Origin of the sequence: Kitasatospora sp. NPDC088548 (genome assembly GCF_044753005.1) — a bacterium.
GTDB lineage: Bacteria > Actinomycetota > Actinomycetes > Streptomycetales > Streptomycetaceae > Kitasatospora.
In genome coordinates this window covers 170784-336605 of sequence record NZ_JBIVMI010000004.1, presented here as the reverse complement: position 1 = coordinate 336605, position 165822 = coordinate 170784, and the positions used below count along the sequence as shown (strand labels likewise).

Genomic DNA, 165822 nt, shown 5'->3' with positions numbered 1-165822 from the left:
GGTGCGGTGCCAAGTCGCATGCCCGGTTCGGGAAGCGGCTCCGGGGAAACGGGCCGGTCGAAAGACCGGAACCGCGCCCCGGGCCGACTTCACCACCGCCTACCAGCGGTTCGAGCGCGGCCGTCCGGGGTCGATGATCTCGTCATCCTCGTCCGGCAGTCGTACGTGCCCCGGAACGGCTGATCAGCGGCCGTTGTCCGGGTGGTAGACGCTGAGGTTGCCGTAGGCCGGCAGAACGCCCGCCAGGTCGCCGGGTTTGTCCTGCAGAACGGCGTCCAGGAAGGCGAGGGTGGCTGCGGCGACGACGCGCGGGCTCTCGGTGCGGCCCAGGGAGCCGACTATCGAGGGCACGGGCGGCAGATACAGGGGGCCGTCCATGAAGGTGAGATGTGCGGCGCCGGGGATGGTGAGCCGGTAGCTCGTCGCGGTGCTGGACTTGAGCACCTCGGTGAGGCGGGGTACGTAGCGCGGGTCGGTTCCCGGGGTGACGGCCTGGGTGAGCGCGAGCGTCGGCCGGTCGAGGGAGGGCGAGGTGGGGCCGTGGGGGTAGCCGTCCAGATCGATGACGGCGTCGAACCGGCGATCCTGCCGGGCCGCCTGCAGGGCGGCAGCACCCCCCATGGAGTGGCCGGTCACCGCGACCCGGCTGGTGTCCAGGCGTCCGCTCAGCGGGCCGGCGATCTCGCCTCGGTCCAGACTGTCCAGCTGGGTGAGGACGAAGCTGAGGTCGGCGGCTCGGACCGCTGTCCAGTCGGCCGCCAGCTTGTCGTCCTCGTCCGGGTCGCCGCTGGAGGCGGTCTCGGTGGTGATCGTCCGGCCGTCGGCGAGGACGACGGCGGCGGAGTCGTACGGGTGGTCGAGGGCGGCGACCACATAGCCGTGGCTGGCCAGTTCCTCCGCCCAGGCGGTGTTCTGGGTGCGCACTCCGCCCGACCCGGGAGAGAACAGCACGACCGGGAACCGTTCGCCCCCACCGGCCACCGGGGCGTTGAAGACCGAATGGGTGCGGGCACGCGGAACACCGTCGACCAGGAAGCCCGGCAGGCCGACTCCGCGGGCGAGGGCGTCGGAGACGGTGCGCGCCTCGGCCTCCGTGCGTCCGAGGTACTGGGCCCGCTGCGCGCCTGCGGGGCTCTTCTGCGCGGGGTACCAGAGCTGGACCACGACGGTGCGCCGGTCGTCCGGATCGGCGGTGAAGGTCTCGGGGCGGCCCGGGTCGGTCCACTGCACCACGCGGGTGCCGACCGCGAAGTCGCCCGACGGCTCGGGGAACACGGGTACGGGAAAGGCCCAGGCGGCCACCGGGCCCGTGGCGACCAGGCCGACGCAGGCCACCGATCCCGGCAACGCCAGCCACCAGCGGGCCCGCCACGCCGGCCGGCCGGTACGGCGTCGCAGCAGGGGAGAGAAGGCGAACGGCAACGCGAAGGCAGCGCCTGCCAGTACCGGCAGCATCTGCCAGCGGATCCCCGCCGCACTGAGCAGGACCGCGGACAGCACGAGAACCGCCCCCGCCACGATCGTGACGCGTGGGCGGGCGGCGGGGGGAAGCCAGCGCGCCACCACCAGTGCGACGGCGCCCAGCAAGGCAAGGATTTCCAGGGGGGACATGTACAGTCCCGCGATGATCTCGGTCACCCGGCCATACTCGGCGCCGGGTATGCGCTGCCACATCGGTCCCGGGTCGCCATCGTGTGCGACCGGGGTCGCAATCCGTGGCGGGTCCCCGTGCAACCGGAGCAGCAATCGAGCACGCCGGATCAGCGGCCGCCCTGCGACCACGGGAGGTGGCGGGACTCCTCCTGCGGTCGTATCCCGGCACGGTGCCATCAGACGGTGGGCTCATGTGCTTCGCGGGGCCCGCGGCCTACCGTGACAGGGCTGCGGTACGTGCCGGGCAGCGCGAGGCGTACGTTCCCCGTACTCGGCCCGGATCCGGCTGTACGCGGTGGCAGCCCTGGCCGGGGCCACCATGATGCCGAATCGACAGGGACGTGTGATGACCGAGGCGGCCGCGGAACCCGGCCATACCCACCGGGTACGCCACCGGGACCGGGTGCGGTGGGCGAGGACAGCCTTACGGCTGACCGGGTACGCCGACCTGGCCTCCGCACGAGCGGCGCGACTGATGACAGCCGCCGGGCGCTGGGGCTCCCGGCTGCCGCCCGTGGTGTGGGACTCGCTGCTGCCGACGCTTCTCCTCTTCAACGTCGTGACCACACGCGCGCCGCAGGAGCTGCCGGTGGCCGTGGCCCTCACCGCCGCCCTTGCGCTGCCCCTGGTGTGGCGGCGCCGGGCCCCGCTCACGGTGTTCGGCGCCGTAGCGGCCGCGGCCTTCGTCCAGTGGCTGATGGACGTCCAGCTGCCGGCGGACATCGCCTTGCTGGTGGCTCTCTACACGGCGGCCGCGAACTCGGGCCGGCGCGGCACGCTTGTCGCCGGTGCCATCGTGGAGGCCGGGGTCCTTCTGGCCTGCCTGCGCTGGGCGGCGGAAGGCGCATTCCTGACCCCCTTCGTCGCGGTCACCGCGATGGCCGTCGCCGCCGCCGTCCTCGGTGTGAATGTGCGGACCACGCGCGCCTACCTCGCGGCCCTGGAGGAACGGGCCGCACGCCTGGAGCAGGAACAGGAACAGCAGGCGCGACTGGCCGTCGCCGAGGAAAGGACACGCATCACCCGGGAGATGCACGACATCGTCACCCACAACCTGTCCGTCATGGTCGCGCTCACCGACGCCGCCGTCTACGCGCAGCACCGGTCGCCCGACCGGACCACCACCGCGATGCTCCAGGTCTCCGAGACAGGCCGACAGGCCCTGACCGACATGCGGCGCTCGTTGGGCATCCTGCGGACCGACGAACCGGACGCGGAGCGCCACCCGTTGCCCGGCATCGCACAACTGGAGACCCTCGCCGACCAGATGTGCGCTGCCGGGCTGCCGACCCGCCTCGAGGTCCACGGCGGCCACACCCACATACCCGCCACCGCACAACTCACCGTCTACCGCCTGGTACAGGAAGCCTTGACCAACTCCCTCAAGCACACACCCACCGGCACACACGCGAAGGTCCGGATACGGTGCTCAACCGAGACCGTCACCGTGGACGTCACCGACAGCGGCCCCTGCCCGCCACTTCCCGCCGCCACACCATCCGGCCACGGCATCCCCGGCATGCGCGAGCGCTCGGCCGCCTACGGGGGGAAGTTGCGGGCCGGACCGCTTCCGGGCGGCGGCTGGGGAGTCCATACCCTCCTCTTCCTCGGCAGCAGCGGAGCGGCGTCCGCATGACGATCCGCATCCTGATCGCCGACGACGAAGCGCTGCTCCGGATGGCCTTCAGCACGGTCCTGGAGGCCCAGCCCGACATGGCACCGGTCGGCGAAGCCGCGGACGGCGCCCAGGCCATCCGCCTCGCCCGGGAGCTGCGCCCCGATGTCGTCCTCATGGACGTCCGGATGCCCGGGACCGACGGGATCGAGGCGACCCGACAGGTCATCAGGATCTCCCCGCAGAGCAGAGTGCTGATCCTCACCACCTTCGACCTGGATGAATACGCCTTCGCCGGACTCAACGCCGGAGCCTCGGGCTTCCTGCTGAAAAACACCAGGCCCGAGGAATTTCTCACCGCGATACGCAGCGTCGCCGCGGGCGACGCGGTGGTCTCCCCGCGGATCACCCGACGCCTGCTGGAGAACCTCCGCCCGCACATCCCCGACGGCAGCAGCGCCGACCGCGACGAACGGCTGAGCCGGCTCAGCGCCCGTGAACGCGAGGTGCTCGTCCAGGTGGGCCGCGGCCTGTCCAACACCGAGATCGCGGCCACCCTGTACCTCGCGGAGGCGACCGTGAAGTCCCATCTGGGGCGAATCCTGCACAAGCTCGAACTCCGCGACCGGATACAGGCCGTGGTCTTCGCCTACGAAAGCCGCCTCATCCACCCGGCCTGACGCCGCCGGAGCCAACGGCGATGTCCTCGGCCCCGGGCGTCACCAGCGCTGCACGGGCGGGTACCGGGAGTGTCACGGGGGTGCCGGCAGGGCCGGCGGCAGGGCTGGTGGTGCCGGTCTCGCCCGTGTCGGGGCCGGTCATGCTGGCAGCCGGACCGCCAGCCGCCAGTGCCGCGGCCCGTCCGGGCCGGCCTCGGTCTCGCCGTGCAGCAGCCGCACCCGCGCCAGGTCGCCCGACAGCTCCGGCTCCACCACCGCACCCGCGCACCGCAACCGGTCCAGCAACTCGGGCAGATCCTCCAGAGTCCGCGCCGGCGCCGTCCCCGGCTCCTCCTCACGCAACACACCCAGCACATAGTCCAGGTCCTCCAACGCGGCCCGGGCCGACTCCTCGATACCACGCAGAGCCGCCCGCGCCGCCACCGGATCGACGCAAAACACAGGTACGGGCCAGCCCGACCACGACGATCAGCGCCGCCCGGACCAACAGGGTCAGCACGAACTGAACCCCGTAGGGAGCGGACCGCCACGCCAGCGCCGGCAGCATGGCGAAAGGCAGCAACGGCAGACTCGCCAGCGCCCCGCAGCCGGCGAACAACGCACCCGCATACGTGGAGCCGCGCAGCAACGGCCGGATTCCCCTGATCATGATCGTCAGTATGGCCGGGCAGCCCACCGGCGATCTCCCCCGATCGAGGGAGCGTTTTCTCCCGCCTTCCCGCGATGCGCACCCGAGGCCCCGGAAACCAGGATCGTGTCCTGACCAGCAACCCCTCCCTGGCAAGGACGAGCATGATCGTGCGAAACAGACGAACAGCATCTCTTCTGGCTGTCGGCGCCGTGGCAACTCTCGTTTCGGCGCTTACTCCCGCAACAGCCTCCTCCGCGTCCGAGGCCTCCGCGGCCAAGGACCCGCTGTGGCAGTACACGCAGCAGAAGCCGCGGTGGCAGCGCTGCGACGCGGGGAGCCCCGCCACCTATCGGTGCGCGACTCTCAAGGTGCCGCTGGACTACAGCGATCCCGGTGGCAAGAAGATCGACATCGCGATATCCCGGCTGACGGCCGGCAGTGCGGAGGAACGTCGCGGCGTTCTGCTGCTCAACCCCGGCGGCCCCGGCGGGCCGGGCCTGAATCTGCCTGTCGACCCGGAATTGAACCTCCCCGAGGAAGTCAGGAAACGGTACGACCTCATCGGATTCGACCCGAGGGGCGTCGGACAGAGCTCTCCCGTCAGCTGCGGTCTGACCGACGACGAACAGAACTTTGAACGCCCCTACAGGGCCGGGACATTCGCGGCGGATGTGGAGTGGGCGCGCACGGTGGCCGACAAGTGCCGGGCCAAGGGGGGTGACACACTGCGGCACCTCACCACCCGCAACACCGCTCGCGACATGGACGTCATCCGTGCCGTGCTGGGCGAGAAGAAGATCTCCTACCTGGGGTTCTCCTACGGCACCTACCTCGGCGCCGTCTACACGCAGATGTTCCCCCGGCGGACCGACCGGTTCGTGCTGGACAGCGCGACCGACCCCGCACGGATCTGGCGGGGCATGTTCCAGGAGATGGCGGAGGGGACCGAGGCCGCCTTCACGCGATGGAGCGAATGGACTGCCGAGCGGCACACGACGTACAACCTGGGTGATTCCCCGGCCGAGGTCCGCAAGACCTTCTGGGACCTGGTCGCCCAGGCCGACCGCAAGCCCATCGACGCCGACGGGAAGCCCCTCACCGGTGACGGCATCCGCGCCGAGCACGCCACGTTCTTCCACGTTCAGGCCGCCGCCGAATGGGTCGCCCGGCTGAAGAAGGCGGCCGAGGGCAAGAAGCCGGCCCCGTCCGGCACCCCCGAGCGGACCCCGGGCCCCGTCCCGCCGGCCTTCGCCCGTGACGTTCCCCCGGACAACGAGGCCGCGAGTGCCTGGGCTGTCCTGTGCGCCGACACCCGTACGTGGCCGCGCGACCCCGAGCAGTACCGCCGCGACGCGATCCGCGACAAGGCCCGGTATCCGCTGTACGGCGATTTCGCGTCCAACATCAAGCCGTGTGCCTTCTGGAAGGAGGGCAACGAGCCCGGGACAACGGTGAACAACAAGGTCGGTGCACTGATCCTGCAGAACGAGTGGGACCCCGGAACGCCCCTGGCCGGCGGCCAGGGGATGCACCGGGCCCTGCGCGGCTCCCGGATGGTCACCGTCGCCGGAGGCGAGGGGCACATCGTCCACGGCTCCAACTCCTGTGCGGACAAGAGCCTCACGGCCTATCTGACCACGGGCAGGCTCCCGGCCGAGGACCTGACCTGCCGAGCGCCGCAAGCCTCCTGGGCCGACGCCCCGGGAACGCCGCCCCGTCACGACCGCCCTCTCGGAAGAGGCCTCGGACCCCGGCTGGACCGACCGGGTGGTGTCGACTCTCCCTGAACGTCACATCCGCCGGGACCGCCCCCGCCCGGGCCGAGCCGCTACGGTGGCGGGCATGGCCGGTGAAAGAGATCTTGCGACGTTGCTGCGCGGGATGCACCCGCAGCTCAACCCGGGGCGGTACGTGTACTGCACGCTGCCCGCGAAGGTGCCCGCCGGGATGCGGCCGGTGGTCACCGTCGCCGAACCGGAGGGGGTGACGGTGGTGGTGGCGCAGGAGGAGGCGGACGCGCTCGGACTGCGCTACGAGTACGTGGCGGCCTGGATCACGCTGCGGATCCACTCGGCGCTGGAGGCCGTCGGCCTGACCGCCGCCGTGGCCGGCCGGCTCGCCGAGGAGGGGATCAGCTGCAACGTGGTGGCCGGGTTCCATCACGACCACCTGTTCGTCGCCGCCGACGCCGCCGAGCCGGCCGTCCGGGCGCTGGAGGAGCTGGCCGCCCGGTCGGCCTGACCGCGGGCCCTCGCCCGCCCGTCCGCCTGATCGCCCGCGCCGGGTGGCCGCTCCCGGGGGCGGCTCCGACACTGGGAGGGACCGAGCGGCCCACCCGGCCGCCCGGCCCCGACAGCAAGCCCCGTACCAGGAAAGGGAGACGGCCCCATGGCGGTCTGCGACGTCTGTTCCAACGACTACTGGCTGGCCTTCGAGATCAAGACGATCACCGGCGACGTGTACACCTTCGACAGCTTCGAGTGCGCGATGGAGAAGCTCGCGCCGCGCTGCGAACACTGCCAGGTCCGGATCGTCGGCCACGGCGTCGAGGTGTCCGGCCGGTTCTTCTGCTGCGCCAACTGCGCCCGCGTCAACGGCGGCCTGGGCGACCGGATCCGCGACGCGGTCGGCGCCCACCCGGGCTGACCGGGCCAGGGGGGAAGAGGGGGCGGACGAGGCGGCCTGCCGCCGATCGAACCGGTTGTCGATCGCCCACTGCGGACTCGAATCCGGCAGCATCTTTGGCCACCCGTTCGAGCGAATGTGACGCAGGTCTCACCCTTGGGTGGCGCTCCGGCTGCGCGTTCGGCTCGCCCACGCCTATATTTGAGGCATTCCTCCCCGCCGTCCGGGCATAGCCCGCACTGGCGGGGATTATTTCGTTCCTGGGGGCCTGGAGCGCCCCGTGGGGAGGGGCGCGTGCCGGACCGGGTCATCGTCTTCCTGGACTACCAGAACGTCTACGGAGGCGCGCGTCGCCGATTCCACAGCCACTGGGAACCCTCAGCCTGCGGTCATGTCAACCCAGTGGCGCTGGCCCAGCACATCACCCGGGACAGCCCTTATGACAGGCAGCTGACCCAGGTCCGGATCTACCGTGGACAGCCGGACGCGACGAAACAGCCCGGTTCATACGGCGCGTCCCGTCGCCAGCACGCCATGTGGCAACGCGACCCCTTGGTACACCTGGTGACCCGGCCGTTGCGATACCCGCAGGGGTGGCCGGCGGACCCCGCTCAGGAGAAGGGCATCGATGTCCAGCTGGCCGTCGACTTCGTCGCCCTGGCCTCCCAGGACGCATACGACATCGGCATCATGATGTCGGCCGATACCGATCTCAAGCCCGCGCTGGAGTTCGTCGCCGCCCTCAACAACAACCGGAAGCCGCGGGCCGAGGTCGCGGCCTGGTCCTCGGCGGGGCAGCACTCCCCCCGACTTTCGATTCCAGGAACGTCGCTGTACTGCCACTGGGTCGGTGATGCCGTGTACCGGCAGGTGAAGGATACGACTGACTACGCCAAGGCCCCGTGAGCGAGAGCACCGGCTGCCATCATCGGCGCATGCGTGCCACGCCGCGAAGGACAAATGACCCCTGATCTGCGAAAGCGCAGGTCAGGGGCATTGCCTCAAGTCAAGGGGCGGACGAGGCGGCCTTATACGCCGGGTTCTGTCTCCCGGGTTGCTTGCGCGGCCCGGGGAGGCGGCCATCCATCTAGGGCTGCCGTTGCCGACAGCCTCGTGCGGTCTACCCGCGGACTCGGGCGAGCAGCCCTCGGACATCCGCGCACGGCGCCCGAGGGCACCGATCTTGACCTTGCTCCAGGTGGGGTTTACCTAGCCGGCCGAGTCACCTCGGTCGCTGGTGGTCTCTTACACCACCGTTTCACCCTTACCCGCCGCCGAGGCGGTGGGCGGTCTGTTTTCTGTGGCACTGTCCCGCGGGTCACCCCGGGTGGGCGTTACCCACCACCCTGCTCTGTGGAGCCCGGACGTTCCTCGGCGAGCCCCTGAGGACCCGTCGCGACCGCCCGGCCGGCTCGTCCGCCGTAGTGGTCATGGTAGCCGCTCGGACGAGGCTTCCCGTACCCCGGGGCCGGGCGCGGGCGGTTCGGCGCCGAAGCAGGCGGCCACCCGGGCGGCGGTGCCGGTGGCCCAGGCGGTGGTGGTGACCAGGCCCAGGACGAGGATCGCGACGCCCAGCGCCGCCACGATCCACCAGCCGGCGTGGCTGGCCGGGGCGAAGCCGGTGGCGAACGGGCCGACCACGGCCGAGGTGACCACGGTGCCGATCACCGCGACGCCCAGCGACTGGCCGACCTGCCGGCTGGTGGAGGCGACCGCCGCGGCCACGCCCGCCTGGGCGCGCGGCATGCCGGAGACGGCGGCGTTGGTGATCGGCGCGTTGACCATGCCGAAGCCGAAGCCGAACAGCGCGTACGCGACCAGCAGCAGGGCCGGCGGGGAGTCGGCGGCGAGCCGGGTGAGCAGGATGCCGCTGGCGGTGAGCCCGAGGCCGGCCGCGACCAGCGGGCCGCGCGGGCCCCGGCCCCCGACGATCCGGCCCGACAGCGGCGCGCAGACCAGCATCATCCCGGCCATCGGCAGCGTCCAGAGCCCGGCCTCGACCGGGCTGTAGTGGCGGACGTCCTGCAGGTAGAGGGTGTTGAGGAAGAGGAAGCCGCCGAGCGCGGAGAAGGCGCAGACGGCCGTCACGGTGGCACCGGTGAACGGCGCGCTGCGGAAGAACCTCGGGTCCACCAGCGGTTCGGCGACCCGCCGTTCCCAGAGCGGGAAGGCGATCAGCGCCGCGACGGCGGCGGCGGTGAGTCCGAGGATCAGCGGGGACGTCCAGCCGTGCCCGGGGCCCTCGATGATCGCGGCGGTGCCGCAGCCGAGCAGCACCACCATCAGCAGCTGCCCGCCCGGGTCCAGCCGCCGGGGCCTGGGGGCGCGCGACTCGGGGACGTAGCGGGCAGTCAGCAGACAGGCGGCCAGACCGATCGGGATGTTGATCAGGAAGATCGACGGCCAGCCCGCGCCGTCCACCAGGAAGCCGCCGAGCAGCGGGCCGAGCGCCATGGAGATGCCGACCACGCCGCCCCAGACGCCGATCGCCCGGGCCCGTTCGGCCGGCTCGGTGAAGGTGTTGGTGATGATCGACATCGCCACCGGGTTGAGCATCGAGCCGCCGACCGCCTGCACCGCGCGGAACACCACCAGCCACTCCAGGCTGGGCGCCAGGCTGCAGAGCAGCGAGCCGAGCACGAAGAGCAGCAACCCGGTCTGGAACACCCGGCGGCGGCCGAACCGGTCGGCGACCGAGCCGAACAGCATCAGCAGCGAGGCCAGCACCAGGGTGTAGGCGTCGATGATCCACTGCAGGCCGGAGGCCGGGGCGTCCAGGTCCTTCTGGATCGCCGGGAGCGCGATGTTCACCACCGTGTTGTCGAGCCCGACGATGAACAGGCTCAGACAGCAGATCGCGAGGATCAGCAGCCTGCGGCGCCGACCGAGCGCGGTGGACTCCGTGCCCGAAGGGGTCGGCGTACGGGAGGGGATCGGATGGGCCACGGGTCGATCCTCCCACCCGGACGGGTCAGACGGCGGCGAAGCGGACCGTCCGGGTGGCGGGATCGGCCACCGTGAGCCGGACCCGGATCAGGCCGCCGAGCGGCAGACCGGCCCGGCCGGGACCGCCGTCGCGGCCGTCCCCGTCACCGTCCCCAGCGCCGTCCCCAGCAGCGTCGCAGCGGGCCCGGACGGCGGGCTCGCGCAGCTGGACGGTGCCGTACCCGGGCCGTTCCCCGTCCACGTCGACGACCACGGCGGTGAAGTCCTCGCCCTCCCGCCCGGCCAGCAGTTCCGCCTCCACCAGGTCCACGCAGGCCCGCTCGACCTCGGCGGAGCGGCGGTCCCCGCCGGCCATCAGCGCGGGGACGGCGGGCAGCGCCTCGCGGGCCCAGCCGGGGACTTCGTCGCCGGCGGCGACGGCCGCGCAGACCTCCTGGGCGAAGCGGTCGCCGAGGCGGCGCAGCGGCGCGGTGCAGTGCGCGTACGGGGCGGCGAGCGCGGCATGGGCCGGGTCGGCGGGGGCGGGCAGGCCCCGGGCCTCGTCGAAGGCGCGGTAGCCGGCGCCGCGCAGCAGTCCGGTGCACTCGTTGAGGAAGGCGGCGTGCAGCGGGAGGTCCGGATCGAGGGAGCGGATCAGGTCGGGGTACGGGAGGGTGTCCGGCCAGTCGATGTCGAGCGCGCGGGCGACCAGGCGCAGCCGCTGGTACGCGGTGGCGGGGGCGGCGGGCAGGGTACGCAGCAGGCCGACGCCGGCGTCCAGCATGAGGTCGGCCGCGGCCAGGCCGGTGAGCAGGGAGATCTGGGCGTTCCAGCCCTCGGCGGGGGTGGGCGCGCGGTAGCCGAGGAGGTAGCCGCGCGGGGTCTCCTCGATCTCCTGTTCGGGGACGGGCAGGCTGATCCCGCCGCGGGCGCGTTCCCGCTCCTCGCGCAGTCGGCCGACGGTGGCGAGCAGCGCGAGCTGTTCGTCGGCGCCGCCGGCGTCCAGGGCGCGCTGGACGCCGGCGTAGTCGAGCCGGCGGCGGGAGCGGACCAGGGCGCGGCGCAGGTCGGCGAGGACGAGGGCGCCGTCGGCGTCCAGGTCGAGCTGCCAGAGCAGGGCCGGGCGGGTCTCCCCCGGCAGCAGGCTGGCGGCGTCCTCGGAGAGCCGGGCGGGGTGCAGCGGGACGGGGTGGTCGGGGAAGTAGAGGGTCTGGACGCGGCGGCGCGCCTCGGTGTCGATCGCCCCGCCGGGGCGGACGAAGGCGGCGACGTCGGCGATCGCGTAGTGCACCCGGTAGCCGCCGCCGGGCCGGTGGGCGAGGTGCATCGCCTGGTCGAGGTCGCGGGAGCCGGGCGGGTCGACGGTGAACAGCGGGAGTTCGGTGGCGTCGTCCTCGGGCCGCCGCGGTGCGTCGGCCGCCTCCTCCGCCTCGGCCAGTACCGCTTCGGGCCACTCGGTGTGGATCTCCAGGCGGGCGCGCAGCTCGGCCAGTTCGGCGTTGATCCGGGCGGAGTCGGCGGCCTTGACGCGCAGTTTTCGGCGTGGCATGCAGGCAGCGTAGGGCGAATCGGGTGATTCCCGGCGGAACCGGACGCGGGGCGCGCCGGTCCCGCCGGGGTGCCCGGCCGGCCGGCCCCCGGTCAGCGGCCGAGCAGCGCGCGGAGGTCCTTGGCGGCGAGGGCCACGGCGTCGTCGTAGCCCCCGGTGGCCAGGCGCAGCATGAAGGCGACGGCGGCGTCGGGGTGCGGGTCGGTGTAGGGCTCGGCGTTGTAGTCGAGGAAGAGCAGCATGGCCTCGAAGGCGGTGCGCTTGTTCCGGTCGATCAGCGGGTGGTTGCGGGCGAGGCTCTGACCGAGGGCGGCGGCCTTGGTCCAGAGGTCGGGGTAGGCGTCGCCCCCGAAGAGGCTCGCCTGCGGGCGGCCGAGGGCCGCGAGCAGGGCGCCGAGGTCGCGGATGTTCCGCGGGCCGCCGGCGAGGTAGCTGACGTCCTCCAGGTCGAGGTACTCGACCCGGCGCGTCCCGTCCTGGGCGGTCACAGGTCCGCGAGCCTCTCCAGTGTCTCGGCGTTGGCCTCGCGGATGCGGTTCACCAGGGCGGCCCGGCGCTCCTCCCGGCCGGGCCGGGCCGGCTCGGTGAGGGACGGCTCGGTGAGGGACGGCGGCACCTCCGACTGGCGGACCTCGAGGACCAGCTCGGCGCGGTCCGCCCCCGGCGCCTCGGTGACCCTGATCCGCCCGGCCATCACGGCCTGCGCCGCCGCGCGCAGCGCGAACTCCAGGGCCTGCCGGGTCTGCGGTGGCAGGTCGGCGGGCAGGCGGACGGCCAGGGACTCCTCCACCGCGTCGTCGTCGCCGGGGACCAGGTCCAGGGGGTGCAGGGTCATCTCGTCACGCTCCTTCTCCGCCCCACGGTAGAGGGGTGACAGCCGTGCGGCCCAGTGAATCAGCCGGCGAAGGGCTTCGGGGAGGAGGGCGTAAGTGCTCGTAGGGTGGCCGGAGGAACAATGATCACAGGGGGTTCGGCCGATGGACGCGGTTCGGGTGACGGGTACGGCGGTGGCCGGGGCGCTGGCGGCGACGGGGGCGCTGCACGCGCTGTGGGCGGTGACGCCGTGGCCGCTGCGGACGCCGGAGGAGTTCGCGGAGACGATGGTCGGGGCGGGCGAGGGGGCGCCGTCGGCGGCGGCCTGCCTCGCGGTGGCCGGCGCGCTCGGAACGGCCGCCTGCCTGGTGGGCGCGGAGGCCGGGGTGCTGCCGGCCGCGGGGCCGCGGTGGGTGCGCCGGGCGGGCGTCCGGGCGGTGGCCGGGGTGCTGCTGGCGCGCGGCGCGGCCGGGCCGCTGGTGTTCGGCGGGCTGACCGAGCGCACCGAGCGGTTCAGGCGGCTGAACGTCCGCTACTACTCGCCGCTCTGCCTGGCACTCGGGGCCGGGGCGGCCGTGGTCGCGGCGGCGAGCCGGGGGCCGGGCCCCAGGTGAGGTGCCGTGCCGGGCCGGCTTTTGCGTAGGGTGGCGGGGTTGTCCACCGCAAACCGTTGATCCAGCGCGAGCCGTTGATCCACCGCAAACCGTTGAGGAGTCCGCTGTGCTGGTGCTGTTGCCGCCCTCGGAGGGCAAGGCCGCGTCCGGGGGCGGGGTGCCGGTGGCGCTCGACCGGCTCTCGCTGCCCGGGCTGACGGCGGCGCGCGCGCAGGTGCTGGACGCCCTGGTCTGGCTCTGCCGGGGCGACCAGGACACCGCCGCCGAGGTGCTCGGGCTGAGCCCGGGCCTGCGCGGCGAGCTCGCGCGCAACGCGGGCCTGCCGACGGCGGGCGCGCTGCCGGCCGGCGAGGTGTACACCGGGGTGCTCTTCGACAACCTCGGCCTGGCCACGCTGGACGAGGCCGCGTACGACCGGGCCGAACGTTCGCTGCTGGTGTTCTCCGGCCTCTGGGGAGCGGTGCGGATCGGCGACCGGATCCCGCCCTACCGCTGCTCGATGGGTGTGAAACTCCCCGGACCGGGGGCGCTCGGGGCGTACTGGCGGAGCGCGATGGCGTCCGTGCTGCCGGAGGTGACGGACGGGCTGGTCCTGGATCTGCGCAGTTCCGCGTACGCGGCGGCGTGGAAGCCGGCCGGCGAGGTGGCCTCCCGGACGGCGACCGTGCGGGTGCTGCACGAGCGCGAGGTCGCGGGGGTGCTGAAGCGCTCGGTGGTGAGCCACTTCAACAAGGCCACCAAGGGCCGGCTGGTGCGCGACCTGCTGGTCGCGGGCGCCGAGCCGAAGACGCCCGGCGAGCTGGTGGACGCGCTGGCGGAGCTGGGCCACCGGGTGGAGGTCGCGGCCGAGGGCACCGCCCGCAAGCCGTGGCAGCTGGACGTGGTGGTCACCGAGGTGCACTGAGGCGCCGGGGAGGCGGGGCGGGCGCCCCGCCTCCCCGGGCGGTCAGCGCAGGTGGCCGGTGTCGTTGAGCAGCCGCACCGAGGCGTTGCCGTCCGCGTAGTACTGGACGGCGCAGAGCGAGGCGGCCGACAGCTCCATCCGGTAGAGCGAGTCCGGCGGGGCGCCGAGCGCCAGCCGGACCAGCGTCTTGATCGGGCTGACGTGCGAGACCACCAGCACCGTCTTGCCGGGGTGGCGGGCGAGGATCTTGTCGCGGGCGACCCCGGCCCGGTGGGTGAGGGTGGTGAAGCTCTCGGCGCTGCCGGTCGGCTTGGCCTTGGTGGAGCGCAGCCAGGCGTTGAGGTCGTCCGGGTAGCGCTGCTGCACCTCGGCGAAGGTCAGGCCCTCCCAGTCGCCGAAGTCGACCTCGCGCAGCCCTTCCTCGTACCGGACCTCCAGGCCCAGCCGGGCCGCGACGGTCTCGGCGGTCTCCCGGGTGCGGCGCATCGGGGAGCTGACCACGGCCTGGACGCTGCCGCGCGCGGCCAGCGCCTCGGCGGCCCGCTCGGCCTGCCAGCGGCCCTTCTCGGAGAGCTCCGGGTCGCTGCCGCCGCTGCCGGAGAACCGCTTCTCCGGGGTGAGGGCCGTCTCGCCGTGGCGGAGCAGGACGAAGGTGGTCGGGGTGCCGAGGTCGGCGGAGGCCGCCCAGCCCACCTTGGGCGCGGCGGTCTCCAGCGACGGCTCCTCGGCGACGGCGACGGCGGTGGTGGCACCCGCGGCAACGGCCCCGGCCGCCTTCGGCTCCCACTGCCGGCCGGCCCGGCCCGCGTCCATCGCCTCGTTGGCCAGCCGGTCGGCGTCCTTGTTCCGCTCGCGCGGGATCCAGGTGTACTTGACCTGGCCGCGCGGCAGGACGGTGCGCGCCTCGGCGGCGAGCGGCTGCATGTCGGGGTGCTTGATCTTCCAGCGGCCGGACATCTGCTCGACGACCAGCTTGGAGTCCATCCGGACGTCCACCGAGGCGTCCGGGTCGAGCTCCCTGGCCGCCCTGAGACCGGCGATCAGGCCCTTGTACTCGGCGACGTTGTTGGTGGCGTGGCCGATGAACTCGGCGGCCTCGGCGATGATCTGGCCGGTGTCACCGTCCCGGACCACCGCGCCGTAGCCGGCCGGCCCCGGGTTGCCCCGGGAACCGCCGTCCGCCTCGACGATGAACCTGCGCCCCGCCACCGGATCAGATGCCCGAGTCGGGGGTGCGCACCAGGATGCGGCCGCAGTTGTCGCAGCGGACCACCGCGTCCTTGGGCTCGGCCTTGATGGCGTTCAGGTCGGAGACGGCGAACTCGACCCGGCAGCCCTCGCAGCGGCGCTGGTAGAGGCGGGCCGCCCCGACGCCGCCCTGCTGCTCGCGCAGGCGGGTGTAGAGCTTGAGCAGGTCGGCCGGGACGACGGCGGCGACGGCCTCGCGGTCGCGCCTGACCTTCTCCGCCTCGGCGTCGATCTCGGCGAACGCGGCGTCGCGGCGGCCCTCGGCCTCGGTGAGGACGATGGTCGAGTGCTCCAGCCGCGCGCCCAGCTCGGTCACCCGGGTCTGCGCGGACTCCAGGCGCTCCATGATCTCCAGGACGACCTCTTCCAGGTCGCCCTGGCGCTTGGCGAGCGAGCCGATCTCGTGCTGGAGGTTCTCCAGGTCCTTCGGCGAGGTGATCGCGCCGGAGTCCAGCCGCTGCTGGTTGCGGGCGGACCGGGCGCGGACCTGCTCGACGTCCTGCTCGGCCTTGGTCAGCTCACGGGCGGTGTCGCCCTGCTGGGCCTGGGCGGCGACCACCAGGTCCTTGAGCGCGGTGTGGTCGGCGGTGGCCTTCTCGATCTCGGCGTGCTCGGGCAGGCTGCGACGCCGGTGGGCCAGCTGGTCGAGCTTCGAGTCGATGGCCTGGAGGTCGAGCAGGCGGATCTGGTCGGCGGGCGCGGCGTTCAAGCGGAGAGCTCCTGTGAATCGGGTCAGGCGGTGAAGGACATGGGGGCGTGCGCGGTCCACGGGTCGGTGACCCGGTGGGAGACCTTGGTCTCCACGGCCCAGCCGGACGCGTCGGCGGCCCGGTGCAGAGCCCGCTCGGCCAGGGTGAGCCAGGGCCACTCGGTGGCCCAGTGCGCGGCGTCGACCAGCGCGACCGGCGACGCCTCGGCGGCCTCGGAGGCCGGGTGGTGGCGCAGGTCGGCGGTGAGGTAGGCGTCCACGCCGGCCGCCCGCACCTCGGCGAAGAAGCTGTCGCCCGAGCCGCCGCACACCGCGACCCGGCCGACCAGCCGGTCCGGGTCGCCGGAGATCCGGACGCCGGCGGCGGTGGCCGGCAGGCCGGCGGCGACCTGCGCGGCGAAGGCGGAGAGGGTGAGCGGGGGCTCCAGCAGGCCGATCCGCCCGGTACCGCGACGGCCCAGCGGGTCGGTCGGGTCCGGGATCAGCGGGCCGGTGACCCGCACTCCGACGGCCTCGGCGAGCGCGTCCGAGACGCCCGGGTCGGCGTGGTCGGCGTTGGTGTGCGCGACGTGCAGGGCGATCCCGTGCCGGATCAGGGTGTGCACGACCCGGCCCTTGAAGGTGGTGGCGGCGACGCTCGTGGTGCCGCGCAGATAGAGGGGGTGGTGGGTGACCACCAGGTCGGCACCCCACTCGACGGCCTCGTCGACGACCGTCTGCACGGGGTCGACGGCGAACAGCACGCGACGGACCTCGGCCTGGGGGTCTCCGCAGACCAGGCCGACGGCGTCCCAGGACTCCGCCCACTGCGGCGGGTAGACCTCTTCGAGCGCGGTGATGACGTCGGACAGTTTCGGCACCTGTCGAGACTACCGTGCGCGCGGGGGCGGTCGGGCCGCCGGCCGGGCCGCGGCCCGCTGTGCGGCGGGGGCGCGGCGGACGCCCGGGTGCGCGTCAACCTGCGGTTCGAGGTGTTCGGACCGCGCCCCGGGGGCGCCGCGCGCCGGGGCGCCGGGCGGGCGCTGCTCACACCGGCCCGTTCGCACATATTCGAAACCCGTTCCAGATCACCCTTACGAGTGAAGTGACCGCCTTCGCGTTGAGCCTCCCCCGTCTCGAAAGTAACTTCAGTTCTGCGAACGGGAGTTGCCCCGACCGGGGGGTCGGGACGGCGCTCCGCCGAAGAGCGGGTCCAGGTGTGACCGGGCCCGGGGCGGACGCGGCCGGGGCGGCGCTCCCGTACTTCCGAGAAACCGATCAGGCCGTGGCCGTGCGCCCGGGTGCCGGAGCAGTGGGCACCGGCGGGCGGCGGCCGAGACGAAGGGGTGTGAATGCGGATGGGGGCGGGCACATCGCTGCGTACGGCCGGGGGCAGGGGATCGGCGGGCCACGGGCCGGATGCGGCCGGCCCGTGGCCGGAGGTCGCGCGGACGGCGCTGGCCGGCGCCGGGGGCCGGGGAGGCGGCGACTGGGACGTCACCGTCGAGGGCTTCTGGTGCACGGCCAGGCCGACCGCGGGAGGCGTCCCGGAAGAGCCCGCAGGACAGGGCTGGAAGCTGCACGTCAGCGCGGCGTCCGAGGTCGGCGGCGCGGTGCTGGCGGCCGTCGCCGGAGTGCTGGCCGGCGACCCGTGCACCTTCAAGTTCGCCGCCGGTCCGGAGCGGCTGCACGAGCTCAACTCCCGTAACAGCGACCGGGGATCTGCGGGCAAGTTCATCACCGTCTACCCCCGGGACGACGAGCAGTTCCGGCGGCTCGCCGCCGCGCTGCACCGGGCGACGGCCGGCCGGCCCGGCCCGGTGGTGCTCTCCGACCGGCCGTACCGGCCCGGCAGCCGGGTCCACTACCGGTACGGCGCCTTCGCGGCCCGCGCCGAGCTGGGCAACGACGGCGCTTACCGGTCGATCCTGCACGGACCCGCCGGGGAGCGGGTCGAGGACGTGCGCGGCGCCTCGTACCGCTGCCCGCCGTGGGCGCGCGACCCGCTGGCGGGCGGCCCTCCGGACGGCGGCGGCGAGCGCGGGCCGGCCACCGGTACGCCGAAGCCGGCCGCCGCGAAGCGGGCCGGCGGGGTGCTGCTCGCCGGGCGGTACGCGCTCACCGCCGCCGTCCGGCACGGCGCCAAGGGCGGCGTCTTCCTCGGACGGGACGCGGGCGGCGGCGCGGAGGTCGTGGTCAAGCAGGCCCGCGCGCACATCGAGGTCGACCGCTCCGGCACCGACGCCAGGACGGCACTGCGCCACGAGGCCGCGATGCTGGCCCGGCTGGACGGACAGGGGCTGGCGCCGCGCCCGGTCGAACTGATCGAGCAGGACGACTCGCTGTTCCTGGTGCAGGAACGAATCGCCGGGCAGCCGCTGGGCGCCTGGGTCGCCGCACGGCTGCGGCGCGACGGCAGCCCGGACGTGGACTGGGCCGAGGCCGGACCGCTCGCCCACGCCCTGCTCGACCTGGTCGAGCGGGTGCACGCCCAGGGGCTGGTGCTGCGCGACCTCTCCCCCGGCAACGTGCTGGTCCGGCCCGACGGCTCGCTGCGGCTGGTGGACCTGGAGCTGGCCGCCGAGGCCGGCACCCGGGCCGGTTCGGCCGGCACCCCCGGCTACCGCGCACCCGAACAGGGGCCTGGGCGGCTCGCCCTGGTGACCGACGGCAGCCGCAGGGCCGAGCCGGCCGCCGATCTGTACGCGCTCGGCGGGCTGTTCTTCCTGCTCGCCACCGGTCACGATCCACTGCTCCCCGAGGACCTGCCGCACGCCCGCCCGGTCGCCGACCGCCTGGGCCGCTGGCTCGCCCTCGCCGCCCGGGCCGGCGGCACCGCCCGGCGGCTCGCCCCGGTCGTCCTCGGGCTCCGGGCGCGGGAGCCGGAGCGGCGCTGGAGCCTCGACGAGGCACGGGCGGCGCTCGCGGCCGGGCCCGAGCCCACCAGCGGACCCACGGACGGACCCGCGCGGACCGAGACGACCGCCCGGGAGCGCGACGCGGCCGTCGTCGACCGGGTGCTGCACGACGGGCTGCGGCATCTCGCCGTGAGCGCCACACCCGAGCGGCCGGACCGGCTCTGGCCCGTCGTGCCGGCCGGGCAGCGGTCGGACCCGTGCAATGTGCAGCACGGCGCCGCCGGGGTGCTCGCCCTGCTCGCCCGGGCGGCGCTCGCCGACGGGCTGCCGGACGGGATACGCGCGGAGGCCCGGCGGACGGCGCGGACCGCCGCCGAGTGGATCGAGCGCCGGTGCGCCGCCGAGCCGGTCGTCCTGCCCGGGCTGCACTTCGGCCGCTCCGGCGTCGCCTGGGCACTGCTCGACGCCGCCGGGGCCCTGGCCGACCGCCCGCTCGCCGAGCGCGCCACCGCCCTGGCCCGCCGGATCCCGGTGACCTGGCCCAACCCGGACGTCTGCCACGGCGCGGCCGGCTCCGGCCTCCTCCAGCTCCGCCTCTCCGCGGCACCCTTGCCCGAGGGCGCCGACGGGAACGACGACGCCGGTGCGAACGACGACGGCCGGGAGTTCCTGGACCGGGCCGCCCGCTGCGGGCACGCGCTGCTCGCCGCCGCCCGGCGCGAGCCGTACGGCACGGTCTGGCCGGTGCCGCGCGACTTCGACTCGGCGCTGGCCGGGATCACCCACCTCGGATTCGCCCACGGGGTCGCCGGGATCGGCGCCTTCCTGCTCGCCGCCGCCGAGGCCACCGGCGACGCGGCGCTGCTCGCCGGCGCCGCCGAGGCCGGGCGCACCCTCGCGGCCACCGCCCGCCGGGGCGACGGCGACAACGGCGACGGCGCACCGTGGACCGCCTGGTGGCCGCAGAGCGCGGGCGACCCGGAGCACGTCCGGCTGGCGCACTGGTGCAGCGGTTCCTCCGGCGCCGGCAGCTTCCTGATCCGGCTCTGGCAGGCCACCGGCGACGCCACCGCGTACGAACTCGCCCTCGCCGCCGGGCGGGCGGTGCTGGCCGGGCGCTGGCACAGCGGTGTCAGCGCCTGCCACGGGCTGGCCGGCGGCGGCGAGTACCTGCTGGACCTGGCCGAGGCCACCGGTGAGGCGGAATTCCGCTCCGGGGCCGAGGAGTTGGCGCAGCTGATCGCCGCCAGGTCGGCCCTGCGGGACGGACTGCTGGTGCTGCCGGACGAGACCGGTACCGGCTGCGCCACCGCGTACGGCACGGGCACGGCGGGCGCGCTCGCCTTCCTGCTGCGGCTGCGGCACGGCGGCCCCCGGCTCTGGGTGGACCCGGTGCCGCCCGCCGCGGCCCGCCACCCCCGGACGACCGGCCGCACCCGGCCGGGCCCGAACGAGACGAGTGCGGCATGAACGTGGCCACCCGTTCCGCGACGCAGGCCCTGCGTCGCCTCAGCTTCACCTTCGCGGCCGGCGGCAGCCACACGGCCTGTCTGGCCTCCGCCGCCGATGGCGGCTGGTACGCGGAGAGCTGGCACCTGCCGCCGGTCGGGCCCGCCCTGCCGACCCCGCTGCCGCTGCCCGGGAACCGGTCCGAGAGCCTGCGCTCGCAGCTGATCGCGCTGTCGGACGGCTCGGTGCTGGTCTGCCGGCACGACGGCGAACGGCACGACCTGGTGCAGCTCCGGGCCTCCGTGGACGGCCGTGAACCAGCCACCATGGAAAGGCAGTTGGCCTCCATCCGGATGCCCGGACTGCGGCTGCTGCCGATCCCGGCGGCCCCGGGCGACCCCCGTCCGCCGAACGCCGCCCGCGCGCCGGTCGCGCTCGTCCTGGGCACCGACACCCGGCCTGCCACCACCGTGTGGCTGGTGCGCGCCGACGGCAGCGAGCCCCAACAGCTCGCCGAGATCCCCGGGTTGCACGGCGGCGGCGTCTGGCTCGACCACACCGGGGCCCTGCTGGCGCTCGACCGGGTCAGCGCCGGAACCGTCCGCACCGTGGTACTGGATCTGCGCAACGGCACGGTCAGTCCGCTGCTGGAGATCGGCGAGCGCAGCAACGACCGGCTGGTGCTGTTCGACCCGGACAGCCGCTTCGCGATGGTGCGCAGCGACGCGCCCGGCACCGACCGGCTCGGCTGGGGCGTGCTGGGCGGGGACGCACCGCTGCGGTTCCCGGACCGGCTGCACATGGCGGGCATGTTCCTGCGGCCGGTCGCCCTGCGGCCCGCGCCGGACGGGGCCCGGGTGGCCGTCCAGATCGACCACGGCGCCGGCTCGGCGCTCGCCCTGTGGCAGCCCGCCGCCGGGAGGCTGGACCCGCTGCCGGTGCCGCCCGGCCGGCTCGGCGCGGTCGGGCACTGGTCGGCGGCGGGACTGCGGCTGCCGTACTCGTCGCCCGACCACCCGGCCGCGCTGGCCACCCTGGACGTGGACGCGCTGCTGCGGCACGGCCCGCCCACCGCCGTGTCCGGACCGGTGCCGCTGCCCCTGCAACTGGCGCCGCTCGGCTCGGGGCTGCCCGGTCCGTGGCGGGACACCATCCTGCCCTGGCAGCCCGGCGCACCGCGCGTCTCCCGGACGCCGCTGCCCGGCTGGCGGCTGGACGGCAGCACCCCGCCGTGCGACGGCGGCCGCTGGCAGCCCGCGCAGAGCCTCGAACTCGCTGGACCGGCCGGGCCGATGGAGGCCGTGGTGTACGGCGGCGACGGCTGGCTGAGCAGCCCGCACCTGGTGCTCGCACTGCACGGCGGCCCGGCGGACGCCTGGCGGCTGGAGTTCGATCCGGCACTGCAGCGGATGGCGGCCGAGGGCCTGGCCGTGGTGGCGCCCAACCAGCGCGGCTCCACCGGTTACGGGGTGGCGCACGCGATGGCCATCCGGGGCGCCTGGGGCGGTCCCGACCTCGACGACATCCTGTACCTGCTGGAGGGCATCGCCGGTCAGCGCGCCGCGCTGGGCCTGGAACCGCCGGCCCTGTTCGGCGTCAGCTACGGCGCGTTCCTGGCCCTGCTGGCGGCCGCGCACGCGCCCGCCGATCAGGTCGCGCGCTGCGCGGTGGTCGCACCGTTCCTGTCCGGCGGCCGGCTGCTGGCCGAAGCGGCGCCCCCCGTCAGGGCGTTGACGACCCGGCTGGGCGGCGGCGAGCCGATCGAGGACGCCCGCGGACCACGGGACGTGCTCCAGCTCGCGCACCGGCTGAGCGCACCGCTGCTGGTGGTGCACGGGGACCGGGACGAGGTCGTCCCGGTGAGCCAGTCCCGTTCGCTGCGGCACGAGCTGCTGCGGATCGGACGCACCGAGGGCGCCGACTTCCGGTACGTGGAGGCGGCCGGCGCCGGGCACGAGGTGCTGGCCGAGGAGGGCGCGGCCGTGCTCCACGAACTGCTGGCCGCCTTCCTGCGGACCGGCCGGCCGGGGTAACCACCCGGCCCCACAGACTCCCGGGCCTTGCGGCCCGGGGACGGACCCCGGCGCGGCGGACCGAGCCGCCCGGGGAGCAACACCCAACGCCCGCAGAGCAGATCGCGGCGGGCGGAAGTACCAGGGGAGGAACCCGATCATGGAGAACATGGTGGACTTCGAGACCGACCTCGCGGCGCTCCAGGAGCTGCCGGAGACCGAGTCCGTCGAGCTGACCGGCCACGGCGGCGGCTGCCAGTACACCTGTCTCATCCTGACCTGCCTGATCTTCACGATCAGCTAGTCACGCGGCACCCGCGGGCGCCGTTCCCGCCTGTCCGGACAGGCGGGGACGGCGCCGTCCTGCTTCCCGGCGACCCGTTCGCCCTCCTCCTCGTTCTTCTTCGCCCTCTCTCCTTCGACCACTCACCCGACGGGAGCCCTTCATGCCCCGCCGCCCCACCACCGGCTGGACCCTCGCGCTGGCGGTCGCCCTGCCCGTCGAGGCCGCCACCACACTGGCCCTGCCCGCCACCCTCGCCGGGGCCGTCGACGCCGCGCTCGACCGTGAACCCGGGCCCGGCGCCCTCGTTCTGCTCGTCCTCGTCCTGGGGACGGCCGCCGCCGCCAACGCGGTCGCCGCCGCGGCCGGTCCGGCCTGCGCGGCCGAGGCCACCGCCGCCCTGCGGGCACGGCTGGTCCGCCGGCTGCTCGCCCTCGGCCCCGGCGGCCGGCTGCTCAGCGGCGGGCCGCCCCCCGGCGACCTGGCCGCGCGCCTGGTGGGCTCCGCCGCCGACGCGGGCGGCCGGCTGCCCGCCGCCCTCGGCGCCGCCACCGCGCTGTTCACCTCGGCCGGCGCGATCGTCGGGCTCGGGGTGCTGTCGCCCTGGCTGGCACTGGCTTTCTTCGCCGGGGTGGTGCCCGGAGTGGTGCTGATCAGGCTGTTCCTGCGGGAGGCCGGGCAGGTGTTCGTCCGTTACCAGGAGGTCCAGGCGGACCTCGCCGCCCGGCTCACCGGTGCGCTGACCGGGCTGCGCAGCATCCACGCGGCCGGCGCCGAGCGGCGCGAGGCGGTCCGTGTCCTGGCGCCGCTGCCCGCGCTCTCGGCGGCCGGGCACGCGCTCTGGTCCGCCCAGCGCCGGACGGCGTGGCAGGCGACGCTGCTGATCGCCGTGGTCGAGGTCGCGGTGCTGGCCACCGCCGGCGCGCAGGTGGCGGCGGGCACGCTGGCGCCCGGGTCGCTGGCCGCGGCGGCGGGCTGGGCGGCGCTCGGGGCCGGACTGTTCGAGCAGATCGAGGCACTCGTCGGGGTGGCCCACGCGCGGGCCGGGCAGGCCCGGGTCGACGAACTGTTCGCCCTCGCCCCGGCGGCCACCGGGGTGCGCGCCCTGCCGGACGGCGGCACCGGCGAGCTCGTCTTCCGGGGCGTGGTGGTGCGCGAGGGCGGCCGGGTCCTGCTCGGACCGGTCGATCTCACCGTGCCGGGCGGCCGCACGGTCGCCCTGGTCGGCAGCTCCGGCAGCGGCAAGTCGCTGCTGGCGGCCCTGCCCGGCAGGCTGCGCGACCCGGACGAGGGCCGGGTGCTGATCGACGGCGTCCCGGTGGACGAACTGGCCGCGTCCGAGCTGCGCCGCGCCGTCGGCCACGCCTTCGAACGGCCCGTACTGGTCGGCCGGACGGTGCGCGAGGCGCTGGACGGCGCCGGCCCCGAACAGGCCGCGGCGGCCCGCGCGGACGGCTTCCTGCGGCGGCTGCCCAAGGGCTGGGACACCCCGCTGAACGAACTGCGAATATCCGGCGGAGAGCTTCAACGCCTCGGACTGACAAGGCTGTTGGCGCACCCCACCCGGGTGGTGGTGCTGGACGACGCCACCTCGGGGCTCGACCTCGCCACCGAGTACCAGGTGACCGAGGCCCTCGACCGCGCCACCCATGGACGCACCCGACTGGCGGTCGCCCACCGCGGCACGGTGGCCGCCCGCGCCGACCTGGTCGCCTGGCTCGACGGCGGCCGGCTGCGCGCCCTCGCCCCGCACTCCGAACTGCTGGCCGACCCCGACTACCGCGCCGTCCTCTCCGGCGCGGCCCTCTCCGGCGCCGCCCTCGACGCGGCCACCGCCTGATGGGCCGCCACAGCTCCCCGCGCGCCGGGGCCCGCCGGTTCCTCGTCGCCCGCTCCCCCGGGTGGGCCCTGCTGGCCCACCGGCTCGCCACCACCCGGGGGCCGCTGCTCCGGCTGCTGGCCTGGTCCGGAGCGGAGGCGGTGCCGCCGCTGCTGTCCGGGCTGATGGTGTCGGCCGCCGTGGACCAGGGCTTCCTCGCCGGGCGGCCTGGTGTCGGAGTGGCCTGGCTGGCCGGTTTCGGGGCGGCGACCGCCGTCCGCGCCTATGCGGCGCGGGCCGGGTTCCCGCATCTGGCGGCCGTGGTCGAGCCGCTGCGGGACGCCCTGGTCGAGCGGGTGGTCCGGGGTGCGCTCGCCCGCTCGCACGCCGACCCGGCCGAGGTCGCCCGGCTCACCGAACAGGTCGAATCCGCCCGCCAGTTGACCGCCACCCTGCTGCGCACCCTGCGCGGCGTCGGGGTCACCCTGGTGGCCGCCCTGGCCGGTCTGGCGCTGCTTGCGCCGGCCGTGCTGCCGCTGGTCCTGCTGCCGCTGCTCGCCTCGGGCGCGCTCTTCGCCCGCCTGCTGCGCCCGCTCGTGGCCCGCCGCCGGGCCGTGGTGCTCGCCGAGGAACGCCTGGCCGCCGATGCCGCGCCCGCCCTGCACGGGCTGCGCGACATCCAGGCGACGGGCGCGGACCGGCGGGTCGCCGAGGCGCTGACGGCGACCGCCGAGGCGAGCGCGGCCGCCTCCCGCGCACTCGGCCGGGCCGCCGCGCTCCGCTCCCTGGTGGTCGCGCTCGGCGGGCGGCTGCCCGTTCTCGCGGTGGTCGCGGCCGCGCCCTGGCTGCTCGACGAGGGCGGGCTGACGGCCGGTGAGCTGCTCGGCGTCACCACCTATCTGCTGCAACAACTCGACCCGGCGGTGCGGACGCTGGCCGGTACGGTCGGCGGCTGGCTGCTGGGCCTCGCGGTCGTACTGGACCGCCTGGCCGCCACCTCCCCCGACCCGGCCGAACACGAACCGGCCGAACACGAACCGGCCGGGCCCGACGCGCCCCGGCCCGGCCCGGCCGAGCCGCCCTGCGCACCTGCGGCGGCGGCCACCGCCACCGTCCGGCTCACCTCCCTGTGCTACGCCCACGGCCCGGGCGCCGAGCCGGTGTTCGCGAACCTCGACGTGACGACGGCCCCAGGCGAGCACCTGGCCGTGGTCGGCCCGAGCGGAACGGGAAAGTCCACCCTCGCCGCGCTGCTGGCCGGCCTGCTCGCACCGCTCGGCGGCGGGCTGACCGTGGCCGGCGTCCGCCCGCACACCCTCCCCGGCCCCGAACGCGCCCGCCTGGTGGCGCTCCTGCCGCAGGAGGCGTACATCTTCCCGGGCCCGGTCCGCGCCAACCTGGCCTGGCTCGCCGCCCCCACCGAGGCCCGGCTCACCCACGCGGTCGAGCTGCTGGGCGCCGGAGCCCTCGTCGCCCGGCTGGGCGGCCTGGACGCCGTGATCGCCGACCCCGCCGCGCTCTCCGCCGGGGAGCGCCAACTGCTGGCACTGGTACGGACCTATCTCTCCCCCGCGCCCGTCGTGGTTCTCGACGAGGCCACCTGCCATCTGGACGCCGCCGCCGAGGACCGGGTCGAACGGGCCTTCGCCGCCCGGCCGGGAACACTCGTCGTGGTGGCGCACCGGCTCGGTTCGGCCCTGCGCGCGGACCGCGTCCTGCTGCTGGACGGCGGGCGCGGCGTCCTCGCGCGCCACGGCGACCTCCAGGTGCTGTCCCCGCTCTACCGCGAACTGGTCGGCCACTGGTGGGGGTCGGCAGGCCCGCGCGGGGCCGCGCCGGTCACCGGGCACCCGTCATGATCTCGATAGGATCTCGCCCGTTCCGGCCGTTATGGTGGCCGGGACGCGGGCCGCGATCACCGGCTGTGGCGCGCTTCCGGCGCCCGACCAGGCGCCCGATCGCGCCCGCGGCGCCGGCCAGGCGCCGAAGCACCTGCACCCTCGCACGGAAAAGACGATTCTGATGTCCGACACCCTCACCGACACCACCGGACCCACGACCCTCGGGACCGACGCCGACGAGACCACGGCCGAGGACAGCGCGTCGCACGGTCGTCACCGCGGCCGTTCCGCCGCCGACGACCGTCCCGAGGCCGACCCGCACGGCCGCCACCGGCTCGGCGCCGGTACCGACCGGGGCTGACCGAAGCCGCACGCGGCGCACACCGAACGGGACAGGGCCCGCCGACCACGGCGGGCCCTGTCCCGTTCGGTGTGCACAGCCGCCGTCAGTCGAACGTCACCACCGTCCGCAGCGCCTCGCCGCTCCGCATCTGCGCGACGGCCTCGTTGACGTCCGCCAGCCCGACCCGGTGGGTGACCATCCCGGCCAGGTCGATCCGCCCGGCCCGCCACAGCCCGGTCACCAGTGCGATGGTGCTCGGCACGGACGCGCCGCCGTACAGCGAGGGCAGCAGCCGCTTCTCGTTGAAGAACAGCTCGCCCATGCCGAACTGCGCCAGGTCGTCCTGCGCCCCGGCGCCGATCACCACCACCGCGCCGCCGCGCCGGGCCGCCTCGTACCCGGCCCGGACGGTGGCCGCGCGGCCGACCGCCTCGAAGACGTAGTCGTACCCGCCGCCCGGCAGGGCCTTGGCGGCGGCCTTCAGCTCCTCGGGGGCGAGGGCGTCGGTGGCGCCGAAGGCGAGCGCCCGCTCCCGCCGCGAGACGACCGGGTCGACGACGGTGATCCGGCCCGCGCCGCAGACCCGGGCGCCCTGCACGGCCGCGACGCCCACCCCGCCCGCGCCGAGCACCGCGACCGAGGCACCCGGCTCGACCCGGGCGGTGTTGACCGCCGCGCCGACGCCCGTGGTCACCCCGCAGCCGATCAGGGCGGCCGACTCGTACGGCAGGTCGGCCGGCACCACGATGACCGCGTCCTGGTCGACCACCACCTCCTCGGCGAACGCGCCGGTGCCGTAGAAGCCCGAGGCCTCCACCGGGCCGTCCGGGCCGCCGTCACCGAAGCGGAAGGCGGGCGCGCCGAGCCGCCGCAGGCTGGCCACGCACAGGTGGCCGCGCCCGCGCCCGCAGTGGGCGCAGCGGCCGCAGGGCGCCATCCAGCAGAGCACCACCCGGTCCCCGACGGCGACGCCGCTCACGCCCTCGCCGACCTCCAGCACGTCCCCGGCGCCCTCGTGGCCGGGGACGAACGGCGCGGGCTGCGGCAGCACGCCGCTCATCGCCGAGAGGTCGGAGTGGCAGAGGCCGGCCGCCCGCAGGCGGACCCGTACCTTGCCGGGGCCGAAGCCGACCGCCAGCACGTCGTCGCGGACGTCGAGCGTGTCCTGGCCGGTCTTGTGCAGGATGGCTGCGCGCATGGAGCTGCTCCCGAGGTCCCCGCGGATCGGTGGTCGGGCCGATTCTGGCACGCCTCGCCCGTCCGGACTGGAACGCGTTCCACCCACCCGGCGGAACCCGGGTGCGTGGTGCCGGCCCCCACTGGCATGATCATCCGCCGTGTCCACACCTGTCACGACCACCGCCGACTCCGTCCGGACCTGCCCGCGCTGCGCCGCGCGGCTGGACGCCGACCCGCGCTTCACCGTCTGGTGCCCCCGGTGCGAGTGGAACCTCGCACCTGAGCCCGAGGCCGAGCCCACGGAGAAGAGCGGGGCCGCACGCACCCGGGCCGTCCGGCGCGAACAGGCCGCCGCCGACCGGGCCGAGCAGCTCTACCGGGAGCTCGCCGCCGGGCGCGGCACCGCCACCGGCCGGCGCGACTGGCTCGCCGCGGCCGCCGTCGCCGCCGTCGTCCACCTGGCCACCGCCGCCCTGTTCGGCTGGGCGCTCTGGCTGCTCGTCACCGGGAACACCCCGCTCAGGTGCCTGGGCGCGGCCGCCCTCGCGGTCGTCGTCCTGCTGCGCCCGAGGCTCGGCCGGGTGCCGCGCGACGAGCATCTGCTGGACCGCCGCCGGGCGCCCGCCCTGTACGGCCTGGCGGACCGGATCGCCGCGCAGCTCGGGACGGGGCCGGTCGGCGTGATCCGGATCGACGGGTCGTTCAACGCGAGCATCGGGGTGGTGGGGCTGCGCCGGCGGACCGTTCTCACCCTCGGTCTGCCGCTCTGGGAGGCGCTCGACGAGCAGCAGCGGATCGCCCTGCTCGGCCACGAGTTCGCCCACCGGGTCAACGCCGACCACCGGCGCGGCCTCTGGCTCTCCTCCGCGATCGGCGCACTGGCGCACTGGCACGACCTCGCCCGGCCGCGCGAGCACCCCGGGCAGCCGGGCGGCCTGCGGCTGCTGTTCCAGTTCGCCGAGCTGATCAGCGGCGCGGTGCTGCACGGCCTCGCCTGGCTGTTCTGGCGGGCCCTGCTGCTGCTCGACCGGCTCACCGCCCGGGCCGGGCAGCAGGCCGAGTACCACGCGGACACCCTCGCCGCGCGGACCGCGTCCACCGAGGCGGCCCGCGGGATGCTGGAGACCCTGCTGCTCGGCGGGGCCGTCGGCACCCTGGTCACCCGGCTGCGGGCCGACCACCAGAACCGCCCCCGGGCGGGCCGCCGCGGCATGGCCGCCCGCGCCGGGGCCGCCCGGGCCGGGGCAGCGCACGCCGAGGCAACGCGCGACCTGGCCCCGGCCTCCGACGCGCTCTGGGAGCGGCTGCGCGACCACCTCGCCGCCGTCCCCCCGCTGGAGCGCGAGCGGCTGCGGCGCCGCTCCGCCCTGGACCGGTGCGCCGTGGACGCCACCCACCCGCCGACCCATCTCCGGCTGGCGCTGCTCGAACGGTCCACGCCGGTACCGGCTGCCATCACCACGACCCCCGCCGAGTTCACCGCCATCACCGCCGAGCTGGCCCCCCACCGCGAACGCGTCGCCCGCGTCCTGCTGGCGGGCTGACGGCGGACGGACCGGCCACGGGCGGGACACCCCGGTGTACCGTCCAGTAGGGTCCGACGGCGGGCGGTACCGCCCACCGACCCCCGGCAAGGAGCGCACCATGTCCGACGTCCTGGAGAGCACCCGCCCGACGCCCGAGGTGCTGTCGGCGTTCGAGGCGGCGACCGGGTTCATGCCGGTGGACGAGGGCCTGGCGCTGTACGCGGCGGCGGTGACGGCGGCCCGCCGGACCGGTCTGCCGGTGCTGGAGATCGGCACGTACTGCGGCCGCTCGGCGATCCTGCTGGCCGCCGCCGCCCGGGAGACCGGCACGGTGGCGCTGACCGTCGACCACCACCGCGGCTCCGAGGAGCAGCAGCCCGGCTGGGAGTACCACGACCCGACGCTGGTGGACCGGGAGGTGGGCCGGATGGACACGCTCCCCCGGTTCCGCCGCACCCTGCACGCGGCCGGGCTGGAGGAGCACGTGGTCGCCCTGGTCGGCCGCTCCCCGCAGATCGCGGCGCTCTGGGGCGGCCGGCTCGGCCTGGTCTTCATCGACGGCGGCCACACCGACGAGCACGCCACCGGCGACTACGAGGGCTGGGCGCCGCACCTGGCGCCCGGGGGCCTGCTGGTGGTGCACGACGTCTTCCCCGACCCGGCGGACGGCGGCCAGGCGCCGTACCGGGTGTATCTGCGGGCGCTCGCCGAGGGGTTCGAGGAGGTCTCGGTGACGGGCTCGCTGCGGGTGCTGCGGCGCGCCGCGGGCTGAGGCCGCGGGCATCCGCCGGGGTCCCAGGATCGACGGACCGTCCCACGGGCGGCGGCGGATGCTCTAACGTCGTGCCGGGGCTGTCGGGCGGGGGCTCGAACGGTACGGTGTCCGCGCGGCGTACGGGGCGCCCGCGGCAGCGGCAGCGGCACCAGACAGAGCATCGGGCAGACGGTGGGGGCTAGCGCAATGACGGATCGGCACAACACCGCGCCGGCGGTCTGGGATCCCACCGCGCGCGGCGGCGCCGGCGGCTGGGTGCGCGGCCCGCAGCAGCAGCCCGCACCCCCGGCAGCCACACCCCCGCCCGCCGCGCCGCCCGCCGCACCGCCACAGCCGGCCGGCCCGTACCCGGGCCCGGGCCCGGTGGACGGCGGCTACGACGCCCCGACCGCCCCCCTCCACCTCGGGGCCACCCCGCCCGCCACGGGCTTCCCCGGCCACGCGGCCCCCCAGGCCTCCGGGGGCTACGGCTACCCGCAGCCCCCGGCCCCGCCCGCCGGCCCGCCGCAGCCCCCGTACGGCTACGGCCCGTACCCCGGGCAGCCGCAGCCGGACTACCCGGCCGGCTACGAGGACCTCGACGACGAGGACAGCGGCCGCAACAAGCGGGCGCCGCTGCTGATCGGCTTCGCGCTGCTGGTCGTCCTGGCACTCGGCGGCGGCCTCTTCTGGGCGGTGCGGGACGACGGCTCCACGAAGGACCAGGCCGCCCCCGCCCCGCCCGCCGCCACCGACACCACGCCCGCCGGGAACCCGCCGGCGCCCGCACCGGGCGGGGCGGCCACCACGCCGCCGGGCCCCACCGACTCCGCCTCGGCGAGCCCGGGCGCGAGCCCCACCGCCGGTGCGGCCGGCCCCGGCGCGCAGGCCCAGGCCAAGGCGCTGGACGACCTGCTGGCCCAGGGCGAGAGCGCGAAGGCGCCGATCGGCAGCGCGGTCGCCAAGGTGAGCAGCTGCCCGTCCAAGGCCGACATCGAGAGCGCGGCGCAGGTCTTCGACACCGGCGCCAAGCAGCGCGACGAACTGCTCCGCAAGCTCGGCGCCCTGACCGTCACCGACCTGCCCGGCGGCGCGGACGCGACGCAGTCGCTGAAGTCCGCCTGGCAGCTCTCCGCCGACATCGACCGGGCGTACGCGAGCTGGGCGCGCACGGTCGCGGCCCAGGGCTGTTCCGGAACGGCCCCGGCCACCGCCGACAAGAAGCACGCCGACGAGCTCAACCCGCAGGCCACCCAGGCGAAGAAGGACTTCGTGACGAAGTGGAAGGCGATCGCCGACACCTTCGGTCTGACCCCGCGGACCCAGGACAGGATCTGACCCGCCAGTGACCCGCACCACCCGCACCACCCCCGATCGCACCGGCCCGAACGGGGAGCCGTCCCGCCGCTCCGCCCTGCTGCGCGCCACCACCGTGGCCGGGGCGGTGGTGCCGCTCTGCCTGGCCGGCTGGCTGGGCTGGCGGGCCGTCCACCACGACACCCCGGCGGGCGCCGCCGCACCGGCGGTCACCTCTCCGGAGGCCGCACCGCCGGACCCGTCCGCCACCGAGGCGACCCCGGTCCCCTCGGACACCCCGGCCCCGTCCGGCCCCCCGAGCCCCTCGGACACCCCGGCCGCCGCCGAGACCCCGGCGGCACCAACGGCACCGACGACACAGGCAGCGTCAACGGCCCCCACCTCGCTGACCGGCCGCACCGTCCTGCTCGACCCGGGCCACAACCCCGGCAACTTCACCCATCCCACCGAGATCAACCGCCAGGTCGACGTCGGCAACGCCCGCAAGGAGTGCGACACCACCGGCACCTCCACCGACGCCGGCTACACCGAGGCCGAGTACACCCTGGACGTGACCCGCCGGGCCCGCGCGATCCTGACCGCCCGGGGCGCCACCGTGGTCCTGGCCCACGAGGGCGACCGCCCGTGGGGGCCGTGCGTCGACGAGCGCGCCCGGGCCGGCGCCCAGGCGCACGCCGACGTGGCGGTCTCCGTGCACGGGGACGGCGGCCCGGCCGGCGGCAGCGGCTTCCACGTGATCATGCCCGCCCGGGTGGTCGCCGGTAAGGCGGACAACTCCGCGATCGTCGCCCCCTCGCACCGGCTCGGCCTGCTGCTGCGCGACTCCTTCCGCACGGCGACCGGTGAGCCGTACGCCGACTACATCGCGAGCGAGGGCCTGGACACCCGCTCCGACCTCGGCGGACTGAACCTCTCGGCCGTGCCGAAGGTGTTCATCGAGTGCGGTAACATGCGCAACCCGACGGACGCCGAACGGATGACGGACCCTCAGTGGCGCCAGCAGGCCGCCCAGGGCATCGCGGACGCGCTGACCACGTTTCTGACCGCGCGTTAGCAGGCCCGCGCGCCGGTCCGGACCGCGTGGTTTGCAACGACTTCGCCCCATTCCCGAGCCCGCTGTGCGCCCGCGGGGCGGTTGGCCCTAGGCTCTTGGTCCGTTCGGCAGTTTTCCGGCCGGTCGGACGGCCGCCCAACCGGGCCGTCCACGACAACACCACGAGGGGAACGTTAGTGAATCTGCGCGCTCTCAGCAGGGGAGACGCCGCCGTCGCAGGTGCGGCCGTCCTGCTCGCCATCTCATCCTTCCTGCCGTACTGGACCGTGGACTGCAAGGGTCGGTACTGCGGGGACACGTCCAAGAACGCGTGGGACACCATCCTGTTCCCCGTCCTGCCCTCCGTCTTCCTGCTCGGCATCCTCGCCGCGGTGCTGATCCTGGTGCAGCGTTTCCAGGGTGCCGCCGCGACCAGCCGCCAGGTGCTCGGCCTGCGGCTGGACCAGTGGGGCATCGCCTTCGCCGTCTCCGCGCTCTGGGCCGGAATCTGGGGCCTGGGCGGTGGCCCGGACGGCGTGAACCACGGCATCGGCGCCTGGCTCGCCGTCATCTCGCTGGTGGTCCTCGCCGGCGCCTCCGCGGCCGGTCCGCTGGTGCCCGCGCTGAAGGTCCCGCTGGTCACCGACCGCCCGGCCCCGGTGCAGGGCTACCCGGGCGGCTACCCGGCCCCGCAGGCCGGCCAGCCCGGCCAGCCCGGCCAGTACGGCTACCCCGCGCCCGGCCAGGACGCGCACCAGGCGCCGGCCCCGGCGTTCGGCGGCCAGCCCGCCGGCTACGGCTACCCGCAGGACGCCGCCGCGCAGCAGGCGGCCCAGCAGGCTCCGGCGCCCGCCCAGACCGCCCAGGCCCAGGCCGCCCCGGTGCCGGCCCCGGCCCCGGCGTCCGACTTCGCGCCGTTCTGGTTCGCCGTCCCGGCGCCGCGTCCGCTGGCCCCGAAGGACAACCCGGTCGGCGCCCCGGTCGGCGAGCTGGTTCCCGGCACCTGGTACCTGGCGGTCGAGCAGCGCGGCGCCGCGCTGGTCGCGCAGCTCCAGGACGGCGCCCAGGGTGTGCTGGCCGACACCTCGGGCATCCAGCGCGGCTGACCCCGCCGTACCCGCACGACGCCGAAGGGGCGGGACCGGATTACTCCGGTCCCGCCCCTTCGGCGTGTGCGCGCGGGCTCAGCAGCAGTCCTGGACCACCAGCCCGGCGGGGAGCTGCTCGCCGCCGAAGACCGCCACCGTCGCCGGGTCGCCGCCGAGCGCGGCGACCGCCAGCAGCAGCGCCCCGGCGGTCCAGGTGGTGCGCTCCTCGGGCCAGACGGCGTCGTCCTCGAAGACGTAGCCGGTCCAGTAGGAGCCGTCGCTGTGCCGCAGCCGCTGGATCCAGCGCAGGATGTCCACCGCCCGGTCGGACTCGCCGACCGCCCAGAGCGCCATGGCCAGCTCGGCGCTCTCGCCGCCGGTCACCCACGGCCGGTCGCTGACGCAGCGCACCCCGAGGCCGGGGACGACGAAGCGGTCCCAGTCCCGTTCGATCCGCGCCACTGCGGCCGGGCCGCGCAGCGCGGTGCCGAGCACCGGGTAGTACCAGTCCATCGAGTAGCGGTCCTTGTCCAGGAACCGCTCGGGGTGGTGGGCGACGGCGTGCCGCAGCCGCCCGGCCGCGAGCTCCCAGTCGGGCTGCGGCTCCTCCAGGTAGTCGGCGAGGGCGAGGCCGCAGCGGAGCGCGTGCAGGATGCTGGACGAGCCGGTGAGCAGCGCCTCGTCGGTCGCCGCGCCGTGCTCGTCGAGCCGCCAGGGGATCGGGCCGCCGGGCAGCCGCAGCGAGACGATGAAGTCCAGGGCGCGTCTGACGACCGGCCAGATCCACTCCAGGAAGGTGTCGTCGCCGGTGCTGAGGTGGTGGTGCCAGACGCCGACGGCGATGTAGGCGCAGAAGTTGGTCTCCTTGGACGGGTTGGAGACCAGCCCGTCGGTGCCGCCGGGGCCGTAGCCGTACGCGGCGTACCAGGAGCCGTCGGGGTTCTGGTTGGCGGCCAGCCAGCGGTAGGCGGCCTCGGCGGCGGCGTGCTCGCCGGCCGTGTCCAGGGCCATCGCGGCCTCGGTGTGGTCCCACGGGTCGAGGTGGTGACCGGTGAACCACGGTATGGCGCCGTCGGGGCGCTGCTCGGCGAGGATGGAGCGGACGGTCCCGGCGGCCTGCTCGGCGTCGAGCACCCCGTCGAGCAGCAGCACCTCGGGGACGGCCGCGGTCACGCGTCGGCCCGGTTCGGCTCGGCGTGATTCGGCTCGGCCCGGTTCGGCTTGGCCGCGTAGGCGACGAAGCTCTTGCCGATGACGGGGTTGAGGGCCTTCTCGGCCGCCTTGGTGAGGGCGCTGATCACCGGGGTGCCGACGATGTCCCAGACCAGCAGCTGGTGGTAGGCCTTGACCGGCAGCGCCTTGTCGTTGTCCACGCCGACGGCGCACTTGATCCACCAGTACGGCGAGTGCAGCGCGTGCGCGTGGTGGGTGCCGTACGGCTCCAGGCCGGCGTCCTTCAGCCGGTCGAGCAGTTCGCCGCCCCGGTAGATCCGGATGTGGCCGCCCTCGACCTCGTGGTACTCGTCGGAGAGCGCCCAGCAGATCTTCTCGGGCAGCCAGCGCGGCACGGTGACGGCGAGCAGGCCACCGGGCTTGAGGACCCGGAACATCTCGTTGAGCACGCCCTTGTCGTCGGGGATGTGCTCCATCACCTCGGAGATGATGATCTTGTCGAAGTACTCGTCCTCGAACGGCAGGGCCAGCGCGTTGCCCTCGACGGCGACCGCCGACGCGCCCTCGGGCGCCTCACCGGCCTGCTCCATGGCGGCGAACCACTTCCTGACCTCGGCGATCTCCTCGGCGTTCTGGTCGAGGGCGGTCACCCGGGCGCCGCGCCGGTAGCACTCGAACGCGTGCCGGCCCCCGCCGCAGCCCAGGTCGAGCACCCGGTCGCCGGGGGCGAGCGGGAAGCGCGAGAAATCGACGGTCAGCACTGCGGGCTCCCATTCCTTTGGTACCACACGTTCTTGACGCTTCGTCAGGTGAATCCGACGGGCCGCCGGCGGTGCGGCGCGGGCCGCCCGGCGGGCCGCTCAGGGGACGTACCGCCAGCCCGGTCCCGACCGGGCGCGCCGCCCGGCTCCGGTGGCGATCGCCGCCCGGTAGCCCTCGGCGGTCAGTTCGGCGGCCCGCTCCCAGGTGAACCGGGCGAGCACCCGCTCGCGTCCGGCCGCACCGAGCGCCGAGCGCAGGCCCGGGTCGTCCAGCAGCCGCCCCAGCGCCGCCGCCAGCGCGTACGCGTCGCCCGGCGGCACCGCGAGGCAGGTCTCGCCGTCCGGCCCGGCCACCTCGGGGATCGCCCCGCCGGTGGTGGCGACCAGCGGGGTGCCGGTGGCCATCGCCTCGGCGGCGGGCAGCGAGAAGCCCTCGTACAGCGACGGCACACAGGCCACCTCGGCCGAGCGGTAGAGGTCGACCAGCTCCTGGTCGGTCAGGCCGCTGCGGAACTCGATGTGCCCCTCCAGGCCGAACCGGCGCACCGTCTCGGCGACCGGCCCGTCCTCCTTCTGCGGCTTGCCGACCACCACCAGGTGCGCGTCCCGCTCGGTGCGGACCTTGGCCAGCGCCTCGACCAGGTGGACCAGGCCCTTGAGCGGGACGTCCGCACTGGAGGTGGTGACGATCCGGCCGGGCACCCGGGCGACCCGCTCGGACGGGGACCAGAGCCGGGTGTCGGCGCCGATCGGCACCACCGAGATCGCGCCCGGCGCGGCGCCGAGGTGCTCGGCGATCTCGCGCCCGGAGGTCTCGGAGACGGTGATGATGTGGTCCAGCCGGGCGGCGACCCGGCGCTGCATCCGGGTGAAGGCGTACCAGCGGCGCAGCGAGAGCCGCTTGAGCCGGTCGGGGGCCGCGTCCAGCTCCAGCCGCCGGTCCACGGTGATCGGGTGATGGACCGTGGTGACCAGCGGGAAGCCGTGCCGGGCCAGGCCCAGCAGGCCGTAGCCGAGGGTCTGGTTGTCGTGCACCACGTCGTAGCGACCCTTGTGCAGGGCGAGGTACCGGCGGGCGCGCAGCGAGAAGGTCAGCGGCTCGGGGAAGCCGCCGGTGCGCATGGTGGCGAACTCCAGCACGTCCACCGGCCCGCGGTACTCGGCGAGCGCCGGGGTGCGGAAGGGGTCGTCGGCGCGGTACAGGTCCAGGCTGGGCAGCTCGACCAGCCGGACCGAGCCCGGCCCCTCGACCTCGTCCAGCACGGGGTACGGCTGGGCCCCGATCACGTCCACGTGGTGGCCGAGTCTGGCCAGCTCCCGGGAGAGGTGCCGTACGTACACGCCCTGACCGCCGCAGAACGGGTCGCCGCGGTAGGACAGCAGGGCAATCCGCAGCGGCTGCGCGGTCATCCTCGGCCCCCATATCTCTGCTGCTGTCTGTGCTGCCGGTCGCTAAAGTAGATCAGGTTTCAGTGTGGCGCGGAGCCTGCCGTCGACCATATGAACAATGAGAGACCTCGAAGATACCGGCCCGTAGCTTCCCGTCAGAAGCCAGGGCCGGTGATTCACGCCACGCCGGAACCCCGGCCGACGAACGGCGCCGGGACCCGCCCGGAACCCGTCGGACCGGCTGAACCCGTTCACCCCCGCTGGACCCGTTGGACCTGCTGGATCCGTTGGAGCAGACCGCCACTACCGCGCCCCGGGAGCACCCCTTGCCCTCGCCCGTGACCCCCGCGACACCCGCGGCCGCCACCCCGTCCGCCGACCCCCCGCTGACCGCCCGCCAGACCGAACGCCGACGGCGGATCCTGCGGGCCGCGACCGCGCTGGCCGCCCGGGGCGGGTACGAGGCGGTGCAGATGCGGGAGGTGGCGGAGGGCGCCCAGGTGGCGCTCGGCACCCTGTACCGGTACTTCCCGTCCAAGGTGCACCTGCTGGTCGCGGTCATGCTGGAGCAGTTGCAGGGCCTCCAGGAGCAGGTCAGGCGGCATCCGCCGAGCGAGCGGGAGCCCGCGCCGCGGGTCGCCGAGACGCTGACCCGGGCGTTCCACGCGCTCCAGCGCGAGCCGCTGCTGGCCGAGGCGATGGTGCGGGCGCTGTCCTTCGCCGACCGGTCGGTGAGCACCGAGGTGGACCGGGTGAGCATGGCCACCGGCCAGCTGATCCTGGACGCGATCGGCCAGTCCGGGCCGCCCACCGAGAGCCAGCGCGCCGCCGTCCGGGTGATCGAGCACACCTGGCACTCGGCCCTGGTCTCCTGGCTCTCCGGCCGCTCCTCGATCGCCGAGGTCCGCGCCGATCTGCACACCGCGGCCCGGCTGCTCTCCCTGCCCTGACTGGAACGTGTTCCAGCCGCCGGCTTTCCGGCCGCCCCGGCCCGGCGGCTACAGTCGTCGGGAAGCACAACTCCATCCGCCTCTCCTCCGGGGAAAGCCGGTGCGACTCCGGCACTGACCCCGCAGCCGTGAGCCCGCGCAGGACGGCCGGGCGAGTCGGAGCGCCCGGGGAGAGGCGAGCGGCCGACCCGGGCACACCACCGCCCGGCACCGTCGAGGACTACGGAACGGCCCACCCGGGCCACCACACCGCTCACCGAAAGGCGCTCCCCCCACCATGCTCACCGCCGCCCGCCTGGGCGCCGCCGCCCTGTCCGCCGCGCTGCTGACCGGCGCCGCCGCCGCGCCGGCCCTCGCCGACAGTCCCTCGCCGAGCCCCGTCGCGGCCCCCGACGGCCTGTACGGCAAGGGCGACCCGACGTACGACGGGGTGTGGCGGCAGTCGCTGGCCCTGACCGCGCTGGCGGGCGCCAGGGTGACCCCGGCCGACTCCGCCGTCTCCTGGCTGACCGGCCAGCAGTGCGCGGACGGGGGCTGGCCGTCGTTCCGCGCGGACACCGCCGCCGCCTGCGACGCCAGGACCGAGGACAGCAACGCGACCGCCGTCGCGATCCAGGCGCTGGTCGCCCTCGGCGGCCACCAGGACGCCGTCGACAAGGGCGTCCAGTGGCTCAAGGCCACCCAGAACACGGACGGCAGCTGGGCGTACAACCCCGGCAGCCCCGGTGACGCCAACTCCACCGGCCTGGCCGTGAACGCGCTGTTCGCCGCCAAGGCGGACCCGGCGCAGGTCGCCAAGGACGGCCGGAGCGCCTTCGACGGGCTGGCCCTGTTCCAGCTCGGCTGCGCCGCGCCCGCCGACCAGCGCGGCGCCTTCGCCTACCAGCCCGACCCGGCCGGCGCGCTCGCCCCGAACACCCTGGCCACCGCCCAGACCGCGCCGGCGGCGGCGGGCGGGCGGCTGCCGGTCGCCAACACCAACCGGACGGATGCCGCGCCCAAGGCCCTGACCTGCGCCGACGGCTCCACCGAGAAGACCGTGCCGCGCGCCGACTCCGCCGAGGCGGCCGGCGCCTACCTCACCGCGCAGCTCATGGCGGGCGGCGGGCACCTGGCCCTGACCACCCCCGGTGCCGCCCCCACCCCCGACTACACCGCCACCGCCTGGGCCGCGCTCGGCCTGATCCAGGGCGGCCACCCGCAGCAGGCCGCCGGCGCGGTGGACTGGCTGGCCAAGGAGGGCGGCACCTGGTCCAAGGGCGGCACCGACGCCTCCGCCACCGCCACCCTGCTGCTGGTCGCCCAGGCCGCCCAGCGCGACCCGGCCGCCTTCGGCGCCGACCTGGTCGCGCAGCTGACCGCCCTCGGCCCGGCGCCCAAGGCCGCCACCGCCGCGCCCTCGGCGTCCGCCTCGGCCGCGAAGAAGGACGGGAAGAAGGACGGCGGCATGGGCCAGTACTGGCTGATCGGCGTCGGCCTGCTGATCGGCGTCGGCGGCGGTCTGATCCTCAGCCTCCAGCGCAAGCGCGGCCTGAAGCCGTGACCACCCGGCCGGACCACCCGCCCGTCATCACCACTACCGGCACCACTAACGGCACCACTAACGGCACCGGCACCACCCGGCGGCCGGCCGCCCTGGTGGCCCTGGTCGCCGCGCTCACCGCCGGGCTGCTGCTCACGCTCGGCGCCGCGCCCGCCCAGGCCGCGGGGTACCGGTACTGGTCGTTCTGGAAGTGGTCCGGCACCGGCTGGGCGTACCAGCAGCAGGGCCCCGCCGTGTACGTCCCGCCGGACGGGAGCGTGGACGGCTGGCGGTTCGCCGTCAGCCCCGACGGCGGACAGGACGCCGCCCGGCCCGGCACCCCCGGGGACTTCGCCACCGCCTGCGCCGGGACACCCGAGCAGGCGGGGCGCAAGCGGGTCGCCGTGGTGCTGGACTTCGGCACCGCCGCCGACGCCGCCTCCGGCGAGACCCCGCCGGAGCCCCGCACCGCCTGCGCCGCCGTCCCGACGAGCGCGAGCTCGGCCGAGGTGCTGGCCGCCGTCGTGCCACCGCTGCGCTACGACACCAACGGCATGCTCTGCGCCATCGCCGGCTACCCGAAGGCCGGCTGCGGCGAGCAGCTCGGCGCGGCGCACCAGCCGTCCGGGGGCGGCGGCTCCGGGGGCGGCTCCGGAGGCGGCGGCACCGGCGGCAGCGGCCCCGAGCTCGGCCTGATCGCGGGCGGCGCGCTCGTCGCCGCACTGGCCGCCGGCGCCGTCCGGCAGGCGCGCCGGCGCCGCTGAACCGCCCGAGCCCACACGGCGCCCCTCCGCAGCCCCCTCCGCACCGCCGCCTCCCCCTGGACCTCCCGTGACCACAGCCCGCGCCACCCGACCGCCCACCGGCCCCCGCCAACTGCACCCCGGGGCCTGGTGGTTGTGGGCGCTCGGGCTGGGCGCGGCGGCCACCCGCACCACCAACCCGGTACTGCTGCTCCTGCTCGCCGCCGTCGCCGGCTACGTGGTGGCCGCCCGGCGCGGTGACGCGCCCTGGTCCCGCTCCTACGGCGCCTTCCTGCGGCTCGGGTTGATCGTGCTCGGCATCCGCCTGGTCTTCGCCGTGCTGCTCGGCTCACCCGTCCCCGGGACGCACGTCCTGTTCACCCTCCCCGAAGTCCCGCTGCCCGCCTGGGCCCAGGGCGTGCGGATCGGCGGCCGGGTCACCGTCGAGGGGCTGCTCGCCGCGGTCTACGACGGCCTGCGGCTGGCCACCCTGCTGGTCTGCGTCGGCGCCGCCAACGCCCTGGCCAGCCCGGCCCGTCTGCTGCGCGCCCTGCCCGGCGCGCTCTACGAGGCGGGCGTGGCGGTCGTGGTGGCGATGACCTTCGCGCCCAACCTGGTCGCCGACGTCCAGCGGCTGCGCGCCGCCCGCCGGCTGCGCGGGCGCACCGACCGGGGCATCGCCGCCGTGCTGAGCGTCGGACTGCCCGTCCTGGAGGGCGCGCTGGAGCGCTCGGTGGCGCTGGCCGCCGCGATGGACACCCGGGGCTTCGGCCGCAGCGCCGACGTCCCGCCGCGCCTCGCCCGGGCCACCGCCGCCCTCACCCTGGCCGGACTGCTCGGCATCTGCCTCGCCGCGTACGGGCTGCTGACCGCCGACGGCACCGGCTGGGCGCTGCCCGTCCTGCTGCTGGGCCTGGCCGCCGCCTTCGCCGGACTGCTGCTCGGCAGCCGACGCTCCGTCAGGACCCGCTACCGGCCTGACCCGTGGTCACTGCCCGAGTGGCTGACGGCCGGCTCGGGAGCCGCCGTGGCCGGCTCGCTGATCTGGCTGTCCACCCGCGACCCGGCCGCGTTCGCCCCCACCGTCGTCCCGCCGACCGCCCCCGCGCTGCCGCTGGCCGCCGTGCTCGCCGTCCTCGTCGGCCTGATACCGGCGTTCGCCACCCCGACCCCGCCCCGGAGGGCCTCGTGATCACCTTCGAGCAGGTCTCCGTCCAGTACGCCGACACCGCCGCCCCCGCGCTCGACGGCGTCGACCTGACCGTCCCCGAGGGCGAACTCTGCCTGCTGGTGGGCCCGTCCGGCTCCGGCAAGTCCACCCTGCTGGGCACCGTCAGCGGGCTGGTGCCGCACTTCACCGGCGGCGTGCTGCACGGCCGGGTCACCGTCGGCGGGCGCGACACCCGCACCCACCGCCCGCGCGAACTCGCCGACCTGGTCGGCACGGTGGGCCAGGACCCGCAGGCGCACTTCGTCACCGACACGGTCGAGGACGAACTCGCCTACGGCATGGAGTCCCTGGGCCTGCCGACGGACGTGATGCGGCGCCGCGTCGAGGAGACCCTCGACCTGCTCGGCCTGGCCGAACTCCGCGACCGGGCGCTCACCTCGCTCTCCGGCGGCCAGCAGCAGCGTGTCGCCATCGGCTCGGTGCTCACCGTCCACCCGCGCGTACTCGTCCTGGACGAACCCACCTCCGCCCTCGACCCCGGCGCCGCCGAGGAGGTGCTGGCCGTCCTGCAGCGGCTCGTCCACGACCTCGGCACCACCGTGCTGATGGCCGAGCACCGGCTGGAGCGGGTGGTCCAGTACGCCGACCAGGTGCTGCTGCTCACCCCCGGCTCGGCGCCCGTCCTGGGCGAGCCGGCCGAGGTGATGGCGCACTCGCCCGTCCACCCGCCGGTCGTCGGCCTCGGCCGGCTGGCGGGCTGGCACCCGCTGCCGCTCTCCGTCCGCGACGCCCGCCGCAGGGCCGCTCCGCTGCGCACCCGGCTGGACGGCCGGCGGCCCGCCGCCGCGCCCTCCCCCGCCGGGCCCCCCGCCGCCGTGGCCGAGCGCCTCGCGGTGAAGCGCGGGCCCGTCCCGGCCCTGCGCGGGGTCGACCTCGCCCTGCACCCCGGCGAGATCACGGCGCTGATGGGCCGCAACGGCGCCGGCAAGTCCACCCTGCTCGGCACCCTGGTCGGCCTGCACCCACCCGCCTCCGGCACCGTCCGGGTCGGCGGCCGCACCCCTCACCGCACCCGGCCCGCCGAGCTGATCCGGCAGGTCGGCCTCGTCCCGCAGGACCCGCGCGACCTGCTGTACGGGGAGAGCGTCGCCGCCGAGTGCGCCGCCGCCGACACCGACGCGGGCGCCGACCCCGGCACCTGCCGGGCGCTGGTCGAACGGCTGCTGCCCGGGATCGCCGACACCGCCCACCCGCGCGACCTCTCCGAGGGCCAGCGGCTCACCCTCGCCCTCGCCGTCGTCCTCACCGCGCGGCCCCCGCTGCTGCTGCTCGACGAGCCGACCCGCGGCCTGGACTACGCCGCCAAGGCCCGTCTGGTGGAGATCCTGCGCGCCCTCGCCGCCGAGGGGCACGCCGTCCTGCTGGCCACCCACGACGTCGAGCTGGCCGCCGAACTCGCCCACCGCACGGCCGTCCTGGCCGACGGCGAGATCGTCGCGGACGGCCCGACGCCCGATGTGGTGGTCTCCTCCCCCGCCTTCGCCCCGCAGGTCGCCAAGATCCTCGCGCCCTCCCCCTGGCTCACCGTCCACCAGGTCGAACGGGCCCTCGCCGGGGGCGTACCGGCATGAACCGCCCCGTCCCGCTCGGCCGCCGCTCCGTCGCCGTCCTGCTGCTCACCTCCGCCGTCGGCGTGGTCGCCTTCGGCTGGCCGCTGCTCGCCTCGGCCCGGTCCGCCCTGGTCGGCCACGCCACCGACGCCCCCTGGCTGTTCGCCCTGCTCCTCCCGCTGCTGCTCGCCGTGGTGATCGCCCAGATCTCCGAGGGCCGTACGGCGGGCGGCGGCGCACCCGGCCTGGACGCCAAGTCCGTCGCCCTGCTCGGTGTGCTCGCCGCGGCCGGCGCGGCGCTGCGGCCGCTCGGCGCGGGCACCGCCGGGCTGGAGCCGATGTTCTTCCTGATGGTCCTCTCCGGACGGGTACTCGGCCCGGGCTTCGGCTTCGTCCTCGGCTCCCTGTCGATGTTCGCCTCGGCGCTGCTGACCGGCGGGGTCGGCCCCTGGCTGCCGTTCCAGATGCTCGCCATGGGCTGGGTCTGCCTCGGCGCGGGCCTGCTGCCCGGCGCGGCCACCCTGCGCGGCCGCCGCGAACTCGCCCTGCTCGCCGGCTACGGGGCGGTCGCCTCCCTGCTCTACGGCACGGTCATGAACCTCCAGGGCTGGCCCTACATCGCCGGCCTCTCCGGCTCCATCTCCTTCGTCCCCGGCGACCCGCTCTCCGCCAACCTGGTCCGCTTCGCCGCCTACTGCCTCACCACCTCGCTCGGCTGGGACCTCCCCCGCGCCGCCCTCACCGTCGTCCTCTGCCTCTCCCTGGGCACCCCCCTGCTGCGCGCCCTCCGCCGGGCCACCCGCCGCGCCGCCTTCGCCGCCCCGGCGGCCTTCCGCCCGCCGGAGGAGCCGACGGACCGGGTTCCGCCGCCGTCCGGGAGCGGCGGACCGGCCTGAACCCGGCGCCACCGGCCGGGCGGGGCCGGTGGGCCGGTGGCGCCGGATCGGTGTCAGGGCCGGGACTGGCGTCGGAGTCGGGGCCGGGGCGTGGGCCGGGGCGGGGCTGGTGTCAGGGCCGCTGGAAGACGACCTCCGGGTACGCCGCCGAGGGGCCGTCGAGCAGGCGCTGCGGAATGCCCTTCAGCTGAAGGTCGAAGAAGGCGGCGACAAGGTCACGGGTGACCTTCTCGGCCCGCAGCGGGGCGATCGTCGTCCCTTCGGGGTCGGGAAAGCCCGCCCGCGCCGCGATGACGGGCGAGTCGGTGAAGCTGCTGTGGTCGGAACCGGTGACGGTCAGCCAGCGCTTCCAGCCGTCCAGGCGCGTCCAGGCCTCGGGCCAGCTGGTGTCCCAGCCCGTCGTGCTGTGGACGGCCTGGGTGCCGAGCATCAGGAAGGGGCGGCCACCGAGCCCGGCCGACGGCACCGGGTCGAAGAACTTGCCGTCCATGTTCACGCCCGCGCGGATCCGGCGGTCGGCGGTCATCGCGGAGGCGGCGGCGTTGCCGCCGATGGAGTGCCCGGCCATACCGATCCGGTCCCGGTCGATCATGCGGGCGTACGGCCAGGCCGGCCGGCGGCCGGTGAGCTGGTCGAGCACGAAGGAGACGTCCTTGGCCCGGCTCGGGGGCACCAGCGCGGTCCGGTCCGTCTCCGGGTAGTCGCAGATGGCGCAGGCGAGGGTCCGGCCGTCGGGGAACGTCGTCCCGGAGGTCTCGTAGGTGTGGTCGACCGCGGCGACGACGTACCCGCGGCTGGCCAGGTCCTCGGCGAGGCCGGTGAGCGTGGCGCGCGGCAGCGTGAATCCGGGCGAGAGGACCACCAGCGGGAACCTGCCCGACGCCGGACGCGCGTCCGTGCGCGCCCACGGGTGCAGGCCGGTGACCACCTCGGGCGGAATGCCCTCGCCCGGCACCTGGTCGCCGAGCAGCAGCCGGGCCTCCTCCTCGGTCAGGTAGGGCGTGGCGGGCCCACCCGTCCCCGGCCTGGCCGGGTAGTACATCGACACCATCAGCTGCCGCGGGCCCGCGGACGGCACCCACGGGTCCTGGCGGTTCCGGTCGACGAGGTGCAGCGTGCTGCGGCCGACCGCGTGCCGGCCGGTCGGGCGGGGCAGATCGAGCCGCCCGGCGGACGGGCCCGCGGCAGCGGTGTCGGCAACGGGCGCGGCGGACGCGGGCGCGGGCGCGGCGAAGGCCGAACCCGCCCCGGCGATCGGCAACGGCAGAGCGAGCGCGAGCAGGACGGCAACGGCGGTACGTCGGAGTCTGGTCATGCCGAGCACGGTAGATCCGTGGGAGCACGTCTGACGTCGCCTCAGAGTGTGAACTTGTGTCGTCCCCCCGCCGTATCCGGGCCTCCCACCCGAGGAGGAGGGAGAAGCGCGCGCGTACTGCGGCCGGCCGAGGCCGGGGCCGGCCCGCCATCGCGCGATGAGGGCCGACACCCCTGCCAGTAGTGTCAGTTGTCGTTGTTGACGTTGGTGAGGGCCGCGCTGTAACCGTTCGGACAGTAGAGCTTGTCGCTCCCGTCCCCGGTGTGCCAGAGGCCCGTGACCGTCTGCCGGATCCCCTTGACGGTGTTGCTCTCGCAGACCAGCACCAGCTGCCAGTGGTTCTTCGGGGCCGTGGTCTGGCAGCTCACCGAGCCCCAGTTGGTGCCCTGGTCCGTGAAGCAGTACGAGGTCGCCGACGCCTGCGGCGCCGCCACCACTCCCGCCGCCACGAGCAGCGCCGCTCCGGTGCCCAGGGCTGCTATTCGACGCATGACCTTCTCCTTGTCCCAGTACCGACAACTTGTGCGGACAGCATGCCGCAGCCGGGGACGAATGCATCCGCGCGTGACACAACTGGCCGAAACCGATCCTTCCGCTTCCGGTTCCCGGCCGCCCGAACGCCACCGAGGGCCACCCGCGTTCGGCATGCACGACGGCGCCGAAGGGGACCAGAGGACGGAACCGGCGGCAGCCTGTCGCTTCGGCGCCTCGCTCTCGGTGGCTCTCTCCGGATCGCTCATCAGCCGGACTGCTCCGTCACCACGAACTGGCACCGTTGATGGTCCGGCCGTCCTCCGTGGGGTTACGGACGGCCGGACCGGCCCAGGGGTTGGCGGCAGTTCGGGGCCGCCGTTCTCACGCCCCGCTCATCGCCGGGGCGTAGCGTTCCAGCCAGGTGGTGGGGTTGGTGATCTCGCCGAGGGTGGGCAGGAGGTCTTCGTTCCTGAGCAGGCGTTCGATCAGGGGGTGTCCGCCGGTGTCGTGGAGGGCGCTGATGAAGGCGTCGCCCTGGTCGTAGATGCTGATCAGGGGTGATTGCGTTTTGAGGCGGCGGAATCGTTTGGTGGGTTTCGGTTCGCCGTCCAGCCGGAGCTGTGCGGTGGCCACGCCGCACAGTTCCTGGACCGTTTGGCGCTGGACCCATTGGGCGTGGCCTTCGATGACGTGGTGGGTGGTGCGGCGCTGCTCGGGTGGGAGGCCGTCGGCGTCGGCTTGGAGGGCGATTCGTATGTGGGCGTAGGGCATGGCGGGCCAGACCTTGTTCTGGGCGAGGTGGGTCCACTCGTGTGCGAACGCGCCGGTGAGGTAGCGGTCTGTGGCGCGGCTTTCGGCGTGCCCTTCGGGCATGGTGATCATTTCCGGGTCTCCGGCGGTGGACCGGCAGACAACGGCGGCCGTGACCATCGGCCAGCTCTGGGCGGCCGCCCGCTCGAAGCCGTCCCGGCACGCCTGGACCTCGGCGAGCGCCCGGTCACGCGATCCGGAGCCGGCGGGGAACGCGTCGGCGGCCTGTCGCATGGTGTACTCACCGTGGTCGGCCGTCAAGGAGACGAACTGCTCCGTGGAGACGATGCGGACGCTCGCCCGGTCGGGCAGGCTCAGCCGGGAGTGCCGCTCGGCCAGCGGCGCGGCCCTGGCCAGGAGTCGGCTGATGCGGTCGTAGGTGCCGCTGTCGACCCCGGCGTCGTTGTGGAGCGTGAAGGCGGTCATGAACTCTGTTCTCTTGTAGGTACGTCAGGTGGTCAGGGGGCTGTGCGCGGCATAAGCAGCACTGCGATGAACGCGGCGATGCCGGCCACCGACACCGCGTAGGCGGCGGTGAGCCGGCGGGGGTCACGCAGTCCCCGCCGGGCCTGTTCCGCGGCGGAGCGGTAGTCCTCCAGGCCGTCGTCCGTCACCGGTGTGTTTCGTCTCGGTGACGGCGCATCCGTACCCGGGCGTCGGTGCCCGCGGAGTAGTCGTATACGTCGCTGGCGTCCCGCTCCTGTTGTGCGAGACGTGCGCACTCGGCGCACCCGGCGCCCGCGTTCGACACGCGTTTGGCGACGGCCTTGTTCGCAGTACTCATCAGCTGGGTTCCTCCGCCGGCACCATCAACCACGGTGTCACGGCCACGTGTTCGTAGCTCCGGTGATCCTGGTGAACCTTGAGGTGCCGGTACGCCCAGCGCTGCGCTTCCGCGAAGTCGTCGCAGACCGGTCCCTCCTCCTCGCACGGCTGACCGTCCTCGTACTCCCCCGCGCACCGGAACCGGTGGCGGACAGGAGGCCGGTCCGGCGCGACGTCGGCCTGAAGCGTCCACTCCAGGAACCGCCACGGCCCGCGCCCCCGGCGCTCGGCGGGCGGAACCGGCAGGAAGGCACTCACGCCGACCTTCCCACAGTGCAGTTGACGCACTCGCAGTGCGCGAGGACAGCAGCCTTGCTCAGCTCCTCGGCAGTGCTGTCGAAGGCGCTGGGACGCCGGGCGTTCAGGTAGTCGTCCAACGGCACCCAGGACTTCGGCGCTATACCGCTCTGCCGCTTGGGAATTGGCCTGACCGGGTTGCCGCGCCGCCGCGTCTCCGATGCCATCAGTACTCCCTCATGCCAAGAGCCCGTAACGTCAGTCGACGCTACGGGCTCTTCCGGGGGAGGCGAGGCAGAGTTTCTACCCCCTGTTTTCAGGCAGCGACTCCGATGGCGTCGGCCAGGCGTCGACCGGCTGCCTGCGCCTGGCCGACTGGTGGGCCGTTGACGAGCCCGCGCACCATGGAACGGGCCTCTTCATTCCACCGGGCCGTCTCAGGTGCCACCTCGACGGCACTCGTCAACAGGGTCACTACCTGATCCGCATCCCCGCGAAGTGCGTGTGCCCGCGCTACCTCAATCAAATGCCGTCCCCGCCGGGGGACTGCCTTGATCTCTTCATCAGGCAGCTGACGCGCCCAGCGCAGTGCTGTGCCGGCCTGGCGCAGCTCCACTGCGACCGTGACCGAGTGGAACGCAACAGCCTGAACAGAGCATGACGTCGGAGCGCTCCAGAAGTCGGCCGGGAGTCTCTGCGCCACGGCGGACGCCCTGTCGATCCACCCCCACGCTTCGCCGCCCTCTCCCGCGACGGCGTGGGTGATGGCGGCGTGGAAGGCCATGTCAGCCCAAGCTGCCGCCAGGTGTGGGGATTCGGCTCGTACCGGGTCCAGCAGACGGAGGGCATCCTCCGTCATCGCCTGCGCGCTGTCCCACTGCCCCGACTTCCGGAACGCCTCCACCAGGAACCAGCAGGCCTGGCCGATGGCGCCCGGGTCGCCCGACGCCCGCGCTGTGGCGAGCGCAGTGGACGCCACTCTCCAGACGAGGTTGCCGTCCCCCTGGAACGCGGCGTACATCTGCGTCAGATTAAGCGCACTGGCATACATCACCTCAGCGCGCCGACGGTCAGAACACCCCGGGTGTGACGCCGCGATCGATGCTGCCGAGACGAGCGGCGGAAGCAGCGCGGCCAGCGCGGAACGGTGATCCCCCCGCGTCATCCTCGTCCGCCACGCGGCAGACAGTTGCGCGGCAATGTGATCCAGGTTCGGCGCAGGCCCGCTGGCCAGACCGAGCGGTGCACCATCGACAGCCCGACGAACGGAGGCCAATGCCTCGTGCTCTATGCCGGAGTAAAGCGTACGAGGCATCGACACGTCGCCGGTCAGATCCGACAGATCGGTGATCCCCAGGTGCTGGGCGACCTTCATCAGCATCGGAAGACGCGGCGGCAGTAAGACTCCGGTCTCAATCTGCTTCAGCCATGCCGGTGATCGCCCCAGCAGGGCAGCCAACACAGGGCGCGACTTCCCCGCCCGCTCACGGTAGTACTGAATGCGCCGTCCCACCGGGAGCGCAGGGTCAAGTGCCATGCTGCCAGCCTAGAGTGGAAAACACTCTTCAGTCTCGGCACGCCGAGCACAACTTCCCGACCGCCGAGACGTATCGACCGCACATTCCGTCCCGACCGGCGCACTCCGGCTTCGATGGGCGAGGCACCGGAGCGGGGGCAGTTACTTCGTCCGACCGGTGGGCGGGCGGGAACGGGGGCACCTTCGTCAGCCGGGCTGCCAGGACGGCGCCGACACTTCGGGTGATCTTCTCCGGGAGCGGGGCGGACAGGATGCCCGTCAGCGCGTCCCGGCTCCAGCCGCCCGCGAGCAGCCCCTCCACCCGGGCGGCCTGATCCGTCAGGGGCTTGCCCGCGAGCGCCATGCGCGGTTCACAGCGGCCCAGTTCGAGCAGCGGCTCCATGCCCTCCGTCGGACGCGACAGAATCGGCACCCGCGGGCTCCCGACGGACAGCTCCGCGTCCGGGCCGACCGGCCGGGACGGAAGGACGGAAGGACGGAAGGGAATTCAACTTCCCTCCGAACCAAAGTCCTTACCCTCAGGGGTTGGCGGAAGCTCGGGGCCGCCGTTCTCACACCCCGTTCATCGCCGGGGCGTAGCGCTTCAGCCAGGAGGTGGGGTTGGTGATCTCACTGAGGGTGGGCAGGAGGTCTTCGTTCTTGAGCAGGCGTTCGATCAAGGGGTGTCCGCCGGTTTCCAGGAGGGTGCTGATGAAGGTGTCGCCCTGGCTGTAGGTGTTGAGCCGGGCCTGTTCCGCGGCGGAGCGGTAGTCCTCCAGGCCGTCGTCCGTCACCGGTGTGTTTCGTCTCGGTGACGGCGCATCCGTACCCGGGCGTCGGTGCCCGCGGAGTAGTCGTATACGTCGCTGGCGTCCCGCTCCTGTTGTGCGAGACGTGCGCACTCGGCGCATCCGGAATCCGGCCTCGGCAGGCGGCCGGCTCCGGCCTTCTTCGGAATGCTCACGGGCTGGGTTCCTCCGCCGGCACCATCAACCACGGTGTCACGGCCACGTGTTCGTAGCTCCGGTGGTCCTGGTGAACCTTGAGGTGCCGGTACGCCCAGCGCTGCGCTTCCGCGAAGTCGTCGCAGACCGGTCCCTCCTCCTCGCACGGCTGACCGTCCTCGTACTCCCCCGCGCACCGGAACCGGTGGCGGACAGGAGGCCGGTCCGGCGCGACATCGGCCTGAAGCGTCCACTCCAGGAACCGCCACAGCCTGCGGCCCCCGCGACGCTCGGCGGGCGGAACCGGCAGGAAGGCACTCACGCCGACCTCCCCACAGTGCAGTTGACACACTCGCAGTGCGCGAGGACAGCAGCCTTGCTCAGCGCCTCGGCAGTGCTGTCGAAGGCGCTGGGACGCCGGGCGTTCAGGTAGTCGTCCAACGGGCTGCCCTGAGGGGTCCGCGCGTGTCTCGTCGAGTACGTGACCTGCACCGCCTGCACGGTGCGCCGTGTATTTGCACGGTTGGACGGCATGAAACGATCCCCTCACTCTCAGTCAGTGAAGGGATCGTTCCACGTAGGTTCGCGGCGCTCCGCACAAACTGTCCGGAGTAAATTCCTCCGGAGCTATTGACAGACCGTTACACGCCTGCCCACTTTGCGAAGGCGGTGATCTCGTCAGTGGCGTGCCGGTCCACCCGAACCAACGTCGCGGCTGTTGCGCGGACGGAGGGGTGGAAGCGTGTGTGGTTCGGCGCCGCCCGGCGGGCGCTCTTCAACGACGCGAACGCCCTAACACGGTCGCCTTCAGCCAGCCGCGCAGAGGCCACATCGATGTGATGGTGCGACACCCGTTCGGCGGCCAGCCCTGTCGGCAATGCCCACTCCTCCTTGCCCTGCGGATCACCCCATTCCCGAAGGCGCGCTAGAGCCTGCTCGGTATCCCCCGTGTCAATGAGTGCTGCAACCTCGTGGATCCCGACGTTGCTCGGACCGAACGAGAGTTCCATGACGTCGGTGTCCCCGCCAACCCAGCGTGCAAGCACCCGGGCCTCTGCAAGGTAGTGAGCTGAACGGTCCGGCTGCCTGTCACGGGCCTCCAGGACGGCGAGCTTCAGGTACAGCGCACCAGTGACGGCGTTGTGTGCCGTGGTCGGGCACTGTTCCGGGGCCAGCCGTTCGACCTCGTCCACCAACGCGGTGAGGATCCGACGGGCGGACGAGAACGAACCCGTGCGAAGCATGGCGCCGGCCCTCAGGTACGCCGCCGTCACCTGGAGCAGAGACTCCCCAGACCGGTCAGCCGCCCAGTGCACACGGTCGATCGCCGTCAGCGACAGGTCGTGGTAGCCGAGCTTGTGCGACAAGGAGTTCGCCGCCCGGTACCCGCGTGCGAGCCAGCCGAACGCCTCCGCCTGGTCACGGCCCGACGTGGAGAGGGCTACGTGGGTCAGCTCCGACAGCAACGAGGGCAGCAACGGCGCCATGGGAACGTATGCCCCGTCCTGCCGCATCTGGGCAACCTGCCTCGTCTCCGCAGCTAGCACCGGGAGGGGCCGCGGTGCTGCGTCCAGGTCGTCAGGGCTGTTGTAAGTCAGCATGATTCGCCGGAGTTCAGGGATAATGGCCTGCACCTGCTCGTCGGACTCCGCCCCGTTGACAAAGGGCTGGCCAGTCAACCGCTCCGGTCCGACGGCCAATGCCTTTGCGAGTCGCACGAGCAGCCCAGAGGACGGGTTTCGGCTGCCAGCCTCGTACTTCTCCAGCGTTGACGGCGAGATGTTGACCTTCCCGGCCAGCTCTCGGACGGTCATGTGTCGGATCTTGCGGTGCTCGCGGATGCGGTCGCCAATAGCGCTCATGATGCCCCCAGCAGTGGGTTTCCTAGACGCAGGGTAGGCCTTCGTGGCAGGGCGTGACATGCCTGCCATGTGAATTGCCGGTCTCACATTGGTCAGCTCCGACACGCCGAGCACAACTTCCCGACCGCCGAGACGTATCGACCGCACATTCCGTCCCGACCAGCGCACTCCGGCTTCGATGGGCGAGGCACCGGAGCGGGGGCAGTTGCTTCGGCCGGCCGGTGGGCGGATGGGAACGGGGGCACCTTCAACAGCCGTGCCGCCAGGACGGCGCCGACACTTCGGGTGATCTTCTCCGGGAGCGGGGCGGACAGGATGCCCGTCAGCGCGTCCCGGGTCCAGCCGCCCGCGAGCAGCCCCTCCACCCGGGCGGCCTGATCCGCCAGCGGCTTGCCCGCGAGCGCCATGCGCGGTTCACAGCGGCCCAGTTCGAGCAGCAGCTCCATGCCCTCCGTCGGACGCGACAGGCTCGGCGCGTTCAGACTTCCCGGGCTCCCGACGGACAGCTCCGCGTCCGGGCCGACCGGCCGGGACGGAAGGACGGAAGGTCCTTCAACTTCCTTCCGAATCAGATTCCTTACCCTCCCGGAGGGGTTTCCCGTCTTCCCGGCCACCGCTGTTCCGGCTCCGGGGAGACCGGCGGCCGGAGACACGGGAAGCGGCGGCACCGTGTGCACCGCCTTGCCCGTGACCGGGACCTCGTGGACGGACACCGTGGTCCGCACCTGTCCCGTCAGCGGGTCCCGCTCGGTCCGCCGGATGTAGTGGCCGGCCTGCTCAAGCTCACGGAGCGCACGGCTTACGGTCGTTCGGCCCTCGACACTCTTCGCCGCCAGGGTCCGCACGTCCTCCCGGGCCCCGTCGGGAAGGCTGAGAAGGTAACTCAGCAGCCCACGGGCCGCCCAGCTGAGCGAGTGCTTCCGGACGACGTGGCCGTTGTCGAGGATCGTGTACCCGGGCGCATGCTTCGGGATACGATGGATCTGCATAGGGAGCTCTCATCTCCTGGTGCCGAGCCCCGGGGTGTTTGCCCACCGCCGGGGACCATCTTTTGGCACGGATCATCAGATTAATTGCGCCAACAGGTCGGCGTGACACCACCGTTGGCCGCAAGGATCACCGTAGACGCGGCAGACGAACACCAGCGCCGGAACCAGATAATCCCCTCTCCGGATCACCCGAACAGACGGCGCGCGAACAACCCCCCTGGCGCAACACAAAACAGCGCGCCGTCACAGACACCGCAACCGGTCAAACCTTCAGACCGGCCAACTGCACCACCCCGAAGGGCCACAGAGCGGAGCCGCTGCCAGCTGGCCGGTTGCGGGTTCGACTGCTCGAACACCGGCCCCAACTAGCGATCGATACCTGAAGGTTGTGCTCAGCTGGCATGCTGGCGGCCATGGACGAGACGACCATCCCGCCGGATGCTCCCCAGTGGCTGCTCCAGCACATCGACGCCGAACGCGCCGTGGCAGCCGGTTGGGCCCATCCCTCCGAGTTGATCTCCGTGTTCCCTGCGGAGGGCAAGCAGTACAACCACGTGGTGGGCGCGTCACCCACGGACTGGGTGCACTGGGTACGTCTCCCTCGGCAGGGACCGGTACCGAAGAAGCGGCACAACCGGGCATCAACACCCGGGGACGGCGAGACACTCGACACGGTCGAGTACATGAGCCCCCAGCAGCGGAAGCGCCCGCAGGCGGCCTGATACCCGATCCGGGTGAGCAGCCAACGGCCTGGGGTGCCTCGCGGACCGACAAACATCCTGGCGCAACACAAAACAGCGCCGCTACGACGCCGTCCCGAACGCGATCGTCGAGGAGCTGAGCAGCGCGCTGATCATCTTCTGCCCTGCCACCACACTCGCCTGATCACACCCCCAGGTCCGGCAGAAGAGCCCGCATTACCTTGCCAGGTGGTCGAACTCGCCCGCCTTGACGCCGAGTACGAAGGCGCGGAGGTTGTCAGGGGTGGTGGTGATGACGGTGTCGGGGTCGTCGCTCTCGCGGAGCTTGATGGTGCCGTCGGGGGTCGCTGCAACGTAGATACAGTTCGCGGCATCGGCACTGTAGCTGGATTTCTGCCAGTCGTGAACGGCCATGGGTGTTCCTGTCTCAGATGCTCTGGGCGATACGGCGGATGAGGTCGCGGGAGGCGTCCGGCTTGAGCGTAGTCATCTCCATCCGATCCATCACAGCCCGATACTTGATCAGCTGTGGCTCGGTGTCGATGAACTCCGATCTGTCCGTATCGAGCTGAACGGTGTCCAGCCGTGGGATCGCGGCGCTGAAGTACACAATGCCGGCGCCGGAGCCCGGATAGCTGCCGGTGCCGAACGGCATCACCCGCAGGTCGATGTGAGGATTCTCGCTCATGGTCAGGAGGTGTTCCAGCTGACCACGGGCGACCTCTGGACCGCCGAATTCCATTCGCAAGGCGGCCTCGTGGACGATGGCCGATAGCTGAACGGGCCGGTCACCGTAGAGCACCGCCTGTCGCTTGATGCGATGGGAGACGAGATGCTCCACCTCGGGTGGTGAAAGGGGTGGAACCCCGTCCCGGAAGAGCGCGCGAGCGTGTTCCGGGGTCTGGAGGAGTCCAGGGATGTGAATCGCGGAGGCGATCCTCAGCGATTGTGCATGGTGTTCGAGTTCGGCCAGGTCAAGTGCTCCGGACGGGAGAATCTCGCGGTACTCCTCCCACCAGCCCCGGGTGCGGCCGCCGGTCATGTGGGTCAGCGCATCGATCAGGGCATCGTCCGAGCAGCCGTAGAGGCGTGACAGGGCCCGCACCCGGTCCGCGCTCACCGGGTATCCCCCTGACTCGATGTTGCTGATCCGGGACTGCGTGGCGCCGTGCAACTCCCCGGCGCGCGTGACCGACAGGCCTGCCCGCTCGCGCAGCCGGCGCAACTCCGCGCCGAGTCGCCGCTGCCGGATACTCGGCGGAACCTTGCTGGGCGGCATCCGCTGTTTCCTTCCCTCGCTCGCCATGGCCGGCGCCGTTCACCCTTTGGAGTGGTGGTGCTATGAATTCCCCAAGGAAGGTGGACTGCATGCTACCTACTGGCTACTTTGATCCTGCGTCAGGGCCGGTCGCTGCCCGCAGTAGCGGCGGCGCGGCGCCCAACTCCCTTTCACGTAGGAGACTTCCATGACCGCCGCGCCCTCGCAAAACCCCCGCCCGGCCACCCGCCTGTGGGCGACGCCTGTGCCCTTCGACCAGGAGCTGTGCGGGCTCGTGCTCGACACCGCGCCCCAACTGTTCGCCGTCGTCCAGGTGTACGGCGACAGCCGCGAGGGCACCGACGGATGGGTCGTGGCCTGGGGGCTCGCCAACGGTGACGGGCCGACGTACGTGGTCGGCGTCGACGGGCGAACGCGGTTGACCCTCGCGTCGCCCGAACGTGCCGTGCACCTGTTCACCGGGCAGCCGGGCATCACCGCGAGACTGGTGTGGCTCGCGCAACCGGGCTCTGCCACCCTGGACCGGACCCAAGCCGCTTGACCCCTCGCCCTGCTGGCGTACCTGTCGATGCCGGGCCCCGAGGTATCGGCGCACCGCCGAGGACCATCTTTTGGCGCCGCTCATCAGATTGATTGCGCCAACAGGTCAGCGTGACACCACCATTGGCCGCAAGAATCACCGTAGACGCGGCGGACGAACACCAGCGCCGGAACCAGATAATCCCCTCTCCGGATCACCCGAACAGACGGCGCGCGAACAACTCCCTGGCGCAAACCAAAACAGTGCGCCCCCGAACGAATCCAGGGCCGCGCCACGGTAGGTGGGCTACTGCTGCGGTGGTCCGGCAAGTGTCTCGATGCGCAGCGGCGAGCACACGTCAGGGGTGCGAGTGAGGTCCATCAGTTCCTCCGGAGGGTCTCCTCCATCGAGCATCACCATGCCGTACTCCTTTGCCTCCGACAGTCCAAGGGCCGGGGCGTGCTTACGCAGGTGGCGCATTGCGGTCACGGTTCCGTCAGCCTGCAGAAGTGCCCGGACGGTGGCCATCAAAGGGTCTGGTGGCCTGACGCCCTTGACCTGCCAGAGGTAGAGCTCCTCCCAGTCCTCGACCACGAACGTGACGACGGGGATGTGGTGGATGCTCCCGTCCTGCCGGTCCACCAGGTAGGGGCCATTCCCTATCAGCATGTTCAATGGGTCGCGGCTACGGATGTACTCCACCGACTGCCAGCCGACCAGCCATCCCAGGGCGTGTTCCTCCACGCTGAGGACGACAACTTCCGGCGACTTCCCGTACTTGGCCAGCGCCTCCTGGCGCTTTTCGACAGCAGGGCCTCAACCAGCTTGACGGCACGTTCCTCGGTGACCATGCCACTCATCATTCACCCGGACGCAATTGGGTTTCGGCAATCAGACTGCGGCCCGCCGCAAGACACAACAGGCTGTCGGACTTGCCCGCGCCGCCCAACGGTCACCCAGCGCTACCCCGCCTATCCGGGCCCTGGCCGCCGGGCCAAGTTCGACGAGGCCCACGAGTTTGCCACAACACCGGACGACGAACACGGCGATGACGCGCTCGGCATGGCCTACTGCACCCCGACCTACATCGAGATGCAGCGCGCGAACTGCCTGGCTGAGAACGGCCGCTCCGGAAACACTTCGGGCCCTACCCCGCCAGATGCACCGCGACCTGCGGCGGAAGGCCGCATGCGGGCTGGTTTTGCCTCAGGCCGTGACTGCCTCGACGACGTCGGCGTAGACGTCGAACAGGCGCGGTGCGCCCGGCCGGCGGTCGGCCAGCAGCAGCGCCCAGCAGCGGGCGACGAGGGCACGGGCCGCAGTGCCCGGCCAGGGCTGCGGCAGGAGTTCGGGGGGCAGGAGCGGGTCCGGTTCCAGGGCCTCGGTGAACGCGGCGGCGAGTTCGATGGCGATGGTGAGCTGCTCGGTGTCGGACGGGTGGGCGGCCAGCCTGGCGAGCCGGTCGGCGGCCAGGGCGCCGAGCCGCTCGTGCCCCTCGGCGAGTTCCGCCAGCGGCCACCACCGCCGGGCGAGCGCGCGCGGGTCGTCGGCGTCACCGGTGTGCAGGTCCCGGCTGGTGAGGAGGGTGAGATTGCCGAGGACGCCAAGGGCGGCGGCCTCGGCCCTGAGCGGCTCCTCCCAGGCGTGCGGCGACACGTACAGCCCGTTCTGGACCGGGGCGCCGCCCAGCCCGGTGATCGCCTCGCGCAGTGCGTCCCGGGCGGGGCGGGCGTGTTCGGGGACGGCGAAGCCGGCCAGGTGCCAGATCCCGTCCCAGGGGGCCTCGCCGCGGTCCTGCGCGTACATCAGCGCGATGTATCCGGCGGTCGGCTCGATCGTGCGCCGGGTTTCGGCCGTGGCCCGCAGGACGGCCCGCCGCCCGCGCCCCTCCTGGACGAACCGTCCGTCGGCGGCGAGCCGCTTGATCGTCAGGCGGACCTGCTGATCGGTCATGCCGAGCAGGCCCGCGACGGCGTACAGCTCACCGCAGTCCACGGTCCCGTCCGCGCGGACCATCGCCTCCACCAGCACCCGGGTCGGAATCTCCAGCATGGTCATCATCATAGTACGATCGAATCAAATACGGTCGTTCAGAGATTGATAGATTGGTGGCCGGCAGGATGCGCAGACGCTGGTGGCTCTGGGGTTCGCTGCTGACCGTGGTGGTCCTGCTGCTCGGCGCGGGCGGCTGGGTCGTGTACCAGAACGAGTACGACCTGAAGGAGGAGCGGGTGACGATCACCGGCGGCAGGCAGCCACTGAACGGCGTCCTCGCCCGCCCGACCGGCGGCCACGGCCCGGTCGGCCTGGTCGTCTTCGTGCACGGCGACGGTGCGCAGAACGCCACCCACGACACCTTCTACCGACCGATGTGGGAGGCGATGGCCAAGGCCGGCTACGCCTCGCTGTCCTGGGACAAGCCCGGCGTCAACGGCGCCCCCGGCAACTGGCTGGACCAGAGCATGCAGGACCGGGCCGACGAGACCGTCGCGGCCATCGGCTGGGCCAAGACCCAGCCCGGCATCGACCCCACCAGGATCGGCCTCTGGGGCGCCAGCCAGGCCGGCTGGGTGATGCCCAAGGCCGCGCGGCAGTCCGCCGACGTCAAGTTCGTCATCGCCGTCGCACCCGCCGTCAACTGGCTTCAGCAAGGCCGCTACAACCTGCTCGCCGAGCTCAAGAAGCGACACGCCACCCCGGCCGAGACCGAGGCGGCGATCGCCAGGAGCGACCGGACCCTCGACGCGCTGCGAACCGGCCGGACCTTCGAGCAGTACCAGGCCGCCGGCGGCGACGTCACCGGCCTCACCCCCGACCGGTGGGAGTTCAACCGCCGCAACCACACCTCGGACGTCACCGAGGACCTCTCCGCGGTCCGGGTACCGGTCCTCCTGATCCTCGGCGGGCGCGACGTCAACGTCGACAGCGACGACACCGAGGCCCACTACCGCCGGATCCTCACCACCCCCGGCCAGCTCCAGGTCAAGCGCCACCCCGACGCGACCCACAACATCGTCCCCGAGGCGATCGAGGACTCGGAGCTCAGAAGCACCTTCCTCGCGATCGCCGCACCGCGCTCGCTCTTCAGCCCGGGCTACCTCGACGAACAGCGGCACTTCGTGGCCGCGATCGGCCGGTGAAAGGACAGCCGGAGGTGAAGGGCGGCGGACCGGACACGATGGGCCGGGTCGCCGCCCTCAACCCGCGAACGCCGATCGATCCCGAACTCACCCGCACCAGCGACGCCCGGCACCTCACCCCGGCCACCGCACAGCCGAAGGGGCCGCCCGGCCTACCGCCGGACAGCCCCTCGACAAGATCTTCATGAGCCGGCTAGGCGCTCTTGGGCCCAGCCTGCTGGACGACATCGAAGGACCAGACGGTAGAGCCGGAGGCTGCGGGCTTGGGCCGCTCGCCCCCCTCCCCGGTGCCCTGGTGCGCCGCCTTCATGGGGCCCTCCATCCAGGCCTGGAACGACTCCTCGTCGCGCCACCGCGTGTAGACGAGGTAGTTGTCAGTGCCTTCAACCGGGCGGAGGAGCTCGAACCACTCGAAGCCGTCGGAGCTCTCCACCGCACCGGCCCGCGAGGCGAACCGCTTCTCCAGCACCTCGCGCTGCTCGGCGGGGACGGCCAGTACATTGATCTTGACTACGCTCATGGCCCTATCCTGCCTCAAAGGTCAACGCCAGGTGCGGACCCGGCGGTCCCGACACCTCAGAGGTGCATCAACGAATCTGTCGCGGACGCAGCAGCTCGAACCACTCGAAACCATCGCCCGCGGTGCTCCCGGCGTCGCCTCCGCAACGAGGACGGCCCGCCGGTGGTGACCGTCGACCTGTGAGCTCCCCGGTTGTGGCGCCCTCTGCCCCGTCTGGCCCTTCACCGGGCCGGGCGGGGACTTTCGGTTGTGCCGGGAGAATATGCGGGACGCTACCCGGCACTTCGCCACTCCGCACCGCGAGTTCGGCGCTGAGGTACCGTCCGGCATGTGAGCACCGACTTCCAGCAAGCCAGAATCGCCCTCGGTCTGCGGCTCCGCGAGCTGCGTGCCGAGGGCGATCTCACAGGCCGGCAACTGGCCGAGCGTCTGGACTGGACGCAGTCCAAGGTCAGCAAGCTGGAGACCGGTCGGCAGACGGCCACCCACGACGACCTCAAGGCCTGGGCCGAGGGCGTCGGACAACCCCACGTGGCAGCCGAGTTGGCTGCCAGGCTGCGAGCCTTCGAGTCAGGGTCCCGCTCCTGGCGGCGGCAGTTGGCCGCCGGGCACAAGCCGGTGCAGGACACGCTGACCGCCGAGAACGACCGTTCGGCTGTCCTGCGCGCGTGGCAAAGTTCCATGATCGTCGGCATGCTCCAGACACCCGACTACGCCCGGCACATCTTCAGCGCGTACGTCGACCTCCACCAGTCGCCGCGCGATGTCGAGGACGCCGTACGGGCCCGGGTCCGACGGCAGGAGAGCTTGTACCAGCCGGGCAAGCAGTACCGCATCATCATGTGGGAGTCCGCGCTGCGCGCTCTGGTCTGCCCACCGGCCGTGATGGTCGCGCAACTTGACCGGCTCAGCGGCGTGATCGGGCTGGACACCGTCTCCCTGGGCATTGTGCCGTTCGAAGCTTCGCTCAAGTTGCCTCCTGCCAACGGATTTTGGATTCATGACGAACGGCTCGTCATTGTCGAGGACTGGCACGCAGAGCTGTGGTTGGACCAACAGGACAACGTGGCGCTGCACCTGCGCGTGTGGGAGACGTTGGCCGGCGCAGCCGTCTACGGCGCGGATGCCCACAAGGTCATTACCCGGTGCCGTAGGGCACTCGGAGCCTGCTGAGAATCCTCACGCGCCTCGACCGTGAGCACTGGAATATTCGAGAATCACGCGCCCCGTCAGCAATTCTCGTGCGCTTAACGTGCTGACCGATGACGTCGATCGGCGCGGGAGTTGAGCCATGACCACCAATTCACAGCAGTGGGCGGCTGGTCCGTACCCCGGAAGGGTCAGCACTGCCGACCGGAAGCAGAGCCGGAAGGCGGTCGGTCATGTCGCTTCGTGAGATCGGGCTGAGGCAGCCCGCCCCGGACGCCGACGTGTGCCCAACCTGCCTGCGGCTGGACGACATGGCACAGGAAGCCCTTCAGGACCCGGAAGGGTGCAATCACTCGGCGCTGACGGACGTACGGGTACTGCGCCGACGCCATGCCGAGTCGGGGAAGTGCCTGAACCCGGACGGTGCCGAATGAGTGACATTCGGGACCGCCCACAGGTTCCCGCCTGCGGCGAACCGCCCCGACGGGCGAGCCGGCCGCATGAGTCGGGTTGTGAAAACCCCACCCGCACAAGCGGGTTGGTCCAGAACCAGAGCTAGGAGAGTCCGCGTGACTTCGATCAGCACGGAACGGATCACCGGTCGGTCCCTGGTGGACCCGGCGTTGTTCGGGCGCCTGGTCGCCCGGATCGTCGAAGACGAGGAGATGGACCAGGCGCTCGCCGAGCGCGTCATGGAGCAGGCCCTGGCCTTTCTCGGGGCCTGCGCGGCCAACCCGGACGCCGGGCTGTCCCCCTCGGGCCTGGTGGACATCGGATGGCACACGTTCATCCTCCACACCCTCGACTACACCGAGTTCTGCCGGTCGGTGGCCGGGCGGTTCCTCCACCACGCGCCGACCGACGGCCCCGACGACTCGGCCAAGGGCATGGGCATCGCTGCCACCGCAGCCATCATCGAGGCCAGCGGGTACGCCGTGGATACCGAGCTGTGGACCATGCCCGCCGACTGCTCCGAGGGCAGCGGCGGCGACGGCAGCGACACCAGCGGGAGCGGCAACTGCTCGCAGTGTCACCGCGGTTGCCACAGCAGCTAGGAACTGATCACCTGGCCCGCCCCGCTCCGGCCCGGAGCGGGGCGGGCCCGACCCCGAAGGACCCGACGATGGGTTACACCTGGAACGACCTGCCGGACGAGTTGCGCGCGAGCATCGAAGGGCAGACCGGCACGGTGACTTGCGCCGTACCGCCAACAGCCGGAACCGTGTCCGACTTCGCCGCCACACTGGAGACGACCGGCGGGCAGGTGTTCTGCAAGGCCGTCCGGGACGACAACCCCCTGGCATGGATGCACCGGCGTGAGTCGGTCGTGAACACCGCCCTCCCCCCGGGCATCGCCCCCCGCATGCTGTGGAAGGTCGAGGCCGGCGGATGGCTGGCCCTCGGATTCGAGTGCGTTCCCGGCAGGCACGCAGACCTCTCACCGGGGTCGGCCGACCTGCCGATGGTCGCCCGGACGCTGGAAACGCTCGCCGAGACGCTGACCCCGGCCCCTCCCCTGCGGACGTTCAGCCTGGCCAAGAGGTGGTCCGATCAGGACTTCTGGCACAAGCTCGGCGGCCGGCACCGCGACCGGCTCGACCCGTGGACCATGGAACGGCTGGAGAGGCTGATCCTGGCCGAACGGGAAGCACCCGGTCTGGTCGACGGCAAGACCCTGGTGCACACCGACCTGACCGGCCCCAACCTCCTGGTGGACGGCGACTCCGTACACGTCGTCGACTGGGCGTTCCCCGCCCCCGGCGCCGCCTGGGTCGACACGGCGTACATGGTCATCCGGCTGATCGAGGCCGGACACACGCCCGAGGAAGCCGAGCAATGGGCCGACGGCGTGCCCATGTGGCATGAGGCCTCCCCCTGGGCCGTGACCGCCTTCGGCACGATCCTCACCGGAATGCGGACCCTGCGCGCCGTCGAGGCCCCCGGCCGGCAGTGGGACGCGCTGAGCGACCACGGGCTTGCCTGGCTGCGCCACCGGTTCAGGTAGCCACCCCGGACCGGCCCCGAGGTCTTCCGGCAAGCAGTCTGCTACTGCGCCCCGGCGGCCCGTCAGGCGCGGCTCGGCGCCGGCGCCGGCTCCGGCTCGGAGAGATCCGCTGCCGCGCGGCGAGGAAGCAGCAGCGGAGTCGCCAGCAGGAGCACGCCGGCCAGGCCGATGGCCGTACGAAGGCCGAGCAGGGCGCCCAGCACGCCCCAGAGGACCGTCAGGAGCGCGGTCGAGGCCTTGGCCGTCACCGCCCAGGCGGACAGCGTGCGGGCGACCCGGTCGGTCGCGGTGCGCTGGAGACGGTAGGTGGCGTGGACGGGGTTGAAGACCCCGCAGCAGAAGATGAGCCCGAGCTCGACGCCCATCACCAGCAGCAGCCCTCCGGTGCCCGGCCCGATGAAGGCCAGGCCGACGGGCCAGATCGCGCGCAGCGTCCCGACCACGACCAGGACCTGGTGCTGCCCGAACCGGGTGACGAGCGGCCGGGCCAGCCGTGAGCCGAGCAGCCCGCCGATCGAGGGCGCGGCGAAGGCCAGGCCGTACTGCCACGGTGCGAAGTCGAGTCGGTCGAGCATCAGGACGGCCAGCAGCGGCTGGGTGGCCATCACCAGGCCGTTGAACAGGGCGGTGTTGAAGAACAGCGGGCGCAGCGTCGCGTCGGCGAGGATGTACCGCCAGCCGTCGAGCAGGTCCCCGGCCCGCATGCGCGCGGCCTCCCGGCGCTCGGGCCGGGGCTCGTGCCCGCCCATCGCGCGGATGCCCAGGGCCGAGAGCAGGTAGCTGGCCGCGTCGGCCACCACCGTCGCCACCGGACCGAGGAGCCCGATCGCGGCGCCGCCCAGTGGTGGTCCGATGATCGTGGTCGTCCAGGCCGTGGACTCGAATCGGGCGTTGGCGACGAGCAGGTCCTCGGCCGGCAGCAGCGTCTTCAGGTAAGCGCCGGAGGCGGCGCGGAAGGCGATGTCGGCCGCCGCGACGACGACCGAGACCAGCAGGAGCTGAAGGAAGGTGAGCGCGCCGAGCGCGAACGCGGCGGGGATCGTCAGCAGCGCCGCGAACCGCACCAGGTCCATCGCGATCAGCACCGGCCGTTTGCGGCGGAACTCCACCCACGGGCCGAGCGGCACCGCCACGGCCGCGCCCGCCGCGGCCCCCACGGAGGAGAGCGCGGCGACCTCGGCCGGTCCGGCGTGCAGCACCTGGATGGCGATCAGCGGGAACGCGCCGAAGGCGAGCCACGTGCCGAGCGCGCTGGTCCCGTACGCTCCCCAGAGCCACCCGAACCGCCGCCCCAGCCGGTGTCCGAGCAGATGTCCCCACAGATGTCCCAACCGGTGCCCGCTCCTCATGCCTGCCGCCCTCTCGCCACTCACCCGCACAACCGATCCGCGATCGGAAGCATCAAAGCGAGCACCACACCCGGGGATCAAACAACCACAGGACCGCCTGGCCACAACCAGCGGTTGTACCCATAGGGTGTCAGCATGGACCTCGACACCGTCCGGACCTTCGTCGCCGCCGCCGACGCGGGGCAGTTCCAGGAGGCCGCCGCCGAGCTGGCGGTCACCCAGCAGGCCGTCTCCAAGCGCATCGCCGCGCTGGAGCGCAACCTCGGCGTTCGGCTGTTCACCCGCACCGCGCGCGGCGCCGAACTCACCATCGACGGGCAGGCGTTCCTGCCCCACGCGCGCGAGCTGCTACGCGTCGCCGAGCGCGCGGCCACGTCCGTACGCACCGGCCACCGTCCACTGCGCGTCGACGTGATCGCCTCGCGCAGCGCGCAGTCGGGCCTGATGCGCGGCTTCCACCGCGCGCACCCCGACATCGAGCTCGACGTGGTGATGCTGTTCGACATCGAGACGGCCGTCGCCGCCATCCGGTCCGGTGCGATCGACGCGTCCTTCCGCGCCGTCGCCGCACCCGGCCGGCCCCTTCCCCCGGACATCGAGTCCGTCCGGGTCCTCGACGAACCGCTCCAGCTCCTCACCGGCCCCGCCCACGCGCTGGCGGGCGCCCGGTCGGTGCCCCTCGCCCAGCTCGCCGGGCACCGGATCTGGATGCCCGGCATCGTCCCCGGTACCGAGTGGACCGCCTACTACGACGACCTCGTCGCCGAGTTCGGCCTCACCATCGAGGCGACCGGCCCCAACTTCGGCTCCGACGCACTCCTGGACACCATCGCCGACACCCCGGCCCTGGCCACGTTCATGGGCGAGCACACCCGCCTCATCTGGCCCGCCGACCACGGCCTGCGCCGCATCCCGGTGACCGACCCGACGCCCGTCTACCCCCACTCGCTCCTCTGGCACCGCGACAACCCCCACCCGGCGCTGGCCACCCTCCGCGCCCACCTCGCCGCCGCAGCGGCCGGCCACGACGCCGCCGGGACCTGGACACCGGGCTGGGTGATTCCACGCTGAACGCCGCCGCACCTTCGAGCATCGCGGCCGGCACGACGGTCATCGACACCGGCGGCCGACCAGCGATCTGAACCGCCGCCCGGACCGTCGCGACCGGCTGGGCGAACCGCCCGTCCGGCCACGACGGTTCAGGCCATCCACGGCGGAACGATCCGCTCGGCGGCCTTCGGCGCCAGCTCGCAGGCGTGCTCCGGGGTCACCCGGTCCGGGTTGTAGACGCGGCACGGCGCCGGGGCGACCGCGACGGCGGTGAAGCCGGTGTCGGTGGCCACCCGGCGGGCCAGACCGGCGGGCAGGACGAGGGTGTCGCCGGGACCGACGGTGAGCACGTCACCGGCGAGGTCGACGGTGGCGCCGCCGGTCAGGAAGGTCCAGATCTGCTCGGCGTCGGCGGCGTGCGGCGGGCCCTGGCGGCCCGGGGCCATCTCGACGTGCCACATCGACAGGCCGGTGCCGCCCTGGGTGGGCGAGGCGAAGGTGGTCATCACCCCGTTGGGGGTCTCGGTGCGGCGGGTTTCGGTGCGGCGGACGACAGACATGCGGGTGCCCCCTAAGATGGACAATCGAGTTGTCTATATGGTCAATGAGGTTGTCTATCAATGTCAAGCGAACCCGCTCCCCCGGGCTTCGAGCTGCCACTGCGCCTGCTGCTCGCGTTCCGGATGATCATCGATGAGCTGCACGAGCGGATCGCCCGCGAGGGCCACCCCGACCTGCGGCCGATGCACGGCTTCGTCTTCCAGGCGATCGGCCCGGACGGCACCACCGCCGTCGAACTCGGCCGCCGGCTCGGCGTCTCCAAGCAGGCCGCCGGAAAGACCGTCGAACAGCTCGAACAGCTCGGCTACGTCGAGCGCGGCTCCGACCCCGGCGACGCCCGGCGCAAGGTGGTCCGGCTGACCGCGCGCGGCGTCGACTGCCTGGTCCGTTCGGCGCGGATCTTCGACGAACTGCGCGCCGAGTGGGCCGACATGCTCGGCGAGGAGCAACTGCGCGCCCTGGAGTCCGGTCTGCGCACGCTCGCCCCCGGCAACCCGTTCCGGCTCGACACCCCGCGCTGGTTCGGCGGCCCTTGAGGAAAGACCGGAGTTCACCCGCAAAGGGAAGAACATGAGAGAAAGCGGCTGTAACACCGGAACGGACCCGGGACGCATGCGAGCAGAGCGCGGTAAGGCGTCGACGTAGACTGTGGAGGTGGATCACATAAACCCATCGCTACCGATCCCGGAGCTTCCGCTACGGGAACTTGAGTGCTTTTCCGTCCTGGTCCACCATCTTCATTTCGGCCGCACCGCCGAAACGCTCGGCATTTCCCAGGGGCGGGTCTCCCAGCTGATAAAGCGCCTGGAAAGCCGGGTGGGCGCCCCGCTGTTCGAACGCACCAGCCGTCGCGTCGAGCCGACCACCCTGGGGCGGGAATTGGCGGATCAGGTCGTCCCGGCCTTCGACCGGCTTCGCGAGGGTTTCGACGCCGCCCGCGCCAGCGCCGTCGCGGCGGACCGCCCCATCCGGGTGGGTTTCCAGTGCGCGGTGTACGAGCCGGTCGCCAAGGTGATCGCGAACCTCCCCGAGGGCGCCGCGCAACTCGTCGAGCTCGCCTGGGGAGACCCGTTCACACACCTGCTCCGGGGAGAGATCGATGTGGCCATCGTTCTTTCACCCTGCCGCGAGAAAGGCCTCCGCAGCATGCTGGAGTTCTCGCGGCAGCCGATGTACGTCGCCCTCTCCAGCACACACCGGCTGGCTCGCGGGTCACAGGTCTCCGCCCACGAGCTGTCCGAGCTGGGCCTGATCGAGCCGCTCGGCCCCGCGCCCGACTACTGGCGCCAGGTGAACGCGCCGAGGAAGACGCGAAGCGGGCATGAGCTGACCTACCCGGCGACCGCGGGGACGATCCAGGAGGGGCTCTCGACCGTGGCCAGCACACGTCTCGGTCTTCTGCTGTGCGAAGCGAGCACGAGGTACGTCCCGCGGCCGGACATCCGCTACCTGCCGGCTCCCGACCTGGAGCCGACGACGCTGCTCGTGCTGCGAAACGAACGGAAGCAGCACGGCCTGGCCGACAGGTTCGCGGAGCTTCTGGGAAAGAGCGTGGGCTGAGAAAGGCGGTGGAGCCTCCGGGTTGCGGCTCGCCCGCACCCGGAGGGCATCGCGGGCTCAGCCCGCGCAGTCGGCGGCAGCCGGCCTCTCCCTCCGGGAGCGCGAAGGGCACGGCACCGTCGGTCGCGGCCGTGACGCGACCGCGACGATCAGCCCGACCAGCGTGATCGACCCCGCCGAGAACATGACGGCCCGGTCTCCCGCATTGTCGATGACGAGCCCGCCCGCGAACGCGCCAAGAGCGATGCTCGCGTTGAACACCCCGGCCCACAGCGCGGCCGACGCCTCGATGCGCGCCGGGTCGGCCGTGCGGACCCAGGTCTGCGTCGACACCGAGACCCCACCGTACGAAACGCCCCAGACGACCAGCACCAACAGCACCGTGACGGCGCCCGCGACCGCGAACGGCAGCAGCAGCGCGGCCGTCACCACGCCGGCCAGCGCGCTCGCCACGGCCCCCTTCGGGTACCGGCCCGCCAAGGGGCCGAGAGTGAAGTTGCCGACGACGCCGGCCAGGCCGTAGACCAGCAGGCAGACCGCGATCAGGCCGGCGCTCAGGCCCGCGTCCGTCTCGAGAACCGGGCGGACGTACGTGTAGCCGGTGAAGTGGCCGAACACCACCAGTGCCGTGATCGCGAGCCCCGCGGCGACACCGCGGTTCCTCAGCGCGTCGACGATTCCGTCGAGCCTGCTCCGCTCGTGAACCGGAAGCGCCGGAAGCGTACGGACGAGGACGGCGACGACGACCATGCCGAGGAGCGCGAGTGCCCAGAACGCGGCACGCCAGCCCAGGAACGCCGCGATGTACGTCCCCAGGGGAACGCCGAGAACCGAGGCGATCGAGACGCCCGAGAAAATGATCGTGGTGGCCGGCGCCGTTCGGGGCCCGTCGGCAAGTCTCGGGCCCAGCCCCGCGGCAAGCCCCCAGACCACCCCCATCGAAATGCCGAGGACCGTCCGGGCGAAAGCCAGCACCGGGAAACCGGGCGCGACCGCGGTCAGCGCGTTCGCCAGGGACAGCAGAGTCATGAAGGCCACGAGCACCCTCTTGCGGTCACGGCGTCCGATGAGCGCCGGCACGAAGGGAGACACGGCCGCGGCGATGAGCCCGGTGATCGTGAGGGAAAGGCCGGTAACACCGTCGGACACGGAAAGCGTGTCCGAGATGGGGGTCAGCAGGCCTACCGGCATCATTTCGGAAGACACCACCGTGAATGTGCTCAGCGCCACGGCGATGACCGGCGACCAATGGTAATCGACGCCGTCCGCCGTCCCGGATGCCGGAGTTTTCGCATTTCTCATAAAGCCAGCTCACCACCCCTTTCGGGGCGGAACAAGATCGATCTCCTCAACAGGCGATTAGCCCCGCTAATCAATGACGGCAAGCCCTAGAACGACCGCCCCTCCCCGTGGTACGGGTGCTCCGGGCCGCTGCGGTCGGGCCGGTCCCGTTGGTCGGCGCAGAGCGCGGAGCTGAGCCGGGTGAGCAGGTCGGCGAGGTCGGCGTGCTGCTTGTCGTCCCAGTCGCCGAGGAGTTCGCAGAGCTGGGTCCGGCGGGCCGCGACCAGCCGGAGCGCCGTCTCCTCGCCCGGTTCGGTCAGCCGCAGCGGCAGACCGCCGGTGCGGGCCGCCAGGCCCCGGCTCTCCACCTCCCGCACGGCCTCCTCGATCACCGAGATCGGGACGATCCGGCGCTCGGCGAGTTCGGCGGGCTCGACCGAACCCTGGTGGTGCATCTGCAGCAGCAGCCAGCTGGAGGCCGGTCCGAGGTCGAGCCCGGCGGTCGCGGTGATCCGCCGGAACAGGTCGCGCCGGGCCTCCCGGGTGTTCAGCACCGAGAGCGCGCGGGCGATCTCGTCCAGCGAGGACCGCTCCACCGGGTTGACGCCGATCGACTCGCCGAGGTCGGGCGCGGTGACGGTGGAGCGCAGCTTCTGTTCGCGCAGGAAGAGCGAGAGCACGAAGGCGACCAGCGCGACCGGCACCGCGTAGAGGAAGACCCGGGTGATCGACTCGGCGTACGCGTGGTGGACCGCGGCCTGCACGGCCGGCGGCAGGGTACCGACCACGCGGGGATCGGCGGTGACGACAGCGGGGTTGAAGCCGGGCGGCAGCGCCACCCCCGCCAGGGCGTCGGCCAGCCGGCTGCCCAGCCCGCTGGCGAAGATCGTGCCGAAGACGGAGACGCCGAACGACGCCCCGATGGAGCGGAAGAAGGTGGCCCCGGCGGTGGCCACCCCGAGGTCCTGGTAGCCGACGGAGTTCTGCACGATCAGCACCAGGACCTGCATCACCAGGCCCAGCCCGAGGCCGAAGACCAGGAAGTAGAAGCTCATCTCGGTGGTGCTGCTGTGCTCGTCCATCCGGGACAGCAGCAGCAGGCCGACGGTGGTGACGGCCGTCCCGGCGATCGGGAAGACCCGGTAGCGGCCGGTGCGGGCGACGATCTGGCCGGCGCCGATCGAGGTGACCAGCATGCCGAGCACCATCGGCAGCATGTGGATGCCGGAGAAGGTCGGCGAGACCTGCATGACCACCTGGAGGAAGGTCGGCAGATAGGTGAGCGCGCCGAACATCGCGAAGCCGACCACGAAGGAGATGACGGCGACCAGGCTGAACGTCCGCGAGCGGAACAGCCGTAGCGGCAGCACCGGCTCGGCGGCCGCCCGCTCGACCGCGACGAAGGCGACCAGCAGGACCACGCCGAGCACGCCCAGCCCGATGATCTGCCAGGAGCGCCAGGGCCAGGTGGTGCCGCCGAGTGAGGTCATCAGGACCAGGCAGGTGGCCACCGAGGCGATCAGCACGGTCCCCAGGTAGTCGATCCGGTGCTTCCGCTTCACCTCCCGCCCGTGCAGCACCGAGGCGATCACCACCAGGGCGACCGCCCCGACCGGCAGGTTGATGTAGAAGACCCAGCGCCAGCTGAGGTTGTCCACGAAGACGCCGCCGAGCAGCGGCCCGAGCACGCTGGTGACGCCGAAGACGGCCCCGAAGAGGCCCTGGTACTTGCCGCGGTCCCGGGGTGAGACCAGGTCGCCGACGATGGCCTGGGAGAGCACCATCAGCCCACCGCCACCGAGGCCCTGGAGGGCGCGGAAGGCGATCAGCTCGCCCATGCTCTGGGCGATGCCGCAGAGCACCGAGCCCAGCAGGAAGATCACGATCGAGGCCTGGAAGAAGCGCTTCCGGCCGTACATGTCGCCGAGCTTGCCCCAGAGCGGGGTGGCCGCCGTCGAGGCCAGCAGATAGGCGGTGACGACCCAGGAGAGGTGTTCCAGACCTCCGAGGTCGCTGACGATGGTCGGCAGCGCCGTGGAGACGATGGTCTGGTCGAGCGCCGCGAGCAGCATCGCCAGCAGCAGGGCCCCGATCGGGACCCAGAGGTTGGGGGCGGTGACCTCCGGCGGCCCCGGCTGGTGCGCCGGGCCGCGGTCGGACGCCGTGGTCGGATCCGTCATGGCGTCTCCGTAGGGGTCGCGGCCCCCGGCCGGGCCGGGGGCCGTGCGAATGATCACTCCCGGCTCACCATGCTGTCAGAAATGCCCGGATATGCGGCATTCGATTGAGCCGAACGCAAGAACGACGGCCGGTCGCGGGCCCGGCCCCGAGCCCCGTCCCGTTCACCGGCTCCCCAACCGCCACCAACCGGCACAACACCCCCACGGCGGGCCGGACGCCCCTGTCCCCCCTTGGGGACGGTCCTGCATAATCAGGCGCGTACGGGAGTGCCCGGGCACGTTCGCCAACCCGAGAAACATCCGAGTACCGAGCGAGAACCGAGGAGGGCCGGTCGATGCCGGACCAGCACTGCCCGACGTGCGGCACCGCGCGCTCCGCCGGGTGCAGGTGCCTCCCGGATCTCCCGGATCCGAGCCTCGCCGAGACCGCCGTCCTGCCGCATCTGGAGGGCCCGCCGCTGGTGCGCCCGTACGTGCCGCAGGCGGTCGGCCAGATCGTGGACGGCCCGTCGGCGGGCGCGCCCGCCGATCCGTTCGCCACCACCGTGCTCCCCCCGGTGGCCCCGCCGCCCGGGCCCGACGCGGACGCCTACGCGACGACCGTGCTGCCGCCGGTGATGTCGGTACCCCCGCCGGCCCCGCCCCGGCACCCCCAGCACCCCCAGCACCCGCAGCACTCCCAGCACCCGCAGGAGCAGCCGGAGCCGGCCGACGACGAGATCGGCTTCTTCCCGTTCGCCCACTCGGCACCCGGCGCACCCGAGCCGGCCGGTGGTGGCCGGGCCGCCCGCCGGGCCGCGGAACAGGCCGAACAGGGCCCGCTCGCCCGCCGCAAGGGACTGCTGGTGGCGGCCGGCGCCGGGCTGCTGGCGGTCACCATCGGTCTGGCGTACGCGGTGACGCCCTCCAAGGAGCCGGACCACCAGGCGCGGCCCGCCCCCTCCACCACCCTGGCGCCCGCACCGGTGGACCCGACCACCCCGGCGGACCCGAGCCCGAGCGCTCCGCCGTCCACCACGGAGGCGGAGGCCCCGAGCCCGTCCCCCAGCCGGACGACGGCCAAGGCGAGCCCCACCAAGGCGGCCACCCCGCCCCCGATGGCCCCCACTCCGCCCCCGGCCGCTCCCCCGGCCCCGGCCGACCCGCCCCCCGCCCCGCCGAGCCCGACGACCACCCCGACGCCGACACCGACGACGAGCGCGAGCCCGACGACCACCCCGCAGACCCTCACGTTCGGTATGACGGGCGCGAGTGTGAAGGACATGCAACTGCGGCTGGTGGCCGCCTCCTGCGGCACCGTCGACAAGTCGCTGGCCACCGGCTTCTTCGACTGGTGGACCCGCAATACGGTGCTGAACTTCCAGCAGGCGAACAAGATCAAGGGCGAGAACGGGGAGTACGGCCCCAAGACCCGCGCGGCCTTGGAGCAGAGCCCCCCGAGCTGCTGACCCCGGCGTCAGCCGGTGATCGCCTGGAAGATGCTGAACCCGGCCATCAGCACCATCACACCGGCCGCCACCCGGACGATCATCTTCATCGGCACGTGCTTCAGCAGCTTCTGCCCGCCCACGATCGCGATCCCCGCGACGGCGCAGAGCGCCAGCCAGGCGCCCAGGCCCACGGCCAGCGGATCGGCGTACTTGGCGGCCAGGTTGGCGGTCATGATCTGGGTCAGGTCGCCGAACTCGGCGATCGCGACGACCACGAAGCTGGCCCCGGCGACCTTCCAGAAGCTGTTCGCGGACGGTTCCTTGGCGGCGTGGCCGTCCTCGTCGTCACCGCCGTGGAAGAGCAGCATCGCGGCCCCGGCCAGGAAGAGCGCGCCGGTGACGCCCTCCACCCAGCGGTGCGGCAGCAGGGAGAGCAGGTGCCCGGCGAGCAGGGCGATACCGACCTGGAGGGCGAAGGCGGCGGCGATGCCGGCGAAGACGTAACTCGCGCGGTAGCGGGCGCCGAGCATCAGGCTTGCCAGGGCGGTCTTGTCCGGCAGTTCGGCCAGGAAGACGATGCCGAAGGTGATTGCGGCTACGGTCAGGCTCATCGGGGGTCTGGATTCCCTCGGTCGGGCTGCCCGGCCTCGGCGGCTCCGTCGGGGGAGGCTTCGGCCCGACAGCGCTGGTCATGGTTCACAGCACTGCGGCCGAAGGTCTCGCCGGCACCGGAACGGATCGCGGTGCCCCGGGCGCCGGGCCCCTGGGGGCCAGTATGTCGACGGTCCGGTGGAGGGCTACTCCCCTTCAACGCGCCCAAGCCTACCCGATGACGCGGGGCTCCCCCGGGCCCACCAGCCCGCGGGCGACGAGCTCCAGCACCACCACGATCGCCACCGTCTCCACCGCCAGCAGGCCGACCAGGACGAACAGCTGCACCGCGCCCGCCTGGACCGGCGACGCCCCGCCGAGCAGCATGCCGACGAACGCGCCGGGCAGCGTCACCAGGCCGACCGTCCGGGTCTGGTCGAGGGCGGGGACGAGCGAGGTGGCGGCCGCGGTGCGGCAGATCTCCAGCCGGGCGTCGCGCTCCTCGAAGCCCAGGGCGAGCGCCGCCTCCACCTCCCCGTGCCGCTGCCGCAGCTCGTCCAGGGCCCGCCGGCCGGCCAGCGAGGTCGCGCTGAGCCCGCCGCCGATCAGGATGCCGGCCACCGGGATGACGGACAGGCCCTTCGGCGGCAGCAGCCCGACGGCCAACAGCAGCCCGAGGACGGGCAGCACCCCGGCGCCGATCGGGGCGGCCGCCCAGACCCAGTCCGGGCCCGGGGTCATCCGCCGTCCCGCGGTGCGGACGGCGACCGCGAACATCAGCAGGACGAACAGCGCCGACCACCAGAGCGAGGAGACCACCCAGGTGATCACCAGCGCGACGACGGCCAGCTGCACCACCGCGCGCAGTCCGGCCCGCAGCACCGCGTGCCCGTGCCCGAGCAGGCCCCACCCGGCCACCGCCACGGCGGCGGCCAGCAGCACCGCGGTGACCACCCCGAGCACGGGGGTGACGGGGAGCAGCTGGGACTGCCCGGCCGCCAGAACCGTCATCCGTCAGATCCAGCTGGTGAACCACATCCGGTCCTGCCAGGACGTCATCGGGATCACCTCCGCCGTGTAGAGCGGGTAGAAGAAGGCGAAGCAGGCCACGATGGCCAGCACGATCAGCCCGGCCCCGGCCGCGCCGATCCGGCGCCGCTCGGGCGAGCAGCCCGCCGGACCGACCATGGCTCCGAGCATCTGGGCGACGGCCAGGCAGAGGAACGGCACCAGCACGACCATGTAGAAGGAGAAGACCGTCCGCTCCTGGTACTGGAACCACGGCAGGTAGACGCCGGCGACGCCGCAGAGCACCGCGCCCGAGCGCCAGTCCCGGCGGAAGAACCAGCGCCACAGCAGGTAGACCAGGGCGGCGCAGGCCGTCCACCAGAGCAGCGGGGTGCCGAGGCCGAGGATCTGCGCGGCGCAGCCGCCGGAGGCCGTGCAGCCCTGCTGCCCGTTGGGCACCTGCTCCCAGTACATGGAGACCGGGCGGCCCTGGACCAGCCAGCTGAACGGGTTGGACTGGTAGGTGTGCGGGGTGCTCAGCCCGGTATTGAAGTCGTACATCTGCGAGTGGTAGTGCCAGAGGCTGCGCAGCGGCGCGGGCACCCAGCTCATCGAGACCTGCGGCAGGCCGATGCCGAGGAGGCTGTCCGGGGAGAGCCCGGCCCGGCCGTCCGCCCAGTGCCGGTCGTACCCGCCGCCGGTGGCGAGCCAGCCGCCCCAGGCACCGACGTACACCACCAGGGCGGAGCCGACGGTGGCGAGGAAGGCGGGCAGCGCGTCCCGGCGCAGCATCGAGCGCCAGGGGCGGCGGGCACCGGCCCAGCGGCGGCCGGACTGGTCCCAGAGCACGGTGAGCAGGCCGAAGGCGGCGAGCACCATGATGCCGTTCCACTTGACCGCGCAGGCGGCGCCGAGGGCCACGCCGGCGGCGATCCGCCAGGGGCGCGGGCCGAGGCGGACCAGGTCGCCGTCGGGGTAGGCGGCGGCGAGTCGGGCGCGGGTGCGGTCGCGGTCGATCAGCAGGCTGCCGAAGGCGGCGAGGACGAAGAACATCTGGACGCCGTCCAGCAGGCCGACCCGGCTCATCACCAGCTGGAGGCCGTCCACGGACATCAGCAGGGCGGCGGTGCAGCCGATCAGGGTCGAGCCGAAGAGCCGGCGGCCGATCCGGGCCAGCATCAGCACAGTGACGGTGCCGAGCAGGGCCGTCATGAAGCGCCAGCCGAAGGGGTGAAGCCCGAAGGCGTACTCGCCGATCGCGATCACCCACTTGCCGAGCGGCGGGTGGGCGATGAACTCGGGCGCGGAGGTCAGCGGGACGTGCTGCGGGACGGCCAGGATGTCGGCGTTGGCGCTCTCCGGCCAGGTGCCCTCGTAGCCCTGCTGGAGCAGCGACCAGGCGTCCTTGGGGTAGTACGTCTCGTCGAAGACGAAGGAGTCGGGATAGCCGAGGTTCCAGAACCGGAGCAGGCCGGCGAAGACCGCCACACCGATCGGCCCGAGCCAGCCGGCCCGGTCGGCCGCCCAGCGCAGCGGCCCCCGCGGAGCCGGTGCGGGGGCTGCGGGGGCCGGGGGTGCTGCCGGTGGGTGCGTGAGCGCCGCTTGCGTCATAGCCTCGCCGATTTCGCCTGTCTCGCCTGTGCCGGGCCTGGGCCGGGCGTTCAACAGCCACTGACACTATGTGCCGGTGGTCGTGAATCCAAGCGCGACGGGCGCCGACCAGGTGACCCTGGCGGCGCCCGTCGGGCGGTGTCGTCAGGCGGCGGTCTGCAGTTCCCGGACGGGGACGGGGGTGCGGACCACGACCGGGGCGGCGTTGTCCTGGGCCGCGGTGAGGTGCGGGCGCAGCCGGATCGACATGACGACGATCAGCAGGGTGGAGCCGGCCATCGCCGCGAGGTAGAGCGGCCAGGTGCCGGAGCCGACCAGCAGCACGCCGACGGCCGGGCCGACCGCGATCGCGATCTGCTTCACCAGGGCGTACCCGGCGTTGTAGGTGCCGAGCAGCCGGGCCGGGGCGAGCTCGGCGACCATCGGGCCCATGGTGGGGGCGAGCAGCGACTCGCCGACACCGAACAGGGCGTAGATCGAGACGATCGCGACCGTGGCGGCCATGGTCTCGGTCCGGATCAGGCCGGCGACCAGGGCCATCGCCCAGGCGCCGAGCCAGACCACACCGGCCGCGGCCATCGCGGTGGTGCGGCGGCGGCGGGCGGTGATCCGCACCACGAACATCTGCAGCACCACGATGGTGACGGCGTTGGCGCCGATCGCCAGGCCCAGGGTGGAGGGCGCGGTGCCGACGGTGTCGGTGGCGAAGGCCGCGACGCCGGACTCGAACTGGCCGTAGCAGGCGAAGAAGATCAGCCCGGCGAGCACGCAGAGCCGCAGCATCGCCTTGTCGGTGACCAGGGCGCGCAGGCCCTGGGGGCCGTCCGTCCGTTCCTGGACCGACACCGGGGCCGGCGCCGGGATCCGGGCGGAGCCGGTGACCAGGGCCAGGCCGAGGAAGGTCACGGCCTCGATGGTGAACAGCCGGGTCAGGCTGGCCGGGTCGGCGACGTCGACGATCTGGCCGCCGACCAGCGCGCCGATGCCCATGCCCAGGTTGATCAGGGTGAACTGCAGCGCGAACGCGTGCGACCTGGTCGCGGTGGTCGAGCAGCGGACGATCATCGTGGCGAGCGCCGGCTGGCAGGTGGTGACACCCGCGCCGAACAGGAAGGACGAGACCAGCAGGGCCGGGGTGCCGGTGGCGTGACCGAAGGCGAACGCGCCGGTGGCGGCGAGCGTCGCGCCGGCCAGCAGCACCGGGCGCGGGCCGTACCTGTCGATGCCGCGGCCGGTGAACGGGAGCACGGCCAGCGCGGCCAGCGCGAAGACGGTGAACACCATCCCGGCGGCCAGCGAGCCCAGGCCCCGCACCTGGTCCACGTACACGAACATGTACGGCATCGTGAATCCGCTGCCGAACGCGCTGAGCGCGTTGCCGATCTGGACGCGGCGCAGCGGGCCGCCCGCCCCATGACGCCGCTGCCTCTGCTGCTTCACCGTGCCGGTCACCGTGCACACCCCTTCACTAGTTTCGCTGGATACTCTTAAGCCCAGAAGATTTCAGAGCTAAAGTCTTAGCATTCGGAAGAGTGTGGAGTCAAAGGCTTAAGGAGTGCACCGCTTCATGCGACACTGGTCCGCATGACTGCAGAGAAGCCCGCCCCGGCCACCGCCAACGAGCTGGGAGTCGCCGAGCAGGTGGCCGTCTACCAGCGGGAATTCCCCACCGTGGACCCACAGGTGGAGACCATCGTGCAGACCCTCTCGCGGGTCGCCCGGCGGATGGGCGTGGCGTACGGCCGGCAGCTGAATGTGCTCGGGATCACCTCCGCCGAGTGGGAGGTGCTCAAGGCCCTGGTGGTCGCGGGCAGCCCGTACCGGCTCGGCCCGGGCGAGCTGGCCAAGCGGCTCGGACTCACCCCGGCCGCGATGACCCACCGGATCGACCGGATGGTCGCCGAGGACCTGGTCACCCGGGAACGGGACGAGGCCAACCGGGTCCGGGTGATCATCGAGCTGACCGAGAACGGCCGCGACAAGTGGCTGGAGTCGATGCGGATGGCCGCCGGCTTCGAGGAGGAGCTGCTCCAGGACCTCGCCGGGGAGGAGCGCACCGAGCTGTCCGCGCTGCTGGCCCGGATGCTGCGGCGGATCGAGGAGACCCAGCCCGACGCGCTGGGGCGCACCGACGACCTGGCCTGACCCGGCCCGCACACCTGCCCGCACACGCGGAAGTCCGGCCCGCCGGGGGAGCTCCCCCGGCGGGCCGGACTCGTGGTGCGAGGGTCCGTCAGGCCCTCAGATGTACGGGCGGGTCAGCCGCCCGGTGGTACCGGCCTCAGCAGGGGCCGTTGTCGGTCCAGACGCCCCACGCACCGCTGGCGGCCGGGTCGTCGCCCTTGGTCCACCACTTGTTGGTGTAGAAGTGGCCCTTCCAGGACACCTTGGTCGAGGTGGCGTAGGTGGCGGCCGCGTCCCAGCTCGGGGCGCCCGAGCAGCCGGCCGGGGTGGTCGGCGGCGTGGTGGGCGGCGTGGTCGGCGGGGTCGTGGGCGGAGTGGTGGGCGGCGTGGTCGGCGGGGTGGTCGGCGGCGTCGTGGTCGGCGGGGCCGGGCAGGACGCGGACGAGCCGTTGGTGGCCTGGACCATCTTGTCGAACAGCGCGGTCTTGGTGCCCAGGTCGTACAGCGAGAAGGCGAAGGAGCCGCCGAGGCCGTTGCAGTGGGCGTAGTCCACCTTGGCCTGGATCGACTTGGCGTCCTCGCCGGACCAGAAGGTGTTGCCGTCGTAGAAGTACGTGGCCTTCGCCGTGTCGTCCCAGAAGGTCTTGGACGGGTTGTCGACGAAGCCCGTGAGCTCCTTGTACATCTGGATGCCGGGCATGTTGCCGGACATCGCGGCGCCGGTGGCGGGCGCGGCGGCGGGCTGGAACAGGCCGTTCTGGCCGTTGTTCGCGACGCCGGTCCAGCCGCGGTAGTAGAACGGCACACCCATGTTGATCTTGTTGGCGGGGAAGCCGCCGGGGATGCCGTACTCCTTGTCACCGACCGTGTACGCCTTGATGGCGCTGTCGATCGAGTACTTGCCGCTGCCCGGCTTGACGGGGGTGCTCGGGTCGTTCGGACCGGAGTACAGCGGGGCCTGGTGGTTGGTCGGGCCCTTGGCGTCCCAGCCACCGTGCATGTCGTAGGTCATGACATCGAGGAAGGTGAGGTACGGAGCGATCTTGTCCGTCTCGATGTTCATGATCTTGTCCTGGCCGGCGCCGACCGCCGCCGCCGTGGCGTAGGTCCTGCCGTCGGCCTTGCCCTGCGCGTCGAGCTGCGTGCGCAGCTCCTTCAGCAGCAGGGTGAAGTTCTGCTTGTCGGCCGGGCTGGAACCGTTGCCGGTGTGGCCGCCGCCGCCCGGGTACTCCCAGTCGATGTCGATGCCGTCGAAGATGCCGGCCGCCGAGCCCGGGCCGCCGTAGCCGGCGTCGACCGGCAGGTTGCCCTTGATGAACATGTCGATGCAGGACGAGACCAGGTGCTTGCGCGAGGCGTCGGTGGCGGACGCCGCCGAGAAGTACTTGGAGTAGGTCCAGCCACCGATCGAGAGCAGGATCTTGAGGTTGGGGTTCTTCGCCTTCAGCTTCTTCAGCTGGTTGAAGTTGCCCGCGATCGGCTGGCCCCAGACGTCGCCGACGCCGTCGACCGAGATGTCCGGGCCGAAGCTCTTCTGGTAGTCGGCGAACGCGTCGGCCGCGCCGTCACCCGCGTTCGGGTTGTTGTCGTCCTGGCTGGCGGCCTTGGTCGCCTGGAAACAGCCCAGGTCGGTCGGGCTGATGTTGGCGAACGAGTAGATCAGGTAGTCCAGGTTCCCGGCCACGCCGGTGTCCTGGATCGTCTTGGGGTAGTACGCGTTGCCGTAGATCGACCACTGGTCGAAGTAGGCCACCTTGAGGCCGCCGCTGGTGGCGGGCGCGCCGGTGCTGTTGGTGACGGCGGCGTTGGCCGCGGCGCCACCGCTGAGCGCGAGGCCCGTGCCGAGCAGCAGCGAGGCGGTCGTGCCGGCCGCGAGGGCGGCCAGGCTCTTCGGGCGGCGTCGACGGCCGCCCTGCTGGGCCGGTGCCCCGGCCCTTTCGATACGTGAACGGAGCATGGGTGCGTGACTCCTTGTTGTGGGGGATTCCGCCGCCCTGGCGAACCCGTACGGGGTGGGGCCGTACGACCAGGGCATGACAGAACGGGGGAGGGAATCGAGCGGAAACATGCCTGACGGACGCCGGGATATGCCGAACCGGCGCCAGCGGTACGGACCGCTGACGCCGGTTCAGGGGCTCCCTGCACCTGGGGATTAAAATGGACTAGACCAACTCCCCCGTCAAGGGGTGATGTTGACGCTTGAGCCGCCGTTAAGGTTCACCCGCCCCGGCCGCACCGCCGCTGACCTGCGGGTGAGCGGCGGTGCGGGACCGGGTGACGCGGGTCAGTACCGGACGGCGTTGGACACGACCGCCTTGACCGTGCCGGTGAGGTCCCGGTTGCTGCGCGCGGTGGCCTGGGCGCTCTGCCCGGCGGCGACATCCGACACGGTGACCGCCGTCGCGTCCAGCACGTTGCCGGAGGCGTCCGTGAAGTTGATCTGGATGACGTACCGGTTGGCCTGCTGCTCGGGGTTGGTGACGGTGAGCGGCACCTCCGCCTTGCCGTCCGGGGTCGTGGTCACCGCCCCCGCGGCGACGTCCGCCTTGGCGTCCAGGCCGCCCTTGACGCCCGCGATCGCCGAGGAGGCCGCCGCCTCCGCGGAGGCCACGGCCGAGGAGAGCCCGCCGGCCGCGGCGCCGGCCGCCGAGGAGAGCCCACCCGCGGCCGAGCCGACCGCGGAGGCCGCGGCGGAGGCGGCGGCGGAGATGGCGGAGGCGGCGGCGGAGGCCGCGGCGGAGGCACCCTTCTCCACCGCGGAGGCGATGGCACCGTTCGGCTTGCCGCTGGACGAGCAGCCGGCCAGTGCCGCCGCGCCGAGCACGGCCGCGGCCAGGGCGGCGGCCACGGCCCGGCTCCGGTGCCGGACCGCGGGGGCGGTGACGTCCTGCGCGGTCACCCGCACCGGGGCGGTCGGCCGGCCGGTGGTGGTCGTCCTGGTGGGCGGCTGGCGATCCATGGGGTCCTCGATTCTGCCCGGCGCCGGGCTGCCCGGCACACTCCACGCCCACCCTCCGAGCCCCGGACCGGGTCCGCCAGCAGGGCTGATACGTACGGGTGAGGGCCCGACGGCTTGCTGACATAGCGGTAGAACTATTAATTTTCTGGATTATCGGACTTGTTGATCTCTCCCAGCCCCCCAGGAGCCTCAGCGCATGGGCCAGCACCGCCTCCCGAAAACCCGCAACCGGCAACGCATTTCCGCCCTCACCCTGACCGCCGGGGGTGCCTTACTGCTCTCCGGCACCGTCGCCCACGCGGCGCCCTCCACCCCGGCCCCCGGGGCCAAACCGTCCCTGGAACAGGTACAGCGCGAGGTCGACGCCCTGTACGAAGAGGTGGAGGTCGCCACCGAGCAGCAGAACGGACTCCAGGAGCGCCAGCAGCAGCTGGAGGCCCAGGCCGGCACCTTCCAGCAGCAACTGGCCGACCAGCAGGCGAAGATCAACACCGTGCACGAGTCGCTCGCCACGGTGGCCGGGGAGCAGTACCGCACCGGCGGCATCGACCCCACGGTCAAGCTGATGCTCAGCTCCAGCCCCGAGGACTACCTCGGCCGGGCCGGCCTCCAGGAGGCCGCCACCGCCGACCAGTCCGCCACCCTGGTCCGGCTCCAGGCCGACCAGCGCAAGATCGACCAGCTGCGCACCGAGACCGCCGCCCGGCTCGCCGAACTCGACGGCAACCGGGCCCAGTTGGCGGCCAAGAAGACCGAGGTGCAGGCCAAGCTCGCCAAGGTGCAGGGCATCCTGAACGGCCTCAAGGCGGACGAGCGGGCCAAGGTCCTGCGCGAGAACCAGCAGGCTGCCGCCGCCGCACAGCAGGCCGCCTCCCGCGGCACCAACCGTTCCGACGCCCCGGGCAGCAACGGCGAGGGCGCCTCCGGCACCCCGCAGTCCGCCCCGCCGGCCCCGTCCGCCGGCCGGGCCAAGGACATCCTGGCGTTCGGCTACGCCCAGCTCGGCAAGCCGTACGTCCGGGGTGGCGTCGGCCCGAGCGGCTTCGACTGCTCCGGACTGACCGTCACCGCGTACGCGGCGGCCAATATCAAGATCCCGCGCACCTCACAGGACCAGTACCGGATCGGCACCAAGATCTCCCGGGACCAGCTGCAACCCGGTGACCTGGTGTTCTACTACCCGGACATCCACCACGTGGGCATCTACGCGGGCGACGGCAAGCTGCTGCACGCCCCCCGTACCGGCAAGAACGTCGAGGTCGTCCCGCTCGACAGCATGCCGTACGCGGGCGCGGTCCGGGTCTGACCCGGGCCCTGGCCGGAGCGGGACGTCGGCCGGTCCGACGTCCCGCTCCGGCCGGGTGGCCGTACGGAGGCGGGGCCGGTCCTCAGGACAGCCCCGAACCCTCCTCGCGCGCCGCCTCCTCCGCCTCCACGGCGGACCGCTCCTCGCGCAGCCGCACCACGTGCCGGCGGCGGGCCACCACGCAGTACGCCGAGGCCGCGCTCGCCACGAACGACACCGCGCCGATCCACGGCCGGTCGAGGACGTGCCCGGCCAGATGGTCCAGCGAGTACCGCCCCGCACCGGACACGCCCAGCGCCAGCCCGGTCGCGCCGAGGAACGCCGGGTACTCGTAGCCGCCGGACGTCATGAAGAAGCCCGCCGGGGCGTGCACCGCCACCGCCCCCGCCATGGTGCCGGCCACCACCGCACCGGCCGCCGGCGTCGCCAGCCCGGCCACCAGCAGCGCGCCGCCACCCGCTTCGCCGAGGCCCGCCGCCAGGGCGTTCTGCCGCCCCGGGTGGAAGCCCATGTGCTCCATCGCCTTGGCGGTGCCCTCCAGGCCGGCGCCGCCGAACCAGCCGAACAGTTTCTGGGTGCCGTGCGCGATCAGCACCCCGCCCACAGCGCCGCGCAGGGCCAGCAGACCGAGATCCTTGCGGTTCAGACACATGTCGAATCCTCGTTCCAGCGGAGGGTGGTCCGGCTTCCATCCCAGCCGAAAGGGCGAGCCGGCTCGACTCGGGACCGCCATCCGGGCGAATATCGAAGCAGTGAGGAGTGGAGTCCCGATGACCCGGCGGCAACCCGAGTACCGGCTGGACGGCGGCACGATCACCGACCGCGAGGCCTTCTACACCGCCCTGGGGGCGGCCCTGAACGGCCCCGGCGGCTACTACGGCGGGAACCTCGACGCGCTCGCCGACTGCCTGCGCGGCGGCTTCGGCCCCACGCCCCCGTTCACCCTGGTCTGGCGGGACGCCGGCATCGCCCGCAACCACCTGACCGGCACGGTCTTCCTCGGCGAACGCGCCCTGAGCTACTTCGACGCGATCCTCGACACACTCCGCGCCGGAGGCGTGGCGGTCGATCTGCGGTAAATCGCCCCGGTCATGCTTGCCCCTATGTTCGTCTTCAACCTGAGCAGCGCTTTCATCGCCTTCTTCGCCGTCGTCGGTCCGCCCAAGGTCCTGCTGTCCTTCGCCCGGCTCGCCTCCACCCGCACCACCGGGGAGCTGCGCAGGCTGGCCGCCTGGAGCACGATCATCTCCGCCGTCGTCGGCCTGCTGCTCGCCTTCAGCGCGGACTTCGTCACCTCGCTGTTCCACATCTCCGACCAGTCCCTGCAACTGGCCGGCGGCGCGATCTTCTTCATCTACGCCGTCGCGCTGGTCCTGGGCATCCACCTCGGCGGCGGCGACGAGGACACCGAGCACCTGCCCAACCCGCTGGTGGACGGCATCCGCGAGCTGCTGCTGCCCTACATCGCGAGCCCGCTCGCGGTGACGGCGGTGCTGGTGGGCTCGCTCGCCAAGAACGACTGGGGCTGGCGCGTCACCGTCGCCGGGGCGTACATCGCCGTCGTGGTGATCAACTACGTCTGTGTGGCGCTGCTCGCCCCGCTGATGCAGCGCACCCACCGCACCTCGCTGGAGGTGCTCTCCCGGCTGCTCGGCCTGCTGCTGGCGGCGGTCGGCGTGGAGCTGTTCCTGACCGGCCTGGCGGGCCTGGGCCTGCACCTGCCCGACGGGCACTGAGCCCGCCCGGCGGGCGCCGCGGCGGTCCGGCTCAGCCGGCGGCCAGCAGCTCCAGGACCTCGCCGATCCGCGCCCGGACCAGCGGGTCGGCGGCCAGGCCGTCCGGGCCGACGTCCTTGCGGTCCAGCGGGACCCGGACGCAGGCGTCCGCCACGAGGGCGGCGCCGGTGTAGCGGAGCACGGTGCCCAGCGCGGCCTCGGCACCCTGGCCCCGGCCCGGTGCGGCGGCGTTGATCCAGCCGACCGGCTTGTCCGAGATCTCGATCCCGCCGACCGTCCAGTCCAGCAGGTTCTTGAACGAGCCCGGCAGCGTGCCGGCGTACTCGGGGGTACAGATCAGCAGCGCGTCGGCGGCCTCGATGGCGGCCCGCAGCTCGACGACCGGCTCCGGCAGCGGGTCGGTGTCGTGGTCGGGGTTGAAGTGCGGCAGTCCGGCCAGCCCGGTGTAGTACGTCGTGGTGACGGACTCCGGCGCCACTGCGGCGGCGGTGCGCAGCACGGTCTCGTTGGTGGAGCCCGCGCGCAGGCTGCCGGGGATCAGGAGGACGTGACGGTTGATCGGCATGGCGATGAACCTACCGGCCGCTGCCGGAGCGTGTCCCACCACGTGCGTGCCCGGTCCGGGCCCGGCACTCTACGGCGCGACCACCGGCCGCCAGGGCACCGGGCTGGAGAGGATCATCGAGCTGGCCGGCTGGCCGTAGCCGCCGAGGCGGTCGATCAGCGCCTCGAAATCGGCCATCGCGGGCACCGCGACCAGCAGCACGCAGCAGGCCCCGCCGGTGACCCGGTGCAGTTGGAGCACCTCGGGCCAGCGGGCCACCGCCGGATCGCGCAGCACGCAGCGGGGGCCGTAGCACTGGAGCTGGACCAGCGCGGTGATCGGCAGCCCGGCCCGGGCGAGGTCGACGTGGGCGTGGTACCCGGTGATCACCCCGTCGGCCTCCAGCCGGCGCACCCGCTCGGCGACGGCGGGTGCGGACAGGCTCACCCGGCGGGAGAGTTCGTTGTAGGAGAGCCGGGCATCGGCCTGCAGCTCGGCGAGCAGGCGGCGGTCGACGGCGTCCATGGCGGCTCCCGGCGGGTGGGTCGAGTGGCTGGATCCCGCTGTTTTGCGATCGTAAGGAGGACCGACGGAAAGACCTCTTGAACGATAAGCACGGATGCGGTTGCCGTGCCCGAAGCCCATTCAAGAACGGGCAGGGACCGCCGCACAATGGGGCCCCCGGCGGCGTCCGGGTCACCAGGAGGGATCACGATGGGGCACGACACGGTGGAAACACCCAACCTGTCGTTCGGTCGGGACGGGGAGCCGGGTCGAGGCACCCCGTACGCCCGCTACGTACGGCTGGAGGAGCTGCACAGCCTGCAGCACCCGCGCAGCGAGGTGCCGGCCGAGCTGTCGTTCATCGTCACCACCCAGGTGATGGAACTGCTCTTCGACCTGCTGCGGCACGAGTGGACGCTCGCCCAGCGGGCGCTGCGCGAGGACGACCTGCCGGCCGCGCTGGCCGCGCTGCGGCGCGGCACCCACGTCCAGGACGTGCTGGTGGAGTCCTGGGACCTGCTGGCGACCATGACCCCGCAGGAGTTCAACGCCTTCCGCCCGGTGTTCGGCGAGGCCTCGGGCTTCCAGTCCTCGGCCTTCCTGCACCTGGAGTTCCTGCTGGGCAACAAGAACGCCGCCCTGCTGCGGATGTACGACGAGGCGCCGGGGACGCACGCCGAACTGACCGCGGCGCTGCGCTCCCCCGGCCTCTACGACGACGCGCTGGCGCTGCTCGCCCGGCGCGGCCTGGCGCTGCCGGTCGGGCCCGCCGAACCGTCCGAGCAGCGGTACCGGGCCGAGCCTGCGGTGGAGGCGGCCTGGCGGCGGGTCTACACCGAGCCCGGGTTCGCCGACCTGAAGGCGCTCGCCGAGGCGCTGCTGGACGTCGCCGAGCGGGTGACCCGCTGGCGCCGGCGCCACCTGGCGGCGGTGAAGCGCTCGATGGGCGCCAAGCCGGGCTCGGGCGGCTCCAGCGGCCTCGCCTGGCTGCGCAGGTCCGCCGAGCAGGACGTGTTCCCGGAGCTGTGGACCGTCCGGGACGAGCTGTGACGACGGAACCGACGGTGCTGCCGGGGCTGACGGAGCCGGAGAGAAAGGGACCCGCCGTGATCACGCGCGAGGAGTGCGCGGCGCTGGACGCCGCCGACCCGCTGGCGGGCTTCCGCCGGGAGTTCGCCCTGCCCGAGGGCGTCGTCTACCTGGACGGCAACTCGCTCGGCGCGCTGCCGGCCGGCACCCCCGAGCGGGTGCGGCGGGTGGTCGAGCAGGAGTGGGGCCGGGAGCTGATCCGCAGCTGGAACGACGCGGGCTGGTTCGAGCAGCCGTACCGGCTGGGCCGGCGGATCGCGCCGCTGGTCGGGGCCGAACCGGACGAGGTGGTGGTCTGCGACACCACCTCGGTGAACCTGTTCAAGGTGCTCGCGGCGGCGCTGCGGCTGCGCCCCGGCCGCCGCACCGTGCTCGGCGACGGCGCGGCCTTCCCGACCGACCTGTACATCGCCGAGGGCGTGACCGGCCTGGTCGAGGGCGCCCGCAGCGTGCTGGTCGCGCCGGAGGAACTGGACCGGCACCTGGACGGCGAGGTCGCCGCCGTCGTCCTCTCCCATGTGGACTACCGGACCGGCGAGTTGCTGGACCTGCCCGGGATCACCGCCCGGGTGCGGGCCGCGGGCGCCCTGATGATCTGGGACGTCTGCCACTCGGTGGGCGCACTGCCGGTCGAACTCGGCGCCGGCGGCGCGGACTTCGCGGTCGGCTGCACCTACAAGTACCTGAACGGCGGCCCCGGCTCGCCCGCCTTCCTGTACGTGGCGCGGCGGCACCAGGCCGCCGCCGCCCAGCCGTTGAGCGGCTGGTTCGGGCACGCCCGCCCGTTCGCCTTCGAGCCCGGGTACGACGCCAGGGCGGGCATCGGGCGGTTCCTGACCAGCTCGCCCTCGCTGCTCGGCCAGGCCGCGCTGGAGGCGAGCCTGGACGTCTGGGAGCGCGCCGACCTGGGCGCGGTGCGGGCGAAGAGCCTGGCGCTGACCGATCTGTTCGTCGCCCTGGTGGAGGGGCTGGACGGGATCGAGGTGGCCACCCCGCGCGAGCACGCCCGGCGCGGCAGCCAGATCGCCCTCCGGCACGCCGACGGCTACCCGGTGGTGCAGGCGCTGATCGCACGCGGGGTGATCGGGGACTTCCGCGCCCCGGACCTGATGCGCTTCGGCTTCACCCCGCTCTATCTCACGTACACGGACGTCTGGGACGCGGCCCGGCACCTGGCCGGGGTACTGGAGTCCGGCGAGTGGCGGCAGGAGCGGTTCGGCCGGCGCGGCGAGGTCACCTGAGGGCGGGATCACCCTCGCCGCCCGCACCCTGGGCCCGGCCGGGCCGGTGGCCTGCCGCGCGTGGGCGGGGCTGGTGCGACTCCGGCCGGGGTTCGGCGGCGGTGAACCTGGGCAGGCTGATATTTGACTGGTCATCATACTGTGGGAGGGACGCATGGACCTGGAACTCGGCCCGCTGATGCCCGGACCTGCCGAGCTGATCGTCGGTCTGGTCTGCTTCTTCCTGCTGTTCTGGCTGCTGGGCAGGCTGCTGCTACCGCGGGCGGAACGGGTGCTGGCCGAGCGGCGGGATGCCATCGAGGGGCGCACGGAGCGGGCCGAGGCCATCCGGGCCGAGGCCGAGCGGACCCTGGACACCTGCCGGCAGGAGCTGGCGGACGCCCGGCACGAGGCCGCGCGGATCCGCCAGGAGGCCACCGGGCAAGGTGCGGCGATCATCGCGGCGGCCCGCGAGAAGGGCATCCGCGAGCGCGACCGGCTGGTCGCGGAGGCGGGCGCCCGGATCTCCGTGGACCAGGCGCTCGCGGCGGTCTCGCTCCAGGCGGAGGTCGGCGAGCTGGCGGTCGAGCTGGCCGGACGGGTGGTCGGCGAGCCGCTGGCCGCCGTCGCCGCCCGGCGCGGCACCGTGGAGCGGTTCTTCGACGAGCGCTGAGCCGGAGCCTCGGCGCCCCTCGGGTACCTGCCGCGAGGACCGGCGTCCCGTCGTCGCGGGGTATGGGTCCTCGCCCCGCCGGGCAGAAGGCGGCTCCGGCGGGGCGCAGGGAACTCAGCGGTCCGTCAACACACGGGCTTGGGCCTCGACGGCATGCTCTGCATGTCGCACACCGCCTTCGGGTTGTAGTAGGCGGCGGCGCTGCCCGCCGTGCCGGCGCCGATCCCGATCAGCGCGACGAGGACGCCGGCCGCGACGGCCGCCCGGTGCTTGCGGGTGCGGGTGGTGGTACGAGCCACAGACGGTCCCTCTCCATGGGCCGGCGCCGGATCGATCGGCGCCGACAAGCGGTGAAGCGGCCCCTCCGGTGAGGGGCGACGGACCGAGGATCACCCGTCCGGACCGAGAGCGGGAGGTCATGCCGCGCCCTTGCCGACCCGGCGAATCCATGCCGCGGGCCGACAGGCTCGACCGACCCCTGGTGATCGCGCGACACCACGATGAACAATCGTTGACGTGGACCCCTCCGGCGCTCTCCGTGACTTCCTGCTCTCCCGCCGGGCCCGGCTGCGGCCCGACGACGTCGGGTTGTCCGGCCACGGGCCGAGGAGAGTCGCCGGGCTGCGCCGCGAGGAGGTAGCCGAACTGGCGGCCGTCAGCCTGGAGCACTACATCCGGCTCGAACGCGGCCACGCCTCACAGGTGTCGGACGCCGTCCTCGACGCCGTCGCCGACGCCCTCCGGCTGAGTCCGGGCGAACGCCGGTACCTGCACAGCCTCGCGCGGCCGCCCGCCGGACACGAGAAGACGAGCCGCGCCGGCGTCCGGCCCAGTGTGCAGCACGTCCTCGACTCGATGATCGACACACCCGCCTACCTGGTCGGCCCGGGCGGCACCGTACTGGCCTGGAACCGGCTGGCGGCCGCGGTCTTCGCCGACTTCTCCCGGATCCCCGCCGGGCAGCGGACCGTCGGGCGGCTGGTCTTCACCCACCCCCGCGCCCGACGCCTCTACGCCGACTGGGAGGCGAAGGCCCGCGAAGCCGTCTCCTACCTGCGGACCGAGACCGGAAAGCGGCCGCATGACCCGGCCCTCGCCGACGAGATCCGGCAGCTGACCGCCCGGAGCGAGGACTTCCGCCGGCTCTGGTCCGAACAGCTCGTCCTCGAAACCACGCACTCGACCGTCCGTCTGATCTGCCCGCCGTTCGGCCGGCTGGAGCTCTCCTGGGAGACCCTCCAGCTGACCGACAGCCCCGACGAGGTCGTACTCGTCTACACGGCCGCCCCCGGATCCCCCTCCGCCGAGGCGCTGCGCACACTGTCCCGCGCCGCCGGCATCACCCCGGCACCGGCCGACCGGCGCCCGCGGGGATGCTGAGCGCCGGGCCCGGCCGGATACGACGACGGTCAGGCGGCCCGGTTCGGGAACCGGGCCGCCTGACCGTCGTTCAGTACTGTCGAGCCGCCGGACAAGCCCTAGCTGTGGCGTCCGCGGCGACGGGCGGCCAGGACGGCCAGACCGCCGAGGCCCAGCAGGCCGACACCGGCCAGGCCGAAGACGACCGGCGCGTTGCCCGCTCCGGTCGACGGAAGCTCACCGCCACCACCGGGGTGGTGGCTGTTCGAGTGGTGGCCGCTCGGGTGGTGGCTGGTCGGCGCGGGGCTCGACGAGGTCGGGGACGGGCTGTGGGACGGGCTGTGGGACGCGCTGGGCGAGGTGGGTGACGCGCTCGGCGAGGTCGGGGAGGACGACGGCGAGGTCGGCGACGAACTGGGCGACGTCGGGGAGGACGACGGCGAGGTGGGGGACGCGCTCGGCGACGTCGGGGAGGACGACGGCGAGGTCGGCGACGCGCTCGGCGACGTCGTGCAGTCCGGCAGGTCCCCGTCGAACGGGTAGCTGTGGATCTCGTAGCCGCCGCTGCCGGTCTGGATCAGGTTGCCCGCCAGGTACACCCGCCCGTTGAGACCGGGGGTGGCGATCGTGGTCGTGCCGCCCACGTTGCCCGCCATGACCGAGCCCTGGAACTGCGCGCTCCCCAGGATCTGCGCGTTGGTGGAGGTGGGGAAGTTCCACATCAGCTTGGAGCGCATGTCGGTGGTCGGGTCGCCCGGCAGACCGGTACCGGTGTAGGTGTTGATGATGGCGTTGTCCGACAGCATGTTGACGACGACGGTGGCGCCGGCCGGGATGTTGTTGAAGACCAGCCCGATCTGCTGGGTGGCCGTGCCCAGGTTTCCGGTGACGTTGAAGACCTGCCGCATGCTGGTCCCGTCACCGGTGAAGGTCGCCTCGCTGTTGGTGACCGCGACCGTGCCGGTCGCGGTGGCCTGGCCCGCGCAGGTGGAGGCCTCCTCGATCTGGGAGAGCACCGCCTGGTAGGGCGCGGCGGCGTTCGGGTCCTTGATCGCCTGACCGGTGGGGTCGATGTTGACGATCCCGGAGAGCGTGCCGGCGTAGCGGAGGTTGCCGAACGCCGGGCCGGTGGAGTCGCTGCCACCGATCAGGATCTGGTTGCCGGTGACCACGTCGACGTTGCCGCCGACGGTGACGAAGTCGCTGCCGTTGGGCGGCACGACGCGCGAGCCGACGCCCACGACGCCCATGTTGAAGGCGCCGCCGCCCTGGCTCTTGTCGACGGTCAGGTTCCCCAGGGTGACGATCTTGCCCTCGGCCTCGGCGGCGCGGCCGTTCACGGTGTAGTTGCCACCGGTGAAGATGTTGATCGTGGAGTCCCGGCCGGTGAAGTCGCCGTTGTTCGGCGGCGGCCAGGTGGCCGGGCAGTCGGGCCCGGTGCAGGCGCCCAGCGGCGGCGCCAGCGGGGCGGCCGAACCGACCGTCAGCACCGCGGCCATCGGCAGCACGGCGAGCGTGGTGGCCACCGCCACCCGAACGGCCCGACGCCTGCGGGCCGTCGGCGGACTTTTCACGGCGGTCGTTCTGTGATCCGGCGTACCGGTGCCCTGACCCATCGACACATTCCTCCGCACATGGAAAAGGGCAGGCCTCACAACTCCTGCCACGTTTTCGTCCGATCACCGGGTAATCCCGGCCGATCCGGGACATCCAACCCCAAATCGGACTATCTATACCCTACAGACCATCAGGCGTGATATGGAAATCATCCGGCCGGCGCAGCGGCCCCGTCCTTTCGCCGACCCCGCTAGGTTGGGAAGCATGACTTCCGAGGACCTGGACCAGAACGCCCCGCTCGCCGCCGTCGCGGCCAGCGCCGACGTCCTGCGGCACCCCGAGGCCGGCGAGCACCTGCTCACCGCCGTCGAGCTCGAACGCGCCGCGCGCTTCCGGCACGAGTCGGGACGGGTGGACTTCACCGCCGCGCACATCCTCGTCCGGCTCTGCGCCGCCCGGCTGCTCGGCGTCCCGGCCGCCGGGCTGACCCTGGCCCAGAACTGCCCGGACTGCGGGAAGGGCGACCACGGCAAGCCGTACCTGCCGGACCACCCGGGCGTGGAGGTGAGCCTCTCGCACACCAAGGGCGTGGTCGCGGCCGCCGCCGGACATCAGCCGGTCGGCGTCGACGTCGAGCTGTCGACGCGCGGCGGATCGCTTCTCCCGGTCGCCCAACGGGTACTCGCCCCGGCAGAGTTGCGCCTGGTCGAGGCGCACCCGGAGCCGGATCGGGCGTTCCTGCGGCTCTGGGTACGGAAGGAGTCGCTGATCAAACTCGGCCGGACCAGCCTGGACACCCTCGCCGCCGTCGACCTCTCCGCCCTGCCGCTCGACGTCCCTCCGGGTGCGCCGCTGCGCAGCCGCTACCAGGACCTCCACCTGCTCGACTGGGCCGACGAGGACCTGGGCGGCGCGGCCGTCTCGGCCGTGAGCACCGTCGCGCCGCGGGTGGTCGCGCTGACGCCGCCGACAGCCCGCTGAACAGCCCGCGAAGGACGGCCACCCGACCGGCGGGGCCCCGGATAAGCGGTGTTAGCGTGCGTGCTCAGGGCTTCGGAACCGGACGCCCCGGCTGCCCGCGCCGGGTGTGCCCGTCGCGCAGCCCGACGTCGGATTAAGGGTGTCCCCGCCATGGCCAAGTTCCTGCTGAGCCTGCACGTCCTCGCCTCGGTGCTGTTCATAGGCCCGGTCGCGGTGGCCGTCAGCATGTTCCCCCGCCGGGCCAGGGCCGCGCTCGCCGGCGGGCCCGACGGGGCGGCCGACGCGGGCGTGCTGCGGGTACTGCACCGGATCACCCAGGTCTACGCGCTGCTGGGGATCGCCGTCCCGGTGATGGGCATCGGCGTCGCCCAGGTGATGGACGTGCTCGGGCAGTCCTGGATGATCGTCTCGATGGTGCTCACGGCCCTCGCCGCGCTCTCGCTGCTGCTGTTCGTGCTGCCCGCACAGCAGGCGGCGGTGGACGCGCTCGACCTCGGCGCCGAGGACCCGGAACACGGCAAGGCCGTGCAGGGGCTGCGCCTGCTGCCGATGACGGCCGGGGTGTTCAACCTGCTCTGGGCGGTGGTCGTGGTCCTGATGATCATCCGGCCGGGCTCGACCACGGGCGTCTGAGAACGCCACGGTTCGGCCACTGCGGTCCGGTCTCCCGGTAGTACCGTCCTGGCATGACGACGGCGGAGACCGGAACCGGTACGGGCGTGGGGGCGCTGCTGCGCGGCTGGCGCGAGCGGCGGCAGCTCAGCCAGCTGCGACTGGCCCTGCGGGCCGACTCCTCGGCCCGGCACATCAGCTTCATCGAGACCGGCCGGTCCCGGCCCAGCCAGGAGATGGTGCTGCGGCTCGCCGAGCACCTGGACGTCCCGGTACGGGAGCGCAACACGCTGCTGCTGGCGGCCGGTTACGCCCCGCACTACCCGGAGACCCCGCTCGACGACCCGGCGATGGACGCCCTGCGCGGCGGTATGGAGCGGCTGCTGGCCGCACACGACCCGTACCCCGCCCTGGTCGTCGACGGCGTCTTCCGGGTGCTGGCGGTCAACCGCTCGCTCGGCGTCCTGCTCGACGGGGTCGCCCCCCGGCTGCTGGCACCGCCGCTCAACGCGATGCGGATCACCCTGCACCCCGAGGGGCTGGCACCGCGGATCGCCAACCTGCGGCAGTGGCGGCGGCACCTGCTGGAACGGATGGAACGCCAGATCGAGCTGGTCCGCTCGGCGCCGCTGCGGGCGCTGTACGAGGAGGTCAGCGCCTACCCCGAGCCCGCGAACCGGCTGCTGGACGACACCGACGAGGACATCGCCGAGCTCTTCCCGTTCGCGCTGCCGCTGCGGGTGGCGTACCGGGGGCGGGTGCTGTCGTTCCTCTCCACCGTCGCGACTTTCAACACCCCGATGGACGTGACCGTCTCCGAGCTGGCCATGGAGACCTTCCTGCCGGCCGACGCGCAGACCGCGGCGGTGCTCCGGGAGGCGGCGCCCCGGGAAGCGGTGCCCCGGGCGTAGCGCGGCCTGGTCAGCGGGAGAGCGCACCGGTCCGGCGCAGGGCGGTGAACTGCAGGGCTCCGAACAGGGCCACGACGGCGGCCTGCAGCGGGATCCAGACCAGCCCGGTGGTGGTCGGCTCCAGCCAGGCCGCCATCGCCACCAGGCTGAGCACCACCCAGGCCAGGTTGATGTCGATCACCGCCAGCACGCCGAGCCGCGGCGGTCGCCGGCGGGCGGCCAGGACGCCGACCGCGGCACCGAACACCGCCAGGACGGCGCCGAGGCCGAGCAGGGTGGCGCGGCCTGCGCCGAGCAGGTCACCGAGCTGTCCGGGAAAGGCCAGATAGGCGAGGCCGTTGCCGCCGCTGACCACCGCGTCCAGGGCCAGGAAGCCGCGCAGGGCCTTCCACGGGGCGTCGACGGGGGTGAGGGCGGTACGGCCGCCGGGCAGGGTGTTCGCGGACATGGCGGATCAACCTCCGGGAGGAGTCGGGGCAGGGGGCCGGGGCCCGGCGCCGCGTTCGGCACCGGGTGCTCCCCACCCTGCCCGGCCGGCCGCCGGCCGTCGATTACCTCCGAGGTCATGCACCTCCGAGGTCATGGCCCACCGGCTCAGGCGTACGGCCCGGTGCGCCGAAGCGGTACGCCCCCCTCGGGCGCCGCCCGGCCCCCGGGGCGGGCCGGGTGGGCCGGGCCTCCGGCGTCCGCCAGGCCGAACAGCCGGGCGGCGTTGTCGTGGCAGACGGCCCGCAGCCACTCCTCCCCCAGGCCCGGCCGGGCCAGCGCGTCCAGCTGGTGAACGTACCGGTACGGAATGTTGGGGAAGTCGCTGCCGAGCAGGACCTGCTCCCGCAGGCCCCGCAGGCGCGGCAGTTCGGCGACCGGGAACGGGGTGTCGCGCTCGGCGAAGTCGGTGAACGCGATGGTGGTGTCGAGGCGGGCGCCGGGGTGGCGCTCGACGAGGTCGAGGAAGTCGGTGTACTCGGGCATGCCCAGGTGGGCGACCACCAGGTTGAGCCGGGGGTGGCGGGCGAGCACCCGGCCGACCGGACCGGGGCCGGTGTACTTGCCGGGGACGGGACCGGAGCCGCAGTGGGTGACCACGGGGGTGCCGGTCTCGGCGAGCAGGCCCCAGACCTCGTCGAGCAGCCGGTCCGCCGGGTCGTACCCGCCGACCTGGAGGTGCGCCTTGAACACCCGGGCCCCGTCCGCCAGGGCCCGTGCCACATAGCCGGGCGCGCCGGGCTCGGGGAAGAAGGTCGCGGTGTGCAGGCAGTCCGGGGTGCGGGCGGCGAAGTCGGCGGCCCAGGCGTTGAGCCAGCCGGCCATGCCCGGCTTGTGCGGGTAGAGCATCGAGGTGAACGCCCGGACGCCGAAGTCCCGCAGCCGCTGGACGCGTTCGGCCTCGTCCTCGCGGTAGGTGATCGGCCAGGGCCGGTCCACCAGCGGGCCGGCCCGGTCGAAGTACGCCCAGACCTTGTCGAGGACGTTCTTCGGCATGAAGTGGGTGTGGACGTCGATCAGGCCGGGCAGGCCGAGGCCCTGCCAGAAGGCGCGGACCTCGGCCGCCTCCGCGCGCCGCCCGCCGGGGCCTTCCGGCCGCCCGGCGGTGGCGGCGCTCACGCGGGTACCGGACGGGCGCGGTCGATGATCGTCCCGACCGCGAGGCCGGCGGGCAGGGTGCCGAAGGCGGCGCCGTGGTCACCGCCGAGGCGGGAGGCGCAGAACGCGTCGGCCACCTCCGGACTGCCGTGGCGGACCAGCAGCGCGCCCTGGAAGGCCAGCGCCATCGACTCGACCAGCCGGCGCGTCCGGTACTCCAGGTCCGCCGTGTCCCCGAGCTGCTTGCGGAGTCCGGCGACGGCCGCGTCGAGCCGGCGGTCCGCACCGGCGGCCGCGTCCAGTTCGCCGAAGAAGGCCTCGACCGTCTCCGGGTGCTTGGCCATGGCCCGCAGCGCGTCCAGGGCGGCGACGTTGCCGGAGCCCTCCCAGATCGAGACCAGCGGCGCCTCCCGGTAGAGCCGGGGCATACCGGACTCCTCGACGTAGCCGTTGCCGCCGAGGCACTCCAGCGCCTCGGCGGCGTGCGCCGGACCGCGCTTGCAGACCCAGTACTTGGCGACGGCCAGCCCCAACCGCCTTACCAGCGACTCGGTTTCGTCCCCGGCGAGGGCCCGGTCGGTGGACTGGGCAAGGCGCATCGCGACGGTGGTGGCCGCCTCGGACTCGACGACCAGGTCGGCGAGCACATTGCGCATCAGCGGCTGGTCGATCAGCTCCTTGCCGAACGCCCGCCGGTGGAGGGCGTGCTGGACCGCCCGGGTGGCGCCGAGGCGCATGCCGGAAGCGGCGCCGATGGTGCAGTCGAGCCTGGTCATGTTGACCATCTCGATGATGGTCCGCACACCCCGGCCCTCCTCACCGACCAGCAGGCCGACCGCGCCGTCGTACTCGATCTCGGCGGAGGCGTTGGACTTGTTGCCCAGCTTGTCCTTGAGCCGCTGGAGGAGCAGGAGGTTGCGTCCGCCGTCCGGGAGCACCCGCGGCAGCATGAAGCAGCTGAGACCGCCCGGCGCCTGGGCCAGCGTCAGGAAGAGGTCCGACATCGGGGCGGAGGTGAACCACTTGTGGCCGGTGAGCCGGTAGGTGCCGTCGGCGTACGGGGTGGCGGTGGTGGTGTTGGTGCGGACGTCCGAGCCGCCCTGCTTCTCCGTCATCGACATGCCGGCGATCAGGCCGCGCTTGCCGTGCGGCTCGCGCAGCCCGAAGTCGTACTCGGTGGCGGCCAGCAACGGCTCCAACTCGCCTGCCAGGGCCGGGTTCGCGCGCAGGGCCGGCACCGAGGCGTAGGTCATCGAGATCGGGCAGGTGTGGCCGGCCTCGACCTGGCTCCAGACGAAGAACTTGGCGGCCCGGGCGGTGTGCGCGCCCGGCCGTTCGTCGCGCCAGGGGGCGGCGTGCAGACCGTGGCCGACGGCGGTGCGCATCAGCTCGTGCCAGGCCGGGTGGAACTCGACCTCGTCGATCCGGTGGCCGAAGCGGTCGTGGGTACGCAGCACGGGCGGGTTCTCGTTGGCCAGCCGGCCCCACTCGGCGGCCTGCTCGGAGCCGGCCAGGCGGCCGAGTTCGCGCAGTTCGGGTTCGGCCCAGCCGGCGCCGGCCCGGTGCAGGGCGGCGAGCAGGGACGGGTCGGCGGCGGTGTCGTGTCCGTACGGCAGGGGCACCTGGTTGGTGACCTCATGCGTCGCTGTCATCGCGTCCTCCCAGGGCACGCAGGGTGAAGGAGACCAGGGCCGGGACCACCTCGGGCACGGTGCCGGAGGTGGCGGCTTCGGGGGTGGCGGCTTCAGCGGCTGCGGGGGCAGCGGCTTCAGGGGCTGCCGCGAGTGGGCCGGCCAGTGCCTCGGCGACCGCGCCGACCAGCGCGGCGGCGGTCAGCTCCGGCTCCTGGCGGGGCAGTTGGCCGGCCGCCACGGCGGCGGCGATCTCGGTGGCGATCACGTCGCGGAAGGCCCGCCGGAACACCAGCCGTTCGGCGTCCACGACGGCGTCGGCCGGCTCGACCAGCAGCGCGTAGGCGAGTACGGGCGCGCGCAGGGCGCGGGTCGCGAAGGTCTCGACCACGGCGGCGATCCGCTGTCGCGGGGTCTCCCGGCAGGCGACGGCGGCGGTGACGGCGGCGATCTCGCGGGTGACCACCCGACGGAACAGTTCGACGGACAGCTCGGCCTTGCCGGCAAAGTGCTGGTACAGGCTCCCGGTGGCGATCCCGGTGCGGTCCGCCACGGCGGCCATCGAGCAGCCGCCGTAGCCGCGCTCGGCGAGCAGCCCGACGGCGGCCTGCAGTACGGCCTCGCGCTGGGCGTCCAGGCGGGCTTGTACGGCGGGCGTGCGACGGTAGGCCATAGAAGTATTGAAGCACTGATTCACCGCTTCGGGGAGGGGTGGCGCCCTGTGCGCCCGCGTACGCTCCACCCCGCGCGCCCACGGGAAGGGGCCGCCCGCCGGCCCGGTGCCGACGGGTGACCCCTTCGTGTGCGCCGTCCCGCTACGGGCGGTGACGCTCCAGCTTCAGACCCTCCGCGTCCAGCTCACCGAACGGCGGGATCCGGTGGCTCTGGGCGAGGGAGCGGGCGGTGGCCGGGTCGGCCAGCCCGGCCCACTCCAGCACCTTGGCGGTGGCCGCCGCCGAGTCGTCGGCCGTCAGCTTGCCGATGTTGGAGCCGTGGTTGCCGCCGGGCACGGTGTAGACGTAACTGTCCTCGCTGCCCCGGCCGAGGTGGAACGGCTCGGCGCCCCACGGGTCGTTCTGCCCGTAGACGAAGATGATCCGCTCGGCGGAGCGCTTCACCCAGCGGTCGATGTCAGACATCGCGGACGGGTCGAAGCGCATCGGGATGTTCTTCGGCACGTAACTGCGCGGCGAGTACAGCTCCTTGAAGTCGTAGTGCTGCACGCCCTTGAGGTGCGGGACGTCGAAGCCGGGCGAGCCCAGCTCGGTGCCCGCCTGGTAGTAGTACGCGGTGTACTTGGCGAGCGACTGGTCGCTGTTGCCGGTGATGCCGGACTGGGCGTCGAACCAGGCGTACAGCTGGTCGTCGGTCGCGGTGGCCGCCGCCGGGACGGTCGCGCAGTCCGCCTCGGTGCTGTACTGCCAGAACGCCCAGACGACGTCGAGCACGCCCGCCTCGTAGGCCCGGTCGGCGCTGCCGACGGTGGTGAAGGTGGAGCCGGCGGCGGCGTTGTCGGCCACGTAGCGGGCCTCCAGCCGGTCGCGGCGGACCAGGAGTTCGCGCTGGGCGGCGTTGAGCGCGGCGCGGCACTCCGGGGTCCCGACGTTGCGGAAGAACGCGGAGTAGGCGGAGTCCTCGCGGTTGTCGACGTCGTTCGGGGCGACGTACGCGATCGTGGCCGTCACGTCGTCCGGGTAGAAGCGGCGGTGGTAGACGGAGGACATGCCGCCCTTGCTGGCCCCGGTGGAGAGCCAGTCGCGGTGGTAGATCCGCTTCAGCGCGGTGATGATCCGGTGCGAGTCGGCCGCGGCCTGCCGGATCCCGGCCTTGGTCCAGTCGGCGGGCTCCGGGCGGGACGGCGTGAAGTAGCGGTACTCGATGGAGACCTGGTTGCCGTCGGTCAGCCGGGTCGGCTCGGTGCGCGAGGGGTTGGTCCCGAGGGTGTACCCGTTGGTGTAGAAGACGGTCGGGCGGTCGTCACCGCGGTGCAGCACGCTGAGCCGCTGCTGGAAGGTGCCCAGCCAGGGCCGGAAGTGGTCGATCGGCTGGGTGTAGGTGAGCAGGAAGTAGCGGTGGCCGGTGGTGGTGGGCTTCTCCTCCGTGACGGTCATCCCGGGGATCGCCGCCAGGCGGTCCTTGATGTCGGCGGAGGGGTTGTCGGCGGTGGCCGAGCCGACGGCGTCCGCCGCGGGGGCGTCCACGGCGGGGACGTCCGGGGCTCCCGTGCTCCGCGCGAGCGCGGGCGACGCCAGACCGAGGGCGAGCAGGGGTATCAGCAGGACGGCGACCAGCAGCCTTCTGAGCGTGGTGGACATCAACTCTCCATTGGGTCAACGGAACTGTTCGTCACTCTTCGACAGGTCGAGCGATGGCCGTCCGGTAGACGGCCGAATGGGCCATCCGCCGGTAGCGGATGGCCCATCGGGAAGGGAGTCCTGGTCAGGGGCGCGGCAGGGTGCAGCCGGGGAGGGTGAGGTCGAGGCGGTTGCCGGACGCGAAGCAGGCCGGGATGCCGTAGGTCTGCTGGGCGTAGTTGATTCCCTGCCGGACCGTCACCGAACCGTTCTGGTCCACCTCGCACGGGTTGTTGACGGTGCAGTACTGACCGTCCTCGTTGCCCGTGTTGTTGACGGCCACGACCTGGCCGGTGCCGGCGTCGACCACGGGCGAGCCGGAGGTGCCGCCGATGGTGTTGCAGCTGGAGGTGTAGCGGACCGAGTCCTTGAAGGTCCAGCCGCCCTCCTTCAGCCGGTAGGCGAAGCCGTCGATCGAGCAGGAGTAGATCTTCTTCCAGTACCCGGAGACGACCTTGATCGAGGCGCCCTGCGCGGGGTGGCCGGCGGAGATGGTCAGCGGGGCGATCCCGTACTGCGACTGGATCGACGCATAGGTGGTGTTCAGCTGGTAGATCGACACATCGGTGTCGGTCATGGTGCCGTAGACCACCTTGGTCGCGCGGAGCGTGGCGAGGCTGCCGCCGGTGGAGCTGAGCAGCGAGAAGGTGCGGCTGGAGGCCTTGTTCACGACGACCTGGCCGGGGCCGGGCATACCGGACTCCAGGCAGTGGCCGTTGGACAGGACGAGCGCCGGGTCGTTCGCGGCCGAGCCAGGCAGCCGGACCAGGGAACCGGAACAGTTGCTGAGCGCCACCGTCCCGGCGAAGTTGACGGCGGCGGCGGCCTGCGCCTGCTGCCCCTGCGCGGCCACGGCCTCGACCGCGGCTTCGGTGACGGTGGCGGCCGTGGCGCCGACCGGGGCCGGGGCGCTCGCGGCGGCGGGGGCCGCTCCGGCGAGGGCGGTGGCCCCGGCGAACAGGAGTGCGGTGAGTATGCCAGTGAGCGGCTTCTTCATGAGAGACCTCTCGTTGTGGGGGTGCACCAAAGCTGGCGCGGACATGACGTGTTGTCAAGAGTCCCGCCACAACGCCGAGGCCAGGGGAAGGGCGGGATCCTACCGGCGCCGCGCACGCCCGCCCCCGCCAGCCGTCCCGTCCGTCAACTTCCGTTCCAGCAAAGGCGATCGAGTCCTACCTCAGGCCGGTGACCGCGCTGCGCCGCACCGGTGGCCCACCCCGCGCACCCGCCACACCGCCCCGGCCCGCTCGCGCGACGGCCACTGGAGAACGACTGAAGAAGCGCCGAAGAGACGTCGAACCGGTCAAGCCGATCGAACGACTGATCCAGCCAACCTGCCGCGCAAAGCCGGTCGGCCACCGTACTGTGGCGGGATCGGCCGAGTGACCGTATGGGGGCTGGAGTGACGACCGAGTACCGAAGTGACGCACAGTCGGAGCCGACGGGAGGAGCGCGGCAGGGCGCGGCCGGCGCCGGCCGCCTGCTCGCCGTGAGCGATCTGCACGTCTCCTACCAGGAGAACCACGACCTGGTGGAGAAGCTGCAACCCTCCTCCCCCGACGACTGGCTGATCGTCGCCGGCGATGTCGCCGAGCTCACCACCTCGATCGAGTGGACCCTGGGCCTGCTCGCCGAACGCTTCGCCCGCGTGGTGTGGGCCCCCGGCAACCACGAACTGTGGACCCACCCCGACGACCCGGTGCAGCTGCGCGGTGTGGCCCGCTACGAGCACCTGGTGGAACTCTGCCGCAGCCTGGGCGTGGTGACCCCCGAGGACCCGTACCCGGTCTGGCGGGGCGCCGGCGGGCCGGTCACCGTCGCCCCCCTGTTCCTGCTGTACGACTACTCCTTCCGCGCGCCCGGCACGACCACCAAGGAGGAGTCCCTGGAGGCCGCCTACACCAGCGGCGTGGTCTGCGCGGACGAGCGGATGCTCCACCCCGACCCGTTCCCCGACCGCGACTCCTGGTGCCGCGAGCGCGTCCGGCTCACCGAGCAGCGGCTGGCGGCCTGCGACCCGGAGCTGCCGCTGGTGCTGGTCAACCACTACCCGCTGGTCCGCCACCCCACCGAGATCCTCTGGTACCCGGAGTTCGCCCAGTGGTGCGGCACCGAGCTGACGGCCGACTGGCACCGCCGCTTCAACACCGCCGCGATGATCTACGGCCATCTGCACATCCCGCGGGTGACCAGCTACGACGGCGTCCGCTTCGAGGAGGTGTCGCTCGGCTACCCGCGGGAGTGGCGCCGCCGCGGTCTGCCGGACCCGCTGCTGCGCCAGGTGTTCCCCGAGGCCGACTGAGCCGCTTCCCGCCGCGCCCGGTGCGGGCGCGGCGGGCGCGGCGGGCGCGGAATCAGGTGTGGGTCACTCCGGCCCGGCCTGCGCCTTGGCCTCCGCCTCCTCGAAGGTCGCCGAGGCCTCCGGCCGGGCCAGCGTGACCACCAGCTCGCCGTCGCTCACCTCGGCGATCAGCGTGTCGCCCTCCTGCACGGTGCCCTCCAGCAGCAGGTTGGAGACCCGGTTGTCCAGCTCCGACTGGATGGTCCGGCGCAGCGGCCGCGCCCCGAACTCCGGCTGGTAACCCCGGTTCACCAGCCACTCCTTGGCCTGCTCGGTGACCTCCAGCCGCACGTCCTGCGCCTTCAGCCGGCGCCGGCTGCGCTCCAGCAGCAGGTCGACCACGGAGAGCAGGTCCTTCCGGGTGAGCGCATGGAAGACGATCACCTCGTCGATCCGGTTGAGGAATTCCGGGCGGAACTGCGAGCGCAGGTCGCGCATCAGCTCGTCCCTGATCTCGTCGACGTTGCCCGAGTGGTCGAGGATCCGCTGCGAGCCGATGTTGCTGGTCATGATGACCACGGTGTTGCGGAAGTCGACCGTACGCCCCTGGGCGTCCGTCAGCCGTCCGTCGTCCAGCACCTGGAGCAGCAGGTTGAAGACGTCCGGGTGGGCCTTCTCCACCTCGTCGAAGAGCAGCACGCAGTACGGCTTGCGGCGGACCGCCTCGGTGAGCTGCCCCGCCTCCTCGTAGCCGACGTACCCGGGCGGGGAGCCGACCAGCCGGGAGACGGTGTGCTTCTCCTGGAACTCGCTCATGTCGAAACGGACCATCCGGTCCGGGTCGCCGAACAGCAGCTCGGCCAGCGCCTTCGCCAGCTCGGTCTTGCCCACACCGGTCGGCCCGAGGAAGAGGAAGCTGCCGGTCGGCCGCTCCGGGTCGCCCATCCCGGCCCGGCCGCGCCGGACCGCCTGGGAGACCGCGGTCACCGCCTGGTCCTGGCCGATCACCTTCTGGTGCAGGTGCTCCTCAAGCTTCAGCAGCCGCTCCCGCTCGGTGGCGTTCAGCTCGGCGACCGGGATGCCGGTCCGCCGGGAGAGCACCTGCGCGATGTCGTCCGCGGTGACCTCGACGACCTCCTCGCGCGACTCCGCCATCGCGGCCAGCTCGTCCTCGGTCTGGCGCAGCTCGGTCTTGAGGTTGGCGGCCCGCACGAACTCCTCGTCCGCGATGGCCTCCTCCAGCTCCCGCCGGAGCTTGGTGATCCGGTCCTGCACCGGCGCCGCCTCCGTCGCGCCGCTCAGGCTGCGCAGCCGGACCCGGGCGCCGGCCTGGTCGAGCAGGTCGATGGCCTTGTCGGGCAGGAAGCGGTCGCTGACGTACCGGTCGGAGAGGGCGGCGGCCGCGTCCAGCGCCTCGTCGGTGAACCGCACCTGGTGGTGCGCCTCGTACGCGTCGCGCAGCCCGTGCAGGATCTCGATCGTCTCCTCGACACTCGGCTCGGGCACCAGCACCGGCTGGAAGCGGCGCTCCAGCGCGGCATCCTTCTCCACGTGCTTGCGGTACTCGTCCAGGGTGGTGGCGCCGACCACGCTCAACTCGCCCCGGGCCAGGGCCGGTTTGAGGATGTTGCCGGCGTCCATCGAACCCTCGCCGCCGGCGCCCGCGCCGACCACCGTGTGCAGCTCGTCCAGGAAGAGGATCACGCTCTTCTCGGCCTCCGTGACCTCGTCGATCACGGCCTTCAGCCGTTCCTCGAACTCGCCGCGGTACTTGGAGCCGGCCACCAGCGCGGTCAGGTCCAGGGCGACCACCCGCTTCTCCTCGAGGTTCTGCGGCACGTCCCCGGAGACGATCCGCTGCGCCAGGCCCTCGACGATCGCGGTCTTGCCGACGCCCGGCTCACCGATCAGCACCGGGTTGTTCTTGGTCCGGCGGGAGAGGATCTCGACGGTCTGCTCGATCTCCTCGGCCCGCCCGACCACCGGGTCCAGCCGGCCGGCACGGGCCTCCTCGGTCAGATCACGGCCGTACTCGTCCAGGGTGGGCGTCTGGCTGGGGTGCGCGCCCGTGCTGCTGCGCTCACCGCCCACGCCACGCCCGTCCAGGACCGTGCGCAGCGCCTCCTGCGAGGGCGCGGCGTTGCGCAGGGCCGCACCGGCGCCCGAGCGCTCCTCTCCCAGCAGCGCGCCGAGAATGTGCTCCGGCCCGATGTAGGAGGCACCGGCCGCCTGCGAACGGGCGTGCGCGGCCAGCAGCGCGCGCTTGGCGGCCGGGGTCAGCGAGGGCCGCCCTTCCGGCGCGGCCGTCGTGTCCCCGGAGGGCAGCGCCTTGGCCAGGTCGTCCGCGAGCCGGTCCGGGTCGATCCCGGCCCGCTCCAGCATCCGGCGCGACGGGTCCACCCGGGTGGCGGCCCAGGCCAGGTGCGCGGTGTCGAGGTCGCTGCCACCGTCCTCCACCGCACGCTGCGCGGCCAGCGCCAGCAGTTCCTGTGAGGACTCGCTCAGCAGCCGGCCGATCGGCACCCGTTGCACGGCGGGCGGGGACGCCATCGGGCTCATTCCGAAGAACCGGCTGAGCAGATCGGAGAACGGATCGTTCGATCCGAACGGGGGCATCGTCACGGTGGATCACCTCTCCCAAGCGGTTTGGCCCCACACAAACACAGGCGGCAAGCCCCCGCCTGTCGGGACAACCCGCCCGGTTACCCGGTGAAGTGGTCGAGCAGCACACCGCCGCTGTACGTGACCGCCATCGCCAGCACGCCGCCCACGATGTTCCGCAGCACCGCCCGCCCGGGCCCGGCCCCACCGAGGCGGGCGCTCACCCAGCCCGACAGCGTCAGCGCCACCAGGACGGCCGCCACCGTCACCACCAGCCGCAGGGAATCCGGCGGCAGCAGCACCGCGAGCAGCGGCACCAGCGCGCCGAGGGTGAACGCGGCGGCACTGGCGACCGCCGCCTGCCAGGGGTTGGTGAGCGCCTTCGGATCGATGCCCAGCTCGGTGTGCGCGTGCGCGGCCAGCGCGTCCCGCTCGGTGAGCGCCACGGCCACCTCCCTGGCCAGGCCGTCCGCCAGGCCGGCGCCGCGGAAGAAGTCGGTCAGCTCGTCCAGCTCGCCCTGCGGGTCCTCCGCCAGCTCGCGCCGCTCCTGCGCCAACGCGGCCTGCTCGGTGTCCCGTTGGGTGCTGACCGAGACGTACTCCCCGGCCGCCATCGACATCGCCCCCGCCAGCAGCCCCGCCACACCCGCCGCCAGCAACGCCGTCCGCGACTCCGCCGCACCCGCGACACCCGTCACGATGCCCGCCGTGGAGACCACCCCGTCGTTCGCCCCGAGCACCGCCGCCCGCAGCCAGTTGAGCCGCGCGGACAGCTCCGCCCGACTCGCCTCCTGCTCACCCATCGGCGCCACTCCCTCGACCACCTCCCCCACCCGATGATCACCCACCCCACCACCCCCCGCACCTCCACCACCCCCCGCACCTCCACCACCCGCCCGGCCGAGGGCCCCCGTCCATGCTCAGGCCGGCTTCGAACCTCCGACGCAGCAGCTATGGATCAGTCAACCGCGACCCAGCGGCCACGGTGATGGCGAACGAATCGAGCGTCGATTCGATGCTTCTGATGAGTCCGGAGAGCCCCTATCTCCTGATGCGTGAGCCCGTCGACAATTCGAAGGTCGTCGGTGAGATATCGCGCCCCGTAGTCGAAAAGAACATGGCAGTTAGGGCAGAGACAAAGGATGTTCTCCGGGACATCCGGACCATGATAAGGGTGGCCGATTGCCTGAATGTGCGCGCCCTCACTATAGAAGGAGCCGCCCGGCACCTGAAGGATCTGGCTACACATCTGACAGTGCCCCTTGTGTAGCCGTTTCACCAGTTGCGTGACGGCACTCTTACGGACAGTCCTCTGGATCGTGACGGACTGCCTGGGCACCGGCCCATGCACGCCTTCGTCGCCGTGAAACGGCTGGACCTCAACCTCATCACGACCCTCCGAATCTGCGGCAACCAGCCGGAACTGCCAAATGCGGTAGCCGTCCGCGCCAAGCTTGCTGTGATGTGATTCCACCCGAAAGAGGCCATCGTAACGAAAACCCGACTCGGGCGAATACTCGGGGTCTCCCTTGGCGCCACGAATGACACGGATCAGATTACCTTCAAGTTCACTCCGAACTAGACCGGCATTGCCAGGATCATCGATATTCTGATCACGGACCTGACGCTTGTTCTCTTGGCCGCCATGCCCGGTATAAATGATCACATCGCCGTAATCTTCATCGTCTCGGTAGCCACCCGATACGACGATTGAGTCTGCCCCTTCCGACGAGTTGCCGTGAATGCCGCTCATCAGCGGCGCGTGCACTCCAGCCTCGCTGAGCTCCCTCCGCCGCTGGTAGTGAGACCCCACCGGGTGACCTTCAATGTGCCCAAAGACCTTAGCCATGACACCAGTTTCGCAAGCGAGTACGACATCGCGGCCCGATTTTTGGAGACGGCAGAGAGTCAGGTCTTGAGGATCCACCGTCGGACGGATCCTTCACGGTGGCGGCTGGGGGGCCGGTTGAGGTGGGCTCGGACGGTTTCAAGCCGCCAACACCCGCTTGATAGGACCCACTTACGCCCGCCCCTCGACGCCCGCGGCCACGTCCCGCCGCCCAGCCCTAACCTGCGCGTTTCACTTGGACCCCTGTCCGGATCATGGCCAGGAACGCGAAAGTGCCTTCTGAACTGGGACGATGAGGCCTGTCTAAGGTCTCCGTCAGCCCAGCAGGAAGGCACTTTCTACGTGCACACTACCGGGTCACGTCCCCGGCTCATCGTCTCCACCAACGGGCGCGGGGTCGGCAGCCACGCCAGGTCGCGCCTGCTGGCCGACCTCGCCGATGCCACCGGCCTCACATAGGCCTTCAACGACGCCCTGCGTCGGCTTCGTCCGCGCGGCACCGGCCACGAACCGGGCCGGATCGCCGCCGATCTGGCGGTGATGCTCGCCGACGGCGGCGAAGCGATCGCCGACCTGCCCCTCCTACGTGACCAGCCCGAAGTCTTCGGACCGGTTGCCTCCACCCCGACCGCCTGGCGACTACTGGCTGGCATCGACCTTGCCGCACTCGCAGCGCTGCGCGCGGGCCGCGCCGCCGCCCGCAAGACCGCCTGGCTGCAAGCCGGCGAGACCCGCGACGGCATCCCTGTCGCCCACGCCGGCGGACGTGAACTGCCAGGCCTGGTCCTGGACATCGACGCCACCCTGGTCACCTGCCACTCCGAGAAGGAGAACGCGGCTCCGACCTACAAGCACGCTTCGGCTACTCGCTGTTGCACTGCTGCCATCCATCACCAGAGCGAAGAAGACCGCCAGGTCGGTGAGAACCCGATGCTACGCAGGAGCGGGATACGAAGGATTACCACGGCGACGGTGACATCGACTGCACGTCAGACTTGCACGCTAGCTGCGGAGTTGCGACCACATTCTCCCGGGGTGGAGCAGGGGAACCCCTTTACACAGCAACTGTCGGCGTACCTGCCCTAACCTGCGGGCGGCCCACGCCCACTGCGCCGTCTCCTCGCCGCCGGCGACGACTCACCGCCACGTACGGCTCGATCTAGCAACCATAGAGGACGCCCTGTGACCACACGAGAGCCAGCACCGGACTCCGCCCTGCAGGCTTCGCCACCCACAACTTGGCGATCAGCGTGCCAAATTTCTCGCTTGGGATGTGGTTCATGGCCAGAAGGGCCTAGACTACCCAGACCTCAATGTTGATCATATAACTGTGAGAGATAGTGCCATGACGACACAGCACAGCCTGACGCGTAGCACGGGCATGCAGTCTGCAGGATGGTTTCTTGACCTGCACTCGGCAGGTCGCCTCGACCTCGACCCTCCATACCAGCGGCGAAGCGTCTGGAACCTCTCCTTCAAACAATTCTTCATCGATTCACTTATTCGCAATTACCCGGCGCCGACCATATTTCTACAGGTTGACGTCTTTGTGGACAAGCCAACCTTGTATCGAGTTATCGACGGCAAGCAGCGACTTTCGGCGCTGTTCGAGTTTCAGAGAGATGAATTCGCAACGCCTGACACTCTCGACGACATCGGCCTGGGCGGGATGTATTTTTCAGAACTCCCCCAACCGGTAAAGCTTCAGATCCTGGAATACATATTCACGGTCGAGCAGATCAAGAACGCCTCCCCGGGTGAACTCAACCAGGCTTTCGATAGGCTCAACCGGAACGTCGCTCGCCTAAACAAGCAAGAGTTGAGACACGCCAAGTTTGAAGGCGAGTTCATCAAAAAGGTTGAGCAACTCGCCGAACACCCCTTCTGGGTTCAGGTCGGCCTTGTTACGCCAGCTCGAATTCGCAGAATGCAGGATGTCGAGTATGTATCGGAGCTGTATGTAGTTTCCTTGGATGGAATCCAAGAGGGCAAAGATTACCTTGACGAAATCTACGCCGGATACGACCGAGAGATTAAAGACGAGCGCGATGCAGACGTTCGATTCTTCTCGGTTCAGGATTACCTGAAGAGTCTTGATGATATTTTTCCGCTTAAGCAAACCCGGTTTTCAAACGTAGCAGACTTCTACTCCCTCTGGGCTGCAGTAACGACGATGCACCGGGATGGAAATCTGCCCGATGTGAAGTTGGCAGCTACCCGCCTAAGCGAGTTCGCCGCAGAGGTCGAGGCCCAGGAGACTAGGCGATCGAATTCTTATCGCGTCGCAGCAGTTCAAGGGTCAAACAAGAAGTCGAACCGAGAATTGCGCTCGAGCTACCTCATCGAAGCTTTGCAGAGGTAGCAATGTCGACGACAATACCGGCATCATTTCGAGGCCTCTACGACAATATCGCCTCAGAGCTTGAAGTAGGCAGGAAATACTTCCTCTCCCGCCTGGAAGCGGAGCTATCAGACCTAAGTCCGGTGGTTATTCAGGTCCGGGTAAAGGCTGCTGCTTCCGTATATGAGAAGCTTCAGAAGGGTGAATCGTCACAGCTTCGAGACCTGGACGACCTTATTGCCGCCCGCGCGGTATTCCTTCATCCAGATCAGGTCTCTAACGCCATCGACAGGTGCCGAAAGACATTCCCAGTTAGGGAGGAAAAGAATACAGAGGCCGGCAAACCGGAAGACTTCAGATACCAACAACCTCACCTTATCGTCGGATTTCCCGAGGATTATTCTGAGCGACGCCCCGAGCTCGGCAATATAAAGGTTGAACTGCAGTTCACAACCTATATCCAGCATGCCCTGCAGGAGTCAACACACGACGTAATCTACAAGGGTGCACGCTTCTCATGGCGAGAACATCGCCTAGATAGCAGGCTTCGCGGGCTCCTTGAGATAGTTGACGATGTCTTGGCAAACCTAGCTGACCTTGCAAAGGTTAATGAGGACCCTTCATACCCACTATTCGACTCGCGCAATCAGATCATCGCTGCAGCGCAGGAAATTTGGAGTGAAGGTCAGCTACCAACAGATCTTCGCAGGTTCGCAATCACAGTCGAAGGCCTTCTCAAAATTTCTGGCCTCACCGTGAGCCAGTGGATCGACCTTGCTGAATCCAACACGGATCTAATTTCCGCCTTCTCCTTGACGCCTATCGACAAGGTCCTTGGGGTAATTCTTCGACACAATTCAACTCAATTCATCAGCTCGCTCAAAAAGCGGAAGATCTTGGTCAGCTCGGAACTTGAGGCTCTCGTTCCAGAGGCCCAGGGAATTCCCCAAGTAAATCGCGTAAATATCTAGATCCCTACTCCGATTCAAGGGCGGGGGAGCGATTTTAGCCGGCGCCTTGCCTGGTCTGGGACCAAGCATGATCGGGGACCGCGAACTGCCCCGCGAATCGGGCAGGCTCCTCGCTTGCCCGCGATCTGACCGAGTTGCCCCCGTTCTTGCTCAACGCGGGTCCCGGACAGGGATGTGGGTAAGACCGTAAGGCCACCCGTCGCCAGCCACAGCCGGTAGAGGCCTGTACCCATCCCTTCCGGTCCGGCGCTTGGCGCGACCGGCCGCCACCCGCCCCCGGGCGAAGACGGGGTGCGAGGCGAGCAGCAAGGCTGGCGCCCTGGCGCGCAACACGCGTCCTTGAATTCGTAGTTGCTCGTCCGCCTGGCTGCCAAGGTATCCCGGCAGCACCTCGGCGACTCCTGCACGCTCCGCGGTCTGGGGGGCGAGCAACTCAAAGCGCCGCCCCGGCGCCCCTGTGTGGGTCGGCGACAAGATCGTGAACGTCGACCGCAAGGATCAAGGGCCAGTTCGGGAGGATCATTCCTCTTGAACTGGCCCCAAGGACTGGTGGGCGCGGACGGTTTCGAACCGCCGACATCTGCTTTGTAAGAGCAGCGCTCTACCACTGAGCTACGCGCCCCCTGTCGCGGCCTGGTGGGGGCACGACGACTGCCTAGGGTACCTGGTCCGGGGGGTGGTGTCGTGCAGGTGGTCGGGGAGTGGGACGGGTGGGGTGCCGGTGGGGTGGGGTGATCGGGAAGAATGGGTGGCGGATCAGCGGTCGGAGCAGGGAGCGCGCAGTGAGAGTGGCCGGCGGGAGCGGGCGAGGGCGGCGGCTGGGGAGTGCGGCGGTCGAGGCGCTGGTGCTGCCGTTGGTGGTCGCGGGTGCGCTGGGGGCTGCCGGGGCGGCGTCGTTCGGGGCCGGCGGCGGCTGGTGGGGGCGGCGCGGCGGCGAGAGCATGCGGGCGGACGCCAAGGCGGCCCGGGACGCGGCGCAACAGGCGTTCTACGAGCTGGACTCGACGCAGCGCGACGTGCGGCTGGCGGTGGAGACGGTGCGCGCGGCGGAGGACGGTGCGACGGCGCGACGGGCGACGGCGGACTTCGAGGCGATCTCCGGCCGGATCGACCAGGTGACCGTGAACTACCTGGCGGCGCTGGACGCGCACGATCTGGACGCGGAGGAGCTGGAGGCGGGTGCGGCGGCCCGGGCGCGGCACCAGCTGGAGGACGTGAAGGGGCAGCTGGGCTCGGCGCAGGCGGAGCTGAACGCCTTCCTGGAGCGGCTGCAGCCGGTGCTGCAGCACGCCGAGTCGCAGCTGATGCGGGTGACCCCGGCGGTGGAGCAGGCGAAGCGTTCACTGCTCGCCGCGACCAGCGCGCTGGAGGCGGTGCGCGGGGCCGGGCTGCGGGCGGACGATCTGGCGACGCGGCTGGCGGAGCTGGCGCCGGAGCTGGGGCGGCTGAACGAGGGCGCGGCCCGGCACGGGGTGGCGGCGACGCTGCAGCGCGCCGAGAACGTGCAGGAGCGCGCGGACGCGATCGCGGCGGACGCGGGGCAGTTGCCGGAGCGGGCACGGGAGATCGACCGGCGGGTGGCCAGTCTGCGGACCCGGATCCAGGCGCTGGAGACCAAGGCGGCCACGGTCGAGCCGGCGCTGAGCGAGTTGCGCCGGCGGTTCAGCACGGCGTGCTGGCAGGACCTCCAGCGGGTGCCGGACCAGGTGGCGGAGACGGGGCGCGCGGCCGAGCAGAAGCTCGCGGAGGCGGCGCGGGCGCGCGATGAGCAGCGCTGGGCGGACGCGACGGGCGCGATCGGTACGGTGCGCGCCCTGCTGGACACGGCGGACGGCTCGGTGGTCGCCGTCAACGAGCGGCTGCGGCAGCTGAACGAGGTGCAGCACGACCCGAACCGCGAGATCGAGCGGACCAGGTTCGCCCTCCGCGACGCCCAGCGGCTCGCGATGGCGGGCCGGCAGGCTCCGGACCCCCGGCACGCCGGTCCACTGGACGCCGCGGTGGGGCGGCTGGACCGAGCGGTGGCCACGCTGGAGGCGGCCGGGCGGCACCCCGACTACTGGCACTTCCTGACCGAGCTCGCGGCGGTGCGGGAGTCGGCGGCGCGGGTGGTGGAGCTGATCCGGGGCGACCTGGGCAGCCAGCGGTAGCCCGACCGGAGAACCGTAGAAGACGTCGGAGGGGCTGCCGGAGAGCCGTGCCGGGATCCGCGCCCCTCGGACGGCTCATCCGACGGCGGGCTGGGTACGCTGCCGGTATGCCACGCTACGACTTCCGCTGCCGCTCCTGCGGCGCCACCTTCGAACTCCGCCGCGCGATGGCGCAGGCCAACGACCCGGCGGTCTGCCCGCAGGGGCACGAGGACACCGTGAAACTGCTGTCGACCGTCGCCGTCACCGGCGCGGCCTCCGGCGGCGCCCCACAGCAGGCGCCGTCCGGTGGCGGGGGCGGCTGCTGCGGCGGCGGCTGCTGCGGCTAGCCACGCCGGGCACCCCCAGCCACGAGCATCCGGCACCGAACAGCCGGCCCCGCCTACCCGACCGCCACCGCCTCGACCTCGCCCCGCACCCGGCCCAGGAACTGACGGACGATCTCCTCCCCGGCGGCCACCCCGACCTGGTCGAGCGCGGTGACGCCGGGGGCCGTCCAGCCGCTGTCGGCGAGCTCGCCGTGCCCGGGGCGCCAGGCGGCGTCGGCGGCGAGCAGCAGGTCCGCGTCGAGCAGCGAGTCGCCGGCCGCCAGCACGACCGCCCCACCGAGCCGCCGCTCGACCTCCGCGAGCGCCGCGCTCTTGCTCAGCGGCGCCGGGACGGCGTACACCTTGCGGCCCTGGAGCGAGACCGTCCAGCCGCGTTCGGCGCACCAGCCGGTGAGTTCGTCGAGCCAGCCGGCCGGCAGCTCGGCGCGCTCGACGACCAGGTAGGCGAAGAGCTCGTCGGCGACCCGGCGCTTGTGCGTCCACTCCGGGTCCGCGCAGAGCGCCAGGTGCTCGACGACCTCGGCGAGCGGCACCGACGCGGTGGCCAGCCGGCCGGCCACCTCGGCGCGCCAGTCCTCGTCCGGTACGCCGTCGACGATCAGCTGGCCGCCGTTGCTGCAGATCGCGTAGGCCGGCACCCAACCTGGCGTCGGGCCGGGCAGGTTGACGCGTTCGTACTGCGTCCTGGTCCGGGTGGTGGCGGGGACGAGGACGGCCTCCCGGGCGAGTTCGGCCAGCAGCTCGGCGGCCTGCTCGGTCATGAACGAGAGCGCCTTGCCGTCGTGCACCTCCACCGAGAGCAGTCGCGGGGCGAGCCGGTCGGGCACGTCCAGGGCGAGGGCGCGGTTGGAGTAGATCAGGGTGCGGTCGAGGTCGCTGGCGACCAGGAAACGGCTCATCGGGCTCAGGACTCCTTCACCAGAACGGCTGTGCCGGCGGCACCGGTCGCTCCACGACTGTAACGGGGGTGGATGAGGCCGACGCAGGAGTACGGCAGATCGTCGACCTCCTCCACCGGGACGCCGCGCTGCGCGGCGAGCAGGCGGACGTGGTCCAGGTCGGCTCCGCTGCCGCGGCGGGCCAGGACCCGCCAGGGGACACGGCGCAGCATGACCCGGGTGGTCTCGCCGACGCCCGGCTTGACCAGGTTGACGTTGTCGATGCCGTACTCGGCGCTGATCCGCTCGACGGCGGCCCAGCCGGCCCAGTCGGGGTCGCGGTCCCCCGTGCCGAGGCGGCCCTCGGCGACCAGGAGGTCCGCGGCCGCGACGGCCTCCGCCCGGACGTCGGCGAAGTGGTCGGCGACGGTGTCGAGGAAGGCCCCGGAGACGTCGCCGCCGGCCAGCTCGGTGTAGTGCTTGGCTCCGTGGAAGTCGTCGGGGCCGATGAGGTCGCCGCGCAGCACGGTGCGCGAAACCAGGCCGGAGACGGTCGAGTTGAGGCAGGCGGAGGGGATGAGGAAGTCGTCCCGGGTGCCGTAGGTGCGCACGCAGCGGCCGGGGTCGGCGAGGACGGCCAGGCCGGGGTTGAACGCGGTGCCGGCGAGGGCGTCGGCGAGTTCGCGGGTGATCGCGCCCTTGCCGGTCCAGCCGTCGAGGAACACCACGTCGGGGGCGTGGTGGTGGGCGTCCAGGTAGCGCACGGCGACGGGGTCGATGCCCCGGCCGCGAATGATCGAGACGGCGTAGTGCGGGGTGTCCAGACCGTGCGCGAAGGCGTACCAGCGGCGGATCAGGATGCCGACGGGCGTGCCGGCCCGGGCCAGCGAGGCGAGCACCAGGCCGCGGCCGCGCTCGCGCAGCAGGGTCTCGGCGACGGTGCCGACGGCCAGCGCGATCCGCCGGGCGGAGACCCGCAGGGCCTGGTGGAACAGCTCCTGGTACTCGGGGCTGGGCTGGTACTCGACCGGCAGTGACTCGGCGTAGTGCGCGCCGCCGTTCTGCACGGCCTCCTCGCGCTCCTCGGTGGGGGCCTCCAGCGGGACGTCGGAGAGGTCCTTGAGCAGCCAGGCCACCTCGTCGGGGCGGTAGGACGAGAACGCGGGGCCGTACAGCGGACGCGGCAGCGCCGGGTCGACGGCCCGGCCCACCGGCCCGGGGTCCGTGGCCCCGGGACCGCCCGGCCGGTGGGACGGCAGCACGGCGAGCACCACCCGGTCGGTGACCTGCCGCAGCTGGGTCAGCAGCGCCCGCTCGCCCTCGTACAGGGCGGGCGTGTCGGCGACGTCGTCCACCACCAGCACGATCGCGTCGAAGCGGCGGGCGGGGTCGGCGCCGGGGGCGACGTTGTAGGCGAAGCGCTCGCGCGGGGAGTCGTCGCGCGGGTCGTCGTGGGCGGGGAAGGCCAGCCGGGTGCGGATGGCGTAGCCGGGGTCGTCCACCGCGAGGACGGGCGAGCGGGTGGTGGTGGAGTAGCGGACCCGCTCCTCACCGAGCCGGTCCTCGAGCGCGCCGGCCAGTCGCAGCGGGGCGTACATCAGCTCCTCGAAGCCGAGCACGAGCACCCGGCCGTTCTCCCGGCCATTGTCGAGCCCGTCGAGCCTGTCGAACCCGTCGAGCCCGTCGGCCAGCTGCCCGGCCAGCCTCGGCAGCACGGCGTCCAGGTGGGCGCGGTGCGCGGTGGTGAAGCCGTGCCGGCCGCCGTCCGGCAGACCGGCGGGCCAGTCGAGGGCGATCCGGACGAGCGGGGCGGGCGTGGCCGGGGGCGGCGCGGGGGCCGGACCGACCTCGGCGATCAGCCGCTCGGCGCGCGTCAGGATGTCGGCGGGCAGGTCGACGCCTCCCCCGGCGGCGGCCACCAGGTCAATCCGGGTGCCGAGTTCGGCGGCGGTTTCGGCGAGCCGCCGCTGGTCGGCCTCGCCGCGCAGGTCGACCAGCGCGACGACGACGTAGTGCTCGCGCGGGTGGCGGGCGTGCAGTTCGCGGATGGTGTTGAGCACGGTGTTGCCGGTCGAGAACTCGTCGTCGACGAGGACCAGCGGGCCGTTCCCGGCGAGCAGCCGGGGGTCTGCGGGCAGCAGCAGGTGGGAGGTGGCGTGCGAGTGCTCCTCCTCGAAGCCGCCGACCGGCTCCACGCCCGCCACCGGGCGACGGGTGGAGTGCAGGTACGGGGCGTCCAGGCCGTCGGCGACACTGTGGCCGAGGCCGGTGGCGGTCTCGGCGTAGCCGAGGACGACGGCACGCGCGGCCGTCTCCCCGCCCAGCAGTTCGCGCACCCGGCGGCCGAGGTCCAGGCCGGCGCCGTGGACCACGGAGGGCCGCTGCGGGACGTGCTTGCCGAGCACGGTGGAGACCAGCAGGTGGGCGCGTTTCCTGTTCTCCCGCAGGGCCAGGCCGACCAGTTCGGGGAGCCGGTCGGAGCCGGTCAGGCCGACGCCGACCCGGTCGGCGACCCAACGTCCGGTCCACACGTGCTGTGCTGTCACTACTGGCCCTGCTTTCGGTGCTTTCGGTGGTGCGATTGTCCTTGGATACCGGCCGGCCCCCGCCGCCGATCAGCGCCCGGCCTCAGCCACAGAGGCAGGCCGAGAGCAGTTCGGCGAAGCTGACGTCCTCCCGGGCCACCCCGAACACCTCGGCCCGCAGCAACACCCGCTCCGCCCAGGCCCGGTGCGGCTTGGCCTCGTTCATCTTGTTGGTGTACGCCGAGCGCAGCACCCCGCCCCCGCCGCGCTCCTGGTCGAGGATGTCCCGCGCGTCGCAGTACTCCTCGTGCGTGACCACCGAGAGCGCGTGCACGGCGGGGACGTGGCTGGGGTGGATGCAGGTCTTGCCCAGCAGGCCGTTGGCCCGGTCGAGTTCGATCTCGCGGATCAGCCCGTCCAGGTCGTGCTCGATGATCCGCTGGCGCACGGCCTCCCCGGAGGGCTCGGCCTCGGCGAACGGGGTGCGGCGCAGCTGCGGCTTGAACATCCGCTCCTGGACCGGGAAGTACTCCCAGACCGGCCCGGTGACGGTGAACCCGGTGCCGTCGGCCCGGCCGAGCACGTTCACCACGTCCCCGATCACCGCCGCGACCAGCGAGACGTCGTACGCGGTGAGGTCCGGCGAGCGGCGCAGCCCGTACGCGGAGCACAGGTCGGTGACGCCGAGGCGGACGGCGAGGACGCGCTCGCGGTACTTGTCGAGCAGGCGGGCGATGCCGAACAGCTGCTCGCGGCGGGTCTCCAGGTGGGCCAGCTCGGGTGACTCCAGGACGGGCATGGCGAACAGCCGCCGGCCGGTGGCGGTCTCGGCGGCGGTCAGCGCCTCCAGGAAGTCGCCGCCGCTCTCCTCGGTGAACTTCGGCAGGACGAACCCGGTGAGCAGCCCGACGGCCGGGCCGAGTCGATCGGCGAGGTCGGTGATCTGGGAGGCCGTGCGAACTCTGATGAAGAGCAACGGGAGGTCATGTGTGCAATCCGTGGAGACCTCCCCGGAATCTCCCCCGAAAACCGCGCCCTCGCCCCCGCCCGCACCCTTTTCGGAGAACCCGCCCGAGAGCTCCCCCGAGCCCCCTCCGGGGAGTTCCCCGGACGCCTTTCCGGAGGCCTCTCCGGACACCTCTCCGAGGAGCTCGCCGAGCTGCGCGACCAGATTGGCCTCGGCGGCGGTCACCTCGTGGTCGGCGATCGCGTCCTCCAGGCAGAGCACCATCGAGACCACGCCCCGGGCGGCCTGCCTGCGGATGTCGGAGCGCAGCGTGGGCCTGGTGGCGGGGCTGTAGAGGGTCGCGCCGAGGGCGGTGGCGAGCACGGCCGCCCCGCTCCCCGCGGAGAAGGACCGGGGCTGTTCGAGGAAGAGCCGGCCGCGTACGTCGTCGGCGAGGTGGCCGAAATGGCGCATGGTGCTCTCCTCAGGGGTGTGCGACCGCCGGTCCGGGCGGGGGAGCGAGGTGTTCGGGTGCGGGGGTCGGAGTGCGGGCCGTCGGGCCCCGTTCCGGGTGCGGGGCAACACCATGGTTAACCGGCCCACCGGGCGCGGTGGTTCCCGGGCACGCGCTGCTGATTACCCCCCGCCGAACCCCCCGGGGGCTTCCCGCCGCCCATCGTACGGACGGCTTCCGGTCGAATACGGTTCCGAAACATCGAATTCTCGGAAGGTTACCCTCCACTTCACAAAGCGCAAGCGTTGGCAAAGTCCCCTACCATTCCGCCTCCTTCGGTCACGTTGTCCGAAGGGGTGGCGAACAGGCAGGATGGTCGGCTATGACGCACGTGATGGCCAAGGGCGCCAACATCGCACTGCCGGTGGCCGCGGTCCGCGCCGTGCTGCGCTGGAGCGCCACGTCCGGCGCACCGGACGTGGACGCGTCCGCGCTGCTGCTGGGCCCCGACGGCAGGGTCCGTTCCGATGCCGACTTCGTCTTCTACAACCAGCCGCGCCACCCCTCCGGCCTGGTGCGCCACCTGCCGAAGCAGCAGACCGGCGGGGGCGCCGAGATCACCGACACCGTGGAGGTCGAGCTCGGCAAGCTGCCGGCCGAGGTGGACCGGGTGGTGCTGGCCGGCTCCTCCGAGGGCGGCTCGTTCCGCGCGGTGGCGGGGCTGCGCGTGCTGCTCTTCGACGCCGCCACCGGCGAGGGCGCGCCCGCGCTCGCCGAGTTCCCGATGCCCGAGGCCGACGATGTCACCGCGCTGGTCGCGGGCGAGCTCTACCGCAGGGCCGGGGCCTGGAAGTTCCGGGCGGTCGGCCAGGGCTACGCCTCCGGGCTGATCGGGCTGGCCACCGACTTCGGCATCACCGTCGACGACGAGGCGGGCGACGCCCAGGGCACGGCCGCCGACCCGACCGCGCACGCCGCCACCGCCCGCACCACCACCGACCCGGCCCCGGACCCGCGCGGTGTCCTGCCGGACCCGCACCCGGCCTCGCGGGCCGAGCCCGGCACCTACACCCTGACGCCGCCGGTGCCGCAGCCGCCCACCGTCGCACCGGTCACCGCCGCACCGGTCCCCCCTCCCCCACCGCCGCCGGCGCCGCCCACCGTGCCGCCGAGCACCCCGCCCGTCCCTCCGGCGCCCCCGACGCAACAGCCCGGGTACGGCTACCCCCAGCAGTCGCCCCAGCAGCAGCCGCAGCACCAGCGCGGCGGCTACGGGTACCCCCAGCAGCCCCCGCAGACCTCCCAGCAGCATTCCTCGCCCGGCTACGGCTACCCACCGCAGCAGCAGGCCGACGGCTACGGCTACCCGCCGAACAGCACCGCACAGCCCCAGCCGCCCCAGCACCAGCCACCGCAGCAGCCCTCGCCCGCCCGGCCCCCGGCCGCCGGGGAGGAGTTCGCGCTGCCGCCGCAGGGCCCGCAGTTCCAGCCCCGTTAGGGTCTGTCGAAACCCCTGTCCGGCCGGACAGGGGCTCCCGTCCCCACCCGCCGCTACTCCGCCCCCGCCCCGCCCTTGTAGCCGCGCTGCCACTGCATCCCGAAGCCGTACAGCCGGTCGATGTCCGCCTGGAAGCCGTTCACGTAACGCACCTCGCGACGCACCGTCAGCTGGTTGTCCCCGACGTTCTCGATCAGCACCACCGCACAGGACCGCGCGGCCGCCGCCCGCTCCTCCAGCTTGATCTCGATCCGCGGCCCGGTCTGCGGCACGATCGTCACGACCGCGTTGGCCTGTTCGAAGGCGGGCGTGCCGTCGTAGATGTAGACGAAGATGAGCAGCCGCTTGAACTGGTCCTTCTTCTCCAGGTTGACGTACATCGTCTCGCCGGACGGCGCCCCGTACTGGTCGTCGCCGCTGAGCTTGATGTACGGCGGGTGCTGCAGGTCCCCGAAGAAGCCACCGAGCGGCTGCACCACTCCCCGGCTGCCGTCGGCCAGTTCGTACATGCAGGCCAGGTCGAGGTCGACGTTGACCTGCCCGCCCGCCTGGGAGTCCGGCTCCATCGGGCTGAGGATGCGCGGGCTGAACCAGCGCTTGACCATGTCCCTGGCGCTCGGCCCCGAAGCCGCTATCCGCGTGGTCCAGTGCAGATTGACGTACAGGTAGCCGGTGGTGGCGGCGGCCCCGGTGATCGCGTGGTGCGGGGTCGACTTGGTGAGCGTGATCTTGTGCTGCCCGCCCGGGTCGAAAGTGTTCCGCTCCCCGCGCAGGTACTCCCAGATCGAGGCCATTCCCGTCCTCCCAAGGTCCGCCAGTCGATCTGACGGTCCGCCGCTCCATGATCGGGCATCAGCCCGGCCGCCGGGTACCCCGACTCCCCTACCCATCCACGTTCCCGGGATGCCGTCGGGGCGGCCATCTCGAGCCACCGGCGGGTCGATTGGCGGGGCCAAGCCCCCCTCCCGTAACATGCCGCCCCTTCGGACGCGATATCGTCTAGCCGCACAGGTGTCCCGTCCGCTCCCGCCCCGGCGCGGCGGGCTCGCCCGACGGCGACGACGCACCGTCAGGCGCGGTTCCTCTTCACGAACCTGACCGCCTGTGTCGCACTGTGACCTGTCCCCTGCGGAAACCCGAGGCCCGACCCGCAATGAACCTGACCTCCATACAGCTGGTCTGGACCGTCGTCGGCGGCGCAGCCCTGCTGTTCACCGCCATCCTGGTGGCGACCCTGCGCTTCAAGAACACCAAGGCCGAGGAGTCGGGTGACTCCTGGGAGCGCAGCGAGGACCGCCGCCGCCGCAAGGAGATGATCTACGGGATCTCCTCCTACGTCCTGCTGTTCTGCTGCGCCGGCGTCGCGGCCGCACTGTCGTTCCACGGTCTGGTGGGCTTCGGCAAGGAGAACCTGGGCCTCTCCAACGGCTGGGAGTACCTCGTCCCGTTCGGTCTGGACGGCGCCGCGATGTTCTGCTCGGTGCTCGCCGTGCGCGAGGCCAGCCACGGTGACGCGGCCCTCGGCTCGCGCCTGCTGGTCTGGGTGTTCGCGATCGCCTCGGCCTGGTTCAACTGGGTGCACGCCCCGCGTGGCATGTCGCACGACGGCGCCCCGGAGTTCTTCTCCGGTATGTCGATCTCGGCCGCGATCCTGTTCGACCGGGCGCTGAAGCAGACCCGTAAGGCCGCCCTCCGCGAGCAGGGCCTCGTCCCGCGCCCGCTGCCGCAGATCCGCATCGTCCGCTGGATGCGGGCTCCCCGCGAGACCTACGCCGCCTGGTCGCTGATGCTGCTGGAGAACGTCCGCAGCCTGGACGAGGCGGTCGAGGAGGTGCGCGAGGAGCGCCAGGCGAAGATGGACGCCAAGCTGCGCGCCCGGAGCGCCGACCGGCGCGAGCGCGCCGAGCTCAAGGCCATCTCGCGCCAGGGCGGCATGCTCGCCCGGGCCCGTGGCGGCCGTCAGGTGCCCGCGCTCACCGCTGCCGGAGACGGCCCGAGCGCTACGGAGCCTGCCCTAGCCGCTGACGCCGACAGCACCTCCCAGACCGGCGCCTCGTCGCTGGAGCCCGCGTCCATGAGCGCCCTGGACGCCGGCCGCCGGCCCCGCGCCGCCGTCGGTTCGTCCTCGGCCGGCTCCGCCGACTCCTCCTACACCGGTTCCTCCTCGTCCTACCGCAGCTCGACCATCGACCTGACGGCCGACGACGACACCCTGTCGATGCCCAAGCTGGACTCCCTGGAGCGCAAGCTGCGCGCCATCGAGCAGCAGCTCGGCTGAGCGCCGGTACCGGGTCTGGTCCGGGCCCGAGCCCGCAGCGAGCCTGAGCCGGGCCCGGACCCGCCCTGCTCAACCACCGAGTACTCCGCGTACTCCGCAGACGCGAGAACGCGCAACGGCCGCCCCCGGGGATGTGGGGGCGGCCGTTGTGCTTGCCGGGGAAGGCGGAAGGGCCGCTACTTGCCGGCGCTCACCAGTTCCCGCTCCTCGCCACCGTCTCCGCCCTCGGCGGCCTCGCGGCGGTTGCGCAGGACCGACGAGCCGAGCGCCAGACCGATGAAGGCGACACCGATCAGGCCGGTGACGATCTCCGGGATGTGGTACTTGATGCCGACCAGCAGGATCGCCGAGAGCGCGCCGATCGCGTAGTGCGCGCCGTGCTCCAGGTAGACGTAGTCGTCCAGGGTGCCCTTGCGGACCAGGAAGACGGTCAGCGAACGGATGTACATGGCGCCGATACCGAGGCCAAGCGTGATCATGAAGATGTCACTGGAGATGGCGAACGCGCCGACCACACCGTCGAAGGAGAACGAGGCGTCCAGGACCTCCAGGTAGAGGAAGAGGAAGAACGCGGCCTTGCCGCCCACCTGGATGATGGACTTCCCGGACTTCTCGGCCTCCGCCTCCTTCTCCTCCTCTTCCTCCAGGCCCGACTCGAAGATCGAGGACAGGCCGTTCACGACGAGGTAGGTGACCAGGCCCAGGATGCCGGCGAGCAGCACCGTCTCGGCGTGCTCCTCGGCGAAGAAGTTGGCCGCCAGCAGGAGCGCGACCAGCGCGACGACCGACGAGAAGGCCTCCAGCTTGCCGACCTTCTCCAGCGGGCGCTCGATCCAGGCCAGCCAGTTGTAGTCCTTCTCCTCGAAGATGAAGTCGAGGAAGATCATCAGCAGGAAGACGCCACCGAAGGCCGCGATGGCCGGGTTGGCCGCCTCCAGGTACTGGCCGTACGTGGAGCCGTTGAACGTCTTGTCCGAGTTGAGCGCGAGGTCGACGACCGTCGCGGGGTTGAGGTGCGCGGTGAGGCCGACCACCAGCAGCGGGAAGACCAGCCGCATACCGAAGACGGCGATCAGCACGCCGACGGTGAGGAAGATCTTCTGCCAGTACGGGTTCATCCGCTTCAACACCGTGGCGTTGACCACCGCGTTGTCGAACGACAGGGAGATCTCCAGGATGGAGAGGATCAGCACGATGCCGAATCCTTCTGCCCCCCAGAGCAGACCGGCTGCGATCAGACCGATGACGGTGATCGCGAATGACCAGCCGAATGTGCGGAGGAACACGGGATTTGATTACCTTTCGGGCTCAGGGCGTGCCACGGGTACGGCGTCGTCCTGAGACGCCCTGACCGGGCCGGGCCCGGTCAGGTCACCCCCGCACTGCCCTCTGTTCTTTTAATCGTTGAACGGGCTCGTCGAATGCGATTTTCCGACCTTTACTGTACGTTTACGCCGAAATCGAGGGCAATGCCACGCAGGCCGGAGGCGTACCCCTGGCCCACCGCGCGGAACTTCCACTCCCCCGCGTAGCGGTACAGCTCGCCGAAGATCATCGCGGTCTCGCTGGACGCGTCCTCGGTCAGGTCGTAACGGGCGATCTCCTGCTGGTCCACCGAGTTGACCACCCGGATGTACGCGTTGCGCACCTGGCCGAAGTTCTGCAGCCGGGACTCGGCGTCGTAGATCGACACCGCGAAGACCACCTTGTCCACCTGGACCGGGACCAGCTCCAGGTTGACCAGAACGACCTCGTCGTCGCCCTCGCCCTCACCGGTGAGGTTGTCACCGGTGTGCTCGACCGAGCCCTCGGGGCTCTTGAGGTTGTTGTAGAAGACGAAGTACTCGTCGCCGAGCACCCGTCCGCCCGAGCAGAGCAGGGCGCTCGCGTCGAGGTCGAACGGCGCACCCGTGGTCGAGCGGGCGTCCCAGCCCAGACCGATCTGCACCTGCGTCAGGTTCGGTGCGGCCTTGGTGAGCGAGACATTGCCGCCCTTGGCGAGCGTGACACTCATGTCTGTCCTTCCTCCTTGCCTCCGGGGCGCATCTCAGGTGTATTCCCCCGCGGCCCCGTCCGGCCGCTTTTGGCCGGCTGAACTTCCTGAACTCCCATCCTTCCAGTGCACCGGGGCAGCACGAAGCCGGGGCGGCCGCCGACGCCTCGCGTCCGCGGCCGCCCCGGCCGGTGGTGCTCCGTCAGGCCACGAAGGGCCCGCGCCCGACTCAGACGTTGACGCCGAAGTCCTGGGCGATGCCGCGCAGACCGGAGGCGTAGCCCTGGCCGATGGCGCGGAACTTCCACTCGGCGCCGTTGCGGTACAGCTCGCCGAAGACCATCGCGGTCTCGGTCGAGGCGTCCTCGGAGAGGTCGTACCGGGCCAGCTCCTTGTTGTCGGCCTGGTTCACCACGCGGATGAACGCGTTGCGGACCTGGCCGAAGTTCTGGGTCCGGTTCTCCGCGTCGTAGATCGAGACCGGGAAGACGATCTTCTGTACGTCCGCCGGGACGGTCGCCAGGTTGACCTTGATGGCCTCGTCGTCGCCCTCGCCCTCACCGGTGAGGTTGTCACCGGTGTGCTCGACCGAGCCGTCGGGGCTCTTCAGGTTGTTGAAGAAGACGAAGTTTCCGTCCTTGTCGACCCTGCCCTGGTCGTTGCAGAGCAGGGCACTGGCGTCCAGGTCGAAGTCCGTACCGGTGGTGGTGCGGACGTCCCAGCCAAGGCCGACGACCACGGCGCTCAGGCCGGGAGCCTCCTTGGTGAGCGAGACATTGCCGCCCTTGCTCAGGCTGACACCCACTTGTCCTCCAAGATTCGGGAGGCACGTCGCGGTGCCCCCGTGGTGCGGTTCAAGGCGCCGGCCGGCGGTTGCCGCCGGGCCTCTGACCAGCCAACGGACCGATCGTAGTGCCGGGTTCCCGTACCGGACGGGGAACGGGCCCGGCGTGGCTGTTCGAATCTCGGCCGGACCGGGCCCGCAGGGCGTCCAGGGGCCTCAGAGCGCGCCGAGGACCTTCAGGTACTCCTGCTCGTCGCGGGCGTCCGGCAGGTCGTTGACGACGCTCCAGCGGACCACGCCGGCCTTGTCGATCACGAAGGTGCCGCGCACCGCGCAGCCCTTCTCCTCGTCGAAGACGCCGTACGCCCGGGAGACCTCGCCGTGCGGCCAGAAGTCCGACAGCAGCGGGTACTCCAGGCCCTGCTGCTCGGCGAAGACGCGCTGGGTGAACGGCGAGTCGTTGGAGACGCCGAGCACCTGCACGTCGTCGTTCTGCAGCCGCGGCAGCTCGTTCTGGATCGCGCAGACCTCGCCGGTGCAGACGCCGGTGAAGGAGAACGGGTAGAAGACCAGGACGACGTTCTTCTCGCCCCGGAAGTCGGAGAGCTTGACCAGCTCGCCGTGCTGGTTCTTCAGCTCGAAATCCGGAGCCTGGGTGCCGACCTCGATGGCCATGGTGGGACCTTTCTGACGCGACAGTGCCGCGCGGCGGGCGCGGCGAGCCACATCCTCCCATCCGCCCGGACCGATTCCGCCGGACGAGTGAGGGCGCCGGCCCCGCACCCAGCCGCTTTCGCCCTCGGCGAACGCGCGCCCGGGCGCACCGGTACCCCGGCGACCGCGGCCCCGACCCCGGCCGACGGCGCGACCGTGACGGCCCCGAGCACACCCCCCGCCGGCGCCCCCGGCCGGGAAACGGACGCGGCCGGGCCTCACCGGAGGAAGTTCCGGCGAGGCCCGGCCGGGCCGCGCTCAGGTGCGTTCGGCGACGCCGGGGGCGGTCAGCGCTTGCCCGACTTCGCGGCCTTGGTGGCCAGGCGGGTGGCCGCCCAGTCCTTGGCGATCGCGATCGAGCTGGTCTGCGAGAGACCGGCGGTCTTGGCCGCGTCCGCGATGTCCGAGGCCTCGATGTGGCCGTCCCGGCCGGTCTTGGGCGTCAGCAGCCAGATCAGGCCGCCCTCCGCAAGGTATTCCAGGGCGTCGACGAGGGAGTCGGTGAGATCCCCGTCGTCGTCGCGGTGCCACAGCAGGACGGCGTCGGCGACGTCGTCGTAGTCCTCGTCGACGAGATCCGTCCCGGTGATCTCCTCGATGCCTTCGCGGAGGTCCTGGTCAGTGTCTTCGTCGTACCCCAGCTCCTGGATGATCTGGCCTTCTTCGAAGCCGAGACGGTGCGCCGGGTTGGACTTGTCCGCGGGGTCCGCGGTCGCGCTCACGGGAATAACCTCCAGTATTCGGCCCGGCGTCCATGCCGAGGCTGTGGCCGTAGTCCACACGGGCGCGGCGGTTCGCGCAAGTACCCGACCCCCGATCCCCTCCAAAGGTTGACGTGTCGCACCGAAACACGCCGGTCGACGTGTCGGGAATCACACCGATTTGCCCTTCTCTGCGTAGGACAAGGATGCTTCGGGTGGTCCCGGCCCACAGGGCGTACGCGTGCCCGAGATACGAACGGCATTCGGGTCCGCGCGTACGCGGGCGTAGAGTCTCCTGTTGGCCCTCACCCCGACCGCCCGCCATCGGACGGTCGGGCAACCAGGTCGGACCACCTCTGTTCGTAACACCCGGTGGTGCGCGGCGCAGGCGACAGCGCCTGAGCCGCACACCGCCAGACCGTACCGCCCACCAGGCGGAACGGTTACCGATCGGTAGAGATGACGGATCTCCGAGCGCGGTAGCACGATGGAGGCGGCGCGACACACCTCAGTTTCGACCGACAGTGAAGGAACAGCGTGGCTTCCGGATCCGATCGCAACCCGATCATCATTGGCGGCCTTCCGAGTCAGGTCCCGGACTTCGATCCCGAGGAGACCGCGGAATGGCTGGAGTCGCTTGACGCGGCCATCGACGAGCGGGGGCGCGAGCGTGCCCGCTACCTGATGCTCCGCCTGATCGAGCGCGCCCGCGAGAAGCGTGTCGCCGTGCCCGAGATGCGCAGCACGGACTACGTCAACACCATCGCCACCAAGGACGAGCCGTTCTTCCCCGGCAACGAGGAGATCGAGCGCAAGGTCCTCAACGCGACCCGCTGGAATGCGGCCGTCATGGTCTCCCGGGCCCAGCGCCCGGGCATCGGCGTGGGCGGCCACATCGCCACCTTCGCCTCCTCCGCGTCGCTGTACGACGTGGGCTTCAACTACTTCTTCCGCGGCAAGGACGCCGAGGGCGAGTCCGGCGACCAGATCTTCTTCCAGGGTCACGCCTCCCCCGGCATCTACGCCCGCGCCTTCCTGCTGGACCGGCTGAGCGAGCAGCAGCTCGACGCGTTCCGCCAGGAGAAGTCGAAGGCTCCGTACGGCCTGTCCAGCTACCCGCACCCGCGGCTGATGCCGGACTTCTGGGAGTTCCCGACCGTCTCGATGGGCCTCGGCCCGCTCGGCGCGATCTACCAGGCCCGGATGAACCGCTACCTGGAGCACCGCGGCATCAAGGACACCTCCGACTCGCACGTGTACGCCTTCCTCGGCGACGGCGAGATGGACGAGCCGGAGTCGCTGGGCCAGCTGTCGCTGGCCGCCCGCGAGGGTCTGGACAACCTGACCTTCGTGGTCAACTGCAACCTGCAGCGCCTGGACGGCCCGGTCCGCGGCAACGGCAAGATCATCCAGGAGCTGGAGTCCCAGTTCCGGGGCGCCGGCTGGAACGTGATCAAGCTCGTCTGGGACCGCAGCTGGGACCCGCTGCTCGCGCAGGACCGCGACGGCGTCCTGGTGAACAAGCTCAACACCACGGTGGACGGCCAGTTCCAGACCTACGCCACCGAGACCGGCGCGTACATCCGCGAGAACTTCTTCGGCAGCGACCTGCGCCTGCGCAAGATGGTCGAGAACATGACCGACCAGCAGATCCAGCACCTGGGTCGCGGCGGCCACGACCACGCCAAGGTGTACGCGGCGTTCAAGGCGGCCCGCGAGCACAAGGGCCAGCCGACGGTCATCCTCGCCCAGACCGTCAAGGGCTGGACGCTGGGCCCCAACTTCGAGGGCCGCAACGCGACGCACCAGATGAAGAAGCTCACGGTCGAGGACCTGAAGCGCTTCCGCGACCGCCTGCACATCCCGATCACGGACAAGCAGCTGGAGGAGGGTTACCCGCCCTACTACCACCCGGGCCGTGACTCGGAGGAGATCCAGTACATGCACGACCGCCGCAAGGAGCTGGGCGGTTACGTGCCGACCCGCAAGGTGCGGCCGCGCCAGCTGGAGCTGCCGGGCGACGACGCGTACAAGGCGGTCAAGAAGGGTTCCGGCAACCAGACCATCGCCACCACCATGGCGTTCGTCCGGGTGCTCAAGGACCTGATGCGGGACAAGGGCATCGGCAACCGCTTCGTGCCGATCGCGCCCGACGAGTACCGCACCTTCGGCATGGACTCGCTGTTCCCGTCGGCGAAGATCTACAACCCGCTCGGCCAGACCTACGAGTCGGTCGACCGCGATCTGCTGCTGGCGTACAAGGAGTCGCCGACCGGCCAGATGCTGCACGACGGCATCTCCGAGGCCGGCTGCACCGCCTCGCTGATCGCCGCCGGCTCGTCCTACGCCACCCACGGCGAGCCGCTGATCCCGGTGTACGTCTTCTACTCGATGTTCGGGTTCCAGCGCACCGGCGACCAGTTCTGGCAGATGGCCGACCAGCTGGCCCGCGGCTTCGTGATCGGCGCCACCGCCGGCCGCACCACGCTGACCGGTGAGGGCCTGCAGCACGCCGACGGCCACTCGCACCTGCTGGCCTCGACCAACCCGGGCGTCGTCGCGTACGACCCCGCGTACGGCTTCGAGATCGCGCACATCGTCCAGGACGGTCTGCGGCGGATGTACGGCTCCAGCGAGCAGCACCCGCACGGCGAAGACGTGTTCTACTACATGACCGTCTACAACGAGCCGATCAAGATGCCGGCCGAGCCGGAGAACGTCGACGTCGAGGGCATCCTCAAGGGTCTGCACCGGTACGCGCCGGCCACCGCCGGCCAGATCCCGGCGCAGATCCTCGCCTCCGGTGTGGCGGTGCCGTGGGCCCTGGAGGCCCAGCGCATCCTCGCCGAGGAGTGGAACGTCAAGGCCGACGTCTGGTCCGCGACCTCCTGGAACGAGCTGCGCCGCGACGCGGTGGAGGCCGAGGAGTTCAACCTGCTGCACCCGGAGGAGACGCAGCGCGTCCCCTACGTGACGCAGAAGCTCCAGGGCGCCGAGGGCCCGTTCGTCGCCGTCTCCGACTGGATGCGCGCGGTGCCGGACCAGATCTCCCGCTGGGTGCCGGGCCAGTACCAGTCGCTGGGCGCCGACGGCTTCGGCTTCGCCGACACCCGTGGCGCGGCCCGTCGCTTCTTCCACATCGACGCGCAGTCGGTCGTCCTGAGCGTGCTCACCGAGCTCGCCAAGCAGGGCAAGGTCGACCGCAGCGCCCTGAAGGACGCGATCGACCGCTACCAGCTGCTGGACGTGGCGGCGGCCGACCCGGGCGCCGCCGGCGGCGACGCCTGATCCGCAGTCGGACACCGAAGGGCCGGACCTCCTCGACGGAGGTCCGGCCCTTCGGCATGTGCGGCACTCGAACGGTCTTCGGTTCGGACGCACGGCGGCCCCGGACTCCGCGGAGTCCGGGGCCGCCGTCGCGCGGGGCCGGTCAGATGTGGACGGCCGGGCCCGCGTCGGTGGTGCCGCGGCGGGTGAGCAGGCCGAGCAGGGCGGCGGCGAAGGCCACCACGGAGGCCACCGCGAAGGCGAGCGACATCCCGCTGACGAAGGAGTCGTGCACCGCGCCGGCCATCGCGTCCACCGCCTGCTGCGGGGTGCCGGCCGGGGCGGGCGGGGCGATGCCGAGCTGGGCGGCCTGGTTGAGGCCCTCGGTCTGCGCGGGCTCGACCGGCGGCAGGCCGGCCCTGGCCCAGTTGCCGGGCAGCACGTCGGTGACCCTGGCGGCCATCAGCGCGCCCAGCACGGCGGTGCCCAGGCTGCCGCCGACCTGCATCGCGGCCTGCTGGAGGCCGCCGGCCACGCCGGACAGCTCCAGCGGGGCGTTGCCGACGATCACCTCGGTGGCACCGACCATGACCGGGCTGATGCCCAGGCCCATCAGCACGAACCAGAGCGACATCACGCCGGTGCCGGAGCCCGCGTCCAGGGTGGACATCCCGAACATGGCGGTGGTGGTGACCAGCATGCCGGCCACGATCGGGATCCGCGGGCCGAGCTTGCCGATGGCCAGGCCGGCCACCGGTGATCCGACGATCATCATGGCGGTCATCGGCAGCAGGTGGACGCCGGCCGAGACCGGCGACATCCCGTGGACGTTCTGCAGGTAGAAGGTCACGAAGAAGATCGCGCCGAAGAAGGCGAACGCCATCAGCACCATCAGCAGGGTGCCCGCCGACAGCGGCACCGAGCGGAACAGGCCGAGCGGGATCAGCGGCTCGCGGGCCACCCGCTGCCAGAGCGCGAAAGCCACCATCAGGACCACCGCGCCGCCCAGGAGCAGCAGCGTGGAGGCGTTGCCCCAGCCCCACTCGGGCGCCTTGATGATGCCGAAGACCAGGGCGAACATCGCCACCGAGAGCAGGGCGATGCCGGGCAGGTCGAAGGACTTGGCGGCCTTCTCGGCCCGCACGTCCTGGAGGATCCAGACGCCGAGGGCCAGCGCGATCAGGCCGACCGGGATGTTGATGAAGAACACCGACTCCCAGTTGACGTGCTCGACCAGCAGACCGCCGACGATCGGGCCGGCCGCGGTGGAGGCTCCGATCACCCCGCCCCAGATGCCGATCGCCATGTTGAGCTTCTCGGCCGGGAAGGCCCCGCGCAGCAGGCCGAGCGCGGCCGGCTGGAGCAGCGCGCCGAACAGGCCCTGGAGCACCCGGCAGGCGATCACCGTCTGGATGCTGGTGGCGAAGCCGATCGCGGCCGAGGTGGCGGCGAAGCCGACCGCGCCGACCAGGAAGGTGTTCTTGTGGCCGAACCGGTCACCGATCTTCCCCGCGGTGATCAGGAAGACCGCCAGCGCCAGCAGATAACCGCTGGTCACCCACTGGATCTCGGAGGGCGCGGCCTTCAGGTCGGCCTGGATGACCGGGTTGGCGATCGCGACGATCGTGCCGTCGAGGGCCACCATCATGACGCCGACGGCGACGGTCAGCAGGGTCAGCCAGGGGTGTCCCTTCAGCCGGTTCCCGGACGGGGGCCGGTGTGGCGGCTCCACGCCCGGCTGGGCGTTCTTGACGGCGGACTGGCTCATCTGGGGCCCTCCGGGGCATGGCAGAGAACAAACGTGGTCGTGGCGCCCCGGCCCACCCGTCCCCACGAGTCACCCGGCCCGACGGACGCCACTTCCGGCAGATTATGTCAGCCACTGACATTCGGCAAATGGTGACTTCTGACTTCAGCTGACATTTGTCAGAGCGCTAAGGTTGTGATCACACCCCTCCCGCACCACCGCCCGGAAGGCCCCCGCCATGGCCGCTCAGACCTCGCCCCCCGCCACCGCCCCGGACGGCAGAACCGCCGACGGCACGGCCCCCGGCGCGACACCCGATCCGGCCGCCGACCACACGCCCGACCACACGCCCGACCGCACACCGGACCACCCGGCCGACCGCGCCTCCGGCCGACCGCCCGGGCTGCGCGAGCGCAAGAAGCAACGCACCCGGGACGCCCTGGTGCACGCCGCCCACGGGCTCTTCCTCACCCAGGGCTTCGCCGGGACGACCGTGGACGAGATCGCCGCCGTCGTCGACGTCTCGCAGCGCACCTTCTTCCGGTACTTCGCCAACAAGGACGAGGTCGCGCTCGCCGTGATGGCCGACGCCGAGGACTACTTCATCGAGTGCCTGCGCCGCCGCCCGGCCGAGGAGAACCCGCTCCAGGCCCTGCGCGCCGCGATCGTCCAGTCCTGGCGCGACCTGGGCTCCGGCGACCTCGGCGGACCGGGCTCGATCACCAGCGCGCTGGAGCTGGTGCGGCTGATCGAGGAGACCCCCACCCTGCTCGCCGCGCACCTGCGCCGGATCACGCAGCAGGAGCGGATCGTGGTCACGGTGATCGCCGAACGCGAAGGGCTGGATCCGGCCGAGGACCTGCGTCCGACCGTACTGGCCGCCGTCTTCGGCAGCGTGCTGCGCTCCGCCCACCTGTCCTGGTGCGACGACCAGGAGAAGTGCGGCCCGGAGGCCATGATCACCCTGATCGAGCGTCATTTCGACCAGCTCGGCCCCGCCCTGGCCGGCGACTGGCGGCACTGAGGACCGGCGGACCCGGGCGGGCCGCCGTCCGGTCGCACCCGGGGCACCGGGTCGTACCGGAGTACCGGGTCATACCGGGGTACTACCCGGGATCCCGGCCCCCGGTCGGACGACGGCGGCGCCCGGCCCGCCTACCCTGGCGGGATGATCGACCCGCCCCCCGGACCGGCCCGGAGCGACCCGCTGCGGGCCCTGCTCGCGCCGCTCGCCCGACCGTCCGCCGACCGCACCCCGATGCTGGCCAACGCCTCCAGCCGGTGGGTCCGTTACCTCCCCTACGTCCTCGCACTGGCCGCCTTCACCTCCCTGCTGCCCAACTCGATCAACGTCCTCGCGCACGACTACAAGCTCGCGACCGGGCTCGCCGCGGGCCTCGCCATCGCGCAGACGGCACCGCTGCTGCTGACGCCGAGCCGCCCGCTGGCCGCCTGGTGGGTCATCGGCGGCACCAACCTGCTGACGTCCCTGCTGATCCTGACCACCGGGCGGGGGACCTCCTCCGCCTGGCCCTGGCCGGCCACCAGCATGGTCGGCTATCTGCTGCTGATGCTCCCGCTCGCCCTCCGCGAGCCGCGCCGCACCCTGCTCTCCGTCTGGCTGGCCACCGCCGCCGCCAGTCTCGCGCTCTCCCTGGCCGGCGCCACGGCCGAGGTCGGCAGCGACAACAGCATGCTCGCGGTGGTCCTGACCGGCGCGGTCCTGCTGCTCGGCGGAGCCCTGCGGGAGCGGGCCGAGGCCCAGCGGCTGCTCACCGAGCAGGAGCACATCAGCGAGGCCGAACGCGAGCGGCGCACCCTGCTGGAGGAGCGCGCCCGGATCGCCCGCGAGCTGCACGACGTGGTCGCCCACCACATGTCGGTGATCGCCGTCCAGGCCGCCAGCGCCCCCTACCGGATCACCGGAGTCCCGGACGACGCCGCCGAGGAGTTCACCGCCATCGCCGGCACCGCCCGTGAGTCGCTGGCCGAGATGCGGCGGCTGCTGGGTGTGCTGCGCAGCGAGGAGTCCACCACCGAGAAGGTGCCGCAGCCCGGGGTGGGGCAGCTGGCCCAGCTGGTCGAGACGGTCGCCCGGGCCGGGGTGCCGGCCGAACTGTCCGTGGCGCCCGAACTCGACGACGCCCTGCCGCAGGCCGTCGGACTCTCCGTGTACCGGATCGTCCAGGAGGCGCTGGCCAACGTCGTCCGGCACGCCCCCGGCGCGCGGGTCTGGGTCTCGCTGGCCGTGGACGGCCCCGCGCTGCTGGTCACCGTGGTGAACGGCGCCCCGCCCGAGCGCGTCGAGTCCCTGGAGGCCTCGGCCGAGGGCACCGGCCACGGTCTGGTCGGCATGCGGGAACGCGTCCGCCTGCTGGATGGCAGGCTGGACACCGGCCCGCTGCCCGACGGCGGCTTCAAGGTGGCCGCCGTCCTGCCGTTCGACACCCCCCTGGAGACATCCGCATGACCATCCGCGTGATCATCGTCGACGACCAGGCGATGGTGCGGGCCGGCTTCGCCGCCCTGCTCAACGCCCAGAGCGACATCGATGTGGTGGGCGACGCGGCGGACGGCGCGCAGGCCCTGGAGGTCACCGGCCGCACCCATCCGGACGTGGTCCTGATGGACGTCCGGATGCCCGTCATGGACGGCCTGGAGGCGGCCCGGCGGCTGCTCGACCCGGCCGTGCCCGGCGCGCACCGCCCCAAGGTGCTGATGCTGACCACCTTCGACGTGGACGACTACGTGTACGAGGCCTTGCGCGCCGGGGCCAGCGGCTTCCTGCTCAAGGACGCGCCCCCGGCCGACCTGATCGCCGCCGTCCGGGTGGTCGCGGCCGGCGAGGCGCTGCTCGCCCCGTCGGTGACCCGCTGGCTGATCGAGGACTTCGCCCGGACCAGGCCCGCCAGGCGCCGCGACCCCAAGCTGCGGCTCAACGGCCTGACCCCGCGCGAGACCGAGGTGCTGGAGCTGATCGCGCGCGGCCTCTCCAACCAGGAGATAGCCGCCCGGCTGGTGCTCGCCGAACAGACCGTCAAGACCCACATCGGCCGCATCCTCGCCAAGCTCGACCTGCGCGACCGCGCCCAGGCCGTGGTGCTCGCCTACGAGTCCGGCCTGGTGACACCTGGTCAGTAGCACTTCCCCCCTCGTGATACCCGGGTAGCACCCGGGAGTTGGCCCCGCGGTGTGACGCCCGCGGGGCCGCCGCATTCCTACCTTCCTCTCCGTCGAGACCGAACGGACAAGGGAGACAAGGGACATGCGGCAGCAGCGCCCCCAGAACAGGTCCACACGTCTGCGCCGGGCGCTCACCGCCGCCGCGGTGGCCCTGGCCGCCGTACTGGGCTCGGGCGGCTGGGCCGCCGACACCCAGCACGCCCTCACCGGACCGCCACCGGGCAGCACCGCCTGGGTGGCGGACACCACCCTCGGGATCCGCCTGCCCGACCCGGCCACCGCCACGCCCGCCGAGGTGGCCGCCTTCTTCGCCGGCCTCACGCCGGCCCGGCGGGACGCGCTGGCCGTCCGCCACCCGCTGGTGGTCGGCAACCTGGACGGCGCCCCCGTCCAACTGCGCTACCGGGCCAACGCGCTGGCCCTGACCGAGGAGCGTGGCCGCGAACTGGCCCGCGCCACCGACCCGGCGCGCACCCCGCAGGACCACGCCGCCGCCCGCGCCCGCGCCGAGCGCTACCGCACCCTGCTCGACGGCGGCCGGCAGATCCTCGCCTTCGACCCGCGCGGCCGCGGCCAGGTCGCCGAGGTCTACGGCGACCTGGCCACCGCCCGCCGGACGGCCGTCGTCGTGCCCGGCTCCGACATCGACCTGCTGAGCTTCGACCGCGCCACCGACCCGTACGGCACCCCGGCCGGGATGGCCCGCGCGCTCCACGACGTGACCAGCCGACGGACCGCCGTGATCGCCTGGGCCGGCTACACCACCCCGGTCGGCGTGGGCCCGGACGCCGCCACCGAGAAGCTGGCCCACGCCGGGGCGAAGCGGCTGGCCCGGCTGCTCGACGGACTCGCCGTCACCACCGGGCCCGACGCGCCCGCCACGGTGTTCTGCCACAGCTACGGCTCGGTGGTCTGCGGGCTGGCCCGGCCGGGGCCCGCGCAGTCCTCGGGGGTGGTGGTGCTCGGCTCGCCCGGGATGGGCGTCGGCTCGGCCGCCGATCTCGACCCGGAGGTCCCGCTCTGGGCCACCGCCCGCAACGGCTCCGACTGGATCGGCAACGTGCCGTTCGTCTCCGTCCTGGGCCTCGGCCACGGCGCCGACCCGACCGGCCCCGCCTTCGGCGCCCGCCCGCTGCCCGCCACCGGCTCGCACGGCCACACCGGGTACTTCGCGCCCGGCACCGCCTCCCTCGCGGCCTTCGCCGACATCGCCCTCGGCCGCTGACCAGCCGCGCCCGACCCGCCCGTCCCGCCCGACCCGCCCGTGCCACCGTGAGGAGCACCGCCATGGCCCACCCGCTCACCGCCCTGCGCCGCGCCGCCCACCAGGTCGACGCCCGCACCCCCGAGACCCGCGACCGCGCCCTGGACGGGCTGCGCGCCCTCGCCCTGCTCGCCGTCCCGGTCGGCCACTGGATGCTCGGCGGCTTCACCCTCTCCCCCGACGGCGCGCTGCACAACGCCAGCCCGCTCGGCTCGCTCGGCTTCTTCGCCCCGCTCAGCTGGGTGCTCCAGATGCTCGGTGTGTTCTTCCTGGTCGGCGGCCACTCCACCGTCCACTCGCTGGAGCGGGCCCGCGCCAAGGGCGTGACGTACCCGGGCTGGCTGCGCGGCCGGGCGGTGCGGCTGCTGCGCCCGGTGCTCGGGGTGACGGCCGTCTGGGCACTGCTGATCCCGCTGCTGGAGCGGCTCGGAGTGCCGGGCGACACCGTCCGGACCGGCTCGGTGCTGGTGGTGCAGCCGCTCTGGTACATCGGCGTCTACCTGGGGCTGACCGCGCTCACCCCGCTCTGTGTGGCGGCCGGCCGCCGGCTGCGCGGCTGGTCGGCGGGCGCGCTGGTGGCCGTCGTCGCCCTGGTCGACCTGGGGCGGTACGGGCCCTGGGCGGACGCGGTGCCGTCCTGGGTGGGGCTGGTGAACGTGCTGCCGGGCTGGCTCTTCGGCTACCAGCTGGGCGTGCTCTGGGCGCAGGGCCGGCTGCGCCGCCCGGCCGCGCGGCTGCTGCTGCTCGGCGGCGGTGCGCTGTTCGCCGTACTGCTGCTGGTCTTCCACTACCCGGCCAGCATGGTCGGCGTGCCCGGCGCCGAGCGGACCAACTCGCACCCGCCGTCCCTGCTGGTCCTGGCGCTGGCGGCGGTGCAGTGCGGCGCGGCGGTCCTGCTGCGCGAGCGGCTCGGCCGGCTGCTGGGGCGCCGGCCGCTGCTCTGGCTGCCGGTGGTGGCCGTCAACCTGTCGGCGATGACGATCTTCTGCTGGCACCAGAGCGCGATGCTCGCCGTCGCGGTGCCCGGTGCGGCGGCCCTGGGCGCGGTGCCGGGGCTGACCACCGCACCGTCGACTCTGGGCTGGGTGGCCGCCCGGCTGGCGCTGCTCCCGCTGTTCGGCGCCGTCCTGGTGACGATCGGGTGGTTCACCCGCCGGTTCGACGGGCCCTGGACGGCGTTCTCCCGCGCCTGGAAGGCCGTGGCCGGGGCTGCGGCGGCGCTCTTCGCCGCGTACGCGCTGGGTCTGGTCTGACCAGCGCCGGAGCGGCCGCCGCCCCGGAACGCCGTGCGTTCCGGGGCGCGGTGTCGGTCCGCTGCCCTACCCTGCCGCCATGGTGACGTTCGATGAGTTCCGCGCGATGGCGCTGGCCCTGCCGCAGGCCGTCCAGGAGCCGACCTGGGAGATCGAGACGCTGCGGGTCCACTCGAAGATCTTCGCGATGGGCTCGCCGGACGGCGGGACGGTCAGCGTGAAGGCCTCCCGGGAGGACCAGGCCGAGCTGCTCGCCGCCGAGCCCGAGGTGTTCTCCTTCCCCCAGTACGTCGGGCGGCACGGCTGGGTGGGCGTCCGGCTCGACCTGGTCGACCCGGACGAGCTGCGCGACCTGCTGACCGACGCCTGGCGGCGCACCGCACCGAAGCGGCTCGTCAAGGAGTTCGACGCGGAGGCGGCCCGGTGACGCCGCCCGGACACCGGCGGTTCATGTGATGCTAAACACAGTTTAGGGCGGGTCCATCACTCCTCCGGGCGCCCTAGGCTTGCGAAGGGAAGTTGGCAGTCGTAGCACCCTCCGGGCCCCCGCCCGCGGAACGGTGACGGGCCCCTAGGGAGTTGACGCGATGCGCCGTCGGCGGTGGAAGCGTGTACTGATCGGCGCCTTCGCGGGTTGCGCCGTGCTCGCCGACGCCGGTGCGGCGGCGGCCCAGGCCGCCGCGTCCACCGAGCAGTTGGCGATCTCCACGCCTCCGGCCGGCAGCGCCGCCTGGGTCGAGGACCACTCCTTCGGCCGCGGTCTGCCCGACCCGGCCACCACCACCCCGGCCGCCGCCGCCGAGTTCTTCACGTCGCTCGCCCCCACCGAACTGGACCGGCTGATCCAGGACTACCCGCTGGTCGTCGGCAACTTCGACGGCGCCCCGGTGGAGCTGCGCTACCGCGCCAACCGGATCGCCCTCGCCGCCGAGCGGGACCACGCCCGGGACCGCGCCAACAACCGGAAGCTCGACTCCGACCTGCGCGCGCTGGCCGTCTCCCGCGCCAACGACATCGAGCACCTGCTGGCCCCCGACCGCCAGGTCCTCGCCTTCGACCCGCGCGGCCGCGGCCTGGTCACCGAGGTCTGGGGCGATCTCGCGGACGCCGACCGGATCTCCGTCCTGGTCCCCGGCTCGGACGCCGACCTCGGCCACTTCGACCAGACCGCCGAACCGCTGCGCTCCCCCGCCGGGATGGCCCGCGCGCTGTACGCCGAGGAGCGGCGGCAGTCGCCCCGCACCCGGACCGCGGTGATCGCCTGGACCGGCTACGTCACCCCCTCCGGACTCGGTCCGGACGCCGTCACCTCGCGGCTCGCCGACATCGCCGCGCCCCGGCTGGAACGGCTGCTCGCCGGGCTGAAGGAGACCACCCGGCCGGACGCCCCGCCGTCGCTGCTCTGCCACTCCTACGGCTCGGTGGTCTGCGGCAACGCCGCCCCCGACATCCCGCGGGCGGCCGCCTCGCCGTCCGACACCTCCGGGGTCACCGACCTGGTGGTGTTCGGCAGCCCCGGCATGGGAGTGCAGACCACCTCCGAACTGGGCGCCGGCGTGCACGTCTGGGCCACCCGCAACGGCAGCGACTGGATCGGCAACGTGCCGTACCTGGAGGTCGGCGGGCTCGGCCACGGCGCCGACCCGACCTCGGCCGGCTTCGGCGCCGAGGAGATCTCCTCCGCCCGGGCCTCCGGCCACAACGGCTACTTCACCGAGGGCACCGACAGCCTGCACAACTTCGCGGCCATCTCGCTCGGCCACTACGACGAGGTGGTCCGCCCGACGGCCGGGGCCTGAACCCTCCGCTCCCTGGCGGACTGCGGCCGGTCGGACGCCCTGCCCCGGCCGGGGGCCGCCCCGCGGTCCGGGTAGAGCCGGGCGGCCTCGGCGGCGACCCTGGCCATCTCCCGCCGGGCGGCGGGCGGTGAGAGCACCTCGGCGTCCCCGCCGAAGGAGAGCAGCGAGCGGACGGCCGGCAGCGACTGGAAGCCCAGGGCGAGCTCGACCCACTCGTCGGCGGGCCCGGTACCCCACTCGGGCGGCGGCGCGGTGAGCCTGGTCCCGTGGAGGCGGATGAACATGTCCAGCCGGGCGCGCCGCACCCGGACCTTGACCGACACCTCCTTGGGCAGCCGTTCGACCTGCTCGCGCAGCACCGCCCAGACCTCGCCCAGACCGAGACCGGGACGGCGGCGCACCGGCTCCTCGGCGGTCTCGGCGGCCAGCACCCGGTCGGCCCGGAACAGCCGGGGCTCACCGCGCAGATCGGCCACCAGGTACCAGACGGCCGCCTTGCTCACCAGGCCGTACGGGTCGACGGTGTACTCGGCGGGCCCCGAGGTGCCGCTGTGCCGGTAGCGCAGCCGCAGCCGGCGGTCGGCGAAGACGGCGTACTGCAGCTCGCCGAGGTCCGGTCCGGCGGGCACGCCCGCCTGGAGCCAGCGGGCCGGGTCCACCAGGACGCGCTCGCTGATCCGCTCGGCGGCCGGGCGGTGCGGGGCCGGCAGCGCGGCCATCACCTTGCGCAGCGCCGAGCCGAGCGCGCCGTCCAGCCCGAGGTCGCTGTGCGCGCCCTGGGCGGAGAGCACGAACAGGGCGCGGGCCTCGTCGGCGGTGAGCCCGCTGACGTCGGTGCGGTAGCCGGGCAGCAGGTTGATCCCGCCGTGCCGGCCGCGTTCGGTGTAGACGGGGACGCCGGCCGCCGAGAGCGCCTCGACGTCGCGGTAGATGGTGCGGACCGACACCTCCAGGCGCTCGGCCAGTTCGGTGGCGGGCACCCGGCCGCGGGTCTGGAGCAGCAGCAGGATGGAGAGCAGGCGGTCGGCCTTCATGGCACGAGGATCCCAGAAACCCTGACGCCGGTTGTCAGCTTTTACCGGGAGATTGCCGGAACGGGGGCCGGACCGGCCGGCCCCCGCACCGGACCGCCGGCCCCCGCACCGGGCGCGCGGCTACTCGCGGCCGACCGAGGTGAAGGCCATGTTCGGGTAGCGGTCGCCGGCCACCTTCGCCGCGACCGGCTCCAGCGCGGCCAGTTCCTCCGCGGTGAGCCGCAGCGTCGCCGCGGCGGTGTTCTCGGCGAGCCGGCTGCGCTTGCGGGTGCCGGGGATCGGCACCACGGCCAGGCCGTGCACCTCGGCGCGCTGGTGCACCCAGGCGAGCGCCACCTGGGCGGCGGTGATCCCGCGCGCCGCCGCGATCTCCCGGATCGGCTCCAGCAGCGCGGTGTTGGCGGCCGCGTTCGCCCCGCTGTACCGGGGCTGGGTGCGGCGCACGTCGTCCGCCGCCAGTTCCTCGGCGGCGGCGAACGAACCGGTCAGGAAGCCCCGGCCGAGCGGCGAGTACGGCACGAAGGCGACGCCCAGCTCGGCCGCGGCCGGCACCGCCGAGCGCTCGACGTCCCGGGCGAAGACCGACCACTCCGACTGCAGGGCCGCGATCGGGTGCACCGCGTACGCCTCGCGCAGTTCGGCGCCGGTCACCTCGGAGAGGCCGAGGTGACGCACCTTGCCCGCCCGGACCAGCTCGGCCATCGCGCCCACCGACTCGGCGAGCGGCACGTCCGGGTCGCGGCGGTGCATGTAGTAGAGGTCGATCACGTCCACGCCGAGCCTGCGCAGCGAGGCGTCCGCGGCGGCCCGGATGTACGCCGGGTCGTTGCGGATGCCCCGGTGGGCCGGGTCGTCCTCCTTGCGCTCGATGGCGAACTTGGTGGCGACCACCACCCGGTCGCGGTTGGCGCGGACGAACGGACCGATCAACTCCTCGTTCCGGCCGAAGCCGTAGGCGTCGGCGGTGTCGAAGAGGGTGACGCCCGCCTCCAGGGCGGCGTCCAGGGTGGCGAGCGCCTCCGCGGTGTCGGTCGGGCCGTAGAACTCGCTCATGCCCATGCAGCCGAGGCCCTGGACGCCCACGGACGGACCGTCGGTGCCCAGCTGGGTGGTGGGGAGGGTGGGGAGAGTCATGCGCTCTGCTTCTTCCTCTGCTGGCGGCGGGCCGGTTCGCCGCGGTCGGCGATCTTCCCGGCATAGAGATCGATCTTGTAGTCGAGCACGGCGAGGGTCGCGTGCAGGTCGGCGATGCGCTGCCGGACCTCCTCGCGGTGGGCGACCAGCAGGTCGCGCCGTCCCTCGAAGGTCCGCTCGCCCTGGCGGGCCAGTTCGACGTACCGGAGCATGTCGGCCACCGTCATTCCGGTCAGCCGCAGCCGGCCCAGGAAGGCCAGCCGGTGCAGGTCGGCGTCGCAGTAGCGGCGCTGGCCGGAGGCGGAGCGGTCGACCGGGTCGAGCAGACCGATCCGCTCGTACCAGCGCAGGGTGTGGGCGGTCAGTCCGCTGGCCGCCGCGACCTCGCTGATGCTGTGCCGCGGGGTGCGGTCCGGGTCGCCGACCGGCTGGTTGAACACGTCGGAACAGGTGCGCGGGTCGACCTCGATCGGCGCGAGCGTTGCCATGATCGGAACCCCCAGTGGTGAGCGGTGTCTACGACGCTAGCGAGTTGGAGTGCACTCCAAGCAAGCCTCCCACGCGGGTGCTCGGACCACCCGGTTAGAGTCGGGCCCATGGAGAGCTTGCGGATGATCGAGAACTGGCCGGTGCCCAACGCCGCGGCGGCGGTGGTACGGGGCGCGGACGGCGCGGTGCTCGCCGGACACGGCCCGCAGCAGCACCTGTTCCCGCTGGCGTCGGTGACCAAGCTGCTCACCTCGTACGCCGTCCTGGTCGCGGTCGAGGAGGGCGTCTTCGAGCTGGACGACCCGGCCGGGCCCGCGGGTTCGACCGTCCGCCACCTGCTGGCGCACACCTCGGGGCTGGCCTTCGACGAACAGCGGGTGATGGCCGAGCCGGGCAACCGCCGGCTCTACTCCAACGCCGGCTTCGACGTGCTGGCACAGACCCTGACCCAGGCGTCCGGCATCGAGTTCGGCCGGTACGCCGCCGAGGCGGTGTTCGAGCCGCTCGGCATGCGCTCGACGCTGATCAACACCGCGCACAAGTCCCCCGCCGGAGCCGGCGGTCTCTCCACCGTGGGCGATCTCGCGCTGTTCGCGGCCGAGTTGCAGGCGCCCAAGCTGCTGGACCCGTCCACCGTACGCACGGCCACCCGCGAGGTCGCCTTCCCGGGCACCAGCGGTGTCCTGCCCGGCTTCGGCCACCGCCGCCCGAACGACTGGGGCCTCGGCTTCGAGATCCGGGACGGCAAGGCGCCACACTGGACGGGCACCGCCAACTCGCCCGCCACCTTCGGCCACTTCGGCCAGTCCGGCACCTTCCTCTGGGTCGACCCCGAGGCGGGCGTGGCCTGCGTCGCGCTCACCGACCGGGACTTCGGCCCGTGGGCCGCCGAGTCCTGGCCGCTCCTCAGCGACGCCGTCCTGGCCGAACTGCGCGGCTGAGCAAGCCCGGTGGGCGCGCCGCACCGGCCGCCCACCGCGGGCCCCGCTCAGCCGTACGAGACCGGCGAGTGCATCTCCCAGAGCAGCAGCTCGGCGCCGGTCTCCCCGGCCGTCGGGTCCGCGAAGGCGCCGCCGGTGATCCGGACGCTGTCGCCGGGCACCATCGACCGGCCGCCGCCCTGCGGGCCCGGCACGGTGCGGTAGCCGAGCGAACCGGCCGTCAGATGGGCGTACCGCCATGCGGCGGCCGGGAGTTCGGGCAGCGGCTGCCAGGGCCCCGCGGTGGCCAGCCAGAGCGCGGCGTCGGAACGGCGCAGCCGCAGGGCGTCCGTCCCGGCGTCCCGTTCGAGGCCGGAGGCGAGCAGCGTCAACCCGCCGTCCGCCGGTTCCACCCGGCGCAGCCCGTACACCGGGGGCGCGTCGAAGACGTCCGGCTGGAGCCACATCTGGATGAAGCGGACCGGCCCCCGGGCGCCGCCGACGTTGCGTTCGGTGTGGGTGACACCGGAGCCCGCGCTCAGGTGCTGGATCATGCCGGGGCGGACCACCCCGCTGTGACCGCGGGAGTCCCGGTGGGCGAGCGCGCCCTCCAGCACCCAGGTGAGGATCTCGGTGTCCCGGTGCTTGTGCTCGTCGAAACCCGCGCCGGGGGCGAGCAGTTCCTCGTTGCAGGCCAGCAGCGCGCCGAAGTGGGTGTTCTTCGGGTCGTAGTGGCCCGAGAAGGAGAACGCGTGTCTGGTCTCGATGCCCTCGGCCGGGATCGAGAGGTGGCGCTCGGCGGTGCGGCGCAGGTCGGCGCGGGGGCGGGCGGGGGCGTCGGTCACGGCCTCCACGGTAGCGGGTGTGACGGCCGCCACCGTGGCCCTCCGGCGGGGGGCGTGCACGAGCAGCCACTCCGGTGAGGCAGTCTTGTCCTTGTGCCAGCCGCTTCCGCGAACTCCAAGAGCGATCCGAACGCCAAGCCCGACAAGAACGGGAAGAGCCCGACGTCCGGGGCCGGCCGGGACCGGCCCGGCCGGGCGGCGCCGCGCCTGACCGTACAGGAACGCAGACTCGCCGCCGAGCGCGCCGAGCGCCGGGTCGCGACGCTGAAGCGGCTGGAGAAATCCTCGGGCAAGCTGGCCACGGCCGCGATCGCGCGGATGGACGACCAGCTCGGCTGGTACCGGCGGATGCCGCCGGAGCACCGCTCCTGGATCGGCCTGGTCGCCCAGGCCGGGATCGCCGCCTTCACCGAGTGGTACCGCCACCCCGACGCCCCGCAGGCCATCTCCACCGACGTCTTCGGCACCGCACCGCGCGAGTTGACGAGGGCGATCACGCTGCGCCAGACCGTGGAGCTGATCCGCACCACGATCGAGGTGATGGAGGAGGCCATCGAGGAGGTGGCCGCCCCCGGTGACGAGGCGGACATGCGCGAGTCCGTCCTGGTGTACGCCCGGGAGATCGCCTTCGCCACCGCCCAGGTCTACGCCCAGGCGGCCGAGGCGCGCGGCGCCTGGGACGCCCGACTGGAGGCACTGGTCGTCAACTCGCTGCTCTCCGGTGACGCCGACGAGGGAGTCCTCTCCCGGGCCGCCGCGCTCGGCTGGGGCCAGCCGAGCCAGGTCCGGGTGGTGATGGGCAGCGCCCCGGACGGGGACAGCGAGCTGGTGGTCGAGGCGATCCGCCGGGCCGCCCGGTACGCCAAGCTGCATGTGCTGACCGGGGTGCTGGGCAAGCGCCTGGTGGTGGTGGTCGGCGGCGACAAGGAGCCGGTGCACGCGGCCAGGGCGCTGATCGGCCAGTTCGCGGCGGGCCCGGTGGTGGTCGGCCCGACCGTGCCCGACCTGCTGTCGGCGACCCGCTCGGCCCACGCCGCCGCCGCCGGCCTGCGGGCCTGCGCCGCCTGGCCGGACGCCCCGCGCCCGGTGCTGGCTGACGACCTGCTGCCCGAACGCGCGCTCGCCGGAGACCAGGCGGCCCGCCGCCAGCTGGTGGAGGAGATCTACACACCGCTGGACGAGGCGGGCTCGGCACTCCTGGAGACCCTGAGTGTCTACCTGGAGCAGGCCTCCTCTTTGGAGGGTGCCGCCCGGATGCTCTTCGTCCATCCCAACACGGTGCGCTACCGGCTGCGACGTGTGACAGACGTCACGGGCTACGCTCCCTCCGACGTACGTTCGGCGTTCACGCTGCGCATCGCACTGGCGCTGGGACGACTCGCCGCGGCTGGAGAGCACAATTGACCGCGATGTAGGGAACTGACAATCCCGGATGCTTTTCTTCGTTACCGTCGCCTACCCGCCCCCGGGCGCCTGGCGAGAGAGGGTTGAACCGTGCTCGTAATCGTCGCCCCTGGACAGGGTGCCCAGTCCCCCGGTTTCCTCAGCCCCTGGCTGGAGGTCGACGGTGTCGCCGACCGCCTGCGCGGCTGGTCGGAGGTCGCCGGGCTCGACCTGGTGCACGCCGGAACCGAGGCGTCCGCCGAGGAAATCAAGGACACCGCCGTCGCCCAGCCGCTGCTGGTCGCGGCCGGCCTGGTGACCGCCCGCGCACTGTTCCCGGACGAGGACAGCGCCCGGACGCTGGTCGGCGCCGTGGCCGGCCACAGCGTCGGTGAGATCACCGCCGCCGCCGGTGCCGGGGTGCTCACCGCGCACGACGCGCTCACCTTCGTCCGTGAGCGCAGCCTGGCGATGGCCGAGGCCGCCGCGGCCACCGAGACCGGCATGATCGCCGTCCTCGGCGGCGAGCCGGAGGCCGTCGCGGCCAAGCTCGCCGAGCACGGCCTGACCCCGGCCAACAACAACGGCGGCGGCCAGATCGTCGCCGCCGGCACGCTGGCCCAGCTGGAGGCCCTGAAGGCCGACCCGCCGGCCGGTGCCCGGCTGATCGCGCTCAAGGTCGCCGGCGCGTTCCACACCGAGCACATGGCGCCGGGCGTCGAGCGCCTGGCGAAGCTGGCCCCGACCCTGTCGGTCGCCGACCCGAAGGTCACCTACCTCTCCAACCGGGACGGCGCGGTCGTGTCGTCCGGTACCGACGTGCTGGACCGCCTGGTGTCGCAGGTCTCCAACCCGGTCCGCTGGGACCTGTGCATGGAGACCCTGCGGGAGCTGGGCGCGACCGCCGTCATCGAGCTCGCCCCGGCGGGCACCCTCACCGGACTGGTCAAGCGCAACCTCAAGGGTGTGGCGACGCTTGCCCTGAAGACGCCCGCCGACCTCGACAAGGCCCGTGAGCTGGTCGCGGAGCACGGCGGTCAGGACCAGGAGAACGAGGCATGAGAAGCGCCCCTCAGATCCGCCCGGCCATCGGCGCGCAGTACTCGCGCATCCTCGGTGTCGGCGGCTACCGCCCGGTCCGGGTGATCCCGAACGCCGAGGTGCTGAACTGGATCGACTCCTCGGACGAGTGGATCCGCACCCGGAGCGGGATCGCCGAGCGCCGCTGGGCCGGTCCGGACGAGAGCGTCGCCGAGATGTCGGTGCAGGCCTCCGGCAAGGCGATCGCCCAGGCCGGACTCACCCCGGACCAGATCGGCGGCGTGATCGTCGCGACGGTCTCGCACCTCAAGCAGACCCCCGCGATCGCCACCGAGATCGCCGAGCGGCTCGGCTGCGGCACCGCCCCGGCCTTCGACATCTCGGCCGCCTGCGCCGGCTTCGGCTACGGCCTGAGCCTGGCCGACGGCATGATCCGCGGCGGCAGCGCCGAGTACGTCCTGGTGATCGGCGTCGAGCGGCTCAGCGACCTGACCGACCAGTCGGACCGCTCGACCGCGTTCATCTTCGGTGACGGCGCGGGCGCGGCGGTCGTCGGCCCGTCCGACACTCCCGGCATCGGCAAGGTCATCTGGGGCTCGGACGGCTCCCAGAAGGACGTCATCACGCAGACCCAGGCCTGGGACACCGCCTTCGCCAAGGAGGACGCCGTCAACGGCGCGGGCCCGGAGACCAAGTGGCCGGCCCTGCGGATGGAGGGTCAGACGGTCTTCCGCTGGGCGGTCTGGGAGATGGCCAAGGTGGCCCAGCAGGCGCTGGACGCCGCCGGGATCACCGCCGACCAGCTCGGCGCGTTCATTCCGCACCAGGCCAACATGCGCATCACGGACGCCATGATCAAGGCGCTGAAGCTGCCCGACACGGTGCCGGTCGCCCGCGACATCACCGAGACCGGCAACACCTCCGCGGCCTCCATCCCGCTGGCGATGGAGCGCATGCTGGAGAGCGGCGAAGCCTCCAGCGGCGACCTCGCACTGATCATCGGGTTCGGGGCGGGTCTGGTCTACGCCGCGGCAGTCGTTACGCTCCCCTAGGCGCGTTTCGCCCCACTTATCCCGCAAGCCTGCGTCCGTCCGCCGGGCGGCCGCATTCAACACCGAAGAGGAGCAGCCAGTATGGCTACCAAGGACGAGGTCCTGGAAGGTCTCGCTGAGATCGTCAACGAGATCGCCGGCATCCCGACCGAGGACGTCGAGCTCGACAAGTCCTTCACCGATGACCTGGACGTCGACTCGCTGTCCATGGTCGAGGTCGTCGTGGCCGCCGAGGAGCGCTTCGACGTGAAGATCCCGGACGACGAGGTCAAGAACCTGAAGACCGTCGGCGACGCGGTGGACTACATCCTCACCAACGCCGACGCCTGAGCGATCGACGCGTTCGATTCACTCGACGACGTCTGACCGTCGGCCGGCTCCCTGAGCCGGCCGACTCTCCGGCCGGGACGCCCTGTTGGGCGCCCCGGCCGGGTCCCACCCCCCGGCGCGCCGCCGAACGCCGCACAAACGTGAGAGAAGAAGATCCAGTGACCGCTGAAAACCGTACCGTGGTAGTCACGGGTATCGGCGCCTTCACGCCGCTGGGCGGCGACGCCGCCACCACCTGGGAGAACCTGGTCGCCGGGCGTTCCGGAGTGGCGGTTCTGACCGAGGAGTGGGCTGCCGACCTGCCCGTCCGGATCGCCGCGCGCACCGCCGTCGAACCGGGCGAGATCCTGCCCCGTCCGCTGGCCCGCCGGCTGGACCGCTCGGCGCAGTTCGCGCTGATCGCCGCCCGTGAGGCGTGGGCCGACGCCGGCTACGAGACCCCGGCCACCGACGACTCCTCCAAGCTCACCCCCGAGCGTCTGGGCGCCGTGATCGCCTCCGGCATCGGCGGCGTCACCACCCTGCTCGACCAGTACGACGTGCTGAAGGAGAAGGGCTCCCGCAAGGTCTCCCCGCACACCGTCCCGATGCTGATGCCCAACTCCCCGGCGGCCAACGTCGGTCTGGAGGTCGGCGCCCGCGCGGGTGTGCACACCCCCGTCTCCGCCTGTGCCTCCGGCGCCGAGGCGATCGGCTACGCGATCGAGATGATCCGTTCCGGCCGCGCCGACGTCGTGGTGGCCGGCGGTACCGAGGCCGCGATCCACCCGCTGCCGATCGCCGCGTTCGCCAACATGATGGCGATGTCCAAGAACAACGACGAGCCGCAGCGCGCCTCCCGCCCGTACGACAAGGGCCGGGACGGCTTCGTGCTCGGCGAGGGCGCGGGCGTGGTCGTGCTGGAGTCGATCGAGCACGCCGAGGCGCGCGGTGCCCGGATCTACTGCGAGGCCGTGGGCCAGGGCCTGTCCTCGGACGCCCACCACATCGCCCAGCCCGAACCCACCGGTGCCGGCGTGGCCCGCGCGCTCGCCGACCTGTTCGACCGCAACCAGCTGGACAAGGCCGAGATCGTGCACGTGAACGCGCACGCCACCTCGACCCCGCAGGGTGACACGGCCGAGCTGAAGGCGCTGCGCAAGGAGCTCGGCGAGCACCTCGACCACATCGCCGTCTCGGCCACCAAGTCGATGACCGGTCACCTGCTGGGCGGCGCCGGCGGTATCGAGACCGTCGCCACCGTGCTGGCCCTGTACAACCGGATCGCCCCGCCGACCATCAACGTCGAGGAGCTGGACGACGACGTGGACGCGGACATCGTGCGCGACGAGGCCCGCCGGCTGCCCGAGGGGCGGATCGCGGCGCTGAACAACTCGTTCGGCTTCGGCGGCCACAACGTGGTGCTGGCCTTCCGCACCGTCTGAGGCCCTCGGGGCGGGCCCGGCCTTCCGTGACGGAGGTCCGGCCCGGCCCACACGAAGGGGTCCGGCGCTCATCGCGAGCGCCGGACCCCTTTCGCGTCCGCCGGTCCGCTCGGGCCCGAGCGGACCGGTCGCTCAGACCACCTGGTGCAGCCAGCGCACCGGGGCGCCCTCGCCGGCGTACCGGAAGGGCTCCAACTCGTCGTCCCAGGGCTTGCCGAGCAGCCGGGAGATCTCGGCCTCCAGGTCGGCGCCCTCGCTGCGGGCGCGGAGCAGCACGGCGCGGAGCCTGTCCTCGGGGATCAGGATGTCGCCGTGAATGCCCGTGACGGCGTGGAAGATGCCGAGCGTGGGCGTGCTGCTGTACCGCTCGCCCTCCGCCGTGGCGCAGGGCTCGCTGGTCACCTCGTACCGCATCAGCTGCCAGCCGCGCAGCGCGGAGGCGAGCTTCGAGGCCGTGCCGGGCTCCCCCTTCCAGGAGAGTTCGGCACGCCAGTGTCCGGGCGAGGCCGGCTGGCGGATCCAGTCCAGGCTCACCCGCACACCAAGCACCCCCGCTACGGCCCACTCGACGTGCGGGCACAGCGCGCGGGGCGCGGAGTGGATGTACAGGACTCCACGTGTCGTCACCGGGACCTCCAGGCTGTGGACGAGGGTCGCCTTCCCCAGCTGCCTCGTGCCTGCAGTTGATCCACAGTTACCCACGCTAGCCGACATTAAGCCACTAATTTGAGCAAAACGGACAGGCTTTCGCTCAATGCTAGTCGAATCCTCAACGAGGTCCACCCCCCGGTCGGATCTCTCCCCCGAACGGCCCCATCGCCAGGCGGGACCACCGTACCGCGCCGCCCTGCACGATGGATGACGCACTTTCGGATCCGACCGGAATGCGGTAGTGCGGCCCGGCTCCCCGCGCCCGGTGCGCAAACCGCCCCGCGCCCGGGTGGGCGGCGGGGCGGTCGCGGTCGTGATCCGGCGTCAGCCGTCCAGGCGGACCAGCATCTTGCCGGTGTTGGCGCCGCGCAGCAGGTCGAGGAAGGCGTCGACCGCACTGTCGATGCCCTGGGTCACCGTCTCGCGGTACTTCAGCTCACCCGAGCGCACCCACGCGGAGACCTCCTCGACGAACTTCGGCTGAAGGTCGTAGTGGTCACCCACGAGCAACCCCTCCATGCGGAAGCGCTTGGCGATGATCTGCGCGAGGTTGCGGGGGGCCGGGGTCGGCTCAGTGGCGTTGTACTGCGAGATCATGCCGCACACCGCGATGCGCCCGTGCAGGTTGATCGAGTCGATCGCCGCTTCGAGGTGCTCGCCGCCCACATTGTCGAAGTACACGTCGATGCCGTCGGGAGCCGCCGCCTGAAGCTGCTCGGCGACCGGACCGTTCTTGTAGTTGAACGCGGCATCGAATCCGTACTCCTCCACGAGGAGCTTGACCTTCTCGTCCGAGCCGGCGGAGCCGATCACCCGCGCCGCACCCTTCAGCCTGGCGATCTGGCCGACGATGCCACCCACGGCGCCGGCGGCGCCGGACACGAACACCGCGTCGCCGGCCTTGATCTCCGCAATCCGCGTCAGACCCGCGTAGGCGGTCAGACCCGGCATGCCCAGCACACCCAGGTAGGTGGAGAGCGGCGCGGCGTTCGGGTCCACCTTGACCGACGCCCTGGCCTCGAACGTCGCGTACTCGCGCCAGCCGAAAGAGTGCAGGACATAGTCACCCTCGGCGAAACCCTCCGCCCGCGAGGCGACGACCTGGCCGACCGCGCCACCCAGCATCGGCCTGTCCAGTTCGTACGGTTCCGCGTACGACTTGCGCGACGACATCCGGCCGCGCATGTAGGGGTCGACCGAGAGATAGGCGTTACGGACCAGGATCTCGCCCGGGCCGGGGGCCCGGACCGGCACCTCGACCAGCGCGAAGTCCGTCGGGACCGGCCAGCCCTCCGGGCGGGCGGTGAGGTGCCATTCACGGGCGGTGGCGGGCGCTGCCTGCTCTGCCATCAGGTGTGCTCCTTGAGGTTCCGGGTGATCCCCGGGCGATTACCGCTCGACCTGAAAGGTTGAGCGACTGAAGTAACGATGGACATGAAAGGTTCATGTTGTCAACTGTTCCGGTAGACTGTCCCCCATGGACACCCAGCAGGCCGGGACCGCCATGCCGCAGCCCGACGAGATCACCCGTGAGGTCGTCGACCTGATGGCCAATCTGGTCGCGCTCTTCCACCGCGAGTACGAGGAGGCCGCCGCCGCCCGCTCGCTCACCGGCGCGCAGGCCAAGGTCCTCGCCCTGCTGCGGCGCGGTCCGATGCCGATGCGCCACATCGCGCAGACGCTCAGCTGCGAGCCGTCCAACATCACCGGCATCGTCGACCGCCTGGAGTCGCGCGGCTTCGTGACCCGGGAGGCCGACCGGCAGGACCGCCGGGTCAAGCTGGTCGCCGCCACCGACACCGGCGCGGCCGCCTCCGAGGAACTGCGCGAGTCGCTGAACTTCGCCCGCGAACCGCTCGCCGCCCTCGGTGCGGACGAGCGGACCGTCCTGCGCGACCTGCTCCGCCGGATGCTCGCGGGGGCCTCCGGCCCGGGGGCGTGAGAAGCATCACAGCCCCTACGGCGGATCCGGCCGAATTGGCCGCCTGTCGGATGTAACCGAACACTTCGCCGAAACGTCTAATGTTCGAGACTTTGGCACCGGTCTGCCCGGAGGGCGGCAGGCGGCGCGGGAAGCCGAGACGAGAAGACGGAAGACGGGGGCCGGAAACGATGAGCAGCAGCCCGCGAAGGCGGCGCATCGTACGGACCGCCGTGGGCCTCGCGGCCGTACTGGTGCTGTCCGTGGCGGGCGCCGGTGCCTGGTTCTACCACCGGCTGGACACCAACATCACCACCTTCGACGCGGGCGGCGTCGCCACCGAGCGGCCGCCGGCCCCCGTCCCGGTCACACCGGGCGCCTCGGTGCCGGTCAACATCCTGCTGCTCGGCTCGGACACCCGGGACGACGGCAACGCCGACCTCGGCGGCGGCGAGGAGGGCGTCGGCCACTCCGACACCGCGATCCTGCTGCACATATACGCCGACCACAAGCACGCCGTCGGCGTCTCCATACCCCGGGACACCCTGGTGACCATCCCGTCCTGCAAGCTGCAGAGCGGCAGGTGGACGGAGCCGAAGACGAACCAGATGTTCAACTCGGCGTTCACCATAGGCGAGTTCCCCCAGGGGAACCCGGCCTGTACGCAGAACACCGTCGAGGCGCTGACCGGCCTGCGGATCGACCACACCATCGTGGTCGACTTCAAGGGCGTCGCCGCGATGACCGACGCGATCAACGGCGTGGACGTCTGCGTCCCCAACGACGTGAACTCGCACAACATCAAGCTCAAGAAGGGCATGCAGAAGATCTCCGGGCAGCCCGCGGTGGACTACCTGCGGGCCCGGTACGGCTTCGGCGACAACTCCGACATCGGGCGGATGAAGCGCCAGCAGGCCTTCCTCTCCTCGATGATCAAGAAGATCCAGGGCCTCGGCTTCTCCCTGCCGACCCTGCTCCCGCTGGCCGACGCGGCCACCCGCTCGCTCACCGTGGACGAGAGCCTGGGCACCGCGATGAAGCTGGTGGACTTCGCCCAGTCGCTGCAGAACATCAAGCTCGCCGACATCACCTTCGTCACCACCCCCTGGCGCTTCGCCGGCAACCGGGTCGCCCTGGTCCACCCCGATGTGGACACGCTCTGGCGGCTGCTGCGCGAGGACCGCACGCTGGACGGGCAGAGCACCGGCCAGGTGAACGGCTCCCCGACCGAGTCCCCGTCCGCCTCCGCCGCGGCCACCGCCACGCCCACCCCGCTGGCGCCCGAGCAGGCGGCCGTACCGGTCCTGGTGGTCAACGGTGTCGGCACTCCCGGGCTGGCCGGGAAGGGCGCCGAGGCGATCCGCGCCAAGGGCTTCCAGAACGTCACCCTGGACGCCCCCAAGGGCGGCCGGCTGAACACCGAGATCGCGTACGACCCCGCGCTGAAGGCCGCCGCCGAGCAGCTGACGCCGCTCTTCCCGCAGGCGCGGCTGGTCGAGGAGCCGGGCTCCGGGGGGATCACCGTGACCCTGGGCCGCGACTACCACCCGACGGCCGCCGCCGGTGCCCCCGACGGTGCCCCGGGTGGCGCGACTCCCGCCGCCTCCGCACCGGGCGGTACGCCGGGCGGTGTCCCCAGCGGCATCGCCGAGAACTCGCGCAGCGCCGACACCGACCCCTGCGCCGACCTGACCTTCGGCTGAGGCCGCGGGACCGGCGCGGGAGCCCGGGCGGGACCGGGCGCGGCTACCGCGGGTCCGGCAGGCCGGTGATCACGGCGGTCAGCCGGGTACCCGCCGGGAAGGCGCCGGCGGCGGCGAGGTCGTACAGGGCGGCCAGGAGCTTGGCGACGTAGCGGCGTTCCAGGGCGATGCCGTGGCGCCGCTCGAAGCCGTCGGCGAAGGCCTCCAGCGCGGCCGGCACCCGGCCGTAGCCGCCGCCGTGGTGGCCGTGGTCGATCCACCAGTTGCCGAACTCGCGTCCGTACGCGGCCCGGTGCAGCCGGGCGACCTCGCCCTCCAGATAGCCGGCGCCACCGCGCAGCACCGCCACGCCCAGCGCCCGGGCGCCCGCCGGCAGGCCGGCCGCGATCCCGGCGAGGGTGCCACCGGTCCCCACCGGGCAGCAGACCACGTCCCGCGCACCGAGACCGGGCAGCTCGGCGGGGACGGCCGCCGCACCGATCACGGCCAGCGGGTTCGAGCCGCCCTCCGGCAGCACCAGGCAGGGGCCCCACCGCCGCCGCAGCTCCGCCTCGACCGCCGGGTCCGTCCCGCAGCGGCCCGCCGTCTCCCGGTACACGGCCCGGGAGAGGAAGGACAGCTCCATGCCGGCCGCCTCGGCCGCCCGCAGCGACCAGTTGCGCGGCGCCCCGGCCAGTTCCTCGCCCCGGACCAGTCCGACGCTCTCCAGGCCCAGCGCCGCCGCGGCCACCGCGACCGCGCGCAGATGGGTGGAGTAGGCCCCGCCGAAGGTCAGCAGCCGGGTATGCCCCTGCTCGACCGCCGCCGCCAGGTTCGGCCCGAGCTTGCGCCACTTGTTGCCCGGCACCGTGGGGTGCAGCAGGTCGTCCCGCTTGAGCCGCAGCTCCACCCCGGCCCGCGCCAGCGCCCCGTCGGTACAGTCCACCAGCGGGGTCGGCAGCAGCGCGGGTTCGAGCATCGGGCCAGGATACGGAAGAGCGCGCGAACGGCGGGGCCGGGATGGCCGGGTCCCAGGCCGGGTCGGAGTCAGTGCGGAGGCAGGCCGCGCTTCGGGAGAAGGCCCCAGCGCAGGTCATCCACGCCAATGACCGGATGAAGTGGGACCGACGAGGAACATGCTTGGGTCGGACGCCGGTATGGGATCGCGCGCCGCCCGACCGTGATCACTGGATTGCCTCCTTCGCCGCAGGGGATTCGCCGCCGGGGTGCCAGGGGAGCGCCAAACCATCGCCGGACCGGCGGGGGATGACGTGAATGTGTAGGTGGTAGACGGTCTGTGTCGCCGCCGGCCCCTTGGACGTGATGATGTTCGCATCCGGCAGCTCCGCCATCAGCTCCGCGGCGCGCGCCATGGTCCGGCCTGCCACGACCGGTGACACACCGGCGTTCTCAACGTGGATGCGAGGGAGAACAAGCAGGTGGCCGTCATTCACGCCTCCGCGCCGCGGGCGTATCGCGAGCGCATCGCTCCACTCCCGGAACACAACAGCCGGAGCCCGCCCAGCCACAATCAGGCAGAACGCGCAGTCAGCGGTGAAAGATGTCGTCACGATCAGACCTCCATGGTCCGGTTCACGGTCCGCTGCCGGCTGTGGTGCCGCGGGCAAACAGGGCTACGTCGAAGACTCCCGATACCCCGACGGTCGTTGAGGAACACCTGTGGTGCGGCACTCGATACCGAAGCCACCGGGACCATGCTCGTCGCGGTGTGTGGAGGTCCCGCGGAACGTCGAAGGCTCCACAGGGCGTGCACCCTGTGGAGCCTTCGACGTGACGGGCCGGTCCCTGAACGGCGTTGGGAACGCCCCGTCAATGCGACGGTTCCGGCGTGTTCCCAGCTGGGCATCTCGGGGCGGCGAGCTGCCGGCGGGTTTCCCAGTGGTTTACAGTTCCCCGCAAGATTGGAGCCATTCCCGCTGGTCAGAGGCGCTTTCACCGACTTCTCCGCAGCCGTCTCAGGTGTTCTGCCCTGTAGGTCGGGGACTCGGGCCGGGCCCCGGCAGCGGAGCCTGCGGACCTTGATGAGCCCTGACGGGCTGGTGTCTCTGGCTTTCGTCGGCCGTCCCGGTCCGCTGAGAGAATGACCACGTCCACTCAATGTCCACTGGGAGGGTGAATCTCGGCGTGGCGAGCCCCGGAACGAGCCGTCCTGCTCTACAGTCAGATCCAGAGAGTGGCATGTTTCTGCAGGTCAGCCACACCATTTGTCAGATGATCTGTTACATCTGATAGTGGGGCGGGTGGGACTCGAACCCACGACCAAGGGATTATGAGTCCCCTGCTCTAACCGGCTGAGCTACCGCCCCGGTTCGCCGTGCACGCCGGTGGTCCGGTCGCGGCAGCAGCAGACAGCCCCGAATGGCCGTCCCGGGCAGCATAGCCGGTCGGTCACCCCTGGTGCGCGCCGGGGGCGCACATCGGCACGCACGGATTCGCGCCTCCCCGGGCGGAGCAACCGGTTGATGAGGGCACCACGAGGCGGGGAGCCTGGGCGGATGACGGTACGTGAGGCGGTGGCGGCGGGCGTCGTGGTGACGGTGCTGGCCGCGGCGGGCTGCACCACCCCGGCGGGGCCCGGCGGCGGCACACCGACGGTGAGTTCGCACCCGCCCTCGGCGTCCGCCGATACCCACGGATGGAGCAGGCAGCGGCTGCGGGCCGCGCTCGGCCGGCAGACCGGTGTCACCCGCACCGCCAAGCCCACCGTGCTCAACGGGCTGGTCGGCGCCGTCTTCACCCGCAACGCCGAAGGCGACCACTTCTGCACCGCCAGCGTGGTCGACAGCGCCGGACTCAACCTGATCGTCACCGCCGCGCACTGCGTCTGGGACCCCCGGCTCGGCCAGCGCGGCGACCTGGTGTTCGTGCCCGGCTACCGGGACGGCGGGACCCCGAGCGGCGTCTGGCCGCTGCTCGCCGTCACCGTCGACCAGGCCTGGAAGAACGGTGCCGACCCGGACGTGGACGTCGCCTTCGCCGTCGTCCAGTCACAGAACGGGCAGCAGGTGCAGCAGGTGCTCGGCGCGAACAAGCTGGGCGTCAACCGCGGCCACCGGCTGCCGGTGCGGGTCACCGGCTACCCCGGCACCAGCGATGTGCCGATCACCTGTGCCAACACCACCGTCGAGCAGAGCCCCACCCAACTGCGGATCGACTGCCCCGACTACACCGGCGGCACCAGCGGCAGCCCCTGGGTGACCGACTTCGACCCGGCCACCAGAACCGGCACCGTGGTCGGGGTGATCGGTGGCTACCAGGAGGGCGGCGACAGCCCGGACACCTCGTACAGCAGTTACTTCGGGGACCGCGTCCAGGCCCTGTACGACCGCGCCACGGGATAGCCGCCGGGGCCGGACGGGTCGGCAGTGGCGCCGCCGGGCGCGGACTGGTAGATCTTCCTCACGAACGGCGGTACGCACGACCCGCAGTGCCCGCCCCGAGGACAGGACGGAACCCCGATGGCCTCCCGCCCGGTACGGCCCGTGCTCGCGGCACGGACGGTCGCGCTGGCGGCCCTGCTGCTCGCCACCGGTACCGCCTGCGGCGGGAGCGAGGAGTCGCGAACCGCCGAGGTGGCGCCGCAGACCCCGGCGGGCGACCGGATCGGCACCCTCTCGGTCCGCACCGCGCAGGGGCCCCGGGCCTGCACCGCGAGTGTGGTGACCAGCCCGAGGCGCAATCTGCTGGTGACCGCCGCGCACTGCGTGCAGAGCCGCCGGATCGGCCTGCTGGACGGCCTGGTGTTCACTCCCGGCTACCGCAACGGGTACTCGCCCCATGGGAGTTGGCCGGTCGCCTCGGTCACCGTCGATCCGCGCTGGGCCGAGGGCGACGACCCGGAGTACGACGTGGCGTTCGTCACCGTGCGGCCGGTGGACGGCCGGGAGATCGAGGACACGGTCGGCGGCAATCCGCTGGGCACCGGACAGGGCTTCGGGCTCACGGTCTCGGTGACGGGCTACCCCAACACCGGCGACGAGCCGATCACCTGCTCGGCCCTGACCAGTTCGCAGAGCCCGACCCAGGAGCGGTTCGACTGCCGCGGCTACACGGACGGCACCAGCGGCAGCCCGTGGGTCACCACGGCGGGCGCGGTGATCGGGGTGATCGGCGGCTACCAGGAGGGCGGCGACAGCCCCGGCACCTCGTACAGCATCGCCTTCGACAACCGGGTCGCCGAGCTGTACCGGCAGGCCACCGCCTGAACCGGCCGGGCCGCCGGGGGCCGCAGGCGAAACGCAGGAGGCAGGGGGGCGGGGCAACACGAAGGCCCCCCGGTCGTCCGAGGGGCCTTCGCTCTGAGCAGTCACCGGGCGGACCCGATGCAGCTCCCGCATTTGGACTCGAACCAAAAACCTGCCGGTTAACAGCCGGCTGCTCTGCCAATTGAGCTATGCGGGATCGCGGTACACCACTGCCGTACCACGGCCAGGACGGCCGACCCGGAGGCCTGCCACCTGAGCTCCCCCAATTGGACTCGAACCAATAACCTGCCGATTAACAGTCGGCTGCTCTGCCAATTGAGCTATGGGGGATCGAGCTTCCGCTTCGGGCCCGGCTTCCCGGGTTCCTCGGCGCTCGCTGCGGGACATACATTAGCGCACTCGGGGGGGTGGTCCGCCAATCGCTTTCCCCGGCCTCCCCGGCGGGCCCCTGCCCGGCGCGCCCCGCGCGCGCCCCACAAGGACCCCGGGGGATGCTGGGGGCGCGGACGGTTCGCCGCCCCGGCGGACGGGTAGGGCAATGCGGCAGAGGCCGCCAGGAGAGGGTGGAATCCGATCATGTGGAAGCTGTCGTTGATCGTCGGGCTCGCAGCGGGCTACGTCCTGGGCTCGCGGGCCGGGCGCCAGCGCTACGAGCAGATCGCCAAGGTGACCCGGCAGGTCGCCCAGAACCCCAAGGTGCAGAGCGCGGCCGACAAGGCGAAGCACCAGGCCGGCGCGGTGGCCGGGAAGGCGGCCGGTGCCGTCGCGGGCAAGGTGGGCGACCGGCTGCCGCAGTCCGTCGCCGACCGGGTGCCGTACTTCAACCGCCCCCGGGTCGAGGACGACAGCTGGGGTACCTTCCGTCCGTGACGGGACGGTGACGGCCTGGTGACGGCCGGCCCTCCCGGGCCCCACGCCGGAGGTACCGGACGGACAAAACTTGCCCGCGCCGACCGCGTCCGGGCCCGGGCTGAGGCATGATCTCGACATGGCCATCGTCGCGGGGATAGACAGCTCGACCAGTCGCACCCGGATCGTCGCGTGCGACACCGAGACCGGCGCGGTGCTGCGGTCCGGCAAGGCGCCGCACCCCGTGCCGGAGGGCCCCGACGTCCGGCCCGGCGAGGCCGACCCGCAGATCTGGCTGCACTCGCTGGGCGACGCGGCCGCCGGCGGCCTGCTGGAGGGCGTCCGGGCGATCGGCGTCAGCGCGCAGCAGCACGGCATGATCGGCCTGGACGCCGGCGGCGTGCTGGTGCGGCCCGCGATCCTCTGGAACGACCCGCGCTCCAGCGGCGCCGCGGCCGCCCTGCTGGACGCGCTCGGCGGCCCGGCCGCGTGGACCGCCGCCATCGGCGCCGTCCCCGGCCCCATGTACACCATCGCCAAGCTGCGCTGGCTGGCGGAGTTCGAGCCCGCCGCGGCCCGCCGGGTGGCCGAGGTGCTGCTGCCGCACGACTGGCTGGTCTGGCAGCTGCTCGGCCACCCCAAGCGGCGCACCACCGACCGGGGAGACGCCTCCGGCACCGGCTACTGGTCTCCGATCACCGGCGAGTACCGGCAGGACCTGGTGGAGCTGGCACTCGGTCACGAGCTGCGGCTGCCCGACGTGCTCGGCCCCGCCGAGCCCGCCGGGCACACCCCCGAGGGCCTGCTGATCTCGGCCGGCACCGGGGACAACATGGCCGCCGCGCTCGGCCTCGGCCTCGGGCCGGGCGACGCCGTGGTCTCGCTCGGCAGCTCCGGGACGATCTTCGCGGTGCACGAGCAGGCCGTGGTGGACGCCACCGGGCTGGTCTCGTCCTTCGCCGACGCCACCGGCCGCCACCTGCCGATGGTCGCCACCCTGAACGCCGCCCAGGTGCTCCGCTCCACCGCCGCCCTGCTCGGCCAGGACCTGGCGGGCCTGAGCGAGCTGGCCCTGCAGTCCTCCCCCGGCGCGTACGGGGTGGTGCTGCTGCCCTACCTGGACGGCGAGCGGACGCCCGCCCTGCCGCACGCGGCCGGCACGCTCACCGGGCTGCGGACCGAGTCGATGACCCCGCAGCACCTGGCCCGGGCCGCCGTCGAGGGCATGCTCTGCAACATCGCGGACGCGCTGGACGTGCTGCGCGCCCAGGGCGTGGCGGTGAAGCGGGTCTTCCTGCTCGGCGCGGCCGGGCGGCTGCCGGCCGTCCGCCGGATCGCTCCGATGCTGTTCGGCATCCCCGTCGTGGTCCCGCCGCCGGGGGCCCACGCGGCCCGCGGCGCGGCCCGGCAGGCCGCCTGGGCGCTCGCGGGCACCTCCCAGCCGCCGCGCTGGGAGCTGCCGGAGGCCGTCACCGTCACGCCCGACCCCGAGCAGGACCTCCCGGTCGGCTCGGCGGTGCGCCAGCAGTACCGGGCCGCCCGCGAGCAGATCCACCCGGAGACCGCGTAGCCGGGCCGGTGAAGATGCGTCACCCGCCGGCCGATGGCAGCGTGGGAGGCCACGCGGCCATCGCAGTGAAGGGCGGCACGACCTCATGGCGCTGCACAAGGGAGCCGGCGACGACCGCCGGCTGACCGTCAGTCCGTTCGTCGGCACGGCCGACCCGCTGGGCCCGATGGAGCTGGCACCGCCGCTGCACCGGCTGGGCGACGGGCCGGTGCCGGCCGACACGGCCTACCAGCTGATCCACGACGAGCTGCTGCTCGACGGCAACGCCAGGCTCAACCTGGCGACCTTCGTCACCACGTCGATGGAGGTCCAGGCCATCCGGCTGATGACCGAGTGCCTGGACAAGAACATGATCGACAAGGACGAGTACCCGCAGACCGCCGAACTGGAGCGGCGCTGCGTGGCGATCCTCGCCGACCTCTGGCACGCCCCCGACCCGGACGGCACGGTCGGCTGCTCCACCACCGGCTCCAGCGAGGCCTGCATGCTGGCCGGCCTCGCCCTCAAGCGCCGCTGGATGCGCCGCAACCCCGAGCGCTACGCGGCCGGCGCCCGGCCCAACCTGGTCATGGGCGTCAATGTGCAGGTCTGCTGGGAGAAGTTCTGCAACTTCTGGGAGGTGGAGCCGCGCCTCGCGCCGATGGAGGGCGAGCGCTACCACCTCGGCCCCGAGCAGGCGGTGGCGCTCTGCGACGAGAACACCATCGGCGTGGTGGGCGTGCTCGGCTCCACCTTCGACGGCTCCTACGAGCCGGTGGCGGAGATCTGCGCGGCCCTGGACGAGCTCCAGCAGCGCACCGGTCTGGACGTCCCGGTGCACGTGGACGGCGCCTCCGGCGGCATGGTCGCGCCCTTCCTCGACCCCGAGCTGGTCTGGGACTTCCGGCTGCCCCGGGTCGCCTCGATCAACACCTCCGGCCACAAGTACGGCCTGGTCTACCCGGGCGTCGGCTGGGCCCTGTGGCGCGACAAGGAGGCGCTGCCCGAGGAACTGGTCTTCCGGGTCAACTACCTGGGCGGCGAGATGCCGACCTTCGCCCTGAACTTCTCCCGCCCCGGCGCCGAGGTGGTCGCGCAGTACTACGTCTTCCTGCGGCTCGGCCGGGACGGCTTCCGGGCCGTCCAGGGATCCTGCCGCGAGGTCGCGGTCTACCTGGCCGGGCGGATCGAGGCGCTCGGCGGCTTCCGGCTGCTGACCCGCGGCGACCAGCTGCCGGTCTTCGCCTTCACCACCACCGAGGACGTGCCCTTCGACGTCTTCGACGTCTCCCGGCGGCTGCGTGAACGCGGCTGGCAGGTGCCCGCGTACACCTTCCCGGAGAACCTGCAGGACCTCTCGGTGCTGCGGGTGGTCTGCCGCAACGGCTTCTCCCGGGACCTGGCCGACCTGCTGCTCGCCGACCTCGGCCGGCTGCTGCCGGAGCTGCGGCGCCAGCCCGGCCCGCTCCGGGAGCTCGGTGTGCCACCGAGGACGGGCTTCCACCACTGAGCCGGTGACGGTGCCCGGCGGGGCTTCTGACGGCGCCTCACGGCTCCGGGGGACTCCGGGGCGGACGTGGTCGCCACCTTCCAGGTCTGCGGCCACCAGCCGGCCGGCAACGGCTGCACGATGGCCGTCTCCGACCTGGCGCACATGGTCGCCTCCGCCCCGATCCCGATCGGCCCGGCCTCGCCGCCGGCCGCCGTAGCCACTGAGCAGCCGAGCGCCGCCGTGACCGCCGCCGGGCAGTCCTAATCGAGGTAGCCCCGTAGCTGTTCGGCGAAGGCGTGGTCGCGGAGCTTGACCAGGGTCTTGGACTCGATCTGCCGGATCCGTTCCCTCGTCACGCCGAACAGCGCGCCGATCTCCTCCAGGGTGCGGGGGCGGCCGTCGTCCAGGCCGTAGCGGAGCTGGACGACCTGGCGCTCCCGTTCGCCGAGGGTGGCCAGCACCGCGTCCAGGTGCTGGCGCAGCAGCAGGAAGGTGGCGGACTCGGCGGGAGAGGCGGCGTCGGCGTCCTCGATCAGGTCGCCGAGCGCGACATCGTCCTCCTCGCCGACCGGGGTGTGCAGCGAGATCGGTTCCTGGGCCAGCCGGAGCAGCTCGCGCACCCGCTCCCCGGTGAGCTCCAGGACGGCCGCGATGTCGGCCGGGCCGGGCTCGGCCCCGCGTTCCTGGAGCAGGGAGCGCTGTACCCGGACCACCCGGTTGATCAGCTCGACCACGTGCACCGGGACCCGGATCGTCCGGGCCTGGTCGGCCAGCGCCCGGCTCATCGCCTGGCGGATCCACCAGGTGGCATAGGTGGAGAACTTGTAGCCCCGGGCGTAGTCGAACTTCTCCACCGCCCGGATCAGCCCCAGATTGCCCTCCTGGACCAGGTCCAGCAGGGTCAGCCCGCGGCCGACGTAGCGTTTGGCGACCGAGACCACCAGCCGCAGATTGGCCTCGATCAGCCGGCGTTTGGCGATCCGTCCGGCCAGCACCAGGGTGTCCAGCTCGGCGGCCAGCGGCTCGGGGGGCGGCGGTTCGCGGTTCAGCCGCTCCTCGGCGAACAGGCCGGCCTCGATCCGGCGGGCCAGTTCCACCTCCTCCTCGGCGTTGAGCAGGCGGATCCGGCCGATCTCGCGCAGGTACTGGCGGAGCAGGTCCGCCGCGGGGCCGGTCGCCTCGGCGGGCGTGCGGCCGGGCTCGCGGTCGGGATCGGGGCCGAGGTCACGACCGCGGACGGGCCCGGGGTCCGCGTCCACCGGCGGGTCCGGGGCCTCGGGGTGGCCCTGCGCGGGCACCCGGGCTCCGGCCGGAGGCGGTGCCCCGGCCCGGCCGTGGTCGTCGTGGGGGGCGATCGGGTCGGTGGCCGGTCCGGCGGTGGTCGGTCCGGCGGCGGCAAGGCCTTGCTCCACGGGCACCCCCCGGGGCGGGCGCGACTCTGGCGGACCCGCGCTGTACGAAGGTGGGACGCCCTCCAGTGTGCGGTACGCCACGCTCCGTGGCCGAGACTCGTGCGCGGACTTTCTGCGGCGGGCCCGGCCCGCGGCGCCCGGCCCTACAGCGCCGCGGCGCCCCGGCTCCGGAGCTGCTGCCCGTACTGCTGGAGCTGCCACAGCTCGCTCTGCACCGCGTGCAGCTCCTCGGCGGCGGCCCGGGTACCGAGCCGCTGGAGGTGGGCGCGGACCTCGTCCACCCGCCGGTCCACGGCCAGCATCCGCAGCTTGACCAGGAACTCCCCCGCGTAGACCGCGTCCACCTTGCGGCGCGACCGCACCGGTTCCACGGTCAGCTCGGTGACCAGCGAGCGCACCTGGTCGTCCGGGGCCGCCTCGCGCACCACACTGGTGAAGTCGGCCAGGGTGGCCCCGTACGCGGCGCCGCCGGCCTGGGCGACGGCGCGGCGCACGGCGGTGTACGGCGGGGTGGGGAACTCGTCCTCGGCGTAGTGGTCGAAGGCCGGGCTGACCAGGTCCGGGTGCTGGAGGGCCAGCTTGAGCAGCTCGCGCTCGACGAACTGGGCCGGGTCGCGCGGGTTGAGCCGGAACACCGGACGGGCGGGGCGGACGGGCTGCGCGGGTTCGGGGCGGCGGGGCCGGCCGTTGCCGCGCGGGTTCTGCTGGCGCTCGCGGTCCCAGCGGGCCAGCTGGGAGACGCGGCGGATCACGAACGGCTCGTCCAGGATGCCGAGCATGCCGGCCAGCCGGACGGCGTACTCGTGCTGGATCGAACGGTCCTTGATCTTGGCCACGATCGGCGCGGCCTCCTCCAGCGCCGCCGAACGGCCCTCGGGGGTCTCCACCCGGTGCCGGGCGACGGCCGAGCGCAGCGCGAACTCGAACAGCGGGACCGGGTTGTCGATGAGTTCGCGGACCGCGTCGTCGCCCTTGGCCAGGCGCAGGTCGCACGGGTCCATGCCACCGGGGCTGACCGCGATGGAGGTCTTGGCGGCGAACTTCTGGTCGTCCTCGAAGGCCCGCAGGGCCGCCTTCTGGCCGGCCGCGTCGCCGTCGAAGGTGAACACCGTCTCGCCGCGGTACTGCGAGGTGTCCATCAGCAGCCGGCGGATGATCTTGATGTGGTCCTCGGCGAAGGCGGTGCCGCAGGTGGCCACCGCCGTGGTGACGCCCGCGAGATGACAGGCCATCACATCGGTGTAGCCCTCGACCACCACCGCCCGGCCCGACTTGGCGATCTCCTTCTTCGCCAGGTCGATCCCGTACAGCACGTGGGACTTCTTGTAGATCGGCGTCTCGGGGGTGTTGAGGTACTTCGGCCCGTTGTCGTCCTCGCGCAGACGGCGGGCGCCGAAGCCGACCGTCTCACCCGCGATGTCGCGGATCGGCCAGACCAGCCGGCCCCGGAAGCGGTCGATCAGGCCGCCGCGCTGGCCCTGCGAGGCCAGGCCGCCGAGCAGGATCTCCTTGTCGCTGAAGCCCTTGCCGCGCAGGTAGCGCACCAGGTTCTCCCAGCCGGCCGGGGCGTAGCCGACGCCGAAGGTCTGCGCGGCCTGTTCGTCGAAGCCGCGTTCGGCGAGGAAGCGGCGGCCGATCTCCGCCTCCGGCGAGGCCAGCTGCTCCTGGTAGAAGGCGGAGGCCACCTTGTGCGCCTCGACCAGCCGGGTGCGCTCGCCCTGCTGGTGGCGGGGGCTGTAGCCGCCCTCCTCGTAGCGGAGCGTGATGTTCGCCTGGGCGGCCATCCGCTCGACGGCCTCGGCGAAGGTGAAGTGCTCGATCTTCATCAGGAAGGCGATCGTGTCGCCGTTCTCCTGGCAGCCGAAGCAGTGGAAGACGCCCTTGGCGGGGTTGACGTAGAAGGAGGCGGACTTCTCGTCGTGGAAGGGGCAGACGCCCTTGTACTCGCCGCCGCCACCGTTGGTCAGCTGTACGTAGTCGCCGACCACCACGTCGATCGGCAGTGCGCTGCGCACCGCCTGTACGTCTTCGTCCCTGATCCGCCCGGCCACTCCGGAAGTCTACGTCCACCCCGGCCGGTTCCCGACGGCTCTCACGCCCGGACGCCGTCGACCAGGCGGGAGTGCAGGGCCAGCGCGGAGGCGTCGGTGAGGGTGGCGATCTGGTCGATCACGGCGCGGAGGGCGGCACGGTCGTCCTCGGCCTCGCGGTAGAGGGCGCCGAACACCGGATCCAGTCCCTCGGGGGCGCGCCGGATCAGCACCTCGGCCAGCTCGGCGATCACGATCCGCTGGCGGGCCCGGAGCTGGGCCTGCTCGTCGCGCTGCATCACGAACCGGACGGCGACCGCCTTGAGCACCGCGCACTCCAGCCGGACCTCGCGCGGCACCACCAGCTCGGCCGCGTACCGGCTGAGCCGGCCGGGGCCGTAGCGGGCGCGGGTGGCCTGCTCGGCGGCGAGGCAGAAGCGGCCGATCAGCTGGCTGGTGAGGTCCTTCAGACCGGCGCGGGCGCGGGCCGAGCCGTCGTACGCGTTCGGCCACCACTCCTGGGCGAGCAGCCGGTCGAGGGCGGCGGACAGCTCCTCGGGCCCGGCGTCCCGGGCGTAGCGCTCGGCCACCTTGAACAGCTCGGCCCGCTCGCCCGGGGCGCGCAGCACGGCCGGGTCGATGTGGCCGGCCTGGAGGCCGTCCTCGACGTCGTGGGTGGAGTAGGCGACGTCGTCGGCCCAGTCCATGACGGTGGCCTCGAAGCACTTGCGACCGGCCGGGGAGCCGGCCCGCATCCAGCGGAAGACCGGCAGGTCGTCGGCGTAGACCCCGTACTTCGGCGAGGCCGGGTCGGTGGGGTGGGCGCCACGGGTCCACGGGTACTTGGTGGCGGCGTCCAGCGCGGCGCGGGTGAGGTTGAGGCCGACGCTGCGGCCGGGCCAGGGCGCGAGCCGGGCGGGCTGTTCGTCCTGCGGGGCGAAGCGCTTGGGTTCGAGGCGGGTGAGGATGCGCAGCGACTGCGCGTTGCCCTCGAAGCCGCCGCAGGCCTCGGCGGCCTGGTCGAGCGCCTCCTCGCCGGTGTGGCCGAACGGCGGGTGGCCGATGTCGTGGGCCAGGCAGGCCGTCTCCACGAGGTCCGGGTCGCAGCCGAGGGCCGCGCCCAACTCCCGCCCGACCTGGGCGCATTCGAGCGAGTGGGTCAGCCGGGTGCGGGGGAAGTCACTGCGCATCGGGGCGACGACCTGGGTGGTACCGGCCAGCCGGCGCAGGGCCGCGGAGTGGAGCACCCGGGCGCGGTCGCGCTGGAACGCCGTCCGGCCGGGGCGCTTGTCCGGTTCGGGCACCCAACGGGCCTCGGCGGCGTGGTCGTACGGGATCGGGGCGGCGGTGAGGCGGTACGCGGTGTCGTCCATATGCCCCACACGGTACGCCGCGGCCCCGACACCGGAAGTGTGCCGCGCGTGAAGGGGCGCGGGCCGGGGGGTGAACGCTCGCGGACGCGAACGTGCCGGGCACGCCCGGCCGGACGGGCCCGGGGCGCGCGGGAAAACGGCTGGAGCGAGTACCACGGCCGCTCGTACGATCGGCGGCGGGAACGCGCGAAAACACAGCCCCGGTCGGTAGTCCGGGCGCCGTCGGACCGGCCGGCGGTCAGTAACCTCCCCTCCCAGGGTGTCCGGCGTGTTCCTCCCGTCGCGCGGTCGCGCGCGGGACACGGCACGACCATGGGAGGACGCACCATGCCGAGCACGTTCAGCGTGTTCTTCGACGACCCGTTCTGGGTCGGGGTGTTGGAGATCGCGGGCTCCGGCGGAGTCCGCGCGGCCCGGCATGTCTTCGGGGGCGAGCCCGGCAACGCGGAGCTGCTGGCGTTCGTCCGCCAGGACTTCGGCCGGCTGCTGGACGCCGCGCTGGCGGCGCCCGAGGTGGCCGTCGAACGGCGGGCGCGGCAGCCCCGGGTGAGCCCCAAACGCCTCGCCCGGCAGGCCGCGAAGGAGCAGACGGCCCGCCCGCTGAGCACCGCCGCCGAGGAGGCGCTGGCGCGGGCCCACCAGGATGCCGGGCACCTCAACCGGGCGGCGGCCAAGCGCCGCGCCGCCCAGGAGGCCGCGGAGCGGCGGGCGGCGGCCCGGCACCGGGCCAGGGAGCGGCACCGCGGGCGGTGACCGGGCGGCCCGGCGCCGCGGCGGCCCTGGTCGGGACAGCTCTGGCCGGGACGGTGGGGCGCCGGGCCCCGGGTGCCGTGGCGCCGGGCCGTGACGGGCCGCGGCGCCTCAGCCGCGGACGGCCTTCAGCACGGCGTCGGCGATGCCCTCCTCGCCCTTGGCGTTGGGGTGGATCGCGGCCAGACCGGGCGCCGGGAACGGCGGCTCCACCCAGCGGGTGGCCTCGCCCGCGCACATGTCGTGGCCCGCCGAGGGGGCGGCCGCGTCCACGAAGACCGCCCCGGCACCGGCCGCCCGGCTCTTCAGCATCGCGTTCAGCTGCTGCTGCTTCTCGGTCAGGAAGGCCAGGTCGGCGGCGGCGACGGCCTTGCCGAGCACCGGTACGCAGCTCGCCGGGTCGGCCGGGAGCAGCGCCGGGTACCCGACCACGTACACCCTGGCCTGCGGGGAGCGGCGCTTGATCTCCTGGAGGACCTGGGCCAGCCGTTCACCGGCCGTGTCCACCTTGCGCTGCACCTGGTCGGCGGCGCCGCCGGCGGAGGCGTAGTGCTCCCGGCACGGCGCGTCGACGCGGTCGGTGCCGACCAGGCCCTTCACCGCGTCCACCAGGTTCTCCTTGGCGCACTGGGTGACGACCTCCATGAACCCGGCGTCGTTGCCGCCTATCCCGACCGTGACCAGCCGGGTGGCCGGGGAGAGCGCGTCCAGCTGCGGCGCGTTCGAGCCGCTGTCGGTGTGCTGGGTGCCGGTGAGGTCACCGGTACGGGCGCCGCTGCAACTGACGTCCCGGAACTGCCCGTCCGCCAGCCCGAGCGCCTTCGCCACCAGGGACGGGTAGTTGGCCGCCGAGCGGGCGCAGCCCTTCGGCTCCCCCACCTGCGGGGAGACCTTCAGGCCCGCGGTGTACGAGTCGCCGAGCGCCACGTACGGACCGGTGGGCGTCGGGGTGGGTGTCGGGGGCGCGCCGGCCCGCGCCGGGCGGGCACCGTCCGGCGCGGCGGCCGGGCCGCCGTCCGATCCGCCGCCCGCGCAGCCGGCCAGCACCAGCGCGGCCAGGACGGCCGACAGGGCGCCGGCCGCGGTCCGGTACGTGCTGGTGGGCATGCTCGCGGGCATGTTCCTGGGCGTTGGCATGAAGTCCCCCCGGGGGTAGGAGCCGGCGTCGCTCTCTGTGCGGCGGCCCGTCCCCCGGGCACCTCAGGGCCAACGAACGACGGCGCCGGATGGCTCCCGCCCGGACGGGAATTCCTCCGGCCGTCGCACGACCTGCCCGGGCTCAGGACCTGCCCGGGCTCAAGGCCTACTCGGGCCCGCGCTCGTGCTCGGCCAGGAACTGCTCGAAGCGCCGGCCCAGCTCGTCCGCCGAGGGGAGGTCGGCGGGCTCGGCCAGCAGACTCTCCCGGCTCTCCGCGCCCGCCACGGCGTCGTACTGGCCCTCCATGCCGCGGATCGCCGAGCGCAGCTCGCCGTCCCCGCCGGCCAGCTGCTCCTCGATGTCGGCGTAGACCTCACCGACCCGCTCGCGCAGCCGGGTGCCCGGCAGCACCAGGCCGGTGGCCGACTGCACCGCCTCCAGGACCAGCACCGCGGCCGCCGGGTACTCCGAGCGTGCCACGTAGTGCGGCACGTGCACGGCGAAGCCCAGGACGTCGTGCCCGGCCTCGGCGAGCCGGTACTCCAGCAGGGCCTGCGCGCTGCCGGGCACCTGGGCCTGCTCGAACCACTGCGGGTAGCCCGCCGCGAGGTCCAGCCGGTTGCCGTGCGGCGTCAGCCCCACCGGGCGGGTGTGCGGCACGCCCATCGGGATGCCGTGGAAGTCCAGCGTCAGCCGGACCTCGAAGCGCTCGACCAGCTCGCGCACGGCGGCGGTGAAGCGCTCCCATTCGACGTCCGGCTCGGGCCCGCTGAGCAGCAGGAACGGCGAGCCGGCCGCGTCGTGGACGAGCTGGAGCAGAATCTCCGGCGGGTCGTAGGAGGACCAGTGCTCGCGGTCGAAGACCATCGCGGGGCGACGGGCCCGGTAGTCCACCAGACGGTCGTGGTCGAAGCGGGCGACCACCTGCGGCGATCCCTGCTCCAGCAGATGGGCCACCACCTGGCCGCCGGCCTCGCCGGCGTCCATGAAGCCCTCGAAGTGGTGGAGCAGCACCAGGCCGGCGCCGGTGTCGCCCAACGCGGTGATCGCGTCGGCCACGGCCGCCACGCCCTGCTGATCCAGCTCGTACAGCGCCTGGGGATCACGCACCGCGCACCCAACCCCGTCCTCTACTCGTCACACCCGTACCGGCTTCTCCTGGACTGCAGCGTGCCGGGCCCCGCCGGAATTCCCGTGACCGCCGGGCATCGCGGCGCGGCACCTCCGTCGACCGCTCGGCGCCCCGCCGGAAGGCCGCCTCGACCATGATCGCACCTGGTGGAGAATCCCCTGGTCACAGGCGTTGAAAGCGCCTCTCCGGCGCGGGCCCGGCAGACCCGCGCGCCCATTCGTGTACCGCGAAGTGACGCACCGCCTTCTGGCGGGTATCGTCCTCTCGCTGCCTCGCATCGTCGCGTCGTCGTCACGTCGTCCGTAACGCCGTCGATCACGTCCCGGCCCGGTGCTCGGCCAGCCACCCACGACGCATCTTGCCTTCACCTGGCCGCCCGCTTCCCTTCGCGCACTCGTTTCCTCCTCGGCCATTTCGCGGACGCACACTGTCCCCTCGCTCATCCC

The 165822-nt window shown here is 72.6% G+C and carries 153 protein-coding genes, 4 tRNA genes, 1 other RNA gene, 2 pseudogenes and 1 riboswitch; of the genes and pseudogenes, 78 read left to right on the top strand and 82 right to left on the bottom strand.

Features of this window, described 5'->3' with window-relative positions:
• Positions 1–183: 183 nt before the first annotated feature.
• Entirely contained in the window at positions 184–1674 is a 1491-nt protein-coding gene (locus ACIP82_RS09100; protein WP_400652323.1) for a dienelactone hydrolase family protein, read from the bottom strand.
• 454 nt (positions 1675–2128) lie between these two features.
• On the opposite strand from ACIP82_RS09100, the gene ACIP82_RS09095 reads away from it, so the two are divergent.
• On the top strand, positions 2129–3289 hold the full coding sequence (locus tag ACIP82_RS09095; RefSeq protein WP_400652321.1) for a sensor histidine kinase: 1161 nt from the start codon (positions 2129–2131) through the stop codon (positions 3287–3289).
• On the top strand, positions 3286–3948 hold the full coding sequence (locus ACIP82_RS09090; RefSeq protein ID WP_363610013.1) for a response regulator transcription factor: 663 nt from the start codon (positions 3286–3288) through the stop codon (positions 3946–3948). The genes ACIP82_RS09095 and ACIP82_RS09090 overlap by 4 nt, the downstream gene beginning before the upstream one ends.
• Positions 3949–4086: 138 nt before the next feature.
• Here ACIP82_RS09090 and ACIP82_RS09085 read toward each other — a convergent pair whose 3' ends face one another.
• Positions 4087–4371, bottom strand: coding sequence for a hypothetical protein (locus ACIP82_RS09085; protein ID WP_400652318.1), 285 nt, complete (start codon positions 4369–4371; stop codon positions 4087–4089).
• A 369-nt stretch (positions 4372–4740) separates the two neighbouring features.
• Between ACIP82_RS09085 and ACIP82_RS09080 the strand changes: the two genes are divergently transcribed.
• The 4 genes from ACIP82_RS09080 to ACIP82_RS09065 all read left to right on the top strand — a co-directional run bounded on the left by ACIP82_RS09080 (position 4741) and on the right by ACIP82_RS09065 (position 8110).
• On the top strand, positions 4741–6366 hold the full coding sequence (locus ACIP82_RS09080) for an alpha/beta hydrolase (protein WP_400652315.1): 1626 nt from the start codon (positions 4741–4743) through the stop codon (positions 6364–6366).
• 55 nt (positions 6367–6421) lie between these two features.
• Positions 6422–6820, top strand: coding sequence for an ACT domain-containing protein (locus ACIP82_RS09075; RefSeq protein WP_363610017.1), 399 nt, complete (start codon positions 6422–6424; stop codon positions 6818–6820).
• A gap of 147 nt (positions 6821–6967) precedes the next feature.
• Positions 6968–7225 carry a Prokaryotic metallothionein gene (locus ACIP82_RS09070; protein WP_363610019.1) on the top strand — a complete coding sequence of 86 codons (258 nt, stop codon included), beginning with the start codon at positions 6968–6970 and terminating at the stop codon, positions 7223–7225.
• A 273-nt stretch (positions 7226–7498) separates the two neighbouring features.
• The gene (locus ACIP82_RS09065) at positions 7499–8110 is read left to right on the top strand and encodes an NYN domain-containing protein (protein WP_400652312.1); all 612 of its coding nucleotides are present in this window, start codon (positions 7499–7501) and stop codon (positions 8108–8110) included.
• 108 nt (positions 8111–8218) lie between these two features.
• Here ACIP82_RS09065 and rnpB read toward each other — a convergent pair.
• From rnpB to ACIP82_RS09040, 5 genes are all read right to left on the bottom strand, one after another.
• Positions 8219–8619, bottom strand: an RNA gene (rnpB, locus tag ACIP82_RS09060) — RNase P RNA component class A.
• A 13-nt stretch (positions 8620–8632) separates the two neighbouring features.
• Entirely contained in the window at positions 8633–10150 is a 1518-nt protein-coding gene (locus ACIP82_RS09055; RefSeq protein ID WP_400652309.1) for a DHA2 family efflux MFS transporter permease subunit, read from the bottom strand.
• Positions 10151–10175: 25 nt separating this feature from the next.
• The gene (locus ACIP82_RS09050) at positions 10176–11678 is read right to left on the bottom strand and encodes an RNB domain-containing ribonuclease (RefSeq protein WP_400652306.1); all 1503 of its coding nucleotides are present in this window, start codon (positions 11676–11678) and stop codon (positions 10176–10178) included.
• A gap of 92 nt (positions 11679–11770) precedes the next feature.
• Entirely contained in the window at positions 11771–12166 is a 396-nt protein-coding gene (locus tag ACIP82_RS09045) for a Fic family protein (RefSeq protein ID WP_363610037.1), read from the bottom strand.
• Positions 12163–12513: a hypothetical protein gene (locus ACIP82_RS09040; RefSeq protein ID WP_363610039.1), complete on the bottom strand. Its 351-nt coding sequence runs from the start codon at positions 12511–12513 to the stop codon at positions 12163–12165. Before ACIP82_RS09040 ends, ACIP82_RS09045 begins: the two co-directional genes overlap by 4 nt.
• 142 nt (positions 12514–12655) lie before the next feature.
• On the opposite strand from ACIP82_RS09040, the gene ACIP82_RS09035 reads away from it, so the two are divergent.
• Together ACIP82_RS09035 and yaaA are read left to right on the top strand one after the other, a co-directional pair.
• Complete coding sequence (locus tag ACIP82_RS09035; RefSeq protein ID WP_400652303.1) at positions 12656–13105, top strand: DUF3995 domain-containing protein; 450 nt, start codon at positions 12656–12658, stop codon at positions 13103–13105.
• Between the two features lie 106 nt (positions 13106–13211).
• Positions 13212–14009: a peroxide stress protein YaaA gene (yaaA, locus tag ACIP82_RS09030; RefSeq protein ID WP_400652301.1), complete on the top strand. Its 798-nt coding sequence runs from the start codon at positions 13212–13214 to the stop codon at positions 14007–14009.
• A gap of 42 nt (positions 14010–14051) precedes the next feature.
• Here the strand turns inward: yaaA and ACIP82_RS09025 are convergent, their stop codons facing one another.
• From ACIP82_RS09025 to ACIP82_RS09015, 3 genes are read right to left on the bottom strand one after another with little or no spacing between them, the layout of a single operon-like run.
• A complete protein-coding gene (locus tag ACIP82_RS09025) occupies positions 14052–15218 on the bottom strand; it encodes a bifunctional RNase H/acid phosphatase (protein WP_400652298.1) in 1167 nt (388 codons plus the stop codon).
• A gap of 4 nt (positions 15219–15222) precedes the next feature.
• A complete protein-coding gene (locus ACIP82_RS09020) occupies positions 15223–15966 on the bottom strand; it encodes a C4-type zinc ribbon domain-containing protein (RefSeq protein ID WP_363610047.1) in 744 nt (247 codons plus the stop codon).
• A 23-nt stretch (positions 15967–15989) separates the two neighbouring features.
• The gene (locus tag ACIP82_RS09015; RefSeq protein WP_363610048.1) at positions 15990–16826 is read right to left on the bottom strand and encodes a Nif3-like dinuclear metal center hexameric protein; all 837 of its coding nucleotides are present in this window, start codon (positions 16824–16826) and stop codon (positions 15990–15992) included.
• A gap of 477 nt (positions 16827–17303) precedes the next feature.
• Here ACIP82_RS09015 and lanL point away from each other — a divergent pair, with 477 nt between their 5' ends.
• The 6 genes from lanL (at position 17304) to ACIP82_RS08985 (ending at position 26568) form a co-directional block, all read left to right on the top strand.
• Complete coding sequence (lanL, locus tag ACIP82_RS09010; protein ID WP_400652295.1) at positions 17304–20273, top strand: class IV lanthionine synthetase LanL; 2970 nt, start codon at positions 17304–17306, stop codon at positions 20271–20273.
• Positions 20270–22285, top strand: coding sequence for an alpha/beta hydrolase family protein (locus tag ACIP82_RS09005; RefSeq protein WP_400652292.1), 2016 nt, complete (start codon positions 20270–20272; stop codon positions 22283–22285). The genes lanL and ACIP82_RS09005 overlap by 4 nt, the downstream gene beginning before the upstream one ends.
• Positions 22286–22424: 139 nt before the next feature.
• The gene (locus tag ACIP82_RS09000) at positions 22425–22568 is read left to right on the top strand and encodes a VenA family class IV lanthipeptide (RefSeq protein ID WP_153882823.1); all 144 of its coding nucleotides are present in this window, start codon (positions 22425–22427) and stop codon (positions 22566–22568) included.
• 142 nt (positions 22569–22710) lie between these two features.
• Entirely contained in the window at positions 22711–24387 is a 1677-nt protein-coding gene (locus ACIP82_RS08995; RefSeq protein ID WP_400652289.1) for an ATP-binding cassette domain-containing protein, read from the top strand.
• The gene (locus tag ACIP82_RS08990) at positions 24387–26225 is read left to right on the top strand and encodes an ATP-binding cassette domain-containing protein (protein WP_400652287.1); all 1839 of its coding nucleotides are present in this window, start codon (positions 24387–24389) and stop codon (positions 26223–26225) included. Before ACIP82_RS08995 ends, ACIP82_RS08990 begins: the two co-directional genes overlap by 1 nt.
• Positions 26226–26388: 163 nt before the next feature.
• Positions 26389–26568, top strand: coding sequence for a hypothetical protein (locus tag ACIP82_RS08985; protein WP_363610059.1), 180 nt, complete (start codon positions 26389–26391; stop codon positions 26566–26568).
• A gap of 85 nt (positions 26569–26653) precedes the next feature.
• On the opposite strand, the gene ACIP82_RS08980 is transcribed toward ACIP82_RS08985, so the two are convergent.
• Positions 26654–27748 (bottom strand): alcohol dehydrogenase catalytic domain-containing protein, encoded by a 1095-nt coding sequence (locus tag ACIP82_RS08980; protein WP_363610061.1) that lies wholly within the window; start codon positions 27746–27748, stop codon positions 26654–26656.
• A gap of 139 nt (positions 27749–27887) precedes the next feature.
• Between ACIP82_RS08980 and ACIP82_RS08975 the strand changes: the two genes are divergently transcribed.
• The 5 genes from ACIP82_RS08975 (at position 27888) to ACIP82_RS08955 (ending at position 33465) form a co-directional block, all read left to right on the top strand.
• Complete coding sequence (locus tag ACIP82_RS08975; protein WP_400652283.1) at positions 27888–29273, top strand: M48 family metalloprotease; 1386 nt, start codon at positions 27888–27890, stop codon at positions 29271–29273.
• Positions 29274–29373: 100 nt separating this feature from the next.
• Positions 29374–30027 carry a class I SAM-dependent methyltransferase gene (locus ACIP82_RS08970; RefSeq protein WP_363610067.1) on the top strand — a complete coding sequence of 218 codons (654 nt, stop codon included), beginning with the start codon at positions 29374–29376 and terminating at the stop codon, positions 30025–30027.
• A 189-nt stretch (positions 30028–30216) separates the two neighbouring features.
• Positions 30217–31347 carry a hypothetical protein gene (locus ACIP82_RS08965; protein ID WP_363610069.1) on the top strand — a complete coding sequence of 377 codons (1131 nt, stop codon included), beginning with the start codon at positions 30217–30219 and terminating at the stop codon, positions 31345–31347.
• A gap of 7 nt (positions 31348–31354) precedes the next feature.
• Positions 31355–32380, top strand: coding sequence for an N-acetylmuramoyl-L-alanine amidase (locus ACIP82_RS08960; RefSeq protein ID WP_363610071.1), 1026 nt, complete (start codon positions 31355–31357; stop codon positions 32378–32380).
• Between the two features lie 176 nt (positions 32381–32556).
• Positions 32557–33465 carry a hypothetical protein gene (locus ACIP82_RS08955; protein WP_400652279.1) on the top strand — a complete coding sequence of 303 codons (909 nt, stop codon included), beginning with the start codon at positions 32557–32559 and terminating at the stop codon, positions 33463–33465.
• 78 nt (positions 33466–33543) lie between these two features.
• Here the strand turns inward: ACIP82_RS08955 and ACIP82_RS08950 are convergent, their stop codons facing one another.
• The 3 genes from ACIP82_RS08950 to ACIP82_RS08940 all read right to left on the bottom strand — a co-directional run bounded on the left by ACIP82_RS08950 (position 33544) and on the right by ACIP82_RS08940 (position 36791).
• On the bottom strand, positions 33544–34620 hold the full coding sequence (locus ACIP82_RS08950; RefSeq protein ID WP_363610075.1) for a prenyltransferase: 1077 nt from the start codon (positions 34618–34620) through the stop codon (positions 33544–33546).
• Entirely contained in the window at positions 34617–35381 is a 765-nt protein-coding gene (locus ACIP82_RS08945; protein WP_400652276.1) for a class I SAM-dependent methyltransferase, read from the bottom strand. Before ACIP82_RS08945 ends, ACIP82_RS08950 begins: the two co-directional genes overlap by 4 nt.
• A 99-nt stretch (positions 35382–35480) precedes the next feature.
• Entirely contained in the window at positions 35481–36791 is a 1311-nt protein-coding gene (locus ACIP82_RS08940) for a glycosyltransferase family 4 protein (protein WP_363610079.1), read from the bottom strand.
• A 305-nt stretch (positions 36792–37096) separates the two neighbouring features.
• On the opposite strand from ACIP82_RS08940, the gene ACIP82_RS08935 reads away from it, so the two are divergent.
• The 6 genes from ACIP82_RS08935 to ACIP82_RS08910 all read left to right on the top strand — a co-directional run bounded on the left by ACIP82_RS08935 (position 37097) and on the right by ACIP82_RS08910 (position 43662).
• Positions 37097–37720 (top strand): TetR family transcriptional regulator, encoded by a 624-nt coding sequence (locus ACIP82_RS08935; RefSeq protein ID WP_363610081.1) that lies wholly within the window; start codon positions 37097–37099, stop codon positions 37718–37720.
• A gap of 96 nt (positions 37721–37816) precedes the next feature.
• A riboswitch (cobalamin riboswitch) is annotated at positions 37817–37881 on the top strand.
• Positions 37882–37997: 116 nt separating this feature from the next.
• A complete protein-coding gene (locus ACIP82_RS08930) occupies positions 37998–39263 on the top strand; it encodes a prenyltransferase/squalene oxidase repeat-containing protein (RefSeq protein ID WP_400652273.1) in 1266 nt (421 codons plus the stop codon).
• Complete coding sequence (locus tag ACIP82_RS08925) at positions 39260–40006, top strand: SCO2322 family protein (RefSeq protein ID WP_400652271.1); 747 nt, start codon at positions 39260–39262, stop codon at positions 40004–40006. The genes ACIP82_RS08930 and ACIP82_RS08925 overlap by 4 nt, the downstream gene beginning before the upstream one ends.
• A 67-nt stretch (positions 40007–40073) precedes the next feature.
• A complete protein-coding gene (locus tag ACIP82_RS08920) occupies positions 40074–41177 on the top strand; it encodes a CbiQ family ECF transporter T component (RefSeq protein ID WP_363610085.1) in 1104 nt (367 codons plus the stop codon).
• Positions 41174–42787, top strand: a complete 1614-nt coding sequence (locus ACIP82_RS08915; protein WP_400652268.1) for an ABC transporter ATP-binding protein — start codon at positions 41174–41176, stop codon at positions 42785–42787. Before ACIP82_RS08920 ends, ACIP82_RS08915 begins: the two co-directional genes overlap by 4 nt.
• Positions 42784–43662 carry an ECF transporter S component gene (locus ACIP82_RS08910; protein WP_400652267.1) on the top strand — a complete coding sequence of 293 codons (879 nt, stop codon included), beginning with the start codon at positions 42784–42786 and terminating at the stop codon, positions 43660–43662. The genes ACIP82_RS08915 and ACIP82_RS08910 overlap by 4 nt, the downstream gene beginning before the upstream one ends.
• A gap of 112 nt (positions 43663–43774) precedes the next feature.
• On the opposite strand, the gene ACIP82_RS08905 is transcribed toward ACIP82_RS08910, so the two are convergent.
• From ACIP82_RS08905 to ACIP82_RS08850, 12 genes are all read right to left on the bottom strand, one after another.
• Positions 43775–44977 (bottom strand): alpha/beta hydrolase family protein, encoded by a 1203-nt coding sequence (locus tag ACIP82_RS08905; protein ID WP_400652264.1) that lies wholly within the window; start codon positions 44975–44977, stop codon positions 43775–43777.
• 185 nt (positions 44978–45162) lie between these two features.
• Entirely contained in the window at positions 45163–45468 is a 306-nt protein-coding gene (locus ACIP82_RS08900) for a hypothetical protein (RefSeq protein WP_400652263.1), read from the bottom strand.
• Between the two features lie 364 nt (positions 45469–45832).
• Positions 45833–46687: a hypothetical protein gene (locus tag ACIP82_RS08895; protein WP_363610095.1), complete on the bottom strand. Its 855-nt coding sequence runs from the start codon at positions 46685–46687 to the stop codon at positions 45833–45835.
• A 32-nt stretch (positions 46688–46719) separates the two neighbouring features.
• The gene (locus tag ACIP82_RS08890; RefSeq protein ID WP_363610097.1) at positions 46720–46875 is read right to left on the bottom strand and encodes a hypothetical protein; all 156 of its coding nucleotides are present in this window, start codon (positions 46873–46875) and stop codon (positions 46720–46722) included.
• On the bottom strand, positions 46872–47045 hold the full coding sequence (locus tag ACIP82_RS08885; RefSeq protein WP_400652259.1) for a hypothetical protein: 174 nt from the start codon (positions 47043–47045) through the stop codon (positions 46872–46874). Before ACIP82_RS08885 ends, ACIP82_RS08890 begins: the two co-directional genes overlap by 4 nt.
• Complete coding sequence (locus ACIP82_RS08880; protein ID WP_400652256.1) at positions 47045–47344, bottom strand: hypothetical protein; 300 nt, start codon at positions 47342–47344, stop codon at positions 47045–47047. The genes ACIP82_RS08885 and ACIP82_RS08880 overlap by 1 nt, the downstream gene beginning before the upstream one ends.
• Positions 47341–47550: a hypothetical protein gene (locus ACIP82_RS08875; RefSeq protein WP_400652255.1), complete on the bottom strand. Its 210-nt coding sequence runs from the start codon at positions 47548–47550 to the stop codon at positions 47341–47343. The genes ACIP82_RS08880 and ACIP82_RS08875 overlap by 4 nt, the downstream gene beginning before the upstream one ends.
• 89 nt (positions 47551–47639) lie before the next feature.
• Entirely contained in the window at positions 47640–48860 is a 1221-nt protein-coding gene (locus ACIP82_RS08870) for a helix-turn-helix domain-containing protein (protein ID WP_400652253.1), read from the bottom strand.
• A 551-nt stretch (positions 48861–49411) separates the two neighbouring features.
• Positions 49412–49633: a hypothetical protein gene (locus ACIP82_RS08865; protein ID WP_400652250.1), complete on the bottom strand. Its 222-nt coding sequence runs from the start codon at positions 49631–49633 to the stop codon at positions 49412–49414.
• Between the two features lie 166 nt (positions 49634–49799).
• On the bottom strand, positions 49800–50105 hold the full coding sequence (locus ACIP82_RS08860; protein ID WP_400652247.1) for a hypothetical protein: 306 nt from the start codon (positions 50103–50105) through the stop codon (positions 49800–49802).
• Between the two features lie 319 nt (positions 50106–50424).
• A complete protein-coding gene (locus ACIP82_RS08855; protein WP_400652244.1) occupies positions 50425–51645 on the bottom strand; it encodes a helix-turn-helix domain-containing protein in 1221 nt (406 codons plus the stop codon).
• 92 nt (positions 51646–51737) lie between these two features.
• Complete coding sequence (locus ACIP82_RS08850) at positions 51738–52634, bottom strand: helix-turn-helix domain-containing protein (RefSeq protein WP_400652242.1); 897 nt, start codon at positions 52632–52634, stop codon at positions 51738–51740.
• A 413-nt stretch (positions 52635–53047) separates the two neighbouring features.
• On the opposite strand from ACIP82_RS08850, the gene ACIP82_RS08845 reads away from it, so the two are divergent.
• Positions 53048–53356 (top strand): hypothetical protein, encoded by a 309-nt coding sequence (locus ACIP82_RS08845; protein WP_400652240.1) that lies wholly within the window; start codon positions 53048–53050, stop codon positions 53354–53356.
• 195 nt (positions 53357–53551) lie between these two features.
• Here the strand turns inward: ACIP82_RS08845 and ACIP82_RS08840 are convergent, their stop codons facing one another.
• Entirely contained in the window at positions 53552–53749 is a 198-nt protein-coding gene (locus ACIP82_RS08840; protein WP_363607034.1) for a DUF397 domain-containing protein, read from the bottom strand.
• A gap of 13 nt (positions 53750–53762) precedes the next feature.
• Positions 53763–54614 carry a helix-turn-helix domain-containing protein gene (locus ACIP82_RS08835; RefSeq protein ID WP_400652237.1) on the bottom strand — a complete coding sequence of 284 codons (852 nt, stop codon included), beginning with the start codon at positions 54612–54614 and terminating at the stop codon, positions 53763–53765.
• Positions 54615–54801: 187 nt separating this feature from the next.
• Between ACIP82_RS08835 and ACIP82_RS08830 the strand changes: the two genes are divergently transcribed.
• Positions 54802–55155 (top strand): hypothetical protein, encoded by a 354-nt coding sequence (locus ACIP82_RS08830; RefSeq protein ID WP_400652235.1) that lies wholly within the window; start codon positions 54802–54804, stop codon positions 55153–55155.
• Positions 55156–55440: 285 nt separating this feature from the next.
• On the opposite strand, the pseudogene ACIP82_RS08825 reads toward ACIP82_RS08830, so the two are convergent.
• Together ACIP82_RS08825 and ACIP82_RS08820 are read right to left on the bottom strand one after the other, a co-directional pair.
• Positions 55441–55932, bottom strand: a pseudogene (locus ACIP82_RS08825) (YrhB domain-containing protein); the annotation flags it as partial.
• A gap of 408 nt (positions 55933–56340) precedes the next feature.
• Complete coding sequence (locus ACIP82_RS08820; protein ID WP_363607039.1) at positions 56341–57186, bottom strand: PaaX family transcriptional regulator C-terminal domain-containing protein; 846 nt, start codon at positions 57184–57186, stop codon at positions 56341–56343.
• Positions 57187–57254: 68 nt separating this feature from the next.
• On the opposite strand from ACIP82_RS08820, the gene ACIP82_RS08815 reads away from it, so the two are divergent.
• Entirely contained in the window at positions 57255–58274 is a 1020-nt protein-coding gene (locus ACIP82_RS08815) for an alpha/beta hydrolase family protein (protein ID WP_400652233.1), read from the top strand.
• Positions 58271–58462 carry a hypothetical protein gene (locus ACIP82_RS08810; protein ID WP_400652230.1) on the top strand — a complete coding sequence of 64 codons (192 nt, stop codon included), beginning with the start codon at positions 58271–58273 and terminating at the stop codon, positions 58460–58462. Before ACIP82_RS08815 ends, ACIP82_RS08810 begins: the two co-directional genes overlap by 4 nt.
• A gap of 5 nt (positions 58463–58467) precedes the next feature.
• Here ACIP82_RS08810 and ACIP82_RS08805 read toward each other — a convergent pair whose 3' ends face one another.
• Complete coding sequence (locus tag ACIP82_RS08805) at positions 58468–58794, bottom strand: antibiotic biosynthesis monooxygenase (RefSeq protein ID WP_363607045.1); 327 nt, start codon at positions 58792–58794, stop codon at positions 58468–58470.
• Between the two features lie 330 nt (positions 58795–59124).
• Here ACIP82_RS08805 and ACIP82_RS08800 point away from each other — a divergent pair, with 330 nt between their 5' ends.
• The 3 genes from ACIP82_RS08800 (at position 59125) to ACIP82_RS08790 (ending at position 61948) form a co-directional block, all read left to right on the top strand.
• Positions 59125–59967: a helix-turn-helix domain-containing protein gene (locus tag ACIP82_RS08800; RefSeq protein WP_400652227.1), complete on the top strand. Its 843-nt coding sequence runs from the start codon at positions 59125–59127 to the stop codon at positions 59965–59967.
• A 545-nt stretch (positions 59968–60512) separates the two neighbouring features.
• Complete coding sequence (locus tag ACIP82_RS08795; RefSeq protein WP_400652225.1) at positions 60513–60998, top strand: glycine-rich domain-containing protein; 486 nt, start codon at positions 60513–60515, stop codon at positions 60996–60998.
• 68 nt (positions 60999–61066) lie between these two features.
• Positions 61067–61948: a phosphotransferase gene (locus tag ACIP82_RS08790; protein ID WP_400652222.1), complete on the top strand. Its 882-nt coding sequence runs from the start codon at positions 61067–61069 to the stop codon at positions 61946–61948.
• A 62-nt stretch (positions 61949–62010) separates the two neighbouring features.
• Here the strand turns inward: ACIP82_RS08790 and ACIP82_RS08785 are convergent, their stop codons facing one another.
• Positions 62011–63297 carry an MFS transporter gene (locus tag ACIP82_RS08785; RefSeq protein WP_363607049.1) on the bottom strand — a complete coding sequence of 429 codons (1287 nt, stop codon included), beginning with the start codon at positions 63295–63297 and terminating at the stop codon, positions 62011–62013.
• Between the two features lie 135 nt (positions 63298–63432).
• On the opposite strand from ACIP82_RS08785, the gene ACIP82_RS08780 reads away from it, so the two are divergent.
• Positions 63433–64368, top strand: coding sequence for a LysR family transcriptional regulator (locus ACIP82_RS08780; protein ID WP_363607050.1), 936 nt, complete (start codon positions 63433–63435; stop codon positions 64366–64368).
• Between the two features lie 128 nt (positions 64369–64496).
• Here the strand turns inward: ACIP82_RS08780 and ACIP82_RS08775 are convergent, their stop codons facing one another.
• Positions 64497–64907: a cupin domain-containing protein gene (locus ACIP82_RS08775; protein ID WP_400652219.1), complete on the bottom strand. Its 411-nt coding sequence runs from the start codon at positions 64905–64907 to the stop codon at positions 64497–64499.
• A gap of 60 nt (positions 64908–64967) precedes the next feature.
• Between ACIP82_RS08775 and ACIP82_RS08770 the strand changes: the two genes are divergently transcribed.
• Together ACIP82_RS08770 and ACIP82_RS08765 are read left to right on the top strand one after the other, a co-directional pair.
• On the top strand, positions 64968–65444 hold the full coding sequence (locus ACIP82_RS08770; RefSeq protein ID WP_400652216.1) for a MarR family winged helix-turn-helix transcriptional regulator: 477 nt from the start codon (positions 64968–64970) through the stop codon (positions 65442–65444).
• A 118-nt stretch (positions 65445–65562) separates the two neighbouring features.
• Positions 65563–66468 (top strand): LysR family transcriptional regulator, encoded by a 906-nt coding sequence (locus tag ACIP82_RS08765; RefSeq protein WP_400652213.1) that lies wholly within the window; start codon positions 65563–65565, stop codon positions 66466–66468.
• A 57-nt stretch (positions 66469–66525) separates the two neighbouring features.
• Here the strand turns inward: ACIP82_RS08765 and ACIP82_RS08760 are convergent, their stop codons facing one another.
• Entirely contained in the window at positions 66526–67770 is a 1245-nt protein-coding gene (locus ACIP82_RS08760) for an MFS transporter (protein WP_400652211.1), read from the bottom strand.
• An 86-nt stretch (positions 67771–67856) separates the two neighbouring features.
• The gene (locus tag ACIP82_RS08755; RefSeq protein WP_400652209.1) at positions 67857–69929 is read right to left on the bottom strand and encodes an MFS transporter; all 2073 of its coding nucleotides are present in this window, start codon (positions 69927–69929) and stop codon (positions 67857–67859) included.
• A 335-nt stretch (positions 69930–70264) separates the two neighbouring features.
• Here ACIP82_RS08755 and ACIP82_RS08750 point away from each other — a divergent pair, with 335 nt between their 5' ends.
• A complete protein-coding gene (locus ACIP82_RS08750; protein ID WP_400652206.1) occupies positions 70265–71377 on the top strand; it encodes a peptidoglycan-binding protein in 1113 nt (370 codons plus the stop codon).
• Positions 71378–71385: 8 nt separating this feature from the next.
• Here the strand turns inward: ACIP82_RS08750 and ACIP82_RS08745 are convergent, their stop codons facing one another.
• The 4 genes from ACIP82_RS08745 to ACIP82_RS08730 form a co-directional block, all read right to left on the bottom strand.
• Positions 71386–71970 (bottom strand): TMEM165/GDT1 family protein, encoded by a 585-nt coding sequence (locus ACIP82_RS08745; RefSeq protein ID WP_400652203.1) that lies wholly within the window; start codon positions 71968–71970, stop codon positions 71386–71388.
• A 211-nt stretch (positions 71971–72181) separates the two neighbouring features.
• Positions 72182–72961, bottom strand: coding sequence for an ABC transporter permease (locus ACIP82_RS08740; protein WP_400652200.1), 780 nt, complete (start codon positions 72959–72961; stop codon positions 72182–72184).
• Positions 72962–72964: 3 nt separating this feature from the next.
• Positions 72965–74569 (bottom strand): dolichyl-phosphate-mannose--protein mannosyltransferase, encoded by a 1605-nt coding sequence (locus tag ACIP82_RS08735; protein ID WP_400652197.1) that lies wholly within the window; start codon positions 74567–74569, stop codon positions 72965–72967.
• Positions 74570–74713: 144 nt separating this feature from the next.
• On the bottom strand, positions 74714–76021 hold the full coding sequence (locus tag ACIP82_RS08730; protein ID WP_363607065.1) for an MFS transporter: 1308 nt from the start codon (positions 76019–76021) through the stop codon (positions 74714–74716).
• A gap of 132 nt (positions 76022–76153) precedes the next feature.
• Here ACIP82_RS08730 and ACIP82_RS08725 point away from each other — a divergent pair, with 132 nt between their 5' ends.
• On the top strand, positions 76154–76714 hold the full coding sequence (locus ACIP82_RS08725; protein WP_363607067.1) for a MarR family transcriptional regulator: 561 nt from the start codon (positions 76154–76156) through the stop codon (positions 76712–76714).
• A 136-nt stretch (positions 76715–76850) separates the two neighbouring features.
• Here the strand turns inward: ACIP82_RS08725 and ACIP82_RS08720 are convergent, their stop codons facing one another.
• A complete protein-coding gene (locus ACIP82_RS08720; RefSeq protein ID WP_400652193.1) occupies positions 76851–78650 on the bottom strand; it encodes a glycosyl hydrolase family 18 protein in 1800 nt (599 codons plus the stop codon).
• A 327-nt stretch (positions 78651–78977) separates the two neighbouring features.
• Entirely contained in the window at positions 78978–79652 is a 675-nt protein-coding gene (locus ACIP82_RS08715; RefSeq protein ID WP_400652190.1) for a hypothetical protein, read from the bottom strand.
• Positions 79653–79848: 196 nt separating this feature from the next.
• Here ACIP82_RS08715 and ACIP82_RS08710 point away from each other — a divergent pair, with 196 nt between their 5' ends.
• Positions 79849–80958 (top strand): NlpC/P60 family protein, encoded by a 1110-nt coding sequence (locus tag ACIP82_RS08710; protein WP_400652187.1) that lies wholly within the window; start codon positions 79849–79851, stop codon positions 80956–80958.
• Positions 80959–81040: 82 nt separating this feature from the next.
• On the opposite strand, the gene ACIP82_RS08705 is transcribed toward ACIP82_RS08710, so the two are convergent.
• Positions 81041–81610 carry a DoxX family protein gene (locus ACIP82_RS08705; RefSeq protein ID WP_400652184.1) on the bottom strand — a complete coding sequence of 190 codons (570 nt, stop codon included), beginning with the start codon at positions 81608–81610 and terminating at the stop codon, positions 81041–81043.
• A 118-nt stretch (positions 81611–81728) separates the two neighbouring features.
• Here ACIP82_RS08705 and ACIP82_RS08700 point away from each other — a divergent pair, with 118 nt between their 5' ends.
• Together ACIP82_RS08700 and ACIP82_RS08695 are read left to right on the top strand one after the other, a co-directional pair.
• Entirely contained in the window at positions 81729–82037 is a 309-nt protein-coding gene (locus ACIP82_RS08700; protein ID WP_400652181.1) for a barstar family protein, read from the top strand.
• A 24-nt stretch (positions 82038–82061) separates the two neighbouring features.
• The gene (locus ACIP82_RS08695) at positions 82062–82694 is read left to right on the top strand and encodes a MarC family protein (RefSeq protein ID WP_400652178.1); all 633 of its coding nucleotides are present in this window, start codon (positions 82062–82064) and stop codon (positions 82692–82694) included.
• Positions 82695–82725: 31 nt separating this feature from the next.
• On the opposite strand, the gene ACIP82_RS08690 is transcribed toward ACIP82_RS08695, so the two are convergent.
• On the bottom strand, positions 82726–83259 hold the full coding sequence (locus tag ACIP82_RS08690; RefSeq protein WP_363607078.1) for an NADPH-dependent FMN reductase: 534 nt from the start codon (positions 83257–83259) through the stop codon (positions 82726–82728).
• Positions 83260–83328: 69 nt separating this feature from the next.
• Complete coding sequence (locus ACIP82_RS08685) at positions 83329–83763, bottom strand: Lrp/AsnC family transcriptional regulator (protein ID WP_363607079.1); 435 nt, start codon at positions 83761–83763, stop codon at positions 83329–83331.
• A 189-nt stretch (positions 83764–83952) separates the two neighbouring features.
• Between ACIP82_RS08685 and ACIP82_RS08680 the strand changes: the two genes are divergently transcribed.
• The 3 genes from ACIP82_RS08680 (at position 83953) to ACIP82_RS08670 (ending at position 86724) form a co-directional block, all read left to right on the top strand.
• Positions 83953–84792 carry a tryptophan 2,3-dioxygenase family protein gene (locus tag ACIP82_RS08680; protein WP_363607080.1) on the top strand — a complete coding sequence of 280 codons (840 nt, stop codon included), beginning with the start codon at positions 83953–83955 and terminating at the stop codon, positions 84790–84792.
• A gap of 59 nt (positions 84793–84851) precedes the next feature.
• The gene (kynU, locus tag ACIP82_RS08675) at positions 84852–86072 is read left to right on the top strand and encodes a kynureninase (RefSeq protein WP_400652346.1); all 1221 of its coding nucleotides are present in this window, start codon (positions 84852–84854) and stop codon (positions 86070–86072) included.
• 154 nt (positions 86073–86226) lie between these two features.
• The gene (locus tag ACIP82_RS08670; protein WP_400652174.1) at positions 86227–86724 is read left to right on the top strand and encodes a hypothetical protein; all 498 of its coding nucleotides are present in this window, start codon (positions 86227–86229) and stop codon (positions 86722–86724) included.
• 125 nt (positions 86725–86849) lie between these two features.
• On the opposite strand, the gene ACIP82_RS08665 is transcribed toward ACIP82_RS08670, so the two are convergent.
• On the bottom strand, positions 86850–87023 hold the full coding sequence (locus ACIP82_RS08665) for a hypothetical protein (RefSeq protein ID WP_363607083.1): 174 nt from the start codon (positions 87021–87023) through the stop codon (positions 86850–86852).
• A gap of 217 nt (positions 87024–87240) precedes the next feature.
• Between ACIP82_RS08665 and ACIP82_RS08660 the strand changes: the two genes are divergently transcribed.
• Positions 87241–88104: a helix-turn-helix domain-containing protein gene (locus tag ACIP82_RS08660; protein WP_400652171.1), complete on the top strand. Its 864-nt coding sequence runs from the start codon at positions 87241–87243 to the stop codon at positions 88102–88104.
• Between the two features lie 98 nt (positions 88105–88202).
• On the opposite strand, the gene ACIP82_RS08655 is transcribed toward ACIP82_RS08660, so the two are convergent.
• Entirely contained in the window at positions 88203–89609 is a 1407-nt protein-coding gene (locus ACIP82_RS08655; protein WP_400652169.1) for a choice-of-anchor A family protein, read from the bottom strand.
• 295 nt (positions 89610–89904) lie between these two features.
• Between ACIP82_RS08655 and ACIP82_RS08650 the strand changes: the two genes are divergently transcribed.
• The 3 genes from ACIP82_RS08650 to ACIP82_RS08640 all read left to right on the top strand — a co-directional run bounded on the left by ACIP82_RS08650 (position 89905) and on the right by ACIP82_RS08640 (position 92144).
• Positions 89905–90621: a 4'-phosphopantetheinyl transferase superfamily protein gene (locus ACIP82_RS08650; protein ID WP_363607087.1), complete on the top strand. Its 717-nt coding sequence runs from the start codon at positions 89905–89907 to the stop codon at positions 90619–90621.
• A gap of 150 nt (positions 90622–90771) precedes the next feature.
• A complete protein-coding gene (locus ACIP82_RS08645) occupies positions 90772–91254 on the top strand; it encodes a DUF2269 family protein (RefSeq protein ID WP_363607088.1) in 483 nt (160 codons plus the stop codon).
• Between the two features lie 53 nt (positions 91255–91307).
• A complete protein-coding gene (locus tag ACIP82_RS08640) occupies positions 91308–92144 on the top strand; it encodes a helix-turn-helix domain-containing protein (RefSeq protein ID WP_400652165.1) in 837 nt (278 codons plus the stop codon).
• Between the two features lie 10 nt (positions 92145–92154).
• Here ACIP82_RS08640 and ACIP82_RS08635 read toward each other — a convergent pair whose 3' ends face one another.
• From ACIP82_RS08635 to ACIP82_RS08610, 6 genes are all read right to left on the bottom strand, one after another.
• A complete protein-coding gene (locus ACIP82_RS08635; protein WP_363607090.1) occupies positions 92155–92592 on the bottom strand; it encodes a hypothetical protein in 438 nt (145 codons plus the stop codon).
• 146 nt (positions 92593–92738) lie between these two features.
• On the bottom strand, positions 92739–93749 hold the full coding sequence (locus tag ACIP82_RS08630) for an amidohydrolase family protein (protein ID WP_363607092.1): 1011 nt from the start codon (positions 93747–93749) through the stop codon (positions 92739–92741).
• On the bottom strand, positions 93746–95380 hold the full coding sequence (locus tag ACIP82_RS08625; RefSeq protein ID WP_400652161.1) for an acyl-CoA dehydrogenase family protein: 1635 nt from the start codon (positions 95378–95380) through the stop codon (positions 93746–93748). The genes ACIP82_RS08630 and ACIP82_RS08625 overlap by 4 nt, the downstream gene beginning before the upstream one ends.
• Positions 95364–96032, bottom strand: a complete 669-nt coding sequence (locus ACIP82_RS08620; RefSeq protein ID WP_363607096.1) for a TetR/AcrR family transcriptional regulator — start codon at positions 96030–96032, stop codon at positions 95364–95366. The genes ACIP82_RS08625 and ACIP82_RS08620 overlap by 17 nt, the downstream gene beginning before the upstream one ends.
• Positions 96033–96174: 142 nt before the next feature.
• On the bottom strand, positions 96175–97674 hold the full coding sequence (locus tag ACIP82_RS08615) for a S28 family serine protease (RefSeq protein WP_363607097.1): 1500 nt from the start codon (positions 97672–97674) through the stop codon (positions 96175–96177).
• Positions 97675–97798: 124 nt separating this feature from the next.
• Entirely contained in the window at positions 97799–98710 is a 912-nt protein-coding gene (locus ACIP82_RS08610) for a serine protease (RefSeq protein ID WP_400652157.1), read from the bottom strand.
• Between the two features lie 405 nt (positions 98711–99115).
• Between ACIP82_RS08610 and ACIP82_RS08605 the strand changes: the two genes are divergently transcribed.
• A complete protein-coding gene (locus ACIP82_RS08605) occupies positions 99116–100015 on the top strand; it encodes a metallophosphoesterase family protein (RefSeq protein ID WP_400652154.1) in 900 nt (299 codons plus the stop codon).
• A gap of 63 nt (positions 100016–100078) precedes the next feature.
• Here ACIP82_RS08605 and ACIP82_RS08600 read toward each other — a convergent pair whose 3' ends face one another.
• From ACIP82_RS08600 to ACIP82_RS08590, 3 genes are all read right to left on the bottom strand, one after another.
• A complete protein-coding gene (locus ACIP82_RS08600) occupies positions 100079–102610 on the bottom strand; it encodes an ATP-dependent Clp protease ATP-binding subunit (protein WP_400652344.1) in 2532 nt (843 codons plus the stop codon).
• A gap of 86 nt (positions 102611–102696) precedes the next feature.
• The gene (locus ACIP82_RS08595; RefSeq protein WP_400652151.1) at positions 102697–103398 is read right to left on the bottom strand and encodes a VIT family protein; all 702 of its coding nucleotides are present in this window, start codon (positions 103396–103398) and stop codon (positions 102697–102699) included.
• Positions 103399–103553: 155 nt separating this feature from the next.
• Positions 103554–104444, bottom strand: a complete 891-nt coding sequence (locus tag ACIP82_RS08590; protein WP_400652148.1) for a YDG/SRA domain-containing protein — start codon at positions 104442–104444, stop codon at positions 103554–103556.
• A gap of 279 nt (positions 104445–104723) precedes the next feature.
• On the opposite strand from ACIP82_RS08590, the pseudogene ACIP82_RS08585 reads away from it, so the two are divergent.
• From ACIP82_RS08585 to ACIP82_RS08575, 3 genes and pseudogenes are all read left to right on the top strand, one after another.
• A pseudogene (locus ACIP82_RS08585) lies at positions 104724–105296 on the top strand (transposase); the annotation flags it as partial.
• A gap of 493 nt (positions 105297–105789) precedes the next feature.
• A complete protein-coding gene (locus ACIP82_RS08580) occupies positions 105790–106806 on the top strand; it encodes a DUF262 domain-containing protein (RefSeq protein ID WP_400652145.1) in 1017 nt (338 codons plus the stop codon).
• Positions 106807–106808: 2 nt separating this feature from the next.
• Positions 106809–107756, top strand: a complete 948-nt coding sequence (locus ACIP82_RS08575) for a hypothetical protein (protein WP_400652142.1) — start codon at positions 106809–106811, stop codon at positions 107754–107756.
• A gap of 547 nt (positions 107757–108303) precedes the next feature.
• Here ACIP82_RS08575 and ACIP82_RS08570 read toward each other — a convergent pair.
• Positions 108304–108378: transfer RNA gene (locus tag ACIP82_RS08570), tRNA-Val, on the bottom strand.
• Positions 108379–108544: 166 nt separating this feature from the next.
• On the opposite strand from ACIP82_RS08570, the gene ACIP82_RS08565 reads away from it, so the two are divergent.
• Together ACIP82_RS08565 and ACIP82_RS08560 are read left to right on the top strand one after the other, a co-directional pair.
• Positions 108545–109906: a hypothetical protein gene (locus ACIP82_RS08565; RefSeq protein ID WP_400652341.1), complete on the top strand. Its 1362-nt coding sequence runs from the start codon at positions 108545–108547 to the stop codon at positions 109904–109906.
• A 107-nt stretch (positions 109907–110013) separates the two neighbouring features.
• A complete protein-coding gene (locus ACIP82_RS08560) occupies positions 110014–110235 on the top strand; it encodes a zinc ribbon domain-containing protein (protein ID WP_363607104.1) in 222 nt (73 codons plus the stop codon).
• A 53-nt stretch (positions 110236–110288) separates the two neighbouring features.
• Here the strand turns inward: ACIP82_RS08560 and ACIP82_RS08555 are convergent, their stop codons facing one another.
• The 3 genes from ACIP82_RS08555 to ACIP82_RS08545 form a co-directional block, all read right to left on the bottom strand.
• On the bottom strand, positions 110289–111134 hold the full coding sequence (locus ACIP82_RS08555) for an HAD family hydrolase (RefSeq protein ID WP_363607106.1): 846 nt from the start codon (positions 111132–111134) through the stop codon (positions 110289–110291).
• 5 nt (positions 111135–111139) lie between these two features.
• Positions 111140–113659, bottom strand: coding sequence for a phosphoribosyltransferase (locus ACIP82_RS08550; RefSeq protein WP_400652138.1), 2520 nt, complete (start codon positions 113657–113659; stop codon positions 111140–111142).
• 82 nt (positions 113660–113741) lie between these two features.
• Positions 113742–115058: an HpcH/HpaI aldolase/citrate lyase family protein gene (locus tag ACIP82_RS08545; protein WP_363607109.1), complete on the bottom strand. Its 1317-nt coding sequence runs from the start codon at positions 115056–115058 to the stop codon at positions 113742–113744.
• Positions 115059–115420: 362 nt separating this feature from the next.
• Here ACIP82_RS08545 and ACIP82_RS08540 point away from each other — a divergent pair, with 362 nt between their 5' ends.
• A complete protein-coding gene (locus tag ACIP82_RS08540) occupies positions 115421–116536 on the top strand; it encodes a TerD family protein (RefSeq protein ID WP_400652134.1) in 1116 nt (371 codons plus the stop codon).
• A gap of 53 nt (positions 116537–116589) precedes the next feature.
• Here the strand turns inward: ACIP82_RS08540 and ACIP82_RS08535 are convergent, their stop codons facing one another.
• Positions 116590–117330 (bottom strand): Tellurium resistance, encoded by a 741-nt coding sequence (locus tag ACIP82_RS08535; RefSeq protein WP_363607111.1) that lies wholly within the window; start codon positions 117328–117330, stop codon positions 116590–116592.
• A 359-nt stretch (positions 117331–117689) separates the two neighbouring features.
• On the opposite strand from ACIP82_RS08535, the gene ACIP82_RS08530 reads away from it, so the two are divergent.
• Positions 117690–118814, top strand: a complete 1125-nt coding sequence (locus tag ACIP82_RS08530) for a DUF2637 domain-containing protein (protein ID WP_363607113.1) — start codon at positions 117690–117692, stop codon at positions 118812–118814.
• Positions 118815–118990: 176 nt separating this feature from the next.
• On the opposite strand, the gene ACIP82_RS08525 is transcribed toward ACIP82_RS08530, so the two are convergent.
• The 5 genes from ACIP82_RS08525 to ACIP82_RS08505 all read right to left on the bottom strand — a co-directional run bounded on the left by ACIP82_RS08525 (position 118991) and on the right by ACIP82_RS08505 (position 123027).
• A complete protein-coding gene (locus ACIP82_RS08525) occupies positions 118991–120100 on the bottom strand; it encodes a DUF475 domain-containing protein (RefSeq protein WP_363607114.1) in 1110 nt (369 codons plus the stop codon).
• A 152-nt stretch (positions 120101–120252) separates the two neighbouring features.
• Positions 120253–120828 (bottom strand): TerD family protein, encoded by a 576-nt coding sequence (locus ACIP82_RS08520; RefSeq protein WP_363607116.1) that lies wholly within the window; start codon positions 120826–120828, stop codon positions 120253–120255.
• 208 nt (positions 120829–121036) lie between these two features.
• On the bottom strand, positions 121037–121612 hold the full coding sequence (locus ACIP82_RS08515) for a TerD family protein (protein WP_400652129.1): 576 nt from the start codon (positions 121610–121612) through the stop codon (positions 121037–121039).
• 195 nt (positions 121613–121807) lie between these two features.
• Complete coding sequence (locus ACIP82_RS08510) at positions 121808–122266, bottom strand: peroxiredoxin (RefSeq protein ID WP_363607120.1); 459 nt, start codon at positions 122264–122266, stop codon at positions 121808–121810.
• A gap of 326 nt (positions 122267–122592) precedes the next feature.
• A complete protein-coding gene (locus tag ACIP82_RS08505; RefSeq protein WP_363607122.1) occupies positions 122593–123027 on the bottom strand; it encodes a DUF3052 domain-containing protein in 435 nt (144 codons plus the stop codon).
• Positions 123028–123543: 516 nt separating this feature from the next.
• Between ACIP82_RS08505 and aceE the strand changes: the two genes are divergently transcribed.
• On the top strand, positions 123544–126294 hold the full coding sequence (aceE, locus tag ACIP82_RS08500; protein WP_400652125.1) for a pyruvate dehydrogenase (acetyl-transferring), homodimeric type: 2751 nt from the start codon (positions 123544–123546) through the stop codon (positions 126292–126294).
• 142 nt (positions 126295–126436) lie between these two features.
• Here the strand turns inward: aceE and ACIP82_RS08495 are convergent, their stop codons facing one another.
• Positions 126437–128041, bottom strand: coding sequence for an MFS transporter (locus tag ACIP82_RS08495; protein WP_400652124.1), 1605 nt, complete (start codon positions 128039–128041; stop codon positions 126437–126439).
• A gap of 217 nt (positions 128042–128258) precedes the next feature.
• Here ACIP82_RS08495 and ACIP82_RS08490 point away from each other — a divergent pair, with 217 nt between their 5' ends.
• The 7 genes from ACIP82_RS08490 (at position 128259) to ACIP82_RS08460 (ending at position 135519) form a co-directional block, all read left to right on the top strand.
• Positions 128259–129044 carry a TetR family transcriptional regulator gene (locus ACIP82_RS08490; RefSeq protein WP_400652120.1) on the top strand — a complete coding sequence of 262 codons (786 nt, stop codon included), beginning with the start codon at positions 128259–128261 and terminating at the stop codon, positions 129042–129044.
• A gap of 144 nt (positions 129045–129188) precedes the next feature.
• Positions 129189–130490: a sensor histidine kinase gene (locus ACIP82_RS08485; protein WP_363607130.1), complete on the top strand. Its 1302-nt coding sequence runs from the start codon at positions 129189–129191 to the stop codon at positions 130488–130490.
• Positions 130487–131161, top strand: coding sequence for a response regulator (locus ACIP82_RS08480; protein WP_400652118.1), 675 nt, complete (start codon positions 130487–130489; stop codon positions 131159–131161). Before ACIP82_RS08485 ends, ACIP82_RS08480 begins: the two co-directional genes overlap by 4 nt.
• A gap of 124 nt (positions 131162–131285) precedes the next feature.
• Positions 131286–132428 (top strand): alpha/beta hydrolase, encoded by a 1143-nt coding sequence (locus tag ACIP82_RS08475; protein WP_400652115.1) that lies wholly within the window; start codon positions 131286–131288, stop codon positions 132426–132428.
• Between the two features lie 62 nt (positions 132429–132490).
• On the top strand, positions 132491–133720 hold the full coding sequence (locus ACIP82_RS08470) for an acyltransferase (RefSeq protein ID WP_400652112.1): 1230 nt from the start codon (positions 132491–132493) through the stop codon (positions 133718–133720).
• Between the two features lie 79 nt (positions 133721–133799).
• Complete coding sequence (locus tag ACIP82_RS08465) at positions 133800–134147, top strand: MmcQ/YjbR family DNA-binding protein (protein ID WP_363607138.1); 348 nt, start codon at positions 133800–133802, stop codon at positions 134145–134147.
• 160 nt (positions 134148–134307) lie between these two features.
• Positions 134308–135519, top strand: a complete 1212-nt coding sequence (locus tag ACIP82_RS08460; protein ID WP_400652110.1) for an alpha/beta hydrolase — start codon at positions 134308–134310, stop codon at positions 135517–135519.
• Here the strand turns inward: ACIP82_RS08460 and ACIP82_RS08455 are convergent.
• The 3 genes from ACIP82_RS08455 to ACIP82_RS08445 form a co-directional block, all read right to left on the bottom strand.
• Entirely contained in the window at positions 135483–136553 is a 1071-nt protein-coding gene (locus ACIP82_RS08455; RefSeq protein ID WP_363607142.1) for a WYL domain-containing protein, read from the bottom strand. The genes ACIP82_RS08460 and ACIP82_RS08455 overlap by 37 nt on opposite strands.
• 120 nt (positions 136554–136673) lie before the next feature.
• Positions 136674–137687 (bottom strand): aldo/keto reductase, encoded by a 1014-nt coding sequence (locus ACIP82_RS08450; RefSeq protein WP_400652107.1) that lies wholly within the window; start codon positions 137685–137687, stop codon positions 136674–136676.
• Entirely contained in the window at positions 137684–138175 is a 492-nt protein-coding gene (locus tag ACIP82_RS08445; RefSeq protein ID WP_363607146.1) for a MerR family transcriptional regulator, read from the bottom strand. The genes ACIP82_RS08450 and ACIP82_RS08445 overlap by 4 nt, the downstream gene beginning before the upstream one ends.
• 108 nt (positions 138176–138283) lie before the next feature.
• On the opposite strand from ACIP82_RS08445, the gene ACIP82_RS08440 reads away from it, so the two are divergent.
• On the top strand, positions 138284–139117 hold the full coding sequence (locus tag ACIP82_RS08440) for a serine hydrolase domain-containing protein (protein ID WP_400652104.1): 834 nt from the start codon (positions 138284–138286) through the stop codon (positions 139115–139117).
• 47 nt (positions 139118–139164) lie between these two features.
• Here ACIP82_RS08440 and ACIP82_RS08435 read toward each other — a convergent pair whose 3' ends face one another.
• Positions 139165–139941 (bottom strand): pirin family protein, encoded by a 777-nt coding sequence (locus tag ACIP82_RS08435; protein ID WP_400652102.1) that lies wholly within the window; start codon positions 139939–139941, stop codon positions 139165–139167.
• 207 nt (positions 139942–140148) lie between these two features.
• On the opposite strand from ACIP82_RS08435, the gene ACIP82_RS08430 reads away from it, so the two are divergent.
• The 5 genes from ACIP82_RS08430 to fabF all read left to right on the top strand — a co-directional run bounded on the left by ACIP82_RS08430 (position 140149) and on the right by fabF (position 145171).
• Positions 140149–141345 (top strand): helix-turn-helix domain-containing protein, encoded by a 1197-nt coding sequence (locus ACIP82_RS08430; protein WP_363607248.1) that lies wholly within the window; start codon positions 140149–140151, stop codon positions 141343–141345.
• A 90-nt stretch (positions 141346–141435) separates the two neighbouring features.
• Positions 141436–142386 carry an ACP S-malonyltransferase gene (locus tag ACIP82_RS08425; RefSeq protein ID WP_363607152.1) on the top strand — a complete coding sequence of 317 codons (951 nt, stop codon included), beginning with the start codon at positions 141436–141438 and terminating at the stop codon, positions 142384–142386.
• Positions 142383–143417 carry a beta-ketoacyl-ACP synthase III gene (locus ACIP82_RS08420; protein ID WP_363607154.1) on the top strand — a complete coding sequence of 345 codons (1035 nt, stop codon included), beginning with the start codon at positions 142383–142385 and terminating at the stop codon, positions 143415–143417. The genes ACIP82_RS08425 and ACIP82_RS08420 overlap by 4 nt, the downstream gene beginning before the upstream one ends.
• Before the next feature lie 81 nt (positions 143418–143498).
• On the top strand, positions 143499–143747 hold the full coding sequence (locus tag ACIP82_RS08415) for an acyl carrier protein (RefSeq protein ID WP_363607155.1): 249 nt from the start codon (positions 143499–143501) through the stop codon (positions 143745–143747).
• A gap of 158 nt (positions 143748–143905) precedes the next feature.
• Positions 143906–145171 carry a beta-ketoacyl-ACP synthase II gene (fabF, locus tag ACIP82_RS08410; RefSeq protein ID WP_363607156.1) on the top strand — a complete coding sequence of 422 codons (1266 nt, stop codon included), beginning with the start codon at positions 143906–143908 and terminating at the stop codon, positions 145169–145171.
• 132 nt (positions 145172–145303) lie between these two features.
• On the opposite strand, the gene ACIP82_RS08405 is transcribed toward fabF, so the two are convergent.
• Together ACIP82_RS08405 and ACIP82_RS08400 are read right to left on the bottom strand one after the other, a co-directional pair.
• Positions 145304–145798 carry a DUF3145 domain-containing protein gene (locus tag ACIP82_RS08405; protein WP_363607157.1) on the bottom strand — a complete coding sequence of 165 codons (495 nt, stop codon included), beginning with the start codon at positions 145796–145798 and terminating at the stop codon, positions 145304–145306.
• 348 nt (positions 145799–146146) lie between these two features.
• Positions 146147–147172 carry an NADP-dependent oxidoreductase gene (locus tag ACIP82_RS08400; RefSeq protein ID WP_400652098.1) on the bottom strand — a complete coding sequence of 342 codons (1026 nt, stop codon included), beginning with the start codon at positions 147170–147172 and terminating at the stop codon, positions 146147–146149.
• A gap of 127 nt (positions 147173–147299) precedes the next feature.
• Here ACIP82_RS08400 and ACIP82_RS08395 point away from each other — a divergent pair, with 127 nt between their 5' ends.
• Together ACIP82_RS08395 and ACIP82_RS08390 are read left to right on the top strand one after the other, a co-directional pair.
• Positions 147300–147764 carry a MarR family transcriptional regulator gene (locus tag ACIP82_RS08395; protein ID WP_363607159.1) on the top strand — a complete coding sequence of 155 codons (465 nt, stop codon included), beginning with the start codon at positions 147300–147302 and terminating at the stop codon, positions 147762–147764.
• A 170-nt stretch (positions 147765–147934) separates the two neighbouring features.
• Positions 147935–149446 carry an LCP family protein gene (locus ACIP82_RS08390; RefSeq protein WP_400652094.1) on the top strand — a complete coding sequence of 504 codons (1512 nt, stop codon included), beginning with the start codon at positions 147935–147937 and terminating at the stop codon, positions 149444–149446.
• A gap of 43 nt (positions 149447–149489) precedes the next feature.
• Here ACIP82_RS08390 and ACIP82_RS08385 read toward each other — a convergent pair whose 3' ends face one another.
• The 3 genes from ACIP82_RS08385 to ACIP82_RS08375 all read right to left on the bottom strand — a co-directional run bounded on the left by ACIP82_RS08385 (position 149490) and on the right by ACIP82_RS08375 (position 151752).
• Positions 149490–150404, bottom strand: a complete 915-nt coding sequence (locus ACIP82_RS08385) for a 1-aminocyclopropane-1-carboxylate deaminase/D-cysteine desulfhydrase (protein ID WP_400652092.1) — start codon at positions 150402–150404, stop codon at positions 149490–149492.
• Positions 150405–150609: 205 nt separating this feature from the next.
• On the bottom strand, positions 150610–150996 hold the full coding sequence (locus ACIP82_RS08380; RefSeq protein WP_400652089.1) for an HIT family protein: 387 nt from the start codon (positions 150994–150996) through the stop codon (positions 150610–150612).
• 682 nt (positions 150997–151678) lie between these two features.
• Positions 151679–151752, bottom strand: a tRNA-Ile gene (locus tag ACIP82_RS08375).
• Between the two features lie 189 nt (positions 151753–151941).
• Between ACIP82_RS08375 and ACIP82_RS08370 the strand changes: the two genes are divergently transcribed.
• Positions 151942–152787: a trypsin-like serine peptidase gene (locus ACIP82_RS08370; RefSeq protein WP_400652086.1), complete on the top strand. Its 846-nt coding sequence runs from the start codon at positions 151942–151944 to the stop codon at positions 152785–152787.
• Positions 152788–152904: 117 nt separating this feature from the next.
• On the top strand, positions 152905–153651 hold the full coding sequence (locus ACIP82_RS08365) for a trypsin-like peptidase domain-containing protein (protein ID WP_363607163.1): 747 nt from the start codon (positions 152905–152907) through the stop codon (positions 153649–153651).
• A 123-nt stretch (positions 153652–153774) separates the two neighbouring features.
• Here the strand turns inward: ACIP82_RS08365 and ACIP82_RS08360 are convergent.
• A tRNA-Asn gene (locus ACIP82_RS08360) sits at positions 153775–153847 on the bottom strand.
• Positions 153848–153908: 61 nt separating this feature from the next.
• Positions 153909–153981 (bottom strand) — tRNA-Asn (locus tag ACIP82_RS08355).
• 243 nt (positions 153982–154224) lie between these two features.
• Here ACIP82_RS08355 and ACIP82_RS08350 point away from each other — a divergent pair.
• The 4 genes from ACIP82_RS08350 to ACIP82_RS08335 all read left to right on the top strand — a co-directional run bounded on the left by ACIP82_RS08350 (position 154225) and on the right by ACIP82_RS08335 (position 157805).
• Positions 154225–154521, top strand: coding sequence for a hypothetical protein (locus ACIP82_RS08350; protein WP_400652338.1), 297 nt, complete (start codon positions 154225–154227; stop codon positions 154519–154521).
• A gap of 118 nt (positions 154522–154639) precedes the next feature.
• Positions 154640–156070, top strand: coding sequence for an FGGY family carbohydrate kinase (locus ACIP82_RS08345; RefSeq protein ID WP_363607166.1), 1431 nt, complete (start codon positions 154640–154642; stop codon positions 156068–156070).
• Between the two features lie 85 nt (positions 156071–156155).
• Complete coding sequence (locus ACIP82_RS08340) at positions 156156–157559, top strand: glutamate decarboxylase (RefSeq protein ID WP_400652082.1); 1404 nt, start codon at positions 156156–156158, stop codon at positions 157557–157559.
• Positions 157560–157625: 66 nt separating this feature from the next.
• Positions 157626–157805 (top strand): hypothetical protein, encoded by a 180-nt coding sequence (locus tag ACIP82_RS08335; RefSeq protein WP_363607169.1) that lies wholly within the window; start codon positions 157626–157628, stop codon positions 157803–157805.
• On the opposite strand, the gene ACIP82_RS08330 is transcribed toward ACIP82_RS08335, so the two are convergent.
• The 3 genes from ACIP82_RS08330 to ACIP82_RS08320 form a co-directional block, all read right to left on the bottom strand.
• A complete protein-coding gene (locus tag ACIP82_RS08330) occupies positions 157802–158896 on the bottom strand; it encodes an RNA polymerase sigma factor (protein ID WP_400652336.1) in 1095 nt (364 codons plus the stop codon). The two genes, ACIP82_RS08335 and ACIP82_RS08330, sit on opposite strands and share 4 nt — an antisense overlap.
• A gap of 200 nt (positions 158897–159096) precedes the next feature.
• Positions 159097–161004 (bottom strand): DNA primase, encoded by a 1908-nt coding sequence (gene dnaG / locus ACIP82_RS08325; RefSeq protein ID WP_363607171.1) that lies wholly within the window; start codon positions 161002–161004, stop codon positions 159097–159099.
• 41 nt (positions 161005–161045) lie between these two features.
• Positions 161046–162356 (bottom strand): deoxyguanosinetriphosphate triphosphohydrolase, encoded by a 1311-nt coding sequence (locus tag ACIP82_RS08320; RefSeq protein ID WP_400652078.1) that lies wholly within the window; start codon positions 162354–162356, stop codon positions 161046–161048.
• 327 nt (positions 162357–162683) lie between these two features.
• Here ACIP82_RS08320 and ACIP82_RS08315 point away from each other — a divergent pair, with 327 nt between their 5' ends.
• A complete protein-coding gene (locus tag ACIP82_RS08315; RefSeq protein WP_400652075.1) occupies positions 162684–163109 on the top strand; it encodes a YjdF family protein in 426 nt (141 codons plus the stop codon).
• A gap of 108 nt (positions 163110–163217) precedes the next feature.
• Here ACIP82_RS08315 and ACIP82_RS08310 read toward each other — a convergent pair whose 3' ends face one another.
• Together ACIP82_RS08310 and ACIP82_RS08305 are read right to left on the bottom strand one after the other, a co-directional pair.
• Positions 163218–164213 carry an SGNH/GDSL hydrolase family protein gene (locus ACIP82_RS08310; RefSeq protein ID WP_400652073.1) on the bottom strand — a complete coding sequence of 332 codons (996 nt, stop codon included), beginning with the start codon at positions 164211–164213 and terminating at the stop codon, positions 163218–163220.
• A 196-nt stretch (positions 164214–164409) separates the two neighbouring features.
• The gene (locus ACIP82_RS08305) at positions 164410–165354 is read right to left on the bottom strand and encodes a PAC2 family protein (protein WP_363607177.1); all 945 of its coding nucleotides are present in this window, start codon (positions 165352–165354) and stop codon (positions 164410–164412) included.
• Positions 165355–165822 lie beyond the last annotated feature (468 nt).

Coding starts and splice junctions, on each gene's coding strand:
- ACIP82_RS08850 (WP_400652242.1), bottom strand. CDS start 52,634: ATGCAGATCCATCGTATCCCGAAGCATGCGCCCGGGTACACGATCCTC.
- ACIP82_RS08395 (WP_363607159.1), top strand. CDS start 147,300: ATGGACACCCAGCAGGCCGGGACCGCCATGCCGCAGCCCGACGAGATC.
- ACIP82_RS08445 (WP_363607146.1), bottom strand. CDS start 138,175: ATGGCAACGCTCGCGCCGATCGAGGTCGACCCGCGCACCTGTTCCGAC.
- ACIP82_RS08365 (WP_363607163.1), top strand. CDS start 152,905: ATGGCCTCCCGCCCGGTACGGCCCGTGCTCGCGGCACGGACGGTCGCG.
- ACIP82_RS08720 (WP_400652193.1), bottom strand. CDS start 78,650: ATGCTCCGTTCACGTATCGAAAGGGCCGGGGCACCGGCCCAGCAGGGC.
- ACIP82_RS08310 (WP_400652073.1), bottom strand. CDS start 164,213: ATGCCCACCAGCACGTACCGGACCGCGGCCGGCGCCCTGTCGGCCGTC.
- ACIP82_RS08845 (WP_400652240.1), top strand. CDS start 53,048: ATGGACGAGACGACCATCCCGCCGGATGCTCCCCAGTGGCTGCTCCAG.
- ACIP82_RS08495 (WP_400652124.1), bottom strand. CDS start 128,041: ATGAGCCAGTCCGCCGTCAAGAACGCCCAGCCGGGCGTGGAGCCGCCA.
- ACIP82_RS08700 (WP_400652181.1), top strand. CDS start 81,729: ATGACCCGGCGGCAACCCGAGTACCGGCTGGACGGCGGCACGATCACC.
- ACIP82_RS08840 (WP_363607034.1), bottom strand. CDS start 53,749: ATGGCCGTTCACGACTGGCAGAAATCCAGCTACAGTGCCGATGCCGCG.
- ACIP82_RS08590 (WP_400652148.1), bottom strand. CDS start 104,444: ATGGCTAAGGTCTTTGGGCACATTGAAGGTCACCCGGTGGGGTCTCAC.
- ACIP82_RS08740 (WP_400652200.1), bottom strand. CDS start 72,961: ATGACGGTTCTGGCGGCCGGGCAGTCCCAGCTGCTCCCCGTCACCCCC.
- ACIP82_RS08815 (WP_400652233.1), top strand. CDS start 57,255: ATGCGCAGACGCTGGTGGCTCTGGGGTTCGCTGCTGACCGTGGTGGTC.
- ACIP82_RS08940 (WP_363610079.1), bottom strand. CDS start 36,791: ATGACCGCGCAGCCGCTGCGGATTGCCCTGCTGTCCTACCGCGGCGAC.
- ACIP82_RS08510 (WP_363607120.1), bottom strand. CDS start 122,266: ATGGCCATCGAGGTCGGCACCCAGGCTCCGGATTTCGAGCTGAAGAAC.
- ACIP82_RS08370 (WP_400652086.1), top strand. CDS start 151,942: ATGACGGTACGTGAGGCGGTGGCGGCGGGCGTCGTGGTGACGGTGCTG.
- ACIP82_RS08695 (WP_400652178.1), top strand. CDS start 82,062: ATGTTCGTCTTCAACCTGAGCAGCGCTTTCATCGCCTTCTTCGCCGTC.
- ACIP82_RS08680 (WP_363607080.1), top strand. CDS start 83,953: ATGGGGCACGACACGGTGGAAACACCCAACCTGTCGTTCGGTCGGGAC.
- ACIP82_RS08475 (WP_400652115.1), top strand. CDS start 131,286: ATGCGGCAGCAGCGCCCCCAGAACAGGTCCACACGTCTGCGCCGGGCG.
- ACIP82_RS08805 (WP_363607045.1), bottom strand. CDS start 58,794: ATGAGCGTAGTCAAGATCAATGTACTGGCCGTCCCCGCCGAGCAGCGC.
- ACIP82_RS08440 (WP_400652104.1), top strand. CDS start 138,284: ATGGAGAGCTTGCGGATGATCGAGAACTGGCCGGTGCCCAACGCCGCG.
- ACIP82_RS08875 (WP_400652255.1), bottom strand. CDS start 47,550: ATGGCATCGGAGACGCGGCGGCGCGGCAACCCGGTCAGGCCAATTCCC.
- ACIP82_RS08965 (WP_363610069.1), top strand. CDS start 30,217: ATGACGGATCGGCACAACACCGCGCCGGCGGTCTGGGATCCCACCGCG.
- ACIP82_RS09040 (WP_363610039.1), bottom strand. CDS start 12,513: ATGACCCTGCACCCCCTGGACCTGGTCCCCGGCGACGACGACGCGGTG.
- ACIP82_RS09070 (WP_363610019.1), top strand. CDS start 6,968: ATGGCGGTCTGCGACGTCTGTTCCAACGACTACTGGCTGGCCTTCGAG.
- ACIP82_RS09100 (WP_400652323.1), bottom strand. CDS start 1,674: ATGTGGCAGCGCATACCCGGCGCCGAGTATGGCCGGGTGACCGAGATC.
- ACIP82_RS08830 (WP_400652235.1), top strand. CDS start 54,802: ATGACCGCCGCGCCCTCGCAAAACCCCCGCCCGGCCACCCGCCTGTGG.
- ACIP82_RS08980 (WP_363610061.1), bottom strand. CDS start 27,748: ATGCGCGCAGCCATCCTGCACAAGACCGGCCAGGACACGCTCGACGTC.
- ACIP82_RS08735 (WP_400652197.1), bottom strand. CDS start 74,569: ATGACGCAAGCGGCGCTCACGCACCCACCGGCAGCACCCCCGGCCCCC.
- ACIP82_RS08760 (WP_400652211.1), bottom strand. CDS start 67,770: ATGAGAAATGCGAAAACTCCGGCATCCGGGACGGCGGACGGCGTCGAT.
- ACIP82_RS08995 (WP_400652289.1), top strand. CDS start 22,711: ATGCCCCGCCGCCCCACCACCGGCTGGACCCTCGCGCTGGCGGTCGCC.
- ACIP82_RS08745 (WP_400652203.1), bottom strand. CDS start 71,970: ATGAGCCTGACCGTAGCCGCAATCACCTTCGGCATCGTCTTCCTGGCC.
- ACIP82_RS08540 (WP_400652134.1), top strand. CDS start 115,421: ATGACGCACGTGATGGCCAAGGGCGCCAACATCGCACTGCCGGTGGCC.
- ACIP82_RS08835 (WP_400652237.1), bottom strand. CDS start 54,614: ATGCCGCCCAGCAAGGTTCCGCCGAGTATCCGGCAGCGGCGACTCGGC.
- ACIP82_RS08710 (WP_400652187.1), top strand. CDS start 79,849: ATGGGCCAGCACCGCCTCCCGAAAACCCGCAACCGGCAACGCATTTCC.
- ACIP82_RS08990 (WP_400652287.1), top strand. CDS start 24,387: ATGGGCCGCCACAGCTCCCCGCGCGCCGGGGCCCGCCGGTTCCTCGTC.
- ACIP82_RS08460 (WP_400652110.1), top strand. CDS start 134,308: ATGCGCCGTCGGCGGTGGAAGCGTGTACTGATCGGCGCCTTCGCGGGT.
- ACIP82_RS08900 (WP_400652263.1), bottom strand. CDS start 45,468: ATGCGTCGAATAGCAGCCCTGGGCACCGGAGCGGCGCTGCTCGTGGCG.
- ACIP82_RS08725 (WP_363607067.1), top strand. CDS start 76,154: ATGACTGCAGAGAAGCCCGCCCCGGCCACCGCCAACGAGCTGGGAGTC.
- ACIP82_RS08670 (WP_400652174.1), top strand. CDS start 86,227: ATGGACCTGGAACTCGGCCCGCTGATGCCCGGACCTGCCGAGCTGATC.
- ACIP82_RS08520 (WP_363607116.1), bottom strand. CDS start 120,828: ATGAGTGTCACGCTCGCCAAGGGCGGCAATGTCTCGCTCACCAAGGCC.
- lanL (WP_400652295.1), top strand. CDS start 17,304: ATGGGGGCGGGCACATCGCTGCGTACGGCCGGGGGCAGGGGATCGGCG.
- ACIP82_RS08400 (WP_400652098.1), bottom strand. CDS start 147,172: ATGGCAGAGCAGGCAGCGCCCGCCACCGCCCGTGAATGGCACCTCACC.
- ACIP82_RS08560 (WP_363607104.1), top strand. CDS start 110,014: ATGCCACGCTACGACTTCCGCTGCCGCTCCTGCGGCGCCACCTTCGAA.
- ACIP82_RS09090 (WP_363610013.1), top strand. CDS start 3,286: ATGACGATCCGCATCCTGATCGCCGACGACGAAGCGCTGCTCCGGATG.
- ACIP82_RS08870 (WP_400652253.1), bottom strand. CDS start 48,860: ATGGCACTTGACCCTGCGCTCCCGGTGGGACGGCGCATTCAGTACTAC.
- ACIP82_RS08595 (WP_400652151.1), bottom strand. CDS start 103,398: ATGGGTGAGCAGGAGGCGAGTCGGGCGGAGCTGTCCGCGCGGCTCAAC.
- ACIP82_RS08530 (WP_363607113.1), top strand. CDS start 117,690: ATGAACCTGACCTCCATACAGCTGGTCTGGACCGTCGTCGGCGGCGCA.
- ACIP82_RS08905 (WP_400652264.1), bottom strand. CDS start 44,977: ATGACCAGACTCCGACGTACCGCCGTTGCCGTCCTGCTCGCGCTCGCT.
- ACIP82_RS09005 (WP_400652292.1), top strand. CDS start 20,270: ATGAACGTGGCCACCCGTTCCGCGACGCAGGCCCTGCGTCGCCTCAGC.
- ACIP82_RS09095 (WP_400652321.1), top strand. CDS start 2,129: ATGACAGCCGCCGGGCGCTGGGGCTCCCGGCTGCCGCCCGTGGTGTGG.
- ACIP82_RS09050 (WP_400652306.1), bottom strand. CDS start 11,678: ATGCCACGCCGAAAACTGCGCGTCAAGGCCGCCGACTCCGCCCGGATC.
- ACIP82_RS08780 (WP_363607050.1), top strand. CDS start 63,433: ATGGACCTCGACACCGTCCGGACCTTCGTCGCCGCCGCCGACGCGGGG.
- ACIP82_RS08750 (WP_400652206.1), top strand. CDS start 70,265: ATGCCGGACCAGCACTGCCCGACGTGCGGCACCGCGCGCTCCGCCGGG.
- ACIP82_RS08635 (WP_363607090.1), bottom strand. CDS start 92,592: ATGTCCGCGAACACCCTGCCCGGCGGCCGTACCGCCCTCACCCCCGTC.
- ACIP82_RS08340 (WP_400652082.1), top strand. CDS start 156,156: ATGGCGCTGCACAAGGGAGCCGGCGACGACCGCCGGCTGACCGTCAGT.
- ACIP82_RS08385 (WP_400652092.1), bottom strand. CDS start 150,404: ATGCTCGAACCCGCGCTGCTGCCGACCCCGCTGGTGGACTGTACCGAC.
- ACIP82_RS08970 (WP_363610067.1), top strand. CDS start 29,374: ATGTCCGACGTCCTGGAGAGCACCCGCCCGACGCCCGAGGTGCTGTCG.
- ACIP82_RS08790 (WP_400652222.1), top strand. CDS start 61,067: ATGGGTTACACCTGGAACGACCTGCCGGACGAGTTGCGCGCGAGCATC.
- ACIP82_RS08705 (WP_400652184.1), bottom strand. CDS start 81,610: ATGTGTCTGAACCGCAAGGATCTCGGTCTGCTGGCCCTGCGCGGCGCT.
- ACIP82_RS08575 (WP_400652142.1), top strand. CDS start 106,809: ATGTCGACGACAATACCGGCATCATTTCGAGGCCTCTACGACAATATC.
- ACIP82_RS08895 (WP_363610095.1), bottom strand. CDS start 46,687: ATGACCGCCTTCACGCTCCACAACGACGCCGGGGTCGACAGCGGCACC.
- ACIP82_RS08690 (WP_363607078.1), bottom strand. CDS start 83,259: ATGCCGATCAACCGTCACGTCCTCCTGATCCCCGGCAGCCTGCGCGCG.
- ACIP82_RS08555 (WP_363607106.1), bottom strand. CDS start 111,134: ATGAGCCGTTTCCTGGTCGCCAGCGACCTCGACCGCACCCTGATCTAC.
- ACIP82_RS08490 (WP_400652120.1), top strand. CDS start 128,259: ATGGCCGCTCAGACCTCGCCCCCCGCCACCGCCCCGGACGGCAGAACC.
- ACIP82_RS08545 (WP_363607109.1), bottom strand. CDS start 115,058: ATGCGCCATTTCGGCCACCTCGCCGACGACGTACGCGGCCGGCTCTTC.
- ACIP82_RS08755 (WP_400652209.1), bottom strand. CDS start 69,929: ATGACGGATCCGACCACGGCGTCCGACCGCGGCCCGGCGCACCAGCCG.
- ACIP82_RS08420 (WP_363607154.1), top strand. CDS start 142,383: ATGAGAAGCGCCCCTCAGATCCGCCCGGCCATCGGCGCGCAGTACTCG.
- ACIP82_RS08625 (WP_400652161.1), bottom strand. CDS start 95,380: ATGACAGCGACGCATGAGGTCACCAACCAGGTGCCCCTGCCGTACGGA.
- ACIP82_RS08580 (WP_400652145.1), top strand. CDS start 105,790: ATGACGACACAGCACAGCCTGACGCGTAGCACGGGCATGCAGTCTGCA.
- ACIP82_RS08785 (WP_363607049.1), bottom strand. CDS start 63,297: ATGAGGAGCGGGCACCGGTTGGGACATCTGTGGGGACATCTGCTCGGA.
- ACIP82_RS08320 (WP_400652078.1), bottom strand. CDS start 162,356: ATGGACGACACCGCGTACCGCCTCACCGCCGCCCCGATCCCGTACGAC.
- ACIP82_RS08855 (WP_400652244.1), bottom strand. CDS start 51,645: ATGAGCGCTATTGGCGACCGCATCCGCGAGCACCGCAAGATCCGACAC.
- ACIP82_RS08315 (WP_400652075.1), top strand. CDS start 162,684: ATGCCGAGCACGTTCAGCGTGTTCTTCGACGACCCGTTCTGGGTCGGG.
- ACIP82_RS08610 (WP_400652157.1), bottom strand. CDS start 98,710: ATGAAGAAGCCGCTCACTGGCATACTCACCGCACTCCTGTTCGCCGGG.
- ACIP82_RS08620 (WP_363607096.1), bottom strand. CDS start 96,032: ATGGCCTACCGTCGCACGCCCGCCGTACAAGCCCGCCTGGACGCCCAG.
- ACIP82_RS08470 (WP_400652112.1), top strand. CDS start 132,491: ATGGCCCACCCGCTCACCGCCCTGCGCCGCGCCGCCCACCAGGTCGAC.
- ACIP82_RS08820 (WP_363607039.1), bottom strand. CDS start 57,186: ATGCTGGAGATTCCGACCCGGGTGCTGGTGGAGGCGATGGTCCGCGCG.
- ACIP82_RS08885 (WP_400652259.1), bottom strand. CDS start 47,045: ATGAGTACTGCGAACAAGGCCGTCGCCAAACGCGTGTCGAACGCGGGC.
- ACIP82_RS08775 (WP_400652219.1), bottom strand. CDS start 64,907: ATGTCTGTCGTCCGCCGCACCGAAACCCGCCGCACCGAGACCCCCAAC.
- ACIP82_RS08985 (WP_363610059.1), top strand. CDS start 26,389: ATGTCCGACACCCTCACCGACACCACCGGACCCACGACCCTCGGGACC.
- ACIP82_RS08450 (WP_400652107.1), bottom strand. CDS start 137,687: ATGACTCTCCCCACCCTCCCCACCACCCAGCTGGGCACCGACGGTCCG.
- ACIP82_RS08910 (WP_400652267.1), top strand. CDS start 42,784: ATGAACCGCCCCGTCCCGCTCGGCCGCCGCTCCGTCGCCGTCCTGCTG.
- ACIP82_RS08600 (WP_400652344.1), bottom strand. CDS start 102,610: ATGCCCCCGTTCGGATCGAACGATCCGTTCTCCGATCTGCTCAGCCGG.
- ACIP82_RS08465 (WP_363607138.1), top strand. CDS start 133,800: ATGGTGACGTTCGATGAGTTCCGCGCGATGGCGCTGGCCCTGCCGCAG.
- ACIP82_RS08345 (WP_363607166.1), top strand. CDS start 154,640: ATGGCCATCGTCGCGGGGATAGACAGCTCGACCAGTCGCACCCGGATC.
- ACIP82_RS08715 (WP_400652190.1), bottom strand. CDS start 79,652: ATGGATCGCCAGCCGCCCACCAGGACGACCACCACCGGCCGGCCGACC.
- ACIP82_RS08645 (WP_363607088.1), top strand. CDS start 90,772: ATGGCCAAGTTCCTGCTGAGCCTGCACGTCCTCGCCTCGGTGCTGTTC.
- ACIP82_RS08615 (WP_363607097.1), bottom strand. CDS start 97,674: ATGTCCACCACGCTCAGAAGGCTGCTGGTCGCCGTCCTGCTGATACCC.
- ACIP82_RS09080 (WP_400652315.1), top strand. CDS start 4,741: ATGATCGTGCGAAACAGACGAACAGCATCTCTTCTGGCTGTCGGCGCC.
- ACIP82_RS08685 (WP_363607079.1), bottom strand. CDS start 83,763: ATGGACGCCGTCGACCGCCGCCTGCTCGCCGAGCTGCAGGCCGATGCC.
- ACIP82_RS08535 (WP_363607111.1), bottom strand. CDS start 117,330: ATGGCCTCGATCTGGGAGTACCTGCGCGGGGAGCGGAACACTTTCGAC.
- ACIP82_RS08930 (WP_400652273.1), top strand. CDS start 37,998: ATGCTCACCGCCGCCCGCCTGGGCGCCGCCGCCCTGTCCGCCGCGCTG.
- ACIP82_RS08770 (WP_400652216.1), top strand. CDS start 64,968: ATGTCAAGCGAACCCGCTCCCCCGGGCTTCGAGCTGCCACTGCGCCTG.
- ACIP82_RS08485 (WP_363607130.1), top strand. CDS start 129,189: ATGATCGACCCGCCCCCCGGACCGGCCCGGAGCGACCCGCTGCGGGCC.
- ACIP82_RS08390 (WP_400652094.1), top strand. CDS start 147,935: ATGAGCAGCAGCCCGCGAAGGCGGCGCATCGTACGGACCGCCGTGGGC.
- ACIP82_RS08480 (WP_400652118.1), top strand. CDS start 130,487: ATGACCATCCGCGTGATCATCGTCGACGACCAGGCGATGGTGCGGGCC.
- ACIP82_RS08455 (WP_363607142.1), bottom strand. CDS start 136,553: ATGAAGGCCGACCGCCTGCTCTCCATCCTGCTGCTGCTCCAGACCCGC.
- ACIP82_RS08415 (WP_363607155.1), top strand. CDS start 143,499: ATGGCTACCAAGGACGAGGTCCTGGAAGGTCTCGCTGAGATCGTCAAC.
- ACIP82_RS09075 (WP_363610017.1), top strand. CDS start 6,422: ATGGCCGGTGAAAGAGATCTTGCGACGTTGCTGCGCGGGATGCACCCG.
- ACIP82_RS08640 (WP_400652165.1), top strand. CDS start 91,308: ATGACGACGGCGGAGACCGGAACCGGTACGGGCGTGGGGGCGCTGCTG.
- ACIP82_RS08650 (WP_363607087.1), top strand. CDS start 89,905: ATGACTTCCGAGGACCTGGACCAGAACGCCCCGCTCGCCGCCGTCGCG.
- ACIP82_RS09035 (WP_400652303.1), top strand. CDS start 12,656: ATGGACGCGGTTCGGGTGACGGGTACGGCGGTGGCCGGGGCGCTGGCG.
- ACIP82_RS09000 (WP_153882823.1), top strand. CDS start 22,425: ATGGAGAACATGGTGGACTTCGAGACCGACCTCGCGGCGCTCCAGGAG.